The 230,686-nt window shown below is 41.4% G+C and carries 192 protein-coding genes, 2 tRNA genes and 1 pseudogene (1 of these 195 cut by a window edge); 116 read left to right on the plus strand and 79 right to left on the minus strand.

The features are described from left to right. Positions 1 to 66: 66 nt before the first annotated feature. The 3 genes from B4G94_RS20200 to fabD all read left to right on the plus strand — a co-directional run bounded on the left by B4G94_RS20200 (position 67) and on the right by fabD (position 2,749). Complete coding sequence (locus tag B4G94_RS20200) at positions 67 to 513, plus strand: GNAT family N-acetyltransferase (protein WP_108634579.1); 447 nt, start codon at positions 67 to 69, stop codon at positions 511 to 513. Between the two features lie 18 nt (positions 514 to 531). Next, positions 532 to 1,761 (plus strand): M16 family metallopeptidase, encoded by a 1,230-nt coding sequence (locus B4G94_RS20205; RefSeq protein WP_286861464.1) that lies wholly within the window; start codon positions 532 to 534, stop codon positions 1,759 to 1,761. Positions 1,762 to 1,858: 97 nt separating this feature from the next. After that, a complete protein-coding gene (fabD, locus tag B4G94_RS20210) occupies positions 1,859 to 2,749 on the plus strand; it encodes an ACP S-malonyltransferase (RefSeq protein WP_165309468.1) in 891 nt (296 codons plus the stop codon). 257 nt (positions 2,750 to 3,006) lie between these two features. Here the strand turns inward: fabD and B4G94_RS20215 are convergent, their stop codons facing one another. Then, positions 3,007 to 3,738 (minus strand): RDD family protein, encoded by a 732-nt coding sequence (locus tag B4G94_RS20215; protein WP_108634582.1) that lies wholly within the window; start codon positions 3,736 to 3,738, stop codon positions 3,007 to 3,009. Positions 3,739 to 3,767: 29 nt separating this feature from the next. On the opposite strand from B4G94_RS20215, the gene B4G94_RS20220 reads away from it, so the two are divergent. From B4G94_RS20220 to B4G94_RS20245, 6 genes are read left to right on the plus strand one after another with little or no spacing between them, the layout of a single operon-like run. Further along, positions 3,768 to 4,730 carry a stage II sporulation protein M gene (locus B4G94_RS20220; RefSeq protein ID WP_108634583.1) on the plus strand — a complete coding sequence of 321 codons (963 nt, stop codon included), beginning with the start codon at positions 3,768 to 3,770 and terminating at the stop codon, positions 4,728 to 4,730. Continuing rightward, complete coding sequence (locus B4G94_RS20225) at positions 4,721 to 5,632, plus strand: ABC transporter permease (protein ID WP_286861468.1); 912 nt, start codon at positions 4,721 to 4,723, stop codon at positions 5,630 to 5,632. Before B4G94_RS20220 ends, B4G94_RS20225 begins: the two co-directional genes overlap by 10 nt. A gap of 28 nt (positions 5,633 to 5,660) precedes the next feature. Continuing rightward, the gene (locus B4G94_RS20230; protein WP_181390566.1) at positions 5,661 to 6,485 is read left to right on the plus strand and encodes a DUF4129 domain-containing protein; all 825 of its coding nucleotides are present in this window, start codon (positions 5,661 to 5,663) and stop codon (positions 6,483 to 6,485) included. After that, complete coding sequence (locus B4G94_RS20235; protein ID WP_286861469.1) at positions 6,482 to 7,675, plus strand: DUF4350 domain-containing protein; 1,194 nt, start codon at positions 6,482 to 6,484, stop codon at positions 7,673 to 7,675. Before B4G94_RS20230 ends, B4G94_RS20235 begins: the two co-directional genes overlap by 4 nt. Next, positions 7,672 to 8,661, plus strand: coding sequence for an AAA family ATPase (locus tag B4G94_RS20240; RefSeq protein ID WP_108634587.1), 990 nt, complete (start codon positions 7,672 to 7,674; stop codon positions 8,659 to 8,661). The genes B4G94_RS20235 and B4G94_RS20240 overlap by 4 nt, the downstream gene beginning before the upstream one ends. Continuing rightward, the gene (locus B4G94_RS20245; RefSeq protein ID WP_108634588.1) at positions 8,661 to 9,989 is read left to right on the plus strand and encodes a DUF58 domain-containing protein; all 1,329 of its coding nucleotides are present in this window, start codon (positions 8,661 to 8,663) and stop codon (positions 9,987 to 9,989) included. The genes B4G94_RS20240 and B4G94_RS20245 overlap by 1 nt, the downstream gene beginning before the upstream one ends. Here B4G94_RS20245 and B4G94_RS20250 read toward each other — a convergent pair. Further along, entirely contained in the window at positions 9,982 to 10,386 is a 405-nt protein-coding gene (locus B4G94_RS20250; protein ID WP_206531839.1) for a Dabb family protein, read from the minus strand. The two genes, B4G94_RS20245 and B4G94_RS20250, sit on opposite strands and share 8 nt — an antisense overlap. A gap of 82 nt (positions 10,387 to 10,468) precedes the next feature. After that, positions 10,469 to 11,722 (minus strand): methionine adenosyltransferase, encoded by a 1,254-nt coding sequence (gene metK / locus B4G94_RS20255; protein ID WP_108634589.1) that lies wholly within the window; start codon positions 11,720 to 11,722, stop codon positions 10,469 to 10,471. Positions 11,723 to 12,029: 307 nt separating this feature from the next. Here metK and B4G94_RS20260 point away from each other — a divergent pair, with 307 nt between their 5' ends. From B4G94_RS20260 to B4G94_RS20375, 24 genes are all read left to right on the plus strand, one after another. Beyond that, on the plus strand, positions 12,030 to 12,908 hold the full coding sequence (locus B4G94_RS20260; protein WP_108634590.1) for a diacylglycerol/lipid kinase family protein: 879 nt from the start codon (positions 12,030 to 12,032) through the stop codon (positions 12,906 to 12,908). Positions 12,909 to 12,912: 4 nt separating this feature from the next. After that, positions 12,913 to 13,263 (plus strand): translation initiation factor, encoded by a 351-nt coding sequence (locus B4G94_RS20265; RefSeq protein ID WP_165309463.1) that lies wholly within the window; start codon positions 12,913 to 12,915, stop codon positions 13,261 to 13,263. 432 nt (positions 13,264 to 13,695) lie between these two features. Beyond that, positions 13,696 to 14,520, plus strand: a complete 825-nt coding sequence (locus B4G94_RS20270; protein WP_286861473.1) for a MotA/TolQ/ExbB proton channel family protein — start codon at positions 13,696 to 13,698, stop codon at positions 14,518 to 14,520. A gap of 103 nt (positions 14,521 to 14,623) precedes the next feature. Beyond that, a complete protein-coding gene (locus B4G94_RS20275) occupies positions 14,624 to 15,286 on the plus strand; it encodes an ExbD/TolR family protein (RefSeq protein ID WP_286861475.1) in 663 nt (220 codons plus the stop codon). A 24-nt stretch (positions 15,287 to 15,310) separates the two neighbouring features. Continuing rightward, complete coding sequence (locus tag B4G94_RS20280; RefSeq protein ID WP_286861477.1) at positions 15,311 to 15,868, plus strand: ExbD/TolR family protein; 558 nt, start codon at positions 15,311 to 15,313, stop codon at positions 15,866 to 15,868. A gap of 33 nt (positions 15,869 to 15,901) precedes the next feature. Next, positions 15,902 to 16,792 (plus strand): TonB family protein, encoded by an 891-nt coding sequence (locus B4G94_RS20285; protein WP_108634594.1) that lies wholly within the window; start codon positions 15,902 to 15,904, stop codon positions 16,790 to 16,792. Between the two features lie 329 nt (positions 16,793 to 17,121). After that, complete coding sequence (locus tag B4G94_RS20290) at positions 17,122 to 18,045, plus strand: PstS family phosphate ABC transporter substrate-binding protein (protein ID WP_286861479.1); 924 nt, start codon at positions 17,122 to 17,124, stop codon at positions 18,043 to 18,045. 25 nt (positions 18,046 to 18,070) lie between these two features. Further along, positions 18,071 to 19,876, plus strand: coding sequence for a tetratricopeptide repeat protein (locus B4G94_RS20295; protein WP_286861482.1), 1,806 nt, complete (start codon positions 18,071 to 18,073; stop codon positions 19,874 to 19,876). 119 nt (positions 19,877 to 19,995) lie between these two features. Further along, positions 19,996 to 20,370, plus strand: coding sequence for an NADH-quinone oxidoreductase subunit A (locus tag B4G94_RS20300; protein ID WP_108634597.1), 375 nt, complete (start codon positions 19,996 to 19,998; stop codon positions 20,368 to 20,370). 62 nt (positions 20,371 to 20,432) lie between these two features. After that, entirely contained in the window at positions 20,433 to 20,984 is a 552-nt protein-coding gene (locus tag B4G94_RS20305) for an NADH-quinone oxidoreductase subunit B (protein ID WP_104383484.1), read from the plus strand. 3 nt (positions 20,985 to 20,987) lie between these two features. Further along, the gene (locus B4G94_RS20310; RefSeq protein ID WP_108634598.1) at positions 20,988 to 21,482 is read left to right on the plus strand and encodes an NADH-quinone oxidoreductase subunit C; all 495 of its coding nucleotides are present in this window, start codon (positions 20,988 to 20,990) and stop codon (positions 21,480 to 21,482) included. 10 nt (positions 21,483 to 21,492) lie between these two features. Then, positions 21,493 to 22,728 carry an NADH-quinone oxidoreductase subunit D gene (locus B4G94_RS20315; protein WP_181390567.1) on the plus strand — a complete coding sequence of 412 codons (1,236 nt, stop codon included), beginning with the start codon at positions 21,493 to 21,495 and terminating at the stop codon, positions 22,726 to 22,728. Continuing rightward, positions 22,721 to 23,242 carry a complex I 24 kDa subunit family protein gene (nuoE, locus tag B4G94_RS20320; RefSeq protein ID WP_286861487.1) on the plus strand — a complete coding sequence of 174 codons (522 nt, stop codon included), beginning with the start codon at positions 22,721 to 22,723 and terminating at the stop codon, positions 23,240 to 23,242. The genes B4G94_RS20315 and nuoE overlap by 8 nt, the downstream gene beginning before the upstream one ends. A 1-nt stretch (position 23,243) precedes the next feature. Next, complete coding sequence (gene nuoF / locus B4G94_RS20325; RefSeq protein ID WP_286861490.1) at positions 23,244 to 24,599, plus strand: NADH-quinone oxidoreductase subunit NuoF; 1,356 nt, start codon at positions 23,244 to 23,246, stop codon at positions 24,597 to 24,599. A gap of 30 nt (positions 24,600 to 24,629) precedes the next feature. Then, positions 24,630 to 25,649: a 2Fe-2S iron-sulfur cluster-binding protein gene (locus B4G94_RS20330; RefSeq protein ID WP_104383488.1), complete on the plus strand. Its 1,020-nt coding sequence runs from the start codon at positions 24,630 to 24,632 to the stop codon at positions 25,647 to 25,649. Between the two features lie 9 nt (positions 25,650 to 25,658). Further along, entirely contained in the window at positions 25,659 to 26,702 is a 1,044-nt protein-coding gene (gene nuoH / locus B4G94_RS20335; protein ID WP_108634601.1) for an NADH-quinone oxidoreductase subunit NuoH, read from the plus strand. Between the two features lie 15 nt (positions 26,703 to 26,717). Further along, the gene (locus B4G94_RS20340) at positions 26,718 to 27,227 is read left to right on the plus strand and encodes a NuoI/complex I 23 kDa subunit family protein (protein WP_108634602.1); all 510 of its coding nucleotides are present in this window, start codon (positions 26,718 to 26,720) and stop codon (positions 27,225 to 27,227) included. Between the two features lie 11 nt (positions 27,228 to 27,238). Next, positions 27,239 to 27,736, plus strand: coding sequence for an NADH-quinone oxidoreductase subunit J (locus tag B4G94_RS20345; RefSeq protein WP_108634603.1), 498 nt, complete (start codon positions 27,239 to 27,241; stop codon positions 27,734 to 27,736). Continuing rightward, complete coding sequence (gene nuoK, locus B4G94_RS20350) at positions 27,736 to 28,065, plus strand: NADH-quinone oxidoreductase subunit NuoK (RefSeq protein ID WP_108634604.1); 330 nt, start codon at positions 27,736 to 27,738, stop codon at positions 28,063 to 28,065. Before B4G94_RS20345 ends, nuoK begins: the two co-directional genes overlap by 1 nt. Before the next feature lie 19 nt (positions 28,066 to 28,084). Then, positions 28,085 to 30,007, plus strand: coding sequence for an NADH-quinone oxidoreductase subunit L (gene nuoL / locus B4G94_RS20355; protein ID WP_286861496.1), 1,923 nt, complete (start codon positions 28,085 to 28,087; stop codon positions 30,005 to 30,007). A gap of 15 nt (positions 30,008 to 30,022) precedes the next feature. Continuing rightward, entirely contained in the window at positions 30,023 to 31,465 is a 1,443-nt protein-coding gene (locus B4G94_RS20360) for a complex I subunit 4 family protein (protein WP_108634606.1), read from the plus strand. Between the two features lie 18 nt (positions 31,466 to 31,483). Next, entirely contained in the window at positions 31,484 to 32,860 is a 1,377-nt protein-coding gene (locus tag B4G94_RS20365; RefSeq protein ID WP_286861499.1) for an NADH-quinone oxidoreductase subunit N, read from the plus strand. Positions 32,861 to 33,034: 174 nt separating this feature from the next. Further along, complete coding sequence (locus B4G94_RS20370; protein ID WP_286861501.1) at positions 33,035 to 35,527, plus strand: DUF5686 family protein; 2,493 nt, start codon at positions 33,035 to 33,037, stop codon at positions 35,525 to 35,527. A 4-nt stretch (positions 35,528 to 35,531) separates the two neighbouring features. Further along, the gene (locus B4G94_RS20375; protein WP_286861504.1) at positions 35,532 to 36,314 is read left to right on the plus strand and encodes an enoyl-CoA hydratase/isomerase family protein; all 783 of its coding nucleotides are present in this window, start codon (positions 35,532 to 35,534) and stop codon (positions 36,312 to 36,314) included. 153 nt (positions 36,315 to 36,467) lie between these two features. Here the strand turns inward: B4G94_RS20375 and B4G94_RS20380 are convergent, their stop codons facing one another. Then, complete coding sequence (locus B4G94_RS20380; RefSeq protein WP_286861507.1) at positions 36,468 to 37,361, minus strand: AraC family transcriptional regulator; 894 nt, start codon at positions 37,359 to 37,361, stop codon at positions 36,468 to 36,470. Between the two features lie 126 nt (positions 37,362 to 37,487). Between B4G94_RS20380 and B4G94_RS20385 the strand changes: the two genes are divergently transcribed. The 5 genes from B4G94_RS20385 (at position 37,488) to B4G94_RS20405 (ending at position 47,817) form a co-directional block, all read left to right on the plus strand. Beyond that, positions 37,488 to 38,876 (plus strand): sugar porter family MFS transporter, encoded by a 1,389-nt coding sequence (locus B4G94_RS20385; RefSeq protein WP_108634611.1) that lies wholly within the window; start codon positions 37,488 to 37,490, stop codon positions 38,874 to 38,876. Between the two features lie 71 nt (positions 38,877 to 38,947). After that, positions 38,948 to 42,316: a tetratricopeptide repeat protein gene (locus B4G94_RS20390; protein WP_286861512.1), complete on the plus strand. Its 3,369-nt coding sequence runs from the start codon at positions 38,948 to 38,950 to the stop codon at positions 42,314 to 42,316. 8 nt (positions 42,317 to 42,324) lie between these two features. Continuing rightward, positions 42,325 to 45,114 (plus strand): sugar-binding domain-containing protein, encoded by a 2,790-nt coding sequence (locus tag B4G94_RS20395; RefSeq protein WP_286861514.1) that lies wholly within the window; start codon positions 42,325 to 42,327, stop codon positions 45,112 to 45,114. Positions 45,115 to 45,261: 147 nt separating this feature from the next. After that, entirely contained in the window at positions 45,262 to 46,458 is a 1,197-nt protein-coding gene (locus B4G94_RS20400) for an ankyrin repeat domain-containing protein (RefSeq protein ID WP_286861516.1), read from the plus strand. Positions 46,459 to 46,473: 15 nt separating this feature from the next. After that, on the plus strand, positions 46,474 to 47,817 hold the full coding sequence (locus tag B4G94_RS20405; protein WP_286861518.1) for an ankyrin repeat domain-containing protein: 1,344 nt from the start codon (positions 46,474 to 46,476) through the stop codon (positions 47,815 to 47,817). A gap of 73 nt (positions 47,818 to 47,890) precedes the next feature. On the opposite strand, the gene B4G94_RS20410 is transcribed toward B4G94_RS20405, so the two are convergent. After that, a tRNA-Glu gene (locus tag B4G94_RS20410) sits at positions 47,891 to 47,962 on the minus strand. Between the two features lie 110 nt (positions 47,963 to 48,072). Next, entirely contained in the window at positions 48,073 to 48,714 is a 642-nt protein-coding gene (locus tag B4G94_RS20415; protein WP_108634616.1) for a 4'-phosphopantetheinyl transferase family protein, read from the minus strand. A gap of 266 nt (positions 48,715 to 48,980) precedes the next feature. On the opposite strand from B4G94_RS20415, the gene dcd reads away from it, so the two are divergent. Together dcd and B4G94_RS20425 are read left to right on the plus strand one after the other, a co-directional pair. Then, positions 48,981 to 49,517: a dCTP deaminase gene (gene dcd, locus B4G94_RS20420; protein WP_108634617.1), complete on the plus strand. Its 537-nt coding sequence runs from the start codon at positions 48,981 to 48,983 to the stop codon at positions 49,515 to 49,517. Next, positions 49,518 to 50,627, plus strand: coding sequence for an MBL fold metallo-hydrolase (locus B4G94_RS20425; protein WP_286861521.1), 1,110 nt, complete (start codon positions 49,518 to 49,520; stop codon positions 50,625 to 50,627). Between the two features lies 1 nt (position 50,628). Here B4G94_RS20425 and B4G94_RS20430 read toward each other — a convergent pair whose 3' ends face one another. Then, the gene (locus tag B4G94_RS20430) at positions 50,629 to 51,867 is read right to left on the minus strand and encodes a glycosyltransferase (protein WP_286861524.1); all 1,239 of its coding nucleotides are present in this window, start codon (positions 51,865 to 51,867) and stop codon (positions 50,629 to 50,631) included. Positions 51,868 to 51,990: 123 nt separating this feature from the next. On the opposite strand from B4G94_RS20430, the gene B4G94_RS20435 reads away from it, so the two are divergent. The 6 genes from B4G94_RS20435 to B4G94_RS20460 all read left to right on the plus strand — a co-directional run bounded on the left by B4G94_RS20435 (position 51,991) and on the right by B4G94_RS20460 (position 58,982). Then, positions 51,991 to 54,585, plus strand: a complete 2,595-nt coding sequence (locus tag B4G94_RS20435; protein ID WP_286861527.1) for a phosphatidylglycerol lysyltransferase domain-containing protein — start codon at positions 51,991 to 51,993, stop codon at positions 54,583 to 54,585. 39 nt (positions 54,586 to 54,624) lie between these two features. Next, positions 54,625 to 55,293 (plus strand): AcvB/VirJ family lysyl-phosphatidylglycerol hydrolase, encoded by a 669-nt coding sequence (locus B4G94_RS20440; protein ID WP_108634621.1) that lies wholly within the window; start codon positions 54,625 to 54,627, stop codon positions 55,291 to 55,293. 75 nt (positions 55,294 to 55,368) lie between these two features. Next, the gene (locus B4G94_RS20445; protein WP_165309380.1) at positions 55,369 to 56,409 is read left to right on the plus strand and encodes an Atu2307/SP_0267 family LLM class monooxygenase; all 1,041 of its coding nucleotides are present in this window, start codon (positions 55,369 to 55,371) and stop codon (positions 56,407 to 56,409) included. A 71-nt stretch (positions 56,410 to 56,480) separates the two neighbouring features. Continuing rightward, positions 56,481 to 57,062, plus strand: a complete 582-nt coding sequence (locus tag B4G94_RS20450; RefSeq protein WP_108634623.1) for a tRNA-(ms[2]io[6]A)-hydroxylase — start codon at positions 56,481 to 56,483, stop codon at positions 57,060 to 57,062. Between the two features lie 75 nt (positions 57,063 to 57,137). Beyond that, positions 57,138 to 58,238: a 23S rRNA (adenine(2503)-C(2))-methyltransferase RlmN gene (gene rlmN / locus B4G94_RS20455; RefSeq protein WP_376786660.1), complete on the plus strand. Its 1,101-nt coding sequence runs from the start codon at positions 57,138 to 57,140 to the stop codon at positions 58,236 to 58,238. Positions 58,239 to 58,277: 39 nt separating this feature from the next. Beyond that, entirely contained in the window at positions 58,278 to 58,982 is a 705-nt protein-coding gene (locus B4G94_RS20460) for a ComF family protein (RefSeq protein WP_286861532.1), read from the plus strand. A gap of 29 nt (positions 58,983 to 59,011) precedes the next feature. On the opposite strand, the gene B4G94_RS20465 is transcribed toward B4G94_RS20460, so the two are convergent. Next, complete coding sequence (locus tag B4G94_RS20465) at positions 59,012 to 59,395, minus strand: VanZ family protein (protein WP_286861535.1); 384 nt, start codon at positions 59,393 to 59,395, stop codon at positions 59,012 to 59,014. A gap of 155 nt (positions 59,396 to 59,550) precedes the next feature. Between B4G94_RS20465 and B4G94_RS20470 the strand changes: the two genes are divergently transcribed. The 3 genes from B4G94_RS20470 to B4G94_RS20480 all read left to right on the plus strand — a co-directional run bounded on the left by B4G94_RS20470 (position 59,551) and on the right by B4G94_RS20480 (position 64,145). Then, complete coding sequence (locus tag B4G94_RS20470; protein WP_104383543.1) at positions 59,551 to 59,922, plus strand: PadR family transcriptional regulator; 372 nt, start codon at positions 59,551 to 59,553, stop codon at positions 59,920 to 59,922. Beyond that, positions 59,915 to 61,585 (plus strand): PspC domain-containing protein, encoded by a 1,671-nt coding sequence (locus B4G94_RS20475; RefSeq protein ID WP_286861537.1) that lies wholly within the window; start codon positions 59,915 to 59,917, stop codon positions 61,583 to 61,585. Before B4G94_RS20470 ends, B4G94_RS20475 begins: the two co-directional genes overlap by 8 nt. Positions 61,586 to 61,733: 148 nt before the next feature. Beyond that, a complete protein-coding gene (locus B4G94_RS20480) occupies positions 61,734 to 64,145 on the plus strand; it encodes a TonB-dependent receptor domain-containing protein (protein WP_286861539.1) in 2,412 nt (803 codons plus the stop codon). Between the two features lie 45 nt (positions 64,146 to 64,190). On the opposite strand, the gene B4G94_RS20485 is transcribed toward B4G94_RS20480, so the two are convergent. Then, a complete protein-coding gene (locus B4G94_RS20485; protein ID WP_165309376.1) occupies positions 64,191 to 65,216 on the minus strand; it encodes a LacI family DNA-binding transcriptional regulator in 1,026 nt (341 codons plus the stop codon). A 50-nt stretch (positions 65,217 to 65,266) separates the two neighbouring features. Further along, positions 65,267 to 65,413: a hypothetical protein gene (locus B4G94_RS20490; RefSeq protein ID WP_165309375.1), complete on the minus strand. Its 147-nt coding sequence runs from the start codon at positions 65,411 to 65,413 to the stop codon at positions 65,267 to 65,269. Between the two features lie 21 nt (positions 65,414 to 65,434). Here B4G94_RS20490 and B4G94_RS20495 point away from each other — a divergent pair, with 21 nt between their 5' ends. Continuing rightward, entirely contained in the window at positions 65,435 to 66,202 is a 768-nt protein-coding gene (locus B4G94_RS20495) for a rhamnogalacturonan acetylesterase (RefSeq protein ID WP_165309374.1), read from the plus strand. A 181-nt stretch (positions 66,203 to 66,383) separates the two neighbouring features. Here the strand turns inward: B4G94_RS20495 and B4G94_RS20500 are convergent, their stop codons facing one another. The 10 genes from B4G94_RS20500 to B4G94_RS20545 form a co-directional block, all read right to left on the minus strand. Then, positions 66,384 to 68,003, minus strand: coding sequence for an NADP-dependent glyceraldehyde-3-phosphate dehydrogenase (locus tag B4G94_RS20500; RefSeq protein ID WP_108634631.1), 1,620 nt, complete (start codon positions 68,001 to 68,003; stop codon positions 66,384 to 66,386). Between the two features lie 71 nt (positions 68,004 to 68,074). Beyond that, on the minus strand, positions 68,075 to 69,517 hold the full coding sequence (locus tag B4G94_RS20505) for an MFS transporter (protein WP_414711831.1): 1,443 nt from the start codon (positions 69,515 to 69,517) through the stop codon (positions 68,075 to 68,077). 103 nt (positions 69,518 to 69,620) lie between these two features. Then, positions 69,621 to 70,265, minus strand: coding sequence for a bifunctional 4-hydroxy-2-oxoglutarate aldolase/2-dehydro-3-deoxy-phosphogluconate aldolase (locus B4G94_RS20510; protein WP_286861547.1), 645 nt, complete (start codon positions 70,263 to 70,265; stop codon positions 69,621 to 69,623). Then, the gene (locus B4G94_RS20515) at positions 70,262 to 71,287 is read right to left on the minus strand and encodes a sugar kinase (RefSeq protein WP_286861550.1); all 1,026 of its coding nucleotides are present in this window, start codon (positions 71,285 to 71,287) and stop codon (positions 70,262 to 70,264) included. Before B4G94_RS20515 ends, B4G94_RS20510 begins: the two co-directional genes overlap by 4 nt. A 5-nt stretch (positions 71,288 to 71,292) precedes the next feature. Further along, entirely contained in the window at positions 71,293 to 72,693 is a 1,401-nt protein-coding gene (gene uxaC / locus B4G94_RS20520; RefSeq protein ID WP_286861553.1) for a glucuronate isomerase, read from the minus strand. A gap of 14 nt (positions 72,694 to 72,707) precedes the next feature. Then, entirely contained in the window at positions 72,708 to 74,354 is a 1,647-nt protein-coding gene (locus B4G94_RS20525; protein ID WP_108634635.1) for a UxaA family hydrolase, read from the minus strand. 12 nt (positions 74,355 to 74,366) lie between these two features. After that, entirely contained in the window at positions 74,367 to 75,884 is a 1,518-nt protein-coding gene (locus tag B4G94_RS20530; RefSeq protein ID WP_286861556.1) for a tagaturonate reductase, read from the minus strand. A gap of 14 nt (positions 75,885 to 75,898) precedes the next feature. Continuing rightward, entirely contained in the window at positions 75,899 to 76,936 is a 1,038-nt protein-coding gene (gene pelA / locus B4G94_RS20535) for a pectate lyase (protein ID WP_286861559.1), read from the minus strand. Between the two features lie 4 nt (positions 76,937 to 76,940). Continuing rightward, complete coding sequence (locus B4G94_RS20540) at positions 76,941 to 78,857, minus strand: glycoside hydrolase family 88 protein (RefSeq protein WP_286861562.1); 1,917 nt, start codon at positions 78,855 to 78,857, stop codon at positions 76,941 to 76,943. Between the two features lie 7 nt (positions 78,858 to 78,864). Further along, positions 78,865 to 80,535 (minus strand): glycoside hydrolase family 28 protein, encoded by a 1,671-nt coding sequence (locus B4G94_RS20545; RefSeq protein WP_313533155.1) that lies wholly within the window; start codon positions 80,533 to 80,535, stop codon positions 78,865 to 78,867. Positions 80,536 to 81,106: 571 nt separating this feature from the next. On the opposite strand from B4G94_RS20545, the gene B4G94_RS20550 reads away from it, so the two are divergent. The 3 genes from B4G94_RS20550 (at position 81,107) to B4G94_RS20560 (ending at position 85,160) form a co-directional block, all read left to right on the plus strand. After that, entirely contained in the window at positions 81,107 to 82,408 is a 1,302-nt protein-coding gene (locus tag B4G94_RS20550) for a UDP-N-acetylmuramoyl-tripeptide--D-alanyl-D-alanine ligase (protein WP_286861565.1), read from the plus strand. Between the two features lie 225 nt (positions 82,409 to 82,633). Continuing rightward, on the plus strand, positions 82,634 to 83,389 hold the full coding sequence (gene truA, locus B4G94_RS20555; protein WP_165309365.1) for a tRNA pseudouridine(38-40) synthase TruA: 756 nt from the start codon (positions 82,634 to 82,636) through the stop codon (positions 83,387 to 83,389). Positions 83,390 to 83,396: 7 nt separating this feature from the next. Continuing rightward, complete coding sequence (locus B4G94_RS20560; RefSeq protein ID WP_286861569.1) at positions 83,397 to 85,160, plus strand: ABC transporter ATP-binding protein; 1,764 nt, start codon at positions 83,397 to 83,399, stop codon at positions 85,158 to 85,160. A gap of 3 nt (positions 85,161 to 85,163) precedes the next feature. Here B4G94_RS20560 and B4G94_RS20565 read toward each other — a convergent pair whose 3' ends face one another. Then, positions 85,164 to 85,682 carry a hypothetical protein gene (locus B4G94_RS20565; RefSeq protein WP_286861572.1) on the minus strand — a complete coding sequence of 173 codons (519 nt, stop codon included), beginning with the start codon at positions 85,680 to 85,682 and terminating at the stop codon, positions 85,164 to 85,166. A gap of 283 nt (positions 85,683 to 85,965) precedes the next feature. Here B4G94_RS20565 and B4G94_RS20570 point away from each other — a divergent pair, with 283 nt between their 5' ends. Together B4G94_RS20570 and B4G94_RS20575 are read left to right on the plus strand one after the other, a co-directional pair. Then, a complete protein-coding gene (locus tag B4G94_RS20570) occupies positions 85,966 to 86,448 on the plus strand; it encodes a DUF4293 domain-containing protein (protein ID WP_286861574.1) in 483 nt (160 codons plus the stop codon). A gap of 67 nt (positions 86,449 to 86,515) precedes the next feature. Next, a complete protein-coding gene (locus tag B4G94_RS20575; protein WP_286861576.1) occupies positions 86,516 to 86,983 on the plus strand; it encodes a hypothetical protein in 468 nt (155 codons plus the stop codon). Between the two features lie 81 nt (positions 86,984 to 87,064). Here B4G94_RS20575 and B4G94_RS20580 read toward each other — a convergent pair whose 3' ends face one another. Continuing rightward, positions 87,065 to 87,604, minus strand: coding sequence for a tetratricopeptide repeat protein (locus B4G94_RS20580; protein ID WP_108634647.1), 540 nt, complete (start codon positions 87,602 to 87,604; stop codon positions 87,065 to 87,067). Positions 87,605 to 87,835: 231 nt separating this feature from the next. Here B4G94_RS20580 and ung point away from each other — a divergent pair, with 231 nt between their 5' ends. Continuing rightward, positions 87,836 to 88,510, plus strand: coding sequence for a uracil-DNA glycosylase (ung, locus tag B4G94_RS20585; RefSeq protein WP_286861579.1), 675 nt, complete (start codon positions 87,836 to 87,838; stop codon positions 88,508 to 88,510). Here ung and B4G94_RS20590 read toward each other — a convergent pair. Both B4G94_RS20590 and B4G94_RS20595 read right to left on the minus strand, forming a co-directional pair. Then, complete coding sequence (locus tag B4G94_RS20590; protein ID WP_286861582.1) at positions 88,507 to 89,580, minus strand: DUF6695 family protein; 1,074 nt, start codon at positions 89,578 to 89,580, stop codon at positions 88,507 to 88,509. The genes ung and B4G94_RS20590 overlap by 4 nt on opposite strands. A gap of 11 nt (positions 89,581 to 89,591) precedes the next feature. After that, positions 89,592 to 90,062, minus strand: a complete 471-nt coding sequence (locus tag B4G94_RS20595) for an Lrp/AsnC family transcriptional regulator (protein WP_028071042.1) — start codon at positions 90,060 to 90,062, stop codon at positions 89,592 to 89,594. Between the two features lie 332 nt (positions 90,063 to 90,394). Here B4G94_RS20595 and sufB point away from each other — a divergent pair, with 332 nt between their 5' ends. From sufB to B4G94_RS20615, 4 genes are all read left to right on the plus strand, one after another. Then, positions 90,395 to 91,846, plus strand: a complete 1,452-nt coding sequence (gene sufB / locus B4G94_RS20600; protein ID WP_104383565.1) for a Fe-S cluster assembly protein SufB — start codon at positions 90,395 to 90,397, stop codon at positions 91,844 to 91,846. A gap of 63 nt (positions 91,847 to 91,909) precedes the next feature. Continuing rightward, positions 91,910 to 92,668 (plus strand): Fe-S cluster assembly ATPase SufC, encoded by a 759-nt coding sequence (gene sufC / locus B4G94_RS20605; RefSeq protein ID WP_108635099.1) that lies wholly within the window; start codon positions 91,910 to 91,912, stop codon positions 92,666 to 92,668. Between the two features lie 60 nt (positions 92,669 to 92,728). After that, a complete protein-coding gene (gene sufD / locus B4G94_RS20610; protein ID WP_286861589.1) occupies positions 92,729 to 94,036 on the plus strand; it encodes a Fe-S cluster assembly protein SufD in 1,308 nt (435 codons plus the stop codon). Between the two features lie 435 nt (positions 94,037 to 94,471). After that, positions 94,472 to 95,701, plus strand: a complete 1,230-nt coding sequence (locus tag B4G94_RS20615) for an MFS transporter (protein ID WP_286861592.1) — start codon at positions 94,472 to 94,474, stop codon at positions 95,699 to 95,701. A gap of 39 nt (positions 95,702 to 95,740) precedes the next feature. Here the strand turns inward: B4G94_RS20615 and B4G94_RS20620 are convergent. Together B4G94_RS20620 and B4G94_RS20625 are read right to left on the minus strand one after the other, a co-directional pair. Further along, positions 95,741 to 95,813: transfer RNA gene (locus tag B4G94_RS20620), tRNA-Gly, on the minus strand. 59 nt (positions 95,814 to 95,872) lie between these two features. Beyond that, positions 95,873 to 97,417, minus strand: coding sequence for an NAD(P)/FAD-dependent oxidoreductase (locus B4G94_RS20625; RefSeq protein WP_286861594.1), 1,545 nt, complete (start codon positions 97,415 to 97,417; stop codon positions 95,873 to 95,875). 167 nt (positions 97,418 to 97,584) lie between these two features. Here B4G94_RS20625 and B4G94_RS20630 point away from each other — a divergent pair, with 167 nt between their 5' ends. From B4G94_RS20630 to B4G94_RS20650, 5 genes are all read left to right on the plus strand, one after another. Further along, the gene (locus B4G94_RS20630; RefSeq protein WP_108635100.1) at positions 97,585 to 98,163 is read left to right on the plus strand and encodes a LemA family protein; all 579 of its coding nucleotides are present in this window, start codon (positions 97,585 to 97,587) and stop codon (positions 98,161 to 98,163) included. Positions 98,164 to 98,319: 156 nt separating this feature from the next. Further along, positions 98,320 to 98,748, plus strand: coding sequence for a TPM domain-containing protein (locus tag B4G94_RS20635; RefSeq protein WP_313533156.1), 429 nt, complete (start codon positions 98,320 to 98,322; stop codon positions 98,746 to 98,748). Positions 98,749 to 98,768: 20 nt separating this feature from the next. Continuing rightward, a complete protein-coding gene (locus tag B4G94_RS20640; protein WP_376786648.1) occupies positions 98,769 to 99,560 on the plus strand; it encodes a TPM domain-containing protein in 792 nt (263 codons plus the stop codon). Positions 99,561 to 99,634: 74 nt separating this feature from the next. Then, complete coding sequence (locus B4G94_RS20645; RefSeq protein WP_108634655.1) at positions 99,635 to 100,774, plus strand: TlpA disulfide reductase family protein; 1,140 nt, start codon at positions 99,635 to 99,637, stop codon at positions 100,772 to 100,774. 240 nt (positions 100,775 to 101,014) lie between these two features. Then, complete coding sequence (locus tag B4G94_RS20650) at positions 101,015 to 101,461, plus strand: hypothetical protein (protein WP_286861599.1); 447 nt, start codon at positions 101,015 to 101,017, stop codon at positions 101,459 to 101,461. A 124-nt stretch (positions 101,462 to 101,585) separates the two neighbouring features. Here the strand turns inward: B4G94_RS20650 and pfkA are convergent, their stop codons facing one another. The 4 genes from pfkA to B4G94_RS20670 form a co-directional block, all read right to left on the minus strand. After that, positions 101,586 to 102,560, minus strand: coding sequence for a 6-phosphofructokinase (gene pfkA / locus B4G94_RS20655; protein WP_108634656.1), 975 nt, complete (start codon positions 102,558 to 102,560; stop codon positions 101,586 to 101,588). A gap of 194 nt (positions 102,561 to 102,754) precedes the next feature. After that, a complete protein-coding gene (locus tag B4G94_RS20660; RefSeq protein ID WP_286861602.1) occupies positions 102,755 to 104,461 on the minus strand; it encodes a protein-disulfide reductase DsbD family protein in 1,707 nt (568 codons plus the stop codon). An 86-nt stretch (positions 104,462 to 104,547) separates the two neighbouring features. Continuing rightward, entirely contained in the window at positions 104,548 to 104,997 is a 450-nt protein-coding gene (locus B4G94_RS20665) for a protein-disulfide reductase DsbD N-terminal domain-containing protein (protein ID WP_108634657.1), read from the minus strand. A gap of 123 nt (positions 104,998 to 105,120) precedes the next feature. Beyond that, positions 105,121 to 105,891, minus strand: a complete 771-nt coding sequence (locus B4G94_RS20670) for a biotin--[acetyl-CoA-carboxylase] ligase (protein WP_286861605.1) — start codon at positions 105,889 to 105,891, stop codon at positions 105,121 to 105,123. A gap of 47 nt (positions 105,892 to 105,938) precedes the next feature. Between B4G94_RS20670 and rsfS the strand changes: the two genes are divergently transcribed. From rsfS to B4G94_RS20690, 4 genes are read left to right on the plus strand one after another with little or no spacing between them, the layout of a single operon-like run. Further along, on the plus strand, positions 105,939 to 106,313 hold the full coding sequence (gene rsfS, locus B4G94_RS20675; protein WP_077437259.1) for a ribosome silencing factor: 375 nt from the start codon (positions 105,939 to 105,941) through the stop codon (positions 106,311 to 106,313). A gap of 48 nt (positions 106,314 to 106,361) precedes the next feature. Beyond that, complete coding sequence (ftsH, locus tag B4G94_RS20680; protein WP_108634658.1) at positions 106,362 to 108,446, plus strand: ATP-dependent zinc metalloprotease FtsH; 2,085 nt, start codon at positions 106,362 to 106,364, stop codon at positions 108,444 to 108,446. A 57-nt stretch (positions 108,447 to 108,503) separates the two neighbouring features. Next, a complete protein-coding gene (locus B4G94_RS20685) occupies positions 108,504 to 109,151 on the plus strand; it encodes a LutC/YkgG family protein (RefSeq protein WP_286861609.1) in 648 nt (215 codons plus the stop codon). A gap of 2 nt (positions 109,152 to 109,153) precedes the next feature. Beyond that, entirely contained in the window at positions 109,154 to 109,777 is a 624-nt protein-coding gene (locus B4G94_RS20690) for a rhomboid family intramembrane serine protease (protein WP_286861611.1), read from the plus strand. On the opposite strand, the gene B4G94_RS20695 is transcribed toward B4G94_RS20690, so the two are convergent. After that, positions 109,774 to 111,318 (minus strand): YifB family Mg chelatase-like AAA ATPase, encoded by a 1,545-nt coding sequence (locus B4G94_RS20695; protein ID WP_286861614.1) that lies wholly within the window; start codon positions 111,316 to 111,318, stop codon positions 109,774 to 109,776. The genes B4G94_RS20690 and B4G94_RS20695 overlap by 4 nt on opposite strands. Positions 111,319 to 111,557: 239 nt before the next feature. Between B4G94_RS20695 and B4G94_RS20700 the strand changes: the two genes are divergently transcribed. From B4G94_RS20700 to B4G94_RS20710, 3 genes are all read left to right on the plus strand, one after another. Next, positions 111,558 to 111,827 carry a YtxH domain-containing protein gene (locus B4G94_RS20700; RefSeq protein WP_104383581.1) on the plus strand — a complete coding sequence of 90 codons (270 nt, stop codon included), beginning with the start codon at positions 111,558 to 111,560 and terminating at the stop codon, positions 111,825 to 111,827. Positions 111,828 to 111,954: 127 nt separating this feature from the next. After that, positions 111,955 to 112,374 (plus strand): hypothetical protein, encoded by a 420-nt coding sequence (locus B4G94_RS20705; protein WP_108634661.1) that lies wholly within the window; start codon positions 111,955 to 111,957, stop codon positions 112,372 to 112,374. Beyond that, the gene (locus B4G94_RS20710; protein ID WP_108634662.1) at positions 112,367 to 112,870 is read left to right on the plus strand and encodes a hypothetical protein; all 504 of its coding nucleotides are present in this window, start codon (positions 112,367 to 112,369) and stop codon (positions 112,868 to 112,870) included. Before B4G94_RS20705 ends, B4G94_RS20710 begins: the two co-directional genes overlap by 8 nt. Here the strand turns inward: B4G94_RS20710 and fcl are convergent. After that, positions 112,867 to 113,805, minus strand: a complete 939-nt coding sequence (fcl, locus tag B4G94_RS20715) for a GDP-L-fucose synthase (protein WP_286861619.1) — start codon at positions 113,803 to 113,805, stop codon at positions 112,867 to 112,869. The genes B4G94_RS20710 and fcl overlap by 4 nt on opposite strands. A 57-nt stretch (positions 113,806 to 113,862) precedes the next feature. Between fcl and trmB the strand changes: the two genes are divergently transcribed. The 5 genes from trmB (at position 113,863) to B4G94_RS20740 (ending at position 121,973) form a co-directional block, all read left to right on the plus strand. Then, on the plus strand, positions 113,863 to 114,519 hold the full coding sequence (gene trmB, locus B4G94_RS20720; RefSeq protein ID WP_286861622.1) for a tRNA (guanosine(46)-N7)-methyltransferase TrmB: 657 nt from the start codon (positions 113,863 to 113,865) through the stop codon (positions 114,517 to 114,519). Between the two features lie 725 nt (positions 114,520 to 115,244). After that, positions 115,245 to 118,424, plus strand: coding sequence for a SusC/RagA family TonB-linked outer membrane protein (locus tag B4G94_RS20725; RefSeq protein WP_286861625.1), 3,180 nt, complete (start codon positions 115,245 to 115,247; stop codon positions 118,422 to 118,424). An 11-nt stretch (positions 118,425 to 118,435) separates the two neighbouring features. Next, positions 118,436 to 119,905, plus strand: a complete 1,470-nt coding sequence (locus B4G94_RS20730) for a SusD/RagB family nutrient-binding outer membrane lipoprotein (protein WP_286861627.1) — start codon at positions 118,436 to 118,438, stop codon at positions 119,903 to 119,905. A 3-nt stretch (positions 119,906 to 119,908) separates the two neighbouring features. Continuing rightward, entirely contained in the window at positions 119,909 to 121,168 is a 1,260-nt protein-coding gene (locus tag B4G94_RS20735; RefSeq protein WP_286861630.1) for a DUF5689 domain-containing protein, read from the plus strand. A gap of 127 nt (positions 121,169 to 121,295) precedes the next feature. Then, entirely contained in the window at positions 121,296 to 121,973 is a 678-nt protein-coding gene (locus B4G94_RS20740) for a DUF937 domain-containing protein (protein WP_286861633.1), read from the plus strand. Positions 121,974 to 122,038: 65 nt separating this feature from the next. Here the strand turns inward: B4G94_RS20740 and B4G94_RS20745 are convergent, their stop codons facing one another. The 10 genes from B4G94_RS20745 to B4G94_RS20790 form a co-directional block, all read right to left on the minus strand. Continuing rightward, complete coding sequence (locus tag B4G94_RS20745) at positions 122,039 to 123,025, minus strand: rhodanese-related sulfurtransferase (RefSeq protein ID WP_286861636.1); 987 nt, start codon at positions 123,023 to 123,025, stop codon at positions 122,039 to 122,041. A 90-nt stretch (positions 123,026 to 123,115) separates the two neighbouring features. Then, a complete protein-coding gene (locus tag B4G94_RS20750; RefSeq protein ID WP_046673143.1) occupies positions 123,116 to 123,331 on the minus strand; it encodes a DUF3820 family protein in 216 nt (71 codons plus the stop codon). Continuing rightward, a complete protein-coding gene (locus tag B4G94_RS20755) occupies positions 123,331 to 124,086 on the minus strand; it encodes a glycosyltransferase family 2 protein (protein ID WP_286861640.1) in 756 nt (251 codons plus the stop codon). Before B4G94_RS20755 ends, B4G94_RS20750 begins: the two co-directional genes overlap by 1 nt. A 2-nt stretch (positions 124,087 to 124,088) precedes the next feature. Continuing rightward, complete coding sequence (locus tag B4G94_RS20760; protein ID WP_286861642.1) at positions 124,089 to 125,003, minus strand: glycosyltransferase; 915 nt, start codon at positions 125,001 to 125,003, stop codon at positions 124,089 to 124,091. Positions 125,004 to 125,006: 3 nt separating this feature from the next. Further along, positions 125,007 to 125,879: a glycosyltransferase family 2 protein gene (locus B4G94_RS20765; protein WP_286861645.1), complete on the minus strand. Its 873-nt coding sequence runs from the start codon at positions 125,877 to 125,879 to the stop codon at positions 125,007 to 125,009. Then, positions 125,880 to 127,340, minus strand: coding sequence for a lipopolysaccharide biosynthesis protein (locus B4G94_RS20770; protein ID WP_286861647.1), 1,461 nt, complete (start codon positions 127,338 to 127,340; stop codon positions 125,880 to 125,882). A gap of 23 nt (positions 127,341 to 127,363) precedes the next feature. Then, positions 127,364 to 128,107 (minus strand): DeoR/GlpR family DNA-binding transcription regulator, encoded by a 744-nt coding sequence (locus tag B4G94_RS20775; RefSeq protein ID WP_108634674.1) that lies wholly within the window; start codon positions 128,105 to 128,107, stop codon positions 127,364 to 127,366. A 65-nt stretch (positions 128,108 to 128,172) separates the two neighbouring features. Further along, the gene (locus B4G94_RS20780) at positions 128,173 to 129,660 is read right to left on the minus strand and encodes a hypothetical protein (protein WP_286861651.1); all 1,488 of its coding nucleotides are present in this window, start codon (positions 129,658 to 129,660) and stop codon (positions 128,173 to 128,175) included. Positions 129,661 to 129,780: 120 nt separating this feature from the next. Next, positions 129,781 to 130,506, minus strand: a complete 726-nt coding sequence (locus B4G94_RS20785; RefSeq protein ID WP_104383596.1) for a YebC/PmpR family DNA-binding transcriptional regulator — start codon at positions 130,504 to 130,506, stop codon at positions 129,781 to 129,783. Between the two features lie 2 nt (positions 130,507 to 130,508). After that, a complete protein-coding gene (locus B4G94_RS20790) occupies positions 130,509 to 131,456 on the minus strand; it encodes an NAD-dependent epimerase/dehydratase family protein (RefSeq protein ID WP_108634676.1) in 948 nt (315 codons plus the stop codon). 403 nt (positions 131,457 to 131,859) lie between these two features. Here B4G94_RS20790 and B4G94_RS20795 point away from each other — a divergent pair, with 403 nt between their 5' ends. Next, the gene (locus B4G94_RS20795; RefSeq protein ID WP_286861655.1) at positions 131,860 to 132,849 is read left to right on the plus strand and encodes an aspartate-semialdehyde dehydrogenase; all 990 of its coding nucleotides are present in this window, start codon (positions 131,860 to 131,862) and stop codon (positions 132,847 to 132,849) included. Positions 132,850 to 132,968: 119 nt separating this feature from the next. Here the strand turns inward: B4G94_RS20795 and def are convergent, their stop codons facing one another. Further along, positions 132,969 to 134,195, minus strand: coding sequence for a peptide deformylase (gene def, locus B4G94_RS20800; protein WP_286861657.1), 1,227 nt, complete (start codon positions 134,193 to 134,195; stop codon positions 132,969 to 132,971). An 88-nt stretch (positions 134,196 to 134,283) separates the two neighbouring features. Here def and ruvX point away from each other — a divergent pair, with 88 nt between their 5' ends. From ruvX to B4G94_RS28135, 3 genes and pseudogenes are all read left to right on the plus strand, one after another. Then, entirely contained in the window at positions 134,284 to 134,697 is a 414-nt protein-coding gene (ruvX, locus tag B4G94_RS20805; RefSeq protein ID WP_108634679.1) for a Holliday junction resolvase RuvX, read from the plus strand. A 140-nt stretch (positions 134,698 to 134,837) separates the two neighbouring features. Beyond that, complete coding sequence (gene ybeY, locus B4G94_RS20810) at positions 134,838 to 135,266, plus strand: rRNA maturation RNase YbeY (RefSeq protein ID WP_108634680.1); 429 nt, start codon at positions 134,838 to 134,840, stop codon at positions 135,264 to 135,266. A gap of 327 nt (positions 135,267 to 135,593) precedes the next feature. Next, a pseudogene (locus B4G94_RS28135) lies at positions 135,594 to 135,893 on the plus strand (SAM-dependent methyltransferase); the annotation flags it as partial. 488 nt (positions 135,894 to 136,381) lie between these two features. On the opposite strand, the gene B4G94_RS20820 reads toward B4G94_RS28135, so the two are convergent. After that, positions 136,382 to 136,801 carry a nucleoside-diphosphate kinase gene (locus B4G94_RS20820; RefSeq protein ID WP_077437233.1) on the minus strand — a complete coding sequence of 140 codons (420 nt, stop codon included), beginning with the start codon at positions 136,799 to 136,801 and terminating at the stop codon, positions 136,382 to 136,384. A gap of 300 nt (positions 136,802 to 137,101) precedes the next feature. Here B4G94_RS20820 and B4G94_RS20825 point away from each other — a divergent pair, with 300 nt between their 5' ends. The 5 genes from B4G94_RS20825 to galK all read left to right on the plus strand — a co-directional run bounded on the left by B4G94_RS20825 (position 137,102) and on the right by galK (position 142,759). Further along, positions 137,102 to 137,950, plus strand: a complete 849-nt coding sequence (locus B4G94_RS20825; RefSeq protein WP_286861661.1) for a 4-hydroxy-3-methylbut-2-enyl diphosphate reductase — start codon at positions 137,102 to 137,104, stop codon at positions 137,948 to 137,950. A gap of 80 nt (positions 137,951 to 138,030) precedes the next feature. Next, positions 138,031 to 139,065 (plus strand): ferrochelatase, encoded by a 1,035-nt coding sequence (gene hemH, locus B4G94_RS20830; protein WP_286861662.1) that lies wholly within the window; start codon positions 138,031 to 138,033, stop codon positions 139,063 to 139,065. A 12-nt stretch (positions 139,066 to 139,077) separates the two neighbouring features. Beyond that, complete coding sequence (locus B4G94_RS20835) at positions 139,078 to 140,352, plus strand: metallophosphoesterase (RefSeq protein WP_286862168.1); 1,275 nt, start codon at positions 139,078 to 139,080, stop codon at positions 140,350 to 140,352. A 203-nt stretch (positions 140,353 to 140,555) separates the two neighbouring features. After that, positions 140,556 to 141,605 carry a UDP-glucose--hexose-1-phosphate uridylyltransferase gene (locus B4G94_RS20840; RefSeq protein WP_286861664.1) on the plus strand — a complete coding sequence of 350 codons (1,050 nt, stop codon included), beginning with the start codon at positions 140,556 to 140,558 and terminating at the stop codon, positions 141,603 to 141,605. 2 nt (positions 141,606 to 141,607) lie between these two features. Next, positions 141,608 to 142,759 (plus strand): galactokinase, encoded by a 1,152-nt coding sequence (galK, locus tag B4G94_RS20845; RefSeq protein ID WP_286861666.1) that lies wholly within the window; start codon positions 141,608 to 141,610, stop codon positions 142,757 to 142,759. A gap of 96 nt (positions 142,760 to 142,855) precedes the next feature. On the opposite strand, the gene B4G94_RS20850 is transcribed toward galK, so the two are convergent. From B4G94_RS20850 to B4G94_RS20875, 6 genes are all read right to left on the minus strand, one after another. Next, complete coding sequence (locus tag B4G94_RS20850) at positions 142,856 to 144,046, minus strand: trans-sulfuration enzyme family protein (protein WP_286861668.1); 1,191 nt, start codon at positions 144,044 to 144,046, stop codon at positions 142,856 to 142,858. Between the two features lie 168 nt (positions 144,047 to 144,214). Next, complete coding sequence (gene mfd, locus B4G94_RS20855; RefSeq protein ID WP_286861670.1) at positions 144,215 to 147,553, minus strand: transcription-repair coupling factor; 3,339 nt, start codon at positions 147,551 to 147,553, stop codon at positions 144,215 to 144,217. A gap of 214 nt (positions 147,554 to 147,767) precedes the next feature. Beyond that, a complete protein-coding gene (locus B4G94_RS20860) occupies positions 147,768 to 147,899 on the minus strand; it encodes a hypothetical protein (protein WP_281259393.1) in 132 nt (43 codons plus the stop codon). A gap of 2 nt (positions 147,900 to 147,901) precedes the next feature. Continuing rightward, a complete protein-coding gene (locus tag B4G94_RS20865; protein WP_108634689.1) occupies positions 147,902 to 148,486 on the minus strand; it encodes a hypothetical protein in 585 nt (194 codons plus the stop codon). Between the two features lie 218 nt (positions 148,487 to 148,704). Then, positions 148,705 to 149,997 carry an HAD-IB family phosphatase gene (locus B4G94_RS20870; RefSeq protein ID WP_165309335.1) on the minus strand — a complete coding sequence of 431 codons (1,293 nt, stop codon included), beginning with the start codon at positions 149,995 to 149,997 and terminating at the stop codon, positions 148,705 to 148,707. A gap of 388 nt (positions 149,998 to 150,385) precedes the next feature. After that, a complete protein-coding gene (locus B4G94_RS20875) occupies positions 150,386 to 151,357 on the minus strand; it encodes an NAD-dependent epimerase/dehydratase family protein (protein ID WP_108634691.1) in 972 nt (323 codons plus the stop codon). Between the two features lie 107 nt (positions 151,358 to 151,464). On the opposite strand from B4G94_RS20875, the gene B4G94_RS20880 reads away from it, so the two are divergent. Continuing rightward, the gene (locus tag B4G94_RS20880) at positions 151,465 to 152,652 is read left to right on the plus strand and encodes a formimidoylglutamase (protein ID WP_108634692.1); all 1,188 of its coding nucleotides are present in this window, start codon (positions 151,465 to 151,467) and stop codon (positions 152,650 to 152,652) included. A gap of 242 nt (positions 152,653 to 152,894) precedes the next feature. Beyond that, entirely contained in the window at positions 152,895 to 154,217 is a 1,323-nt protein-coding gene (rmuC, locus tag B4G94_RS20885; RefSeq protein WP_286861675.1) for a DNA recombination protein RmuC, read from the plus strand. Positions 154,218 to 154,418: 201 nt separating this feature from the next. On the opposite strand, the gene B4G94_RS20890 is transcribed toward rmuC, so the two are convergent. Continuing rightward, positions 154,419 to 155,495, minus strand: coding sequence for a DUF4407 domain-containing protein (locus B4G94_RS20890; RefSeq protein WP_108634694.1), 1,077 nt, complete (start codon positions 155,493 to 155,495; stop codon positions 154,419 to 154,421). A 170-nt stretch (positions 155,496 to 155,665) separates the two neighbouring features. On the opposite strand from B4G94_RS20890, the gene B4G94_RS20895 reads away from it, so the two are divergent. Then, a complete protein-coding gene (locus B4G94_RS20895; RefSeq protein ID WP_286861678.1) occupies positions 155,666 to 157,777 on the plus strand; it encodes a M3 family metallopeptidase in 2,112 nt (703 codons plus the stop codon). 73 nt (positions 157,778 to 157,850) lie between these two features. Here B4G94_RS20895 and B4G94_RS20900 read toward each other — a convergent pair whose 3' ends face one another. The 5 genes from B4G94_RS20900 to B4G94_RS20920 form a co-directional block, all read right to left on the minus strand. Further along, positions 157,851 to 159,323, minus strand: a complete 1,473-nt coding sequence (locus B4G94_RS20900) for a TlpA disulfide reductase family protein (protein ID WP_286861681.1) — start codon at positions 159,321 to 159,323, stop codon at positions 157,851 to 157,853. 20 nt (positions 159,324 to 159,343) lie between these two features. Further along, on the minus strand, positions 159,344 to 160,729 hold the full coding sequence (locus tag B4G94_RS20905) for a RagB/SusD family nutrient uptake outer membrane protein (protein WP_286861684.1): 1,386 nt from the start codon (positions 160,727 to 160,729) through the stop codon (positions 159,344 to 159,346). An 11-nt stretch (positions 160,730 to 160,740) separates the two neighbouring features. Continuing rightward, complete coding sequence (locus tag B4G94_RS20910; RefSeq protein WP_286861687.1) at positions 160,741 to 164,091, minus strand: SusC/RagA family TonB-linked outer membrane protein; 3,351 nt, start codon at positions 164,089 to 164,091, stop codon at positions 160,741 to 160,743. Between the two features lie 23 nt (positions 164,092 to 164,114). Beyond that, positions 164,115 to 165,131, minus strand: coding sequence for a FecR family protein (locus tag B4G94_RS20915; RefSeq protein WP_286861690.1), 1,017 nt, complete (start codon positions 165,129 to 165,131; stop codon positions 164,115 to 164,117). A gap of 82 nt (positions 165,132 to 165,213) precedes the next feature. After that, a complete protein-coding gene (locus B4G94_RS20920; protein ID WP_286861692.1) occupies positions 165,214 to 165,804 on the minus strand; it encodes an RNA polymerase sigma factor in 591 nt (196 codons plus the stop codon). Positions 165,805 to 166,317: 513 nt separating this feature from the next. Here B4G94_RS20920 and B4G94_RS20925 point away from each other — a divergent pair. Beyond that, entirely contained in the window at positions 166,318 to 166,638 is a 321-nt protein-coding gene (locus tag B4G94_RS20925; RefSeq protein WP_104383616.1) for a hypothetical protein, read from the plus strand. A 140-nt stretch (positions 166,639 to 166,778) separates the two neighbouring features. On the opposite strand, the gene B4G94_RS20930 is transcribed toward B4G94_RS20925, so the two are convergent. Then, on the minus strand, positions 166,779 to 168,164 hold the full coding sequence (locus tag B4G94_RS20930; RefSeq protein WP_286861695.1) for a nucleotide sugar dehydrogenase: 1,386 nt from the start codon (positions 168,162 to 168,164) through the stop codon (positions 166,779 to 166,781). Between the two features lie 307 nt (positions 168,165 to 168,471). On the opposite strand from B4G94_RS20930, the gene dnaG reads away from it, so the two are divergent. The 3 genes from dnaG to B4G94_RS20945 all read left to right on the plus strand — a co-directional run bounded on the left by dnaG (position 168,472) and on the right by B4G94_RS20945 (position 172,055). Then, the gene (gene dnaG, locus B4G94_RS20935) at positions 168,472 to 170,475 is read left to right on the plus strand and encodes a DNA primase (protein WP_286861698.1); all 2,004 of its coding nucleotides are present in this window, start codon (positions 168,472 to 168,474) and stop codon (positions 170,473 to 170,475) included. 10 nt (positions 170,476 to 170,485) lie between these two features. Beyond that, the gene (locus B4G94_RS20940) at positions 170,486 to 170,842 is read left to right on the plus strand and encodes a YraN family protein (protein WP_165309329.1); all 357 of its coding nucleotides are present in this window, start codon (positions 170,486 to 170,488) and stop codon (positions 170,840 to 170,842) included. 184 nt (positions 170,843 to 171,026) lie between these two features. Continuing rightward, entirely contained in the window at positions 171,027 to 172,055 is a 1,029-nt protein-coding gene (locus B4G94_RS20945) for a glutaminyl-peptide cyclotransferase (RefSeq protein WP_108634704.1), read from the plus strand. 304 nt (positions 172,056 to 172,359) lie between these two features. On the opposite strand, the gene B4G94_RS20950 is transcribed toward B4G94_RS20945, so the two are convergent. Further along, on the minus strand, positions 172,360 to 173,388 hold the full coding sequence (locus B4G94_RS20950; RefSeq protein ID WP_108634706.1) for a Kelch repeat-containing protein: 1,029 nt from the start codon (positions 173,386 to 173,388) through the stop codon (positions 172,360 to 172,362). 6 nt (positions 173,389 to 173,394) lie between these two features. Further along, positions 173,395 to 174,759, minus strand: coding sequence for a DUF4270 family protein (locus B4G94_RS20955; protein WP_286861703.1), 1,365 nt, complete (start codon positions 174,757 to 174,759; stop codon positions 173,395 to 173,397). A 119-nt stretch (positions 174,760 to 174,878) separates the two neighbouring features. Between B4G94_RS20955 and B4G94_RS20960 the strand changes: the two genes are divergently transcribed. Continuing rightward, positions 174,879 to 176,312, plus strand: coding sequence for a sensor histidine kinase (locus B4G94_RS20960; protein WP_286861705.1), 1,434 nt, complete (start codon positions 174,879 to 174,881; stop codon positions 176,310 to 176,312). 63 nt (positions 176,313 to 176,375) lie between these two features. Then, entirely contained in the window at positions 176,376 to 177,050 is a 675-nt protein-coding gene (locus B4G94_RS20965; RefSeq protein WP_165309325.1) for a response regulator transcription factor, read from the plus strand. A 24-nt stretch (positions 177,051 to 177,074) separates the two neighbouring features. Here B4G94_RS20965 and B4G94_RS20970 read toward each other — a convergent pair whose 3' ends face one another. After that, a complete protein-coding gene (locus tag B4G94_RS20970; RefSeq protein WP_286861707.1) occupies positions 177,075 to 179,816 on the minus strand; it encodes a TonB-dependent receptor in 2,742 nt (913 codons plus the stop codon). A gap of 176 nt (positions 179,817 to 179,992) precedes the next feature. Here B4G94_RS20970 and B4G94_RS20975 point away from each other — a divergent pair, with 176 nt between their 5' ends. After that, on the plus strand, positions 179,993 to 180,535 hold the full coding sequence (locus B4G94_RS20975) for a TetR/AcrR family transcriptional regulator (RefSeq protein WP_108634711.1): 543 nt from the start codon (positions 179,993 to 179,995) through the stop codon (positions 180,533 to 180,535). A 185-nt stretch (positions 180,536 to 180,720) separates the two neighbouring features. Beyond that, positions 180,721 to 182,427, plus strand: a complete 1,707-nt coding sequence (locus B4G94_RS20980; RefSeq protein WP_286861709.1) for a glycoside hydrolase family 3 protein — start codon at positions 180,721 to 180,723, stop codon at positions 182,425 to 182,427. Between the two features lie 125 nt (positions 182,428 to 182,552). Here B4G94_RS20980 and B4G94_RS20985 read toward each other — a convergent pair whose 3' ends face one another. Continuing rightward, a complete protein-coding gene (locus tag B4G94_RS20985; RefSeq protein WP_286861711.1) occupies positions 182,553 to 184,100 on the minus strand; it encodes a glycoside hydrolase family 10 protein in 1,548 nt (515 codons plus the stop codon). Positions 184,101 to 184,315: 215 nt separating this feature from the next. Here B4G94_RS20985 and B4G94_RS20990 point away from each other — a divergent pair, with 215 nt between their 5' ends. From B4G94_RS20990 to B4G94_RS21025, 8 genes are all read left to right on the plus strand, one after another. Beyond that, positions 184,316 to 185,743: an L-serine ammonia-lyase gene (locus B4G94_RS20990; protein WP_108635106.1), complete on the plus strand. Its 1,428-nt coding sequence runs from the start codon at positions 184,316 to 184,318 to the stop codon at positions 185,741 to 185,743. A 77-nt stretch (positions 185,744 to 185,820) separates the two neighbouring features. Then, positions 185,821 to 186,609, plus strand: a complete 789-nt coding sequence (locus B4G94_RS20995) for an MBL fold metallo-hydrolase (RefSeq protein ID WP_286861713.1) — start codon at positions 185,821 to 185,823, stop codon at positions 186,607 to 186,609. Positions 186,610 to 187,125: 516 nt separating this feature from the next. Continuing rightward, a complete protein-coding gene (locus tag B4G94_RS21000) occupies positions 187,126 to 187,842 on the plus strand; it encodes a DUF4198 domain-containing protein (protein WP_165309322.1) in 717 nt (238 codons plus the stop codon). A gap of 91 nt (positions 187,843 to 187,933) precedes the next feature. Continuing rightward, positions 187,934 to 190,351, plus strand: coding sequence for a TonB-dependent siderophore receptor (locus B4G94_RS21005; protein ID WP_286861717.1), 2,418 nt, complete (start codon positions 187,934 to 187,936; stop codon positions 190,349 to 190,351). 28 nt (positions 190,352 to 190,379) lie between these two features. Beyond that, positions 190,380 to 190,712, plus strand: a complete 333-nt coding sequence (locus tag B4G94_RS21010) for a hypothetical protein (protein ID WP_286861719.1) — start codon at positions 190,380 to 190,382, stop codon at positions 190,710 to 190,712. Between the two features lie 10 nt (positions 190,713 to 190,722). Beyond that, the gene (locus B4G94_RS21015; protein ID WP_108634718.1) at positions 190,723 to 191,001 is read left to right on the plus strand and encodes a hypothetical protein; all 279 of its coding nucleotides are present in this window, start codon (positions 190,723 to 190,725) and stop codon (positions 190,999 to 191,001) included. A gap of 6 nt (positions 191,002 to 191,007) precedes the next feature. Beyond that, complete coding sequence (locus B4G94_RS21020; protein ID WP_286861721.1) at positions 191,008 to 192,654, plus strand: PepSY-associated TM helix domain-containing protein; 1,647 nt, start codon at positions 191,008 to 191,010, stop codon at positions 192,652 to 192,654. 567 nt (positions 192,655 to 193,221) lie between these two features. Then, positions 193,222 to 194,004 (plus strand): hypothetical protein, encoded by a 783-nt coding sequence (locus B4G94_RS21025; RefSeq protein WP_286861723.1) that lies wholly within the window; start codon positions 193,222 to 193,224, stop codon positions 194,002 to 194,004. Positions 194,005 to 194,008: 4 nt separating this feature from the next. Here the strand turns inward: B4G94_RS21025 and B4G94_RS21030 are convergent, their stop codons facing one another. Both B4G94_RS21030 and B4G94_RS21035 read right to left on the minus strand, forming a co-directional pair. Continuing rightward, positions 194,009 to 195,424, minus strand: coding sequence for a PLP-dependent aminotransferase family protein (locus B4G94_RS21030; RefSeq protein WP_286861725.1), 1,416 nt, complete (start codon positions 195,422 to 195,424; stop codon positions 194,009 to 194,011). A gap of 2 nt (positions 195,425 to 195,426) precedes the next feature. After that, positions 195,427 to 195,795, minus strand: coding sequence for a hypothetical protein (locus B4G94_RS21035; protein ID WP_286861726.1), 369 nt, complete (start codon positions 195,793 to 195,795; stop codon positions 195,427 to 195,429). 185 nt (positions 195,796 to 195,980) lie between these two features. Here B4G94_RS21035 and B4G94_RS21040 point away from each other — a divergent pair, with 185 nt between their 5' ends. Together B4G94_RS21040 and B4G94_RS21045 are read left to right on the plus strand one after the other, a co-directional pair. Further along, complete coding sequence (locus tag B4G94_RS21040; protein ID WP_286861728.1) at positions 195,981 to 197,561, plus strand: Na+/H+ antiporter; 1,581 nt, start codon at positions 195,981 to 195,983, stop codon at positions 197,559 to 197,561. Positions 197,562 to 197,637: 76 nt separating this feature from the next. Then, on the plus strand, positions 197,638 to 198,276 hold the full coding sequence (locus B4G94_RS21045) for an NAD-dependent epimerase/dehydratase family protein (RefSeq protein ID WP_286861730.1): 639 nt from the start codon (positions 197,638 to 197,640) through the stop codon (positions 198,274 to 198,276). A gap of 30 nt (positions 198,277 to 198,306) precedes the next feature. Here the strand turns inward: B4G94_RS21045 and B4G94_RS21050 are convergent, their stop codons facing one another. After that, positions 198,307 to 198,855 (minus strand): YcxB family protein, encoded by a 549-nt coding sequence (locus tag B4G94_RS21050; RefSeq protein WP_286861732.1) that lies wholly within the window; start codon positions 198,853 to 198,855, stop codon positions 198,307 to 198,309. 316 nt (positions 198,856 to 199,171) lie between these two features. Between B4G94_RS21050 and B4G94_RS21055 the strand changes: the two genes are divergently transcribed. After that, a complete protein-coding gene (locus B4G94_RS21055; protein WP_286861734.1) occupies positions 199,172 to 199,384 on the plus strand; it encodes a hypothetical protein in 213 nt (70 codons plus the stop codon). Between the two features lie 20 nt (positions 199,385 to 199,404). On the opposite strand, the gene B4G94_RS21060 is transcribed toward B4G94_RS21055, so the two are convergent. Beyond that, entirely contained in the window at positions 199,405 to 201,093 is a 1,689-nt protein-coding gene (locus tag B4G94_RS21060) for a HEPN domain-containing protein (protein WP_286861737.1), read from the minus strand. A 122-nt stretch (positions 201,094 to 201,215) separates the two neighbouring features. Further along, the gene (locus B4G94_RS21065; RefSeq protein WP_286861739.1) at positions 201,216 to 201,989 is read right to left on the minus strand and encodes a hypothetical protein; all 774 of its coding nucleotides are present in this window, start codon (positions 201,987 to 201,989) and stop codon (positions 201,216 to 201,218) included. Positions 201,990 to 202,096: 107 nt separating this feature from the next. Here B4G94_RS21065 and B4G94_RS21070 point away from each other — a divergent pair, with 107 nt between their 5' ends. Beyond that, on the plus strand, positions 202,097 to 202,510 hold the full coding sequence (locus B4G94_RS21070) for a hypothetical protein (protein ID WP_108634728.1): 414 nt from the start codon (positions 202,097 to 202,099) through the stop codon (positions 202,508 to 202,510). A gap of 189 nt (positions 202,511 to 202,699) precedes the next feature. After that, positions 202,700 to 203,071 (plus strand): hypothetical protein, encoded by a 372-nt coding sequence (locus B4G94_RS21075; protein ID WP_286861742.1) that lies wholly within the window; start codon positions 202,700 to 202,702, stop codon positions 203,069 to 203,071. A gap of 206 nt (positions 203,072 to 203,277) precedes the next feature. Here B4G94_RS21075 and B4G94_RS21080 read toward each other — a convergent pair whose 3' ends face one another. Beyond that, positions 203,278 to 203,562 (minus strand): Txe/YoeB family addiction module toxin, encoded by a 285-nt coding sequence (locus B4G94_RS21080; RefSeq protein ID WP_286861745.1) that lies wholly within the window; start codon positions 203,560 to 203,562, stop codon positions 203,278 to 203,280. Further along, positions 203,544 to 203,762 carry a DUF2683 family protein gene (locus B4G94_RS21085; protein ID WP_286861747.1) on the minus strand — a complete coding sequence of 73 codons (219 nt, stop codon included), beginning with the start codon at positions 203,760 to 203,762 and terminating at the stop codon, positions 203,544 to 203,546. The genes B4G94_RS21080 and B4G94_RS21085 overlap by 19 nt, the downstream gene beginning before the upstream one ends. A gap of 299 nt (positions 203,763 to 204,061) precedes the next feature. Between B4G94_RS21085 and B4G94_RS21090 the strand changes: the two genes are divergently transcribed. Beyond that, on the plus strand, positions 204,062 to 205,282 hold the full coding sequence (locus B4G94_RS21090) for a hypothetical protein (RefSeq protein WP_286861748.1): 1,221 nt from the start codon (positions 204,062 to 204,064) through the stop codon (positions 205,280 to 205,282). Between the two features lie 124 nt (positions 205,283 to 205,406). Here B4G94_RS21090 and lipB read toward each other — a convergent pair whose 3' ends face one another. The 9 genes from lipB to B4G94_RS28005 form a co-directional block, all read right to left on the minus strand. Beyond that, positions 205,407 to 206,102, minus strand: coding sequence for a lipoyl(octanoyl) transferase LipB (gene lipB / locus B4G94_RS21095; protein WP_104383646.1), 696 nt, complete (start codon positions 206,100 to 206,102; stop codon positions 205,407 to 205,409). A 58-nt stretch (positions 206,103 to 206,160) separates the two neighbouring features. Beyond that, positions 206,161 to 207,351 (minus strand): GTPase HflX, encoded by a 1,191-nt coding sequence (hflX, locus tag B4G94_RS21100; RefSeq protein ID WP_286861749.1) that lies wholly within the window; start codon positions 207,349 to 207,351, stop codon positions 206,161 to 206,163. 550 nt (positions 207,352 to 207,901) lie between these two features. Continuing rightward, positions 207,902 to 210,007 (minus strand): ATP-dependent DNA helicase RecG, encoded by a 2,106-nt coding sequence (gene recG / locus B4G94_RS21105; protein WP_286861750.1) that lies wholly within the window; start codon positions 210,005 to 210,007, stop codon positions 207,902 to 207,904. 175 nt (positions 210,008 to 210,182) lie between these two features. Next, on the minus strand, positions 210,183 to 210,593 hold the full coding sequence (locus B4G94_RS21110) for a hypothetical protein (protein ID WP_286861751.1): 411 nt from the start codon (positions 210,591 to 210,593) through the stop codon (positions 210,183 to 210,185). A gap of 207 nt (positions 210,594 to 210,800) precedes the next feature. Further along, the gene (locus B4G94_RS21115; RefSeq protein WP_286861752.1) at positions 210,801 to 212,471 is read right to left on the minus strand and encodes a RagB/SusD family nutrient uptake outer membrane protein; all 1,671 of its coding nucleotides are present in this window, start codon (positions 212,469 to 212,471) and stop codon (positions 210,801 to 210,803) included. 10 nt (positions 212,472 to 212,481) lie between these two features. After that, a complete protein-coding gene (locus B4G94_RS21120) occupies positions 212,482 to 215,541 on the minus strand; it encodes a SusC/RagA family TonB-linked outer membrane protein (RefSeq protein WP_286861753.1) in 3,060 nt (1,019 codons plus the stop codon). Positions 215,542 to 216,001: 460 nt separating this feature from the next. Beyond that, on the minus strand, positions 216,002 to 216,913 hold the full coding sequence (locus B4G94_RS21125) for an EamA family transporter (RefSeq protein WP_286861754.1): 912 nt from the start codon (positions 216,911 to 216,913) through the stop codon (positions 216,002 to 216,004). A gap of 3 nt (positions 216,914 to 216,916) precedes the next feature. After that, a complete protein-coding gene (locus B4G94_RS21130) occupies positions 216,917 to 217,303 on the minus strand; it encodes a RidA family protein (RefSeq protein WP_165309308.1) in 387 nt (128 codons plus the stop codon). 10 nt (positions 217,304 to 217,313) lie between these two features. Then, complete coding sequence (locus tag B4G94_RS28005) at positions 217,314 to 217,445, minus strand: DUF6728 family protein (protein WP_310446321.1); 132 nt, start codon at positions 217,443 to 217,445, stop codon at positions 217,314 to 217,316. Positions 217,446 to 217,667: 222 nt separating this feature from the next. Between B4G94_RS28005 and nagA the strand changes: the two genes are divergently transcribed. The 3 genes from nagA to B4G94_RS21145 all read left to right on the plus strand — a co-directional run bounded on the left by nagA (position 217,668) and on the right by B4G94_RS21145 (position 221,374). Beyond that, on the plus strand, positions 217,668 to 218,774 hold the full coding sequence (nagA, locus tag B4G94_RS21135; protein ID WP_286861755.1) for an N-acetylglucosamine-6-phosphate deacetylase: 1,107 nt from the start codon (positions 217,668 to 217,670) through the stop codon (positions 218,772 to 218,774). A gap of 208 nt (positions 218,775 to 218,982) precedes the next feature. Then, entirely contained in the window at positions 218,983 to 220,605 is a 1,623-nt protein-coding gene (locus B4G94_RS21140; RefSeq protein ID WP_165309307.1) for a glycoside hydrolase family 10 protein, read from the plus strand. A 214-nt stretch (positions 220,606 to 220,819) separates the two neighbouring features. Beyond that, on the plus strand, positions 220,820 to 221,374 hold the full coding sequence (locus B4G94_RS21145; protein WP_286861757.1) for an acyl-CoA thioesterase: 555 nt from the start codon (positions 220,820 to 220,822) through the stop codon (positions 221,372 to 221,374). Between the two features lie 31 nt (positions 221,375 to 221,405). Here the strand turns inward: B4G94_RS21145 and B4G94_RS21150 are convergent, their stop codons facing one another. Both B4G94_RS21150 and B4G94_RS21155 read right to left on the minus strand, forming a co-directional pair. Then, positions 221,406 to 222,701 carry a RagB/SusD family nutrient uptake outer membrane protein gene (locus B4G94_RS21150; RefSeq protein ID WP_286861758.1) on the minus strand — a complete coding sequence of 432 codons (1,296 nt, stop codon included), beginning with the start codon at positions 222,699 to 222,701 and terminating at the stop codon, positions 221,406 to 221,408. A 100-nt stretch (positions 222,702 to 222,801) separates the two neighbouring features. Next, on the minus strand, positions 222,802 to 225,810 hold the full coding sequence (locus tag B4G94_RS21155; protein WP_286861759.1) for a SusC/RagA family TonB-linked outer membrane protein: 3,009 nt from the start codon (positions 225,808 to 225,810) through the stop codon (positions 222,802 to 222,804). A 314-nt stretch (positions 225,811 to 226,124) separates the two neighbouring features. Here B4G94_RS21155 and B4G94_RS21160 point away from each other — a divergent pair, with 314 nt between their 5' ends. After that, positions 226,125 to 229,202, plus strand: coding sequence for a SusC/RagA family TonB-linked outer membrane protein (locus tag B4G94_RS21160; protein ID WP_286861761.1), 3,078 nt, complete (start codon positions 226,125 to 226,127; stop codon positions 229,200 to 229,202). Between the two features lie 4 nt (positions 229,203 to 229,206). Next, positions 229,207 to 230,686: the 5' portion of a SusD/RagB family nutrient-binding outer membrane lipoprotein gene (locus B4G94_RS21165; RefSeq protein ID WP_286861762.1), read on the plus strand. It continues 158 nt past the right edge of the window; the window shows 1,480 of its 1,638 coding nt (coding positions 1-1,480); it begins with the start codon at positions 229,207 to 229,209; its stop codon lies off the right edge, out of view.

Below are 230,686 nucleotides of genomic sequence, written 5' to 3' on the forward strand. Positions count from 1 at the left end.
GCTGTCTTTTTGAGACAGCCTCGTTTTGCATTTAAAAATCCCTAGCTTTGCAAAAACAAGCGCGAAATGATTAAGTTTGATGAATTAAAAGTAGGAGATATTCCAGCCATTGTAACAATGATGGAAGCATTTTATGCCATCGATGGGTACGATATCGACCGCAAGACAACGATTGACAATTTTGATCTTTTCGTTAATGACCCTCAACTTGGACAAGCTTGGTTGATTCGCAAAGGAGAAGATATTTTGGGTTATATGATCGTCGCTTATTTCTTCAGTTTTGAATTCAAAGGAAGAGTCGGGCTTCTCGATGAACTTTTTGTGGGCGAAAAAGCCAGGGGGATGGGGCTTGGAAAATTAGCCGTCGATTTTGTAACTTCCTACCTGGAATCGAAGAATTGTAAAATGATCTTGCTGGAAGTCGAGGAACATAACGAGCGGGCCATTCATCTGTATAAGAAAAATGGTTTTGCTTTTCACCCGCGCAAATTTATGCGTAAACACATCAATTAGAGAAATTTCATAAACTGAATGGAGTACGAAATCATTAGACTTTCAAATGGAATCCGTGTGGTATTCCAATATCAAAATTTGCCGGTAACCCATGTGTGCATGGTCATCAATGCGGGCTCCAGGGACGAATCGGAGGGTAAATTCGGGGTTGCGCATTTTATTGAACATCTTTTATTTAAACGAACTGAGAAACGCTCAACGCAGCAGATTATCGATCATCTGGAGTCTGTCGGTGGTGACCTGAATGCTTACACCACAAAAGAATATACCTGTGTCCATGCATCTGTACTACAGCCGTATCTCAACCGGGCACTGGATCTATTTGAAGATATTTTCTTTCATTCTACTTTTCCCGAAGTGGAAATGGATAAAGAAAAATCAGTTATCGTTGATGAAATGGCTTCTTATCTGGATAGCCCGGAAGAATCCATCGTCGATGATTTTGAGGATCTCGTGTTTAAAGACTCTGGTTTAGGGCACAATATATTAGGACTTGAAGATCAGCTTTTAGCCTTGCAGAAGAATGATATTACAGACTTTATGCGCTCAAACTACGATACGCATGAGATGGTGATCGGTATTACAGGTAATTACAGTCTAAAAGAGGTCGAGAAGTTGGTGCATAAGGTCTTTGGAGGGATAGGACAACATGCAATTTCACGTTCCAGAAATGATGTAAAACCAATTACTGCGCAGCATCTTGAAGTCCCCAAGCCCATTAATCAGGTGCATTATATGCTCGGGTCATTGGCTTACGACTACCGTGATGAGCGCAAAACGGGCCTGTTGCTTTTGAATAATATGTTGGGAGGGATGGGAATGGGGTCGATCCTCAACCTTTCTATTCGGGAAAAATACGGGATTGCCTATACCATCGAATCCAATTACACGATCTTTTCAGATACAGGATTATTTAGCATCTATCTGGGGACCGATGAGGAAAAGGTGGAAAAAGCTAAAAAGCTCGTATTTAAAGAGCTAAATAAAATGTGTGAGCAGCCACTTTCCGAAATCAAATTGAAGAAAGCAAAGCAGAAATTTATTGGCCAAATTGCCCTGACGGAAGAAAATAGAATGAGCATGATTATTTCGGCGGCGAAGAATGTGATGGATTATGACCGTGTTATCTTATTGAATGAGGTAATCGAGAAAATACAACATTTAGATCGCACAAATCTTTTGGCGATTGCACAAGACGTGTTTGATCCCCGGAAGATGCTGTCGTTGAGTTTTGTTCCGGAAGATTAATATTTGATAGAATTCTATATATTTGCGGTTACAGTAATTCTTAAATATGAAACCGAGCTTGCGAGCTCTCATCAGCCATTAAAGAAAAATATAACAGATGAAAACAGCATATGTATTTCCTGGTCAAGGAGCCCAATTTGTTGGGATGGGGCAAGACCTGTATAATTTAAATGAAGAAACAAAAGCTTTATTCGAGAAAGCAAATGATATTTTGGGATTTCGTATCACGGATATTATGTTTTCCGGTACGGATGAAGAATTGAAACAGACCAATGTAACGCAACCTGCGATTTTTTTGCATTCTGTTATTTTGGCGAAAGCATTAGGCGACTCTTTCCAGCCAGACATGGTCGCAGGACATTCCTTGGGTGAGTTTTCGGCATTGGTGGCAGCTGGTGCTTTAAGTTTCGAAGATGGATTGAAATTGGTATCCCAGCGTGCAAATGCCATGCAAAAAGCTTGTGAATTGCAACCTTCAACAATGGCTGCAATTTTAGGATTGGAAGACGCCATCGTAGAAGAGATTTGTGCTAAAGTGGATGATGTTGTTGTTGCTGCGAACTACAATTGTCCGGGACAATTGGTGATCTCAGGATCAATCGAAGGTGTCGATAAAGCCTGTGCCTTATTGACTGAGGCTGGAGCGAAGAGAGCATTAAAATTAAATGTTGGTGGTGCATTCCACTCTCCCTTGATGGAATCCGCTAAAGTGGAATTGCAAGCAGCGATTGAAGCTACGGATATTCTATCTCCGAGATGTCCAATTTATCAGAATATTGATGCGCAGCCACAAACGGAACCTGCTATTATTAAGCAAAATTTGATCGCACAGTTGACTGGGGCTGTTCGTTGGACACAGACTGTACAAAATATGCTCGCGGATGGTGCCACAGCATTTGTGGAAGTTGGTCCGGGAAATGTCTTGCAAGGTTTAGTAAAAAAAGTAGATCGTCAGGTATCAACTTCAGCAGCTTCTGTAACAGCTTAATAATTTGTCGTAACTAAAAATTTAAAGGGGCAGTTCACCAACTGGCCCTTTTTTTATATTTAAAAGCCAACAGCACTTTTTTGATAAAATGTAGATTAAAGGAACATCAATAGCTGACTTTTAACGGTGCTCGTACGGTTCTTCTTCGGTGATTGTACGGTGCTGGTTCGGTCATGAGCGTATAAGATCCGTGTTATGTCCGATTAATATTCGTCTCTTAACCAGGTATTAGCAGAACTTAATAAGGTATTGTGGGGCTATTTGTCCTTAAACATGCTATAGTGATCTTTCATGACTTGTAGAACGAAATCATTCGGGGTCATCTTTTCGGGATGTTTAACCTCCATAATTGTTTCTAAACGCTGAACCAGGGCGGTCAGTATGCCTACATCCCGTCTGTCAAATGCAGTTTGATAAACATCTTTGATCACATTGGCGTCTTTGTCGCTTAACTTGATGACCTGAGGAAACAAAATAGGATGATTTTCAAAAGTTTCCTCATAGATGGTATCGCTGAGCTTCAGACCGGGTTTCAAACTAATGACAGATGTTTCTCCGGCAATATCCCCAATACGCTGACCATGTTTGGAGAGGACAATTGAGGTAATTGCAATACCGCCCATTGTCATCCATATATCGACGATTGATAAGGTCCAGCGGGATAGGTATTGATAAAAATCAGCGCGTGAACCATCAAGCTTCACCACTTTAATTTTCATAATCTTTTTACCGATAGTTTGTCCGCCGAATGCTGTTTCAGTAATTAAGGTATAAAAAAATGCGGGTAATGTCATTCCCATTATAATACCATAGAAAAGATAGGGGTCGCTGCTTGTGATATTTAATGCATCCAACAGAAACATACAAAAGAAAAAGTAACAGACAATAATAAAGTAATCAATGGCAAATGCGATCATCCTTGAACCTAGGCTAGCAAGATTATACTGGATTTTTACATTTTGTGCTGTGTTTATCTCAAGCTTATTCATATATTTGGTTTAGCCAGTTAAAAAAATTAATGAGAGAAGCATCATTTGTAGAACGAAATAAAGAAAAATGGACGTTAATTGAAAATAATTTGTCAATTAACATACAGGTAGACCCAGATGAATTGGCATCGAACTATATTGAGCTAACAAATGATCTGGCTTATGCGCAGACATTTTATCCCAATAGTAAGGTACGAAATTATTTAAATGAACTTGCTGTAACTGCACATCAAAAAATCTATAAGGATCGAAAAGCCTCCAATAGTAAATTCAAGTCTTTTATCAACGAGGAGATTCCACAGGCAATTTGGTCAATTCGTAGGCAGCTTTTTTATTCCCTATTGATTTTTGTTCTTGCATCAGCGATTGGCTTCCTTTCGGCGATGTACGATATAGATTTTATTCGGCTTATTTTGGGAGATTTTTATGTAGATTCCACCATAGAGAGTATTAAAGCTGGCGATCCTGCGGCAGTTTATGGTAAAGGAAGTAATTTTGGATCAGCGATCTGGATTACAATCAATAATGTCCGTGTAGCTTTTATGGCTTTTGCTTTTGGGCTATTTTTGAGCATTGGTACGGGCTATATATTGTTTAGCAATGGCATTATGTTGGGCGCTTTCCACCAGATGTTTTTTCAATACGGTGTGATGGGAAAGGCTATGTCGGCGATCTGGATCCATGGCACGATTGAAATTTCTGTGATTATTGTCGCTGGAGGATGTGGGCTTGCAATCGGAAATAGCATTTTGTTTCCCAAATCTTATACCCGGATGGCTTCTTTTGTTCAGACAGCAAAGACAGCCATGAAAGTATTGGTCAGTACGGTACCATTTTTTATCGTCGCTGGTACATTAGAAGGTTTTGTAACAAGATATTATAATGTATCTGTTTGGCTCAGTCTATTCATCATACTCCTATCATTGCTGGCAATACTATTTTTTTATGTTATTAACCCCTATCGATTAGCAAAACGATTTCAATGGAAGTAGATTTTGAATTTCAGAAAGAACGAAAGATAGGCGATTTTGTCCAGAGCTTTATTGATCTTTTTAAATTGATCTATAAACATTTTGTGACGACCATATTTGGGTTGTCTGCATTACCCCTAGCAGCAATAGCATTGGTATACTATTTCCTTTCTACAAAAATTACGTTCTCTGCGCAGAGTAGTTCATTTGAAGATATTGATGGATTTACCTGGGCGGCATTATTGATCATGGCCCTCATTGCGCTGGGATTATACGTATATGGAATTTCTATCGAATACTTTATTCTGCTGAAAGAACGTAAAAACACATTGTTCACAGGAAAGGAGGTCCTACGAAATTTTAGGACAAATATAGGCAAGTATTTTATGTTCTTATTTGCGATGATCTTGGCTTTGATCGTTGTTTTTATACCTCTCGCCATCGTTGCGGTAATCTCGGCATTTATCCCGTTTATCGGAAGCTTTGCAATTGGTATATTAATGTCAATGGTAGGAATTTGGTTATTTAGTTCGTTTTTATTTTATCGTGAAGGTTATTCAGATTTGGGGAGCTGTTTTACAGATGCTTATGTTATGCTGAGCAAAAAAATGATCCAATATGGTGTAGCGGCATATATCGTCAATTTTATTTTCCAGATGGCTGTTATGATGATCTCTGTAATTCCTTTAATAATTGTTTCGCTGATATCTTACAATTTTTTGGGGATGGAAGCTGCATTCTTTGATTCATCCTGGGGTAAATTACTGATGACTTTGGGCGGGATGTTTATTACCCTATTTACATTATTTTTATATATGTCCGGTGTCTTGGCCAACGGCATAATTTACGAAACGGCCAAGGATCTCAAATTCGGGGAACGCATTTACGGGATGATTGATCAGATTGGAGGTGGAAATGAATAGGCTACTATTCTTTTTTTCCTTTGTATACATGCTTTCATTAAGCGCCTGTGACCCCAAACCACAGACTGAGGATTCGGAAACGTATACAGCAGACTCGGTGGCTGTGGATTCTGCCGCCCTCACCATAGATTCTGCTACGGTGGATTCCGTTACCATGGCTAAAGCAGCGGATAGTAAAGATGACCTTTGGGATCCGCATTTATTTGATTCTATTCCTAAATATAGCCAAGAACGTGCTTTTAAGATGGATCCCTATCCGGAAATTATCAGGCGATATGAGCGTGATGATTTTGTGTATTCTGAGAATATCAAAGATAAAATAAGTGTATTGCAACGTATCTTACAACGTATTTCGGAATGGCTTGGGGATATCATGCCGGATAATCCGTATAAATTTAACAAAGAATTTGGTTATGTATTTGCCTTCTTGGCGTTAATAGCACTGGCTTTTGTACTCTATAAGGTATTATACAATAAAAACCAGTATTTCATTAAACATGAGCAGGAAGCAGACGATTTGGATACATTGGCATATGTGGAAAGAAATTTGATGAACAGTGATCTCAGTCAGTATATTAGGGATGCTGTCGCGCAAAAAAATTATGCACTGGGAATTCGTTACCTACAATTATTGAATATTCAAAAGCTGGCACAAGCAGGTTATATCAAATGGAAGCATAGTAAAACAAATGCAGAATTTGCGAATGAGGTCCAAGATAAGAATTTGCGTGCGGGCTTCGAGGAATGTACCCGGGTATTTGACTACGTTTGGTTTGGACAATTTGAATTAAAAGAGTCCGACTTTAGTCATTATGAACAACTGTTTAACCAATATCAAAATCAAATTAAATGAAAGGGTCAGTAAAATTTGGATTGATATTGCTGGGAGCTGTTTTGCTACTGATTGGCGTCATCGATATGACGAGTAAGAAACCGATTATTTGGGATCGAACTTTCGATGCAAAAGATAAAAATCCTTTTGGAGCCTATGTGCTCCGGCAAGAATTAAAGCATATAATTGATCAGCGCAATGTCGATGTCAAGCGCCCGCTCTATGAATACCTGGATAGTACGCAGGCAACTGCAATGAATCTGCTGTTTTATACCTCGTATTTTTCCTTGGGTGAAGCCGCGGGTAATAAGTTACTTGACTATGTGTCCCAAGGGGGAAAAGCAATGATTATTGCGGAAACAATTGACTATACTCTTTTGGATTCCCTAAACATAAAAGTGAAGGATTTTTATGGCTACAAGAAAGGTGTTGATATTAAAAGTCATTTAAGAGTGAAGCTGACCAACGATAATACTAAAATTCATTATGCTAAATCGGATTTAAGTGAGGTTTTTAGTAAATTGCCAAAAAATGCGACTATTCTAGGGGGAATCACTTATCAAGATTATTTATTACCTAATTTCGTCGAAGTGAGGGTTGGTAAAGGTCGGCTTTACCTACATTTGACCCCCGATTTATTTGGCAATTATTATTTACTGAATTCAGCTTCTCAATATGCTTATGCTGCCAAAGCATTGTCATACTTAAACGATAAACCGATTGCTTGGTATGATTTCAAGGCGAATATAGATCAATATCGCACTCCATTGCGGGTTTTATTGACCAATGAGGGGTTACGGCAAGCTTGGTATGTGCTATTGGGGGGACTTATTCTTTTACTTGTGTTTAAGAGTAAAAGAGAACAGCGTGCGGTGGCGATTGTCAAACCGGAGCCGAATCTTTCCAAAGAATTTTGTGAAACAATTGCGACCTTATATTATGAAAACGGCACGCCGGGCAATATGGTTGATAAAAAAATAGATTATTTCCTGCACGACCTTCGGAGCCGTTTTCATATGGATACACTGGAGTTAAGAGAAAATGGGTTCTGTGAAGAATTGGCTGAGCGGTCAGGTGTTCCACTTACTGAAACACAACAGCTCATTGGGTTAATAATTCGAATGCAGGGAACACAAGTGCACGACTTGACCGAATTAAGACAGATCAATGAAATTATAGAAGATTTTAAACATAAAGCAAAAATGATATGAGTGACTTCGATAAATATATATCTTTTGAAAACCGAATTGATATATCGGGTTTATATGAAAAAATGACTCAGGTAAAGTCGGAGGTAAAAAAAGTTATTGTAGGACAGGATCAATTGATTGATATGTTATTGATTTCGATTTTGGCATCCGGACACTCTTTAATAGAAGGATTACCGGGCGTCGCGAAGACTTTATCTGCAAAATTAATTGCCAAGACAATCAGTAGTGACTTTAAACGGATTCAGTTCACCCCAGATTTGATGCCTTCAGACGTGACCGGGTCATCTATTCTGGATCTAAAGAGCAATGAATTTGAATTTCGCAAAGGGCCGATTTTCGCTAATATTGTTTTGATTGACGAGATCAACCGTGCTCCTGCGAAAACGCAGGCCGCGCTTTTTGAAAGTATGGCAGAGCATCAGGTTTCGGTCGATGGAAATACCTATCTCTTGCCTGTTCCATTTATAGTTTTCGCTACGCAAAATCCCATCGAGCATGAAGGAACTTATCGTTTGCCTGAGGCACAGTTGGACCGTTTCCTTTTTAAGATCAATGTGGATTATCCGGAACTTGAGCACGAATTGGAAATTTTGAAGGAGCATCATGCACAAAAAGCATCAAACAAAGAGGATCAAGTTGGCAGTGTGGTTTCGGCGGAAGAGATTTTCTCTTTTCAGCGTCTGATCAAATCAATTTTTGTACATGACGAACTGTTAAATTATATTGCTCAGGTGATCATAAAAACACGTACCAATCCGAGCTTAACTTTGGGGGCTTCGCCGAGGGCTTCTATTGCGCTGCTGGAGTCGTCCAAAGCATCTGCGGCGTTGAGCGGACGAGATTTTGTGACGCCCGAGGATATTCGAAGAGTGGCTGCTGCGGTATTAGGTCATCGGGTCATGTTGACTCCTGAGCGAGAAATGGAAGGCTTTACAACGGCTTATGTTATAGATCAAATCATTAATTCGGTGGAAATTCCAAGATAATGGGGAAAATAAAGCAGCTCTTTTTGACCAATCAGTTTTTCTATTCCTTGTTGGGAATAGCGACGTTCTTTGCAATTTCTTTTTTTATGAAGGGATTGTTTACTGTTGCATGGATTGTGTTTTGGCTGTGGCTGGCGGTATTGATTTTTGATTTCATTGTATTATTCTCAGGCAAAGGACGTGTCGAAATCACAAGGATATATCCTGAGAAATTATCCAACGGCGATGAAAATCCGATGAAATTAATGATCAATTCCTTTTACCCGTTTCCTACTTCCATCGAAATCTTGGAAGAATTTCCGATACAGTTGCAGATACGGAACAATGAATATTTTACCCGTTTGTCCGCATATCAAAGCACTGAAATTTCTTATTTGATGCGACCAACGCAAAGAGGTATATATGAGTTTGGCAGATGTATCGCACTGGTGAAGCGGTTTGGGTTCTTTAAAAGAAGGTTTTTGACCAATCAGGCGCAGCAGATCCCCTGTTATCCGTCATATATTCAATTAAGGAAGTATCAGCTTTTGGCGACGAGCAATAGACTTAATGAATTAGGAATAAAACGTATCCGTCGCATTGGCTCGGCCATGGAGTTTGATCACGTCAGGGAATATGTTCAGGGGGATGATTATCGACACATGAACTGGAAGGCTACAGCGAAGATCAAAAAATTAATGGTCAATCAATATGAAGAGGAAAAATCACAACCGATCTATTCATTTATAGATTTGGGGCGGGCTATGCGAATGCCTTTTGATGGTCTCACATTACTGGATTATGCAATCAATGCATCATTGGTTCTTTCAAATGCGACAATATTAAAGCAGGACCGTGCTGGATTGTTGACTTTTTCGAAAGAGGTGAATGTGTTTATACCTGCCGAAAAGAGAAATAACCAAATGCTCAAGATTTCGGAAGCACTATATCAAGTGACCACAAACTTTGAGGAACCTGAATATGGCAAACTCTATAGTTATGCAAAAGCGCATATCAATAAGCGCTCGCTAATCTTTCTCTATACAAATTTTGAGACATTAGACTCTTTAAGAAGGCAGATGAATTACCTTTCTATGTTAAACCGGAGTCATATCATTGTTGTCATTGTCTTCAAAAATGTTGAAGTAGAAGATTTAGCCAAAAGTGCTCCGAAAAAGACCATCGAAATCTATAACCAGATCATTGCTGAGAAATTTATCTACGAGAAACAGCTTATTGTGCAAGAGCTCATCCGCAATGGATTTCAGACAATCTATACTGCACCCGAAAATTTAACGATCAACTCAATCAATAAATATTTGGAAATAAAAGCACGCGGACTTATTTAATGATGGAAGTATCTTTGACCATGACTTTCGTCCAAAAATGCTGATATTTTTCGATCGCTTTCAGGTGGATCGGGTGTGTTTCGTATACAGTGATATCTTTAAGGTCCTTGAATGTGACAATCAATGTATAGTCAAAGCTATTATCAACGACTGCTCGCGCATTTGTCGGTGCTGGAATGCCATAATTGAGCGTTTTGATCGTATCAATTTTGCGGAGTTCTTCAAAGAAACCGACAAAATCCTTTTTATCTTTTTCACTGATATCTTCCTTCAGCCAAAAATTAACAACATGAATAATTGTGCTGGGGTGCAGGTCATTATCTGACTGCGCCGGATTTGCCCATGTGGGTGCGGTGACGAGCACCATAGGTGCAAGTAAAAAATTGCGTCTTTTCATTGATGATACGGTTTAGAACCATTAAGGTACAAAAAAAGAGATACATTTCTTGCATCCCTTTTTTTATTTTAGTAGCTAGTCCTTATAGACCGAACTCTTCTTTTACTTTTTCGATGTAGTCCAATTTTTCCCAAGTGAATAATTCGACCTCGATTTGTTTCTTTTCTCCAGTGGAACTTTCAAATTCTTTCGTTACTTTTCTTGGAGTTCGTCCCATGTGACCATATGCTGCAGTCTCGGAATAGATTGGATTTCTTAAACCAAGACGAGTCTCGATACCATAAGGAGTCATATCAAATAGATGCGCTATTTTATCAGCAATCTGACCATCTGTGAGATTTACTTTGCTTGTGCCATAGGTGTTCACATAAATACCCATTGGGTCTTTTACGCCAATTGCGTAGGAGATCTGAACAAGGATTTCGTCCGCTACACCTGCCGCAACTAGGTTTTTGGCAATATGACGGGTCGCATATGCTGCTGAGCGATCCACTTTTGACGGATCTTTTCCTGAAAAGGCACCGCCACCATGGGCACCTTTGCCTCCGTACGTATCAACAATGATCTTCCGGCCAGTAAGCCCTGTATCGCCATGTGGCCCCCCGATAACAAACTTACCTGTGGGATTGATATGGAATTTAATCTCATCATTGAATAACAGCTGAAGCTCTGGCTTCAATTGTGCTTTTACGCGAGGAATTAAGATTGTTTTGATATCCTGCGTAATCTTGTCCAACATGACCGGTTCGGTGTCGAAGTCATCATGCTGTGTAGAAATTACAATGGTGTCAATTCTTTTTGGTTTGTGGTCATCACCATATTCCAAGGTTACTTGTGACTTGGCATCCGGACGTAAATACTGTATTTCATTGTTTTCCCGACGCAGCTCTGCTAGCTCATATAAAAGGCGGTGGGAAAGATCCAAGGCTAAGGGCATGAAGTTGTCCGTTTCATTGTTGGCATAACCAAACATGATGCCTTGATCACCAGCTCCCTGCTCTTGTCTTGTTTTGCGGTCCACACCCTGATTGATATCTGCAGATTGCTCATGGATTGCAGATAACACACCACAAGAATTTGCTTCAAACATATATTCAGACTTTGTGTAGCCAATTTTTTGGATAACAGAGCGGGCTATTTTCTGCACATCTAAGTAGATGTTCGATTTAACTTCACCAGCGAGAACGACCTGTCCAGTCGTTACCAAAGTCTCAATAGCAACACGTGAATCTTCATCCCATGCTAAAAAATTGTCTATTAATGCATCTGAAATTTGGTCCGCTACTTTGTCCGGATGCCCTTCAGAAACAGATTCTGACGTAAATAAATAAGCCATGCCTTACGTAATTTTAATATTGGATTTGCGCTAGAAATGAAATAACAGCAAAGTGATAAGAGCCGTGATAGCGAAGGGTTTTTAGCACTTTTTTACTGTGGTTGCAATCTCCTTGTCGTTGCTTTGTGTAGGCAACAGCACGCAAATCAGTCCACATTCTATTTTTTGTTGCGACAAAGCTACGATACTTTGTGGGATATTTAAAATCAAATTTGTCTTTTAATTTTAAAAGACTTAAAAAGCGACGCTAAAACGGTACAAAGATTACATTATTTTAAGAAATTGGTAATTTCCGTTATCTTTGGATATGTCAGAACGTAAACAAATATTGTTTGTTATTAACCCTATTTCAGGAGGAAAACGTAAAACGTCCTTTAAAAAGCAGGTATTGGATGTGCTGGATTTGCAGAAATTTGATCCTACATTTCAGCAAACTGCAAGACCCAACCACGCTTATGAAATCGGTTTGCAGGCCGTTCAGGAAGGATACGATGCGGTGATCGCAGTGGGTGGAGATGGAACGATCAACGAGCTGGGGTCTGCTTTAGTCGGTTCAGGCATACCCTTGGGTATTATTCCGGAAGGATCTGGTAATGGTCTGGCACTCTACTTAGGTATCCCGATGAATGAAGCTGCGGCTATCCGCCGTATAAACCGTTTTGAATCTATAGAAGTTGATTGTGGTGTTATCAATGACCGACGTTTTTTTAATATAGCGGGACTCGGATTTGATGCATCGGTGAGTGAAAATTTTGCCAACGAAAATATCCGCGGTCCATTGGGCTATATGAAATCTGTTTTTAATGTGCTGAGCAAATACCAGCCAGCGCATTATAAATTAACGATAGATGGAAAAGTCTACGAACGACAGGCCTTTATGATCAGTGTCGCCAACTCACCCCAATATGGGAATAATGCTTATATCGCGCCACAAGCTTCGGTCAACGACGGCATATTGGATGTTTGTATCGTGCATAAGTTCCCTTTATATATCTTACCAAAAATGATTTTTCACCTATTTAATAAATCCGCGGATCAGTCAAGTTATGTGGAGATCATCCCAGGTAAGAATATTGAAATTGAGGTAGATGCGGTGTCACCGGTGCATGTGGATGGAGAACCCCTAGAACTTGGTGATAAGCTAAATATTTCCATTATGCCAAAGGCGATAAAAATTATTTGTTAAAATCATGAGTAAAAATAAGAAACAGTCTTACGAAGGCGTTGTATATTCAACGGATGATAGTTTTAACTACCAGCTTGCCGATCTTTTTCAGGAAGCGGAGACATTACCTGTCAACCAGCAGAACCTTAAAGTGCAGCTTGACCGCAAAATGCGGAAGGGCAAAGTTGTTACCCTGGTCACGGGTTTTATAGGACAAGCGGAAGATCTGGAGGCCTTGGGTAAATTACTGAAACAAAAATGTGGAGTGGGAGGCACGGTGAAAGACGGGGAAATTGTTATTCAGGGTGAATTTAAGCAAAAGATCTATGATTTGTTACTTAAGGAAGGGTATCGGGTGAAATTAGTTGGTGGTTAAACAACTATATCTGTGTGAATTATAGCAAATCTAATGGGTTGTTTATTAGGTGAATATGACAAAGAATAAACAGAGTTATTTATCAGAAAACATGAGTAATCACTTACTTTTTGTCGCTTAAAATCCTCGTTTTTCTTGCATATCAAAAAAAAAATGGTTTTCATTGTAAAATAATTATTGCTAATAAGCGATTTAGCTGATGGTAATAAGGATTATATACGGGAACTGCTGAGAAAAATGACACCATTGGTTGGTGTATTCAGTTTGAAAAAACAAATTTGATTTTTTTTATATATTTGAGATGAATATTTTAAATTTGACATTAAATATTAAATTTGCTTTGCAAAATTGACTTCAAAAGCGAATAAGAGTGCATATAATTTAAACAACATTATATATTTAAACAACAGTAAAAAACTAAAAATTAGAAAAATGGCAAACGCACCTAAAACTGCTGCAAAACAAGAGAGCAACAACGGAGGATCTTTCTTTGCTCAAGCTGCAATCATCATCTGTTTCATCGTGGGTTTCTGTGTATGGAAATTTGTGATGGGAAATCCGACTAACTTCGTTGACAACAACCCTGAAAATCAGCCTAATCCAGGAAACTATTTAGGAATGGTTTACCATGCTGGGGCTATCGTACCTGTTTTGCTTGGTTTATTCTTAATGGTTTGGGTTTTCTCCGTAGAACGTTTTATCGTTATCAACAAAGCTTCTGGTACTGGAAACGTTGGAAACTTTGTAAGAAAAATTCAATCTTTGATTAATGGTGGAAACATCGATTCAGCTATCGCTGAGTGTGACAAGCAAAAAGGTTCAGTTGCAAACGTAGTTAAAGCGGGTTTATTGAAATACAAAGCCGTATCAGCTGACGTTAACGTTGACACTGAAAAAGCGACTATCGCAATTCAAAAAGAAATCGAAGAAACTACAGCATTAGAAATGCCAATGTTAGAGAAAAACTTAAACGTAATCGCAACATTAGTTTCTATCGGTACATTATGTGGTCTATTAGGTACAGTAACAGGTATGATCAAAGCCTTCTCGGCGTTGGCAACCGGTGGTGCTCCAGATTCAGCTAAATTAGCAAACGGTATCTCTGAGGCCTTGATCAATACAGCAACAGGTATCGCGACTTCAACATTCGCTATCGTATTGTATAACATCTTTACTGCAAAAATCGATAAATTAACTTACTCTATCGACGAAGCTGGTTTCTCAATCGTACAAACATACGCTGCAAACCACAAATAAGAACTGTGATGAAAGTTTTTGATTTTATTTTATGGAAATCAAAAATCTAAAGCATCATAGGATAGAAGATTGAGTTTAATTAATTTAAAAAGAAGAATTTAAAATGGGTAAAGCAAAAGTAAAAAGAGCCAGTACGTCTATCGACATGACAGCGATGTGTGACGTATCGTTCTTGCTGCTTACGTTCTTCGTATTAACGGCGACAGCGCGCCAACCGGAAGCATTGACGGTGGATACCCCAGCATCAACTACGAAAGATAAATTACCTGACTCTAATGTAGGTATGATTACGATCGGTGATGGTGGAAAAGTTTTCTTCGGAACGACGGATCAACAGGTTCGCGTAAAAGCACTAGAAAGAATGTCTGCAAAATACGGCATTGGCTTTTCGCAAGAGGACTACGATCATTTCAAACTGATGGAGAACTTTGGTGTACCAATGTCTAAGTTGAAAGGATTATTGGCTCTGGAAGGCAGCAAGCGCACTGAAAAAGGTGTACAAACAGGTATTCCGATTGACAGTACAGAAAATACCTCTAACGAGTTGTACTACTGGGTGCAAAACACACGTTTAGCTGCAGAGGAAGTAAATAAAGAAAAGGAATCATCCGACAAGAACTTTGTTCACCCGGGCCCTTTGAAGATTGCTATCAAAGCTGATGCAAATGAAAAATATCCTTCTGTAAACCAGGTGATCGAAACATTGCGTAATCAAAAGCAAAATAAATTTAGTTTCATCACTGGCATGCGTGCTGAGGAAAAATAATTGACGATTTAATAAGAACAAAAAATGGCAGAATTAAATCAGGATAGTGGTAAAAAAGGCAAAGGCGGGAAAGTTCGGTCCAAGAAAAATGGTGGTAAGGTCGATCTTACAGCCATGGTGGATTTGGCCTTCCTATTGATTACCTTTTTCATGTTGACCACATCTTTAAATAAACCACAAGCGATGGACGTGGCGATGCCAGATAAAAATAAAGTTAAGGATGAGCCTCAGCCGGATTTATTGACAGCTGACAACCGTTCATTGACAGTTTTATTGGGATCTGATAACAAAGTCTCTGTGATTTACGGACAAGTAAAAAATCCGATCGAAGGACCAACGACTGTTGGTTACGGAGCTGATGGTATTCGCAAGGTATTGCTGGAGAAAAAAGCCTATGTACCACGCGTTGCTGGCGGTAAGGATTTGATCGTTATCATTAGACCGAGTGATAAAAGCACGCAACGTAACCTAGTTGATATTCTTGACGAAATGAAAATCGTTGATGTCAAACGTTACATGATTGCTAAAATCAGTCCAGAAGAAGTGGAGGTTTTAAAACGTGATAATATCTACAATGATTAATCATTTTTAGATAGCACGATAAAGTATAAAAATATGATAGGGTCAAAATTAGATATTTTTAAGAAAGAATGGCTTGAGGTCGTTTTTCAGGGACGTAACAAAGAATACGGAGCGTATGAGCTGCGTAAACTTGCCCCTAAAGCGACTAATAGAGGATTGCTTGTCGTTATCGGCGTAGTCGTTCTTGCCAGCCTTCTTCGTCTTTTCGGAGATAAAATTTTTCCGAAGAAACCTGTTGAAGCACCTCCTGCAGTAACAGAAGTTACCTTGGAAGACCTTGAAGAGATCAAACCACCAGAACCACCAGAAGAGGAGCCCCTTCCACAAGAACCGGAAGAGAAACCTCAGCAAGTGGCTATGGATGTGCCAAAAGAGGATTTGATTCGTTTTCCTGAACCAAAAGTAGCTCCCGCAAATAAAGTTGTGGAAGAAGTTGCTTCTCAGGAAGAGTTGAAAGATCCAAACAAAACTCCGGCACGCATCACTTTGAAAGGTAGTCCTACAGGTACTTCGGTAGCACGTGGTGAGTTTGGTTCAAAGAAACAAGATGGTGGAATCACTGGTGTTTCAAAAGGAGATCCAAACGGTGATCCAAATGGAGATAAAATCTTTACGGCGGTAGAGGTGAATCCAGAACCAATTGGAGGTATGAAAGCGTTTATGTCATGGATTTCTTCTAACTATGATTATCCGCAAGCGGCATTAGAAAATGGAATCAACGGTGTTGTGGAAGTTTCTTTCGTCGTGGAAAGAGATGGTAGCTTGACAGATATCAACGTAAAACGCGATTTGAAATATGGTACGGGAGATGCAGCTGTTAAGTTGTTGAAAAAAGCTAAAAAATGGAAACCAGGTATTCAAAATGGTCGTCCGGTTCGTGTAGCTTACACCCTGCCAATTCGTTTGAATACTATTCAAAATTAGAATGACAGATTTTAATTCGAATAATAATTCTAATTATAGACAGAAATCGCCTTTAAAGCGATTTCTGTCTATTTTAGGACTATTTATGTTTGGTTTTTATTTTGTTTTGGGCCTACTGATTATTTTTTGGGATAATTTTCCCATTGAGATTAATCCGACATACAAAACAGTCTTTGGCGTTGTATTGATCCTCTATTCTTTTATGCGGTTTGTACGACTTTGGCAAAACAATTTTAATTAGCGGCTGGCGCTCTTTTTAATTTCAATTAACTCTCTTCAAAAATTAAACTATTCTTTTATTTTAATTGTCTAATTATATGATGTATCGTATGAGAAAATATAGTGTAATTCTTGTAATGCTTGGACTTTGTGCAGGATTATTTCAATCTTGCAAAGACAGGACTAAGGAGAAAAAGGAGAGTGATATTCTAACGGGCAAACTGCCGGTGTTAGTCGATCAGACGTTATTGCCGATCATTAAAGAATCTGCTGATGTATTTGAGAGTTCTTATCCGAATTCTAGCCTTGACCTGATGGCCAGACCAGAAATCAAAACGGTCAATGCTTTGCTGGCGGATTCTGCTTATGTGGTCGTATTGACTAGAAAGCTCACCGCTCAGGAAGATGAATACTTTAAGAAGCGTGGTATTCAGCCTAAAATTTTCCAGATGGCATCCGATGCTGTGGTATTAATCAATAATCGGAGTAGTGCTGATACTATAATGTCTCAAAAGAACGTTAAGTCTTTGTTGGAGGGTAGCGTAAGTGGCCAACGGTTGGTTTTTGATAATGCCAATTCAAGTACTTTACGTTTTTTAAAGGATTACTATAAGTTGGAGAAAATTGATCCAAAGGCTATTTCAGCGATGAAAGACAGCGAGGATGTGATGAAGTACATCAGTGAAAATGCTAATGCTGTGGGTGTTATCGGATATAATTGGTACTTGAAAGCAGTTGAAAAAAATTCGAAATTATTGGATAAAATTCGTACATTGAGCATCGAAAATGTTAGTGCGGGGGCAGACAAGGCACATTTTTATAAGCCATCACAGTCAACCATAGCCGACGGAGTGTATCCGTTCATAAGACCGGTTTACATTATGAACTATCAGCCCAACATGGGGTTGGGCCTAGGCTTCAGCGCTTTTTTGACAGGAGATCGCGGCCAGCGGATCATATTAAAAGCGGGATTAGTTCCTGCAACAATGCCCGGACGTGAGATCATTATTAGAGATGAGAGTTATATTAAATAGATAATAAATAGTACAAAAATAGATTATGACAAACAGTAAATTATTATTTAGTCTTTTATTGGCTGGGTCTGTGGGCACAGTAAGTGCACAGAGTTTGAAAGATGCTAGAGCAGCCATCGAGGCTGAAAACTATGGTAAAGCGAAAACTATTCTTCAACAATTAGTGACTAAGCAACCTAAGAATGGAGATAATTATTTCTATTTGGGTCAAGTTTATTTGGTAAACGACAGAGCAGACTCTGCCGCTGCAATTTTCAACCAAGGTTTGACTAATGATCCAAAAGCGACAATTAACAACGTAGGTTTGGGTTATGTTGACTTACTGAAAAAGGATAAAGCTAGTGCTGAATCCAAGTTTGCTTTGGCAACTGCAAAATTAGGTAAAAAAGATTACGAGCCATTATTGGAAATCGGTCGTGCATATATCAATACGCCAGAGCCAGACTATGCGAAAGCTTTGGAATATCTGACACAAGCGAAAGCAAAAAATACCAAGGATATAGCCATTCCTTTAGCTTTAGGTGATGCATACCGTGGATTGAGAGAAGGTTCGTTAGCGTATACCAGCTATGGTGACGCAATGGATATTGATCAAAATTCGGTTAAAGCCAAAGTTGGTCAGGCAATTATCGTTCGTGGCGCACAAGCCTATGACGAGGCTGTAACTCAATTGGAAGCGATTGTTGCTGAAACACCGACTTATGCACCGACTTATCGCGAGTTGGCTGAAACGTATTACCAATGGTCGAAAATGCCTGGAACGACAGACGAAAAATATGTTGAGTTGAACAAAAAAGGTGTTGAGCAATACAAAAAATATTTGGAAGTAGCGGGTGACAATACGTTGGAGGCAAAAATTCGTTATGCCGATTTCTTGGTTTATGCACGTCAATATGACGAGTTGAAAACTGTATCGGAAGAATTGGCTAAAAATCCTTCCATAGATCCAAAAATCTATCGTTATTTGGGATATATCGCTTTTCAAAAATCGAAAGATTATCAAAAAGCATTGGAATATTTGAACCAAATGTTCTCCAAAATGGAGAAAGACCGTGTGATCCCGCTAGATTATATGTACCTAGGTATGGCTGAGATTGCTACTAACAGTCCGAAACCTGCTGCTCCGGCTGCTGGTGCGGATAGTACGGCTGTAGCGGCTGCTCCAGTTTTGACTCCGGAAAACACAGCAAATATCCAAAAAGGTATTGCAAACATTAAGAAAGCGATCGAAGGAGATAAAGAGTTGTTGGGTGAAGTTGCTGAATTGGCATTTGCGAAATACCAAGAGCAAGAATTACAAACTGCAATATCTTTATTCGGACTTGTAGGTGAGTATAAAGATTCTCCTTACTACTTCGATTCGCACTATTACGCTGGTGAGGGTAGCTACCAAATTGGTTTCAAAAAAGATACTCAAGCGAAAGATGCTGAAGGAAACTATGTTAATCAAGATTTAAGAAATCAAGCTATTGCTGATTTTGGTAATGCTCAAAAGGAGCTTACAATCATTGAAACTACCGATAATAAAGAGGCACAAGATAAATACTTAGTGAATGCGTTATATTATAAAGCATTTTCAGCTTTGGGAGCGGATGATATGGCGCAGCCAAAAGGAGATTTTGTTGCTGCATTCCAAAAATTGATTGATACAATTAATCAAAGAGGTACGCAAGAGAAAAATAAAGCGTATTTGGTAGATGGTTATACTTACATTGGTCTTTTTCATTATTTGAAGCAAGATACAGTGAAAGCAAAGCAAGCTTTCCAGAAAGTATTGGAAATTGATCCTGCAAACGAGGATGTTAAAGGATACTTAGACGCTTTGAAATAAGCTTAACTGAAATCATTCTAAATTAGGCGCAGATCGTACGATCTGCGCCTTTTTTGTTTTGATTTTAGTCATGGAATCTCTATATTTAAAGACAGTTACCAATATAAATTTTGATTGAGATGGAGCACGCCAATAGTATGCCGATAGATTACATACCTATATTAATACAGCTCATTGTAGCCGTAGGTTTTGGGGTAGGTACCATTATTATTACACATCTTATAGGGCCAAAAGTCCGGACGGAAAATAAGCTCGGGGCGTTTGAGTCCGGTGTAGAAGTCGTCGGAAATGCTCGGCAGCCTTTTTCAATTAAGTATTTTCTGGTCGCGATCCTGTTTGTCATTTTTGATGTTGAGGTTATTTTCATGTATCCATGGGCCGTCAATTTTAGAGAAATGGGCTTTCAGGGCTTGATCGAGATGTTTATTTTCATGGGATTGCTCTTATTGGGCTTTATCTATGTCATTAAGAAAAAAGCTTTGAACTGGGACTAAACAGTCCTGAAACGATTGGCTACAAGGGCCGATTGTACTTAAACCTTATAAATCGTCTTTTCATGAGTGATATAAAATTGGCAGAAGCTCCTCCGGGAGTAGAAGGCGCAGGATTCTTTGCGACAAGTTTGGATAAAGCGATCGGATTGGCACGTGCAAACTCATTGTGGCCCCTGCCTTTTGCCACATCCTGCTGTGGTATCGAATTTATGGCTACGATGGGTTCTACTTACGATTTGGCTAGATTCGGTGCAGAACGGCCAAGCTTTTCTCCGCGCCAGGCAGATATGCTGTTGGTCATGGGAACTATTGCAAAGAAGATGGCTCCTGTCCTGAGACAGGTCTATGTGCAGATGGCGGAGCCCCGTTGGGTGATTGCAGTGGGGGCCTGTGCTTCCAGTGGCGGGATCTTTGATACCTATTCTGTGTTACAGGGTATTGATGAGATTATTCCTGTGGACGTTTATGTGCCCGGTTGTCCTCCTCGGCCCGAGGCTATTTTGGATGGTGTATTGCGCTTACAGGATATCGTTAAAAATGAGTCCTTAAATAGGCGAAATACACCCGAATATAGGGCGCTATTAGAAAAATACGGTATACATACAAATAAATAAAGGATGGAGAACAGTTTTTTATTGGAGAAACTCCAAGGAAATTTTCCGGCAAAGATTGTAGAAATTCCAGATGCGCATCATTTATTGACCATTCTTGTGGATGTCGAAGATATCACCGCTGTGCTGCGCTTTCTGAAGTTGGACAATGAATTACAGTTTATTCATTTAACAGATATTACTGCGGTACATTATCCGCATCTGGAGAAAGAGTTTGCTGTTGTCTATCACATTCATAGTTTGATTCACAATATCCGTATACGAGTAAAAGTGTTTTTATATGGTCCAAATCCGGAAATACCAACAGCTACGGTTGTTTGGAAAGGGGCGAATTGGATGGAGCGTGAGACGTATGATTTTTTTGGTGTAAATTTTATAGGACATCCGGATTTGAGAAGAATCCTGAATGTTGACGATATGGATGTGTTTCCGATGCGAAAGGAATATCCTTTGGAAGATCCAAATCGAGTAGATAAGAAAGATTTGTATTTCGGCCGTTAATTTATATGATATGAGCGAGTTTATAAGCAAGATAACATCTAATCAGCCAGTTTTCGAGGATAATGATCCACAGGATGAGCTAATCACCCTGAATATTGGCCCTACGCACCCTGCTACACATGGGGTATTCCAGAATGTGGTGCAGATAGATGGAGAGCGTATCGTCAGTGGTGTTTCCACTATAGGCTATATTCATCGTGCTTTTGAAAAAATTGCTGAACATAGACCCTTTTATCAGATCACTCCACTCACGGATCGTTTAAATTATTGTTCAGCACCCATTAACAATATGGGCTGGCACATGACGGTTGAAAAACTGTTGGAAATCGAAATTCCAAAGCGCGTGCAATATATGCGGGTCATTGTGATGGAGCTTGCTCGTATAGCTGACCATATCATTTGCAATGGAATTTTGGGTGTCGATACAGGGGCTTTTTCTGGTTTCTTGTATGTGATGCAGGAACGTGAATTTATCTATGAGATCTTCGAAGAAATCTGTGGCGCGCGGCTGACGACAAATATTGGTCGTATTGGCGGATTTGAACGTGATTTCAATGCTGTTGCCTTTGAGAAAATCCGTGAATTTTTGAAACGCTATCCCCCGGTATTGAAAGAGTTTGAGGAAATGTTTGTGCGTAACCGGATTTTTATAGAACGAACTTCGGGTGTCGCTGCCGTTACTCCAGAGGAGGCATTGGATTACGGTTGGTCCGGACCTATCCTAAGGGCGACAGGTGTAGACTATGATATTCGGGTACAAAACCCCTACTGTTCGTATGAAGAGTTTGATTTTGATGTGCCTGTCGGAGCAACGGGGGATGTATATGACCGATTTATGGTCCGGAACGAGGAAATGTGGCAATCACTTCGCATCATTGAGCAAGCGTTGGAAAAAATAGAGAAAGAACCTAAAGGTGTGTTTCATGCAGAGGTGCCCGATTTTTATCTGCCACCGAAAGAACAGGTTTATACCAACATGGAAGCGCTGATATATCACTTTAAAATCGTCATGGGTGAGGTAGACACACCTAAAGCTGAAGTATATCATTCGGTAGAGGGAGCAAACGGCGAACTGGGATTTTATTTGATTCATGATGGCGGACGTTCGCCCTACCGTCTTCACTTTAGACGACCTTCTTTTGTCAATTATCAAATGTTTGCTCCAATGAGCGCAGGTATGTTGATTTCTGATGCGATTTTAAATATGAGTAGTCTTAACGTTATAGCAGGAGAATTAGATGCTTAGTGTAAAACAACATAATGAAAATGTAACGTTTTCCCCAGAACTATTGGCAAAGTTTGGCGAAGTAGTGAGCCGTTATCCGGAAGGGAAGCAAAAATCAGGTCTATTACCCATTTTGCATTTGGTCCAAGCTGAATTTGGTTGGGTTAGCGCCGATGCAATGGATCAAGTAGCTGTTTATCTCCATATTTTACCTATTGAAGTCTATGAAGTTGCAACTTTCTATACGATGTTTCTGCTGGAACCCAAAGGTAAATATGTCCTGGAGATCTGCCGTACCGGCCCTTGTTGTTTAGTTGGCGCAGAGCGGATCATGGGACATTTGGAGCAAAAGCTTGGTGTAAGAGAAGGTGAAGTAACGGCGGATGGGCTTTTCTCTTGGCGTGGTGTGGAATGCCTTGCTGCCTGCGGATTTGGTCCCGTTCTACAGATCGGGCCGGAATATACCTTTTATGAGAATTTGGATGAAGCTAAGGTGGACGAATTGATTGATAATTTAAAAGCTAAAACAGAATAATATGGCACGTAAACTTTTGTTGACACATATCGATGTTCCCGGCATCAATACCTTTGAGGTTTATCGTCAAAAAGGGGGCTATGTTGCTGTTGAAAAAGTAATAAAAACAATGTCTCCCGAAGATGTGGTTGAGGAGGTGAAAAAATCTGGACTACGTGGTAGAGGTGGCGCAGGCTTTCCGACAGGAATGAAATGGTCTTTTCTGGCTAAGCCAGAGGGAGTACCGCGTTATTTGGTCTGTAATGCGGATGAGTCCGAACCGGGTACATTTAAGGACCGTTATTTGATGACACATATTCCACACGCATTGATCGAGGGGATGATTGTGTCCAGTTTTGCCCTTGGCGCAAATACATCTTATATCTATGTGCGCGGTGAAATGATGCCGCAGATCAGAATCTTGGAACGTGCCATTGCTGAAGCAAAGGAGAAAGGATTTTTAGGTAAGAATATATTGGGCTCTGGCTATGATCTGGAGATTTATGTCCAACCGGGTGGTGGTGCATATATCTGTGGCGAGGAAACTGCATTATTGGAGTCTTTGGAAGGAAAACGGGGCAACCCTCGTATCAAACCTCCGTTCCCCGCTATAGCCGGATTATATAACTGTCCGACAGTAGTGAATAACGTAGAGTCTATTGCGGCAACCGTTCCCATTATTAACTTGGGCGGAGAAGAGTACGCAAAGATCGGTGTCGAGCGTAGTACAGGGACTAAATTGATTTCAGCCAGTGGTAATATCGTTAAACCTGGTGTCTATGAAATTGAACTGGGGCTATCGGTAGAAGAATTTATCTATTCGGATGAATACTGTGGAGGTATCGCTAATGGGAAGCGGATGAAGGCTGTTGTGGCCGGTGGTTCATCAGTCCCCATTCTGCCAGCAAACCTTATCCTGAAGACAGCTGCTGGAAATAGCCGTTTGATGACTTATGAATCCTTGTCCGACGGTGGTTTTCAAACAGGGACCATGCTTGGCTCGGGTGGTTTCATCGTATTTGACGAGGACCAATGTGTTGTTCGTAATACCTGGAACTTTGCCCGGTTCTATCACCATGAAAGCTGCGGACAATGTTCGCCCTGCCGTGAAGGAACCGGATGGATGGAAAAAGTGTTGCATAAAATTGAAAGTGGACATGGCTCTATGTCCGATATTGACTTGCTTTGGGACGTACAGCGTAAGATCGAGGGAAATACAATCTGCCCATTGGGTGACGCGGCGGCTTGGCCCGTAGCTGCAGCGATCAGACACTTTAGGGATGAATTTGAATGGCATATACTACATCCGGAGGAGTCACAAACAAGAAATTATGGATTGGCGCATTATGCGGATCCACTACAACCAATTGTATCATAATAAAAGCTGTAACGATAAATTATAACTATCATGGCAGAAGCGGAAGATGTAAAGTTTAAGGTCACAATCGACGGTATACCAGTAGAGGTCGCGCCGGGGACAACCATATTGAATGCTGCAAGGCAAATTGGTGGGGACATCGTTCCACCGGCTATGTGCTATTACTCTAAACTGGAAGGGAGTGGTGGGAAGTGTCGTACTTGTTTAGTTAAGGTCTCGAAAGGCTCTGAGAAGGATCCTCGGCCGATGCCAAAACTCGTGGCCTCCTGTCGAACGACTGTTATGGATGGCATGGAAGTACAAAATATTACTTCGCCGGAGGTAGTCGAGGCCAGAAAGGGCGTCGTTGAGATTCTTTTGATCAATCATCCGCTGGATTGTCCGATTTGCGACCAAGCCGGAGAATGTAAGTTACAAGATCTAGGATATGAACATGGCAGCGCCGATACACGCTATGAGTTTGATCGCCGAACATTTGAACAAATTGATCTGGGTGACAAAATCCAATTGCATATGAACCGCTGTATCTTATGCTATCGTTGTGTTTATGTGGCCAACCAGTTGACAGATCAACGCGTACATGGTATTTTGGGCCGTGGGGATCATTCGGAGATATCTACTTATATCGAAAATATCATTGACAATGATTTTTCGGGAAACGTGATTGATGTCTGTCCGGTTGGTGCGTTGACCGATAAAACTTTCCGATTCAAAAATCGGGTCTGGTTTACAAAACCGGTAGATGCACATCGTGATTGTCCAACTTGTTCGGGCAAAGTGACATTATGGTACAAGGGCGAAGAAGTTATTCGGGTGACGGCGCGGAAAGATGAATTTGGCGAGGTGGAAGAATTTATTTGTAATACCTGTCGTTTTGACCAGAAAAAAACAAGCGATTGGATCTTGGATGAACCGACAGAAATTGATCCACAGTCTGTTATTTCTGCCAATCATTATGAACTATTTAATCCGCCAAAAGTGGTGAAGGAAAATCCGATACTTCAGCAGCAAAATCGCGAACAGCTGGCTAGAACTGAAAAATTGAAATAAGCACAAATCATGGAGTGGTCTTTTGTTATAGAAAAATTAATATTGGTGTCTGTGATCTTCGTCATTACGTTGGTAATTGCGATGTACTCAACACTTGCCGAGCGTAAAATAGCAGGTTTTATGCAGGATCGCTATGGTCCGGATCGGGCTGGTATATTTGGTCTCCTACAGCCATTGTGCGATGGTGGAAAGTTCTTCTTTAAGGAAGAGATTATTCCTGCCGGTGCACATAAGGTGCTCTTTATTGTCGGGCCGACCATTGCAATCATTACGGCCTGTATCAGTTCGGCAGTTATCCCTTGGGGACAGGAATTACAGATTGGCGATCGTATGGTCTCACTGCAGGTGGCAGATGTCAATGTTGGTATATTGTACATGTTTGGGGTCATCGCATTGGGCGTATATGGCATCATGCTGGGCGGATGGGCGTCCAATAATAAATTTTCGTTAATGGGCGCGATTCGTGCGGCATCACAAAGTATCAGTTATGAAATTGCCATGGGACTTTCCATTATCGCATTGTTGATGGTGACGCAAAGTCTCTCGCTTAAAGAAATTGTAGCCCAACAATCGGGTTTTGTCAATTGGAATATCTGGGCACAGCCCCTCGGATTTATTATTTTTATGGTCTGCGCATTTGCAGAGTGTAACCGTGTTCCATTTGATTTACCGGAATGTGAAACGGAATTGGTCGGCGGTTATCATACAGAGTATTCTTCGATGAAATTGGGCCTTTATATGTTCTCGGAATACATCAATATGTTTGTGTCCTCGGCATTGATGGCGTCACTGTATTTCGGAGGGTATAACTTCCCTTTTATGAATGACCTTGGGCTGTCTGCAAATTGGATCACAGTTATTGGTGTCATTGTATTCTTCCTGAAAATATTTGGATTTATCTTTTTCTTTATGTGGGTACGTTGGACTTTGCCACGGTTCCGTTATGATCAATTGATGAATCTGGGCTGGAAGATGCTGATTCCACTGGCCATTGCCAATATTGTACTTACAGGGGTATTCACATTGATAAAAGATACTTATTTCTCATCATAATAAGAAAGGATTTTTATGCAACTAAGCAATCGTAAGAAAGTAATCGAACAAAAACCAATGACCTTTTCGGAAAAAATTTATTTTCCGGCAATTGTCAGGGGGTTGCGGATTACATTGAGACATTTTTTTAAGAAAATCCCCACTGTCAAATATCCTGAGGAAATAAGACCTTATTCGAAGAATTTTAGGGGACAACATTCGTTAAAGCGGGATGAGGAGGGACGCGAGCGCTGTACAGCATGCGGATTATGTGCGTTGTCATGTCCTGCGGAAGCAATTACAATGACTGCTGCTGAACGTAAAAAGGGTGAAGAACACCTCTATCGTGAAGAGAAGTATGCGTCGGTTTATGAAATTAACATGTTACGTTGTATTTTCTGTGGTCTTTGTGAAGAAGCCTGTCCAAAAGAGGCCATTTATTTGGACGGCCCACATGTGACAGCAGATTACTTACGTAAGGATTTTATCTATGGGAAGGATAAGCTGGTCGAGCCGACCTTTGATATTACCAAATTAAAGAGCTAATTCAAGAAATTATGACAGTATTTTATTTAGTAGCCTTCTTGTCTATTTTCTTTGCGCTGATGACCATCTTTACGAAGAACCCCGTGCATAGTGTATTGTATCTGGTCATTACCTTTTTCACATTTACAGTGCATTACATTTTATTGAATGCTCAGTTTTTGGCTGTGGTCAATTTTATTGTCTATATGGGGGCGATCATGGTACTCTTTTTATTTGTACTTATGTTGCTCAATTTAAATAAGGATACCGAACCGATGAAGTCCAATCTGGTCAAATTTATGGGGGTAATTGCAGGCTGCTGCTTAGTGGTCACCTTTTTTGGAGTGTATCGTGTGTTTGAGATCTCCAACCCTTTGACAGTGGTTAATCCAGAAATTGGACTGGTAAAAAATCTGGGCAAGGTATTGTTTAACGAATTTTTGCTTCCTTTTGAGCTGTCTTCTTTATTATTATTGACAGCCATGATCGGAGCGATATTATTAGCTAAGAAAGAACCTAAACAAATCTAATGGAAACAGTTGTTCAACAGTTGCAGGGCGTACCAATAAATCATTATTTGATTTTTTGCACTATTATTTTTGCTATTGGTGTGGTCGGTGTGCTTATCCGTCGTAACGTAATCATTATTATGATGTCCATCGAATTAATGCTTAACGCTGTCAACCTGCTGTTAGCAGCTTTTTCGGTGCAGCATGGTGATTCATCAGGGCAGGTGTTTGTCTTCTTCATTATGGCTCTTGCGGCTGCGGAAGTCGCAGTCGGCCTGGCTATTATTATTATGGTATATCGGAATACGAAGTCTGTGGATATCGATTCCTTAAATAAACTTCGTTGGTAGAACTTAAGAAATAAATACGATGAGTGAATTAATTTGGTTGATTCCCCTTTTGCCCTTGATCGGGTTTATAGTGAATGGATTGGGCAGAAATGCATTTTCCAAAGGTATGATCGGCGCTTTGGGCAGTGCCGTGGTGCTTATTTCTTTTATCTGCAGTTGCGTCCTTTTTTCTGAAGTATATCAATCAAGACAGGCGGGCCAGGCAGGAATTATCGAACAACATGTATTTGACTGGATCTCTGTAGGAAATCTCAAAATAAGTCTTTCCTTTTTAGTGGATCCATTAAGTGCAATTATGTTGTTGATTGTCACTGGTATTGGTTTCTTGATCCATATTTATTCCATTGGGTATATGCATCACGATAAGGGATTTGGTAAGTTTTTCGCCTACTTGAATCTATTTATCTTCTTCATGCTGTTGTTGGTGTTGGGTGCTAACTATCTGGTCATGTTTATTGGCTGGGAAGGTGTAGGCCTCTGTTCTTACCTGCTCATTGGATTTTGGTATAAAAACACTTCGTATGCAAATGCTGCGAAAAAAGCATTTGTGATGAATAGAATTGGTGATCTAGGATTCTTGTTGGCGGTATTTCTGATATTGGGAACTTTTGGTTCTCTCGAATTTTCTACGGTATTTGCGGGGGCGAAGAATTTTGCTGCAGGCGACATCGCTGTCGTGAGCATCACCATATTGCTCTTTATCGCCGCAACGGGTAAATCAGCACAAATTCCCTTGTTTACTTGGCTACCGGATGCTATGGCTGGCCCTACTCCTGTATCGGCCTTGATACACGCCGCGACCATGGTGACAGCAGGTATCTATATGATCGCACGGTCAAATGTATTATTCGTACTTTCACCGATTACCCTACAACTGATTTCCATCATTGCAATTTGTACCGCCTTGCTGGCCGCAGCTATCGCATTAACACAAAATGATATTAAGAAAGTACTGGCTTATTCGACAGTTTCACAATTGGGCTATATGTTTCTCGGCCTTGGTGTAGGCGCTTTTACAGGGGCATTCTTTCATGTATTGACCCATGCATTCTTTAAAGCTTTACTCTTTCTCGGTGCCGGATCAGTGATTCATGGGATGAGTGATGAACAAGATATGCGTAAAATGGGTGGATTGAAGAAAGCAATGCCGATCACTTATATGACCATGCTTATTGGAACGATTGCAATCGCGGGTATTCCACCGTTTTCCGGATTTTTCTCCAAAGATGAGATATTAGCTCATGCTTTTGCAGCCAATCCACTCTTATGGGGCCTCGGATTTTTGGGCGCGTTAATGACAGCTTTCTATATGTTCAGAATGCTATTTATGACGTTCTCTGGTACGTTCAGGGGCACGGACGATCAAAAACATCACCTGCATGAATCACCCAAGAGTATGACTGTCCCTTTAATGGTATTAGCAGTGCTTTCTGTTGTTGGTGGAGCGATCAATTTACCGGCAGCGCTAGGTGGAAACCACTGGCTGGAAGATTTTCTGGCACCGGTATTTGCCGAAGGAAAGGCATTGGTGCCTGCTGCACATCATTTGGAGCATAGCACCGAATATATGCTGATGGCGGTTTCTGTAGTCGGTGTACTCATTATGGTTGCCCTTGCTTACAATATTTACGTCAAACGTCAGCAGACACCTGAGGGAGATGAAGTTCCGCGTGGTTTTCTGGCAAATCTTTCCTATCATAAATTTTATGTGGATGAACTATATGATGCGGTTATTGTACGTCCGATCAACTGGCTGTCGAGTTTCTTTGGCAATGTGGTGGATCAACGTGGGATCGACGGGATCGTCAATGGCGCTGGTAAAGCGACATTTGATACTGGAAAAGTGCTCCGCCTGTTGCAAAATGGAAATGTTGGCTTTTATTTATTGATGATGGTAATTGGAGTGATTGCTATTTTCATTTATGGATTTTTGAGTCTTTAATATTTAGTATAATCGATGGATAACCTTTTTCTACTTATTTTATTGCCGTTAATAAGCGCATTGATTTTAGCGCTATTAAAGACTAATGCCGCAAAGTTAATCGCGTTGATTTTATCACTAGTGTCGCTGGCATTGACTATTCCGTTCCTGTGTCAATTTGACCCAAATGGCGGAATGCAATTTGAAAAAAATTGGGCGTGGATTTCGGCATTACATATTCATTTTCACCTCGGGATAGATGGGATTAGTTTACCGTTGATCTTGTTGACCAATGGATTGATGCCCTTTATTATTGCAACTACTTTTGCTAAAAACTATAAAGGTAATTTTTATGCCTTGATGGCATTTATGCAGGCGGGATTACTGCTTGTATTTATGGCATTGGATGCTTTTACATTTTATGTTGGTTGGGAGATCGCGTTGATTCCGATTTATTTTATCTGCGCGCTTTGGGGCGAAGGTGACCGTATCCGGGTTAATCTAAAGTTTTTCATTTATACCTTTCTGGGAAGCCTTCTGATGTTGATCGGGATTCTTTATCTCTATCAGCAAGTGCCTAACCATGATTTTGAGTGGACTTCCTTTATCGCGTTGGAGTTGGAAGATAATACACAGCGTTGGTTATTTTGGGCATTTTTTATTGCGTTTGCGATTAAGATTCCCATTTTTCCATTTCATACCTGGCAACCCAATACCTACACAAATGCTCCGGCGGCAGGCACGATGTTATTAGCTGGTATTATGCTGAAAATGGGGGTATATGGTTTGATGCGCTGGCTATTGCCGGTGGTTCCTACGGGAGTAGCATTGTATGGACAATTTGCAATGATCCTATGTGTCATCGGAATTGTGTATGCTTCTATCATTGCCATAAAACAGGATGACGCCAAGCGGTTGATCGCCTATTCCTCTATTGCACACGTTGGGCTGATCAGTGCGGGGGTTTTCTCTTGGAATACGAATGGCCTAAGTGGGGCGACGATACAAATGTTAAATCATGGTATTTCAGTTGTCGGTCTTTTTTATGTGCTGGATATTGTACAGCAGCGTACACAGACACGACGCCTGTCTGAGCTTGGCGGAATAGCAAGCAAAGCGCCAAAACTGGCCATATTTTTCATGATTATCTGTATGGGCGCTGTGGGATTGCCATTAACAAATGGTTTTATTGGTGAGTTTCTGCTGTTGAAAGGTGTATTTCAATATGGATTCTGGTTTGCAGTTTTTGCCGGATTAACGCTGATATTAGGGGCTGTGTATATGCTTCGTCTTTATCAGCAGACGATGTTGGGAGAAACAACGGACAGGACGATACAGTTTGAGGATGTAAAAGGACGAGAGATCCTTGTATTGGGTTTGATCTCTTTGTTGATTCTCTATATCGGTATATTCCCGAATTTCCTATTGAATCTTTCTGCGGGTTCTGTGGAAGTTTTAAGTACATTTTTAGGCAGATAAATAGATATATCAAATTGTATGGGAGCTATAATTACACTTTCAATATTAGCATTAGTTGTTCTTTATCTTGGTTTGTTCAAGGCAAAAACACTGCTTCTACCTGTTTCTATCCTTGGATTCTTGGTTGCCATTGGTTTCTTGTTGAACGACTGGACAATTGACAAGGGACCACTTTTTAGCGGGATGGTCCATTTTGATCATTATGCGATTGCTTTTTCGGTCTTATGTATTGCTGTTACGTTGTGTATATTTATTATCTCAAAGGGCTATTTTGATGAAGGTGGGCAAGTGGCGGAATATTATTCATTATTGATATTTTCATTGACAGGAGCTGTTCTGGTAAGCAGCTATCATAATTTTTCCATGCTCTTTTTGGGTATTGAAATCATGTCTGTCGCACTTTATATTTTGGTAGGTATCCGTAAACGGGATAAAGCGTCAAATGAGGCGGCACTGAAATACTTTTTGATGGGGGCATTTTCCACCGGATTTTTGTTATTTGGGATCGCTTTATTGTATGGAGCGACAGGTTCATTTGATTTGGAGGAGATAAAAGCATATGTTGTAAGCAACCCCAATACGATCTCACCTTTATTTTACGGTGGTATCTTATTGCTGATTGTTGGTCTCACCTTTAAAGTTGGTGCGGCACCATTTCACTTTTGGACACCGGATGTCTATGATGGAGCGCCTATCCTGATCACAAGTTATATGAGTACTGTCGTCAAAGTGGCTTCTTTTGCGGGATTATTACGGTTGTTTAGCTACAGTTTACTTCCTTTACAAGATTTTTGGACACCAGTATTCCTGATCATCGCGATTATTACCTTGTTTGTCGGAAATATTTCCGCTGTCATGCAATCTTCTTTCAAGCGTATGCTGGCGTACTCCAGTATTTCTCACGCAGGTTACATGCTGTTCGCCATTATAGCGGTCGGGGCTACTTCAGCCAATAGTATTTTCGCTTATGGGCTAGCGTATTCACTTGCGACAATTGTTGCGTTTACTGGGTTGATCCTTGTCAAGAAGACAACGGGATCAGAGCATTTTGAAGCATTTAACGGATTAGGAAAACGAAATCCAATGTTGGCATTTGCAATCACTGTAGCCATGCTTTCACTTGCAGGTATTCCATTAACCGCAGGGTTTATTGGTAAGTTTATGATGTTCTCATCAGTCATGGAGAACTACCATATTGTGTTGTTGGTATTAGCGGTTATCAATGCCGCTATCGCAGTCTATTATTATTTGAAAGTAGTGGTTGCGATGTATTTTAGAGACAGCGAAGAATCCTGTGTAAATGTGCAATGGAATTATTCATTCATTCTATTGCTTGCGGTTGGATTGACCATCCTTATCGGCGTATATCCAGACTGCCTTTTAAAGTTAATATAAAATTTCTGTTAAAATACTTGTTGTTTATTAAAGCATAGCGATATCGTTATGCTTTTTTTATATTTATTGGTATAACTCTTGAATACAAATTGTATATTGTAAAAAAGAAATCCTATCAGTTTGAAGATGGTGTTTAAAGTGTGTGTTAAATCTTTTTCAATAAGCTTTTTTAGTGTGTTAGTATTCCTGCTGTTCGGGGGGGAAGTGGTTGCGCAAGAATTTCTTCGCGGTAAGGTTGTTGATGCACAGACGGGCAAGGGAATTGCACGTGTATCGATAAACTGGGTCGGCGAGGAGGGAGGAGGTATCAGCGATACGCTTGGCTACTTTAAGATTCAGGATATAAAACAACATCGGCAATTGACATTTGGGGCAGTGGGATATGAGCGAAGGACGATAGACGTACACCGGGGCGCTGATACGTTGATGACTGTTCGGTTGACGTCGAAAGACAATACGCTGGATATGGTTGTCATCAATCGAAAAAATAGGAAACCAAAGGATCCTGCGATTGCGCTGATAGAACAGGTCATTGCCCATCGTCCGCAAAATCATTATACCCGTATTCCCGAGATCCGTTTTGATGAGTACGAGAAGACGCAATTTGGCTTTGTGAACCCAGAAGATAAAGCAAAAAAAGTTCCAAAGCCTTTTCGGTTTCTTTTTGAAAATATTGACTCGACGGTATTTCGGGGCGTAACGATAGCTCCCTTCTACATGGAAGAAAATTATGCAAACGTCTATTCATCGCATGATCCTAACCGGAGTAAAAAGATTGTCACTAGCCACAATCAGACAGAACTAAATCCCCGTTTTTTCAATAACGACAATTGGCAGACCCGTTTCCAGACCATACTTCGGAATGTCGATCTCTACGAGAATAATATACAGATCGCAAATAAGGGGATTTTGAGTCCGATCGCCACAGGCGCCACCGCCTTTTATAAATACCATATAGAGGATACCGTCCAGATAGCTGGTAAAGACTATATCGAACTTCATTTTGAGGGTAAATCCAAGATTGATTTACTTTTCTACGGTGTTCTCCTTATCTCAGACGATACGCGGTTTGCTGTTCAACAGGCCACATTGAATATTGGGAAGGCGGCAAATATCAACTGGATCAATGATGTACAGATCGATTTAGGCTACAGCGAATTTAAAAACGGTAGTATGATTCCGGTACATACCGATTTAAAGATATTGTTTGGTGCAAGTAAATCGGATGTTTTATATGGACGTAGGGAAACGAAATACCTAGGACACCGGACAGACTCGATCTCGAATGATAACTTTGCGGGTGTGCCCGTTGAAAAAAGATACCTGCTTCAATCCGCGGCAAAGGTTCCGATGATTCAAGTCAGACCTGCACCGCTGAGCAAAGCTGAATTGGAGGCCTACCAGAAAGTGGATTCCGTTCAGAATATGCGCTCCTTCAACCAGTTGGTTGCTTTGGGTTACCTATTGGCAAAGGGATATTACAATGCCGGCAAATTTGAGTTCGGACCGTTGGAGTACCTCTATAGCCGGAATAATTATGAAGGTAACCGTATCCGGCTGAGTGGCCGGACGACACGCCTGTTTTCCGAAAAGGCATTTATAGAAGGGTATGCCGCGTATGGCGATAAAGACAAGGAGATAAAATATTATCTAAGTACAGCATTTACCCTAAATGGCGAGCGTATTGTCCAGTTTCCAGCAAACTACCTGCGCTTTACTGTACAGCACGATGTCATGGAGCCCGGTCGTAATCTAGGCTTTCTAAAAGGCGACGGATTTTTCCGATCTTTTGGAAAGAATAGGCCAAATAAATGGCAATTTAACGATTTCTACCGTCTTGATCATCTGATTGAGTTTGGTAACCATGTGAGTATCGGCACAGCATTTACTCATACCCGCAGACAGCCAAGGGGTGATTTATTTTACATCAATACGCTACCCAGCCCCGATACCATCCGTAGGGTAAATACAAACGATCTACAAGTCATCCTACGCTGGGCTCCAAACGAGGATTTTACCTACCATAACCTGGATCGTGGTACAGTGGAAAATAAATACCCGATTTTTACACTTCAATATAACAGGGGACTGAAAGGCTTTTGGGGAGCAGATTATAGTTATGATGCCTTACGGTTCAGTGTGTTCAAACGGATGTTTTTATCTCCGGCCGGACAGGCAGATTTTGAGTTTTCCGGAGGAAGGATCTGGGGTAAACATTTGCCGTATACCCTATTGGAGCTCCCCGATGTCTCCAAAGATAAAGCAGGGCCGCTGGTCAACTTTGATTTGATGGCCACTTCAGAGTTTGCATCTGACCAGTTTTTAAAATTGACCTATCATCATAACTGGAACGGGTTTTTCTTTAATAGAATCCCTTTGTTCAGAAAACTGAAATGGCGTGAACTGACAGGTTTTAAAGCTTTTTATGGAAAACTGAGCGATGTCAATAATCCTTTCGTAACGCCTGAAAATATTCAATTTGAAGCCGATAAAAATGGTATTGTCCAAACAAAAGCCCTGCGCAATAAACCCTATGTTGAAGGTTTGGTCGGTGTGGATAATATCTTTAAATTGCTTAGATTAGAGTATAAAAAGAGATTGAGCTACAAAGGTGGAGAAGGGGTGCCTTCAGATACCTTTACAGCATCCATACATTTTAATTTTTAGCTTTATGACCCAATATTCGAATTTAAAATATGAGGTTAAAGATAGCATCGGCTATATCCTAATAAATCGTGAACCTCAAATGAACGCCCTGAATCAAGAGACACTTGATGAATTACAGGAAATTTTTAAGCACTTTAATGCAGATAGCCATGTCCGTGGTATTATATTGACGGGAGCAGGCCAGAAAGCATTTGTCGCTGGGGCGGATATTAAGGAGTTTACTGACTTGTCAGTTGTTCAGGCACGTTGGTTAAGTGAGCGCGGTCATATCATTTTTACAGATCTTATTGAGGGAGCGCCAAAACCCGTTATTGCGGCCATCAACGGCTACGCTTTAGGTGGTGGACTTGAGATGGCGCTGGCTTGTCATATGCGTATTGCTTCTGAAAATGCAAAAATGGGACTTCCTGAAGTTTCGTTGGGACTGATTCCGGGTTATGGTGGGACACAGCGCTTGCCCGCTTTGATCGGAAAGGGGCAAGCTATGCAGATGATTTTGACCGGCGATATGGTTGATGCGCATAAAGCCTATGAAATGGGACTGGTGAACGAAGTGGTTCCCCAGGAAAAGCTGATTTCGCGTGCCGAAGAAATACTTCGGAAAATATTTACACGTTCACGTGTCGCGGTTGCCAACGCCATAGATGCCATCAATGCGGCTGCGGACAAAAAGCGGGATGGTAACAAAGTCGAGATGGATGCGTTTGGACACCTGTTCGGAACAGAAGATTTTAAAGAGGGGGTTTCGGCTTTTCTGGAGAAAAGACCACCCAATTTTCCGCTATAGTACAAGCCGTCTTACTGCATTAGAAAGATAGAAAGCTTCTCAAATTAATGGGAAGCTCTTCTTTTGTCTAAGACTTTACTTAGGCAGTAATAACTTCGAAACAGCGATGATCCCTGCTATCTTGGAGGCAATCGATCGGGAATTTAATCCAACCTACTTTTGATATATCCTGCGATAATCTTGAGGAGACATCTTCATCTCTTTGGTAAAGGCCTTAGAAAAATGAAAGGGATCATAGAAATGCAGCTTGAAAGCGATCTCTTTAATTTTTAGCAGCGTAAATTGCAAATATGAACAGGCTCTTTGCATGCGCAATTGATTGTAGTATACCATGGGCGGATAAGAGGTCTTCTGTTTGAATAAGTTGATCAAGTGCGATTTTGAATAGTTAAAATGTGAAGCAATCTCGTCCAGACTAATGTTATTTTCCAGATTGTCCTTCATAAACAGGATGATATCCTGAATGATATTATCTACTTTAATCGGATTACTTTCTTTGTATTGCGTCGCATATTTGATGGATGCCAAAAAATATTGAAAGCAAAAACTTGTGTATTCTAAATTTTCTGGGCTATAGCCCATTTCCAGATTTTGGTATATACTTTCAAATAACTGAAGTCGGTCGTTGTGCTTGTTTGTGTGGTTATCATTCATGTGATTGATCTGTCCGATGATATTTTCAAAAAGAGATGCTTCAGTACCTTGAAAGTGGATCCAATAAATACTCCAAGGGTCGTTGGCTCTGGAACCATAAGAATGCGTTGTGTTTTTAGGAATGATGTAAAGATCATTTCTAGAGATATTATAAGTTATTTCATCCTGTTTGATCCACCCATGGCCGTTTTCGCAATAAATCAAAATATATTCTGCACAGCCTTCCTGACGGTCACGATAATGCTTTTTTGCATTCGGATAGTAGCCAATATGTGTGATGTGTAATTTTGAAGTAATTGCATTGGAAGCTTGGTAGTTGCACACGGAATAAGGGAGTACAATTGCCTTCTCACCTTTGAATCCTTCTGCCATCACATCCGTATCTCTATTCATAAATCAGGGAATTTGGTATATGCTATAAAAATAGTAATATTTTACATGTTTATCGTGTTCACTTACATGATTTACATACAGTATTCCACTAATTTTACGTCAATAAATCTAAATATGTAAATTCTTATGCAAAAGACCACGACGACGTATTTGCTGTTAATCACTTTTGTGGCCGCTATTGGAGGGTTTCTTTTTGGCTACGATTGGGTTGTCATTGGAGGGGCGAAGCCTTTCTATGAGGCATATTTTCATTTGGAGTCTGCTCCTGCACTTCAGGGTTGGGCGATGTCGTCAGCAATTGTAGGCAGCTTTATCGGTGTATTGCTTTCGGGAGGTCTGGCAGATCGTTACGGTCGAAAGCCACTGATTTATATCGCGGCGATTCTTTTTATTATCTCTGCTGTAGGAACAGGTATGGCTGCCAACCTTAGTCTCTTTATTATTTATCGTGTACTGGGTGGGATAGGGATAGGTGTGGCTTCTAATCTCGCGCCGATGTATATAGCGGAGATAGCGCCCGCAGAAAGCCGCGGAAAATTTGTCTCCATCAACCAACTGACGATTGTACTGGGGATACTTGCAGCACAGATTGTCAATTGGTTGATTGCAAAGCCCGTGTTGCCCGAAGAAGTTATAGCCACAACATGGAACGGACAGCAGGGCTGGCGGTGGATGTTTTGGGCGGGAGCGATTCCGGCGGTTATTTTTTTATTGCTGCTTTTCCTGATTCCGGAAAGTCCTAGATGGTTATTCAACAAAGGAAGACATGAAGAGGCCCGACAGATTTTTTTACGGATGGGTGGTGATTATTATGCCAGCAAAAGTATGGCTAACATGGAAGTTACCGATACGGATCATAATAGACTAAAGAAAAAGAACCTATTTCGGGGGAAGTTATTAAGGCTTTTGTTTCTAGGAAGTTTTATTGCGGTCTTTCAGCAATGGTGTGGCATCAACGTGATCTTCAATTATGCACAGGAGATTTTTACAGCTGCGGGATACACGGTGTCGGGGATGCTTTTCAATATAATTATAACAGGCGTGATCAATGTCATATTTACCTTCGTAGGCATGTATATGGTCGATAGGGTTGGACGCCGCGCATTAATGTTGTTCGGTGCTGCAGGACTTTTCGGTATTTATGCGGCTTTAGGTGCTTGCTACTATTTCAATTGCAGCGGCATCTTTGTACTTCTCCTGGTATTAGCTGGAATTGCGGTTTATGCAATGACATTAGCGCCGGTAACTTGGGTTATCATTGCTGAAATTTTCCCTACGGCGGTTAGAGCGCAAGCGATGGCTATAGCGACCTCACTGTTATGGATCGCATGTTTCGTACTTACCTATACCTTTCCGATGTTGAATCAAAGCTTGGGCGCAGCGGGCACATTTTGGCTGTATGGAATAGTCTGCCTGATTGGCTACGTATTTTTATGGGGACAATTGAAGGAGACCAAAGGTAAAAGTCTCGAGGAGATTGAACAGGAATGGTCGGATGAAGCGATAACACCCTAAATTTTGCAGATAGTTGCCCTTTTTAATTATTAAATCAACTTAAAGTATATAATCTAATAGCTATTTACAACATGACAGAATTGACACGTTACCTGATTAAATCCACAGTCAATCAGCGCGGTATAGTAAAAGTTTGGGCGGAATCTGTGGCGATACCGACCTACGCGGTTGGCGCGATGGAGAAAAATCCGATTTTTGCTGAAAAACGTGTGTACCAAGGTAGCTCCGGTGTGGTATATCCCTATCCCATTATCGAAAAAATTAGCGACGAGAAAAAGGACAAGATCTATCAGGCACTATTTTTAGAAAATGAATATATCAAGGTAATGATTCTGCCTGAACTCGGTGGAAGAATCCATATGGCCTACGATAAGGTTAGAGAACGACATTTTGTCTATTATAATGAAGTGATCAAACCAGCACTGGTCGGGCTTACAGGTCCTTGGATTTCCGGCGGGATCGAGTTTAATTGGCCTCAGCATCACCGCCCGACTACCTTTATGCCAACGGAATATTTAGTTGAGCATAATACGGATGGCAGTGTGACGGTATGGTGCAATGAAATCGAACGGATGTTTCGGATGAAGGCCATCCAGGGGTTTACACTTTATCCCGACAAAGCCTTTATTGAAATAAAAGTGCAGGTCTACAACCGCACTGCCTTACCACAGACTTTCCTCTGGTGGGCCAATCCGGCTGTTGTCGTCAATGATGATTATTATTCTGTTTTCCCTCCCGATGTAAATGCTGTGTTTGATCATGGCAAAAGAGAAGTTTCAACATTCCCGATAGCAACAGGAACTTATTATAAATACGATTATTCCGCTGGAGTTGATATCGCACAATACAAGAATATTCCTGTTCCGACCTCCTATATGGCCATCCAGTCAAAATATAATTTTGTGGGCGGTTATGAAGCCGGAGATACCAATGCGGGGATGTTACACGTTGCAGACCATCATATTTCTCCGGGAAAGAAACAATGGACATGGGGTAATGGTGATTTTGGTTTGGCTTGGGACCGGAATCTGACAGACGAAAATGGCCCTTATATCGAATTAATGGCTGGTGTGTATACTGACAATCAGCCCGATTTTGCCTGGTTGCAGCCTTATGAAGTGAAATCATGGTCGCAATATTTTATGCCCTATGCAGCTGTGGGGCATGTGAAGAATGCAACGAAAGATCTTGTCCTCAATATGGAGGTCCATCAACAGTGTGCTCACATTATCCTATACGCAACAGCGGTATTTGAAGGCCTTCATATTGTTTTGAGGGATAAGCAAGGGAGAGTTTATCTGGAAGAAGAGATCTATTGTTCCCCTCGGGATATTTATAAACAAACTGTTTCTGATTTACCGGGTAATCCCTTTGATTTGATCCTTTCGGTTTATGATAGCAATGGTAATGAAATGCTGCAGTATCAATTGGAAAAGCAAAGGGATAGTAGGGATATCCCCGAACCCGCACGGGCTGTTTCAGCACCGGAATCCGTTCACTCGACGGAGGAGTTATTCCTGGCAGGACAGCATCTTGAACAATACCGGCACGCCACCTATAATCCAATGGATTACTATCTCGAGGCACTGAAACGGGATCCGCATGACGCACGGTGTAACAATGCACTGGGAGCTCTATTATTAAGAAGTGGAAAGATCGCTGAGTCTATCCCTTACTTCCGTACCGCAATAGCAAGGCTTACCGAACGGAATCCAAATCCTTACGATGGCGAGGCCTATTATAATCTAGGCTTAGCTTTACAATTATCCGGTGAACTGGATGCAGCCTACGCCGCCTTTTATAAGGCAACCTGGAATGCCGCCTGGCAGGACGCGGGGTATTTTGGTCTCGCACAAATAGATTCAAAACGCGGACAATGGGATGCTGCGCTGGAAAAAATAGAACGTTCAATAAACCGAAACTGGAAACACCATAAAGCCCGGCAATTAAAAACCTCGATTTTGAGAAAACTGGGGCGGGTAGAGGAAGCGTTGGGTTACATTAAAGATTCGCTGGAAATAGACCCATTCAATATGGGCTGTCAATTTGAATGGTATCTGCTGACAAAGGACAAGACTGTTTTGACGCCTGTTCTAGATTTATGTAAAGTAAATATACAGAGTGTGGTAGAATATGCGCTGGATTTTGCGCAGGCTGGGCTGTATGAAGAAGCCATCCAGTTATTGGAAAAAACGATCGACGATCCGCAAACAGTATATCCAATGATATATTATGCGTTGGGCTATTTTAGTGCATGTATCGGACAAAATGATCAAGCAAAAGCCTATTATGACAAAGCTCGTATCATGGACCCGACTTATTGCTTCCCAAATCGGTTGGAAGAGATCCTTATACTTCAGGATGCAATCCTGTACAACAATGACGATGCAAAAGCCTATTACTACTTGGGGAATCTATGGTACGGGCGGAGACAACATCAAGATGCAGTGGACTGCTGGGAGCAAGCCATACAATTGGATCAACAGTATCCTACCGCTTTTCGAAATTTGGCTTTGGCCTATTATAATCGAATGGACAGGAAGGAGGAAGCCGTTGCTTTGTTGGAAAAAGCATTCGCATTGGATGAGACTGATGCCCGACTGCTGATGGAATTGCACCAGCTCTATAAGAAACAAGGGTACAACTATGGGGAAAGACTGGCTCTATTGGATCGCTATGCAGACCTTGTGGTTAGCCGAGATGATCTTTTCTTGGAACGGATTACACTTTTCAATCTCCTGGGGCGATACGAAGAGGCTAGACAACTGCTGGCTTCCCGACAGTTTAAACCTTGGGAAGGTGGAGAAGGAAAGGTGTCCCGTCAATATACAATCTGTCATCTGGAATTGGCCAAGGAGCGTTTAAAAGTCAACGACCTCAATCATGCACTTGCACTGCTTACAGCCATTGACAGCTATCCATATAATCTTGGTGAGGGTAAACTGATTACGATGGAGGAGAACGATATTGATTACTATAAGGGCATTTTATACCGTTCAATGGGAAATGAGGCGGAAGCAACAGCCTATTTCATCAAAGCTACACAAGGGGCTCAGGAACCTCAGCAGGCTCTCTTTTATAATGATCCGCAACCTGACAAGATATTTTTTCAAGGTCTGGCCTGGCGTGAACTCAAACAAGAAGACAAAGCTCAACAATGTTTCCAAGGTCTAATTGATCATGGTAAAGCCTACTTGGACAGACCTTTTAAAATCGATTATTTTGCCGTTTCATTGCCCGATATGGATATCTGGGAGGACGACCTTGACCTTAAAAATAGGATTCATTGTCTATATGTAATGGGCTTAGGGTACCTCGGAAGAGGAGATTTGCCTTTGGCTAAGGGCCATCTTGCACAGGTGCGGGAATTAGACCCCAACCATCAGGGTTGTCTATCTATCTTACGTTCTTATTTGGAGGATGTCATCCTAAATAATTAATTTCAGACATGTATCGTTATCTCATTTTATTGTTTGCTCTTTTACAGAGTTACTGCCTTTGGGCGGTCGAAGGGTATCAGCTCAATCTTGCCGGTCAGTGGAGTGTACAGCTTGACCCAGAGGATGTGGGTGTGAAGAACGGGTGGGCCAATAGGTCTTTCGCAACAGCCATCAAACTGCCGGGGACGACAGATGACGCGAGACTGGGAACGGCGAATAGCCTAGCTCCGGCGCTCACTAAACCTCAGCTTTCCCATCTGACGAGAAAACATCGGTATGTGGGCGTAGCTTGGTACACGAAAGAGCTATCTATCCCGCGGGGCTGGGCAGGTAAGGAAATGATCCTAAAATTGGAACGGATTATATGGGAATCCACAATCTGGATTGACGGCAAAGAAGTTCCCCAAAAACAACGAAGTTTGGTAAGTGCACATGAATTTTACTTAAGCTCGTTTCTAAAGGCCGGAAAAAAGCATCGTCTGACTATTCGCATTGACAACCGAAAGAAAATGGCGATCAGTGTCGATGATATGGCACATGCCTATACAGACCATACCCAGATTATGTGGAATGGTATCATCGGTTCGATGTATATTGAAGCCTTGGATAAAATTCATGTCAAACAGTTAAGTACTTTTCCGGTTTTGAGCGCAAAGCGAGTAGATCTAAGTATAGTACTTTCGAATAAAACGCAAAAAAATACTCGTAGCACGCTCAAGGTGAGGGTTAGAGGCAAAGGCGACAAGACGTTCCTTCCGACGGTGGACAAAGAGATTTTGCTTATGCCGGGAGATTCCTGTATACAACTCAGCTATGATCTGGGGCCGGAGATGCGGGCATGGAACGAATTTTCACCAAATCTCTATGAAGTAGAAGTAGTGTGTCATTCGACTGAGGGCACTAATGTAACAAGTACCTCTTTTGGAATGAGGGAGCTGTCAAAAAAGGGTACGGCAATGAACATCAATGGACAACCTCTTTTTCTTCGCGGGACATTGGAGTGCAATATTTTCCCGTTGACCGGGCATCCACCCATGGAAGAAGCTGGGTGGCTGAAGGTATTTACGACAGCCCGGCAATGGGGACTCAACCACTTAAGGTTCCACTCCTGGTGTCCCCCGGAAGCTGCTTTTACTGTGGCTGATGAACTTGGGTTCTATCTGCAGGTTGAATTGCCGATCTGGGAAAATAATGTGGGTAAAGATGATGCGGCTTTAGGTTTTCTATATGAGGAGGCTGACAGGATGATCAAACAATACGGTAATCATCCGTCGTTCTGCTTTTGGAGTATGGGGAATGAATTGAGCGGTGACTTTGATGCCCTTAACACACTTGTAAAACATATAAAAGAGAAAGATCAGAGACACCTCTATACAGCGACATCATTTACTTTTCAACAAGGACATGGAATTTCCGGCGAACCTTTTGACGATTTTCTGATCACCCAGTGGACGGCAAAGGGATGGGTGCGAGGGCAGGGCGTATTCAACAGTGAGCCGCCGGTTTTTAATAAGAACTACATTGCTTCATTGGAAGGTGTTTCTATTCCAGTTGTTACGCATGAGATCGGGCAGTATGCCGTTTACCCCAATTTGGATGAGATTAAAAAGTATACAGGTGTATTAAAGCCGTTAAACTTTATTGCTGTAGCCGAAGATCTCAAACGCAAAGGCCTATTGCATAAAGCTAAGGCCTATACAATGTCTTCAGGTAAGCTGGCCGCAATCCTGTATAAAGAAGAGCTGGAACGTGCGCTGAAAACACCGGGCATCAGCGGTTACCAATTACTGGATCTCCATGATTTCCCTGGCCAAGGTACCGCATTGGTGGGACTGTTAGATGCCTTTTGGGATAGTAAAAATATCCTTTCGGCAGCTGAATTCAGACAGTTTTGCGCCCCTGTGGTGCCCCTGCTTCAGTTTTCCAAAGCTGTATATACGAATGATGAAGTATTTGACGGGGTTGTAGACATCAGCAATTATGGTGCTGTCACATTGAGCGATCAGTTGGTCGAGTGGTCTATGAAAGATGGGGCAAAAACTGTTGCAAAAGGTCACTTTCCAACAGTCGTAGGTCAGGGGTACAATGGGAAAGTAGGCCGCTTTGAAGTACCACTTCAAGCCATACAGCAAGCCAAAAAGTTGACACTTCATATTAATCTCAAAGGCACGAGCTATGAAAATCACTGGAATATATGGGTGTATCCCAAAGAAAATCAAATTGATTTTACTGAAGTAAGCTATACAAGGGAGCTGGACGACGCTTTACGGCTGTTGCAGGCTGGCAAAAAGGTTCTTTTAAATCCTGACTGGAAAAAAATTACAGGTATTGAAGGTAAATTTGTCCCAGTATTCTGGAGTCCGGTACATTTTCCGAAGCAGGCCGGAACAATGGGGTTACTCTGTGATCCAAAACATCCAGTGTTTGGTAGTTTTCCAACAGATGGGCATACAGACTGGCAGTGGTGGGATCTGCAGATCAACTCCACAACAATGGTCATGGATCAGATCAAAGGTGGAAAAGCCCTTGTCGAAATGATAGATAATTTTGCAAACAATAGAAAACTGGCTACACTCTTTGAGGGTTCGGTGGGGAAAGGTAAACTGATGGTGGCGTCATTTGATCTGGCGACTGATTTAAACAACAGGTCCGTCGCAAGACAGATGCTGCAATCCATACTCACCTATATGAATAGTTCGAGGTTTGCGCCAAAAGTTATCGAAAATCCTGAGGTATTACAAAAGATTCTGCAATATAAAGAGCCGCAGGAAAAGGCAGCTCCGAAAGCTATTTATTAAATATTATTTGGCTAATTTTCTGCTCACTATGGCGGTCTGTTTGTTATAATGGTCGATTTTGACTGTTATTCATACTATTCTTTTGTTTCACTCGTTTTTAAGAGAACCACATTACTGTCTTTTCTTAAGTTAACAGAAATAAAAAAAATGACGAATAACGAGTTAAGAGCACTTGCTGAATGTTCACGTAGGGGCGATATAACAGGGATAGCGCAAATTTTTGCCTCGGCAACCAACAAAGCTGAATTTCAGGATTACGAGTTGAACGGCACCGTCAGCCAATTGATCAGATCACAGCACTATGACGTGTTGGACGAATTTATTGATAAGGGGTTTATTTCAACAGACCTTTATGATTATGATCGCTTTAGTTCAACCGTTATCACTGCCTTGTTAAAGCCGCAGATTTCAACGGAAGAACAGCTGGAAGCTTATTTAGCCTGGTTTAAGGGATATCTGGGGCGTATAGATGATATTAATGAAGAAGTCGCCGGCACCACCTTATTTGAATATGCAATACAGGAAAATGTCAGCATGGCATTGTTGAAGGCCATTGCGGAAGCTGGAGCTGATTTACAGCGCATGGATCAATATGGACAGACGCTGCTTTTTAAAGTTTGTAATCTCCGTATGCAATCTGCGGATCGCATTGTGGAGCTGGTGGACTGGTTGTTATCTGAGGGTGTCGATCCCAATATCAGCAATGTCGAGCAGAAGACAGCTTTGCACATGGCTGTAGATACCATAAAAATGCCCGCCGTGGTCAAGTTACTGGATGCAGGTGCAGACCCTGGACTGAAGGACTGGCATGGTGAAAGTGTTTTTCATTATGCCGCCACAAGACAGTTCAATCCAGAATTATTGGAATTGCTTCTAAATTATGGGGTGCCCGACTTCCATAGTGTTGATAAGCAGGGCGAAAATCTGCTTAATGCATTTCTTCGAAAGATGCATACGGACAGTGAATCTAATCTTAGAATTCTAACTTTGTTATTGGAGCAAGGAGGCGATCTGACAGCTGCATCACGCTGGTATCAGAAAGAAAAGACTGGAGTCGACTGGCTGGCGGAACGATCTGCGGCCACATTGCAGGAAGTTGTGGACAAAGAATATCTGGATCTAAGCTATTCGGATAATGAAGGAAATACAATTTTGCATAAAGTATGTCAGGTAGATCTAAATTACGATGAAAATAAAGCACGGGATCTATACAAGAAAGTGAAGTTTTTAGTAGCTGAAGGAATTGATCCTCAGATAGAAAATAGCAAGGACAAAAAAGCGGTTGATTATGCCATGGAGGACAATCTCAAGGTAAAGACCGTGGAGTGGTTATTAAAGCAATAAATAAAAAGAAAATTCATGTCTCAATCATTTATAGTTGCATGCGAAGGGGGAAAACGCAAGATTGCTGAAATCTTGTTGGAAAAGAACCAAGTCGATGTGTCGTATACGGATGAATTAGGTCGAACAGCATTACATTATGCAGCTCATCGCGGATATTTGGATCTGGTAAAAAAGTTGGTCGAGGCCGGTGCGGCGGTGGATTACGAAGACCATCGCGGTGAGACACCATTGTATTTTGCCCTGCTACAAAAGCAGAAGCAAACCGCGGCTTATTTATTGGACAAAAACGCCAATATTCATATCAATGACTTCTTGGGCAATAGCTTATTACATATTACCGCACGGACCGGACAGCAGGAGATGGCTGAGAAACTGATCGCTGCAGGATTGGAGGTAAATGCATTGAGCAATGATGCGGAGTCGCCTTTGTTGTTGGCTGTGCAGGCAAAATATCCCCCTGTCGTTCAATTGCTGGTGTCACAAGGAGCCAATTTGGATATCACCGATAAAGCAGGCAATACTGCACTCAACATTGCAGTAGCATTAGGGTCGGTGCCCATTGTAAATATGTTGTTGGATAATGGCGCCGCAGTCAACACGTTGAACGATCTAAGCGAAGGCCCCTTGCTATTAGCCGTGAAAATGGGTAATCGTGTGCTCGCACAGAGATTATTAGAACAAGGCAGTGATATTTTTGCTGAGTCTGCCGAAGGGATCTCTCCAGTTTGGTACGTCTGTAATAGCAATCAAAAGGAGCTACTGGCGTTGTTTTTGGAAAGAGGGCTTTCTGCGGATTACGCTCGCCCTGTAGATTCATTTGATGGAAAGGATGGAAAGTATATGGAAAAGCTGATCGAGCGCACTGGTGGACGTACATTTATTCTTGGATTTGAACCTCATTATGCCGGTGAAACACTATTACAGACTGCAACAAAAATGGGTTATCTTTCATTGGTAAAACAGCTGTTGGATAGTGGTGCGACTATAGACAAACAGGATGCCTCCGGTAATACAGCTTTGCACTATGCGGCAGCATATGGGAAAAAAGATGTATTGCGTTATTTGCTTTCAAACGGTGCGCTGACTGATATTTCTAATGTTCTTGAGCAAAAGCCAATAGATTATTCCAATATGCAGGGATTTAATGAGATAACAAGATTATTGATAGACTTCGGTGCGAAAACAAACGCTGTGGATGATGGTCCCATCAGTGCAGGTGCCAGCATAGCTCAACCAGCTTCGCCGATGGATATGGGACTGAAAAAACAAGCTTTGTTTGATTTAAAGGATCTGCTGGATGCCGGAATTATCAATCAAGAAGAATTTGACCAGGAAAAAGCGAAGATATTAAAGGCCTGATCATCATGGCTATTATTGCGTGTACATAAAAACAAAAAAACCTGCAAATTTTACATTTGCAGGTTTTTTTTTGTAGCCCGTAGGGGAATCGAACCCCTGTTTCAAGAATGAAAATCTTGCGTCCTAACCCCTAGACGAACGGGCCATTTCCTTTGTGATGCTGCAAATATAGAAGCTTTTTCAATAAGCGCAAAAAAAAAGTGCGTTTATATCGCTAATTCGCTGAAATTGAGAAAAATTATTTTTTAAGCGACCTTAGCCAACAGCATATGCAAGCATATATTCATTGAATTTTTCATAATGTACGTCAAAAGTCTGCTTGTGGTGGTTGCTGTCCAGTTCGAGTTTTAAGACACCTTGCTTTTGGTAGTCGAAGGGCTGTATAGTCATGTTATTTAAGAAAGAGACCCCCGCATTCCCCTGAAGTTTATAGATGGCCTCTTTGGCACACCAACAGGCATACAACTGCTCGTATCGTGTATCGTCCTGTGTAATAAAAGCAAATTCAACGGGTTTGAGAAATTTATGTTGGATCCGCTCAACTTTTGTTTTGATAATTTCCATGTCGATCCCAACCTCCCCCTCGGTACTTATCATTGCGGCGGCATAGTCAAAGGAGTGCGAAAGTGATATCTTCTGTGGAAAATTGGCTAAATAAGGTTTACCGTTCGCATCGGAAGGGCAATCTATATAACGCGAAGTATTCAGAAGGGTCCGCAATAAGACACGTGTAGCAAGCCAATGTAACCGTCGTTTACCTTGATTAAAAGAACCCAGTTTAGCCTTCTCGCGCTCGTCCAGCTGAAGTTTGGATAACAGATCATCATCGGATTCTTCAATCCGCCAAATGGCAAATTTGGTTTGGCCATCTATTTCACGTAAATACACTAGACTCATACCCAAATTTAAAAAACAAATTGCAAATTATCGCATGTTCAATCAGGAGCGATTAGATAAACCGTCGTGTAAAATACAGACAGCAGGGGGAAAAGCTGATTTTGGTACGCCCGTCAAAATGAACGAACTGAGCTGGTCGAAGCTTTAAAAGAGTCAATTCTCAATAAAAGCTGTACTTTAAATAAAAAATAGCGTAAAAATTTGTGTGAGAACCGTATTTTTGAATTTATATAGCATGGCCTGATGCTCTTGCTATCTTGATACACATGATTTTATCGGATAAAAGAATTCTTGAAGAGATTGAAAATGGCAGTATTGTCATTCAGCCGTTTGACCGTAAGTGTTTAGGAACAAATTCCTACGATGTACATTTGGGCAAATATTTGGCAACCTATGCAGACCGCGTACTGGATGCCAAAAAACATAATGAAATTGATCATTTTGAAATACCGGAGGAGGGTTTTGTATTGGAACCTAATACCTTGTATTTGGGGGTAACGCAGGAATATACAGAAACACATAAACATGTTCCTTTTTTGGAAGGAAAATCGAGTACTGGCCGTTTGGGAATTGACATCCATGCAACAGCTGGTAAAGGGGATGTGGGATTTTGTAATACGTGGACCTTGGAGATATCTGTCGCACAGCCCGTTAGAGTCTATGCTGGAATGCCAATCGGTCAATTGATTTATTTTGCTGTAGAAGGCGAAATCGAGACGTTTTACAATACAAAGGGGAATGCAAAGTATAATGGCAAGACCATACGTCCTGTCGAATCCATGATGTGGAAGAATAGTTTCTAAATGAAAAACGTTGGATGGATCATTTTAGGGATGCTGCTGATTATCGTGATCAGTGGATTGCTTTATTATTTTGTTCATCCAATGTTTGGCGGAAACTTTAAAGGCGCCCGATTAGAGCGGATGAAACAGTCGCCAAACTTCAGAGATGGAGTATTTCATAATCTTGAAGTGACTCCCTCCCTAAAGAATGATGTAAATATCGTCTCTTTAATGTGGGATTTTCTTTTCAATAAAAAGCCGGGACTGAAGCCATTGGTTGTGTTACCGGCGGTGAAATGTGATCTGAAAAATCTGCCGCCACAGGATCTTTTGGTCTGGTTTGGACACTCTTCTTATCTGCTGAAAATTGATGGCAAACTACTGCTCGTCGATCCCGTATTCAGTGAAAATGCTTCACCCGTACCGGGAAGTAACAAAGCCTTTAAAATCGCCGTGGATTATACAGCGGCAGACTTTCCTGAAATAGATTTCCTTTTTATTTCCCATGATCACTATGACCATCTCGATTACGAGAGCATAATCAAACTGCGGGAGAAAGTCGGTCGGGTTATCTGTGGTTTAGGGGTGGGGGCGCATTTTGAATCCTGGGGTTATAAACCAGAACAGATTGTCGAGGGCGATTGGTATGATCAGGTTACTCTTCAGCCTGATTTTCAGGTAAATTTTACCCCCGCAAGACATTTTTCAGGCCGTAGATTTACAAGAAATAATACCCTTTGGACTTCCTTTGTCCTGAAAACAACGAAATACAATTTGTTTTTAGGTGGTGACAGTGGTTATGGTAAGCATTTCAAGACAATAGGGGATCGATTCGGCCCGTTTGATCTGGCTATATTGGAGAACGGGCAGTATAATGATGCCTGGCATTATATCCATTCGTTGCCCGAAGAATGGGGGCTTGAAACCAGAGACTTACAAGCAAAAGTCACTTTGCCCGTTCATTCGTCAAAATTTGCCTTGGCAATGCATGGATGGAAAGAACCAATGGAAAAGTTTTATGAAATTGCCCAAAAAGAAAACAGTAAACTCATTACACCGAAAATAGGGGAACTGGTGCATCTGGACAAACTGGATACCGTATACGCTCCCTGGTGGCGGGAAGTCAATTAAATTATACCTTGTTCTTTTCAGCAATCCACAGTGACATATATTTTGTGCTCTGTACAGTGTGATGTAGGAGGATCTGGCTAATAAAATTGTGTTGCCGATGTTTGTCCAGCTGTACCTTCAGTAAGGATAGATTGGTCATAAAGTCCGCTTGATATTTGCGTTTCTCGTAGCGTTCGTTGATGATACGGATACCATTGGACTGCGCTGTTGCCCAGACGACTTTGTCGTTATAAAGCGCCAAGGTTTTTTGGCAGAAAGCTTCGGGTTCATCTTCAATAAAACCATTCCAGGATAGATTGCCCTTCATCGCCTCAGCGCCAATCGATGTTGTGACGGTAGGGGTACCGGTATGCATGGCGTCGATAAATTTGCCTTTCACTCCGGCCCCAAATTGAATCGGCGCAATCAATAGTCTGTAGTTGGACATGGTGTCCTTTGCAGAATCTGTTCTTCCTTTGATATGAAAATTCTCTTTGGGATTATGTAACTGAAGTACTTTCTGTGTCGGATATGCCCCATAGATATGTAACTCTACTTTAGGGAGCATTTTACGAAGAACTGGCCAAATCGTTGTCTTTAGGTATTGCACGGTATGCCAGTTGGGTTCATGGATGAAGTTGCCGATAAATAGCAGATTTCCTCGTTCTTCAAATGACTTCCATGCATTCGTCTGGTCGGCCGTAATTTCATCTTCCAGAAAAGGTAGATAGTATAGAATATCAGGCGAAATCCGAAACACTTCCGTCAGGATTTTCATTTCAGACTCCGAGATAATTAATGATAGATCACAACGCAATATGGAGGCAATCTCCCGCTTTGCCGTGTCTGTAAACAATTCCTGAAAGGAAAAATCGTCTTTATTTTTGACGCAGGTTTGCCGTGCCTGTCGTAAGAAATGGAGGTCCTCGGTGTCGAGCACCCGAAGTGCATCGGGACACTGTTGAGCCACCCTCCAGCCATATTGTTCCTCGACCATGAACCTGTCGAATACAACAATATCGGGTTGTAACCATGCAATAAATTCGTCAAAACTATCACTATTGAGCACAATAGCTTGTTCGGTAATACCTCGCGACTTTAATGGTGCACTATAGGGAGATTTGGCTGCTGCAGAAGCAAAGGTTATTTGATAAGAACGATCCAGGAATGTCTCGATCAGTTGCATCATCCGAAAACCGGCGGCTGATGATGTTGGTTCTGGCCAAACCAGCCCGATGAACAATACCCTTTTCTCTTTCATGGGTGAAAATTACTGATTAATGTCAAAAGAATTGATGAAAACTTAACAATTTGTCATTTTGAAACGATTAGCTTTATTTCGTGTTTATATATACGGTACGGTTATTAGACAATAAACGATAATATGGGCAAGACTATTGTTCAACGCATTAGACGTTTTTCACCAAAAACCTATTGGAAGGAACTAATAGCTGTTTTGGTTATTTTATTGGCTTTCGTTTTTTTTAGAAATGAAAGGAAAGAACTCGCCGCCATTATTCCGCAGTTAAAAGCGGCAGATCTAACCTGGGTGTCGGTCGGCATCTGTATAACCCTGCTCTATGTCCTATTGCAAGGTGTGATGTATGTGCAGAGTTTCAAAGCCATTGGTCTCTCGATCAATTTGAAAATTGCCATAGATCTATTCCTAAAAAGAAATCTGCTCAGTGTATTTCTTCCTGCGGGCGGCATTAGTTCCCTCGCTTATACAACTACTCAGTTGCGAAAGCGGAATCTGAATACGACACAGATTCATCAGGCTGGCGCGCTGTATGGGTATGTGGGACTGTTAACCGTCTTTATGATTGGTGTCCCCGTCATATTGTATACAATTTGGGATAATAAAAATTTTGGTGATGCCTGGATTTCACTGTTAATTTTGGGTATACTGCTCGCTATTGTATTCTGGCTCGTATGGTCTTTCCGTACACACAAAGGAATTTACCGTTGGGTAGAACTAAAATTTCCTGCTGTTGCCTCCAATATAGACGAGATATTTTCCGGGGAAGTAAAAATGAAATATCTTCTGGGTACCGTGTTGGCGTCTATGGTTGTTGAATGCTGTGGGATAGCCCATGCTTTTGTCAGCATGTATGCGCTGGACTTGGATCATTCCTTTGAAGCAGCGGCTATCGCCTATACCGTTTCAGTGGTTTTAATGATTGTGTCACCTTTTTTAAGAGGTTTAGGTGCCGTGGAATTAACGATGCTGTATATCTTCAAGGCCTATGGCTACGGTCAGGCAGAAGGCTTGGGAATAACCATTCTTTATCGCGTATTTGAGTTTTGGTTGCCACTATTGTTAGGGTTAATCGCTTTCGCCTGGCGGGGCAGACAGCTTTTGGCGCGTGTAGGGCCAGCACTGCTGATCTTCTTCTTGGGCATGGTCAATATTGTGTCGGTGCTGACACCGCCTTTGGCCGATCGCATGAAGCTAGATCGGTTTTATTTACCCCTTGAAGCGATCCATGCATCTAAGTTTATGGTTTTTGTTCTAGGAGTAGGTTTGTTGGTTACGTCGGCTTATTTGATCAAAGGTTTTCGTGTAGCCTTTTGGATCGCTGTTATTTTTAGTACACTGTCGTTATTTGGGCATGTGTTTAAAGCGTTGGACTATGAAGAGGCATCGGTGGCCTTAATGACGCTCATTTTTTTGGGCATCAGTTATAAGCAATACCCAATTAAAAGCAATATTCGCTGGGTGAGGATCGGGTTTGTAACATTCGTCGTTGCATTGGTCGGGGTCTGTTTATTCGATGTATTGAGCTTCTACTTTATCGATAAGCAACATTTTGGAGTTGAATTTACTTGGCGGCAATCCATTTATCATACCGCAAAGAGCTTTTTGTTGTTCGCCGATGACGATCTGATGCCACATACCAATTTTGGGCAGGAATTCTTACGCATTACACAGGTCCTGGGGATTTTTTGCTGGTTCCTGCTGATCTATGCGCTCGCCCGGCCACGCCTGATCGCAGATGAAGATTCTAGTAAATCCGAACGTGAACGGGCGCAACAGCTACTGGATGAATTCGGACAGTCTCCCATGGACTTTTTCAAACTCGGGAAAGACAAATATCTTTTTTTCTCTGAGATTTCCGAAGGGTTTACCGCCTATAGATTGGCAAATGAGTTTGCCATAGTATTGGATGAGCCGGTTTGTGAACAGGGGGATAAAGAAGAGCTTGTCGAGGAGTTCGATCGTTATTGTTATGCCAATGGATTAAAAGCGATTTATTATCGGGTCGATGAAAACAGCCTGGTTCATTTCTCATCGCTTCGTAAGCAGAAGATCACCATTGGGCAAGAAGCTGTTTTGGAACTGGAAACATTTACGCTCGAAGGAAAAGAGCGTAAATCATTGCGCAATGGACTGAATGCACTCCAGAAAAAGGGATTTACAACCGCAGTGCTGAAGGCTCCGCAGCGTGCAGCAGTCCTTGATGAGCTTCGAGCTATTTCGGACGAATGGCTAAGAGAATTTGATAAAAAAGAAATGGTTTTTTCTCAGGGAATGTTCAATACCGCAGAACTGATCGAACAGGATATTATTGTGCTTAAAAATGGGAACGGTAAAAACGTCGCGTTCTTGAACGTCATTCCCGATTATGCCAAAGATGAATGCACTTATGATATGATCCGAAAATCACTGGAAGCACCCGGCGGGAGCATGGATGCGTTGATTGTAGAGATGATCAGTTATGCAAAAGCGCTAAAATATAGTTACCTGAATCTGGGAATGGTTCCGATGACGGGGCTGGAAGCAACAGAGAGCCCCGCAGAAAAGATTATGAAATTTGCGTCAACGCGACTTGGGAATTTTAAACATTATCACAGCTTACGTGATTTTAAAGCGAAGTATGCGACTTTTTGGGAAAACAAATACCTTATCTTTGATCATGATTTTGATCTGATACAGCTTCCGGTTGCGCTAGTTAAAGTAATGAAACCGAATGATTAGTATCATCTTGAGCGTTATTCGGCGAGTAATACTGATCCTATGAAGAAGTTGACCGTTTTATTTATCATTGGTTGCATGGCATTTCATGCCCTCGCCCAACAACGTTTGATCGAGATGAAATATTGGAACAACAAAACGGTATTGCCCCTGGTTCTTTATTTGAGTGGAGATGGTGGTTTCAATTCTTTTTCGAATAAGATCTGTCGGTTGATTGCCGATGCTGGATATGCTGTGGCTGCGATTGATTCCAAGAGCTATTTTTGGAAGAAAAAAACACCTAAGGATATCGCTGCGGATATGTCAAATACACTCAAAAATCTGATGTTGTCTCGACAGAATCACCAGCTTTTTATTGTGGGATATTCGTTTGGAGCAGATGCGGTACCTTTTATCATAAACCGTATCGATCCCTTAATAAAGAAAAATGTACGTAGCATTGTGTTACTGGAACCATCGGTATCGACCGATCTGGAGATACATATTGCCGATATTTTGGGTAGAAGCAGCACCAAGCGGAGCCTTGATGTAGTCGCTGAGATAAACCGAATAGAAGGTGTCAAAACAAGCGTGGTGTTAGGAGATGATGAGGCCGAATTTCCGGTAAAAAAGATTACATTAAAAAACTTTAATAAGAAATATCTTTCGGGTGGACATCACTTTAGCGGCAATGCGGAGCAGGTCGTTAAAACAACATTATCTCTTTTTTGATATTTCTTATCCTAGATCAAATAAATTACGAAATGGAGCCGCTATTTTTGAATTAGTTTTAAATAGAGAAGACACATGGAATTAGGAATAGGAATGTTTGGTGACTCCAGGATAGATCCCGCTACAGGTCAGATTCAGGCGCCACAGGATAGAATGAAAGAAATTATTGAGGAAATCAAACTGATGGATCAGGTTGGACTGGATTTCTTTGGTATCGGTGAACATCATCGGGCAGATTATGCTGTTGCTGCCCCGGAGATCATATTGGCTGCTGCGGCTACGGTGACAAAGGACATCAAGTTGGGCAGTGCTGTTTCCGTATTGAGTTCGGCGGACCCCGTCAAACTATATCAGGATTTTGCGACAGTTGATCTCTTGTCTGATGGTCGGGCAGAGCTGATGGCGGGCAGAGGGTCATTTATTGAGTCATTTCCGCTCTTTGGATATGACCTAAAGGATTATTCAGATTTGTTTGAAGAGAAATTGGAATTATTACTCCGGTTGAATAAACAAAATCCGGTTACCTGGCGTGGAAATTTTAGGGCTCCTTTGATCAACCAGGAAATTTTTCCACGTCCAAAGAACGGATCTTTGCCGATTTGGGTTGCGGTAGGAGGTACCACTTCATCTGTTATTCGTGCTGGAAAATTGGGTTTGCCGGTCATGTTCGCAATTATTGGAGGGATGTATGAAAGTTTCGACCATTTGTTTGAAATGTATCGCCAGGCGTATGAAGATAATGGACACGATATGTCAAAATTTCAGGTCGGGGTGCATATGCATGCCTTTTTTGGGGATAACAGCAGGCAGATTGCAGATTACTATTATCCCATCTACTCGGCACAGATGGATCGTGTCGGAGCTAGCCGCGGATGGCCACCTTATCAGCGGACACAATATGATTTTGGCAGGTCTTCAAGGGGGCATCTTATTGTTGGGGATGCTGAATATGCCGTTGACAAAATTTTGGCAATTCATGAAAAATTTGGATTGACGCGTTTTTCGGCGCATATGGACGTTGGTGCTCCGGGACATAAAGAGATGTTGCGGTCAATTGAAATTTACGGTGAAAAAATAGCGCCTAAAATTAGAGCAGTACTCAATAAAGATAGCTAAAGAACACATTATCATTTTTTTTAAGCAGAGATATTGCCTACCTTTGCCAATAAATTATTTTGGATAGTAAGATGCTTGGACTTAAGTTGTTGACAGATCCGCGATGGGCTAATATCGCAGAGGGAAATTTGGAAGAGATTTTGACAGATCATGCGTGGTGTGAACAAAAGGCAGCTTCAAATGCAATATCCTTGATCACAAACAACTCAGAGCATGAGGATTTGGTTCATGAATTGACAGCCATAGCCATTGAAGAGATGGAGCATTTCAAAATGGTTATTGACATCATCAAAGAGCGGGGCTATACATTGGGTCGCGAGCGGAAAGATGACTATGTAGGACAGTTGATGAAATTTTCCAAAAAGGACGGTAGCCGGAATATGGCGTTTATCGATAGACTATTATTTGCTGCAATGATTGAAGCACGTAGTTGTGAGCGGTTTAGGGTCTTGTCTCAAAATATCCAAGACAAGGAGCTTGCTCAGTTTTATTACGATCTGATGGTTTCCGAAGCGAACCACTATACAACTTTCCTTAATTTTGCAAGGAAATATTCCGTAGATGTCGATGTGGAAAAACGCTGGAAAGAGTGGTTGGACTTTGAAGGTAAACTGATCCAGTCTTACGGAAATAAAGAAGCCATACATGGCTAAAGGATAGCGAATCTACCTATTTTAAAACACATACATAACAGTTGTCCCGTTCTATTTTCTTTAGAACGGGATTTTTTGTCACTTAATTATTCTTATCTTTGTACCGTGATCGAAAAAAGTAAAATAATAGATATCAGGAGTTTGTCTTTGAGTCAGATCAAAGATCAACTGACCGCGTTGGGTGAACAGGGCTTTCGTGCAAAGCAGATTTATGAATGGATATGGGAAAAATCTTGTACAGATTTTGATCAAATGAGTAATTTGAGTAAGGCCCTGCGTGAAAAGCTGAAGGAAAATTTTACAATTAATGCAGTCAAAGTTAAAGAGTCACAAATCAGCTCGGACAAAACCATTAAAAGCAGCTTTAGGCTCTATGACGGTAATATCATAGAAGGCGTATTAATTCCTGCGCCTGAGCGTATGACTGCCTGCGTGAGTTCGCAGGTGGGCTGTAGCCTGACCTGTAAATTTTGTGCAACAGGTTACATGGATCGAAAACGTAATCTTAATGCAGATGAAATTTATGACCAAGTGGTACTTATCAGTAAGCAGGCTGAAGAGAACTATGGTCAGCCTTTGACAAATATTGTCTATATGGGCATGGGCGAGCCGCTATTGAATTACGCCAATATGATGAAGTCTGTTGAACGGATCACCGCTCCGGATGGCCTTAATATGGCTGCGAAACGAATCACTGTGTCAACAGCCGGTATTGCGAAAATGATCAAGAAACTAGGAGACGATCAGGTACGGTTTAACCTCGCTCTTTCACTACATGCGGCAAATGATAAAAAGCGTAATGAGATTATGCCAATCAATGAGCAGAACTCCTTAGCTGCATTAGCTGAAGCGCTAAAATACTTTTATGCGAAGACAAAGAGTCCGATAACATTTGAATATATTGTATTCAATAATTTCAATGACGAGTTGGAAGACGCCAAGGAGCTTGCTAAATTCTGTAAGCATGTCCCCTGTAAAGTAAATTTGATTGAATACAACCCAATTGCTCTGGCCGACTTCCTGAATGCCGAAGCTGACAAGATAGACGTATTCGCGAATTACCTAAAAAGCCAAGGAATCATCACCAATGTAAGACGAAGCCGAGGAAAGGATATTGACGCAGCTTGCGGACAATTGGCCATAAAAGACAAGGATAAAGAGACTGCTGAGGCTTAGTTTGCAATATTGTTGCTATCTTTAACTGAGGAAGTTAGCATGATGCCATTTGATCTACGGAATATTCTTGGTGATTTTGTTTCCATATTCTTTCCCAAAGAATGTGCCTGTTGTGGCTGTGTGCTGAAATATCAGGAAAAATATATCTGTATTGCCTGTGATTATCATCTGCCTTATACCAATTTTCATACATATTCGGATAACGATACCGCTAGGCAGCTCTGGGGCAAAGCGCCTATAGAAGAGGCTTGCTCTTTTCTCCTCCTACAAAAGGGGAGTCGTGTAGAGCGGCTAATCTACCAGATTAAATATAATAACCAGCCATTTTTGGCTGAATACTTTGGTTATCAGTATGGCCTCAAGCTCCTTCAATCCGAACTGTACGTTGGATTATCGGCTATTGTTCCGATACCATTACATACGAGTAAGCTTCGGAAAAGAGGTTATAATCAATCGGCTTATTTCGGTCGTGGGCTGTCGCGGGCGATGCATATTCCGTTATGGGAGGACGTATTGATCCGTAAACGGGCAACAATGACACAAACAGGTAAGGACCGTTTAGCGCGTTATGAAAATGTAGAAGACATCTTTGTCTGCGAAGAACTTTCAATGCCACAAGATGCACATATTTTACTTGTTGATGATGTACTTACTACTGGGGCAACCATTGTCTCAGCCGCAGTTACCCTGCAGGAATCCCTCGGATGCAAAGTGTCCGTGGCAACCTTGGCCCGAGCCCAATAGTTTTATTCGATAGCCGAGTTTACCGCCAATCAGTGCCTCCTGTCGACATAATTCAACAGATAGGCAAATCCGGCCATGCCAATTCCTACAGAATCAGCAAATAAATCCCACCAGTCACCACTACGGTAAGTAAAAATATAGAGCTGAAGTATTTCCGTTAATCCTGCAAACAGAAAACCGAAAAAAGAGACAATAAAGATGGGTAACCAGCGTGTTGGTTTTCCGCTAAATTGTTGAATAACACCGTTGTACATCAGTGTGCAAAAAACGAAAAACATGCCCGCATGAACGAGTTTGTCCATTCCGGGGTAGCTGGGAACTGTATCAAAGTTATTTCCGGGGAGCGAACATAAAACAATGACTATGATGGCCCAAATAAAACACCATTTGTAGTCCAGTAGGATTTTAATCATGGGAATAAATATCCAAAAATTTCTTGATAGAAGTGAAATGTAAATAATTTTAAAAAATTATTTACCTAATAATCAGCTTGTTAATATATTTTGTTTGTTTTATATGGTACTATGTATTGCATGGTACCATAAAATACATATATCTTTGTATTGTTATGATAGCTGAAAATACACAAATCCAAATGAGGAAGGGGATACTTGAATATTGTATCCTATCCATAATTTCTCGAGGAGAAATTTATGCCTCCGATATTATCAGCGAACTGAAGAAAGCTCAATTGTTGGTTGTGGAAGGAACCCTATATCCGCTTTTAACACGTCTAAAAAATAATGGCTTGTTGAGTTATATATGGAAAGAATCGACTTCAGGTCCGCCTAGAAAATATTATGAAATTACCCAAGAAGGACTTGATGTCCTTTCAAGATTGGACATTACCTGGAATGAATTGGTGTTTGCTGTAAACACGTCATTGGTGGGTAGAAACAATGATTCAACTAAACCAGTTAAAGACAATAGCGATGAATAAGACAATAATTATCAACATAAATAGCATCGTCTTCCATATTGAAGAGGATGCCTATGAGGTACTGCGGTCGTACATGATTGATATACAGAAGCATTTTGGTCAGTCGGAAGACAGCCGTGAGATTTTACAGGATATTGAGAACCGTATTTCTGAGATGTTTACAGAGAAGATCCAGGCGGGAAGTAAAGAGGTGCTCAATATGGAAGATGTAAATGCAGTTATTGATCAGATGGGGAGGGTTAGTGACTTTGAGTCGGAAGATCAGGATGACTATAGCTCCTTTCGCCATGAAACGAATACCAATGGTTTTAAGGTCGGTAAGAAATTAATGCGGGATCCCGACGATCGCGTTTTCAGTGGCGTCTGTAGTGGTCTTGGCCATTTCTTTGGGATTGAAGCCAAATGGGTAAGGTTACTTTTTGCACTTTTTGTCATAATCGGTGGATCGGGGCTATTGGTTTATGTGATTCTTTGGATTGTGATGCCGCCAGCGATTACCAGAGCGGATAAAATGGAGATGCGTGGCGAAGCGCCGAATATCCAGAATTTTAAACGTTCTTTTGACGAGGAAATGAGCGGTGTGCGGGAGACTTTTTCGCGGGGCATGGATCGCACCGGGGATGGCGTGGCGAAGCTATTGCAGATAATCGTTAAAATCATTGGCGTCTTCTTTGTCATCATCGTGGGATTGACTCTTATAGGCTTGATTATAGGTTTGATTTTCTTTGCCTTGGCCATCGTGAATGTTATTCCGGATGTGATGGACGATTCAGGACCATTTTATCTGATGGATCCTAGTGACGTCCCTTTTGCATTGATTGCTGGCTTTTTATCTGTATTTATTCCTTTTGCCGGTTTGTTTTATTTACTTCTTCGGGTGCTATTTGAGAAGAAGCCAATGAGTAATTATCTGACAACGACATTGTTTGTTGTGTGGTTACTGTCCGTTGGAGCACTTATTTACTATTCAACTTCGGTAGCGAAAGAATTTAGGGAATCGAGCACGATTGTGGACGAAAAGCCGCTACAGAAACAGCCGGTATATTATCTGAAGGAAAATGATGTTCGGGTTATCCGTTTAAAAAATGGGGTGAAAACCGGTATCGGAATAAAAAGCGAGAACCTTTCGTCTTATCTGAAACGGGATATCCGTATTCGGATTGAACGTATCGACTCATTGCAGGAACCTTATGTACGTTATGAATATTCTGCAAAAGGAAATACCTACAAAATTGCTACAGACAGGGCCGCAAAGATCAATTATGCACTGAAGCAAGATACAACTGCGTTGATTTTTGACAGTGCTTTCCAATTGAGCGAAGGTGAGCGCTACCGTGATCAGGAAGTGAATGTTACCCTGTTTTTGCCTGTTGGAACAAAATTGGTGATCAATGATAATTTGGAAGGTAAATTACGCGATATTTCATTTTACGAATGCCGCGACCGTTATAATAAAGATTTAAGGGATGTCAAGGATGTGGAATTTATTGTGACTTCGCTTGGTGTTAAATGTGCATTGCCTCCAAAAAAATCAGACGAAGAGGAGGCAGAAGATGCTGACCATAATGAAGTCGTTATTGCCGATACTTCCATTGTGATCCGTCGGGATACGATCATAAACACGAAAAAAGATGGCGCGTCCGTTCAGATAAAAAATAAATAATAAGCTGTCTTCCGCCTCAACCGGGCGGAAGACAGATCATACAAGCCAATACCATGATGAAGCCATTGAGCGCTGAGGTTAACTTGCAAAACAAGATAACTAGGGCCCTTTTGAAGTTTCATTGCCTTTAAACAAGATTATCCTAATAATGAAAAAATATTTTTACTTCTTACTGTTAAGTTTTTTGATTGTCTCCTTCGCCCATGCGCAAGTGAAAGTTACGGGGAAAGTGCACTCGGCGGATCGTTTGCCGCTGCCTTTAGCAACGGCCTACCTGATGAAAGCCAATTCTGCTGTTGTCTTAAAAGCAGTGGTCACCAATGAATCCGGAGAATACCAATTTACGGATGTGGGGCCCGGAAACTATCTCGTTGAAGCAAAGATGGTGGGATATACTTCAAACCGAAGTAGCTCTTTTGCTATCAATAAGTCCGATTACTCTCCAGCCGTGATCGAATTGATTGCGGATAACAGAAAATTAGAGGAGGTCACCGTGGAAGGGAAACGTCCTATGGTCGAGAGTAAGCCCGGTAAGTTGATCCTAAACGTAGAGAATTCTCCATTGGCGGCCGGCAACAATGCCCTGGATATAGTGCAACGTGCACCCGGTGTCAGCTTGGACAACAACAATAATTTGCAATTGATGGGACAATCGGGGGTAGCCGTTACCATTGATGGACGGCAAACCTATATGTCTGGTGAGCAACTTTTGAGCTTTTTGAAAAGCACGGATGGTAATCAGATTAAATCCGTTGAAGTGATTACGACACGATCCGCTAAGGATGATGCTGAAGGAGCTGTAGGAACGATTAACATTGTCCTTAAGAAGAATCGTATGGAAGGATTTAACGGGACCTTTAACCTGACGGCAGGAAGTGGTGAAAAATTCAAGGGAAATAGTTCCCTTTCATTAAATTACAAAAAGAATAATACAACACTATTTGGTTCCTATGCTTATTCTGATGAAAAGTCTTACCGTAAGCTGTATATAGACCGGGTTATACAGAATGATGGAAAAAAGAAATATTTCAATCAAAAATCAACATTGGATGAAGATGAACGTAATCATTCCTACCGTTTCGGCGTTGAACAAAAGACATCTTCAAGAAATACATTAACACTACAATTCAATGGGTCAAATAATACCGAATATAATGACAATGATAGTAGGACGAATATAGGTACTACCGTATCCGCTTATGATACGATATTAAGCTCATCGTCCTCTTTCAAAGAATTGTTTGACCGCTACTCCGCTAATCTAAATAATGAGTTTAGGATAGATTCCAATGGTCGGAAACTGACTGTTGATTTGGACTGGAGCAAATTTAGGAGCAACAAACGTGTCACTTATCGCAATGAATATTTTGATGCCGATATGAAGTCAGTTGCCCCATTGGAAAATGAACGCAGTAGAATGCCAATCGGTATCGATATCTATGTTGCGAAGTTCGATTACGAACATCCCTTATCAAAAAAGTCCAAGCTTGAGATGGGGGGTAAATATTCGAATGTAAAGTCTGATAATGATCTGCTTTTCGAAAAGCTACAGAAAGACTTTGTGTGGATAAATGATCCGACACGTACTAACCATTTTGTCTATAAGGAGCAAATAGTGGCAGGCTACCTCGATTATAATACAAGCATTGGACAGTGGAGTTTAAAAGCTGGTGTGCGGGGCGAGTATACGATGTCGGATGGAAACTCATTAACAAAGAGCAAGCGTGTGAAACGTGATTATTTTCAACTTTTCCCCAACGCTAATTTGACCTATTCGCTAAATGAGAATCATATATTGTCTATAGGATACACCAGAAAAGTGACCCGTCCTAATTATCGCCAACTGAATCCATTTGATTATTATATTGACAAGTTGACCTTCGAGCGTGGAAATCCGTATTTAAATCCCCAATTTTCCAATGAATTCACATTGAATTATACCTTGTTGCAGCGTTATAATGTGACACTGGGTGTCAATGATGTGAAAGACGCAATTGTAGAAAGCATGGGACAAGACTCTGTCAGAGGTGAGACTTGGGTTGTGCGGGAGAATTTAGGTCGAAATCTGACCTCTTATTTAAATCTAAATATTCCCGTCACTGTATTTAAGATCTGGAGCATGAATAATAATATCACTGGAATCTACTTTGATTTTGATGGTATGATTTCAGGTATTCCGATCAGAAGGAAATCATTTCTCCTTCAAGCGAATTCCATGCATAATCTAAAACTAAGTAAGAGTCTTATGGCTAATGTTAATTTACGCTATTTTTCACCTTTTAAATACAGTGTGTATGACTTAGAGGGGAGATGGGACATGGAAGTGGGAGCGACCAAAACATTTAAAGATCAGCGTAGTTCCTTAAAATTGGCGGTGAGTGATCTATTCAATACGGGCAATCAAAACCTGGTCACTACTTTCGGTCAATTTGATTCTCAGATCAGGCAACATCAAGATCGTCGGATTATACGGCTGACTTATTCGTACAAATTTGGTAACCTTAAAAATAATTATCGTAAGAAAGATACAAGCAACGAGGAAAAAGAAAGAGCGCAATAGAGCATTACTGTTGTTATTATATGGCACCGTAAGAAAATCGTTTTCTTACGGTTTTTTTATTTCGTGATTGTTGATTAGTTCGGTGGGTAATACACGGGTTTCAAATTCTGTAATAGGATATTTGGCTTCTATCAGTTTGATCAGCAGTTCAGTAGCAATTTTCCCCATTTCGAAAGCAGGTTGTCTAATTGCTGTGACTTTGGACGAAAATAGTTCGACAACATTAGAGTTTGTAAATCCGGCAATAGCGATATTGCTAGCGGCTTCGAAATTTCTTTTTTTCACGACATGGAGGTATCCTGTGGTCAATTTGTCTCCAGAGATGAAAATGGCATCAAACCCAATTTGGATAAGCTCTTCGATCGCCTTTTCAATTTCGTCTAAATGCAGACCTCCATATTGAGAATATTTGACAAGATTCGGATCAAAATCGATATGATTTGCCATCAATGCCTTTTTGTATCCTTCTAAGCGATCTCTTGTTATGGACAGGGATTTTGAGCTTGTCAGGTGCGCGATTCTCTTGTTTCCGAGTTTTATGAGATGCTGGGTCGCATCATAGGCCCCTTGCTGATTGTTGACCACGACCTTGTAGGTGTTAAACTGTTTTGGGATTCGATCAAAAAATACAATTGGAAATCCACGTTCTTTTAATTGATGAAGATAGGAAATATCCTCGGTTTCTGAAGACAATGCAATCAGTAGGCCATCTATGCCTCTGGATGTTAGGTACTCCACATTAAGCCGTTCCCTTTCCGAAGACTCATGTGTCTGTGAAATAATGATCTGAAAATTCTTGTCATAGGCAATAGATTCGACGCCGTTGATGACTTGGGAGAAGAAATTATTGGCTATTTCACTGACAATAATACCAATGGAGTGGCTTCGACGTTCCTTTAAGCTCCTCGCAATGGGATTAGCACGATAATTTATTTTTTCGGCATATTCCAATACAATTTTTTTTGTTTCAGGACTTATTTCATAACTATCTCTTAATGCTCTGGAGATGGTAGAAGTTGATAAGTTAAGCGCTTTAGCAATGTCTTTGATTGTATAGTTTTCGAATTTCATAATCGGCAAAATAGACTATAATATTAATCAAAAAAAATTATAAAACCTAATTAACTGCCCCGTGCAAACGTTGCCGGCAACGTTTGCATAACTTTATTAATGACATTGGCATCAACAAGTGAAATATACTTTGTAAACTTGATCATATGATAACCAAATAAATTTCCATGCAGTTCGTGCAAGAGTAATTTAATCATTTTAATTAAATACCTAAAAATATGAAAAAAATCAGTACACTTATTTCGGGCTGTGTGATGGTAATTTTTCTCCTGGCTTTACAGCGGGAACAAATCCGCACAATCTATATAATTGGCGACTCTACAGCTGCGGATAAAGATAGCCGTACCTTTCCAGAAACTGGTTGGGGAATGGCTTTTGCAAAGATGTTCAATCAACAGGTGAAGGTCGATAACCGTGCATTAAATGGGCGTAGTTCCAAATCCTTTAAACATGATATCGGCAAAGATGGAAGTGCTGTAAATCATTGGAAGCCTATTTTTGAAAACCTCCGTCGAGGAGATTATGTGTTCATTCAGTTTGGACATAATGATGAAAAGGTTCATAAACCCGCTGTGGGAACTTCATTGGAAGAGTTCGAACAGAATTTGATTTTCTATATCAATCAAACAAGAGAGAAGGGCGGCACTCCGATTCTTTTGACACCGATAGCACGGCGTAAATTTGAAAATGATGTGCTCGTGAAAACCCATGGAGAATATCCTGCAATTATCCGTAAGGTCGCTCGGGATATGCAAACACCTTGTATTGACATGGAGGATAAGACAACAAAACTTGTCATGTCCTACGGAGTAGTGGACAGTAAGAAATTGTTTTTGCATGTGGACAGCGGTGATAAGAATTATCCGCAGGGAAAGAAAGATGATACGCATCTGAATACTTTTGGTGCTAATGAAGTGGCAAAGCTCGTTGCCGAGGGGATTCGCGAATTACAGTTACCTATTCAAAACAATCTGATTCTGAAGTAACTTTAGAACGTTATAAAATCAGAAAGAAGCATACACTCAAATCAATTTGACTGACAGAGGAGGGCTGTCGTAAAAGATGCAGTAGATATGAAAAAGTATTTGGAGAATTTATGAAAAAATGAATTTTCATAAAAAAGCGACATCGATAATCTCGATGTCGCTTTTTTGTATCAGTCGTATACTAGAAAATATATTTCGTGCTTAAGAAATTTGATTCATTTTCACTTACGATGTCATTTAATAGTTTTTTGTTTTCCTCAGTGAATTTTGTCGCCACTAAAGAACGTATAGAGAATGAACGCAAGGCATCCACTACGGACAACGTTCCTTCAGCACTGTCCTTTCTACCTGTGAAAGGGAAAGTATCCGGACCGCGTTGGCATTGACAATTGATGTTTACACGGCTCACTTGATTGACCAGTGGATCGATAAGTGATGAAACAACAGCTGCATTATTGCTGAAAATACTTACCTGTTGTCCATGCGAAGATCCAATTAAGTATTCGATAGGTTCTTCAAGGTCATCAAAAGGAACGACTGGGATAACCGGGCCAAACTGTTCCTCTCTATAAAGTTTCATCTGTGAATTTACAGGATAAACAATCGCCGGGTAGAAGAACGATTCTGCAACTTGACCACCGTTTTCATTCACTACTTTCGCACCGTATGCTTTTGCATCTTCAATGCATTCAGTCAAATATGCCGGCTTATTGACTTCAGGAAGTGGAGTCAAGGATACTCCTTTTTCCCAAGGCATGCCAAACTTCAATTTAGCAACTTCAGCAGAGAGACGTTTCAGGAACTCTTGTGCCAAGCTACGGTGCACATAGATAATTTTAAGCGCTGTACAACGTTGACCATTGAATGAAAGTGAACCCAATACTGTTTCAGAAACTGCTAGATTCAAATCTGCATCTTTGGTAATGATTGCTGCATTTTTTGCGTCCAAACCAAGAATTGCACGGAGTCGATTCACTTTTGGGTGCAATTTTTTCAGTTCATCAGCTACACGGCTTGAACCGATTAGCGTTAATACATTGATCTTTCCCGATTGCATTAAACTAGGGACAATTTTATTGCCACGGCCATAGATCGTATTGACAACACCTTTAGGGAAACTTGTTTTAAAAGCTTCTAATAAAGGGTAGTGTAATAACGTACCATGTTTAGGTGGTTTGAATAACATGGTATTCCCCATGATCAATGCAGGAATCAATGTCGTAAAAGTCTCATTCAACGGATAATTGAATGGTCCCATACAGAGTACGACTCCTAATGGAGATCTTCGGATTTGGGCAACGATACCCTGTTCGATTTGAAAACGTGAAGAATCGCGGTCTATATCTTTCAGTGCATCGATCGTCGCATAGATGTATTCTACCGTACGATCAAATTCTTTCACGGAGTCAGCGTAGGATTTGCCAATTTCCCACATAATAAGCTTGACGACAATGTCCTTCTTGGCGATCATCTTTTGTGTGAAATTTTCAACACAGGTAATACGATCGGCAACGCTCATTGTCGGCCATTCTCCACGGCCATTGTCGTATGCTTTTACAGCAGCGTCTAAGGCTTCCATGGACTCTTTTTCTGTACAAACAGGGAAACTACCGATGCGCTTACGTTTCAAGCCATCCTTGGTCTTCACACAAATAGGTGAAAAAACTTCGTTTACTTGACCCGTCCAAGAAATCATTTCTCCATTGGAAAGGAACTCTCTTTGATCGACCTGTTCGTCGAGCGTAAATTCTGCGGGAATGTCTTTCTCCTCGTAGAAGATACCTTCTAAGTTTAAGCTCATTGTTTTTAAAAATGGTTTAGATTGATATTTATAAAGATATTGCTAATATAATATAAATTTTGCAATATATGTTAATTTTTTATTAAAATAAGTTTAGGAACTAGTGTTTTCATTACGACCCATGCAATTAAATAGGCAATAGCGCAGAAGGAAAAGATAATGAAATAACCCGCTTCCTCGCCTTTGAAGCCCATAAAAGTCATCTGGGTTTCTTTGGCGTAATCAAATAGCCATCCTGATGTTTTGTTGATAATAAAGGCTCCTACACCTCCCGCGAGCCCCCCAATTCCGGTAACGGTTGCAATGGAGCGCTTTGGGAAAGAGTCTCCAACGGTCGAAAAGATATTGGCGGACCAGGACTGGTGTGCGGCCCCGGCAAAACCGATAAGAATGACGGGTATCCAATAGGAGATATGTCCCAGGGGCTGTGCAAAGAGTACAACCAATGGCACAAAAGCAAACAACAGCATGGCTTTCATGCGCCCTTCGTATGCGTTCATTCCTTTTTTGTCAACAAAATAGGTTGGTAGCCATCCGCCATAAATAGACAACATGGTAATTGCATAGAGCACAAAAATTGCGAGCTGCCCTTCTGTATCCGATGATTTTATGTCGTAGACGGCAGAAAGATAAGCCGGCATCCAGAATAAGAAAAACCACCAGACCCCGTCGGTCATAAATTTTCCAAAGACAAATGCCCAGGTTTGCTTATATTTTAAGCATTCAGAGATGGTCGTTCTTGGAAGTTTGGTATCGCCGGAAGGTGTGATCTGCTGTTCATCGTCATCTTGATTGATATAAGCCAGCTCGGCCGCATTGACTTTTGGGTTTTCATTTGGTTTTTTATAGAGAAACATCCAGAAACCCATCCAGACAAACCCTAATGCACCGATGATGATGAAAGACATTTCCCAGCCCCAATGTGCGGCGATTACAGGAATGGTTAAGGGAGCTGCCAAAGCGCCTATTGTCGCGCCCGAATTAAAGATACTAGTAGACAATGCGCGGTCTTTCTTTGGAAAATATTCTGCCGTAGCTTTGATTGCTGCCGGAAAATTGCCCGCTTCACCAACAGCTAATACGAACCGCGCAAATATAAATAGATTGACACTGACACTGATCACTAATCCCACATTGTTGACATGAGAAATTGCCTCTTTTGCGCCTTCGAAACCTACGAACCATTCACCAGCAACAATTCCTGACGTCGCTATACCACAGAAGGCATGCAGTATTGCACCAATGGACCAGATTCCAATTGCCCATAGAAAACCTTTTTTTGTGTCCATCCAATCCACAAAGCGACCTGCAAACAGCATACTGATGGCATAAAAGATTGAAAACAAGGCCGTAATGTTACCATAGTCCGTATTTGTCCAATGAAATTCGGGGCTAATAAAATCCTTCCAGGTCAGGGATAGCACCTGGCGATCCAGGTAATTGATTGTAGTAGCAAAAAATAGTAGGGAGCATATTACCCAACGGTAATTACCCTTTTTCTCCGTGTTAATCATAATGGGTTTAATAGTTTATTTATAGTGTAAGTGTCTGTTTTTTCACGCCAATAAGATCCCTTTGTATTTGCTTTTTAAAGCCGGTGCCAGAGGGATTTTACTGTTATCGTGCTTTCGAGACGAAGTCAAGTGCCTTTTTAGTGTTCTCAAATAAATTGCCTGTGTCTTTAGGGTCAATTAACTTACTGCCCATCCCTACGGCGCATACACCGGATTTGAACCAAGCTTTTAAGTTTTCCATTTCGATTTCTACCCCCCCCGTAGGTATAAATTTCTGACCTTTAAAAAGGTCCCGGATAGATGACATAAATGCTGGCCCCAGCATATTTGCGGGGAACAATTTTATAAGTGCTGCTTGTTGCTGTTGCGCCGTATAGATTTCTGTTGGGGTCATACAACCCGGGATCCATAATTTATGCTGCTCATGAACAAGCGAACCGACCAAAGGATTTACAATCGGAGAGACAATAAAATCGGCACCGATTTGCAGAAACTGTTGTGCTTCTTCAACCGATTTGATGGTACCTATACCCAAATAAAGGTCAGGCATGTCAAGGTTCCTTGCTGCAACTAAACTCTCAAAAACTGTTAATGCTTCGGGACCACGGTTTGTAAATTCAAAGACACGTATACCGGCCTGGTATAAGGTCCGCAGAATAGCTATACTTTCGGCCTTATCGTGATGGAAGAACAAAGGAAGTATCCCTTGTTCAATGATTTTATCTAATACAATTTCTTTCAAATTCATGCTATCATTCTATTTTTTATGTCTTCCACTGTACTTGTTGTCGCATCGCTGGCGATAAACAGTTTATCAAATGCGGCTAGTGTTGCAAACTCCAGGGTCTCCTTAGGAGAAAGGTTGGAGTATAAGCCATAAATCAGGCCCGCCATAAAGCAATCGCCACTGCCTACCTTATCCAAAATTTCATCGGCTATATATTCCGTTGATTTAATCAGGCTGTCTTTGTCAAACAATGTGGTATAATACTTGATTCCCTTGCTTTGATGGTCAAAACGAAAGGTGTTGGCTACATATTGACAAATCGGATTCACGGAAATGATCTCTTTGCTTGTACGATCTGCCTGTGCCAGTAAATCTTCTTCCTGATACCCGGAAGAAGAAGTTAGGAACTTTTCGTCTAGCTGCGTGCCGAGCATTTGATGTGCAGCCCAGATATTTCCCATGATTAAATTGCAGTATTGTGCAATTTTGGGCATAATTTCTTTCGGTGCTTTCCCATATTTCCAAAGCTTTGCACGGTAGTTAAGGTCCAATGATACAAAAATGCCTTTTTCCTGTGCTTTTATAACTGCTTCCTGGCATAGATCAGCAATATCTTGGCTAATAGCAGGACAGATAGCTGAAAAATGAAACCATTTGACATCGGCAAAAACCTCTTCCCAATCGATGCTGCCTACTTTGAGGTTAGCAAATGACGAATTCGCACGATCATAGATGACACCGGCATTTTTTAGATCTTTCCCTTTTGGGAGATAGTAAATTCCTAATCTCTCGCCGGTCCACAGCATAGCCGAAGTGTCTATATTTCTGCGTTGCAGGTAGTTGTCAATACCTTCACAGATGGCATTTTGAGGAATTGCGGATAAATAGGATGATGGTACATTCCACAATGCTAAGGCTGTGGCGACATTCAGTTCAGCCCCCCCCACGTAGAAAGGCAACTGGTGTTGTTCAATCCAATCTTGTTCGATGTCGGGACATATCCGCAACAACAATTCTCCAAAGCTTAAAACTTTACCCTGCATGTTCATTAAAATTCAAAATATTCTTTCGCGTTATTGTAGCTGATATCTGTTATGATTTTCCCTACCCATTCGATATCATTCGGTATCTCTCCCTTTTCGATGTCCTGCCCAAAGATGTCACACAATAATCTTCTGAAATATTCATGTCTCGGGAAAGACAGGAAGCTTCTGGAGTCGGTCAACATACCAACAAGACGGCTTAATAAACCCATATTCGACAGTGTATTGATTTGCTTTGTCATACCATCTTTTTGGTCTAAAAACCACCAGGCAGAGCCGAACTGGATTTTTCCCTTGATAGAACCATCGTTGAAATTCCCGATCATAGTCGCAATAAGTTCATTGTCCGCAGGATTGAGATTATACAAGATTGTCTTGGTTAGCTTATCTTGATTGTCTAATTTATTCAAAAATTTTGACAATGCACGTGCCTGGCTAAAATCTCCAATGGAGTCCCAGCCTGTATCTGGTCCGATCAACCGATGCATACGGGCATTATTGTTGCGTAATGCTCCTAAGTGGTATTGTTGAACCCAGCCTTTTTCATGATCCCATTCTGCAAAATAAATCAGCATTGCAGATTTGAATTTCAGATTTTCGGCCAAGGAGATTTCCTTTTTTGTACGAATCTTATCAAAGATCGTCACGATTTCCTGTTCGGTATAGTCTTCTGCATAGATTTGCTCCAGGCCGTGATCCGACACTTTGCATCCGTTGGCAGCAAAGAAATCATGTCTTGCTTTTAATGCCTTCAAGTAATCTCCAAGACTATTGATTTGAATATCGCTGACCTCTTCCAGTTTATCGATGTATTGATTCAACGCAATGATATCGTCCGAGTTCATGGCTTTATCAGGACGAAAGGCGGGAAGCATCTTGAACGATTCTTTCTCCTTGGCGAATTGTTGGTGAAACTCGAGACTATCGATCGGATCGTCAGTGGTACAAACCACCTCAACATTCATCATTTTCAGTAACCCGCGAACCGAATGGCTATCTTGTTGTAATAGGGCACCTGTATCGGCGTATATCTTGGCCGCCGTTTTCGGGGATAGCAAATCTGTGATGCCAAAGTAACGTTGCAATTCAAGGTGTGTCCAGTGGTGTAATGGGTTGCGCAATGTATAAGGAACAGTTTCTGCCCATTTGATAAATTTTTCTTCATCCGAAGCATCGCCCGTAATATAGCGTTCATTGATACCATTGGCGCGCATGGCCCGCCATTTATAATGATCCCCATGCAGCCACACTTGACTAATGTTGTCAAATTTGACATTATTAGCAATCTGTTCCGGAATCAAGTGATTGTGATAATCAATAATCGGCAAATGCTTCGAATAGTTGTGATACAGCCCTTCGGCTGTTTTTGTGTTTAATAAAAAGTTGTCGTCTAAAAAAGCTTTCATACAATATCCTATTTTTATAAACTCACACCTCTTTTCCAAGGTATGAAATCGTCTTGATTTAATTGGACAGCCTTAGGTGTTATTTCGCCACTCGCTGCTTTGATACAATATTCTAAAATATCCTCTCCCATGGCCTGGATAGATTTATCTCCGTCTATAATTGGACCAGTATTAATATCGATGATGTCGGCCATTTTGGTGGCTAATACATTATTTGTCGCTACTTTGATGACCGGACATATTGGATTACCTGTAGGGGTACCCAAGCCTGTTGTAAACAGAATAAGTGTTGCCCCCGCCGCTGCTTTTCCAGTTGTTGCTTCCACATCGTTTCCGGGTGTACAGACCAAGTTAAGACCGGGCTTTGTCGCTTCCTCGGTATAGTCCAGGACATCCACAACGGGTGAGGTTCCACCTTTTTTTGCGGCACCATTACTTTTTATAGCATCCGTGATAAGTCCATCACGGATATTCCCTGGAGATGGGTTCATATAAAAACCCGAACCCACAGCCTCTGCGGCGTTGCTGTAGGCAGTCATAAGGTCAATAAATTTATTGGCGGCCTTTGGATCGATAGTACGGTCTATTAGATTTTGCTCGGCCCCACATAGTTCCGGAAATTCGGCCAATAGTACTTTTCCGCCAAGAGCAACCAGGAGGTCGGCCGTGTAACCTACCGCAGGATTGGCTGAAATACCGCTGAATCCATCACTTCCACCGCATTTTACACCTAAGGTCAATTTGCTCAATGGCACGGGCTGTCTACCGAGTTTATTAATTTCTGTCAGCCCAATAAAAGTTTGCAGTATCGCCTCCTTCAGCAATTGCTCCTCACTTTTTGATTGTTGCTGTTCAAACAAGTACAAAGGTTTATCAAAATTTGGATTACGTAGCTTGATGTCGTTGACTAGATCATTCAGCTGTAAATTTTGGCAGCCTAGACTCAATACTGTAATGCCTGCGACATTCGGATGGTCGGCGTAGGCGGCAAGCAATTTACTCAAGATGGCCGCATCTTGTCGAATTCCGCCACAACCACCCTGATGGTTCAAAAATTTGATGCCATCCACGTGCTTGAATACACGGTCAGACTGTTCGGTAATCGTGTTAAGCTGGTCTAGTGAGGACAGGTCTAACGTTTCACCTTTTTCATAGGCTTTTAACAGCTGATGAGTGAAGTTCTTGTATTTTGCAGTGACTGAATAGCCAAGCTCATTATATAATGCTTCTTTGATAACATCAAGATTACGGTTCTCGCAGAATACAGTTGGGATAAATAACCAGTAATTTGCGGTTCCAACACGGCCGTCCGGGCGGAGATAACCATTAAAAGTTCTTCCTTCGAACTTTGAAACATCAGGCTTTTCCCAGTGGTAGTTTGAAGGTCTGAAATGATAAGGCTCCACAGCATGTTTGGTGTTGTCTGTATTCATGATGCTTCCCTGAGGAATATCAAATTGAGCCTTTCCGACGAGTACACCATACATGTGGATTTCGTCACCAAAGTGCATATCTTGCATAAAAAATTTATGCTTAGCTGGAATATCTTCCTGTAAAATATAATTCGTGCCCTCAAACGAGATCGCATCCCCTTTTTTGAGATCTTGTAAGGCCACCAAAACATTGTCTTTGGGATGTATCTTTAATACGTTGTTTTTCATCTGTAGCGCTATTTATACCTTTTTATTGTCAAGAACTGATGAAATTTCGAGCGCTTTTAATGCTCCTTCTTCAATGATCTGCTGTAATTTCTGATTGACTGTTTCTTCAAAATGAGGAAATTCCGTTAAATTGGTTCCCCATAAATCCGTATCCGAAAGTACGGTATGGACGAGTTTATCTGGATTGGTCCAGGCGGCATGTAATCTTGGGGCCAATTCGTCCTGAAGTACGATCGTCCGTCCATTGATCACCTGCGTATACTGATCGCCGTTCAGTTTCGATTTTAATAGATAGAGATAAGCCGCAAAGCCAAGTGCAAACAGTTGTGGCGCTTCATTGTGGGCTGTATACCACTTTTTTAGCAGCGGGATATTGCGCATGGCCATTTTTGAGCTGTAATTTAAGGCAATGGATTCCCATTTGTGCTCTAGGTGAGGATTAGCAAAGCGATCGATTACTTTCGACGAGAAATCGTTGGTGTCCGCAACGGAAATACTGTCACTTAATATTGCCGGGCCAATTTCATCTTGCATTAAAAGACGTATAAATTGGTTGAATGCTGTATTTTGCATAGCCTCCTTTACCGTATTGAAACCTGCAAGAAGAGCAAGGGCACAGCTTAATGTATGTGTTCCATTAAGGAGCCTCAGTTTGATTTCCTTGTATTTTTCAATGGAAGGAACCAGCAATACATTTGAATCCGCCAGGGCAAAGGACAGACGTTGCTGCACACGTTCAGAAATAGCTTCTATCGCCCACAAGCGAAAGGGTTCGGCCATAATCATCAATTGATCTTCGTAGCCCAATAAGGCACAGGTTTTTGTGTATTCCGCTAGAGGCAGTGCTCCGGGGACGATACGGTCTACCAGCGTGTTGCAAAAGTCGTTGGCGGTATCAAGCCAGTTCAAAAACTCTTTCGGGAGCTTATTCAGCTCAGCAAGATCCCTTATTATTGATTTCAGTTTAGTTCCATTGTCCGTGATCAATTCGGTTGGAACAATGGTTAAACCTTTATTTTTATCTGCATTGAAGTAAACAAATCTCCGGTATAAAATGGCCAAAAGTTTACCTGGAAATGAAGCTGGTGGTGCGTCGTTGATCGTATCTTCACTCATGACAATGCCAACTTCGGTGGTGTTGGAAAAGACAATTTCAAGATCGGGATTTTCGGCACTTTTTAATATCTCTGACCAATTTTGGTTGGCCGAAAGCACACGTGAAATCGAATTGTTGATTTCGTAATGTGAAATTTCCTCACCGTCTTCTATACCTTTAATAGCTAATGTATATAGGTTGTTTTGCTGTTCGAAAGCATCAGCACCGGCTGAACTTGTTGATTTTACAACGAGGACTCTGCCACAGAACAGGTTTTGTTGATTGGCTTTATGGACAAAATAATCTGGTAGGCCTCTGAGCAGTACGCCCGTGCCGAATTGAAGAATCTTTTCTGGATAAGAGAAAGATGATTCGGTTGGCTTACTGACCAGATCCGAACCAATTGTATTTATAGTATGTTGTGCGAGTAACATCTGATAACTATTTATTATTGAATTTTATGTTGTTTTTTCCATTTCGGAAAGTCCTTTTCGATCAGTTTCTCTGGCCAGTTGCCGAACCAGGCATAGCCATTTCTACGCTCTTCGGATACGTCCTCAAAATTGTATTTGACGGTATCGTCGCGATCTCCAAAGAGCGGACGGTTGTCAGCCAAATCATAGAATCGTGCCCAAATTGTTGAACTACTATCAGCCACAAGCTTACGTTCATACTCCCCGGTCACCTTATCTTGCAAGCGGTCGAAACGATAACCTTCGATATCATTTTGCTGAAACCATTGTATTGCGGATTCGATAGCTTGCTGGATCGCTGGCGTCGCAGGCTGCATCATCAGAAACCGAACGATGGCAACGGATTCACTCGTACTTAATGAAGCAGGTTCAAATTTTCTGGCTTGAGCAGGCACCAAAGTATTCTGATCGTATTGGGCAGCCCAAATACTCCTTATTCCGTCTTGCATGACCTGTGTTTTCAGGATACAGGCTATGCCTTTTTCCACTGCTGTTTGCGCTTTTGACACAAACATAGGGTTGACAGATTCAAAGCCTTGTTGTTTATTGGCAACTTTGTAAAGCACCAATAAGGCATTGATCATGGCATTATCGTTGTAGGTTATTTCAGCTCTATAGAGTGATTTATTCGGATAGTATTGTGGAAAGCCTCCATTCTCATATTGAGCCGATAAGATATATGCGATACCTTTTTCCGCAGCGGTCAGATAAGCCGGATTTTTGGTATCCTTAAAAGCTTTGATCAATACATTTATTTCCCGGGTTGTCGCATTGTTGTCGAGCGTGGCATGGTCAATAGCTGTGTTTTTAATCTTTTGCAGGATTTCTTTTGTAATTGGCAGCTTGTAGTCAACGACACTTTTGTCGACCAGCTGTTTAGGCCATGCACCATTTGGTAGTTGATAAATGAGCATCTTTTCTGCTAATGAATCTTTGGAAGTCAAGGACTGTCCAGCGCAGTGATGATGAAACACGGATACCGCGATGAAACTTAGGATGGCTATTTTTCTCATGGTTCTAGTTTTTGATCTGCTTGAACAACCAGTGCACTAAATCATTTGCCGCAGCAAAATTTTCATATTCCTGAGGCAGTTTTCTTCCATCTGTATATTCGTTATACAACCATGGATCCCCGATTGCAAATACGGTCCCTTTTCCATACTTCGCCGTGGCAATGATGTTATCACCATTCTCTTGAATCAATACTTGGGCAGGAGCTTTAACTTGTAACGTTGAAATCTCCTTGACATATATTTTGGATGTATTTGGAAATACTGTATTACCTTTCGGGATATGAACTGCCCCGGTCTGGAATTCATTTCCTTTGACACGATTGCGACTGTCTTCATTAAATGTGATGCCGAACTTCTGTGCGAGGGTATTGAATTTGGTGATTTCGCAATTGCCACTATCATTTAATAAAAGAACGAGTACACCGCCCTGTTCAACCCATTGTGCAATCTGCTGGGCATCGGTTTCATTCATGAAATGTGGATTTTCGGTTTCTTTCTCTGTATCGGGATCTACGATTATATAGATGTTGGATTTGGAGAGATTCTGTCGTGTAGGAGCTGTCTTTAATGTATTTAATTGCCCCCCGTTTTTTTCAATTATCCTACCCAACAGCGAAAATCCATTGTTATCATCGCCATCCCAAAGATAATGATAGGGTTTAAGTTGCCCCGATGCTGTCTTTTTATATTCGTTGTTGAAGTAATTGTCCAATGTGACAGTACGCCGTTTCTTACCCTTTTGTTCATTCACAAATTCAACTTCTGACGCTGCAAGGATAAAAGCACCGACTCCCTTGGGATCATTGGTAATGACGGGTTCGCTCATATAATACGCAAAGCTACCGTCGCGATATTTTTTTCCACCTAAGCCAGACACTTGGACCGTTTTGTTAAGGTTCACACGATTTTCTCCTGCTGGAGTAATGAACTCCTTCACAAGCCCTTGATAACCCCGGTCCAGACTTTTTTGAAATGAAACCGGGATATAGCCTTTGCGCAATGATTTTGCCAATGCAAAGACAAACATACTTGAAGCCGAGGATTCGAGGTAATTCTCTTTTCTGGTGCCTAAATCCACAATATCATACCAAACACCTGTTTTGGCATCTTGATACTTGACGATTGCCGATAACGTTCTGTTTAAGATCGCAATGAGTTCTTGTCTACGAGAATGCTCTTCCGGGAAATAGTCCAATACATCAACAAGCGCCATGACATACCAGCCCATGCCCCTGGCCCAAAAGTGTGGTGACAAACCTGTTTTCGGATCAGACCAGCGTTCTTTTCTTGATTCATCCCAACCATGATACAGCAGGCCTGTTTTCGCATCACGGGCGTTTTTTTCCATGTAGCTAAACTGGTTGGCGATATCGTCAAAGGCGGAAGGAATATTCATCAGGCTAGCATATTCCGCGTAGAAAGGTTGTCCCATGTATAAGCCATCCAGCCACATTTGATAAGGATAGATTTTCTTATGCCAAAAGCCTCCTTCATTAGTTCGCGGATGCTTTTGGAGCTGTGCATATAATTGGTGGCAGGCCTTAAGGTATTTTTCTTTGCCGGTCACTTTGTAAAGCGTTAATAGTGCCGTACCATTTTTGATATTGTCGATATTGAAATCTTGCGCATCATAGTTCTTAATGGAATCCGGAATGCTGAGATAAGCATCCATGCGGGTCTGCATATAATTAAAATAGGTAGCGTCTGCCGTATTGCGCCATACATCTGTGAGACCTTCAAAAATAACCCCCATGTCATATGACCATTTCGGAAATTTGTCGGTCCTGTTGAATAGGGAATCCGGATAGAGCTGTTCAAGTACAGTATTGGCCATCTGCTCAGAAAAAGGCTTTTGTTGGCCAAATCCTGAAAATGGAGCAAGTGCTATAAGGTTTAAAAGAATTAAAAATAACTTTCTCATCACGTTCCTAATTTTTGATCGTTAAGGATTTGTTCGTACTTCCCGCTATAAATTGACTGACAGTCTTGGCAGCCTTTGTGTTGGATTTTGAGAGCCGGATATCACTGCTTTTCTCACCTGCTACCTCGATATACAATTCTGGAGCATCCAATGCTTGGATATTATCTAGCTTTATCGCGGAGCTATTGTTGATGGCGATCAACGGATTGTTTTCTGTTGTCTTTAATACAATATTTTTTAAATTAATCTGAGAAGCTTCAATGATTTCTATACCCTTATTTGCTTCCAATGTTGCATGCTCAATCCAGATGTTCTGAATATGCATTTCAGGAAGACCACGTAGGAAAATTCCTTTTGATGCTCCTTTTGCTGCAATATTTTTGATATAGAAGTTCTTAAACTGCGGAGTTTCTTCTGTAACCGGAAGTGTTACTGTTTTTACGGAGGATCTTTTTTCTCCAGCCAGTGGAACGGGGTCTACTGCCGCATAATACATGTCAAATAGAATAGCCTCGCCGGGAATATCAATCATATTGATATTGTTGATGAATATGTTTTCTACTACTCCACCGCGACCTCTTGTCGTTTTGAAGCGAAGTCCAATATCAGTCCCGATAAATGAACAGTCTTCCACCCAAATATTGCGGGCGCCACCGCTCATCTCGCTTCCGATCACAAATCCACCATGTGCGTGATAAACAACATTATTGCGAATGATTACATTTTCGGTTGGCTTGCCACGGTCACGGCCAGCTTTATCCCGGCCTGACTTGATACATATGCCGTCGTCACCAACATCAAATGTACAGTCCTCAATTAGGACATTCTTGCAAGATTCGACGTCCACACCATCGCCATTTTGACCGTACCATGGATTACGAACCGAAAGTTTACGTAAGGTGAGATCTTCACATAATAAAGGGTGTACATTCCATGCAGGGGAGTTTTGGATCGTCACTCCTTCCAATAATACCTTTTTACAGTTTGTAAATACCAAAAGATTGGGCCTTAAGAAATCTTTGACATCTTTGAAGTCATCGATTGTTGTGCCCGGACGAATTACTCCTGCTTTCTTCTCTTGAGAACCTTTCAGCGAACTCGCTGAGGGATACCAGATTTCACTCTTGGGATCGACTGTACCTCCGGATGCCACTAGGTTTTTCCATTGTGAAGCCGTTAATTTACTTTTTTTGACCATTCGCCAAGCACCTCCATTGCCATCGATGATACCATGGCCGGTAATGGCAATATTATATAGGTTCTTGCCAGATATTGGATTTTGATTGCGCCAAGCCGGTTCACCTTCCCAATTAGATTCAACAAGCTTGTATTGATCAAAGTCCTTGGTGAAAAGCAAGACGGCGTCTCGTTTGAGATGTAGGTTTACATTGTTCTGCATTTCAATAGGCCCTGTCAGCCAAATTCCGGCGGGGACCAGTACCACACCGCCACCGCGTTCGCTACATGTGCGGATGGTTTGGTTGATTGACGCCGTATTAAGAAATTGACCGTCACCTTTAGCGCCATAATTGCTAATACTTAACGTGTCTTTCTTAAATTCGACTTGTTGTATAATAGGACGGGCAGGTTCTTGGGCCATACACAGCTGTGGTAGCACGAGAAGCAATCCAAGCGCAGATTTCAATGTACGGGAATAGTGCTTTTTAAACGAATTCATTTTTTACATTTTTGGTTTAAAAATGGTTATTTGTAAAAGCAATTGTACATTCTTTGTTCCTAACTTAGATGAAAAACTTATGCAATCGTTACCGGTCATTACTTAGCAATTAAATGTAAGATTGGTGTCCAATCCTTGAATTCAAGCCGGGAATTAAGGCTATCAGCTGCTCCATCTATTAAAAGATGTTCCCATTTGACACGATTTTGTGACATAGAGCCAACCTGTTTATTCCTATATTCTACTAAACATGGGGAATTTTTATTCGATACCTGTATGGTTTGGAAAGCGCAGAAACCAACTTCCCCAATACCCGGATCCTGTCTTTTTGCTGCCGGAGCAAGAAGACAGAAAGAACGTGAAAAAAGTGAAAGTATAATCGTCCGCATTTCAAACTGTTTAATTGGTCAATGAAATTACCAATATTAAAGCCTTAGTTAAAGAAAATTGGTTAAAATAAATGCGCAAACGTTATCGGGGATTGTGTTTGTAGTCCAATTATTTGAGATGTGCGTCCCTGTTGATTTGAAATCAGGCAGAATGGTTATATTTGCTCATCAAATTTCTAAACATGGACATTCAATCGTTATATCAGATTTATAAACAGTATCCAAATATTACAACAGATACACGTAAGATTGAGAAGGATAGCATATTCTTTGCACTGAAGGGCGCAAATTTTAATGGAAATACATTTGCAGAACAGGCGCTCGAGATCGGAGCGAAGTATGTTGTTATTGATGAGGAAATTTATAAAAAAGGCGAACAGTATATCTTGGTTGACGATGTATTGAAGACATTGCAGGAGCTGGCAAATTATCATCGGAGACAATTGAATATTCCCGTTATCGGTGTAACAGGAACAAATGGAAAGACAACAACAAAGGAATTATTGTATTCCGTTGTCTCACAGAAATATAAAGCTTATGCGACAAAAGGGAATCTAAATAACCATATCGGCGTTCCTTTGACACTGTTGGCTATTGATGCATCCATTGAAATCGCCATTATAGAGATGGGAGCCAACCATTTGGGAGAAATAGCGTTTTTGTGTGAAATTGCTGAACCAACACATGGATTGATCTCCAATGTCGGAAAGGCGCATCTGGAAGGATTTGGCTCTTTTGAAGGTGTTAAAAAAACAAAGGGTGAGCTGTATGATTGGTTGCAAGATCATCGGGGGACACTCTTTTTACAGGCGGATAATCCGCATTTGAGAGAAATGGCTGCAGCACGGCAAATAGCTGAAATTGTGACTTATGGGTTTTCCGAAACCAATGATGTCATTGGTAAGTTGTTGAAAGCGACTCCGTTGTTACAGATCTCGTGGAGGACGAAAGAAGATCCGCAGACTTATATCATAGATACGCAACTTACAGGTTCATACAACACAGAAAACTTTTTGGCTGCGATAGCGGTAGGTTTGCATTTCGATATCTCGCCCCGGGAGATCAATTCCGGTATTGCGGGCTATACCCCAACAAATAATCGCTCCCAGATCATGAAAACGGCCCACAACACGGTAATTTGTGATTATTATAATGCCAATGCTACCAGTATGGCCGCTGCTTTGGATAATGTTCGAATTATTGAGGCCGACAAGAAAGCGGTTATTCTGGGGGACATGTTTGAACTTGGTGCTGAATCTTTTGATGAGCATAGGAAAATCGTGGATAACGTAGGAAGTATGTTCGCTGATCGCAAGATTTTTGTCGGAAAGGCATTTCTTGAACATAAAAATGATGACGCCGAGTTTTTTGAAACGACCCTAGATGCGAAAGCCGCCCTGGAGGAAAGACCGATTATCGGAGCTACGGTATTATTAAAAGCCTCGCGGGGTATGGCTTTTGAAAATCTGATAGATATATTATAGGCTCAGCATAAGTACACTTGAAAAAGGTGGACTCAACATGGGTTCAAGGTGTCTGCATGACCAATTTGGTAACAACGTAGACCTGAGTAATTTCCTTATTCCTGTAGGTTAAAACCAAAGGCGTTATAAGTTTTGTCATGTGAGGATTAAATATTGGCAAAATAAGCAAAATAATACCTCGGGGAAATGTAGCTCATTTTGAAAAATGTACCTTTGTGTCGTATAATGGATAAAAGACGTTTTTTTTTAGAAATAGCCTACTTTGGGCAATCTTATCATGGTTGGCAGGTTCAGAACAATGCGATTTCGGTACAGGAAGTATTGAATAGGGCATTGGCGACATTGTTGCGCGAACCTATTGAGACTACTGGAGCGGGACGGACGGACACAGGTGTGCATGCGAAGCAGTTGTACGCACATTTTGATGCAGCTGCTGTGGGAATATTAACAAAGCCGGACCGTTTTATTCATTCACTTAATGCATTATTACCTTTTGACGTTGCGGTTAAAAGGCTGATTGAAGTTGCTGATGATGCTCATGCCCGATTTGATGCGACGCATAGATCTTATGAGTACCACCTTCATTTTCATAAAGATCCGTTTATTTATCCTTATTCCTGTTTCATGCGTGACCGCCCCGATGTGGACAAAATGAACGAGGCTGCCCAATTTTTATTGGGTAAGCAAGATTTTGAATGTTTTAGCAAGTCTCATACGCAGGTGTTTACAAATATTTGTGATATTCGTAGAGCAGAATGGTTATGGCATAATGAACAGGATCTGGTATTTCATATCACCGCGGATCGTTTCTTGCGCAACATGGTCCGTGCGATCGTAGGTACTTCGCTGGAGATCGGACTGAAGGACAAACCGGCTTCCTTTATGCAGGAAGTGATTAAGAGCAAAAGTCGCGGCAAGGCTGGGGTATCCGTCCCGGCGCATGGATTGTATTTAACAGAAGTAGCTTACCCTTATATATAATATTAACGTGAGTCAAGATAAAATAACAGGTAAAACCTATGATGTCAATTTGTTGCGGCGCATGAGTCGCTATATGCGGCCTTATCATGTCGCATTTTGGATATCCGTGGTTTTAACGATACTATTGGCGGCAGTTGCCCCAGCGCTACCGATGCTTATTCAGCATACGCTAGATAACTATATCCTAAATTTTGATACAGCGGGATTGTCCTATATGCTCATGGCCATGCTGGCATTGGTCGTGGTGCAGACCCTGATTCGTTATTATCATACCCTTATGACAAATACGCTGGGGCAGTCTGTTATCCGGGATATCCGCATTCAGGTGTTTAATCATATTGTACAGCTGCGTCTTAAGTATTTTGACCGCACCGCCTTGGGAAAGTTGATTACGAGGACGATATCTGACTTGGAAACACTTTCCAATATCTTCTCGGAAGGATTGATTCAGATTATTGGCGATCTTCTGCAGTTGGCGGTGATATTGGGCGTTATGTTCTATTCGGATTGGAAATTGACGTTAATCGTACTTATTCCAATGCCTTTGATGATTGCTGCAACCTATGTATTTAAAGAAGCTATGAAAGCTGCCTTTATCGATGTTAGGAAATGGGTGTCTAATTTGAATACCTTTTTACAGGAGCATATTACTGGAGTCGGTATTATCCAATATTTTGCGCGTGAAAAGCAAGAAATGGATAAATTCAAAGAAATTAATGCACAGCATCGGAACGCACATATCCGTACCAACTGGTATTTCTCTATCTTTTTTCCTGTTTTGGAAATTATCATGGCAATTTCCTTAGGCTTGCTGGTGTGGTTTGGTGCCAAACAGATTATGGGCGATGTGATTTCACCCGGTGTAGTTGTAGCCTTTATTATGTATATCAACATGATTTTTAGGCCTATTCGGGAGCTTATTGATAAGTTTAATACGCTTCAAATGGGTATGGTGAGTGCTGAACGCATTTTTGAAGTCCTAGATACCGATGAGATGACTCCTAATTCGGGTACATTAAAGCCCGACCATATTAAGGGAGAAATTACTTTTAAGCATGTTTGGTTTGCTTATAACGATGAAAGTTGGGTATTAAGAGATGTCAATTTTAGTGTACAACCTGGCGAGACATTGGCTTTGGTGGGTGCTACAGGTGCGGGTAAATCGTCCACAATCAATATTCTTAGTCGGTTTTACGAGATCAATAAAGGTGAAATCCTCCTGGACGGTGTAAATATTCGCGATTACGATCTTGATTATTTGAGAAATACCATTGCGACGGTGCTGCAGGATGTGTTTCTTTTCTCGGATACTGTCATCAATAATATTACATTGGGTGATCCCTCAATTTCGAGGGAACAAGTTATCGAAGCGGCCAAAGAAGTTGGGGCACATGACTTTATTATGCGACTTCCCGGTGGGTATGATTACGACGTGAAGGAAAGAGGAGCAACATTGTCTGCCGGGCAGGCTCAATTAATTTCTTTTATTCGGGCGCTGGTTCATGATCCTAGAATTCTGATCTTGGACGAGGCTACCTCCTCCGTAGATACCGAAACTGAGGAAATGATCCAAAGTGCGATCGACAATTTAATGCGGGGACGGACATCCATTGTCATTGCCCACCGCTTGTCCACCATTCAAAAGGCGGACAAGATCATTGTTTTGGACAAGGGGGAAATAAAAGAGATTGGAACACACCAAGAGCTTTTGTCTTTTGAGGGTTACTACAAAAAGCTGTATGATCTACAGTTTCACTCGGCGGGAATTTAATCCTTAAACGACACTCTCTTTGGAGATGGTCTCTTCGTCCTCGATATGGGTGTTAGCTTTGATTTCTGAGCCTCGGCCTACCAGTACATTGGCACCGATGGAAACATTTGGTCCAATGTTTACGAAATCTTCAATAATGGTATTGCTTTCAATGACTGCCGATCCTGAGATGATACAATGGTTGCCAATCTGTACATCGGGGGCTATTGTTGCTCCGGGAAGAATAATACATCCTTCACCAATTTCAGCTCTTTTGGAGACATAGGCTTTCGGGTGAATTAAGGACTGAAAATTCCAGTCCGGATTTTCGGATACTATCCTTTCGCGTAGCCCCGGATTTTTAACGGCAACAAAGAAATTTTCTGCAGCATCTTTCACCTGATGGTGGAGTTGGACCTCATAATCGAATACATCCTCGATCAGCAGTGATTTGTCAATAAGCCCTCCGATTTCGATGTCCAAATCTTCGGCTACATCTACAGCAGTCTTTGCATGCGCTGTTGCACCATATATATATAGCATGATCTTGTTTTTTTGTGCAAAGATAATGCTTTCTGAAAAGAACTCCATGAGGTAACCTGTATCAACATGCTAAAAAGAAATCGGGGACCAAGTCCGAATATTGAGCTGAAAGAAGATCGTTTTAACGGTTCCCAAGAAAACTTAGCATGAATACAAATGTGCTGTGGCCGGGAGGGGAGTTTTTTTATCTTCCAAAATTTGCAACAAAATAGCCCTTTCGATTGTTCTGATTTCTAAATAGAAAGAAAGCTTATTATATTTGTTGACATACAAAAATTAAAATATGATTCAACGTATCCAAACTGTTTATTTATTAGTGGCAGGATTAATTATATTCGGCTTATTTTTATTCCCTTATGTAAATTACAGTGATTTAGTCGGTTTGGGGAAAAATGTGAAGGTAACAGGTGTTTATGGCGTTACTGCTGGGCAGCCGGTCCATGAAGGTGGTTTTGGTTATATCCTTCAGACTATTGTGGCAGCGCTATTGGGATTGCTTCCGATTTTCACCATATTTAAATTTAGACAACGTAAGGTTCAGCTTTTATTGATATGGGTGGAGATTGTCGCAATTATATTTTTTGCCATCTGGCTTTATTCATCCGCGAGCACACATCTTGCTACCGTCGGTCAGTTTTTGGGAGCCGGTAATATCGGGGTTGGTTTCTTTTTATTGCCAATATCAATTATTTTTTGTGCGCTGGCATTGGGCGGAGTACGCAGGGATGAGAAACTGATTCGCTCGGCCGACCGGTTGCGTGCATAATTTGATTTCAATAGATTTTTAATAGATAGGAGCCACGGTTAGCGTGGCTTTTTAAATAGTATAATATATGACTAAAATTTTCCATTGCGCTGTCATCCTGCTTTTTCTCTGTTTTACTGCTGGCTCAGTGCAAGCTCAATCTGCGGATTCATTATTGGTGGTTGATGATATCCAATTTGATTTAAAAGAGTTTCATGTGGATAAGGCAAAAAATGAGTTGATTATTAATTTATTTGCAATATCCTACAGTACAGATCCCCGGGAGTATAAAATGAATACTTTCTCCACACAGATTCTGGATCAAAAGAAGCAGCCGCATTTTTTCTCTTCAATTCAGATGGGAAATGTCCGGATCAACTTTGAAGATAAACAGAACTATTTGCATTATCTGCTTGAGGAGGATAAACCTGTGGATATCCAGGTAATTGTGAAAGACTGGAAGAAGACCGATAAACCCGTTAGTATCAAACTTGTTTTTGAAAGTAGCGAGGAGGAAGGTAAATTTTTGGAAGTCCCCATCTTGCTGAATAAATAGTTGATCGGACTTACATAAATAGAAAAAGCGCTGGAATCTTTTAAGATTCCAGCGCTTTTTTAGCTTTTTGAAATTTATTTCTTATCGATTGTAGCGGATCTGTTGTTTGTCTAACATGCCCATCTGATCTTTCATCATTTTTATTTGATCAGCTAACAGTTTATTTTTATCTGCTTTTTTAGCTTCTTGAAGTAATTTTTCCGCTTCACGTTTATTACGTTTTGCCATTGCTACACCCGCTAAACTTAATTTTGCCAACGCGATATTATGATCCATATGAAGTCCGAGTGCCAGCGCTTTTTTGAAATACTTTTCAGATTGCATTGGAGCGCGTTGAGATTCGATCAATCCGATTAACATGTTGTAGTAACCATGTTGTTGCGGAATTAATTGTTTTTCATAATTCGTGATTTTCTTTAACCATTTTTCGGCAGCAGCCATATCTTGTTTGCGCATATACCATTGCGCGATAAGCATGTATTCATGAAAAAATACAGTGACAAAACCAAGAATTGTGATCAAGATGCCTAGTATTCCCCATCCCCAATTTCCGGTCCAAAATAAAGCAACTGTCCCAATCAGCAATGCACTGCAAATGATGATTCTAACGAGATTTGACATAAATCTTTGTTTAAAAATATTTGTGTTCAATTTAATTCTGCAAATATCCGTTAATTTCGTCGTTTAAGCAACTTGTTCAAGTGGTTATTTTGTAAAATTATACATTTCATGCTCATACCGATCGTCAAAATGATCTTATGGCAGATAACTGTGCCGCTATCGTAAGTGCTTTATGAACAGCGACCGGGGAATAAATTTGCCATTACATACAACTTTTTCTAAGTTTGGTTTATGGAAAAGCTATATCATGATTCTTGGGCAGCAGTATTGAAACCTTTGTTCAGTCAGCCTTATATGAAACAATTGTCTGCCTTTGTACAGGCGGAACGTCAACGGACTAAGGTGTTTCCGCCTGCTGATCTGGTGATGAATGCTTTTAAACTGACACCGCTCCAACATGTTAAAGTTGTTATTCTCGGGCAGGACCCGTATCACAATGATGGTCAGGCACATGGTTTGTCTTTTTCTGTGCCAGAGGGGATTGTATTGCCGCCTTCTTTAAAGAATATTTTTAAGGAATTACAGGACGATATTGATGGATTTGTAGAACCTCGATCAGGGGATCTGACGTCTTGGGCCAAGCAGGGCGTATTGTTGCTTAATGCAACGCTGACTGTGCAGGCGCATTTGGCCGGTTCGCACCAGAAAAGAGGCTGGGAAGTTTTTACAGACAGTATTATACATGCTATTTCCGAACGATGTGAGCATGTGGTCTTTCTGCTTTGGGGTAGCTACGCACAAAAGAAAAGTGTATTGATCGACGCGCGTAAGCATCTTATTTTGACAGCTGTGCACCCATCGCCGCTTTCTGTTTACAGGGGGTTTTTTGGAAGCAGACACTTTTCAAAGGCAAATCAATATTTGGTGGAGCATGGTAAGACTCCTATTGATTGGCGTTTGGTCTAAGCGTATTTGTCATGGGCAGTAACACCGGTTTCTCCAATTGCCAAAACATGGATATGTTCGATTCGAATGGTATTCTTATTTTGTCGTAGATGACTGAATAGAAAATGGCTGTCGTAGGTGATCTGATAGGAGCTTTCAAAATCTATGGGCTGGCTCGTTTCCCCTAGAACACTGTATTCATGCTCTCCTTGTTGCGTGAATCTATGTATAATCACCCGATTCGCACTAATGGGGTCTATTTGGAACCAGGCCCCCTCGCCGACACCGCCTAGGTACTGTGCGCTGGCTGGGAGGTGGCAGGGCTTATCTTTCTGCAGCATTCCACCAATTGTAGTATCTTCGGGTAACGTTCCAGCGCAACGAGCAGAGATATTACTCCTTAGTTTTTTAAGGAGAAATAACAATGATGTGAATCGTCCCATTTTTATACGTTGCAGGCCGCCTGATGTGGTATATTTATAGATTGACCCGTCGGAGCAAGAGTTGACTATATTGCTCATTGGGCTTGCCTTTATGGTTTCCGGAAAATTGATCGGATGCCAAAAATGAAACTTTTTGGAGGCGTGGATAAGGAGTCTTACAATAAATCGGGAGCAATTATTGTTATTGTACGCTACGGCGCCATAGGGGTATGATCCCCGGTGTACCCATTGATCAGCAAAAGCTTTTGCACGATAAAAATCTATTTTTTGGACAATGGAAAAATAAAGATCGCCGACGCCCTGCATGGCATCTTTCATCTCTTCAAAATACCGGACAATTTCCGGCAGGTTTAGGATGTGGTTTCGCTCAATTTGTGCTTTAAGTTTAATCGTTAGTTTTGGATCAGAATCTTCTGAACGTGCTCTTCCGTATCCTCTTGGGGCAATATATCGGCCAAAATCGTAGAAACAAAGTCTGCCTGTATCGCGTTCGATCAGGACAATGCCTGTGTGGCCGACTTTAAAGTTTAGGTTTTTAACAAGGCCTATTTTCTTGAAAAACATCATCCATGCTTCGTCACCGCGGATCGTAGCATCAGGCCAAGCAAGGATCATTGCGAGATCCTGATATTGGGATGATGTTTTCATAGGCTTTTCTTTTAGTATTCCAATGGAATGATCGGTTCCTTTTTGCTTGTGGACATAATCATCATAGTTTGGAATGTCTTTACAAAAGGAATTTTGGCAATCTTTTCCATGATAACACCTTCATAGGCTTTTATGTCTTTTACGTAGACCTTGAGAATAAAATCGCAATTACCGGTGACATGGTGGCACTCTGTTACCTCCGGGATCATTTTTACGGCAGCGACAAATTCTGGAATTGCATTGTGTGTGTGGAAATCCAGCGAGATCTGTATAAAGGATTTTATGCCTAGTCCTAATTTTTCTTCGTCAACAAAAGCATGATAACTCTTGATAAAGCCCGAATTCTCAAGTTTTCTTACACGTTCTAAAGTCGGTGCAGGAGAGAGCCCGATACTGGATGCTAATTGCAAATTGGTAATACGGCCATTCTCTTGTAATAGTTTAAGAATTTTTAAATCTGTTTTGTCTGGTGCAAACGGCATATCTTAAGTCTTAATAATCAATAGTATTTGTAAATATACAAAATTATATTTGGAAATTTAAAAATAAACAAAATTATTGATGATAAATAGATTTTATTTATATGATTAGGGTTTTGTTATAATTTTTATTGATTTAAAATCATTTGACTGTCATAATCGTTTGAAATGTGCGCATTTCAATGAAATGAAATGATAAATGTCATTTTTTTATTAAAAATACCTGTTTGAGAATACATAAAATGTATTTTATTGGCTTTGAAATTGTAACTTTGCAGTTCGATAGGTGCGGAGGTTAGACCCCTCCCGAATTAGTTAAACCGTGAGAGCGAAATATGAGTACTAAAGACGACGATTTATTAAAAGAGCTGGAGCTCGAAGAATATAAATACGGGTTCACGACAGATATCGAAATGGAAATCGCAGCCAAAGGCCTTACAGAGGAGACGGTTCGTTTTATTTCGGCAAAAAAGAATGAGCCTGAATGGTTATTGGAGTGGAGATTGAAAGCTTTTCGTCATTTCTTGACGTTAAAGATGCCTACTTGGCAAAATTTCAGAGCTCCAGAGATTGATTTTCAAGATCTATCTTATTATGCTGCCCCAAAGGCAAAACCGCAATTGAATTCTATGGACGAAGTTGATCCTGAATTGATTGCTACATTTGAAAAGTTGGGTATTCCTTTGGATGAGCAAAAGATTTTGGCCGGTGTGGTAGCTGTTGATGCGGTCTTTGATTCGGTATCGGTAAAGACAACGTTCCGTGAGAAGCTAAAGGAACAAGGGGTAATCTTTTGTTCATTTGGCGAAGCCGTACAAGAACATCCTGATCTCGTAAAGAAATATTTGGGAACAGTGGTTCCTCAAACAGATAATATTTATGCTGCGTTAAACTCTGCCGTGTTTTCGGATGGATCATTTGTTTATGTTCCAAAGGGCGTGAAATGTCCGATGGAGTTGTCAACTTATTTCCGTATTAACGCACAAAATACAGGTCAGTTCGAACGTACCTTAATCGTTGCGGATGAAGGGGCCTACGTGTCGTATCTGGAAGGCTGTACTGCGCCGATGCGTGATGAGAATCAATTACACGCTGCTGTAGTGGAACTGATTGCTGAACGCGATGCAGAAATTAAATACTCTACTGTGCAGAACTGGTATCCCGGTGACAAAGACGGTAAAGGTGGTATTTTTAACTTTGTAACGAAACGCGGGATCTGTAGAGGTGATAATAGCAAGATTTCATGGACACAGGTAGAGACTGGATCTGCAATTACCTGGAAGTATCCAGGGGTAATCCTAAAAGGAGATAATTCAATCGGTGAATTTTATTCGGTTGCAATGACCCGTAACTACCAAGTTGCTGATACTGGGACAAAAATGATCCACTTAGGTAAAAACACGAAGTCTAAAATTGTTTCAAAAGGAATTTCTGCTGGAAAAAGCCATAATAGCTACAGAGGTTTGGTGAAAATCGGACCTAATGCAGATAATTCTCGAAACTTTACCCAATGTGATTCCTTATTGATCGGTGATAGATGTGGTGCACATACTTTCCCATATATCGAAAACCGGAATAAGACAGCAAAATTGGAGCACGAAGCAACTACGTCAAAAATTGGTGAAGATCAAGTCTTTTATCTGAACCAACGTGGTATTGATTCCGAAAAAGCGGTTGGGTTAATTGTTAATGGTTACGCTAAAGAGGTGTTAAATCAGTTGCCAATGGAATTTGCTGTGGAAGCACAAAAATTATTGGCGATTTCTTTAGAAGGTTCAGTAGGATAGATAATAAATAATTGAGCAAGCTAGCTAATGCTGGCGTATCGTTCAATACTCAATAAGAATAAAATGTTAAGCATTAAAAATTTACATGCGTCTGTAGAAGACAAACAAATATTAAAGGGATTAAACCTGGAAGTTAAAGCAGGGGAAATCCACGCTATTATGGGACCTAATGGAGCTGGAAAGAGTACCTTAGGTAATGTTTTGGCCGGACGTGAATCATACGAAGTGAATGAAGGTTCTGCTTTTTTGGATGGCGTGGATTTATTGGATCTTTCTCCGGAGGATCGTGCTCGTGAGGGACTGTTCCTGGCGTTTCAATATCCTGTTGAAATCCCGGGTGTATCGAATATCAATTTTCTGAAAACAGCAGTGAATGATATTCGTGAATATAAAGGTTTGCCTCCAATGGAAGCCAAAGAATTCTTACAGATGGTAAAGGATAAGCAAAAGCTGGTTGAGTTTTCGGCCAATTTAGCGAATCGTTCTTTGAACGAAGGGTTCTCCGGTGGTGAGAAAAAACGTAACGAGATTTTTCAGCTGGCGATGTTGAATCCTAAATTATCAATTTTGGATGAAACAGATTCAGGTTTGGATATCGATGCACTTCGTATTGTTGCAAATGGTGTGAATCAGTTGCGTTCCAAAGACAATGCCTTTATTGTCATCACACACTACCAGCGTCTGTTGGATTACATCGTTCCAGATTTTGTTCACGTCTTGTACAATGGCCGTATCGTGAAATCGGGGCCTAAAGAATTGGCTTTGGAGCTCGAAGAAAAGGGATACGATTGGTTAAAAGAATATGATACACAAAACGCCTAATCTTTTACACCGATAAAATAGGAGTGGAAGAGAATTTTGGCGATTTGATTAAAAAATAACATGAGTACATTAGTTTCAGAATCATTACTTCAACAAGTGTTGGGAGCTTTTAAAGAGCAACGTGTTTCAGACGGATCTGCTTTCTTTACGGAAGCGCGTCAACAAGCATTCGAGCGTTTCGAAGCAGCAGGCTTTCCCACAGTTAAGAATGAAGAATGGAAATATACAAACATCCACAGTATTGTCAATAAGCCTTATGCGCTTGATGTAGATGTGGATATCGAGGGCTTGGATTTTAGCGCGGGAGAGATTCCGAATTTGGATGCGTACCGTATTATTCTGGTTAATGGGCAGTATGTATTGGCGGTGAGTGAGCTGGAAAAGGTAAAAGGACTTGTTGTTATTCCAATGGATGACGCTGTTGAGGAACCTGCATTTCAGTCCCATTTTGCGAAATACGCTGACAAGTCCGATAATATTATGGTGGCACTCAACACAGCGGCCTTTACGAATGGTGTATTTATCCATTTGAAAAAAGGCGTTGTACTTGATAAACCTATTCAGATTATCCACGTAGCAACCGGAAAAGAAGACTTTTTTGCGCAGACACGGAATTTGGTCGTTGTCGAACCTAATGCTGAACTTGAACTGATCGAGAGTTTTATTATGGCAGATGGTAGCGCAAGCAATGTGCATAATAAAGTTTCGGAAATCATAGTAAAAGAGAATGCTAAAGTTCAACATTACTATCTTCAGGTGGCCGAGTCTGCGAGCCGTTACTTTAATCATACAGAAGTATACCAGGAAAAATATAGTCTTTACAATAACTACAACTGTAATTTCCCCGGTGCGTCCTTTATTCGCAATAATATTAATGTGCGCTTAGATGCTGAAAATGTAGAAAGTCATCTGTATGGTATTAACCTGACAGCGGGGGATCAATTGGTGGACAATCACACTGTTGTGGACCATCTTAAGCCACATTGTGAATCCTACGAATGGTATAAAAATATTACACAGGATAAATCTACGGCTGTTTTCAACGGAAAGATCTTCGTTCGTGAAGATGCACAGAAAACCAACGCTTTCCAACAGAACAATAATATGTTAATGTCGGATAATTCAGCGGTTTATACAAAACCACAACTGGAGATTTTTGCGGATGATGTGAAATGTTCACACGGATGTACGATCGGTCAGTTTGATAATGAAGCTTTGTTTTATTTGAGAGCGCGTGGAATAGGTGAAGAATCAGCACGTATCCTACTTGTACATGCTTTTGCCTTTGATGTAACGACCCGCTTTTCAAACGAAGTTGTTCGGAAATATGTCGAGGAGCTGGTGGAACAAAGCCTAAAAACGAACTAAATAAAATCACACAAACTATACACTGAATAAGGCGTTTACCAATCGGTATACGCCTTATTTTTTTGATCAACATTTCTCTTTAAAAGATCCGGTGGAAACGGTTTTAAAATAGGCAGAAGCCTTGGAGTTGTGTTTTTGCTTCTTTTCTCTTACTTTTGTACCGTTATGAACATGTCTTTGTATACAGCTTACGCTTATAAACCTTGGGTTTTATAGCTCATTTACGTTTTTAAATTCTCCATTGGACACACCTGTTCGCTTAATGAATGGATTGGTTCTCTCTGAGTTATCCACTTGCAGCTTTGACAAGTCTGATATTCGGTGCGCGCGATCCGGTATTTTCATTTGCTGATTGGGTAGGTGCTAAAAGCGTTTTACTTTAATGTGCCGATCATTCTTGATCATGCACCTGTTGTATTTTTTATTTAAAATTTTATGGAAAAAAATAACTGGTTTCGTACCTATAGTTATATATGGATTGGGCAATTTATTTCTTTACTGTCCAGTTCAGCGGTCAACTTTTCGATCATGATCTGGTTGAGTTTGACACACAGATCTGCTGAGATATTGGCTTTTGCCGCTATTGCCGGTTTGTTACCACAGGCGATTATCGGACCATTTGCCGGTGTTTATATCGATCGTTGGGATAGAAAGAAAGTCATGATTTTCGCTGATGGTTTTATCGCTCTCTGTACCCTAGGAATGACATTTGTGCTAAAAAGTGATGGCACCAACATGTTTCTAATTTATTTATTGATGGCCTGTCGTTCGATCGGCTCTGCATTTCATTCGCCGGCCATGCAAGCAATTGCACCGTTGCTTGTGCCTGAAGATAAATTATTGCGTGTATCGGGGATTAATCAGATGCTACAGTCAGTAAGTAGTATTGCAGGCCCTGCATTGGGGACATTGGCAATTAGTTATTTCCCGATTTCACAGGTGCTGTACCTGGATGTCATTGGTGCCGCGGTGGCCATCACATCTTTATTTTTTGTAACTATTCCACATCTTTCCCGATCTGATATGAAGCCTTCGATTGCTGCCGTTTTGGAAGATCTTAAGCAAGGAATGAGAGCGATCTATCATAATAAGGGCTTAAAAATGTTATTTATTTATGCCATGGTGGCGACTTTTTGTATTATGCCCGTTGCGATCATGTTCCCTTTATTGACCATTGGTCATTATAGTGGTGGTAAGTGGGAAATGAGCATTATTGAGATTATTTGGGGGATAGGTATGCTTATTGGAGGGAGCTTTTTGGGACTTGCAAAAGTGTCGGTGTCCAAGGTGGCATTGGTTAATAGCATGCATATTGTTTTAGGAATCACGTTTGCCCTGTCGGGTTGGTTTCCCTCTACTTGGTTTATTCCTTTTGTCATTATGACCGGTCTGGGCGGGGTTTCAATGTCTATTTTCTCGGCCTCATTTATGACAATTATTCAAGAGCAGGTGCCGGCGGAAATGTTGGGTCGTGTGTTCTCGCTTTATTTTAGTATCGCCATTTTACCAAGTATGATAGGACTTCTCTTTACAGGTTTTATCGCAGATGTGATCGGAGTGGCGACGGCATTTATCATTGCGGGTCTTATTGTTGTATTGGTGGGCTTGTTGTCTTTTTTCAACAGCTCGATTATGAGTTTGGGGGAGGCGCGTAAATTAAGCTAATAAATAAAAAAAGCTTCCAAATTTTGGAAGCTTTTTTAGAGCGAAAGACGAGATTCGAACTCGCGACCCCAACCTTGGCAAGGTTGTGCTCTACCAACTGAGCTACTTTCGCGTTGATGCTACAAAAGTAAGGCATTTCTTCTTATTCTGCAAGAGAAAAAATAAAAAATCTTAACTTAAATCAATAGCGTCGACACAATTAATCCCGTCTATCGCGGCTGAAATAATGCCGCCGGCATAGCCGGCTCCCTCCCCACAAGGGTAAAGTCCTTTGACCTGAGGGTGTTGCAGGTTTTCTTTATTTCGCGGGATACGTATAGGCGAAGATGTCCTCGATTCTACACCGACCAGAATAGCTTCATTCGTATAGTAGCCTTTCATCTTTTTACCAAATATTGGGAGGGCACCCCGAAGCGCTTCATGTACAAAAGTTGGTAAAACCTCTCGTAAGTCTGCCGAAGAAGTTCCGGGTTTATACGAATTTTCCGGTAGATCCATAGATACTCGTCCTTCAACAAAGTCAACCATCCGCTGTGCAGGAGCAACAAGGTTTCCTCCGCCAACTTCGAAGGCCCTGCGTTCGATCTGCTTTTGAAAATCAAGCAGAGCAAAGGGATCATTCAGGGTATTAGGTACATCATCGAGGTTGATCTGGATGACGGTACCTGAATTGGCATGTGGATTATTCCGTTTGGATGGAGACCAGCCGTTGACGACGATTTCGTTATGGTCAGTTGCACAGGGGGCAATAACGCCACCCGGACACATACAAAATGAAAAGACACCGCGATCATTAACTTGCTCGACCAGACTATAATAGGCTGGTGGTAAATGCTCACTTCTGGCCTGACAATGGTATTGCGCCTGATCAATAATAGCCTGTGGATGTTCGATGCGGACGCCCAACGCAAAGGCTTTTGCTTCAATCAACCAATTATTGCGATGAAATAGTTCGAAAATATCACGCGCGGAGTGGCCCGTGGCTACAATCACATGATCGGCTTTGATTTCTTCTCCACTGGCTAATTTTACCCCACGGACCTGACCAAAGGATTCCAATATATCATCTACACGTTGATCGAAAAGAAACTCACCTCCAAATTCGATCACACTCTCCCGCATCGCTTCAATAATATGCGGGAGCTTGTTGGTGCCGATGTGGGGGCGGGCATTCACTAAAATGTCCGTTGTCGCTCCATGGGACACAAAAAGCTTAAGGACTTTGTCAACGTCACCTCTTTTATTGGAGCGGGTATAAAGTTTCCCATCTGAATAGGTCCCCGCGCCACCTTCTCCGAAACAGTAGTTGGATTCGGGGTTCACAGTGCCCTCGCGGTTTAGCTTCGCAAGATCGCGTCTTCGGTCCTGTACTTTTTTGCCTCTCTCAATGACAATTGGTTTGAGACCACGCTCAATACAGCGGATCGCGGCGAATAAACCTGCAGGGCCTGCGCCAACGATAATAACCGGCTTTCCTGTCCGGACAGATTTAAAATGATTTTCATATAGCTCAGGCAAAGGGAATTCGTCGATGTAATAAATGACCCGTGCCCTATAAACCACCTGTCTGCTGCGGGCGTCAATAGAACGTTTACGAATTTTAAATCCTTTGACCTGTTGTGGTTTTAGGCGCAATGCTTTTACACCTTCTTGTAGAATATATTGCTCATCTTCGATTTTTTCGGGAAGGATAGCAATTTCAATTTCTTTTTGCATAAGATAAAAGGGCTGGGTTTTTATCCCAAAACCGCCATAAAGTTACGGAATATTGGTTGTTTGCCGATTTGGAAATAAAAATATTCTTATCTTAGTATGAGCTTGGTATATGCTTTGATAGTGTATCCATATAATTTGAATAGTATTTAATTCTTTTAACAATGAAAATGAAAAGATTTTTAGTAGCCCTATGCGGTTTATTTGCATTAGTATCATTAAACTCATGTGGTTACAATACGATGGTTTCTCAAGATGAGAATGTCAAAGGGAAATGGGCACAGGTTGAAAATGCTTACCAACGTCGTGCAGATTTGGTGCCGAATTTAGTGAACACTGTAAAAGGTGCCGCGAAACATGAAGAAAGCACATTAACTGCCGTGGTTGAAGCGCGCGCTAAGGCAACGTCGGTTACCATCAATGCGGATGATTTATCGGAGGAGAATATTGCTAAATTCCAGAAAGTACAAGATCAGTTCAGTGGTTCTTTGAGTCGTCTGCTAGCTTCGGTAGAGGCTTACCCGGACTTAAAGGCAAATCAAAACTTTTTGGAATTGCAAGCGCAATTGGAAGGTACGGAAAACCGTATTTCGACGGAACGTAGATCTTATAATGAAGCCGTACAGCAATTCAATACAACTGTACGCAGCTTTCCGAATAATTTAATGGCGGGCATGTTCGGCTTTAAAGCCAAAGGTACATTTACTGCTGCCCCTGGTTCAGATAAGGCCCCTACCGTATCATTTTAATAACATCTTTGTTAGAAATGGACGAAATGATGGATGATGCGGCTTGCGTATGGCCCTTCATCCATTTTTTTTATACAAAATGCTTTATGTTAGATGTTTGCATTCCGTTTGGGCCGAAGGTCGAACTCTTAATGTGAACATAAATGAAAATATATTATGGCTTTAAACGCAGAAGAGCAAGAAAGAGTCGTTCACGCCATTAATCTGGCTGAAAACGAGACGTCAGGAGAAATTCGTGTTGTGATAGAAAATCACTGCCCAGATGAAGTTCATGACCGTGCAACATACTATTTTTCCAAATTAGGCATGCATAAAACTGTGCTGAAGAATGGGGTTCTTATTTATATTGCATTGGAAGATCATAAATTTTCCATCATTGGTGATAAAGGGATCGATCAACGCGTAGAAATCGACTTTTGGAATTGCACCAAAGATCTAATGGTCGAGGAATTCCGTATGGATAGAATTGTGGAGGGACTGGTGAAAGGGATTGAACATGCAGGCAAACAGTTAGCGAAATTCTTTCCCCGTGAACATGACGATATTAATGAATTGCCAAATGACATTGTTTTTGGTGATCGCTAGTCAATAAAAAAATAAAACTTATGTCGAAATTATTTTCCCGGGTTCGGATTCCGGTCATGCTGATGTTGCTTTGGGCGCTGACGTTCATGACAGCAATAGGTCAGGATTTTCCGGAGGCACCGAATAGACTTGTTAATGATTATACTAATACGCTGACTTCGAGTCAAAAGCAGCAATTGGAGCAAAAGCTGCTAGCATTTGAAGATTCTACATCTACACAGATCGCTGTGGTTATGATGAACTCCACCGGAGGATATGATATTTCAGATTACGCTGTCCGTCTGGCGAAGAAGTGGGGTGTCGGTAATAAAAAATACAATAACGGTATTCTATTGCTGGCAGCATTGGGCGACCGGGCTGTTACGATTCAGACCGGCTATGGAATTGAAGGAGCGGTACCAGATGCGATTGCTTATCGTATTATAGAGAATGATATCAAACCGGCATTCCGCCAGAAAGATTATTACAGTGGAGTTGACAAAGCGACGAATTCCCTGATTTCCTATGCCAAGGGCGAATATAAAGCTGATCCCAAACAGCCTAGCGGCGGTGGATCGGGATCCATCATATTTGTCATTATTGTCGTGATATTTCTTGTCGTGATGTTTTCAAACCGCGGTGGCGGAGGAAAAGGCGGCGGCCGTGTGATGAATGGCCGTGGCTCTTCAGATATTTTCTGGTGGACTTTGCTTAACGGTCTTGGTGGAGGCAACCGAGGTGGTGGCGGTGGATTTGGAGGTGGATCCGGCGGTGGGTTTGGTGGATTTGGTGGCGGTGATTTCGGTGGTGGCGGTGCTTCGGGACGATGGTAACAACTTTGCTAAATAATGTTAAATAGCATGTCAATGCAACGGAAATCTTTTACATTTATGGGAAGTATATAATTATGAAGAAGGGAATATTGATGGGTTTAAGCTTTTTACCAGCCTTATTGATGGCACAAGAAAGCTATACAGTGACAGGAAAAGTGAATGCAGCTTCTGATAAGGCTAAAGTATTTATGCAGTACGCCAATAATGGTACCCGTCAGCTAGATTCAGCTGCTGTGGTCAAAGGTGAGTTTAAATTTAACGGCCAGGTAGCATCGCCAACTAAAGGTGTGATGATTTATTCTGCAGAGGGGCTTTCCTTTGGCGAACTCCGGGGTGCACAAAAGCAACCTGAAACGGCTCAGTTGTATTTGTCCAAAGGTGTGATCAAAGTAGATGCATCCAAAGGATTTAAAGATGCTGTGATAACAGGTACAGCGATCAATGATGACTTTACGCAATACAAAGCTTTTGTAAAGCCTTATGCAGATGGATTTGAAGCATTAAACCAACAATATTATGCTGCTTCGGATGCGCAGAAACAAGACCCAAAATTTATTGAGGGGCTGCAAAAGCAAGCTGGAGAGATTTCGGAAAAGATGGAGAAAGCTGATGCTGAATTTATCAATAAGAATCCAAAAAGCTGGTATACATTGGATTTGCTTTCCGAAAACGTAAGCGGCGAAAATGTAAACGAGTATGTAACTTCTTTCGAGAAACTGTCTCCGGAATTAAAAAATTCTGAAAAAGGTAAAGAATTGTCCGAGCGCATCCAAAAACTGAAAGCTGTTGCCATAGGTTCGGTAGCTCCTGATTTTACATTACCGGATACTACAGGTAATAATGTCTCTTTATCTTCACTTCGAGGAAAATATGTATTGTTGGATTTTTGGGCGAGCTGGTGTGGACCTTGTCGTCACGAAAACCCGAATGTTGTTGCCGCATTTAATAAATTTAAAGATAAAGGCTTTACTGTGTTTGGTGTTTCCTTGGACAACCCAGGTAAAAAAGATGCTTGGATGAAAGCAATTCATGATGATAATTTGCAACAATGGCCACATGTCTCCGACTTACAGGGCTGGAAATCTGCTCCCGTGAAATTGTACGAAGTACGTGGAATTCCACAGAACTTCTTAATTGACCCGTCGGGTAAAATCGTCGCTTCAAATCTAAGAGGAGAAGCTTTGGAAGCTAAATTGGCAGAGCTATTAAAATAAACTGTTCTTTCAGTCCGGTACTGAAATACGAAAACACCTACTTAAAATCTTATCTTTGTTGATGGATTTTAAATAGGTGTTTTTTGTTAGAAGCCAGCTATTGATCTTTTAGCTATCTTTGTCCGGAGAATGAACTCACCTTTAAAAAATATTCGTTCCGACCAATCTTGGTGCGGCGAATCATTTACTCAGGAGTTCGTGGAGATTGAACAGAGTGAAGTGTACACAGATTAGCATAAAATGAAAGAAAAACTGATATTGGTCATGGTCTTGGCCATTTTTGCTGTCGCCTGTAATTCGAAGAAAGAAAATGGCGTGCCAGTGGTAAACCTTGAGGCGCTCAGTGCAATCCCTTTGGATCATTCCATTGACGCGCTGGCGAAGGGGACGGAATTTATAGATGTGACATTACCGCCAAATGCGCGGATAGATGAGCTGTCACAAAAAGAACTAGGCCTGTTGAAGGCTGCTGCCTATCGCTTCTTTCACCATGTGTCTTTAGCTGACAATCAATATCAAGTTGATATCAAAGATCCCAAGTCTTTATATATCTCCGATCAGGTTGTCAAAGCCTATGAGCAGGCAATCCAAAATACCAATCATTTTGCGGATTCAATGGCTAAGGCCGGACAGGCGATTCAATTACCTGCCGTAAATGAAGAATATCTCAATAAGCTACTGAAATAGCAATTTCAAACGAATGTAAAAGCTAGTCAGATAGTGGTATTGTCTAATTTGGGATATAAAAGAAACGCGCATGATATTTATTTCATGCGCGTTTCTTTTATATATCCGATGGAAAACACTGTCCTTACAAGGAAAGTATTTCAATGATACGAAGTAGATCTTCGTTAAGTTTAACGTTATGTTTAATCGCGCTCTTGAAAGGTGTGAATCTAACTTCGCTGCAGATCAACCCGGCCATTTCGCCCCTACGTCCTGCAACGAGTGCTTCTACTGCAGCAACGCCAAGTCTACTGGCCAATACACGGTCCATACAGGTCGGGCTTCCACCACGTTGGATGTGGCCTAAAATAGAAAGCCTTACATCGTAATGCGGGAAATTTTCCTTTATTTTTTCCGAAACGACCATTCCACCTTCTTTGTCTCCTTCGGCAACGATGATAATGCGTGAAGATTTATTCTTCCGGCTTTTATCCAGCCTTTTCATGATTGTATCGTAATCTACCTCAAATTCGGGAACCAACACAGCTTCCGCACCGGTACTTATACCAGAACGGATGGCGATCAAGCCCGAGTCACGTCCCATAACTTCGATCACAAAAACACGGTCATGGGATTCTGCGGTGTCACGGATCTTATCTACAGCCTGAATAACGGTGTTTATTGCTGTATCATAGCCGATGGTAAAGTCTGTTCCGGCCAAATCATTGTCGATTGTGCCTGGGAGACCGATAATTGGAAAGTCAAACTCGTCAATGAATTTTGATGCGCCAGTAAATGTTCCGTCACCTCCGATGACAACCATTGCGTCAATTCCATGGCTGCGTAAATTATCATAAGCTTGTTTGCGTCCTTCTATTGTCTTGAAGGCTTCGCTGCGGGCAGTTTTTAAGATAGTACCGCCACGCTGTATGATATTGGCCACAGATTTGGCATCCATGGGAAAAATTTCACCATTGACCAAACCATCATAACCCCTGCGTACACCAAATACCTCAAGATTGTTATAGATACCCGCCCTTACTACAGCGCGAATACCAGCATTCATTCCTGGAGCATCTCCTCCAGATGTCAAAACAGCAATTTTTTTTATGTTACTCATACGTACTCAAACTTAGCTATTTTTGTGTTTATATACAATTATATTTCCGTTATTAAAAGTTATGAATCACTTCAAAACAATTAAATAATAGCCATCTGATCTGCATTTAATCTAAATGAAGATTAAACTTCATGTAAACTTTATAATAGGGCCAACAATTATAACAAGCTTTAAGCAGCCCAAGGTTAGGCCGCTTATTTTTTTGCTTTAAAAGCATCAATACCACTTTGCAAAAAAGCTTTGTATTGTTCAATATTATAGTTTGCGCCAGTTTGTGGCACTAATACTGTTCCAGAAGCGTCGACAATGACATATAATGGTTGCGAGTTGCTATTGAAAGTAGATGCTTGAAAATCACTATTTTTATTGCCAATCGTTTTGATCTTCTTGCCGCTATACTTAGAAACAAATTGTTCGTTTGCCGGTAATTCTGTTTTATCATCCACAAATAGTTCCGCCATAACAAATTCTTCTTTTAATAGTTTGGCAACACCTGGATCTGTCCATACATTTGCTTCCATTTTTCGACAATTCACACAGTTCCAACCTGTGAAATCTATCAATACAGGTTTATTTAGTTCTTTCGCAGCTTCCAGAGCTTGATCATAATCGTAGTACGGGTCAAACCCTTTAGGTGTACCGCGTTCATGGAAGATTTCGGCATATTTCTTTACTTTGCCATCGCTGTGCGCTGGCGCACTTGCTACTCCAGCCGAAAGGTCAAAGTCCTGTGTTGCAGAAGGCGGTAAGAAAGCCGAGATGGATTTCAATGGTGCACCCCATAGACCCGGAACCATATAAACAACAAAAGAGAATACAATGATTGCCAATAGCGTTCTCGGTACAGATAGAAATTTCAGATCACTATCATGCGAAAACTTGATCTTGCCGATAAGGTATAAGCCCATCAGACCGAATATGGCGATCCATAAGGAAAGGAATACTTCACGATCAAGCCAATTCCAGTGGTAAGCCAGATCTACGTTGGACAAAAACTTTAGCGCCAAAGCGAGTTCCAAAAATCCGAGAACGACCTTCACCGAATTGAGCCATCCGCCAGATTTTGGCAATGATTTTAGCATGGAAGGGAACATAGCAAACAGACCGAAAGGAATCGCCAAAGCAATGGAAAAACCCAGCATACCGACCGCTGGGCCTAAACGTTCGCCTTTTGATGCTGCTTCAACGAGCAAAGTGCCGATGATCGGACCTGTACAGGAAAAGGATACCAGTGAAAGGCTGAAAGCCATAAAGAAGAGTCCGATCAGGCCTCCTTTATCGGATTTGGCATCCATCTTATTGACAAAAGAACTTGGTAGCGTGATTTCGAAAGCCCCAAAAAAAGAAGCCGCAAAGACAACGAGTAATAGAAAAAATAGGAAATTAAATATGCCATTCGTTGATAATGCATTCAGCGCGTCCGAACCAAAAGCAATTGTGATAATCATGCCCAAAGCCACGTATATCACAATAATAAAGAGGCCATAGAGGAGCGCTTTGCTAATGCCGCTTGCACGGGTGCCCGACTGTTTGGTGAAGTAGCTGACGGTCAGTGGAAGCATCGGGAAGATACATGGCATCAAAAGAGCGGCAAAACCACCGATTAATCCAGCAATAAAAATGCTCCAAAGTGATTTTTTCCCTGTATCTGAATTCGATGAAGAGACATGTGTTGTTGCCTTATCCAATTTGCTGCTATCCTGACTGAGGGTCGTGTCTGGAGCGTCTGAAAAAGCCAGATCGTCTGGTACGGCCTCTACCACTGGAGTGGTGTCAGGTGAAGATTCAAATTGAAGCCCTTCAGTACTCGTTAGACTGTCTTGTTGAAATGCAAAAGCTGTCGTTGTAAATGGAAGACTGAAAAAAGCAATTAAAAGTAGAATAAATGTGTTTTTTAACATGCGTATCTGTTTCTGATGTCAGCTTCAAAAATAAAAAAAGGCGATGAGAATCGCCTTATTATTTTATCCGTGTATGATCATTTTTACTATTTGATTGTCACAGCAAAAGCATATTCATCCGGGGGAAGACATTGTGATGCATCACAAGCCTGCCATTCTACGGTGCCTTTTACTGTTGCAGTGCCCTTATTTAACTTCACTTTTTGTTGAAAGATTACTTCATTTGTGAAATAACCAACATCCATTTTAAATACCTCTTCGTGTTTTACCTTTGGTTTTGGTTCAGCGGTTTTACCTACCAATGCATAGTCAGCAGCTTTAGCAAAATTGAATGAAGTTGGGATAGGTCCGCCATCTTTAATATTCTGCGAATAGATGTGCCATCCGTTTTGGATTGTTCCTTTGACATAAACAACAGCTTCATTGTTGTTCAGTTTTTTGCTGGCTACAGTCCATTTTACAGGTTTGTGAATTTGAGCGAAGGCTCCGGTAACTGCGAAAATTACCACAGTTATTAACAATACTAATTTTTTCATTTTCCTAAATAATTATTGCAGTTCGTTATACACCTTTGATAACTAAAGTTGATAAAGGTTTAATTTATCCGCTTCACAAATTTAGCATATTCTAACATGGTTTATCTGGATTTTGTGTAAAGATTAGGATATAAGATGGCTTATCTCCTTGATGTTGAATTTATGCAGTTTGTTGTCAATAAGCACTTGCAGTTGGCCATCGATCCCCACGGCTTTGATGATCCCGGTTTTTTTTTTCCCCGCGACCAAAAATGGTTTTTCCTCGCCTTTCCAGAAAAGTAGCTCGTTATAATGATCCAATTGGAAACGCCACGATTGGGCATAAAGGGTATTATATTCCTTTTGGAGACTTGCGAAAAGTTCGACAGCCAGGTCTTTAATGACATAATCGTCTCTGCCCGTAAGGGTGGATAATGAAGTAATTGTTGTCGCTGTGTCAAAATTGACCTGATTGATGTTTATGCCTATTCCGATAATAGAAACATCAATTTTATTTCCCTTTAACTTATTTTCAATAAGGATCCCTGCTATTTTTTTGCTACCGACATAAATGTCATTGGGCCATTTTACGGTTACAGGCAGCTCCGTTTTGCTTTTAAGCCACTTTACGACGGCGATAGCCACAGAGGCGGAGAGTGCAAACTGTTGTTCTATGGATAAAAAATGAGGTTTTAAAAGAATGGATGTGGTCAGATTTTTTCCGGGTTCGCTGACCCAGGTACTCCCGCGTTGTCCTTTTCCTTGAAACTGATCTTCTGCTAAAATGGCAGTACCCTCTGCGAGTGGCTTGAAATTTGACAATAATTCTCTTAAATAATCGTTTGTAGAGGCAACTTTGTCAAGATATATTATATTTTGACCGATGATAAGTCCCGAAATATTGTTATTTTGCAAGCTGAAAGTATTAAATAAATATTAAGTCAAAACTATCATATTTTTTAATGAGTAAAAATAAAAGTTCAGAATTGTCGCAACGTCTATCAGAAATTATCGTTCACGGTATGCAGGAAAAGAAAGCAAACGAGATTGTTCGCTTGGATTTAAGAGATCTTCACAGTTCTGTTTCTGATTATTTTGTGATATGTCATGCCGACTCGAACATTCAGGTTAACGCTATTGCCAAGAGTGTAGAGGAGGAAGTTTATAAAGCTTTTGGTCAAGAACCCCAATATAAAGAAGGACAATCAAATGGAGAATGGTTGATTTTGGATTTTGTGGATGTGGTTGTACATATCTTTAAGACCGAGAAGAGAGCACATTACGGAATTGAGGATTTGTGGGGAGATGCACAGATTCAGCATTTCCAAAGCGCCTAATAACCGCCTCAATACAATAGTTTATACAGAAAATATAATTACGATATAATGAAAAAAATCCCAAGTAGTAAGGTAAGCCCAAAACCGCCGAAATTCAATTTTGTGTGGCTTATGATTGCCATGTTTTTAGGTTTTTTTGCCTTGCAATATGTTTTTGGAGAAAACCCGGCTAAGGAAATTAGCTATAGTGATTTTGAAACACGCATGTTAAAAACCGGAGCCGTTGAGCGTCTGGAAGCATATAAGAAAAATGATCTTGTCGAGGTAGAAGTCTATCTAAAAAAAGGCTGGAAAGACAACCCGAGTTTTAAAGATGTAACTAAGAGTAATGATCCTATTCCCAGTCTTGCTGGTCAAGAGGAAACAGGACCTCAATATGTCTTTAAGGATGCCTCAGCAGAGGTGTTGGAGAAGAAATTAGCAGCATCGCAAGCTGAATTGGCTCCTGGAACACCTAAAGTGCAATTGAAATATGCTGACCGTTCCAATCCTTGGGCGAGCTGGTTTGTGACATTTATGTTGCCATTGTTGGTATTGGCAGCGATCTGGATTTTCTTGATGCGCCGGATGGGCGGTGGTGCTGGTGGCGGCGGTGGTGCGATCTTTAATATCGGCAAATCCAAAGCGCAATTATTTGATAAAGAATCGCAGATCAACATTACCTTTAATGATGTCGCTGGTTTAGAAGAAGCAAAACAAGAGGTTATGGAAATCGTGGATTTCTTGAAAAATCCACGTAAGTACACGAACCTAGGGGGTAAAATTCCGAAAGGAGCATTACTTGTAGGCCCTCCGGGAACAGGTAAAACGTTATTGGCAAAAGCTGTTGCAGGTGAAGCACAGGTGCCTTTCTTTTCCCTATCAGGTTCAGACTTCGTAGAGATGTTTGTGGGTGTGGGTGCTTCACGTGTCCGTGACCTGTTCAAACAAGCCAAAGAGAAAGCCCCTTGTATTATCTTCATTGATGAGATTGATGCAATCGGTCGTGCCCGTGGTAAAAATTCTATGATGGGTGGCAATGACGAACGTGAAAATACATTGAACCAGTTATTGGTGGAAATGGATGGTTTCGGTACGGATTCAGGTGTTATTATTTTAGCAGCGACAAACCGTATCGATGTATTGGACACAGCATTATTGCGTCCAGGACGTTTCGACCGTCAGATTTCTATTGACAAACCAGATTTGATAGGTCGTGAGCATATTTTTAAAGTGCATTTAAAACCATTGAAGTTGTCAGCGGAAGTGGATGCCAAAAAATTATCAGCACAGACACCAGGTTTTGCGGGAGCCGAGATCGCCAATGTGTGTAATGAAGCTGCATTGATTGCTGCACGTAAAAACAAATCTGAAATAGATATGCAGGATTTTCAGGATGCGGTGGATCGTGTGATCGGTGGTCTTGAGAAAAAGAATAAAATCATTTCCCCCGAAGAAAAGCGTATTGTTGCTTATCACGAGGCGGGGCACGCCATTGCGGGTTGGTTTTTAGAACATGCCGATCCTTTGGTAAAAGTGTCTATTGTTCCGCGTGGAGTAGCGGCGTTGGGATATGCACAATATCTTCCACGTGAACAGTTCTTATATACAACCGAACAACTGGTTGATAGTTTGTGTATGACTATGGGCGGACGTGTGGCAGAAGATATTACTTTCGGGAGAATTTCCACAGGAGCTCAGAATGATTTGGAGCGTATCACGCAACTTTCTTATGCAATGATTGCCATTTATGGTATGAATGATAAGGTAGGAAATGTGTCTTTCCGTGATAGCTCAGAGGCTTCTTTTCAAAAACCATACTCTGACAAAACGGCAGAGCTGATTGATGCTGAAGTCCGTAATCTGATTACAGACGTCTACGCGCGGACAAAACAACTTTTGTTGGACAAACGCGAGGGGTTGATTAAGATCGCGGAGAAACTATTGGAAAAAGAGATTCTTTTCCAATCTGATCTTGAAGAGATATTAGGTAAGCGTCCTTTCGATACCAAGACAACTTATGATGAGTTTGTCAACGGGGCTGACGGCGGCGGTGTACCACAGACCGATTTACCATTGGATGTTCACCCTGAGGAGGCATCTTCAAAAGATGATCAGCGATTGGACAATAATCCGTCAGGTAGTTTAAACTAATTTAGATTTTACAGCGCTAGAAAAACTCTAGCGCTGTATTTATATTGCTATTGAGCCATGAATGTGAAGAACGCGACAGCGAAGGAGGTAATGTTAAAACGCATACGTCAGGCACTACTTCAAAAGAACGATAATCCACATCCTAATTTCAAAGAAACACCCCTTTACAAAGAAGAGGATGAGTTGGTTGATCTTGTTTTTGTTCGCGAACTGACAGCCGCTGGCGGCAAGTTTCTTTATTGTGATGGTGAGATCGGCCTCATTGAGAATCTGATTACATTGACAGAGATCAATAATATAAAAAATATCTATGCCTGGGAACAGGGGATCCAAAATCTGTTGAGCCCTTATGGTTTCCCATTTTTCAAAACAGAGAAAGACTTCGAGTCCGCCAATGCGAGCATTACCTCATGTGAAGCATTGATAGCACGTAATGGCAGTATTATGGTGAGCAATGCAAATGCTTCCGGACGTCGTCTGAGCATCTATCCGCCGATTCATATCGTAGTAGCAAAGGCCTCTCAATTGGTATGGGATGTGAAAGATGCCTTGGCTTATATGCAGAAACGTTATGGGCAGGAGATTCCGACGATGATTTCAACCATTACAGGGCCTTCACGAACAGCTGATATTGAGAAAAGATTAGTTTTGGGTGCTCATGGCCCAAAAGAACTCTATGTTTTACTTTTAGAAGACCGTTTCTAACCATGTTGACTTACTATTTACAACAAACTCCCGTAGCGAGTGTCATTTTCTTTTTTACGCTTGCAACGAGTATATATACCTTTTCTCATGAGCAGCTTTATGGTAAATTAATGCTCCATCCGTATAGTATCGCGCGCAAAAAACGCTTGTACACTATCCTGACAAGTGGTTTTATCCATAAAGACTGGGGGCACCTGCTGTTCAATATGATCACTTTTTATTATTTCGCATTCGGGTTGGAGCAGATGCTGGCACAGGCAAGCGTCTATGGACATCTTCTCTTCGCTGTTATCTATTTAGGCAGTCTGCTGCTGAGTGACATTCCAACCATTATTCAGCAGAAAAATAATTATGGTTATTATAGTTTGGGGGCTTCGGGAGCGATCTGTGCTGTTTTATTCAGTTACATCCTCTTTAATCCAAAGATGACTATCGGTGTGATGATGATTATTCCAATGCCCGCCTATTTATTTGCTTTCCTGTTTTTGGGGTATTGCATCTGGGCCTCCAAAAAGGCTCAGGACGGGATTAATCATGATGCGCATTTCTATGGCGCATTATCCGGATTGATTCTAACGATCATCTGTTTTCCCTGGGTCATCAAACATTGCTTAGCGCAGTTTTAAAATTTCCCGCCCCAGGTTTCTTTGTCTAAATTCCTATACTGAATAGCTTCCGCAAGATGATGATTTTCTATTGAAGAGCTATTTTCCATGTCTGCAATAGTACGGGCTACTTTTAATATTCGATCGTAAGCCCGTGCAGAAAGATTCAAGCGGTCAATGGCTGTTTTAAGTAATTGCTTTTGTGATTCACCGATCTGACAGATCGCTCGGGTAAGTTTTGTGCTCATATGCGCATTACAATGAATATCGTGATAGGATTCAAATCGTTGTTTCTGGATCTCTCTTGTCTGAATGACACGATTACGAACCATCAGACTGTTTTCAATAGGACGGGAGGCACTCAATTCTTCAAATTGCACAGGTGTGACTTCTACATGCAGATCGATGCGATCCAACAAAGGACCTGATATTTTACTTAAATACCGCTGAACGGTATTGCTGCCGCAGATACATTCCTTTTCGGGATGGTTAAAGTACCCACAGGGACAAGGGTTCATTGCCGCTATTAACATGAAGCTGGCCGGATAATCGATGGATAATTTTGCCCGGGATATGTTGATGTTTCGGGATTCCAGTGGCTGTCTCATGACTTCAAGGACACTTCGTTTAAATTCGGGAAGCTCATCCAGAAATAGTACGCCGTGATGCGACAAGGAGATCTCTCCAGGTTGTGGATTAGAGCCACCACCGACCATGGCGACATCAGAGATGGTATGATGCGGTGCTCGAAATGGCCGAATCGTCAGTAGAGCATCTTTAGCTTTGAGATTCCCCGAAACAGAATGAATTTTGGTTGTTTCCAGCGATTCGGCTATATTAAGCGGTGGTAGAATCGTCGGTAACCTTTTTGCGAGCATGGTCTTTCCCGCTCCCGGTGGACCTATTAAAATGACATTATGTCCTCCGGCGGCGGCTATTTCTAAAGCTCTTTTAATATTTTCCTGTCCACGAACATCCGAAAAGTCAACATCATATCTATTTGTTTCGGTGTGAAAGAAGGATTGGATGTCGACTTTGGTTGGAACAATATTTTTCGAATTATTGAGAAACTGGACCACATCGCTGAGGTTTTCGACAGCGATCACATCAATTCCAGTAACGATGGCGGCTTCCAGCGCATTTTGCTGAGGAAGTATGATTCCTTTAAATCCATCATTTAATGCTTGCAAGGCGATGGATAAGACACCTCTGACGGGTTTTATACTGCCATCTAGAGACAATTCGCCTAAGATCAGGTAATGTTCCAACAGATTGTTTATTAACTGTCCGGAGGAGGCTAGTATACCGACCGCGATAGATAAATCATAGCCGGAACCTTCTTTCCTGATGTCAGCTGGTGCCAAGTTGACCACAATTTTTTGCCGTGGCATGTGAAGTTGACAGGAAGTAATGGCACTTTCAATGCGTCTGAGACTTTCTTTGACAGCATTGTCAGGAAGTCCGACGATATAATAATGTAGTCCTGTAGAAACTACGACCTCAACGGTAATGGTACACGCCTCTATTCCATAGACGGCACTACAATAGGTTTTGTTCAACATGAATTTTGTAATCGGTTGATTTAAAGATACTAAATATTAAATTATAAATAATAATGCTTTGACGAATTATTGTAAATCGATAGGGAATTGTTGGAAAATGACTATATTGTAATTGGATAGATTCTAGTAAATAATGGATAAAATGCGGTATTTGGCAAACGATTTGCTTTATAAATTGTATTATTATCGAAGACTAGATTCATCGTATAATAGAATTAGAACTTTAAAACGAAAAAGAAATGAATGACACAAGTAAAGTAGCTTTGGCGTTGTTGGCAGGTCTTGCTGCGGGTGCAGCTTTGGGAGTTTTATTTGCTCCGGATAAGGGATCAGATACAAGAGATAAGATCAATGATTCATTAAGCGATTTGAGTGATGCTATTCGTGAGAGAGCTGAAGAACAATTCGATCAGTTGAATGAATTTAAGGAAAAAATTGTCTCCACCTTAAAAGGTAAATTAAATCAGGCCGAGGAGATTGTAGACGATGATATCATCGAGCATGCATAGAGTGCAAGTTGTCCTTTGGGATGATTTGGTGAAATACATAGCATTATAGGCTATTTCAAAAGACTGAATTTAGATAATCAAAAAGTTATATTGGACTTTTGAGATAGCCTACATAAATTTAAGATGAATGGAAGAAGAAAAATTTTCACTTAGTGGTACTTTCCAGAAAACCAAGGAGTACGTAGATTCCCAGTTTAAGCTTGTTAAATTGAAGACAATCGAGCGTTCATCGCGCCTGATTGCTAGTTTAGTAGTAGATGCGACCAAATTAATCTTTACTTTGTTTGTTATCTTTTTTTTATGTTTAGCATTGGGGTTTTGGCTAGGTGAACTATTAGGAAGCTATTCATTGGGATTCTTGGCAACAGCGGGTATTTTTATGGTGATTATCGTGATCATACGAATTTTTGAACCCGCCTTGGAGTCGAAGTTTATGGATCTTTCTATCCGCCGCTTTTTGGCCAAATGGAATGATGAAATCGAGGAAGAAGAGGAAGACTTGAAAAAAAAGGAAAAATTTGATAGAGAAGGGGCTACAAATGAATAATAAGCAGACGAAAATACGCAATTTACAAGAGCTTAAGGAAGAAATTGCTCGTTTGAAAGAACTTAAAAACGAACAGGAAGCTTACTTGAAAGCACAATTTACCTTGTTTAACAATAAGATTGAAGCTCCGGTCCGATTTTTCAATTCATTAAAAAATAATATTCCCGGAGTAAACATCGTTCAACAATTATTTGCGAAAAGCAATAATCCCGATTCGGATTGGCTGACAAAAACCCTGCGTATAGGTGTTCCTTTTATTATGAACAGACTTTTTCTGAAAAACACAGGCGTACTAAAAAAGGCGCTGATGCTGTTGTTGTCTGAGCGGGCTGTCGGTCAGATCAATCAGGATAAAATCAGTGGTTTAATCAGTAAGCTCACTAACTTTATCCGTCCCAAAAAGAAGAAAAAGAAAGGCTCACAAATTGAAGGAGAAGTTCCGCTGAAAGATGAAGTCAACGAATATGGTATTCCTTCCTATAGCGAGACCTATTAAGAATCCGTTTCTTCTTTTTTCAGGAAGTCAGCATAAGCTAATTTAATTCCCTCGCGAAGATTGATTTTATGTTTCCAGCCTAATGCATGTAATTTAGATACATCCATTAATTTGCGTGGTGTTCCGTCAGGTTTACTGCTATCAAATGAGATACTGCCTTTATATCCGATAACTTCTTTAATTAACTCGGCAAGATCTTTTATGCTGAGATCTTCGCCAATACCGATATTAACAAACTGTTTTTCGTTATAATTATTCATTAGGAAGACACAGGCATCAGCCAGATCATCTGAAAAAAGAAATTCCCTTAGGGGAGTTCCGGTACCCCAGATAACAACTTCATCCAGGTTGTTTACCTTAGCTTCATGAAATCTACGGATCAGGGCCGGTAGGACATGCGAGTTTTGCGGATGATAATTATCGTTGATACCATATAGGTTGGTTGGCATCACTGATATAAAGTTGCAGCCATATTGGTCACGAAAGGCTTCGGCCATTTTAATACCAGCTATTTTGGCGATGGCGTAAGGCTCATTGGTGGGCTCAAGCGTGCCTGTCAATAACAGATCCTCTTTTAAAGGCTGTGGGGCCATTTTGGGGTAAATGCAACTCGAACCTAAAAACATCAATTTTGTAACTTCATTATCATAGGAGGACTTAATGACGTTATTCTGTATTGCCATATTTTCGTAGATGAAGTCCGCGCGATAGGTGTTATTCGCCATGATTCCACCGACTTTAGCCGCTGCCAAGAAGACATAATCAGGTTTCTCTTCGTTGAAAAAATCAGCAACCGCTTGTTGATTGCGCAGATCAAGTTCTTGAGACGTACGGGTCACGATGTTGTTGTACCCCAGTTCTGTTAATTTGCGATATATTGCTGATCCGACCATTCCTCGATGGCCTGCTACGTAAATTTTAGCGTTTTTTTCCACGATAAGATATTGATTCCTGCAAATATAAGGTTATTTTTGCGGGATATTAATTAAAAAATGGGAAAGGATAAACTACGTAAATTTGCCGAAGTAGCGACTTTTGAGAATGTCATCCAGCTCGATGCCGGCAAAGAATATAAAGGAAAATGGGCGGAGAAGCAATTTGGAAATACAAATCCGGTTGTTTTGGAACTTGCCTGTGGTAAAGGGGAATATACGGTGAACTTGGCGCGCATGTTTCCGGATAAGAACTTTATCGGTATTGATTTTAAGGGCAATCGTATTTGGCGTGGCGCAAAAACTGCATTGGAAGATGGTATCAAGAATGTCGCATTTTTACGGATTCAGATTGAGACACTTCTTGAACACTTTGCCGAAAATGAAATTGATGAAATTTGGATTACCTTTCCGGATCCACAGCCGCAGGACAGTCGCGAAAAGAAACGCTTGACAGGTCCTAAATTTTTAGACCGTTATAAGATTGTCATGAAGCCAGAAGGAATGATGAATCTGAAGACAGATAATGATGGCTTCTATGCGTATACCCTGGAGCAAATAGAGCTACAAAACTTGAAGAAATATAAAGAGACAACAGATTTGTATCGCTCGGACTTAGTCGATAATGTTTTATCAATCAAGACGTACTATGAGAAAAAGTACCTGGCGGACGATAAGAATATAAACTATGTAAAATGGAGCTTTGAGAAGCGTTAACGTCAAAGTTTTAATTATAATAGAAAGCCCAAACGAAAGTTTGGGCTTTGTTGTTTTTTAGCCGGAGTAAAATGTATCAGTAATTTAGCTCCTAGAATTTAAACCTCATTGATATTTGTACACCTTATTTGTATAGAATAATATTATCTCACCCTGCTGCTACATTGAAATATAATTGTAGTGTTGGTACAGTATTGATGTAGTATCAATATAGTATTGTAAGCATGTAATTTAGCCAACCTTAGTGGATTTAAAATGTGTGGCTGGGAGTTTGCTTTGAGTGCCAATCGCAGTTTTTTTTCTTTTGTTGTGTTTCCTTGCTATGCAATCCGCTGAGGGCTAGTTTTTTATTGGATTGTTTTCTTTTAAATAATTTCGATTTATTTCGTTTTTTGGGAAATATTAATTATTTTCGATTGTATAATAAACAATAACCAGAACTAACAATTTTATTTGAACCTGATAATTGCAATTTGGAGCTAATTAGACCCTTTTGATATATAAAACAATATTCAAAAAGATTGTTGTATTTTCAAAAGAAAATCTAATTCGAAACAATTCTTAACACAAAGAAAACATTAAATTAAAACTAACTTTTTGTTAAGAATATATTTTTGTGCCAAATTGAAAAATTACAATCCACATTCATATCTATGTTTAGTATTAACCCTATCCAAATTAATCTGAGGCACTCCTCCTCAAAATTGCTCTTCATAGCGTTGGCGATGGCAGGCAATATGGATCTTACCGCAACAGCAGCTTCAATAAAGCATGGCGAAGCTGTACATTCGTTTAATCAAACCAAGATTAAGGTAAAAGGAAAAGTCGTAGATAATCAGACAAAGGAACCTTTGGCATCGGTATCTATCCTGGTGGGGGGAGTACCTAAAGGGACGACCGATCGAACGGGTCATTTTGAAATCGAGGTTGAAGCGGGTGCTTCGATCCGTTTTCAATTAATTGGCTATGAGTCACACACGAAGAGCTTTGCAACAGCACAGCCGGATGCTCAGATTGCGTTAAATGTTACCTCTGAGGCACTGAATGAAGTCGTTGTCACAGCATTAGGTATCCAACGAGAAGAAAAAGCGCTGGGTTATTCCATTAGTACGGTAAAAGGGGAGGAATTGACAAATGCGATTTCTAACAACTGGACAGATGCGTTGACGGGTAAGGTCGCTGGCTTGAATCTGGTTAAATCTGGTGCAGGACCATTGGGGTCTAATAAAGTTATCCTACGTGGCGAAACGTCCCTGACAGGTCAAAATGATGCCTTGATTGTCGTGGATGGAATAATTATGGGGGGAGGAGTCACAATGACGGGAACAGGCAATTCTAATTATTTGGATGCTGATTCACCTGTAGATTTTGGATCATCTTTGGCCGATATTAATCCTGAGGATATCGAATCGGTTTCGGTTTTGAAGGGGCCGGGCGCCGCAGCACTATATGGGTATCGTGGTGCCCATGGCGCGGTCATTATTACAACAAAAAAAGGAAAGGGGATACAAAATAGAATCGGGGTTACCGTCAATTCGAATACAGCTATCGGAACCATTAATCGATGGCCCGATTATCAATATGAATATGGGCAGGGTGTCGTTGGACAAGACTTGTATTATTCTTACGGACAATCGGAAGATGGTGCAAGTACCTTGAGTACTTCTTCTGCCTGGGGGCCAAAATTTGATGGCCAATACTTTTACCAATACGATCCTGCTAATTATAGACTAACCCCTGCGGAACGTACGCTGTGGCGCCCGTATGAAAATAACCGAAAAGACCTGTTCCAAACGGAACTGACTTCAACAAATTCCATTAGTGTTTCAGGGTCTACGGAGAAAACAACAGCCCGTTTTTCCTATACCAATGTAAGGAATAAGTGGATTATCCCCAATATGGGCTATAATCGCCACACCATTGCAATGCAGTTTAGTAATAAAATTACAGATAAATTGAGTTTATCCACGAAGATTAACTTTAATAATAGAGGATCGGATAACCTACCCAATAGTGGCTATAATAACCAAAGCTATATGTATTTTGTCCGTGGTATCACCCCTAACATAGATGCCGCATGGTTAGATCAAAATTGGATTCCAGGCAAAGAGGGAATTGAACAAATGACACCATTCTCGGGCTTGTTAGATAATCCAAGAACAATATCCTACGATATGGTGAATGCGCAAAATAAAAATAATCTGATCGGAAATGTGCAATTGGATTATAAATTTACCAATGAGCTGAGCTTGATGCTCCGGACAGGAATTGATATGGGGTATGATAAACGTAAGCAGTCAAGACCCTTTGATACAAATAAATATGCTTTCGGTTACTATCGCGAACAGTCTATCTATGCCGAAGAGCGGAATTCAGACTTCCTTATGCAGTACAATAACCAGCGGTTGCAAGATCACCGTTTTGGTATTTCCGCAGGTGGGGCTTTAATAAATAGGAAGTATATTAAGGATGATGCAAAGGCAAATAGTTTACTTTATCCAAATCAGTATAATTTTGCTAATGCACGTGAAAGAGTACTTTATGATCCTTATCGGGAAGAATATGCCATACATAGTGTGTATGGTTTGGCCAATTATAGTTACAAGGAAAAGTACTTTATTGATTTTACAGGTCGGGTAGACTGGGCGAGTACGCTAGCCTCACCAAAGAGAAATGAGGTTGCCTGGTTCTTTTATCCATCTGTTAACACGAGTTTTATCTTAAGCCAGATTTTTGAACTGCCAAAATCAATCAACTATTGGAAATTACGGGCTTCCATAGCTGGGGTCGGTGGCGGTGGTACAGAGCCCTATGGAAATTCCTATGCGTATCAAAGCGCGATTGGGTTTAATGGCGGGCTTACTAACCCGACAACGGTGCCTGATGAGAACTTACAACCAGAGCGTACAACTTCCTATGAATTGGGAACAGATTTTCGAATGTTTAAAGACCGGATTAAGCTAGATCTTACCGTATATAGTACTACCACTGATAAACAGCTGATTAAGCCTCCTGTGGATCCGTCAAGTGGATATCGGCTCCGATATACCAATGCAGGAGAAGTTCGAAGTAAGGGGATTGAGATCGCTTTATCGGGGGATATATTGAAAAGCCAAGATAAGCTGAACTGGAATATGTATGGAAACTTTACCCATTACGATTCTAAGGTGTTGTCTATTCCTGCTGCTTTCGAAGGGCAGCTTGTGCTGTCGACCTTGTTTGGTAGTCGAGGTTCAGTTGTCGCAATTCCTGATCGTCGATTTGGAGATATTTGGGGTTTAGGTTATGAAAGAAACTCCGAGGGAAAGATCGTTTACGAGGGTGGCGTTCCTCTATTGACTCAAGATAATATCTATATCGGCAATCCCAATCCAACGACGAAATTCGGTTGGGGGAATGAATTTAAATATAAAGGTTTCCGATTTAATTTTTTATTTGACGGACAGTTTGGTGGTGTAGGTTATTCATTGACACATGCGGTGTTAATGGAGGAAGGAAAGTTGAAGAAAACGCTACCCGGACGGTATAATGGAATTATCGGTGACGGTGTTGTGCGGAATCCGGATGGCAGCTATAGCAAAAATACAGTGGTTGCAGAAGCCGGTGATTACTATGCCAGACATTTCAACCGTGATAATATTGAGTCCAATACATTCTCAACAGACTTTATTAAACTCAGAGAAGTGCGTTTGGACTACGCATTGCCCAAATCTTTTTTAAGCCGTTACAAAATTGAAAAAGCATCTATTGGTGTATATGGGCGGGATCTGTTCGTTTTTACTAAATGGCCGGCTTTTGATCCAGAGTTCGCTTCTTTGACTTCCAGTGGTATTGAAAAAGGAGCTGAAATAGCTCAGTTTCCTTCGACGCGGACAATGGGCGTAAATCTATCGTTTTCATTTTAACTATTGACATTATGAAGAAACATATTCGTATAGCAAGTCTACTGATGCTTGGAAGTTTGGCATTCCAAAGCTGTACCAAGGATTTTGTAGAAAAGAATACCAATCCCAATGCCGTTGCGGCAGCGGCCCCCCAGAGCCTATTAGCTCCCGCATTGGTCAGTCTGCTGAGCACTAATCTATCGCGCAATTTACGGATTAACAATGAATTGATGCAGGTTACGGTTACCGTAAACGATAATTTGGAAATACAGCGCTATGAGATTAGGCCATCTGAATCAGAGTCAAGCTGGTCCGGCTGGTATGTGCAATTGACCAATATCCGAGATATGTACCAAAAAGCACTTGCCGGTCAACAGAAAGGTTATCAAACATATCAGGGAATCTCCCTGATACTGGATGCCTGGGTGAGTTCACTTATCACCGACATGTATGGTGATGTGCCTTATTTTGATAGTAACAAAGGTTTTTCCGAGAATAATCTCACGCCAAAATTTGATAAACAGGAGGATATCTATAAGGATATTTTCCGAAAACTGGAGGAAGCCAACGGCTTATTGAAAGAGAAGGTGGCGGTTGAGTCGGCCAACACGGCAATGGATCCAATTTATAATTCCGATCCGGAAAAATGGCGCAAATTTGGAAATTCCTTGTATTTGCGGTTACTTTTGCGGGTTGCACATAAAACGGAAACGAATGCTATTGTAAAGATCAAGGAGATATTAGAAACCAATGCAGCTGAATATCCAATTATGCAAAGTAACGCCGAAACAGCGGCATTGTATTATACCAATGTGCAGCCGTATATGAATCCCAATTTCACAATGCGGGATCTCGATTTTAACCGTTCAAAAGGCTATGCTGAATTTTTGATTAATAATCTTATGGACCTTGGTGATCCACGTCTTAAGATATGGGCTACGGAGGCTACCTTAGGCGTATATGGCGGTATGCAGTCAGGCTACAGAAGAGGTAATGTCCCTGAGATTCAATCAACACTGCAACTCGCCTTAAAATCTGAGGCTCGTATGGGGAATATCATGAATTATGCCGAATTGCAATTTATTATCGCCGAATGTGGCATCAGAGGTTATGCTAATGTCGATGCTTCAGCCGCAAATTTAAAGGGTGTAAATGCAGCTATGGAATTTTGGGGAACAATAGCACCGGAAACTTATCTAACAAATCCAAAAGTAGCTTTTTTCAGCACTGATCCCGAAACTGAAAAACTAAAAAAAGTACATCTACAAAAGTATTTTGCCATGATGTTTACTGATTTTCAACAATGGTATGAATACCGTCGAACGCAACTATTGGATCTGTACAAAGGTCCTGGCTTATTAAATAATGGAAAAATGCCGATTAGGTTAAATTATCCAATTATTGTTCAGTCTCTTAACAGAGAAAATTACCAAGAAGCTGTCAGTCGTATGGGCGGGGATGGAATCAACGAAAAAATGTGGTGGCAACCTTCAATCAACTAGTTCATGAAAAAGTTAAAGTTAGTAATATGGACTGCGTTGGCGATGTCAACGCTCCTGACAGGCTGTAAAGAAGATATCAATGAGTCTATCGGAGAATTAAATCCTGAAATATCATTGTATACATTACGTAGCCTCTATAAGAACACGGATTTGCAGCTTAACGAATCCAGTGCATTGGGTGCAAAGTATGTTAAAGCACTTGTGGTCTCACGTGCGGAGAATAAGAACTTGCCCGAAAATACCATTGCCGTTCAGAATATCTGGCGAAACCAACGAAGAGGAATATTGGTTGAAGTCACTGATGCTTCAAGCTTTAAATTTGGTGATTCTGTTCAGATCAATATTGATGGTGCAAAATTGGTCAAAAAATCTGGTCTAATGGTTTTATCTGCAGTGAATAATCAACAGGTCAATGTCTTTGCTTCGAATAGGAATGTTGCCCCGCTAGCCGTATCGGTCGCGAATCTTAAAGCGAAATTCGACGAATTTGAATCAACTTACATTGATGTTACGGCTGATGTCGATCCGGAACCTGCAACCGGGACAGCCTTAAAAGGCGATAAGATCTTGATGGATGGAGATAAAAATGAGATTACCTTGCATACCGAGGACGATGCAACATTTGCGGGACAGTCCATTGCCCCAAGTGCCTCTTTCCGAGGAATAGCATTCAGAGAAGGGGATAAGCTGCAAATCCGAATGCAGGACTACTCCGACATGGCTTATGCAAGTGGTAAACTATATGCTGGATGGCCGGAGACTTTTGATGCTGTAGACGCGAGTGTGAAAGGAAGTTACGATATGGGTGAAAAGAATGACGTGTCTTTCCCAACTGGGCAATGGAAGTTATATCAGGCAATATTGGGTACTACTGCTGGTCGTGACCGTATTGTCTCGGGTAAAAATGCAATACGCATGCAACAGAATTTAAGTGTGGATGGTCATGTGCAGATGAATTTTGATGTACCAAATGGCGCTTCAAAAGTGACGCTTTGGTATGGCTCATATTATACAGATCGTTCATGCACGTTTAAGCTGGAATATTCTACGGATCAGGGTGCAACATGGAAACAAACAGGTGAATCCATCGCTGACGCACATCCAACTTCGCAGAGTATGAATTCAAAGCAAGCTGTATTCTTAATGAATGTCCAAGGAGCTGTTCGCTTCAGAGTTACTAAACTCGGTCTCGGAACGAGTAATAATGTCATTAATAATGGAAGACTAGGTCTGGATGATATTGCGATCTATAAGAGCTATTAGATCGAATCGTTGATCCTATAAAAGCCCTGTGGAGTCTTCACTACACAGGGCTTTCTGTTGTTGGCATATATTTTCTAAACTCTTCATAAAAAATCGTTATCTTCATCGTAACTATAAACGAAGACTTATGAACTTAACAGACTTAGTTACAGGCGGAGTTGGCTCGAAAGCAATAGAAGCCATTTCTAAAATGACAGGCGTCAGTGAATCCAAAGCAAAATGGATTGTTGCAGCGGCCGTTCCTTTAATGATCGCAGCATTGAATTACAATGCGAAAAACAAAGGTCAATCGGAAAACATCAACAAAGCGATCGATCAACATAGCGGTGGCGGTATCTTCGATAAAATAGGTGATTTATTTGGTCAGGGCGGATCTGACGACGGGAACAAGATTGTCAACCATATGTTTGGGCAAAATACAGAAGTGGTGACGCAGAATATTGCCGATAAAGCGGGTATCAGTTCTGCTCAGGTAACCGGTGTTTTAGCGACACTCGCGCCTATAGTCATGGGATATCTAGGTCAACAAAAACAAGCATCTAGCGGTGGAGGCATTGGTGATCTGATTGGTTCTGTTTTGGGCGGCGGAGGGCAAAGTGCCGGCGGTGGTATGCTAGGGGGGATCCTTGGTTCATTTTTAGGTGGTGGACAAGAAGAGCCCGCACAGGAAACACCACAAGCTTCTGCAGGGGGGAGTATGACTGACGTGTTGGGTGGTTTGGCTGGTAGTTTCTTTGACAAAAGTAACGATGGTCAATCCAAGGGAAATATCCTCGATTCAATCGCTGGAATGTTTGCGAAGTAAGGTAATTTTAAAATATAAAAAAGTCGGAAACTGAACAGTTCCCGACTTTTTTATGCTTTATAGAATTAATTTTCGACCTTCACTTTAGGTGGGAAATTCTTATGTTTTCTCTTGCTGATTTTGTCTACATTGACAGGTTGTGGTATCTTTACATAGTATCCTGTTCCATCGTATTCCCGTTTATTCGGACTTTCCTTACAGGCATCCGAACAACAGCCGTCCATTTCCCAGCCACATTCATCACATTGGGTAAAATGCTCATTACATACCGGATTGGCACAGTTGATCATCTTGGTCGTCTGTTTACCACAATTGAAGCAGGTCGATACCACAGATGGATTGACCGAATTGACATCGACTGTGACACGATTGTCAAAGACATAACATTGGCCTTCGAAATCTTCACCACCAGCTTCTTTGCCATATTTAATGATCCCGCCGTGTAATTGGTAGACATCTTCAAATCCTTCTTTTAATAATAAGGCAGAAGCTTTTTCACATTTGATACCGCCCGTACAATACGTCAATATTTTTTTTCCTCTATATTGTTCCAGTTCTTTGATCTTTTCTGGAAACTCGCGGAAATTATCAATGTCCAAGGTCACTGCATTTTTAAAGCGCCCTACACTATGTTCGTAGTTTGAACGTACATCCAATACTACGACATCTTCCTGATCTTTCATCGCCAAGAAATCTTTTGGCTCCAGATGCACGCCTGTTTGGCGGTTTGGATCGATTTCTTTAGGGTCTCTTAAACCGGAATGCACGATTTCTGCTTTGTAACGGCAATGCATCTTGATAAAAGAGGGCTCTTCAACACGATCGATTTTAAATTCTGTTTTGTTAAAACGACCATCCGCATAAATTGCATCCATATACTGCTGACATGCTTCAGTAGTGCCCGAAACAGTACCATTCAAGCCTTCGTCAGCGACGATGATACGTCCTACTAAGTCAAGTGATTTACAAAATTCAAGGTGATCAGCCGCAAATTGTTCTGCGTTTTCGATAGGGCTGTAACAATAGTACAGCAATGTTTGATATTGTGTCATGATATTCATTGATACCGCTGCAAACGGCGTTTAATGCAAAAATTCACTGCAAAGCTACGAAAAATAATAAATGGATGAAAATGACCTTCGTCACCTTTTCTTCAAAGGCTCCAGGAGGTATTCTAGCCCATTTAGCTTGATCTCGTACAGTGTGGCCAGTTGTTGGCCTAATTTGCCCTTGGGAAATCCTTTTTGATTGTACCAGACCAAATAGGGTTCCGGGAGATTACACAACGTGTAGCCTTGATATTTGCCAAAAGGCATTTTAACTGTTACAAGTTCAGTGAGAATTTCAGGATTTAGCATTAGTCTTGGGGGTTACCGTAATTAAGGCGGTGCCAGATCGCTTTTAAAGCGATGATTCCGTGATTGAATAAGTTGGGAATGGCACCGTAATAGTGTTTGAAGATGGCGAAGCGTTCTTTTAGCGACTCCTTATGTTTCTGTTTTGACATCCCGCCGACGAGATAACGCGCTACATATTGATGCGCATTAACAGATTTATTTGCCTTCTTAGCACAGCGGATGACCCAATCTATATCCGCGCATAGTTTGTAATTGAGATCATAGGGTTCTGCAATACTTCGCTTGATATAGATCGCCTGATGACAGATATTCATGCCATAGCGAAAGCTCTTCCAGTCAAAATTTGCGGGTACTTTATGTCTTCGTTCACCAATAATATTTCTATCCTCGTCTATTAGAATGGTTTCACCGTAGAGGATATCGGCATCATTACTGAGTTTCGCCAAGTTTTCGATGCTATTGAGATCGTATATTTCATCGCCCGAATTCAGAAAAAGAACATAGTCACCTGTCGCCAGAGCCAAGCCTTTGTTCATTGCATCATAAATGCCCTTGTCTTTTTCGGATAGTAAAACCGCAATTTTGTCCTGATATTTATGGATAACTGCCAATGTACCATCGGATGATTCCCCGTCAATGACGATGTATTCAATATTGTCGTAAGTCTGGTTAACAACCGATGTAATGGTGTGCTCAATATCCCGCACATTATTGTAAACGACAGTGATAATTGAAAATTTTGGATGAGCAGCCATGTCTATTTATTGAATTCGTTAATTTTTTTCTTGAGGAACCGGATGCCCCGCCTGAGTAAAGAACCTTTCCGATGTGCATAGAAATATTTTATAGCATCATAGGCCTGCTTATTCTCCGCTATTTCTGTTGGAAAAAAAACTACAGGATGATCAGCCAATGTAACCTGATAGGTTGATTCTGCAGCCGTATGGGTGCCTGAACCATCATTGCCGATATTCTGTGTCATCGAATTCCTCGGATACAAAACTAGTCCATTTTTTTTGAATACCGAAGCGTACCAACGGATTGCCCAGGAATTGATCTTTCCACTGCGAAGTTCCTGTACTTGCTTCCAAAAGTTCTCTTTTCCTTCAATACTGAATTGGTGAATATGTTCCTCCGAAAAATCAGAAACAAGCTCATCTATGTCTGGGTTAAAATGTTGCCACGCACGATCCCATGTTGCCCAGCCCCAGCTATTGGCTACCCGAAAGAAAAATGTTTCAGGAAGCTGATTCAGATTTTGTACCGGGTAACCATAGCCACTGATCTGCATGACCTGTTGATCTTCCCGATAACGGTCTAGCGCCTTGTTAAAATAATCAAGCGCAAATGAAGATGTTTCAAGATCGTCTTCTAAAACGATAATCTGCCCATGTTCCCGCACGACTTTGGTGACACCATCGATGACATTGGCGGCCAAGCTCCAGTTTTTGTCCCTTTCGACAATTTTAATCTGTTTAAAATGCCAGGGTTTTTTAATAATCCTACGGACCTCATCCACAGCCTCAACCGCGCGCTCATCTTTGGCCGCATCCGAATAGATATAGAGGATCGTCTGATCCGCATACTGGTTTTTCTCAAGTGCTGTGAGTGTCTTCAGCGTATGTGCCGGACGATTATACACAAAGAGTAAAACTGGAGCAAGACTGTTCATCTATCAAAAAATTTTGTTAAATGCTTTTTTATTAGCCTGACGGGTATCACGGACTGCTCCGGTCTTACCCAATAGTCTAAGAGCAATATTGAAATAATTTCTTGTTTCAAAAATACGACCTTTACCTAAAGAAGACAGCATTTTCTTTACGCTCGCTAATATAGCCATCGAAAAAGCTTTTGTGAACGTATAATTGATATTGCAATATTCTGTCAGATGATAGACGAATTCGCTCTTTAGAAAAGCTTTGCGATCTACTTGGCGCTGCTGTCTGTCGTGATAAGCCTTGGCATCTTCGGCCAACACAAAGTTCAATCCATAATAATGGATGCGGTTGGCATAATCTTTATCTTCTCCATAATGGAAGAAAATTGGAGAAAACCCCCCTACTTTTTTGATGACAGCTTTTGGTATCAACCAAAAAGCAGCGTTGACGAATGAACAGGTTCGATGGGAGTTTTCAAGCCGTGTATGCTTCGTATAGACTGAGAATCCATGGTCGAGTTTTTCCTCCGTACCATCATAGTGGATGGGGGAAATAATTCCGATGTTTGTGGTGTTTACCTTGATCAGGTTGGCGATGCAGTTCCGATCTATCCAGGCGTCCTGATTGACCAAAAAGGCGTAATCATAATCTTCTTCCAGGGCGATGGCCAACCCCATGTTGTTGGCCTTTCCAAAACCGAGGTTTTCGGAGCTTTCTATCAGTCTGACTGTAGGATAAGTTTCTTTGATGATATGAGTAGTATGATCCCTTGAGTTATTATCTATAACAAGGATATCCGTTTGATGGCTTGATGCTAACAAGCTGGGTAAGCACTTGTGAATCCAGGGTTCAAAATTATAAGAAACGATTATGGTGAGAATCCTGGCCATCTATTTTTTTCGGATAACTGTGATGAAATAGCTGAATAATTCAAGCAAAATACTCGGCTTAAAGATTCTATTGACGATGATATATGCACATACGGCGACAGCAATAGTACTTGCAAACCGAAGGTACAGGTTGGCAATAGATGCAGTGACGTAATGTGCTGCCAAACAGCTGATAGCGGCTAGTACAGCATACGAAAAAACATCCTGAATCAGATAGCCTAATGAATAGGTCGTATAGGGTTTGGCCGAAGCGTACCAGACAAATATCCATAGCGCGTTTAATCCGGAGGTCAATGCGATGAGCGTTTCGATACCCAGTGATTTTCCAAAAACTAAAATTGCAATTTGAAGTAAACCAAAAGCAACGATATTGCGCATATAGACCTGGGATTTCCCTTTGCTGATAATCAGGCTAGAGAAGACATTGCTTACTGAGTCAAAAGCCGCACCGATACAGAAAATCTGAAGAAATATCGCGCTCTGTAGCCATTTTTCCGTGATCGTTATTACAATAAAATCTTGTGCAACCGTGGTTAAGCCAAAGAGCATTGGGAAAGCCAGGAAAGCTGTAAAGGAGATGAGTTTGCGAAATACCCTTACCTGTCGATCTTTTTCATGTTCGATTTCCCGCAGGATCGGCTGTGTGACATTATTGACCATATTGGTCAAAATAGACTGAGCCATTTGACTCCATTTATTAGGATTTATCGTATAGCCGAGCTCTTTTTCGGTATAATGCGTTCCAAGAACAGCGGCATAGACATTTTTATTGATATAGATGAATATATTGGTAACCAATATTTTGCTGCTAAAGCCGAAAATATCGCGTATCGGTTGGAAATCAAAGGTAAAGTTAGGCCTGAATTTGGAGAAATACCAAAAGCCCAACATATTGAAACCACTATAGGAGACAATCTGAACGGCAAAAGCCCAATAAGCATAGTCCTGATAGGCTAAGTAGACTCCAATACTGTTGGATGCGATAAGGGCCAGCGTCCCTGTAATTACTCTCTCTTTGATTTTTAAATTCCGGAAGAGATATGCATTGTGGGCTACCCCAAAACTGCCTAGCCAAAAAGAAAGAAAGGTGAAGCGGCTCAGATCAACCAGTATCGGTTGATCGTAATGTAAAGCAATCAGGGGAGCCGCAAAGAATAATGCAATATAAATTAATGTGCCTATTCCAACACTTGTCCAGAATACGGCATTATAATCTTTATGCTGCACTTCTTTCTTGTTGACGATACCATATATAAATCCACTTTCTTGGAAAGCGGACGCCAGTACAGAAAAAATTGTAATCAAACCGATTAAACCATAATCCTCCGGTTCCAGTTTACGGTTTAGCAGGATGCCGAAACCGAATCCCAAAAACTGCTGGATAATACTGGCCATGCCGCCCCACAGCAGTCCTTTTGTTGTTTTTGATTTTAAAGAGTCATTTTCCGTTTGCGATGACATGCTAAATTAAATGAGCGGCAATATTAAAGTATTGCAATTGTATTCGCAAATTCTTTTAAGGAAACATCGGTCGGATTGATATCGGTAATCAAATAAGAAATATCACGTAAGGGGACTACTTTCATTTTTTGAACGGAATTAAGTTTCTCCGCAATACTGAGTATAGCAACCTTTTTGGAGCATTTGATCATTGCGCGTTTGATCTGCACCACCTCCCAGTCCGAGTCAGTAACACCGTCTTCTACAGAAAGTGAATTGGTTCCTAATAGACAAAGGTCTACCTTTAAATCTGCTAATTCATTGGCTACCTGTGCGCCAGACACAATATTTGTATTACGTGAAAGCTTTCCGCCGACCAAGATCACCTCGAGATTAGGTTTCTCCGCGAGCTCCAATGCGACTAGTGGACTGATGGTAAAAAACGTACATTGAAGATGATCCGGAATTGTCCGCGCCAGCTCGATCAGGGTCGTTCCCCCGCCAACAAGTACTGTCATGCCATTGGAGATCAGAGTGCTTGCCTTTTTTGCAATCTCTTTCTTCGCTTCTTTTGCGTAGACATTTCCATCCTGAAAAGGAAATTGAAAGGACTTGGAGAGTGCTCCACCATAGACTTTTAAAACTTTGCCGTTTTCTGCGAGCTCGTTCAGGTCACGTCGGATGGTATCTTCGGATACATTGAGTTGAACACTTAAATCTGAAGATAAAACTTTGTTATGTAGATTGATCTGATGTATAATAAATGCTTGTCTTTCTTCCTTTAACATTGGTCTTTGGTTTTAATCGGAATTTCTAAACTAATTGAAAAAAATCAGTTTAAATGTAGTGAAAATTATTCTTCCTTTTTATCAATTTTTGTTAATCCCGCTTTGAAGCGAGGTTTAAACCCTGTCGGCTTGTTTGCCGCTGCCTGCTCCTGCGTAGTATCGTTGTTCTGTTGCAGTTCATCGGTCGGTTTGTCCATGCTGCTTTCCGTAGGTGTCGGCGTTGCCTGTAGAGTAGGGGCAGCGGTCTGCTGTAAGTTCAGGTCTTCTGTTGGTGGAACCACTTCCGGTGTCGAGTCGGTATTTGCTGTTTTGGTTATCCCTGCTTTAAATCTTGGCTTAAAGCCGGTGGGCTTCGAAATTTCGCTTGCCAAACTGTTCGGGGCCTCTGTGGTTGAGGATGTATCCGCTGTCGCAGCGCTATTTGCAGATACTGGAGTTGTCGTCGCGTCCTCTACTGAAGGGGTTGCGGATTGAACAGATTCAGCCGCCTGTATGTTATCAGTACTTCCTGTTTTCGTTATCCCTGCTTTAAAGCGAGGTGTAAACCCTTTTGGTTTCGCTATTGTTGGCTCCTGCTCGCTAATTTCCTGTTGTTGCTTGTCAACGGTGTTCGCTACTGGCGTCGTCTTTTTTTGCGTGGAATCCGCACTTTCTGTTTTCGTCACACCGGGCTTAAACCTCGGCTTGAAACCTGCGGGTTTGTTTGCTGCGGTTGTTATGTGGTCATCAGTATTGTCTGTTTGTCCTTCAATAGCTGTTGTCACCGTATTACTCGCAGCAGCATCCGACGGTATTGGTTGGCCAGATTCAGCTGTCGGTTGCGTGTCCGTGCCTTCAGCTGAAGTAACCGCAGCAGCATCCGCACTTTCTGTTTTCGTTACGCCCGCTTTGAAGCGTGGTTTGAACCCCGTTGGCTTGGCGGTTTCAGCTGCTTCAGGAGCCTTCGTCTCTGAAGCTGTTACTGGATTTTCTCCCAAAGGTGCTGACTGTTCAGAGGCAGCGGCTTTTGTCACGCCTGGCTTAAACCGTGGTTTGAATCCCGTAGGCTTCGGCGTTTCTGGAACCGATTCCCCTGACGAATCTGTAGGGGTAGGTGTTTCAGTTGTATTCGCTGTATTTTTAGTGATGCCCGGTTTAAAGCGGGGCTTAAACCCAGCTGGCTTCGGTGTTTCTGCTACTGTACTATCAGTCGCTTCTGAACGTGTTGTGGATGGATCTGTTTTCGGTTCCTCTTTCTGATCAGCAGGCTCAGCTGGGGTAGCTGCTTTAAACCGGGGTTTGAAACCTGCAGGTTTTGCGGCAATGGTGTCCTTTGCAGCCGGCGCAGTCTCCACATGATCTGTCTGGACAGGTTTTTTGATAAGCACGGCTTCTTCTTCTGCCAGATGGAAGCTCTTCCGAAGTTTGTTGAACCAAAACTTCTTACTATGATCAAAGCTTTTCTCTCCCATAGCAGAATAGTGTGCTTTGAACTCTTCAAATAAGGGTTCATCTGCAGCTTTTAAAGCTTTTAAATCAATTTTCTTTTTCGTGAAAAATTCTTCAAAAGTCATCCTGTTATGAGTTTGATATAGTCTATTACAAATGTAGTAATTTTTCTGACGGCGCTGAGAGGCCTTTTATAAAAAAAGAGCGACAAGCGCTCTTTTTAAATATTTTTTGAGATAAATGGCTTAAGCCATATTATGGTATACCGCCTGTACATCATCATCCTCTTCGATTTTATCAATCATCTTCAATACATCAGCAGCTTGTTCTTCTGTAATGTCAGAATGCGATAACGCGATACGTTCTAATTTTGCCGAGGTTACTTCGATACCTTTCTCTTCCAGCAATTTTTGCATATTACCGAAATCCTCAAAAGAAGTCTGCACTACGGCAACATCATTACCTTCTTCATCAGCTTCAACGTATAATTCTTCCAAACCACCATCGATAAGCTCTAATTCCAATTCTTCAAGATCTAATTCTTCTGTAGCCGCAAAACGGAAAATGGATTTGCGATTGAAAATAAAATCCAAGGATCCCGTTTTTCCCAATGAACCACCAGCTTTTGTAAAATAGCTGCGGATATTTCCGACAGTACGGTTGGTATTGTCAGTTGCTGTTTCGATCAAAACCGGAACACCATGTGGGCCATAACCCTCATATACATATTCTTCATAACCTTTTGAATCTTTCTCCGAAGCACGTTTTATAGCCGCTTCGATACGATCTTTAGGCATGTTTACAGCCTTAGCATTATGTATTGCCGTGCGAAGTCTCGAGTTGGTTTCAGGGTGCGGGCCGCTTTCTTTAACCGCCATAGCGATCTCTTTACCTAAACGTGTAAATTGTACGGCCATTTTAGCCCAGCGTTTGAATTTCCGCTCTTTTCTGAATTCGAAAGCTCTTCCCATTGTTATATTTTGTTTTTAAGATTCTCAATCATATCGACTGTCATCTTCTGGATGTCAAATGCTGGCTTCCAGTTCCAGTCTTTGCTTGCGTATGAATCATCCAGACTTGCAGGCCATGAATCGGCAATCTGCTGTCTTGGGTCATTCGCTACGTAAGAGATTGCAAAATTAGGAAGAATTTTTTTAATTTCTTGTGCGAGTTCTTTCGGAGTAAACGTAATACCGCCAAGGTTATAGCTGTGGCGGATACTCAAGCTCTCCCGCGGGGCGTCCATCAGTTCAAGTGTACCGCGGATGGCATCTTCCATGTATAACATGGGTAATGCTGTATTTTCAGATAGAAAACATTCGTAAGTGCCTGTTTTCAGTGCCTCATAGAAGATATCAACAGCATAATCTGTTGTTCCGCCTCCCGGTTCGGTCTTCCAGGAAATAATCCCCGGATATCTTACGCTACGGATATCCAATCCGCGGTGCTCCTGATACCATTCGATAAGACGTTCGCCCGCAAGCTTACTGATGCCATAGATTGTATTGGGATCCATGACGCAATATTGCGCTGTGTTCTCCTTTGGTGAATGGGGACCAAAGACAGCGATCGAACTTGGCCAGAATATTCTTGAAACTTTATACGTAACTGCAAGGTCAAGCACGTTGAGCAACCCATTCATGTTAAGCTCCCAGGCTTTTTCAGGATATTTTTCGCCTGTTGCAGAAAGCATCGCTGCCAATAAATATACTTGAGTAGGTTTATATTTTTGAAATAATGACTCAAGACCATTTTTGTCAAGTACATTTGCAATTTCAAAATTTTCGTCGGGGCTTTTTGTTTGTGGTTCTCTGATGTCTGTGGTGACAATATTTTCTGCACCAAATTTTTTACGCAGAGCGATTGCCAATTCAGTACCGATTTGGCCGTTTGCACCAATGATAATAATGCTTTCTTTCATGATGCAAATATAAAGGCTTTTCAGTATCTAGCAACTGTCTGGTGTCAAGGATAGTCCGCTAAAAATGTTAATTTATAGACTCTTGGCGCAGTTTTTATGAGATTTTAAACCGTTTCAATCGTTTGTTCTTTTTTTTTGAACGAGCAGCGAAAATTTTTATTTTTTTTGAATTGTCGCTACTTCAATTTTTTGTGACATATAGCGTCAACATAACGTAGCCGTTTATGTTGTTGAGAATAACAAAATGGAACTGTTGTGACTTTTTTAGCAGAACGAGGGATATTTTATTATTTTAATAGCGTAATTACGGAATATTTTTTAAATTTGAAGAATTCATTCTTCAAGAATCAACTAAAAACAAATCAAATAACAAATTTTATATACAATTTAAACACAGACAAAAATGAAAGTGGCAGTAGTCGGCGCAACAGGCCTTGTAGGTACTGAGATGCTAACCGTGTTGGCGGCGCGAAATTTCCCAGTAACAGAATTGATTCCGGTAGCTTCAGAGCGCAGCAAGGGTAAGGAAATTGAATTCAAGGGAAAGAAGTATAAGGTGGTTACACCATCTGAGGCTATTGCTTTGAAACCTGATGTTGCATTGTTCTCCGCGGGAGGCGATACGTCCAAAGAATTTGCACCAAAATTTGCAGAAGCCGGAATTACAGTCATTGACAATTCTTCCGCTTGGCGTATGGATCCGACGAAGAAATTGGTCGTTCCGGAAGTAAATGGCGATGTATTATCGGCTGATGATAAAATCATTGCAAACCCGAATTGTTCAACTATCCAGATGGTAGTGGCCTTAAAACCATTACATGATAAATATAAAATTAAACGTGTCGTAGTTTCGACTTATCAGTCCGTAACAGGTACTGGAGTAAAAGCCGTTAATCAGTTGATGGACGAGCGCGCCGGTAAAGAAGGCGAGAAAGCTTATCCTTATCAGATTGATTTGAATGTCATTCCGCATATCGACGTGTTTCAGGAGAACGGTTACACAAAAGAAGAGATGAAAATGATTTTGGAAACCAACAAAATCATGCGCGACGATTCGATCAAAGTAACGGCAACAACTGTACGTATCCCAGTGATGGGTGGGCACTCCGAGTCATTGAACATCGAATTTGAAAATGACTTTGATTTAAATGATGTGCGTGCTGCGTTAGCTGCTCAAAGCGGTTGTATTGTTGTCGACGATCCAGCTTCTCTTCAATATCCGATGCCAAAAGACGCACACGGTCGAGATGAAGTTTTTGTGGGACGTATACGTCGTGATGATTCTCAACCGAATACGTTAAATATGTGGGTAGTAGCAGACAACCTGCGTAAAGGTGCAGCGACGAATGCTGTTCAAGTTGCTGAACTATTGGCAGAAAAAGGATTGATCTAACTCAAGTAGATTCCATCATATTGAGCCCCCATGAAGCAGTTCATGGGGGCTTTTTAATAACGCATGATGGTTGATTGATATCCAGTCATGCACGTTGAGGATGTCCAGTAAATCTGAAACTACGGTGTCAAGGTTTTTGGTAAAATAGAAAAATCAATTTTATCATTTAGCGGGAAATAGTTTTCTTTTTGTTGTTCCTCCAGACGATCAGGAAATAATATTCCGAAGAGATGATCCGTTTCATGCTGGAAGATTACTGCGGTAAAGCCCTCAATATTCTCTTCAATCACTTTTCCTTCCTTGTTGATGTACTGTAGACGGATTGCATAGCTCCGCAACACATCTTCTTTGCGGTTGGGGATGGAGAGACAGCCCTCGGCACCCTTCCGTTTTAGCTTCGAGCGCCATAGGATTTTGGGGTTTACATAAAACTCGAAAGGTTGTTCCGGCTTGTCAAACCGCTGCACCCAGATGAGATTTTTGTTGATGCCAATTTGGGGAGCAGCTATTCCCACGCCTGGGTGATTTGGATCCCGAACGGTCGCAAACATTCGCTTTGAAAGCGTTTCTACCAGCGGGTCGTTGTATTTAACATCATTGCTTGTTGCTTTCAATACCTTTAAATCTTTTTCATCGGTAGTTTGCAATACACGAAGAAGCGTGTTTTCATTCCCTGACAAAATAATCTTCTTATCAGCTTCTGTAAATTCCTGTCCACCATTTAGGTTAACGGGACGTTCATTCTTCGCTTTATGAAAGGCTTTTTCTCCTGCCATAATTTTTGTTTCTAAATTGTTTTCTACTGGGGGAACCGGACAGCGATAACCGTTGCTGTAGGCACAATAAGGATTGTAAGCCTTATTAAAATCTATTTCAATGATACTGCCCTTGATGTCATCCGTGGATAAGTCGATATATCGTCCACCACTATAGCTCTCCTGGCCATTTGTCTGATCTAAAAATGGTAAAAATAAATGTTTTTTGTAGACAGGATTTTGAAATAAGGCGACACTCTGGTAAATATTCAATGTTCTTTCAGCTCCATTCAATTGAAATGTCACTGTCGCATAACGTTTGTACTCGTTGCTGGTGCCGTCATAGGTCGGCATACGAAATACAGGTTCATCAAATAGGACCTCTATATTGGCTTTGATTTTATAGTTTGCGCTTACAGGGAAGTAATCCAAAGAAGCCACTTGTTCTGCCTTCAACGGACCAAATTGTTCTTTGGCCAATTCCAAAGCTTTTTCCTTGCGCTGCGCCAAAATTTGTTGCTCATAATTGCTCTGGGCATGGCCATATAGGCAAAATGCAACAAAAAGGCTGGCAATAACTGTTTTTCTCATGTGCGTTTTTAATAGTCTATCAAAGGTATAGCTTTTTTAATCTCAATACTCATATCTAAATTGTACTTTTGTAAAAAAAGATGGTTCCATGAGGTTAATGGCATTTGATTACGGTACAAAACGAATTGGGGTTGCAGTAACCGATCCGATGCAAATTATTGCTACGGCACTGACAACAGTACATCCGCAGGATATTTGGACTTTTCTAACGGATTACCTCCAAACGGAACAGATCGAAACATTTGTTGTCGGCAAGCCCAGACAAATGGATGGATCGGACTCCGAATCAGCTTCGCACGTTGTCGGGTTTATGCGTAAATTGAAAAAGATATATCCGGCGATCCCGGTTGTCGAAATTGATGAACGCTTCACCTCAAAAATGGCTTCCGCAGCCATTGCTCAAAGTGGCAAGAAGAAAAAGGACCGTCAACAGAAAGGCCTGATCGACACGGTGTCAGCGACGATTATTTTACAAAGCTACATGGATAGCCGCAGTTTTTAAATGAGAATTCATGGCATGATCTCTTTCCCGATACATGACAGCTTTGCGGGTGGGGAAATATCGATTTGAAGATCATAAGATCCATCTAACTGATGGGATGAAAACTGGGCTCCGTGTGCTCACTTAATACTTAATTACAGATGAAAAGCATATTATTTTTTACAGAGGACATAGATTATAAACTAAAAGAAAAAGGTAAGATTCGCCAATGGATCGCTGATGCGATTAAAGGCGAAGGGTTTAAGCGTGTCGGCGAATTGAGCTTTATCCTTTGCTCGGATGCATACCTGTTGGAGATCAATAAAGAATACCTGAATCACGATACCTATACGGATATTGTGACTTTTGATTCATCAGAAGACGAGGATACCATTGCTGGTGATATTTTTATCAGTGTGGAACGTATTCAGGAGAATGCACAAAAATTTAACGTTGCCGAGCGCGATGAATTACATCGTGTCATTATTCACGGTGTTATGCATCTTTGTGGATATCCGGACAAAAAGCCTGCGGATAAAACCAAGATGACGGCGAAAGAAGATGAATATCTAGGAAAACGAAATTTCTAGTTTTTTATCGTAACTTTTTCTTCTTAGCACCTCGGAGCCGCATTCAGGTATGTAATTCTTCCTGGTGGTGCTTATCCTTTTTACTCGTTTATTTTCTTCATGCGGGAGATCTGTCATTTGCTGTCACAGATCTCCCTGGATAAACCGCGCTGAAAATATGGCTGATACGAGGTTATCCAGTTTGTTTTTCCATCAAAAAAAACTTGACTTTTCGATTATATTTAGCTAGTTTCGACACAAATTTTCTACACCTTTTATTAAGTGTCTAATATGAACGAGTTAGAGGAATATTTCCGGAATAATAATGATAAGCTGATCAACAAATGGATGCATTATTTCGATGTATACGATCGTCATTTCCGCCGATTCAAAGGTAAGGAGATTGTCGTGCTGGAAATAGGAGTCTTTCAGGGCGGGAGCCTTCAGATGTGGAAGAAATATTTTGGCGACAAAGCAAAAATCTACGGGGTAGATATCAACCCCAACTGCAAAGCACTGGAAGAGGAGAACGTCGAGATATTTATCGGATCTCAGTCAGACCGTAAATTCCTGCGCAAAGTGAAAGAGTCAATCCCTCCAATAGATATTCTGATAGATGATGGTGGGCATACCATGCTGCAACAGATTATTACATTTGAAGAACTATTTGGGCATGTAAAAGAGGATGGTGTCTATCTATGTGAAGATCTGCATACCTCTTACCAAGTTTTTTATGGTGGTGGACATAAGCGAAATGGCACATTTATCGAATATAGTAAGAACTTTATTGATTACATCAATGCCTATCATTCAGAACAACGGGGGCTAAAGGTCAATGAGTTTACACGTTCGGTCAACTCTTTACATTATTACGATAGCATTTTGGTTGTTGAGAAACGTAAAATGCAGCCGCCTACTCATATGAGAACGGGTAACGCTACAGTACAAGATTTTGACGCTCCACCAACGGGTTTAAGTGGTTTAAAATGGAAGATTAAGAAACCGGCACTAACAGCGATCAATAAATTCCTCCGCTTTTTTAGGATTGGTGGATTTATGTGGAGATAGGAAAACGATGATCCATAAAAAAAGCGTTGTACAACAGTACAACGCTTTTTTTATAGCATTGTCAATGACTAAAATCTTTCAAATTGAGAGAAAAAGAAGTTACCTTCGATAGCCGCATTCTCATCAGAATCAGATCCGTGGATAGCGTTGGCATCGATAGATTTAGCATATTTATTGCGGATTGTACCTTCAGCTGCATCAGCAGGATTCGTAGCACCGATTAATGTACGGAAATCTTCAACTGCGTTGTCTTTTTCTAAGATTGCAGCAACGATAGGACCTGAAGTCATAAATTCTACCAATTCACCGTAGAAAGGACGTTCTTTGTGCACAGCGTAAAATGCACCAGCAGTTTCTTTTGATAACTGAATGTATTTCATTGCAATGATTTTGAAACCACCAGCAATAATATCGTTTAAGATTGCACCGATGTGACCGTTCGCTACTGCGTCAGGTTTAATCATCGTAAAAGTTCTGTTAGTTGCCATTATTTTATTTTTTTGCAAACTTAGATAAATTGCTTTTTATATGCAATATAATTAGGCTTATATAAAAACAATTTATTCGTCATAGTGTGTTAATTTAACGTGCTCAGTCTCGTGAAACAAGTTGCCGTTTAGTAGTGCTGAAACCAAAAGTTTGGCTTTCACTCAGTCACTGGCAATCTTTTTATCGTACAAAATGTAATAAGATCATAGGTAATTGACAATAAACGGAAATAAAAAATCAGCTGTTAACAAATCCATTCCATAAATATATTCAATATGAATATGTAACTTTGTAATGTTATGGCATTAAATCTAACAGTAGACATCGATAAGGATTCCGGCTTTTGCTTTGGAGTGGTATACGCTATAGATATGGCAGAGGAGATTTTGGAAGAGGATGGTTACCTCTATTGTCTTGGTGATATCGTACACAATGACGAAGAAGTAGCCCGGTTGAAAGCCAAAGGATTGCGTATTATTGATCATGCTGCGTTGCCTACACTACAAAACGAGAAGGTGCTGATCCGTGCACATGGCGAAGCTCCGGAGACCTATCGTACAGCTTTAGAAAACAATATTACGCTAATTGATGCCTCTTGTCCAGTCGTACTCAAATTGCAGAATAGGATCAAAACCTCTTTTGACCAGGAGGAAAAGATCTTGATCTTTGGAAAACATGGGCATGCGGAGGTCATCGGTCTACAGGGACAGACAAATAACGAAGCACTCGTATTTCAGGATATAGCTGAGTTGGATGATGCTGATTTGCCAGCTTCATTTACGCTCTATAGTCAGACAACAAAAAGTGTGGATAAATTCTACGCCATCAAAGATGAGTTGATCAAGAGAGGGTATGAGGTCAAGGCCAATGATACCATCTGTAGACAAGTGTCTAACAGATATGAGGATCTTGGTGCCTTTGCTCGACAATATGATAAAATTGTTTTTGTGTCCGGTAAAAAGTCTTCCAATGGAAAGGTTTTGTTTGAGGTATGCCAAAAAGCCAATCCTGAAAGTTACTTTATCTCCGACCCTGCCGAACTGGATGCGTCAGTTTTTAGGACCGGTGACCGTATTGGTATATGCGGAGCAACCTCAACACCAATGTGGCTGATGAAAGATGTAAAAGCGACCCTGGAAGCACTCTAACCTAGTTTACCCGTCATAGATATTTCATATTATCGCGAGTGAATCTGCAGTACATGCTTTTTTGTTTATTTTTGTAGGCTATGATCAATAAAGCCAAAAAAGGTATTCTTTTAGTACAATTAGGTACACCCGATAGTCCAACTACTCCAGATGTAAAAAAATATTTGACCGAATTCTTAATGGATCCACGTGTCATAGATATTCCTTATTTCCAACGGACTTTATTGGTGAAAGGAATAATTGCTCGTACCCGTGCACCAAAATCAGCAAAGATTTACGAAACAATCTGGGATAAGAAAACCGGATCACCCTTAATGCATTATAGTATATTGCAACGGGACCTATTGCAGGAGTCTTTGGGCGACGAGTACCATGTAGAACTGGCCATGCGATACCAAAATCCGTCCATAGAAGCTGCACTGAGCAAGATGGAAGGTATGCTGCTCGAGTCTATCCGTGTCATTCCGTTATTCCCTCAGTATGCTTCTGCAACTTCTGGCTCGGTCATCGACCGTGTGATGGAGCTGATCCGCAAATGGAACTATCTGCCTGAAATTAGTTTTGTGAGCAATTTCTGTACGGATGAATTGATGGCTGAGACCTTTGCAGACCATGCCCGAAAATACGATCTTGAACATTTTGACCATTTTGTTTTTAGCTACCATGGCCTTCCCGTCAGACAGCTCGGCAAAGTGGATCCTACAGGCCAGCTAAAATGTCCTGAGTCAGGTTGTGATTCCTGTAAAACAAATGTCAATGCCTATTGTTATGTTTCTCAGTGTTATGCAACTACCCGGACCATTGTTGAAAAATTGGGCTTGCAGAAAGAGCAATATTCACTGTGCTTCCAGTCCCGATTGGGCAAAGAACCATGGATTCAACCCTATACTTCTGATTTGTTGCATGACCTTGCCAGTAAAGGGTATAAAAAATTATTGGTCTTCAGTCCGGCATTTGTGGCCGACTGTATAGAGACGATCGATGAAATTGGCGTGGAATATGCTAATGAATTCAAGAATTTAGGGGGAGAGGAAGTCTGTTTGGTTGAAAGTCTCAATGACGATCCCAAATGGATCAAATCTCTAAAGCAATTGGCGCTCAATGCCAAAAATTAAAACGAATTAATGATGTTGTTAGTAAATGCATGTGTTTTACTCATTCTAGATTTTTATATCTTTTTCGCCCTTCGCGCTACGAAGATTAAATTTCCCAAAACAAAAATATTCGCCGTGTTATGGTGGTCGTATACCGCCCTCCTGCTATTAGGTGTTTTTATATCAGCCAAATATAGCATTCCGCTGATTGTAAGGTCTGTTATTTTGGTTGGATTCTTTTTGACAGCAACTTCAAAATTATTCTTCTTTTTGATCCTCTTGATCGATGACATCCGTCGCGGCGGTGTGTGGGTCAAACGCTTGTTCAGTAAGAAAGAGTCTGTTGAGGATCTTGTTGAAGATGCTGGCGATCCTTTACCTGAAAATCCGGTGAAAGGAATCAGCCGATCGGATTTTTTGACCAAAGCCGGTATATTAATAGGCGCCTCGCCGCTTATTCCGCTGAGCTGGGGAATTGTTTCCGGTGCATATGATTACCGCGTCAGACGGGTACCGTTATACTTACCTCATCTGCCTAAAGCGTTTCACGGCATGACCATCGCACAGATATCGGATGTACACTCGGGATCTTTCTATAACAAGACTGCTGTGACCGGCGGGATAGATATGTTGCTTAAGGAAAAACCCGATGTTACATTTTTCACAGGTGATATCGTAAATGCTCAGGCATCTGAAATGCGCGAATACCAAGATATTTTTGCAAGAGTGAAGTCGGACCTGGGGGTATTTTCCACCTTGGGTAACCATGATTATGGAGATTACTACTACGGAAAAGAAGATTCCCCTGCAAAACGAAAAAATCTAAAAGATGTGATCGATGTGCATAAAGTCATGGGCTGGGACCTGTTGATGGATGAGCATCGTAAGATCAAGGTGGATGGCGAAGAGCTCTGCATTGTTGGGGTTCAGAACTGGGGAACTGGTCGTTTCCCAAAACATGGGGATATCAAAAAAGCATTGATCGGAACCGAGGAACAGGCTGTTAAACTGCTCTTGTCCCATGATCCTTCGCACTGGCGTGCACAAGTATTAGATACCGATGTGGATGTGATGTTTGCGGGGCATACACATGGCATGCAGTTTGGTGTTCGTTCTGAAATGCTGCAATGGAGCCCGGTACAATATATCTATAAGGAATGGGCCGGATTGTACCGTGCGCAGGAAAACAAGCGCTTATACGTCAATGTTGGATATGGATTCTTGGGTTATCCCGGCCGTGTCGGTATTCTGCCCGAAATTACAGTCTTTGAATTGATTAAAGGTCAGGATCCGAAGTTTAAGGCTTAGAAGATTTGGTATGGCGGCTTTGGTCCTTCCAGCCCTCGGCTTAATTAACCCTGCTATGACTGAATCGAACAAGGGTATGGGGGACTTCGATCCATTTTTACAGCGCTTTAAAGGACTCATCTTTCGATAATTTTACTTTTTAATTTTAACTTTTTACTTAAAAAAGCTAATATTGTGTATTCTGTACACCAGTTATACATGACATGCAATCAACTTTAAACTTTGGGGACTCTCCCCACACACGCGTTAATATTCTTACCGGGGAAAAAGTACTTGTGTCTCCACATCGCAGTAAGCGACCTTGGCAGGGCCAAGTTGAAGATTTACCCGGTGATAATCGACCTGCTTATGATCCCCAATGCTATTTGTGCCCAACCAATAAACGGGCAGATGGGGATATCAATCCCGATTATAAAGAAAGCTTCGTTTTCGTCAACGACTTCTCGGCCTTATTGAAAGATACCAGCCAACAGGAATTTAATGAGGACGAATTATTTATTGCGGAGACTGAAAAAGGAATCTGTAAAGTTATTGCATTCACCCCACGTCACGATCTGACGTTGCCTGAAATGGAACAGTCCGCTATTAAAGCTGTTGTTGATCTCTGGCAGAAAGAATTTGTGGAACTTTCTAAGGTAGAATGGATCCGTTATATTCAGATTTTTGAAAATAAAGGCGCTATCATGGGCTGTAGCAACCCACATCCGCATGGACAGATCTGGTCTCAAAATCATTTGCCGGTAGAAATTCAAAAAGAATGTGTCCAGCAAAAGAAATATTTCGACAAATACCAGCATACCCTGCTATCCGATTATATCAACGCAGAATTAAGAAAAAAAGAACGCATTATCGATGAGAACGATTCTTTTGTCTCTTTGGTGCCTTTTTGGGCCGCTTGGCCTTATGAAGCCATGATTGTCAGCAAGAGAGCTGTGCAGAATATTGCCGGATTTGACGAAAAGGAAAAGGAAGATCTTGCCGCGATACTTAAATTATTGACTACACGTTACGATAACCTTTTCAAAACATCTTTTCCTTATTCTGCTGGTATGCACCAAGCGCCCGTCAATGATGGAGATCATCCAGAATGGCATTGGCATATGCATTTCTATCCACCATTGTTGCGTTCGGCAACAGTCAAAAAATTTATGGTCGGATACGAAATGCTTGCAAATCCTCAACGGGATATTACACCTGAAGTCGCCGCTGAACAACTGCGGAATTGTGCTACTATACATTATAAATCTAAGTAAGAATGATCGCAAAAGAAACTATAGTAAATAAATTTAAAAGCTTATATCAGGAAGATCCTATTGTGGTTTCCTCTCCGGGCCGGATCAATATTATCGGTGAACATACGGATTACAATGATGGATTTGTCCTGCCTGCAGCTATTGACAAGGCAATCTATGTTGCTGTGAGCAAGCGTGCGGACGATAATATCGTATTGTATGCCGAAGACTACGGAGAAAGCCATGAAGTCAAATTAACGGATATCGCGATTTCAGAAAAACATTGGCCAAATTATATCCTTGGTGTAGTGGACCAATACCAGAAAAGAGGCGCTGTATTGGGCGGATTTAATCTTTATATTGATGGTGATGTGCCATTGGGTGCCGGATTATCCTCTTCGGCAGCGGTGGAATGTGCGGTTACCTTAGCGCTTAGTGAATTGTTTCAATTAAATGTCAAGCAGATTGATATTCCGCAGATCGCACAAAAGGCTGAGCATACCTATGCCGGCGTGATGTGCGGTATCATGGATCAGTTTGCTTCTGCCTTTGGTAAAGAAAAAAATGTCATTAAGCTGGATTGTCGCTCCCTAGGATTTGAATATGTGCCGCTTGATCTCAAAGGTTATGAAGTCGTTCTTTTGAATACCAACGTGAAACACTCTTTGGCTTCTACAGCGTACAATAAACGCCGTGAGCAATGTGAACAGGCATCGGCATGGGTACGGGAGAAATATCCGGATGTTAAAAATCTGCGAGACGTTACGGTGGACATGCTGGATGAACTGGTAAAAGATAAAGATGCAGATATCTACGCCAAGGCAAGTTTTGTTGTCCGTGAGAACGAAAGGGTAGAGAACTCTTGCGAAGCATTACGTTCAGGAGATATTGCTCAGCTAGGACAGCATATCTTCCAGAGCCATGAGGGCTTGAGTAAAGTATATGAGGTCAGTTGTCCCGAACTGGATTATCTGGTTGATTATGTCAGGCAATTCCCCGAAGTGATCGGCGCCCGGATGATGGGGGGTGGTTTTGGTGGCTGTACGATCAATATTGTTAAAGAGGGTGCGCTTGCATCAATTTTACCAAGATTGGAGAAAGAATATCAACAAAAATTTGATAAGGAACTTTCAGTCATTCAAGTAAAGATTGCGAATGGTACGCGTGTACTCTAGATAAGAATCGCATAAAACAAAAGAGAGCGTGGGTAGTCTGATAACTATTCACGCTCTTTTGTTTTATCCACTAACAGAAAGTAGGTCGCTAAATTTTTAACCAAGTTTCCTTAAGGCTTGATCTAGATCGTCAATCAAATCTGCTATATTTTCAATACCAACAGAGATCCGCAACATACCCATTGTGATTCCCGAGATTTCTTTTTGCGCTTTGGTATGGTGCCCGCCCCACATGCTTGCCGGATGTACGATCAGTGATTCGACACCACCCAGACTGGCGGCATTGATAAAGATGTTCAGGTTGTTAATTAAAGATTGTGCATTTTTAAAGGCCTGCTCTTCGTCCTGTCCATCAACTTCAATACAGATCATTCCGGAGAAGCCTTTCATTTGACGGGCTGCCAGTTCGTGCTGGGGATGGCTGGAAAGCCCTGGATAACTTACGCTCTTGATCTTCGGATGCTGATCCAAAAACTCAGCCAGTTGCAGGGCATTCGTATTGATCTGCTTGACACGCAAGCTCAATGTTTTCAGCCCGCGGAGCAACAACCAGGAATCCATCGGTGCCAGCGATGCACCCAGCGCCACGGATCGTTTCCAGACTTTTGTGATATAATCTTTACTTCCACAGACAATTCCGGCCGTTAGATCGCTATGGCCGCCCAGATATTTTGTGGCACTATGCACAATGACATCAATTCCAAAATCCCGCGGTGTCTGATTGATCGGTGAAGCGAAGGTATTGTCAACCATACTCAAAATACCTCGTTGCCGGGCCCGCTCGCCGACCGCTTTAAGATCCGTAATATTTAAATTGGGATTGGAAGGAGTTTCGATATAGATCAGTTTGGTATTCGCCTGAATAGCCCGGGCAAAGGCTGCGGTATCCGTTTGATCAACCGCGGTGACTGTAATGCCATAGTCGGCCAGAAATTCCTTAAAGAAAATGGCCGTACCGGAGTAGTGGGCAAGCTGTACAACGATATGATCGCCAGATTTGACAATAGCCAATATAGCGGCACTGATGGCGGCCATACCTGTCGCAAAGACAAGTGCATCTTCTGTTTTCTCCAGTTTGGCGACTACCGCCGCAACCTGGCTATTGGTTGGATTGCCATGACGGTGGTAAAAGTAAGGGTGTTTGGCTTCTGTCGCCGCTTTGATGTATTCTGCAGGATCACTGTCCGCAATATAGGTTGAGGTCTGGAAGATCGGAGCCGTTACTGCGGCAGTTGAATTGAAGTGTTGTCCTTCATGGACGAGAATCGTTTCGGTATTGGATGCCATGCTAATTTTTATTGATCACTGTTCATTTTTTGTGGGTACCAATAAAAACCTTTCATATCCTTTCACTGCATCCGGTGCAGATCACTATAGGAAGGTTTTCTTGTAAACCAAATATAAATAAAATCTACGCAATAAGTAGATTTTATTTATAAGGACAGTGTGGCATACTTAAGATAACATTTGTTTGAGCAGGTTCAGCGCATAACTAATTGTGTTTACATTGCTTAATGCAAGACGGAGTTGCCCTTTAACCTCTTTGAGATTGCTGATCTCAGGATGGGACTGTACAAAAGACAGCACCCGGCCGAATTGATCCGATTCAAAATAGCTTGATTTTGGATTATTCACAAAATAACCTTTGAGGGTATGCTTTTTATAAGATATCTTTTCGAACCCAATTGTTTTTCCAAACCATTGCAGGCGTAAAGTATTGAATAGTTCGAATACTTCGTGCGGGATAGGGCCAAAGCGGTCTTCGAGTTCTTTTTCAAATGCTGCCAGCTGCTGTTCATTGTCAAGTTTGGAAAGTTCCGTATACAGATTATAGCGTTCGGTGATATTTGTGACGTACTCATCGGGGATTAATACTTCAAGATCTGTGTCTATTTGTGTGAAATTGACATATTTGCGCTCGTGCTCATCCGCAAATACCTCCGAGAATTCATCATCTTTGAGCTCCTGAATAGCCTCGTCCAAGATTTTGTGGTACATCTCAAACCCGATTTCAGCGATAAAGCCCGATTGCTCACCACCCAATAAATTTCCTGAACCCCGGATATCCAGATCCCGCATAGCAACATTAAAACCCGAACCTAATTCCGAAAATTCCTCGATGGCCGAAAGGCGTTTATAGGCCTCAGGGGTCAATGTCGATAGCGGTGGACTCAATAGGTAACAGAATGCTTTTTTATTCGAACGCCCTACACGACCCCGCATCTGATGCAGGTCGCTGAGGCCAAACATATGGGCGTGATTGATGATAATCGTATTAGCATTCGGTATATCAAGACCAGCTTCGATAATTGTCGTTGCAATCAGCACGTCAAAGTCGTGGTTGATGAATTTGAGCATCACATCTTCCAATTCATCTCCTTCCAGTTGACCATGAGCAACACCAACACGTGCTCCGGGAACGAGCTTGCGAATTAAATTGCCTAGCTGGGGAAGATCTGCGACACGGTTATGGATAAAGAAAACCTGTCCGCCCCGGTCCAGCTCGTAGCTGACTGCTTCGCCGATCAATGCCTCATTAAAGACATGCAACTCGGTCTGTACCGGTTGACGATTAGGAGGCGGTGTCGAGATAATGCTTAGATCGCGCGCTCCCATCAAAGAGAAATGTAAGGTCCTTGGGATCGGAGTCGCTGTTAAGGTCAGCGAATCCACATTGGCGCGCATTGCCTTTAGTTTCTCTTTGGCGGCGACACCAAATTTCTGCTCTTCATCAATAATCATCAGACCAAGGTCTTTGAATTTGACATCCTTGCTCACCAGGCGATGCGTACCGATGATAATATCTATTTTTCCTTCCGCAAGCCGAGCCAAGGTATCTTTGATCTGTTTGGTCGTTTTAAAACGGTTGATGTAGTCAATGTTGCATGGAAGTCCTTTTAGGCGTTCAGTAAATGTACGATGATGTTGTAATGCCAAGATCGTTGTCGGAACCAAAACGGCCACCTGTTTGCTATCTGCTACGGCTTTGAATGCCGCACGGATGGCGACTTCTGTCTTTCCAAAGCCGACGTCACCACAGATCAACCGGTCCATTGGATGTGGCGATTCCATATCTTTTTTTACATCTGCTGTAGCCTTTTCCTGATCTGGGGTATCTTCATAGATAAACGAGGCCTCTAGTTCATTCTGCAAATAGCTATCCGGCGAGAAGGCATTACCATGTTGAGCCTTCCGTTTTGCATAGAGCATAATCAGGTCACGGGCAATATCCTTGACCTTCTTCTTGGTCGTTTTCTTTAATTTATCCCAGGCATCCGTACCAAGTTTATTCATCTTCGGCACCGTACCCTCCTTGCCAGAATATTTTGAAATCCGGTTCAACGAGTTGATATTGACATAAAGCAGGTCATTGTCGGCATAGATCAGCCGGATCATCTCCTGAGATTTACCGTTGACATCGACCTTTTCCAGACCGCCATATCGGCCCACACCATGATCAATATGGGTGATAAAATCCCCGGGTTTGAGATCACGTAAATCTTTCAGTGTAATTGCCTGCGAACGTTCGTAAGCTTTTTTCCGTTTGTATTTGTAGTACCTGTCAAATATCTGATGATCCGTATAACAGGCTAGTTTCAGGCTATCATCCCTGAAGCCTTCGCGCAATGCTTTGTGTATAGGGATAAAAGTGGCCGCTTTGTCAAGATCCTCCAGTATCGTATAGATCCGTTCAACCTGTTTCGTTGAATCCGAAAAGATCAAATTCTGGATTCGATGGCTTTCATTTTCCTTAAAATTATGGATCAGCAGATTAAAGTCCTTATTAAAAGAAGGCTGTGGATGAATGTCAAACTTGAGCGCGACCTCCCCTTTATAAAAAAACTGTTTTCCAAATTCTATGATCGGGAAATCAAAAAATAAGGCGTTGAGGTTTTTCTCGTCGGTAAATTCGTGCTCGGGATTATGCCATTCAGGATTATCTCTTTTCTGTTTGTCGGTCAAGCTGGTCCAGAGTTGTTTTGCTTTTTTTAATCCATCTCTGACAACATCTAGGGTGAACTGGGCGTCTTTGATCCAGATGGAAGCCCCCTGATCGATATATTCCAGTAAAGAAATATGCTGCGAGGTCAGAAATTTGGCCTGAACATTCGGAACGATGGTAACCTTATGGATTTTATTGACAGAAAGCTGAGATTCAATGTCAAATGTCCGAATGCTTTCGATATCATCACCAAAGAATTCGATGCGGTAGGGAAGGTCGTTCGAGAAAGAAAAAATATCTACGATACCACCTCGTATGGCAAATTGCCCCGGTTCATAGACAAAATCTACACGTTCGAAATCGTACTCGATCAAAAATTCATTGATGAAATCAATACTTAAAGCCGTATTTTCTGTAATCTCTAGGGTATTTTTCTCCAGATCGGTACGATTGATTACCTTCTCGGCAATCGCTTCGGGGTAGGTAACCACCATCTTTGGCAATTCCGATGTATGATTGAGCGAACTTAATGTTTCTGCACGCTGTAATACATTTGCCGAATCCGTCTGTGTGAAATCAAAAGCTTTTCGGTAAGAAGAAGGAAAAAAAAGTACCTGCTTGTCCAGAAGGCTTTCCAGATCACTTAAAAAGTAGGAGGCATCTTCGTGTGTCGGTAAAATAAAGACCATCGGACGCTCCTGCAATTTGTAGGAGGAAACGGCAATAAATGCATCCGAAGAACCGATGAGACCTTTCAGCTGAATCTTTGGATTTTTGGACTGCATAGCCGTTGTAAGCGATTGGACTGATTCGCTTTGACTGTATTTTTCTAGTATTTCTTGAATTCCCACGAGCAAAAATTTCGAATAATTGCGAATTTAATTAAATCCTCTTAAGTATGTGGTATGTTGTGCTAAATTTTTTGGTAAAAACTTGTCCGGAAGTGAACTTTTGATGCAGAGGCAAAAAGGCAGTATGTCCTGAATTGCGAGCGAAAACGTTGTCAGGAAAAGACGGGTTATGCCGCATGTCCCTAAAGATTAGCTGTTGAGGCTACTCAATGAGCTATTTTACTAAGTGAAATGTATAGGCAAAGACCAATAAGATCAAAAGGATCGCCAGATAGATTAATTTATACTGCTCGTAGGCAGTGATACGATAGGATCCGATTTTAACACGGTTTTTGCTGTTTCTCATGATTAATTTAGGTCGAGCTCAATTCGCTGTTCGCTAATATAGCTTTTTAATGTTGTATTGCCAAAAGCGTGTAGGGCGTTTTGAAAATCTTCCCGATAATCGAACTGAAAATCCTCATGGAGTTTATCGTATTTACCGACAGCATGTTTAATACGGCCCGTGATATATTTATGCAATTTATGGGCTGCCGATTGATAGGATGAATCGAATAGTCGCTCATAATCGCCTATGACCCGTTGTAGAATATAAAAACGAAATTCAGCTTCACTGGTTTTGTCTTTGGTGACTTTCTCGTGTTCGTTCACCAGACCGCTGGCCTGTTTGACAAGCTTACTCAATGCAATAAAATTGCTGTGATGTGGTGTATTGGCAATCTGATTTGTCCCGATGTCAAACAATTGAGCGAGTTGCTTCCGCAATTTATCAATACGTTCCTCCAAGTCATATTCATTTTCCAGCAATTGAAAGTGCAATTGTTTCATCAGCATTTTGTCTTTGCTGATCAGGCGGACAAGTAATTTGTCTTTTTCCTTTTGCGGTAATTCAAGGACTGCTTTCTTTAATTCTGCATCTTGGTGTAGCGACATGATTTAAAGTTATGATGTTATAATATAATCTTACCCTCCACAGAGGCATATTCTCTTTTTATAGTTTCCTCATCTACGCGTAAATAGCTGCTCTGTATATAGAGCAAAAATGAAAGACACCTGCTTGTTCAGCTAACAGTCCGTCATCCTTGCTCCTTTATTCATCATCTTATTAAATTGGAGTCATTGCATGGCGTAGATATCCCGGTCCAATTGATCTAATACAATATTCTAAACTTGATCGTATTTTCAATCTGTTTCAATTGCTTCAATAGATCTTTATCATACTCACCTTGTATATCGGTAACAGCGTAACCGATATCACTTTTGGTCATCAGGAACTGTGCAACGATATTGATATCATTCTGCGCATATACATTATTGATTTGGGCCATAATACCCGGAACGTTTTTATGGATATGGAGCAATCTCGTCACCTGTTTTACTTTTGGTAAGATCAAATTCGGGAAATTGCGGCTTAAATACGTATCGCCGTTGTTGATGAATTCGGCCATGCGACGTGGGATAAATTCCGAATTTTTCTTCTTGCTTTTTTTATCATCAAAGACGACAATTCCTTTGGCATTACAGATATCCTTATTGATATGCCCCTTGATATCGCCCAGATATCCGATCGTTTTTAGCTTATCTGCCTGTTGCAGCTGTTCATCGGTAATGTCGATATTGTTGCCCAACAAAAGCATCCCAACATCCTTCACATATTTTTCTTCGAAGGTTTCTTTTGTACGGACCGAGAAACCATCTCTTTTTAAAATATGGGCTGCAATCTCAGGAACATCGCCGACAATGAGGCACAGAATCCGATTTTTAGGATATGAGATCGCTCGTGGTAAATCATTCACATACAAGAATTCATCAAAGCTGGGTGTAATGAAGTCTGCTTTTTCAGTGACACTTTTGCGCTGGATATTCTCTGTAAAGGCAAAGAATTTTTCAATCAATCCGGACTCTTTTAGCTGGAAATCCGAATAACCATCGCCGATGCCAAAAAGCCGTCCCTCGATATTGAGTTGTTTAAGTAGTTGTACTTTTCCACCTTCATTGGACAAAGGATTTTCTTCGTCAAACCCGATAATATTATCTTCCGCATCAAATCTGAACGTATTTGCATAGATATTCTCGGTTTTGATATGATAGGGCGTCACAACGGGGGTGATAAATTCCTTAAAACCTCCGGAAACGATCCAAGCCGTATCTGAATGTTTTCTGAAAAATTCCCGGTTGCGGGAGAAGGATGTTGATACCTTTTTCTTGAGGTGAGATACCAGTTTGTCCAAGTGGCTTCTGTTGGCATTCAACAATTTTACCCGGCCGGCGAGTGCTTCGCGGAAGGAAAGTTTGCCTTCCATGGCAAGATTGGTATAGCGTTCGATTTCTTGATAGATCGCTTCGCGCTCAGGATGATCTTCAAGTGAGATCCGGGCGAGCTCATCGAGCGCTTCTACTTGTGTAAATGTACTATCAAAATCAATGATGTAATAATTTTTCATCGTAATAATTTGTTTTTTAATGGTGATGAAGCTATCATGAGCAGTACGTATCACTATTGAATGTGACTTGGTTAACCTCATGATGGTTTCATCGCAATAACTTGTTTTTTAATGGTGATGAAGCTATCATGAGCGGTACGTATCATTTTTGAATTGTGACTTGGTTAACCTCATGATGGTTTCATCGTAATAACTTGTTTTTAATGACGATGAAGCTATCATGGCCAACTAATCATTCCTTAATAAGCAATAGAGGTTTGTGATTGTTTCACAGGAATACTGTTTAGCAAATGAATCAATCATAAACATGCAGGCTTTATTTTTTTATCTGATAGTTTGATACGCTCATGACGGGTTCAGGGTTTGGTTGTTTACTATTTATGTTATTTTACTGTTTGTTGTACAAATTTGCAATTTCTTTTAATGTTTGTTCCAATGGACGATAGTTGTGGTTCAGGAGTGACTGGACCTTTGCATTGGAGTATTGTAATTTAGCGCTTGATGCCGCGGCCGTTTCTTTGGTCAGCGATGAGCCCGATTTCTTGAAGACAGATAACACACCAGAGACAGTGGACGCGATCTGAAGAAGTGTTTCGGAAACTTCAATCGTAGGCTCGGGCTTGTTCATTAGGACACTGGCTACACTGAGCAAATCTTTATTGAGGATGTTGACGTGATTGATGATATAACGTTCAGCAGTAATATCGCTTTTTTCCATTAATTGGATCATGATTGTTGCGACATCCTCGACGTCAACTATCCCAACACTCCCCTTTGGATAAAACTTCAATCCTTTATTGATCATTGAGAACAGTGCTCCCGATCCCTTATCTTTGGCCGCTGCGCCCAATATGACAGATGGATTCACAATAACAGCATCCAGGCCCTCGGTAATACCGCGCCAAACCTCCATTTCTGCCTGATATTTAGAAAGCGAATAATTAGAGGTCGTCGGACTGTGCTCCCAATGGTCTTTCTCCGAGACTGGCAGGTTGTCCTTATTTGTGCCCAAAGCCGCGATTGAACTGACATGAAGCAGGCGAATGCCCTTTTCTAAACATAGATTGACAATATGTGCAGTTCCTTCTACATTGACCTTAAAAAGTGATTTGACATCTTTCTTCTGATAGGAAACCAGCGCCGCGCAATGATATACTTTTGTCACTCCCTCCAGCGCATCTTCGAGCTCAAAATAATTGTTGATATCTGCATCAATCCATTGAATCAATGATGAGGACAGTAGGGCTGCCGGAATAGTCGATTGAGCTCTTTTGATGGCAATGACGTCAATTCCGCGGTCTATCAATTGTTTGATTAGCGTAGACCCTAAAAAACCTGTTCCTCCAGTTATTAATATCACTTGATAAAGATACTGTTAAAAATAATGTTTTCAAAAGTTAGTTAATAAATGGATATTTGTGTGAGTTGCATCCCAAAAAATGAGGTGTCTTAAACAAACTATAGCTTATGTCGTCATTGTCCGTATTTTTCAGTCCGATCTCAATTACAAGTATTTCTCCTGAGCATGGTTTCCTGAGCTCCCAGTTAGGGAATGTGATCCAGGCTTATGAGACCGATTTTCCTACCTGGGAGGAAAGTGATAAGCCCCAGTTGGCAATTGTCGGTGTGCAGGAAGATCGGGCATCCATCAATAACAATGGGACCGACAAAGCCCCTGATGCGGTACGCAAACATCTTTATACGCTGTATCAAGGCGATTATAAGATGAATATAGTAGATCTGGGCAATATAAAGGCGGGAAATACCATCCAAGATACCTATGTCGCACTGAAATCTGTGGTAGAAGAATTGGTGAAAGCCAATATCCTTCCGATTATTATTGGTGGCGGACAGGATTTGACTTATGCACAATACTTGGGATACCAGAACTTGGAACGAAAGATTGAGCTTGCTATTGTGGATTCACGTTTTGATCTCAATCAGGAAGAAGCCGAAAATGTCAGTCTCAATTCGAGGTCTTATGTCAATCACATTATTCTACATCAGCCTGATTATTTGTTTAACCTGAATTCCATTGCTTACCAGACCTACCTTGTCAGTAAAGAATCCATCAATATGTACGACAAATTGTTTTTCAATGCAACCCGAGTGGGCATGATCGCAGGTAGGATGGATCAGTCCGAACCCCTTATTCGGGCGGCTGATATGATCAGTTTTGACATCGGGGCCATCCGTGCCTCGGAGGCACCCGGCAATGCCAATGCAATTCCAAATGGGCTGTACGGCGACGAAGCATGTCAGCTGGCACGCTATGCCGGTATGTCCGACAAATGTACTTCTATCGGTTTCTATGAACTGAACCCCACATTTGATCCGATGGAACAGACGGCCATGTTGGTGTCGCAGATGGTCTGGTGTTTTATTGATGGCTATTATAACCGTAAACAAGATACACCGTTGTACCCGAAATCATCCTATATTATCTATCGTACAACACTCGAAAATGAAGAACATGAATTGGTTTTTGTGAAAAGCAAAAAATCTGATCGCTGGTGGATACAGGTACCATACTTTGGATCAAAATCGGTCAATGAAAGGTATTATCTGGTGCCATGCCGCTACGAAGATTATCAGCTAGCTATTTCTGGCGAAATGCCTGATCTGTGGTGGAAGACTCATCAAAAACTGCAATAGGCAACAATAAATGGCGGATCACTCCTCATGAAATAACTATCCATGAGATGTTCACATTCAGTGACACAGGAGTGACTGCAGCGTTCCCGAATTTTGAGAACATATATGCATCGGTCAAAAGGGGTACGATCGTACGAAACGATCCATCTATACTTCCGCAGGACTTAACGTAAATCAAAAATTTCAATAGCAGTTATACGGTGACAAAAGCCAAAAGCTGTTATTCTCGTAAAATTTAAATCATGGAAATATTTTTCTTTGCAGGCATTGTCTTGTTGCTGGTCATTTTGATCATATTGGTATTAAAAAAAAATACCGCGCCAGGTTTGGATATCGGTCCGAATAAGGAGATGGAAACATTGAAAATAGAACTGGCGCGTTCACAGCAACGGGAGCAAAGTCTCCTCGAAGAACGTTTAATGCTGAGGAACGAATTGGATAAAGAGCGCGAGAGTGTATTGGTCGCTGAGCGCTCGCTGGAAAGTACACGTTCCTTCTATGAGGCCCAATTGGATAAATTCCAGGAACAAAAAAATGAAATCGCTGAAATAAAAAGACAGTTTAACAATGAATTTCAAGTGATCGCCAATAAAATATTGGAAGAGAAAACTCAGAAATTTACCGAAACAAATCACCGTTCACTCGGTCTGATCTTGGATCCCTTAAAGGAAAAAATCAAGCTGTTTGAGGAGAAGGTAGATAAAAATTATAACCAGGAAGCGGCTGAACGCAATTCCTTGAAGGGCGTTGTATTGCAATTGGTCGAACAGAGTCTCAAGATTAAAGACGAAGCCAATAGTTTAACCAAAGCGTTAAAAGGAGATACGAAAAAACAAGGCAATTGGGGGGAAGTGATTTTGGAAAGAGTGCTGGAACGTTCGGGACTGATGAAAGACCGTGAATTTAGGCTACAGGTTTCCTTGATGGATGCCGAAGGGCGCAGAATGCAGCCCGATGCAATTATTGATCTCCCAGAAGATAAACATCTTATCGTGGATTCTAAAGTTTCCCTGGTTGCTTATGAACGTTGGGTCAATGCCGAGACCGATGAAGACCGCGCGATTTTTGCTAAGCAACATGTACAGTCTGTCGAAAATCACGTGAAAGAACTTTCCGCCAAAAACTACCATGAGCTATATGGGATAGAATCGCCGGAATTTGTTCTGTTGTTTATGCCGATTGAATCCGCATTGAGCATGTCTGTCGCAGAAAAACCGGATCTATTCAGTGATGCCTGGGACCGCAAGGTCGTGATCGTCAGCCCATCCACCCTGCTAGCGACATTGCGTACGATCGCCAGTATCTGGAAACAAGAACGTCAGACACGCAATGTGATTGAAATCGCCAAAGAAGCTGGCAGTTTGTACGATAAATTTGTGAGCTTCCTGACGGATATGGAGCAGGTTCAAAATCAGCTGGAACGCGCATTGAAAAGCCATGAAGATGCGACCAAAAAGCTGTCTACGGGGGCGGGAAATGTTATCGGAAAAGTAGAGAAGCTGAAACGCTTGGGCGCAAAGGCGAATAAGCAGATCGATGCTAAATTTCTGGACGAAGATGAATAATTAAGTCTTCCTTCCCGACAGGTTCTGTAGGCATAACAACAAAGATTGAAGAGCTGGTCATAAGCCGAAAGCTTGAAAACAGTAAAGTCTCAGTACTTATATCTCCATAGTAATAGATAATGCAAGCTCACTTATAAGCCGTAGGCTTGTACCCGGCAAAGTCTCAATACTCACGACTAACTACTCAATACTAATACCTCCCTACAGTTCTTTCATGCGTTTGTTGATTGAAACATCCACATAAGTATCCTTTAGACGATCAACAGCCTCCTTCTCCACAACGAGATTGGTATCCGATTCGTAATCGTGTAGAGTTCTTAGATTTTGGATTTCATTGTCATAAGGATCGCGTCCGGCCAATAGTTTGACAATGACAGGAAGACATTCCAGAAACACAAAGAGCAGGGCGATAAAGAATACCGCATTCGCATTGGATTCATTGACCTTTCCATTGGCATCATAGCGCAGATTACCCAGCGCCGAATTGCGATCGGCGAAACCTGCAACGTTCACGGCGCTGTCCAGCGAGGCATTTGACAAAACCTTTTGATCCAGTATCCCTTCAAATTTTTGTTTTTGACGGATAGCATTTTGTTGTGCTGCTATTTTATTACGTAGCGTGTCTAGATAAGCTTCTTTCTTTTTAAGATCTTCTTCCTTCATTTTAGCATAGGGGCCATAACCCATCACACCCGATGTCTCCGTGGTTTTATTCCCATAGATTTCATAATTTAATTTGGTGCGGTCGGTCTTGATACTAGATTCAAGTGAATCACGCTCTACACTTGTTGCCTTTAATTGATTGACCTCATTGCTGTATTTTTTGTTGAATGTATTATTGAGGGTGTCGATCTTTGCGCGTTGGTCAGCAAGATAACGTACACGTAAATTCTCGCGGATCTCTTTGTCGAAAATTTTTAGCTCCAATGGACGTGAAATGACCAAACCAATTAGAATAGCCAACAAAATACGGGGCAAGGCCTGTAAGAGCTGCATCCAGCCACTTTTGGATTTATTGATGCTCAATACGATGTATCGATCCATATTGAATATCGCCAAGCCCCAAATGATGCCAAATACAATGGCCAGAAACCAGTCCAACGTTCCTCCGCTGAATACAAAATACATCGCATATCCACCAGAAAGACTGGCAAATAATCCAGTAAAAAAGATAGTAGCACCTATGGCTGTGTACTTACTATGCTCCTCGGGATACTTTTCAAGAGTTTCTTGATGTACACCTGCACATCCCCAAAAGAAACGGTTAATAGCGCTCATTAAAATATTTTTATCCAAATTGACAGAATATTTTTAACAAGATTTGCGAATAAGTTTTTGTTTTACAATAGGATGACGGTTTTTTGCTCACTTAGGATGCAAAGAGGTGGGGCTCCCGTATTTGCCTAATTTTATTATCTTTGAAAAAAAATCAGGAATAATCAGACGATATGAAGAAAAGACAACTTTTGCCATTTTTAATGATAGTGGCAACTGCATTTGTTGGTTGTGAGGAAAAAAAAATGATGACAGATAATCCTCTTTTATTAGCCTATGAGACGCCCTTTAATGTTCCACCATTTGACAAGATCAAAACCGAACATTTCAGACCTGCCTTTGAAGAGGCAATAAAAGTACATAATCTGGAGATTGACACCATTGTCAATAACTCCGATAAGCCTACTTTCCAAAATACGATAGTAGCCCTTGAAAATGCAGGAAGCTTGCTAAGCAACGTATCTACTGTATTTCATAACCTAAACAGCGCGAATACCAATGATAGCATTCAGGCAATTGCAAAAGATTTGGCGCCGATATTGTCCAGCCATTCCGATGAAATTTCGATGAACTCCAAGCTATTTAATAAAGTTAAAACAGTTTGGAACAGCCGTAATACACTTGGTTTGGATTCGCAGGACAACAAGCTTTTGGAAGAGACCTATAAAAGCTTTGTACGTTCCGGTGCAAATCTGAAGGATGCTGATAAAGAAAAAATGAAAAAGATCAATGCCGAACTTTCGACATTGACAACACAGTTTGGCCAGAACCTATTGGCTGAAACCAATGCCTACCAGCTTGTGGTGGATTCAGCCAGTCAATTGGAGGGTTTGCCGGAATCATTGAAAACAGCTGCTGCTGAGGAAGCTGTTAACAAGGGTAAAAAGGACAAATGGGTATTTACCTTACAAAATCCTTCGATCATGCCTTTCCTGCAGTATGCCAAAAACCGTGAACTGAGAAAGCAAATCTGGGAAGCATATCAAATGCGCGGAAACCACGATAACACGAGTGATAATAAAGAAATCATTCAGAAAATTGTTAATCTTCGTCTTCAAAAGGCAAAACTATTAGGCTATACCTCACATGCAGCCTATGTGCTTGAGGAATCCATGGCAAAGACACCTGAAAATGTATATGCCTTATTGAATAAGTTATGGACACCGGCCTTGGCGAAAGCGAAAGGCGAAGAGGCAGATATCGCAAAAGAGATTAAAGCTGAGGGTGGTACTTTTGCTGTTGCACCCTACGATTGGCGGTATTATACAGAGATTATCCGCAAAAAACGCTTTGCATTGGATGAAGATGAAATAAAACCCTACTTGAGCCTGCCAGCAGTACGTGAAGGTGCTTTTGCTGTGGCAAACAAATTATACGGTCTGACATTCGTTGCCTTAAATAACGTACCCACTTACCATAAGGAAGTAGAAGTGTACGAAGTGAAAGACAAAGATGGTTCACATCTGGGACTTTTGTATGCGGATTTCTTTCCGCGTGAATCGAAACGTGGTGGCGCATGGATGACATCTTACCGTGATCAGTCCACAAAAGATGGTAAACGTGTTGCACCGGTAATTTCGATCGTATGTAATTTCACAAAACCTGTCGGAAAAGATCCAGCATTACTGACTTTTGATGAGGCGACTACGCTATTCCACGAATTTGGGCATGCCTTACATGGTCTGCTTTCCAATGTTCGGTACAGATCAATGGCGGGTACCTCGGTGCCACGCGACTTTGTGGAATTACCTTCACAGATCATGGAGAATTGGGCCGCAGATCCAGAAGTATTAAAAACCTATGCAAAACATTTTAAGACCAAAGAGGCCATGCCGGACTCCTTGATTCAGAAAATGGAAAAAGCAGGAACCTTTGATCAAGGCTTCGCGACCGTAGAATATCTTTCGGCTGCATTGCTCGATATGGATTATCATGCCACAACCAAAGAAATTTCGAAAGATGTCAAAGGATTTGAAAAATCGGCAATGAAGAAAATTGGTATTATAGACGCAATTATTCCACGTTATAGAAGCACTTATTTTCAGCATATCTTTGCTGGAGGTTATTCAGCAGGTTACTATGCGTATATCTGGTCGGAAGTATTAGACTCGGACGCTTTTGCGGCCTTTAAGGAAAAATCGCTGTACGATAAAGCGACAGCAGATTCATTCCGTAAGAATATCCTTGAAAAAGGAGGAACGGATGATCCCGCAAAAATGTACCGCATCTTTAGAGGAGCAGATCCGGATCCGAAATATTTATTGAAAAAAAGAGGATTGAATTAATCTAGCATACACAAAAAAGAGGCTGTCACCTATGTTTGTATTGAGCAAACGTCGGAGACAGCCTTTTGTATTTTTACCCTTTATAAGGTTTTTTGGCAGCTTCGATGAGCTCCTTCATTTCTAATTTGATATAGTCCACGTTTGGCGTAGATCCGGTCAAAAAGTAACGAATATTTCCTTCTTTGTCTATGATAAATTTGGCTGGAATACCTTTGACGCCAAATTTCGCTGCCATGACCTCACCAGTTTGCGGATCTTTTTGATCGTCGTAAAGCACTTCAAAAGGATAATTATTTTTTGTGATAAAGGATACCACATTCTCTTTATAATTCTTATCGCGTTCCCAAGTATTTATAAATAAGAATTGTACATCTTTATCATTTGCATAAGATTCTTGAGCCGCTTTCATACCGGGAAATGAGCGCACACAAGGCTGACACCAAGTTGCCCAGAAGTCTAAGACGACAACTTTTCCTTTTAAACTGGCCAAAGATACTTTTTCCCCCTTTAGATTGAGTAGTTCAAAATTGGGTGCTGGTTTAAAGGTTGCCATCTCCTTGATATGATTACGAATATTTTGCGTTAACTCTGTTTTCAGTGAAGCATTAAAGTTCTCGTATCCCTGTATAGATCCGTTCAATTCCGTATATAGTTTTTTAAGATCATTTTCAACAGCAAACTGTCCTTTAGCATATAATTTGGTTAAAATGTTGTATGCTTCCAGCTTTCTGCCTGTACCCATTAATGATTTGTAATACACCATGGCAAGACCGTCCGCTTGCTCTGGCGCAGCTTTGAGCGCATTCTCAATGTAATTTAGTGCTTCAGCGTATTTTTTCTGAGCAACAAGAATATTTACATAAGCTGACATGGAGCTTGCGTACCCCATCGCTGCAAAGCGAGCTTTATTGTCTTTTTGATCCTCGGGAAGTGTTAAATAGTAATAGCTATCATCCATAGCGGTCTTTAATAGTGGAGCCGCTGTAGTCGTGTCGCCTGCGCTCAATAGAATTTGACCGACAGGGATATATCCATTTCCACGCCAGAATCGTTCTTTCATTTCCCCTAGGTAATGAACTGCTTTTTGTGCATTTCCGTCGTTGGCAAAACTCTGTGCCAGATTAGCTAATACATAATCGTATGTCAACGGTTCTTCGCTAAAGTTTTTAACTGGCCATTTTTTTAGGAGTTCATTATATGCTTTTTCTTTCTGTACTGGCGTACTTGCATTGTAATATACATCTGTGATAAAGGCATCACGTGTCAGTGATCCTTTTGGATATTTTTTCTTCGCTAATGTCTCTGCCGAAACCTGCAAATCTTCTTTACCTAAAGAGCGCAAAACGTTAATTGTGGTCCGATAGTCCTCTTCCGATTTATATGTTTTTAATTCGCCCATCAATGCATTGGCGAGTGAATCCTTTTGTACCAACGTACCTTTTTCAATAATAGGCAGGTATTGTTGGTATTTGTTTTTTGCAGGCTGCTGCGCAAAGGCTGCCGTAAGCGAAAATGCGAATGCAGCCGTTAAGATGTGAGTTTTCATTTTTATAATTTTTAAATTCATTAATCTTCGTATCCCGGATTCTGTGTCAAGTTCCTGTTGATCAAAATCTGCGCTTGGGGAATCGGGAATAAGACATCTGTGGATTGCCAGTTTGATTTGATCGGTGAAAGGACAGCCGTAGCGCGGTCGGTCCGCTTGAGATCAAGCCAACGATGGCCAAATTCACCAAAAAATTCATGGAGACGTTCGGTCTCTATTGCAGACAATAATTGCGTTTGGTTTAACGCTGTACTAAGCCCAGCAAGTCCAGCACGCGCACGCACGGCGTCCACATCGGTCCGGGCTTCGGCAATCTTCCCTAGTTTGGTTCTTGCTTCAGCCCGAATAAGATACTGTTCGGCTAGGCGAAGCATAATGTGATATTCGGATCCTTGTCCCGAGGAAACTTTATATTTGGTGATGGCATAATAAACTTTGTTGGACACAGTCTTTGAACTTGTCCAATTTGACTTTCTTAAGTCAATTGTAGGGGAGGTCTCAAAGCTGTTGTATACAGCGTCAGGCAGGGTATAACCCGGTGTAGCAGTAGCTGCCGTAATATAATTGGAACCAAATGTGGTTACGCCACTCTGATTTCCCAGTTGAAGAATAACCTCATTGCTTGAGTTGACAAAGTTTTTATCTGGTGCGGGCATACCATAATCAGCGGACTGCAATACTTTGGTTGCGTAAGACTCTGCATTTTGATAGTCTTTTTGATACAGGTAGACTCTAGCCAATAGTGCGCTGGCGGCAGCTTTGTTAGCACGGCCTCTTGGATTTGCGGTTGCATCGTAGGTTGTTGCCATTTTGCTCTCGGCATCTTTGAGGTCAGCAATGATCTGATCATATACTTGCTGTACAGGAGTTCGCGAAAGAGTTGCGTCTTCAAAGGCGTGCAGATCGTCACGCAATAGCAAGGGCACATCGCCGTAAAGATTGGCGAGATAGAAATATGCATAAGCCCTGAAAAATTTAGCTTCGCCCAAAAGTTGATCTTTGACAGCTGGGGTAAGGGTGGTTGACGCTTCGAGACCTGAAATAGCATTATTCGCGTTTTTGATAAGTTGGTAGCTATTTGACCATAAATTAGCAACATTGCCATTTGTGTTCAGCAGATTATTGCTGGCGAATTCGGAGGTATTTGCATCAGCCGCATTGTATTGAAGGTCATCGGCGGCGATTCCCGTATAAAAGGTTGAAGTCCCGGCGAGATTGATGCTTAATGTTGTGGCGTATAATCCACGTATGACACTATTCGCAGAAGCATCTGTAGCAAATGCTTCGCCAGCTAGAACTTGTGTTGGTGGAGCTCCCAACTCTACAAATTTTTCGCAGGAACTGACAAGAAGAGTTCCACTTGTAATGGCTAATAGTAATATATTTTTATTGATGTTTAATTTCATGATCTCTAATTTTAAAATTGACAGTTAAATCCAAATACAATCGTGCGCAATGGTGGCAATACTTGGGCGATCGTTCCGGTACCTAAACCAGATGGGCCACCTTGCACGGTCGTTTCGGTATCCAGAACATATTTGTTTTTGGCCCAGGTAAAGAGATTTTGTCCTTGCATAAAAACATTACAATTGGACATTTTTAATTTTGAAGTCCAGCTTTTCGGTAAGTTGTACGATAGATTGACAGATCTTAATTTGATATAAGAAGCATCACCATAAACTGCGTCGGAGTTGGTATATTGATTGTAAGAATTGCTTAGCTCAGCTCCATCATTCGACACGCCTGGTATTGTTGGAATAATAGCACCTGGGATGGTTGTGTTGGTGTTCTTTGGTGTCCATCGGTCCAACCAGTAATCGTTTTGGTTGACCAAAGCGCCAGGTCTTGTATTGAGGATTTTGGTCACACCAAAGCGGTGGTTAAATTGAAAGAATACGCCCAGTTCAAAGCCTTTGTAGGAAAAGGTATTGTTAAATCCGCCATAGAAAGGCGTACCTAAATCTGCTACATAACGGTCGTCAGCTGTAATAGCACCATCACCATTGCGATCTTCATATAACGCTCTTCCTGTTGCAGCGTCCACACCTTGATAGTGATACAAACGGACCATATTGAGTGGCTCACCCACTAGAAAACTACTTGCGTAGAATGTATTTTCAATTCCAGGAAATTCTACGAGTTTGTTTTTATAAAATGTAAAGTTTGTCGATGTTTTCCATGTGAAATTTTCATTTGTCACATTGGTGGAATTCAACTCCAATTCCAAACCTGTATTTTGGATCAACGCCGGTAGGTTTTCCATATAACTATTGTAGCCTGTCTGGGTACTCAAAACTAAATCAGTGATTTGATCAGAAGAACGATTTCTGAAAAAGTTCCCTGTAAATAGGATTCGATCCTTCAAGAAACCCAGATCGAGTGCAAACTCCAATTTTTTGGTCGTTTCCCATTTGATATATTCATTGGGAAGCCTCCCGATATTCATGGAAGGATTGTTTAGATAAGCCATTGACGTAGAGTAGAGTGGGAGATAGATATAATTGGGAATCTGATCGTTTCCTGTTGTTCCGTAGCTCGCTCTCAATTTACCAAAACTTAAAAAAGATAGATTATCCTGTACAAAATCTTCTTTTCCAAAGACCCATCCAAGTCCTACCGCACCGAAATTACCGAAGCGATTTTTTGGGCCAAAGCGAGATGATCCGTCTCTTCTGAACGTTCCATTAAACAAATACTTCGCTTTCCAATCGTAATTCACTTTTCCGAATACAGCATTGTATTTGTAGTATACGAGGTTGTTGCTGGCGGTGAATGATCCTGCGGCGCTGAGTGAACCCAAAAGGGCATCGTTTGAATAATTGGAACCATTGGTTGTCTGCGAGCGCGACGAATTCTGCTGAAAACTTGTCCCGATTAATGCCGTCAATTTACCCTCGCCGATATTTTTTACATAATCCAATGTGGGTTCAATAATCCAATTTTCGGCCTTTGTATTGGAGAAACTGGAAAAACCAAGCGGGTTGGAGACGGTATTGTTTAAGGAAGTAATTGGCCGTTGGTTATTTTGATTCAATTGGGTGATAGTATAACCAAAATTTGCTTTTGCTGTCAGTCCTGGTACTATTTTGTAACTTAAGTTAACATTTGAGATCAGGTTATTGGTATTGCCAAAGTATTTCTGTTCAAGCATGGCCATGGGATTGTCTATAAATGCCGAGGATGGTAACCAATAGTATTTTCCATTGTCCCCATAAATTGGATAATTTGGCGCCAAATTGTAGAGTGATGTTACATCCGATGAAGGCATATCCGAATTGTCATTGGCATAGCTAACTGATAGGGCGGCATTGAATTTTTTGTCGGAAGAGGTGTGATCGAGATTTAAGCGGGATGTAAACCGACTATTTTTGCTGTCCCCATAAAATACGGTGCTTTCACGTCTATATCCCGAATTGAAGAAAAAGCGGGTGGACTCGTTTCCGCCAGACATATTCGCCTGCACGTCGGTTATATGGCCTTTGTTTCCAATCAGCATTTTCTGCCAGTCTGTCGATTTGTTCTGATCCCATAGCATAAGATCCGGTGCATTATCGGCAGTGGGCGTAACTCCAGCATTGGCAAAAGCTTCTTTTCTTAAGGTCAGATATTCATCCAGATTTAACATGGGGATAAAGCGGTTGACCTCAGTAAATCCCGTATTGAAGTTGACACCGATACGGGTACGGCCAGCTTGACCTTTCTTGGTTGTGATTAATACAACACCATTAGCTCCGCGACTACCGTAGATCGCTGTGGCATCGGCATCCTTCAAGACATCGATACGCTCGATATCGGCTGGGTTAATCATGCTGAACGGACTTAACCCTCCAGAAGAAGCTGAGATACCAAATGAATTGAGGTTATCGGTAGCTGGTTGTCCACCATTAAAATTGGTGAAGGGAACCCCGTCAACAACATATAAGGGGATTGATCCTGAAGTTGTTCCACTTAATGATGCCTGGTTTCTGATCTGAATCTGAACAGCACTTCCGGGTACACCGTTGTTTTGAGCGATTAATACGCCGGACATTCTCCCGGATAGGGCCGCAAGAGGATTACTTACAGGTTGGGAAGTAATGTCTTTTGCAGTGATCGAAGCAACCGAACCTGTATTCAGTCTTCGTGTTGTTGTACCATAGCCGATAACGACCACTTCTTCCAAACTACCTTCTTCGGGTTTAAGCTTGATCGGGGTAGGACTAGCTATAAGTTGTTTCGCTGGTATATCCATCTTTTGATACCCTATAAAAGAAAAGGTTATAATGACATCGTCATTTGGAATACGGAGCCCCCACTGCCCATTGACATCAGTTGCGGTACTGGTTTGCATATTGCGGTATTCTGCTTTTTGCCAGTCTTTTATCATGACCGACACGCCAGCTAGGGGCGCTCCATTTTCGTTGACTACTTGACCCGCGATGTGTTGCTGATTTTGTTGTTTTTCCTTTACAGCGATGATATTGTTGTCCAATATTTCCCATGTTAAGTTGCTCCCTGCCAGCGATTGGGAAAGAATATCTTTGATACTGATTTTCTTTCCTACAATATTGACCGTCGCATTAGGTAGGCTCGCTTTGCTAAAGAACATTTTGTATTTGCTTTTGTCATTGATTGTTTGAAAGACATCTTCAAGCTTTCCGCCTTGGATAGAGACATCAATTTTTTCGGTTTGAGAATAGGCAAAGCTCTGTACATGCATGGTGCTTAGACAAACGAGCAGTAAAGCCAATCTCGATTCTTTTCTAAATTTGGGTTTTGTTTTGTTCATGGAGTTATGTAGGTTGATTGTTTTTAAAATAGCTGTAGTTGATTTTTCCCCGTTGTTTTTATTTGAAAGTAATTGACAGTTTGTAATGCTTTTAAGATATTTTCCAGTTGTTCGTTCTCGAATGTCGCTGAGTAGCGTTGGCTAGCGATTGCTTTATTTGTAATTTTGATCTCTACTCCATACATGCGCTCTAATTTCAGCGCGATATCAAGCAATCTTTCATCTTGAATTGTAATTCGATTTAATAACCATTCGGTTTCTAAAGCAGAACCATCCTTTTCAGATACAGAGAATGGTTGGATAGCTATAGCCGTAGGAGTTGCTACAGTTTTAAAATCTGTATCGGCGAATTCCTTAACAGATCCATCTAACTTTGTGATCACAAATTTTTCTTTGGGTTTTAGTATAAATTTCTGATCGTTGCTCCCTGTTTTCCAAATAGATACTTTACCACGCACCAAAGCTGTTTCGGCATTGTTTTCTTCAGCATAATCACGTACATTGAATGCAGTACCCAATACACTGATTTCCATTCTTGGTGTGTGAATTAGGAAAGGTTTGGAAGGATTTTTTGCGACATCAAAAAATGCTTCTCCTATTAAGGTAACTTCACGTGTATTCGAGTCCTTGAAAGAAGTAGGATAGATTATCTTGCTCGAGGCATTTAGTGTAATCTTTGTGCCATCCTCAAGCACAATTTGACGTTGTTGTCCATTTGTTAGCCTGATTTCTTGATTATTGGGCGCTTTTATTTTGTATAAATATAGACTCGCAAAAGCGATGCACAAGAGGGCAGCAGCCGCGGCAATTTGAGCGAAACTGAATGTACGTTTCTTTTTAGGCGCTAGTTTGTTCATAATGCCACTATGAATACGTGTTTTCAGGGCCTCCTGTACCTCATCAGGAAGTGTTTTGAGTAAATTTGGCCGGGATGAGAATGAATCGAAAAAACGTTCTACAAGCTCTGCTTCTTCCGAACTGGCTTCGCCGTTTAAGTATTTGTCAATGAGCTTTTCAAGCTCTTGGTTAGGGTATTGCATAGGATTAGTACAAGTTCACTTAAATAGTGCCCCTGAGTGAGGAAAATGTACTAGTCTAAATAGATTTTTATTTGTAAGTAGCTTATTTACAGGTGTAAAAAATCATAAGTAATGTCAAAAAGTGCTGGAGAACAAGTTTCTTTAGTTTTTGAATCGATGCACCGAGATGATTTTGGACGGTGTTTTGGGAAGTTTTCGTCAGGTCGCTGATTTCTTTTGTTGTGAGTCCATCCAGATATCTCATTTTAAAAATTTCTTGCCTTTTTTTCGGAAGATTAGATACCCATTGTTCGATAAGCGATTTTAGATCCTTTTCCCCATAGGTATTGCCATCCACAGCTTCCTGACTTTGGTAGAGTTGCTTATTTTCCGCTATCAATACATTTCTGCGTTTGCTTTTTTTATACGTTTCGAAGACCTTGTATTTCATGCAGGTAAAAAGATAGGCCTCCACATTAAGGATTTCTCTTTTTGAACAGTGTTCCCAAAGGTCGATAAATACATCTTGAACAATCTCCTCACAGGAAGCTAGATCTTCGAGCCTTTTGTAGGATTCATCTAGCAGTACAGACCAATACCTATTATATAAAATATTGAAAGCCTCTAAATCGCCTTCTCGAAGCCTTGCTAATAGGCTTATGTTATTATGAGACGCATATTTATCGTTTTTCATGATGTGGTAGTGTGAAGCTGAGTTCCTTAGATTGGTAGTTTAAAGGAATGTAACTTTTTTCAATTATACAGATTTTATTAAATAAGGTCAAGGCCTGTTTATAATTTTTACTTAATATTAATTGATTGATATACATTTTTTTATCAATCTCAAGTGGAGATGGACAACGGTTAGTAATAAATGCCAGCGAGGGCATCTCCATAAGTAAACATTGGATATGTTTATTTGGGTTTATTCATAATAAATTGGTTTCTAGTCTGTAATTATTCAAAATTAGGGTTAATTACATGAAAATGGAATTCACTTTTAATTTTTTGAATAAATTGTCAAATAACCATTTATTTATGTCAGCATACTGCGTTTTGTTTGGTTTTTTGATAAATCACAATAAAATTTCCGGTTTTTTAATATTAAACACAATCAATGGCTTTTTTTTAAAAAATACTTGTTATTCTAAAAACAATGCTTACATTTGGATATTATTTATAATGAGTCTAAATAAATATGTATAGTATGTGTGATACCAAGATCCTAAGTCAACGCGGAGATACCCACATTAGTGTTTGCCATAAGTGCAGAACATATTATATCTGGCAGCAAAGTTTTGTACTGACATTTACGCAGAATAAGTTTTTTGATTTTCTGAACATTATTAAGAGTAATGGTGATGAGCTGTTCTTCAGTACATTCCCGGATGGGGAGTTTCGCTTGATTATGAAGACACCCTATCCTGATATCGTTTTCTCCTTTGATGAAGAACAATGGCAAAACTTTAGGGATGCTTTGCAGGAATCGTATTACATGAATGAAGTTTATGGCATGTTAAACAATTAAGATAAAAAGTCCTGTTGCTTCGCTTGTGTTTCATCTCTCTTTCCTTATGCGTTGCTAACAGGCACAAACAAAACCCTCAGTGATATCCGTATGAAAATATAGATAGCTGAGGGTTCTTCTTTATCGTGGAATATGTTATGTTATTCCCCAATCGCGTAGTATTTAAAATCGAGGTCTTCAAGTTGCTTCCGGTTCAGTAGTTTCCGCCCGTCAAATACAAAAGCCGGTTTCTTCATTTCATCCTTGATCTTTTTCCAGTCATAGGTTTTGAATTCATCCCATTCGGTTAATACTGCTATGGCATGTGCATTGTCACATGCTTCATAAGACGTATTGACTACTTTGACCAGCGCCCTGTTTTCTTCCGATGAACGGGTGTTCAGATAGTCCAGGTCAGCGTAAATACGTTCTGCGGATACCTTAGGGTCGTATACCGTAATTTCGGCCTGCTCATTTAATAGATAGTCGGCCACATAGATTGCTGCTGATTCACGGGTATCATTGGTATCTTTTTTAAATGCCCAGCCCAAAAAAGCAATCTTTTTTCCCGATACAGTATTGTACAGCGTCTGGATGATATTGTCGGCAAAGCGGTGTTTTTGGTAATCATTCATTAAGATGACCTGATCCCAGTATTCGGCAACTTCAGTAAGCCCATAGCTGCGTGCGATATAAACAAGATTGAGAATATCTTTCTGGAAACAAGATCCCCCAAAACCAACCGATGCTTTTAGGAATTTGGAACCGATACGTGTATCCATGCCAATGGCTCTGGCCACTTCATCTACATTGGCGCCTGTTTTTTCACAAAGCGCCGAGATCGAGTTGATCGAAGAGACCCGTTGCGCCAGAAAAGCATTGGCCGTCAATTTAGAGAGCTCAGAAGACCATAAATTCGTGGTCAAGATTCTGCTGTGATCTACCCAATGAGCATAGATATCCACTAAAGCCGCAATTGCTTCTTCGTGCTCACCGCCAATAAGCACGCGATCCGGATTGATCAAATCTTGTATTGCCGTTCCTTCGGCCAAGAATTCAGGATTGGATAGAATATGGAAATTGACACCATTGCCCGTGTTATCAAGAATACTTTTTAATGCAGCAGCCGTGCGTACAGGTAGAGTAGATTTTTCAACGACAATTTTGTCGTCTTTGGCGACTGCTGCGATCTGACGCGCACATAGCTCGATATATTTTAAATCCGCAGCCATTCCCTTTCCTTTTCCGTAATTCTTGGTCGGGGTATTGACCGAAATAAAAATCATATCAGCCTCATCAATAGCCTTGTTGATATCGGTTGAGAAAAACAGATTGCGACCTCTTGCTTCGGCAACGATTTCTTGCAGCCCGGGTTCATAAACGGGAAGGTTGTCCAGGTTTTCATCATTCCAGGCAGCGATACGCTCGGCATTCATATCGACAATGGTAATCTCAATGTGAGGACATTGCCTGGCAACTACCGACATCGTTGGTCCACCCACATAACCCGCTCCTATACAGCATATTTTCTTGATAGTTTTACTCATTTTGATTATCTTAATCAGCTATAAATTGAACAACAAATGTAAAGAATTCGAAATTGTTTTTTGTCGATAAAAGTCAATATTTCACTGCAAAACTTTAAAAAGCAAATTTATCGGAGATACGGCCTGCTAATGGAACCTTCGTCCCGCCCGTCCGCAAGATCGTCGGGGCGGGACGAAGGTAGACAGCACGAAAAAGCCCCTTTTTCCGAGTTTGAATACACAGGAATCGGGGCGGCATAAATAATTGGATTGAGACTGAAATCTATCAGATTTATACTAATTTTACATTAAAAATAGGAGCAGGGTTTTGATAAAGCAAGAGGTTATTGATAAAGTACTGGAAACGGCACGGATAGAGGAAGTGGTGGGTGACTTCGTTGATTTAAAGAAACGTGGGACTTCCTTGATCGGAAACTGTCCATTTCACCACGAAAAGACACCTTCGTTTCACGTTTCTGTCTCAAAAGGTATTTACAAATGTTTCGGTTGCGGTGTCGGGGGCGATTCACTCAAGTTTGTCATGGAACTGGAGAAGTTTTCCTATCCCGAGGCGATCCGGTATCTGGCGGATAAATATTCCATTGAGATCGAAGAAGTTGAGCGTTCTCCCGCACAGTTAGCAGCACAGGATAAGCGCGAAAGTCTCTATGTCTTAAGCGCCTGGGCAGGTAAATTTTTTGTAGAACAGCTCTGGAAAAGTGAAATGGGGCAGGTCATCGGACTCAACTATTTCAAAGAACGGGGGTACCGAGAGGATATCATCAAGAAATTCGAACTCGGCTATTCGCCGGAAGAATGGACCGCACTGGTTGATAAAGCACAGGAAGCAGGGTTCCATCCGGATTATCTCGCAGCGAGTGGACTTGCCATTGAGCGTGATGATAAATCACTCTACGATCGCTTTAGGGGGCGTGTCATGTTCCCTATTCATAACTTGACCGGACGTATTATCGGGTTTGGTGGGCGTACGCTAAAGACCGATAAAAAGGTCGCCAAATATGTGAACTCTCCCGAAAGTGAGATCTATCATAAATCAGATGTGCTCTATGGCTTGAATTTTGCCAAAAAGGCAATCATGGAGGAGGACAACTGCTACCTTGTGGAAGGTTATGCGGATGTCCTGTCTGTACATCAGGCAGGTGTGGAAAATGTGGTTTCTTCTTCGGGAACTTCCCTGACGACGGGACAGATCAAATTGATCTCCAGGTTTACGAAAAATGTGACCATACTTTATGATGGCGACGAAGCCGGTATAAAGGCCTCCCTGCGTGGTACCGATATGTTATTGGAAGAAGGCCTGAATGTGAAGGTGTTACTCTTCCCGGACGGAAATGACCCAGATTCCTATGTGCAAAAGTTTGGAGCTACAGCCTTTAAAGACTATGTGAAATCCCACCAGCAGGATTTTATCTTCTATAAGACAAGTATTTTGCTTCGTGACGCCAATAACGATCCGATAAAGAGGGCCGAAGTTATACGTGATGTGGTGGAGAGCATTGCTTTGATTCCGGATGAGATTAAAGTCTCGGTTTTTATTCGGGAATGTAGCAGTTTGTTGGATATTGAGGAACGTATTTTGCTCGCTGAGCTGAATAAAATAAGGCTAAATAAGGCAAAGAAGGCTGACAAAGATGCCAACCGTAAAGCACAGAGTAGCCCGGCAAGTACAGGAATGCCCCCCTTCGGAATGGAGGGGCCGCCTCCTGATTTCTTTATGACGGACGATGAACGTGGGGGAGTGCCGGCCATGGAGGCCATGGCGGAGCCTACGCAGCTAACAGCTGAGATCCTGCAGGAACGTGAAATCGTCCGCATCCTGATCAACTACGGTGACTATCTGGCGACCTGGGAAGGGGATGGCGACATTCCGGTTGCAGGCGTCTTATTAGGGAACATAGCCGACATCGAATTTAAAGATAAGGCCGCTGCATTTATTCTAAAAGCTTATCGGGATGCGGCTGAAAACTATGAAATCCCAGATGCAAAATTATTTTATTCCAATCCTGATGCCGCTGTTTCCGAACTGGCAATCAATTGCGTCGCAACAAAATATTCGCTCAGCGAAAACTGGAATGACGATAAACGTAAAATCTATGTAAGCCAGGAGTATGAACATCTTAAAAAATTGGTTGTTGAAGCCATCTACAGGATAAAAAAGCAAAAAATCGGAGCCCAAATGCACCATATTCGCGAAGAAATGAAGCAAGAACAGGATATCGCTAATTTGGAAGTACTTATCTTTAAGTACCAAAAGCTCAAAGAAGCGGAGCGCCTTTTGGGCGGATTTTTGGGCAACACCATCGTAAAGTAACCCCGATGATATGGCAAAACATCATGAGATAGGAATAAAGGGCGAACAATTGGCCATGGAATATCTGATCAAGATGGGCTATAAAATAGTGTTAAGAAATTGGCGATTTAAGAATTTAGAGGTAGATTTGATCGTCATGGATGGGGATACACTGGTATTCGTGGAGGTGAAAACAAGGTCTGGGACAGATTTTGGTGAACCTTATGAATTTGTGGATACCCGTAAACAACGGCGACTGATTCGTGCTGCTCAGGCCTATATCTTGAAATATGCGTATGTAGGTGAAGTGAGGTTTGATGTTGTGGCTTTGACAAATGGTACGCATTCGGAGCTTACTTATATAAAAGATGCTTTTTGGGATAGTTGATCATAGTATTTAGGTATTGGATCAATGCAAGAGACCCTCGCCTCATAAGCTCTCGATTTACCGCGTTTTTGGTTTCGAATCGGACTTTTTAAATCATAAAGATGAGACGATCATGATTTTTTTTAAACATATTGTTTTATGAAGATATGATCTTTTCATCGGTGCTAAAAAATAAATTATATAGATGAAAAAAATCACGTATTTTATTGCGATTGCAGTAGTTGCTTTTGCTTCCTGTAAGTCGAAAAAAGCTGCGTTGGAATTTGCATCTCCGGGTGCGAACCAAGCGGTATTGAAGGGTAGTCAAGTGCAATTAAAATTGAAATTTGATGCTATTTCCATGGACTCTGTCGCTTATTTTGTAGACGACAAACATGTGGGATCTTCAACTGATACGGTAGCCATTACCGTTGAGACCAAAGACATGGCCTACGGCACGCGGAATATTTCCGCAACAGTCTACAGTGGTGGCAAGTCCGATTCCGTTTCGAGTACCTTCTACGTGGTTCCGGCGAATGCTAAGAACTACGGATTCCAGGTTGTCAACAAATATCCGCATGATACCACGGCATTTACCCAAGGGCTTCAATTTGCCGATGGGGTATTATATGAATCAAATGGACGGTATGGGGAGTCAAACCTTAGAAAGGTAGATCTGACAACAGGAAAAGTACTGAAGGAAATCAAATTCGATGAAAAAACCTTTGCTGAGGGAATGACATTGGTGGGTAATAAGTTGTTTATGTTGACCTGGCAGCAGGGAGAAGGATACGTGTTTGATAAAAACTCATTTACAAAAGAAAGCTCGTTCAAATACGAAAATAGTAAAGAAGGTTGGGGAATTACTTATGATGGAAAACACCTGATCAAATCGGACGGATCAAACAAATTATTCTTTTTAGACGCAGTTACGGGTAAAGAATTGAATGCTATTGGTGTTTATGACGAGAATGGACCGGTGGATGAACTGAATGAGTTGGAATATATTGACGGAAAAGTTTATGCAAACGTATACCAGAAAGATGTTATTGTAATCATCAATCCGGAGACAGGTGCAGTAGAGGAGCGTATTAACCTCGTCGGTATCTATGAGCATACTGCGGCCTATGATAATGAGCTCAACGGCATAGCTTATGACCATGCCAATAAACGCTTGTTTGTAACAGGTAAGCTGTGGAATACCTTATACGAAATTAAAGCCATTGAAAAATAGCCTATCAGGGCATAATATATGTAAATAAAAGCCATGTCCCCGGATGTGGCTTTTTATTTTGCCGCTACCCCCCTATGATACCCGACGTTGTCGAAGGAGCTTTATTTGAAGCTGCAGCGATGATCCGCTGCGCAGCGCATTCGACTGAAGGTAACCTTGCGGTAGTCATGAAGATTTCTATTGGATTCCTAACGTACGTGACTAGAAGTGAAATTGATTCTGATATCAGTTTGAGCCTTCGAAATACAGCATAAAAAAAGGGATGAAACTCTTAAGTTTCATCCCTTTTTCTTAGATTTTATGATTAATAAATCGGAGTAAACACCCAAGTGTCGTCAAAACGAGTTGACCCGTTCAGACCAGTAGTTACATAGCCGTTGCCACCTACTGCGAAACCAATAGCATCCTGACGTGCAGAACCTGCAAAGTTTCCATTGTCATTTGTCCAATAATCGCCGCCGACATTGTATTTCCATACACTGTTGATCACTGCGTTTTTGTATCCACCTACAACAAATGGAGTGCCATTGATGGCAAATGCTGCAGCGCTAGAACGCGTTAAATCATAAGTGTATGTGTCGTCAGCTCTGTTTAAGTCATTCAATTTAGTCCATTTGCTGCCATCAAATTTGTAGAAATCTTTTGGATAAGAACCATTTGAAATACCACCACCAACATAAGCTACATTACTTACAACAAAAGAGAAAGCAGATTTTCTTTTTGCAGAAAAAGGTGCATCATTGATCGCTTGCCATGTGTTTGCTGTAGGGTCGTATTTATAGAATTCATTTGTGTTGGTTGTTCCACCGTTCACGACAGTTTCACCTGTGCCCACATAAGCTGCTCCGTTCAATGTAAAAGCAACAGCATTGGATAAAGGGATCGGTAGGGGAGCAATAGGAGACCATGCACCTTTTCCATTATCAGCCGTAGGGTCAAATTTGTAGAAATCTTTTAAGTTGTTGGTCCCGTCATTTCCACCACCAATATAACCGATATTACCGATTGAAAAACCAATAGCACCGTTTCTCGCTACACCAGTAAAAGGAGCTTTCTCTGCCCACGTGTTGGATGCAGCATCGTATGCATAAGTATCTTGAACACGGAAAGGTTTACCTCCAGCATTACTTGCCAAACCTGTTGAAACATATGCTATATTGTTTATCAAAAAGCTTGCAGCAGATGAAGTTTGTGGCCCTTTAAATGCAGCTTTTTCAAACCATTCGTCTGATTTATCAGAATCGTTATCGTCGTCACTTTTTTTACAAGAAGAGAAAGTTGTAACTGTAAATACAAAAGCTAATAAAACGAGTAGCCAATTTTTCTTGTTCATAAATTATTAAAATTTAGTATAAAGGATGTTTAATTTAATTTTTGGATCATTCTCATTATCTCTTGCCAAAATTAATCTGTTTCCTGTAGAAAACAACCCCGATGTCGGTAAAGATAGATATAATGAAGTGTTTTTATATGCTGTAGTTTTAATTTTTGTCAAATATTCAATTAAATTGAAGGTATATTTCCCATTCGAACCGAAATCATCACCTCGTTGTAAAGGTGCTTGTTGAGTTTCAGTCCCATAGGGTGTGGTTACCAGATTGATGGGATTCCCATTATTACTGGCCACCATTAAGATGAGGCTACTAGGCTGTGCGAAATTTGTCGCTGCAGCATTTTCCACTTCGATGACCAGTTCAGCCTTATTTATTGACACCGAAGGATTATTTACTAGTTCTAATAACGTAGGAAATTCCAACTTTGCTACAACACCCGTAGATCCCTCTAAAAATGTATAGCCATCCGTCTGCTGACTTGAAAGTTGTGGATTTGCCAGTGTCAACGGCGCAAATTTGGTCTGTGAACGGTCTGTCTCAATCTGATTATATTGGAAGGCTTTATTGTCAATTGAAAAGTACTGTTTCCCACTGGACTTTGTCCCTTCATTGTTTAAAAAAGAATAGTGGACTTGTAAATAGACCGTGTCTTTAAAGCCAATAAGTGTGCTATTGTTATTATCAGGCACAAGTGCCAAACCTTTGAAATATTCTTGAAAGCTTGTGTTATTCTGAATTCTGTTGTCGTTGTTTTTGATCATTGTAAACAGTTCATTGCCGATCGTATTGTTAAATCTAAAATGTAAAGAGTCAATAGATTTAACACGGGGTTTGAATGAAAGTTCCGCCAAAGCAGCGTTGTCAAAAGCAAATTTTTGTTTACTAAATATCGCTGCTGAAGTGACAAATACAGGACGTTCGTCAGCAGGTTTTGTCAGGTCTATCTGTGTTTGAGTAATGTCTTCAGTCACGCGATGGACCGAAATTTTTTGAATTTGGGTCGTATCACCGTAATAGTATTTGTTTAGAGGAACAACTAAGCTTACCGAATCCAACACTGCGTCATCAGGTATACTTGCACTGTTCACGGTGCCAATCCCCAGACGTAGATAAGATGTTGACTTTACACTTCCAGAGATCGCGTTGCTATTTTTCCCTACCAGCATCGTTCCTGTTGCAGATGTCGGAATATTATCCAATTGATAGGTAGAAACTTTGGCTGAAACCGTATCAATCGGTACTACGCCAATCGTTTCATCTCTCGAATTATCCAAAGAAAGTGAAATGTCTTTATTACAACCGACAGCAACTGCCAGCGCAAAAAGTGGAAGTAAAAATTGTATACTACGTCTCTTAAAGTTTTTGATCATATTAATTTTTGAATAGTGCAAAAGTAATCAATGCTTACTGTTAATCAGTGTTATATTTTGTTAAATATGGTTAATTACCACAGCGATTGCAAATCTAGTAATTTAAATTTGTTTTCATTATGGGTAGTAGATTTAAATTACTGATCAGCTTGATCGTTTTAATAGGTACGGGTATTACCATTGTACTGGGGATCTGGCTTTATGGAAGTTATACTAACCGCCGTGATCTTTTTCTGTCCACTGCCGAACGTTCACTCTTCAACGCTGTACAGGAAGTGTATCAGGCGGAAAATGGAAATCAGCGGCTTGACGGCCCTGACAACGAACGAAATCGCCTGCTCAACGATGTGAAAAGTGAATTGCTACCCTTCATATCCGAAGCACAACTTGATCAGGCGCTACAAAAAATACGCAGCCGTCAGCCAAGAAAAGAACATACTTTTCGTAATGATCCGGATCGGAAGGTAAAGATGTATGCCAAAGATCGGGATAACCAGAATGCTATTATTCCCCCCTTTTTGTTCCGTGATTTTGAGATGAACAAATCCAATCTGGACCTGATAGACAACAAATTCAGGGAATCGCTAAGCAATAAGGGCATTTCAGTACCCTACGAATTGAGCATCGTCACTATCCCGCGCGAACAAGTAAAGGATGTACGTCGTGAATACCGGGAAAAAAACTTGGCCTGGACGAGACCGATGATGGTCAATCCCCTAAAGAGTGAATTCCTCGTGATCAAATTTCAGGAAGATTGGAAATACCTGCTCTATAGCCTAAGCTGGCAACTGTTGATTTCTTTGCTGCTGATCGGGCTTTTGTTGGGTACCTTTTTTTACCTGATGAAAACCATCCTTAACCAGAATAAAATGGCCGAGCTGCGAAAAAACTTTGTGGACAATATGACTCATGAACTGAAAACCCCGGTATCGACGGTGATGGCAGCAGTTGAAGCGATACAGCTATATGGTGTGCGTGAGGATAAGGAGAAGATGGACCGCTACCTAGATATTTCAAAAAGGGAACTTGAGCATCTTTCCGGTATGATTGAAAAAGTACTGCAGATGGACATCGATGCATCAAGAGGGATTGTCTTGCAACGGTCTGAGTTTGATCTTGTCGCGATGGTAGAAAGTGTTATTGAAGTGGCACAGCTTAATAAAACCAAAGCGGTCGAAGTAGAACTGTTTACCGATCCGAAGTCAATCGTGATCCGGGGGGATGAGTCTCATCTGAAAAATGTCATCAATAATTTATTGGAAAATGCCATTAAATATGCCGGACAACAGGTAAAAGTCAAGGTGGACATCAAAGGTACTAAGGAACATGTACAGCTCCGTATTACGGATAATGGTAAGGGCATAGCGCCCGAATACCATCAGCAGATTTTCGATATGTTTTTCAGGGTGCCTGCAGGTAATTTACATGACGTGAAAGGCTTTGGTTTGGGACTTGCTTACGTCAAACAGGTTGTGAAGCGTCACGAAGGTAAGATCAGTGTTGAAAGTGAATTGGGTAAGGGAAGCACTTTTACGATCCGATTACCATATTAGCGTAAACTATGCTATCTTCGATAGGACGATAGCGTAGCAAAAAAATTATTGAACGATAGCATTATGATTGATATTTTATACGTAGAAGATGAGCCGAGCCTGGCCATGATTGTGGCGGACAGTTTGGAAGCGAATGGTTTCCGTGTCGTACATTGTAGTAACGGCGATGAGGCTTTAGCTTCTTTTAATAATGCTAGACCAGATATTATGGTGGTCGATGTAATGATGCCTGTCATGGATGGCTTTACCTTGGCCACAAGAATCCGGGAGATGGACACTTTGCTTCCCATTATCTTCTTGACAGCCAAGGTACAGACCGAAGATGTGGTACGGGGATTTCGTCTCGGGGGCGATGACTATGTCAAAAAACCTTTTAAAATTGAGGAGTTGATCGTCCGAATAGAATCGTTGTTAAAGAATAGTCCGAAGATGCTGTTTGGACAAAAACTAATGATCGGGGATTATACGCTGGACAGCCTGAAGCACCAGCTGATCTATCAGGGAGAAGCGCTAAAACTATCTTTTCGTGAAAGTGAACTCCTCCGTAAACTGTACGAACAAAAAGATAAGGTGATTCCCAGAGAAGAGATTATGCGGGCTTATTGGAGCCATGATAAGTACTTCACGGGGCGTAGCCTGGACGTGTTTATTAGCCGTATCCGAAAATATTTAAGCCAGGATCCAAGAATCAAAATTACCAATGTCCGTGGTGTCGGATATATGCTGACAGTAGATTAAAAATAGTGTTCCACGTGGAGATTTTTAATCCTTTCGCTGCCGGTTTGCCTTTCCGCCCATACCCCTTATATGATACGTAAAGCTTAAGATTGCATAACGGGTAATGGCATTGGACTCTGATACGCGTACCCAAAGGTCATTGACCTGTTGATTGATGTTTTTATTATCGTTGAAAATATCGAAAACAGTCAGATTGATCTCGGCATTTCTCCTTTTGAATAATTTCTTGCCAACAGAAACATTCCACAGCAAACTTGTCGTGCTCGGTGCGTTGAGGATGCTGCCGTTGTATAGGTAATTGAAAGTCGAATTTAAGGTCCAGCTTTCCAACAATGTCAATGCAATGGAATTGCCGACGGTGTGTTTATAAACGGAATAGTTGGATTTTTCCGTTGCAGAGTTTTTTGAATAGGATAAATTTCCGTTGTAATCCAGTCCAATGACGACATCTTTGCTGAAAGCCGTATTCACCCCGACACGTTGATTTATACCGTATGTTTTTGCATTTACCTTCTGCAGATTTAACAATGTATAATTCTGATTGAAATATACATTGTTATTGAGGTTGATATTCAGTTTTAATGGTTCAATACGATAGCCGAAACTATTATGCCACCTCAGGTTGTATACCCCGTCAAAGTTTTCAGGTCTGATATACTGGCCTCCCGGTCCGAGTATGACATCCTCAGCGATGGCAAATGCGGAATCTGTCGTAAAGATGGTCGTTGAAATCTTATTCTGAATAAAATCTGCCGTAAAATCTGATGTAAAGCTTCTACCCGAAGCTTTGTTGACAGACCTAAACTGCATGACCAGGTTATGGTCATATTCCTGCTTCAGGTTAGGGTTGCCCGAACTGATACGCAATGGATTTTGGTTATCAATAAAATCTTGCAGCTGTTCAATAGCCGGTGTATTGGTTTTGGCATTATAGCGTACCTCTATACGGGTTTCTTTGTTGAAATTATACTGGAAATTTAAGTTGGGCAACAGGCTGTTAAAATGGCTCTTTGTTTTCAATATGTTCGGAAATAGTTTGTCGTTTACTTGATTTGCTGTCTGATAGTCCAGCCCAATTTGAAAACGTATGCTATCTTTTTTATTGAATAAATAAGAAAGCCCGGCGCTGTGGTATACAAAGTCATTACGGAATTCATTTGACAGGCGATTTTTTAATTCCCCTAACTGTTCGGTTTCCGCAAGGAATTCGTAGGTTTTTCGGTCAGAATACCGTGCTGTATTACGGAAAGTATAGTTTCCCTGCACACGGGCGTATTTGCTTAACATTTCGGTATAGGCAATTTTTGTGCGAAAGCCGTTGTTGTCACCATTTGAATAATTTCGGTTGTCTACGGTATCAATACGTTGAGGCAGGCCATCCCGATAATAAGAGTTGAGGGCATAATTGGCCGCATGGCTTTTGTTTGTGCTGAAAGATCCATTGAAATTGACGCTGACTGTTCGGCCGGGTTTGTTCAGCCTACGCATATAAGTCAGGTCACCGCCCCAGTTAAAGTTCTCACCGAAGCTTTTATTGTTGCGATTTGATCTATTGAGCGTGTCCAGCAAATTTAACAGTGTATTGCCGATGGAACCACCAAGCCTATCGTTGCTCTGGTAGGAGAAATTAGGCTGTATATCCAACTTTTGGATAGAATCTATTTTCCAGTTTGCGCGCAGGGAAAGGGCATGATTGTTTGTGTAGGTACTGCCGAACTGCTGCTGATTGTTAATTTGATTGGCCCTGTTGCCTGCGGTATATTCTGTTTTGCTTTGGCTGACCGTATTATTGTCCGTATAGTTGTAGGTGTAATTGGCATTGAAATCCATCCGGTCATCCAAAAAGCGGTCGAGATAATTAAATCCGGCATTGAACCGTGTTGTAACTCCCTGCCCGGTACGGCCGCGCGTATTGCCACGGGGCGCAAAACCATTGGGTTGGTTGACGTTGTTGGTGTTGATGTCTATGGAGTATTGACGCTTTGGATTCATTTTGGTCACTTGGGTATTCACCGCGTATTTGTTGTCCGGACCGGCTCCGCCGCTGATCTTGCCAAAGTAGGATTTCCTTTTGTCCGGCTTGGTCACAATATTGATCACTTTCATCCGTTTGCCGTCGTCAAATCCGCTGAATTTCGCCTGCTCGGTCTTGTCATCAATGAGCTGAACTTTGGCAATGACGTCGGCCGGTAAGTTTTTTAGCGCAACTTTTGGATCAGTGCTGAAGAATTCACGGCCATCAATAATAATCTTACTTACGGCTTCTCCCTGCGCCTTGACATTACCGTCTTCATCAATTTCTACACCCGGTATCTGTTTTACCAGCTCGTCGGCATCCGCAAAATCAGGAGTAACATATTTTTTGGCATCAAACTCCAGGGTATCGCCCCGCACCTGTATGCTCGTCGGCGAGATGCTGATTTCGTCCAGTACAATTTCCGAACCATTGAGCTTAAATTTAATGTCCACGGTTTTGCCCGTTAATTTAATTTTTCGGATGTCTGCCGTATAGCCCATTGGCTGTACCGACACAAGATAATCCCCATCGGGAAGAGCCGTGCTGATAAACTTGCCCAAAATATCGGTAGGTGTCTGTAGTTTGCTGGAATCCTTTAGTGCGATGATGGTAACGCTGGCACCTGAAATAGGTTTGGAATTGTTGTTGTCCGTGAGTTTACCGGATATATACTGCTGGGCAAGCACATTCGTCTTTAATAGCAGTAAGCTAAGCGAAAGGATAACAATGGTCCAGGTCTTGATTTTCATTGGTTGAGGATGTCTGCGTCTTTTAATGCGCTGTTATTGGTCGTAAATTTTTATTTGTCAAATTTATGCGACTATTTGATACGAATTACTATCATTTTAGTTACAATAATCCGAACTGAACGGAAAGATTAGATATATTTGCAGTAGAATTAAAAATCAACTGAACGACATAGGATATGAAAGAGAGTGTTTTGAGTAGAAAAGAGCGTATTATGAAAGAAGCGTTGTTGCTTTTTTCAGAACAAGGCTATACCAATACCTCTACCAAAATAATAGCGCAGAACGCTGGGGTTTCTGAGGCTTTGATATTCAAACATTTTGGTAATAAAGACGCGCTGTTGGTTTATTTGATTAAATCAGGTTACCGTAAAGTCCTCACGCATCACCGTGGGATGATGACTTACCGTGAACCAAAAGAGTTTCTTCGGACGATGATCAATCTACCCAACAAATTGGTTACCGCCGAACCCCTGTTCTGGAAGTTACAGGAGCGCCTGTCGCACCATCCCTTTTCCAAACAGCAGCACGAACAGTTCATGAAACCCGTGCAACCTATTATTCATCGTGCATTTCAAGATCTGAACTATGAAAATCCAGACCTTGAAACTCAATTTCTATTGTTGATTATCGACAAGCTGTGGAAAAAGGAAGCAATCGGTGAATTGGAAAATGTGATGGAACTGACGCTTTTTCTGGAGAAAAAGTATAATTTGATTTAGTATCCAGTATTGAGTAATTGAAACCCAGCATCACATCTCACTTGGTTAGCACATTATTATTCCATTGTTGCCTGTAAAATGCGTCTTTATGCGTTTTTATATATAATTGTTGCAAAAACAATTTCATATTATCCAAAATAATAGCGTTATTAGTGATCTATTTAAGACATTATACAAACTAATTTATGTTCAAAAAATTCAGTCTGGGCCTATTGGCATTGGCCGGTGCGCTCTCCATTGCGAAAGCACAGGACAAGAAAGATTTTGTAAAATACATCAATTCCCAGCACGATTGGGTGGATGCCGTATTTAATACACTGACGCCAAAGGAGAAAGTAGCGCAGTTGTTCCTCGTGCGGGCACATACCAATCTTGGTCAGAAATATATTGATTCCGTGGCACAGGTTGTTCAGGATGAGCAACTGGGGGGGCTTGTTGTTTTTCAGGGCGGTCCCGTGCGCCACGTGGACATGTTCAATCGTTACCAATCCCTTTCTAAAGTGCCCTTGTTGGTCACATTTGATGGCGAATGGGGGCTGGGTATGCGGATGCCGGATTCTACCTTATCTTTCCCTTACCAGATGACGCTTGGTGCCGTGCAGGACAATCAATTGATCTACCGCATGGGGCGTGAGGTTGCACAGGACTTTCATCGCATCGGTATGCATTTTAATTTTGCTCCGGATGTGGACATCAATAACAACCCTAAAAATCCGGTCATCGGGATTCGCTCTTTCGGCGATAATAAATATAATGTCACCCAAAAAGCAAAAGCGTATATGGACGGTATGGTGGATGGTGGTATATTGGCCTCCATCAAACACTTCCCGGGACATGGTGATACCGATGTAGATTCACACTACGACCTCCCTCAGCTCCCTTTTGATAAAAAGAGACTGGATACACTTGAAATGTATCCCTTCAAAGAGCTTATTAAAGCAGGTGCTCCGGCCGTTATGGTTGCGCATATGAATATCCCGATCCTGGATGATACACCAAATATGCCATCTTCCATCTCTAAAAAAGTCGTCACCGACCTATTGCGGAACGAACTAGGCTTTAAAGGCTTGACCGTCACTGATGCCATGGATATGAAAGGTGTCAAAAAGTTCTTTCCGAACGGTGAGGCTGATGTACAGGCCATCATTGCCGGACATGACCTTCTTGAGGTTTCCGAAAATAGTAAACGGGCCATTGATCTTATTCTTAAGGCGATCGAAGAAGGCCGTATCTCGCAGGCGGATATTGATGCACGCGTGAAAAGGGTGTTGGCAGCCAAACTATGGTTGGGATTGGACAAATATCAGGCTACCCCGCAGCAGAATCTGTATGCCGATTTACACCGCGCATCTGCAGTACAGTTGATCGACGAACTGTCCAGGGCTGCCATTACGGCGCTCAACTCGACAGAGAAATTGAAATCCTTTAAAAAAGAACTACCTACAGCAATTATCAATATCGGTATTTCTACCAATCAAACCTTCCAAGATCAACTTGCAGCTGCGCTGACCAACGAAACGCAATATTTTGTGCCGGACAGCTTGAGTAAAGATGACAAGAAACGTCTTATAAAAGAGATCAAGAAAAACAAACAATTCATTATTGCAGTACACGATACGCGACTACGTCCCCGCCCAACCATGCAGCTGAATGACAATGTGCAGGACCTGATGAAGAAGTTTTCGAAAAAATCCATTTTGACGCTATTTACAAACGTTTATACCTTGGATGGTGTCGAAGCATCGAAGAAAGCGAAGACAATTTTATTGGCTTACCAAAATGATGCTTTTATGCAGAAGGCTGCTGCCGAAACACTGTTGGGACAGAATACCCCAAAAGGAAAGCTGCCCGTTACCATCAACAAAAAATTCAAATACGGACAGGGCAAATAGCATTGCTTTAAAATCATACTAAAATAAAAGAACCCTCCTGAATCGCTGAGCCAACAACAGCTGCGCAATTCGGGAGGGTTCCTTTTTACTCCTCTTCTGTTCAGTACCTATCACTCTACCTGTCCCTAAGTATCTTCGTTTGCCTCCCTGCTATCCGAAGGACGGCTTTCATTTTTCATCCGGTCTATCGCTGTGACAACATACTTATACTGTTGATGTTGTTTGATGTCGTCATCTGTGTACTGCAGTTTATCGGCATCATAGGTGATAAAAATGATTTTTCCGGGATCCTTGATATTGATGCGTTCATCTACCGCAAAGCGATAAACAACATAACCATAGGCAGATTCACCATCACTTGCCGCATCCGGTTTCTGCCAAAAAAGCGTATTCATTTTCCCGTTACCGGATGGTTTTACCAGTAAGCCGAAAGGAGCATTGGGTGGAATGCTATCCAACCAGGGCATTGTTGGGGGAAGAGCAGGTGTACGGTAGAGGTCATTACGCATAGAGTCTTGCAGTCCGACCAGATTGTCGGTGAGGGATTTGGAACTGAAATATATACTTCCCTCGACATCATGTTCTTCGCGCAGGTGACGTACCTGTCGGGGAATCTGGCTTTTGTCAGTCCACCCGATCTTATTTTCAGTTACCCTGTAAGCACCGTGCCCGACATAAAAATGTCGCCCATAGGTATGCCGTTGCCACCAGGATACCAATATTTCATAAGCCGCGGCACGATTTTTAAAAGGAAAGTAGATCTGCGGATTGATGTAGTCGATCCAGCCTTCCTGCATCCATTTTACTCCATCTGCATACAGCTCCCGGTAAGCACTTAGTCCGCGAGTTTCCGAACCCATGCTATTGTTGTCCTTATTGTCCCATACGCCACATGGACTGATGCCATATTTGACATAAGGCTTTATTCTTTTGATCGCGATACCAAGGTCGCGCACAAGCATGTTCACATTATTGCGTCGCCAGTCTTCAATATTTTTAATCCCATTATTGTATTGGGCAAAGGTCAGCTGATCCGGTACGGATGTATTGCGACTGTCCGGATAAGGATAAAAATAGTCGTCAAAATGGATGCCGTCAACATCATAATTTTTAACAACGTCCATGATGACATCAATAATATATTTGCGGACATCCGGTAGTCCCGGGTTGAAAAGCTTTTTCCCGGCATATGTAAAGAACCATTCGGGACGACGTTTGGTAATATGGTCATCAGCGAAATGTGCAGGATTCAATGTTGTTGAAGCACGGTAAGGATTGAACCAGGCATGTAATTCCATTCCTCTTTTGTGTGCTTCCTCAATTGCAAATTGTAAAGGGTCATAGAACGGGGTGGGCGGCTGCCCTTGTTTTCCGGTTAAATATCGGCTCCAGGGCTCCCTGCTTTTTGCATAGAAGGCGTCTGCCGCGGGCCGTACCTGGAGGATGATGGCATTTAAGCCAGCGCTTCGGTGCTGGTCCAGCAGGTCGATAAATTCCTGCTTTTGCAATGCTACATTGTTACTCGCTTTGACAGAAGGCCAGTCTATGTTACCGATGGTAGCTACCCATACACCGCGAAACTCCCGTTTAGGTAGCTGTTGGGAATATGTTCTGATCGAAAATAAACAGATAAAAAAGGCAAAAAAAGAATATAAATATGTTTTTCCCGTCATGCTATAAATTGTAGCCAACAAAGATAGGGAAGCATTTCTTACTTTTTCGCTAAAAAATGTAAGATGTTTGTTGGATACTTGTTAAAAGAATGTCAGCTTGGTTTTCAAAATGATAATAATGCAAATACAGGTAACATTGTACGGTTATTTGTGCTAATTTAGATGCGGTTTTCACAAAAGCTATGAAAAATGAGCTAACCGCAACAATTGAGATTATGAGCAAAGAACAAATATCCGTTTTTGATATGTTTAAGATTGGTATCGGACCATCCAGTTCGCATACCTTGGGGCCTTGGCGTGCCGCCCAACAATTTACCCATGTCCTGCAGGCAAAAGGTGTATTGAATGAGGTGGAGCAGGTCAAGATTTTGCTTTATGGATCTTTGGCCAAAACCGGTGCTGGCCACGGTACGGATATTGCTGTTCTGCTAGGCTTGAGTGGAGACGACCCCGTTACCTTCGATGTTGACCGTGTGACACCAAAGGTGGCCCATATCAAAAGCGTAGGCCAGCTGGAAGTTGCCGGTAAACGTACCGTTCCGTTCTCCTATCAGGAGGATCTTCTTTTCCTGTACACCGAGAGTTTGCCCTTCCATCCAAATGCCGTTACATTTCAGGCCTTTCTGTCAAGTGGTAAGGCCATTACCGAGACCTATTATTCCATAGGGGGCGGTTTTGTCGTGCAGGAAAATGATACCGAGAGTGTTCTGTCCGAAGTAGATCTTCCCTTTCCGGTAGATACCGCGCAGGAACTGCTGCACTGGACGATGAAAACAGGGCTTAAAATATCGGAACTTGTTTTGGAAAATGAATGCGCTTGGCGTGAGGAAAATGAAACAGTCGCTGGTGTACTGAATATTTATAAGACGATCTATGAATGTATCTACCGGGGCTGTCACACTGGAGGGACGCTACCGGGAGGCTTGAACGTAGAGCGCCGGGCGGCGAAACTAAATAAAAAATTGATGCAGGGCCGGAGCTATCAGGATTATGAATCATGGGTGATGGCGATTCGTGAAGGCGGACAGAATTTTCAATATATCCTGGATTGGGTGAGTTGTTTTGCCCTTGCCGTCAATGAAGAAAATGCCTCTTTCGGCCGTGTGGTTACAGCTCCTACCAATGGTGCTTCAGGTGTTATACCGGCTGTTTTGCAGTATTTTATTACCTTCCATGATGGCATGCGGGAAAATAAAATCGTTCAGTTTATTCTAACGGCTTCGGAGATCGGATCCATCTTTAAAAAGAATGCGACAATTTCGGCGGCCATGGGTGGCTGTCAAGCAGAGATTGGCGTATCCTCAGCCATGGCTGCCGGTGCTTTAACCGAGGTATTGGGTGGATCACAACGTCAGGTACTGATGGCGGCAGAAATTGCGATGGAGCACCACCTCGGATTGACCTGTGATCCGATCGGCGGGCTGGTACAGATCCCCTGTATCGAGCGGAATACCATGGGAGCGATAAAAGCTATTACTGCGGCTCAGCTGGCGCTGCAATCTAATCCTGATAAGGCCAAAGTAAGCTTGGATACTGTTGTTAAAACCATGTGGGAAACAGCTTTGGATATGAATGCCAAATACAAAGAAACAGCAGACGGGGGGCTGGCGGTAAATATTCCATTGAGTTTGCCAGAATGTTAAGGTCTTACTGCGTGTTTTTGTTTTTCGTATCTTTGACGCAGTTGAACAAAAATACGCTCATAAATTAGTATACGCGAATGAAATACTGTGCGATAGCCTCCGGTAGTAATGGAAACTGTTATTATATAGCCAAGGATGATTCGGCCATCTTGATCGATGCCGGTATCAACAGCAAGCATATTCACCTCCGGATGTATAATCTGGGTATTATTCCTACCCAGGTCAAAGCAATTTTCATCACACACGAGCATTCAGATCATATTCGCGGATTATCTGTTTTCGCCAAAAAGTACAATTTACCCGTATATATCACCAGAGGGAGCTATGACGGATCCCGCCTGCATTTACCTTCCCACCTGGTTCATATCATCGCGCCAAATGAGGAAGTTGAAATCGGTGGACTTAAGATTTATGGAATTCCCAAATACCATGATGCAAAAGAACCCTGTAGTTTCCTTGTTTCGGATGGTGTTCATAATATTGGTGTATTGACGGATATTGGAAGACCCTGCGAAAACGTACAGCAAGTGATTCAGCATTCAGATATCCTCCTGTTGGAATCCAATTATGATGAGGATATGCTACGTACCGGGCGATATTCCTATTTTCTGAAAAATAGGATCAGCAGCGGATGGGGGCACCTCTCCAATCGCGTTGCCGTCGAACTGTTTAAGCAATATAGGACAGATCGCCTCAAACATTTAATTTTAACACACCTCTCCGGTGAAAATAATACGGTCGACCTTGTTCATGCAACATTCGAGCCCCATTGTGAGCATATCAAGCTTCATGTGGCTACGCGCTATCAGGAAACAGAATTATTTGATATTGCCCATATCAACAGTGCAGAGGCCGCCCTTTCTTAACCTCCCTAATGCCGGGCATTAGACAAAACCCCCGCTACTCTTCTCACAATACCGATTTGTATAAATGGACTTGCCATCTGTCTGTATGGCTGAATGACAAGCGCAGGACAGGATGTATTGCTTTTTTGTGGTTTTAGTGGGCCAGGTCGGCGATACCTCGGAGGGAAAATCCAATACGATCTGCGAAAAATGTAAAATATCCTTGATATCCAAAGAATTCCTTTTATATTTGCTCTGTTTTTAATCAGTCTAAATAGTTTTAGAGCTATGATCAGGTTGATTACGGGGCAAATACCATGTAATAGACGGCAATCTATTACATGGCAAAAATCTACAGGCAGCGGCAACTGTCTGTAGGTGGCCGGAGCAGTTAACTGCTTCAGTTGCTTCCGATAAAGGACAAGGAAGGACTTGAAAGATAGCGAATTTTAATGATTTTATTCGTTTGACGCTCGTTTTTGACGAGTAGAAACCTTCCTGATAAGTTGCAGAACTATACGCATCAATCAACATATTATGAAAATTTTAGTTTCGCTTTTTACATTTCTTGCAGTATTGTTTTACTGTAACAGCAGCTATGCGCACGCACTTTGGATAGAATCAGCGCCCTATGGTGCAGTTAACCAATCGCATGAGATCAAGGTCTATTATGGTGAATATGTAACCAATGAAAGAGATCCCATTGAAAAATGGTATTCGGACGTGAAGGATTTTACCCTGTTGTTGCATGCGCCCGGAAAGGCGCCTGTGCAGGTACAACTGACCAATAAAGGAGATCATTTTAGCGGTTCATTCCAACCGGCTGAACAGGGAACCTACTTTTTATCTGTCGTAAAAGCCCCCAAAGACTTGGGTGGGCAGACGAAATATGAGTTTTCATCATTAGTACCCGTCATTGTTGGCAAATCAGGCAAATTGGACTATAGCGCGATAAAAAATCCGCTTCAGGTTGAGCTACAGAATTCAGCCAATGCCAAAAAAGGTGCCAGTCTGCAGGCGAAGATTACCAGTGAAGGAAAAGTCGTTCCCAATGCCAAAGTATCTGTTTTTTCATCCACAGGTTGGGGAAAAGAATTTGTAGCCGATAGCAATGGTGTGGTTACATTCGATGCACTATGGTCAGGAGCCTATGTGCTTGAAGCAAGTACTTTTGTTGAAAAAGCAGGTGAGCACGGCGGGAAGCCTTACGCTTCGTCCTGGCAGGGAAGCACAACATTTTTTGAAGTAAAATAAATCGTTGATACCTACAACTCGGATGGATTCATGCTAAATCCCAAATTTAAATGAATCCATCCTTTATTACATATCTACTATTGAAACACTAATGAACAAAACTTTATCTTTTTTGGCGGTCCCGATGATCAGTTCAATTTTTTCGATGGCTCAGGCCCAGAGCAAATTGAAGATTGAAGGGATCCTTGTAAATGAAAAATCCGAACCTATTTCTGGCGCAACAATCAAATTATCAAATACAGGTGTGACCACGAGCACCGACAGTGACGGACACTTTGTATTTTATAAACTTGCTCCGAATACCTATTCGATTGAAATCAAAGCATTTGGTTACAGCAAGCATAATTTTAAAGCAATTTTAACAGATCAGAACAATCATCTGGGCGAGATCAAGCTCAGTGACCAATCGGAGTCCATAGATGAAGTGGCCGTTTACGGGAAGTACTATCAAAACTATAAATTTGACAGCATATCTGGATCATTGCGTCTCAAAACGCCGATTTTGGAACTGCCACAAAATATTCAGGTCATCTCTTCGGATCTGATGGCGGATCAACAGGTTTTTGACATTGTTGACGGAATTACACGTAATATCAGTGGGGCAACACGTCAGGGGCACTGGGATAATCAGTATGCCAATATCCGTATGCGCGGATCCAAGATCCCAGCCTTCCGTAATGGTATGAACATCGAAGCATCCTGGGGTCCTACAGCGGAGGATGCATCCATGATCGAGCGTATCGAGTTTGTCAAAGGGCCGGCTGGCTTTATGCTGGCCAGTGGCGAACCGGGAGGTTTCTACAATGTGGTAACGAAAAAGCCAACAGGCCATACCAAAGGTTCGGTGACACTCAATACCGGAAGTTTTGATTTGTACCGTGGAGCCGTGGATTTGGATGGAAAGATCACCAAAAATAATAAGTTGCTTTATCGCCTGAACGTTGCGGGCCAGAAAAAGAAGTTCTTTACCAAATACAATAATAGCAATCGTCTTGTCGTCGCGCCAGTATTAACTTATAATATCGATTCACTGACTTCAATAACGGCAGAATATACCTTTCAGGGATCTTCATACCTAAGTAACGGAAACTATACGTTCTCGCCCAAGGGATTTGCTGATCCGGATATTGCCAACGACTTTTTCTATGGTGATCCGGGAATGGCACCCGGCAAGCTGAGGGATCATAGTGCCTATCTCTATTTTGATCGAAAACTTAACCAAAAGTGGAAATTCCATGCCCAGGCTGCATATTTTAATTTCGATATGAAAGCAACCAGTACCTGGTTGAACTATATGACAGCCAATGGGGATATGCCGCGATACTATAGTACAGCTGATGAGCATGGTGAAAATAAATTTGGACAGCTCTCCCTTAATGGTGAAGAGCGGACAGGAAGTATTAGACACCGGATTTTAGCCGGTGTGGATTATGGTAATAAAAAATTCTGGGGAGATTTTAGCTCCATATTAGATTCGATCCCTGCGGATCCACTTAATGTTTACAATCCGGTGTATGGTATTCCTGAATCCGTTTTTCCAAAAGTAGACCGTAGCCTGAGCGTTAAGGAACGCGCCAAAGGCCAAAATTATATTACCACTTCATCCTATACGTCCTTTTATGTGCATGATGAGATGGCATTCCTTGAGGATCGTCTAAAATTATCGTTGGGGTTGCGCTTTACTACATCCAGTGTGGTTTCAAAAACAGGTGCAGATCCGGTAAAGGACAAGGTCTGGAGCCCAAGGGTGGGGGTAAACTATTTGATTACTCCTTCAACAAGTGCCTATGCATTGTTTGATCAGTCCTTTGTACCTGTAGCGGGAACCGACTGGGAAGGAAATGTTTTCAAGCCTATACGGGGTAACAGCTTGGAGGCTGGTGTGAAAAAGGAATGGGGCGGCGGAAAGTGGATTTCCACACTGAGTGCTTACGAAATCAAACGAAAAAATGCGACAGTTCCCGATCCGGATCCTTCACATGTTGTGGGTGGTACTACATTTCAAATACAATTGGGTGAGACAAAAACAAGAGGAATAGAGTTTGATATTACCGGCGAAATTGTGAAAGGATTAAATGTCAATGCAAACTATGCATTGACGGATTCGAAAATCTCCAAGGATACAAGAGCAGAGAGCGTAGGAAATATAACCCCCAATACAGCAAAACATACCGCGAATGCCTGGGTGACCTATCGTTTGCAGCAAGGGCCACTGAAAGGTGTTGGCTTCATCGGTAGTGTTCAGGGCATGTTTGACCGTGCTATTGGCACCACGAAAGAATCTAATTTTAAGAACTACTTACGTACGGATGGCGGTATTAGCTACCAACGTAGCCGTTATAATATTTCGCTTATGGTTAATAATTTACTGGACAATCGGAAGTTAATGACTGCGGGGTCTATTACCAGAACGAGTGAAGCAATGAAGAAGGTGGGTAAAGTAGATTATTACTCCTACATCGTTGAGGCAAGACGCAATTTCCGTTTAGGTATAACATACAAATTTTAATTAAGCGATTCTATAAATCATTTATCCGATGTATAGCACACTTTTAGTAATCGTACTTATTGGAGCTTACCTCTTTTACAACAGCAGTAAAAAAGTGAAGTTTCAGCATAGACCGGAGTGGCTGAAAAAGCTTTGCGCACAGACTCAGTCTGTGCGTATCTTGAGTATCGGGTTGCTCCTTTTACCATTTATGGTAATCCTTTATGTACAGGGATTTGGCGCTGGATTCTTTGCTTTTTTTGCCTATGTCATGTGCATGATGAGCCTATTGGTCTTATTGAATCCGTATCGTTATTTAACAGCCTACCATGTCCTCGGACTGTATGCTGCCAGTCTTTGTGTCGAATTTTTGATATCATAATTGATTCTTTATGCCAGCAAATAAAAAATACCTGAGTTCGCCCTTTCAACGGTTTCTGAAAATAACGGCCGGATTTATCGGCGGGTATATTGTTATGCTTTCTTTCCATGTATTGCTGACAGCTATTTTTGAGAAAAAGGATGTTGTTATGACTGCCGGAATCACGGGTTATCTCCTTTGGGCAGTATTGATGCTCCTTGCCTTTCTTTCCAAAAGCGGATGGAAAATATGGGGAATTTATCTACTCTTGGCTTCGGTTTTTTCGTTGCCTTATTTGTTAAAGATGTAATCAGTCATGAACAACAGAAATTATAACATCTATTTTAATACCCATACCATCAGTGGTATTATCATCTGTGCACTGCTGTATGTAATATTTTTTGCAGGTTCATTTGCATTTTTTAGAAATGAGATCGCAGCCTGGCAAAATAATGTCTCGTACAAGACATATCAGGAAAACCATCAAAGCTTTGACAAGCTTCTGGATTCGCTAAAAGGGGAAACCAACCTCCATGGACGTGATATCAACTTCTATATGCATCGGGAGGGGACTTCTGCCTATATTGGTTACACGGCGTCAAACGATACAGTCCTAAACAAGGAAAATTTGTCGAAGATAACACCTGAACAGAAAGCGGAAAAGAAGAAAGGCCGGAGACGTAGAGGGGGCGATGACGATTCGAAGAATTTCATGTACAATTTTGCTAATAAAACAGCAGGTGACTATACGCAGAATTATGATATGGGCGAGTTTTTATTCCGCCTGCACTTTTTGGCGCAGCTCAATCAAGTGCCTATCAGTGTGGGTATTGCGCCTTTTGGATATCTCGTTGCCGGTATTACAGCTTTTATCTTCTTGTTTGCATTGATAACAGGTTTGTTGTTGCACTGGGATAAGCTGGTTTCGAACTTTTTTGTTTTTAGACCATTTAGTAAGTGGAAGACCGTGTGGACGGATATGCACACTGCCCTAGGAGTGATTGGGTTTCCTTTCCAGTTTATTTTTGCCGTTACAGGAACATTTCTAATTGTCAACGCTGTTTTGGTTCTCCCTTTCAGCAAATTACTTTACAATGGAGAACAGCAAAAAATGTATCAGGATATCGGCGTAACTGCTCATGATAATTATCCGTATAGCTATAAACCCTCTCCGGCGGATGTGAAAATTGCGCCTTTCTTAGATCTAGCAAAGAAAAAATGGCCAGAAAGCGAGTTTAAACGTATTGTCGTAAAAAACTATGCGGATTCGAATATGCATGTTATCATGGAACTCGAACCACATTTTAACCGCAGCTTTGCAGGATCCGGTATATTGACGGTGAAGGTTACAGATAATAAAATTGTTGAAGAGAAATCACCGTTAACGGATACAAGCTATGGAGACTATGTCAGAAGTATAATCTATCGCCTGCATTATGGTGATTATGGTGGATACCCACTCAAAATGATTTACTTTATCCTGGGCGTAATGGGATGCCTGGTTATTATTTCGGGAATTCTGATCTGGCTCGTGGCACGGAATAAAAACAATGTTATACCAAGAAAACGTAAATTCAACTTTTGGGCGGCTAACATCTTTACGGCGATTTGTCTGACGATGCTCCCGGTTACGGCAATTACATTTATTGCGATCAAGATCAGTCCCAAAGTAGACCAGGATTTTATCTATCGGGTCTATTTTTATGCTTGGTTAGTTCTTTCGCTATATTATATCGTTCGTCGAAGTATAAGAAGAACAAATCGCGAAACACTTTTGGTTGGCAGTATTCTCGCATTTATTGTTCCACTCGCCAATGGTTTGGTAACACATAATTGGCTTTGGAAAACATTTGTTGATGGTCAACGTGATTTATTTATTGTCGATTTTCTATGGTTGATGATCGGTATCATCGGGCTGTTAGCTTTTTATAAGACAAAAAAATTCTTTCAGAAAATTCAGTAATTAGAATCCGTTATGCTCATCCGATGGGTAGGCGGAATGCACATTTCGTAAGATAAAATATATGCCTAAAGGCTGCTTTGTTCAAGCAGCCTTTAGGCATATATAGGGTACGGTTGAAGCACTTGTAAAGTACTTTTCGCTTTGTACAATCTGCGAGGAAATGCAGTACTGGACAGGTAAGGCGCTTGCGCTGGTTTGCTGTCTCTTGTTCGATAGCTATTCGGACCTTGTTCGGTGATCCTTCGGGATTCCATTGCTATTGCTTCGGGACAGCGTTGGGATTGGTCTGACTGTTCTTCGACTCTTGTTTGCCTTGTTGCCGATGAATTATCGAAGCAGCCCCGACCAAATGTCGAAGCAATCCCGAAGCAGTCCCGAAGTTGGTGCGAAGCAGGTGCGGAACGTACCCGAGTGTTGTTGGCATTTGAACGGACTTGAGGGGACTTTAAGGCAGTTGAAGGGGCTTTATTGCGCTAAGTTATATTGGTCTTATGTGTTGTTAAAGGAGCTGTTGTTTAATTCATACGATTATTGTAGTTTTAAAGTATACCAATTTAACTTAGTAGTATGAAGAAATCTTCCGGCACGGGTAAAAAAGAACGCAAGCGAGGGGATGCTTATGATCTGAGTGAAAACAGCAAGTTAACGGGGCGCGATTTTACGTACAACAGTAATCTGGCAAGTCGTTTGTATCAGATTTTAAAACCTATGCTACGAGCCGCCTGTGAACGTACGACCTACCTCAGGTTACAGAATGCACTTTATGCGGCTGTACGCAACGACCGTGAGCACGAACTCGGAAGCTTACGGCTTGGATATGGATCAGTACTCCCCTTGAAGGGTTTCCGGTACTCCAAACGGGTCAGCTGGAGCAACTTCTTTATGAATCACCCAGTTGCACATTTTGATGAAGCTCAGCAACGAATTCGGGTTCAGCTCCCTTTGGCAGGTCTCCGTAAATTTGATTTAATTCATGAAAGGCTAGCTAAAATAGACATAAAAATATATTGTGTGGTGATTCAACTAGATGATCGCCATACTATATTTTACCATGTTAGCAAAACCTTGGAGCTAAGAAAAGAAGATCACAAAGTGGACCGTGGCATTACTTTCACATTGGAGGACTGTAAAGATGCCGTTATTTTATGTCTGGGCACAGTAAGGTGCTGGCTGACGAGCCCTGATGGGTGTGACGAATTTATGTCCAATAATAGTACCCTGATGACCGGTGAAGTTTTCGATGCATTCCTGATCCGTGAGGGTAAGGAAACCATATTTCCTGACGAAAAATCCGATAAATTGCCGCCGCCTATTTTACCGGGCGATGATGATGAGGTAGACTGGGATTAATAGCTTAGATAACGGCTTTAAAGAAACGTCCCAATCGTATCAGGTCATGTGCTGTTTTATCATTCCAGTCAACAGCATAGTTCAGCCGGATACAGTTTTTAAACTGATCATGCTGGGTAAACATTCGGCCGGGGGCAAAGCTCAATTTCTGTTTCAGCGCATAATCATAGAGTACCGTTGAATCAATTTTTGGATCCATTTCCAGCCAGAGAACAAAGCCACCTTCGGGTTGCGACATCTTTGTATTATCAGGAAAATGGGTCTCGATACTGTTTCTGAAGTTGATATAATTGCTATACAGCTTCTTTCTAAAGGTATTGAGGTGATGGTCATACCTTCCGATCTGCAGAAATTTGGCCACCGCTTCCTGATAGATCGCGGGCTGCGAGATGGTCTGGACCAGTCGTTGTTTGAGAATCCTGTCTTTGTACTGTCCGGGTTCGACCCATCCGATCCGGAAACTTGGCGCCAATACCTTGGTAACAGATCCACACCACATGACCAAGCCTTCCTCATCAAAGTATTTACAGGGCTTAGGTCTGGAGGTTCCAAAATAAATATTCCCATAAAGGTCATCTTCGATCAAGGGGATATGATGGAAAGCCAGGAGTTTGACAAGCTCTTTTTTATGTTCATCCGGCATCAGCGCCCCCAGGGGGTTGCTGAAATTGGAAACAAAACAGCATACATCGATTTTATGGATCACTTTTTTCAGGGCGTCCAGTTCAATGCCCGTAATGGGGTGAGTTGGGATCTCAATGGTTTTTAACCCTAGTACCTGAAAAGCTTGTATAAAGCCAAAATAGAGGGGGCTTTCCACAGCAATGGTATCTCCGGGTTTGGTGACTGCGCGTAGGCAGCTATAAATCGCATTCATGGCACCCGAAGTGATAATCAGGTCTTCGTCGCTTATTTTTCCCTCCAGTACGAGCGACCATTTGGCAATCTCTTTGCGCAAAGTCGGACTACCCTGCACTTGACCGTACTGATCGCCATAATCGTGTAGTTCATGCACCGTTTCCAGGATACATTTATTGAGTTTCTGAATGGGAAGCAAGGAGGGGCTTGGCAATCCAAGAGAGAATCGTGTAATTTCCTTATCCTCCAGGGAGTGGAATACCTTGTCGATCAATGCGGCAGGATCCTGCTTATTCTCATCAATTTTAAACGTTGAGATAGAAGGGATGGACATCCGGCGCTGTCCGGCCAGGCTGACAAAAAAGCCAGATTTAGGTCGGGATTCGATCAGAGACCGGCTCTCGAGCTCCATATACGCACTCTTTGCCGTATTTAAGCTCACATTATAAAGTTTCTGCGCACTACGAACGGAGGGGAGACGGTCGCCGTAGGCCAGAGAGCCGTTTTTGATCTGGTTCTCTACGATGTTCGCAATTTTCTTATATAATTGTTGCTGCTCCATGCTTATGCTAATTTACTGTTTACGTTTGGATTTACCCAATAGTGGAAATGACGGATTCCCCTTTTTAACGATTCTTCACTACCAAACATGGTCAATAGCTGTTGTTCAAAATAAGTCTGCGCTCTGTGCTTAAATACGTTTGACAGCTCTTCTGGAACGTCGGTACCGTAGCAAATTTCAACAGTAAGATTATTGTCTTCGGAGACGGTAGCCAAGGAAAAGGCAGCTATTGACTCATTTTGAGCTAGCAGTAGAAAAGGCATGTGCAACAGGCTTTTGTTTTTCACAGTATGCTGTACCTTTTTTAGTAAGGATAGATCAGAGAGGTCGACCTCTCTGATGGAATACGGTTGAAGTGTTGTAGTCGACATGGCAATAAATCTTTTTGCTAATTTAGGAAGGGTACAGGCTGTATTTAAGGTACAGAATCATATAGAAATTAGGGTACAGATGAAAAAGTAAAAAATATGACCGGGAGTAGGCGGTTTTTAATTTCCATTTAAGATCTTTACAAGAGTTAATAATATGTCTCAAGACCAGTAAATTATGACAACCTATGCATAACTTGTTTCCGCTATTTATTGCCATGATCACGGCCATCGTATTGCTAGAGATGCTGGCTACGAAACTTCGGGTAGCCTATCCCATTCTATTGGTTTTGGCGGGTCTGATCGTTAGCTTTATTCCAACCTTGCCCGTTGTCAGGATCGATCCAGATGTTATTTTTCTGATTTTCCTCCCGCCTTTGTTGTGTGAGGCTGCTTGGTCGATTTCGTACAAGGAGATGAAAAAATGGTGGCGTATTATTGGAAGTTTTGCCTTTTTGGTGGTTTTCTTTACGGCACTTTCCGTTGCGGTGGTTGCCAATCATTATATTCCGGGTTTCACGCTCGCGATGGGTTTTCTGCTGGGCGGAATTGTTTCTCCCCCGGATGCTGTCAGTACCGGGGCCATTATGAAGTTTGTGAAAGTTCCAAAATCTACTTCTGCGATCCTTGAGGGAGAGAGTCTGCTGAATGATGCTTCTTCCTTAATTATTGTCCGTTTTGCCCTGATTGCTGTGGGGATGGGGCAGTTTGTATGGCAGGAGGCAGCAGTGTCGTTTATCTGGATGTTGGTCGGTGGAGTAGGTATCGGTGTTCTGTTGGGCTGGTTTTTTATTCAGGCGCATAAACGTTTACCCACAGATGCGCCATCGGATATAGCGCTTACCTTGATCGAGCCCTACTTTATGTATTGGATTGCCGAGCAGTTTCACAGTTCGGGGGTATTGGCGGTCGTTGCGGGAAGTCTCCTGATGTCCAATCAGCGACTTAAATTTCTGAACAGTACCAGTCGGGTGCGGGGACTGAGTGTATGGGAGAGCTTTGTGTTTATTTTGAATGGCATTGTATTTTTTATTATCGGTCTGGATCTTCCCGAAATTGTGGCCGGTTTGCGTGCGAACGGGACCTCACTGCGGGAGGCGATCGGTTATGGTCTGTTGGTGACAGCAGTCCTTATCCTTGCCCGCGTGATCAGCGCCTATGCTGCGATGATCGCGACACTTATCTTCCGTCCAAGTGTGGCACCTAGGGCGCGGTCTCCGAGACAGCGTTTCTTTATGCCACTTTTATTGGGCTGGACAGGGATGCGGGGAGTAGTTTCCCTGGCGGCGGCGCTTTCCATTCCTTTGGTCATGAATGGTACCGTGATTCCACAGCGGCATCTGATTCTATTTATCACCTTTGTCGTCATTCTTTCTACCCTTTTGGTTCAGGGACTCACATTACCCTATTTGATCAAGCGAACGAAGCTTTTTGATGCCGTGCTTGCTGAGACACCCGAAGAGGTTGCCAAACAGCAGATGAAGCAAGGTTTAAAACAACATGTTTATCAGTTCCTCAGAGATAAATATGAGAAAGAAGAACATAATCGGGAGGCAATGGAAAGGATTTTGAAACATTGGGAGGAAAAGGTCAATGCTGCGGATGATTCGTGGATGAGCGAACGTACGAAAGTGATTTTCATTGAGCTTTTGGATGTACAGCGCGAATACCTTGAAAAATTGAATAGTGAATCGACGATCGATGAGGATATTGTCCGTGCGCAGCTCTATCAGATTGACCTGGAGGAAGAGCGCTTGCGCATGATATAATGCCATGGTATCCCATTGATCGGGATAAATAATAATAGTTGTAGCCCTCGGGGCTTGGTACATAAGCTGAATTGCGATGAAAGTTATAATAACAGGGACCACAGGGATGGTCGGAGAAGGTGTTTTAATGGAATGTCTTCAAAATGATAAGGTAGAGGCGGTATTGAGTATATCACGTCGTACTGCTGACATACAACATCCAAAGTTAAAAGAACTTTTGGTTAAAGATTTCATGGATCTGTCCGAAGTTGAGACGGATATCAAGGGATATGATGCCTGTTTTTATTGCGCAGGTGTCAGTTCAGTTGGCATGAAAGAAGATAAGTACCGCTATATTACCTATGATACGACATTGGCTTTTGCAAAATCGCTGTTGAAGATCAATCCCGAAATCAGCTTTATCTATGTGTCCGGAGCGAGTACAGATAGTACAGAACAGGGACGGATGATGTGGGCAAGGGTGAAGGGCAAGACGGAAAATGATCTTGCGAAATTGCCGTTTAAGAAGGAATACAATTTCCGGCCGGGCGGTATGACGACCATCGCGGGACAGAAGCATGCCAATCCATTTTCATTTGTTGCCAAGATTATAAAGTTCTTTGCCCCTTCAGTGGTGTTGTCCCTACATGAATTGGGGCGGGCAATGATTCATGCCGTGGAGCGGGACAATGTAAAAAATATATTGGAAATCAAGGATATCAGAGCTTTGGCTTAGTTTACGGATGGATATAAGGTCTTTCGACCGTTATTTCCATTTCCAGTCCAGCTCCTCCTGATAGGCGATATGAAGGCGTTGGCTGAGCTCTGTCAGGAAAGCTTTAAATTCGGCGGTATCTTTGATCTGCTGTTTTGGGAAAAACAGTTGATCGGCCATTTTTAGTTTGATAAAAAATGCGAAGTCCGTTTCGGTCATATATTCAAACTGATCGTATTGATATTTGGACTCCATTTGTGTGCTTTTGATCTGAAGATAATTATCTTCAAAAGTGATGGTATGAGGGATGCCGATACGGTTTTGAAATTCTGGGCTTTTGACATATTTGCTAAAATAGCGTTTATAGTATATTCCGAGATATTTGGGAAAGAACAAAAAGGCGACCACGCTGACTACGATGATCAAGATTGCCAATAGGGGCTCATAATAGAAAAACGGGATGGCGAGTATCAGCATGAGCAGCATAAACATGAATCGTGATTTTTTGCGTGCTTTAATTATTTGGGGTGATTTGGACATGCTAAACAGCAATGCATTCAGTTGATCTTGCTCGGAAAGGGTTAGTTGAAGTTCTTTCATAACGTAAATGTATTAAATTGGTGAGATAATCGGAATATTTCCGACTATCTGCAAATTATTTGACATATCTTTTTAACAGATTACTGTTTTTTCAAAGTAATCTTCCATCTCTTCGTTGCATCTTTCGATAAACAACTTTGTAAGTTCCTGTAATCTTATAATAGCGGATGGGTCTCCTTTATAATCGGCAGAGACTCATTAAAAAAACGGCATCCCTATAGAATGAGGTTTGTATACGTAAAAGTCGTATTGTGCTCGCAAATAGATTTTGGAAATTTAATCGTATATTTGAGTTAAGTGTTTAATTTTTATACGAATGACTACTATTACTGCTGAAATATCGAATAAGAAGGATGTCAAGGTGCTAAGGGAGATTCTTGATCGTTTTGGTATTAAATATCAAATTAATGAGGAGTCTGGGACAAATACTTTTTCTGCTGAACAAATTGCATCTTTTGAAGAATCCCAAAAGGAATTTTTAGATGGAAAATCTTCTGCAAGAGATTGGAAAGATATAAAAAAAATCTAGACGGCCTCTACGCTTAAACTTTATTCTATTTTCTCGACCAGAATAGCGCTCGAGATTTTCTCAAAGTAATCTTCCATCTCTTTGTTACATCTTTCGATAAACAGCTTTGTAAGTTCCTGTAATCTGATAATAGCGGATGGATCCCCTTTATAGTTAGCGTTATATCTAAATTCCTGTTGGGCTTTGACAATTTCTTTAAAGAGTTTAATATGATCAGTATTGTTCAGACAAAAGGTCGCATGCGCTTCGGGAACAATTAATCGGCAGAGGTTCATTAAAAACGGAAGACCTACAGATTGAGGTTTGTATTGAAGAATTGTATTGATAACGCCGAGACAGGTTTGTTCTAAAACTTGTGATAGTGAATGATATCCTGCCTCAACGCTAAAAGTCCAATTATCCTCAAAAGCATAGTAGATGCAACGGGCATTATTATAGCGATTGTGCCATTGCTTGCGTGCATACTCTAAGTCAAGTTGAGGAACTGCGATGCTGTCTAGTGCTAAGTTTTCAACTATTGCATTTTGATACCAGATATCACCGACTTTTACGAGGGAAAGAAAGAAAGGATGCCCCTTGGAGAGTTTTTTGATGAAGTGTGTTGTTTCTTCCGTCACTAAGGTCAGCGAAACATTTTTCGGCAGCAGATCCATTGTCTTTTGTTGTAGGTTGGCAAGGTCCGTCTTTAGGTTGTCAAACGCAATAAAGAGGTAGTAAACATGCGTTATCTGGTCTTCTTTATTGTTTTGGAGTAAACTATTATATTGATGTCGATCAGAATGATAACCGAAGCATGCAACTAAGGAAGGGCTGCAGTGTTGCTCTAGAATATTTAAGATTAAGTCGCGATAATTGCTGTTGTATTGATTTTTATTGTAAATAGCAACGTTATTTTTGAATTTTTCAATTTCCCCGTGTTCGATCTGTTTTGGAGTAAGTTGTTCCCTGATTTCTTCGAATAAAAGATTGGAATAATCGTAGATCCAGTTTAACGCGTTTATAGCAATTTGATAAGCTGTTTCTAATAAGCTTTCGTCGATCGTATAATCTTGATTGTAGCGATAACCAATATAAGCGTCGTCAATCTTTTCGAGTGCTTTTTTTTCATCTTCGCTGTCAATTAGTTTGGCCAATTTAGAATCAAAAGTTTTGAGATATCCTATTGTGCCTCTAAGCGAATGTGATTTCCTGTCATCGTTTAAGAGAAGCTTTTCTGCGGTTCTTAGAGATAGTTCGATGGCCTGATGGAGCATAAAGGCTGCGTGTGCATGGTTCTTACTATCCAGATAGAAAAAGTGGCCATCTATAAACGATCTGATTTTACTTTTCTCTTGGTCGATATATGATCTGGTTTTTTCGATAATCTCAGCTGGAGTATATTGAGGTAATAGGAGTGGAATTTCCTGCGCCGGATTTTGATAAATGCGATTTTCTGATTGATAAATAAGATAGGTACGGACCAATCCTTGGTCGAGTTTTTTTTGTACCTCATGGGTGAAATGTATTTTGACGTATAGGTCTGGGTGATTCTTGATGATTTTGTTAATCGCACCAAGAGGATCTATGCATCGAATTGCTGTATTTGACAGTCGGTTAATCTGCAGCATTTGATATTTCTTACCATCGCAGGTATAAGTCCATTGGTAGATTTCATCGACAGCAATAGCACGAAGGATGGCTTCGATGATTGGAGTAAGTTCGGTGCTCATAATTGATCGGTTTGGTATTGTAGTTATTTGTCTGTTATTTCTCCATTTAGATTTATAGCTCTTAAAGCAATTGGGAGATCGGAGAGTGTCTCTTGAAATGGAATAATATACTCTTATTTTTTCTATGTCGTTTCTAGCTCGCTATTTTCGTTTTTAGGAATTTCTGGCGTCTCCAAGCTTTGGTTTTCATCTATTTCACTGCTATTTTCCTGTGCTTCTTTTTCGGCATATTTTTTATCAATACTGTCCTCTATTAACTGCCGGAATTTATTTTTCTTTTCAGTGGACTGATGCGGCTCTTTATTTACAGCTTTTACATAGGAAGGGACGGTGAGAGAGAGCCCTTCATTCTCATAGATATAGCTTAGAGCGAATGCGAGTCGAATAAGCATTTCTCGTATCACAATGATTTGATCTCCAAAATATTCGTAGTTGCCTGAATCTGGCACGGTAAGATAGTGCATGATATCATCCATCGTTTCATACCATTTTTGTAGCGATTGATAGGAGAAAAACTTGCTGATCGTGTCCGCAGGAGCTAATTTTCCGTTGACAGTATGCTCCATGCGAAATAGGTAGTTGTGGTAATCTTCTTTTGTGGAAAAGAAATTTAAAGGTGCATCCTGTATCGGAAGTTGGCATTGGTGAAAAATTACATAAGCTGCTTCAATTTGTTTGATCATCTGTTTACAGTGGTATCCGTTTTCAGCGAAATTGCGATCTGCCATTTCGGGAACAGTTGCAGCGTTGACAAAAAGCTGAATATGATTCATCCAGTAAATAATATTCGTTTCATAGCGGTAGAAATCCCTAATGTAGATCATCGGATTTTTTACCACATCCTTGCTTAAATAGCGAAAATGTTTCGCTTTTAGTTTCTTTTGCGTATTTTTCATGCTAGGAATGTTTTTTGGTTAAATACTGTGTTTATAATTATCAATGACAAAGCTAATTTAAACACTAATTTTCGATAAAACAAATTATATATTGATAATTATTGATTATGAGTTCTTTTTTAACGAGAATTAAGGTTATTGCTGATAGAGAGGGATTAAGTGTAACAGCGTTTGAATCGGCTATTGGAGCCAGTAGAGGCGTATTTACACGTGCCTTGGCGAATAATACAGATGTTCAGGCTAAATGGCTGATTAGTATCGTCGAAAAATATCCCGAATATTCGTCGGAGTGGTTATTGAAGGGGGAAGGGGAAATGCTTAAGCCTGTTTTAGCTAAGGAGGACGAAGAGACGTATTTAACACCTGATTTGGAAAGAATCACAAATGGGGAGATTAATGCATTAAAGCAATTAATTTCGTCACAAAATATCACTATTAAATCTCAAGAAAAGACAATTATATCTTTGGAGCGATTATTATTGTCGTTGGAGCGTGAGATTGAATCGCTGCGGAACAAATAGTTTCTAACTGGACATTTGTTTTTTTCGAAGTTGGAAGGTTGATTCTTATTTCCATGGGAATAAGTTATTCAATTGCTTGGAATCAATAGAAACCACCAAGCCGTCTTTTGCGGAGATAAACTCTAATACTATCAAGAAATTTGGTTTGCGGTTTGATTTAAAATGTTAGTGTCTTAAAGTAGAATAATTGTGAACGTGAAAGAACGTGTATTGCTGATCGCTGAAAGAAAGGGCATCAGTAAAACTGAATTTTTTAAAGATGTGGGGCTTTCCTATGCCAATTTTAAGGGAAGTCAGAAAAATACAGCGCTGAGTTCGGATGCAATGATTGCAATATTGACCCGCCATCCGGATATTAGTCCTGCCTGGCTATTGATGGGAGAAGGTAAAATGATGCGTAGCGCGGGAACCGTTAGTCCCGAACCGCAGATTGCTGCTGTCGGTTCCGAAAGTTCGTCAGTTTCCAAACAATTGGTCGCCGCGCTTGAACAGACGATCAAAGCGCAGGAAAAGACAATTTCCGCTTTAGAGGGGCAGGTGGTACTGCTGAATCGGAAGTAAAACTCGTCGCCCTGTAGGTAAACCTCGTTTGATTTTTCAGCTGTTAGCTTTAAAAGCTTTTCTCAAGGAAGTTCGCTAAACTATCTTTCAGTAGTACCGTCGCTGGATGCTTGAAATTGGAGCAAGAAGTATGTTGTCTTAATGTCTTAATGATTTGGCTGAAAGAGTTCTGTTACTAGTGCCTTATGCAGGGAATTGGCATTTTATTACTTGTCGTCGTAATGGCCAATAAAACTTATTACTAATACCAAAACTTTATGATCAATGATTTCATAGACGACCCTATCTTTTTGATTTAGTCTTCTACTCCAAACGTCAGAATTACCTTGGTTTCGTAATGGCTTCGGGAGGCCAATTCCTTCTTTAGGGTGATTTTCTAGTTCTTCGAGGAGTTTTACGATCTTATTCATATCGATTTTACTTCCTCTTTTTTTGATCTGGGCAAGATCTTTTTGTGCCTTCACAGAAAGTTCTATTTGATACTGTCCCATACATTTTTGGAAGTTACCGTGATTGTCTTTCCTTCTGTTAGATCCTTTCTTCCCTCTTCAATCAACTGTGTTAGTTCCGATGGGAGTTCTTTTTCTTCAACGGAGACATTCTTTACCCCAAGAGCTTTTAAAACAGCAATTATTTTTTTTCTTTCCGAAGAACTAGAAGCGTGCTCAAATGAAAATACTGTTGTTGTCATAATGTTTTACTTGTTTAAAATAGTGATTGTGAAACTTATGCCTTGATGCAAAGATACGAAAACTATTTTTCATAAGTAAAGCCACTTAGTTATTGAAATTGGAACAGGTCTGCTCTTCGTTTGCGAAATAGCTGATTATAGCGATTTCATTGGCCTCCTTTTTGCCTATTTTTGTTAAGTATCAGAGATGCTATTGTTATGCTAAAAATGTTGAGTTGTACTGCTCGTAGCGATGGTTTTCAATAGGTTTAGCGGACTTTTATAGATGTCTACATTGCTATTTAAAGAAATAAAGCTATATGTTTAGAAAAGTATTACTCCTGTGCTGTATCCTATACAGTTGTTTTGTGAACCGAAGCATGGCGCAGCCAGCGGGTGAACGGCCTGTTTATACATCCAAGTGGGGCTATCTCTACCGTGAAGCGGAAAATAAAAAGGACCGTCTGGGGGTATTTGCCACCGAGGCGGCTGTTTACCTAATCGATTCGACTCAAACCCAATATAAAGTACAGGTCAATAACGGTGATATCGGCTTTATCGACCGGCAGCCGCTGAAGAAATTCATGGACGGAAAAAAATCAGCAGATGAACCTGCGCAGTATTTTTATCGGGGTAGCGAGGGTTATCAATGCCCGCATTATTATGTACGTGTCGCTGAACTGCGTGTCCGTAAAGCACCGACCACAACAAGCCTTGCTGTTCGTCGCGCATCGCTCAATGAGCTGTTATGCATTGATTATGTTCCTTTATATACCGACGGTTGGGTGTATATCGGCGATCATTTTCATGAAAATCCTGAATATGTGCAATTGAAGTTCTTAGGCTCTGAACTGACCTACGATAAAGTGCTGAAAGATTATTTGGCGGTAAAGGGCAAGGATCAGGAAGAAGAACTGGTGCAGGTGGGAAGATTGCGCGAGCTGGCCTGGAGGAGGGAGGAAAACCTGAAACAAGCCCTGTCCTATTGGAAGGAATCTTATGCCGCTTATGGGATCGAAAATTCGAAAGTCGATATTGATTTTGAATTGTTATTGGCAAGTAAATTGGATAAGAAGCCAGATTTTGAAGCGTATGAAAGGAAAATGAAGACGCTGAACTTGCATTTTGTCTGGAAAGGGATATCCCTCGTCGACGGGGAAATCAAGGATGCGCAGATGAACCAGTTGAAGATGCAACGTGTAGCGGATATACCGGATATGCCTGAATGTGGCTGGGAACCGCGTTATTTTTATAAAACCCCGAACATGATCGTGGCTTTTGAGGAGAACTACAAAAAGAAGATCGTCGGTACAGTCTATAAACTATATTTTACGGACGGTGAGATCTTAGCACTAGGGGATCAACGTATGGATGCCAACTACGATGAAAGGGATTTTATCAATCATTTTGGTGATATGATTTCTACGAATATGGTCGAAGAACCTCATGTGTACCGTTTTCAAAATGGCGATGCAGGCCAACTGATCATCACGTTTAAAGATGGTAAACTGTTTCGTTATGACTGCATGTATTATTGTTAACCGACCAGAACAAAATACTCAATAAAGCGATGTGCCTTAGAAGGATTTCCTATTCTTAAGCGTATTGTAAATAGAAAAGGACCTGTGTTGAGCAGGTCCTTGTTCGTTTCTATTATTTCTATTGCTAGATTACTTCCATTTCAAAAAGTCTGGCAATGTGTCCGCGCAGTTTTTCCTTCACTTCTTCCATATCAACTTCTTGGCCAAGTTCACGTTTCAGTGAAGTGACGTCCTTGTCGTCGATACCACAGGGAATGATATTGCTAAAATAGTCAAGATCTGTATTGACGTTAAAGGCAAAGCCATGCATGGTGACCCAGCGTGAGGCACGCACGCCCATCGCACAGATCTTGCGGGCTGTGGGCTTATCCGGTTCAATCCAGACTCCGGTAAACCCGGGGTATCTGCCAGCCGGAACGCCATAATCGGCACAGGTCAGGATGATCGCTTCTTCCAATGTCCTTAAATAAAGGTGGATATCGGTAAAGAAATTGTCGAGATCCAGAATCGGATATCCTACAATCTGACCCGGCCCATGGTAGGTGATATCACCGCCCCGGTTGATCTTATAGAACTTCGCTTCTTTTTCTTCCAGGCCTTTCTCATCCAGGAGCAGGTATTCTTCGTGCCCGCTTTTTCCTAAGGTATAGACATGGGGGTGAGCTGTGAAGATCAGGTAGTTTGGTGTGTCTGTCGTTGTCGCATTGACCCGATTTTCGTGTTTGACGTCTAATACGCCCTTGAAGATGGATTCCTGTCTGTCCCAGGCTTCCTGATAGTCTACAAGTCCCCAGTCCTGGAACTGCACCACTTTATTCATTGCTTATTTTTTTAAGACGACGGATCGTCAGTAACGATCCGTCGTCATGTTAGTCAAATTAATACAACAGGTTGTTGTACGGATAACGTTCATTGTGCATCTTCACGATGATATCATAAAGTGTTTGTTTGAACTCTTCGATATTTGTTTTGTTTGTTGCAGACAGGAAGATCGCCGGATCGGAGTTTTTCGCCATCCATGAATTGCGGAAATCGTCCAATGTAACTTTTACCTCCTCACCATCGTGTCCTTCTTCAACGGCTGGTTTGTACAGGTCAATCTTGTTGAATACCGTAATAACGGGCTTATCTAAAGCTTTCAGATCTTTCAATGTTTCATTTACTGCCTGAATATGGTCCTCAAAGTTGGGGTGTGAGATATCCACTACATGGATCAGCACATCTGCTTCTCTGACTTCGTCCAGTGTAGATTTGAAACACTCCACCAAGTGATGCGGTAATTTGCGGATAAAACCGACCGTATCAGACAGCAGGAACGGTAGGTTGTCGATAACGACTTTACGTACTGTCGTGTCCAATGTTGCGAAGAGTTTGTTTTCGATCAACACATCGGATTTAGAGATCATGTTCATGATCGTTGATTTGCCGACATTCGTATAGCCCACCAGAGCTACGCGGATCATTTCGCCACGGTTTTTGCGCTGGGTTTCATTTTGCTTGTCGATCGCCTTCAATCTTTCCTTGAACAGGGAAATTTTATCGAGGATAATCCGTCTATCCGTTTCGATCTGCGACTCACCGGGACCACGCATACCGATACCCCCACGTTGGCGCTCCAAGTGAGTCCACAAGCGGGTCAATCGTGGTAATAGGTATTGTAATTGCGCCAATTCTACCTGGGTTTTTGCCTGTGCAGTTTTTGCATGTCGAGCGAAGATATCCAGGATCAGATTGGAACGGTCCAAGATTTTGCGTTTGAGCTCTTTTTCGATATTACGCAATTGGGATGGGGATAACTCATCGTCAAAGACAACAATGTCGATCTCTTCCGCTTCAACATAAGCTTTGATCTCTTCAAGTTTTCCGCTACCGACAAATGTTGCTCTATCGGGAAAAGCTAATTTCTGTGTAAACATTCCTTTGGTCTCACCACCGGCAGTCTGCACGAGAAATTCGAGTTCCTCCAGATATTCCTTCGCTTTTGCTTCCGTTACGCCCTGAGTGATCACACTCACCAAGACGGCTGTTTCGGGTTTTATTGCTGTATCGTGTATTTTAATTCTGGCCATTTTGTACTATTAAGTATATTGTAGCGTATGGAGCGCGTCCGGCTATTCATTCATAGCGACCGTCTGTCTCTTATCATACTTCCACTTTTAATTGTTGTTTTGAAAAGGTGAATTTAAGAAAATCCAATAAGTTTTTTGTGATTTTTGCTTACCAGGGCAACTCAAATAAGTAAGCGGTCAGTCGCCATCTTTTGCCTAGTAAAAGAAGGGGATATTTTCTATATCATGTTCATAATGATACAAAAATAAATAATTTTGATTTTATATACAAATGAATTGAGCGCTGTTCGCCTATAAGTTATTTATGACGGTTTGTTTACTTTATTGATCATCGGGTCTCAGGGGAATGGAACTCTAAAAGGTTGTATGTTACTTGGACGATGGTAGAGAATACCTTTGGTAGGTTCCTTGGATCTATTGAGGGCTGGACCACGTCAAATAGCTTATTGGATATTGATCTGAGTGGTTAATGGCATTGTCAGATGGATTGTGCTGAAGAATTATCGTTCTAATTTTGAATTTGAGCGGGTCAATGCTGCCTCGATGGTGATCAGGATATTTTGTCCCAGGCAATACCATCTGATTTCCGTGCCAAAAAGCTTCGGAGCAGGTAGTTTTTTTCGCTTTGAAGCATGGGGTCTTCTTTGAATATGGCTATCACGGTATTTCTGCAATCGGTCAATAAGGCCTGATCCGTGGCTAGGTTGGCCATCTTGAGGTCAAGTACGCCCGATTGCTGTGTACCAGAGATATCACCCGGGCCCCGTAGCTGCAGGTCAACTTCGGCGATTTCAAAGCCATCGTTGGTACGTACCATGGTATCAAGCCGGAGACGGCCTTCTTTGCTGAGCTTATTGCCCGACATCAGGATACAAAAGGATTGTTCGGCCCCACGCCCCACACGTCCCCGTAATTGATGGAGTTGGGAGAGACCAAATCGTTCGGAGTTTTCGATGACCATGACCGATGCATTGGGTACATTGACGCCAACTTCAATCACCGTTGTTGCCACCATGATCTGTGTTTCATGCTTCACAAAGCGCTGCATCTCAAAATCCTTATCTTTAACGGGCATCTTGCCGTGGACAATGCTGATCTTATATTGCGGAAGGGGAAATTCGCGCTGTAAATTCTCCAGCCCCGCTTCTAAATAAATCAAGTCCAGTTTTTCACTTTCTTTGATCAGTGGATAGACGAGATACACCTGTCTGCCTTTGGCGATTTCCTCACGCATAAAGCCAAACATGCGTAGGCGGGAGCTTTCAAAGAAGTGCACCGTCTTAATAGGCTTACGTCCTGCCGGGAGTTCGTCGATTACCGAAATATCAAGGTCGCCATACATGGTCATGGCCAGTGTCCGTGGAATGGGGGTGGCTGTCATGACGAGCATATGCGGTGGAATAACATTTTTGCGCCAGAGTTTGGCCCGTTGCTCCACACCAAAACGGTGCTGTTCGTCAATAACGACGAAGCCAAGGTTTTTGAATTGTACTTTGTCTTCAATCAGTGCATGGGTACCGATCAGGATGTCGAGCGAGCCATCTTCGAGCGCTTGATGGATCAGGCGACGTTCTTTGGTGCCTGTTGATCCCGTGAGCAGCTTGATGCTGACGAGATCATCACCGACAAGCTGTTTGAGTCCGTGGTAATGCTGTGTGGCCAAGATCTCTGTCGGTGCCATCATACAGGCCTGAAAGCCGTTGTCCACTGCGAGCAGCATGCTCATCAGGGCAACGACTGTTTTGCCGGAGCCCACATCGCCCTGCACCAGACGGTTCATCTGCGCGCCGGTATTGGTATCGATACGGATTTCTTTGATAACACGTTTCTGCGCCCCCGTCAACGGGAATGGAAGCCGCTCATTGAAAAAAGTGTTGAACCTTTCGCCCACTTTATTGAAGCGCTGTCCCCTGAATTTCTGCGTGTTCAGTTGTTTGTTGTTGAGCAGTTTGAGCTGGATGAAAAACAGTTCTTCAAATTTGATCCTTTTGATCGCCTGGTTCAATTCCTTTTGGTTGCTCGGGAAGTGAATGGAGGCTAAAGCCTGTTGGCGGGAAATTAACTGATGTTTTGCTAGTATTTCCTGGGGAATGCTTTCTTCGATGCTCCGAAATACGGTCTCCAAGGCCGTCTGTTGCAAGCGTTGGATGCCCTTGGTGTCCAGATTGAATTTTTTGAGTTTCTCGGTGGAGGAATAGACGGGTTGTAAGCTCATATTGCCCGCCTGCTTGACCTGTGGATTGTACAGGTCCATTTCGGGATGGGTAATGGACAGCTGTCCATTAAATTCGCTGGGCTTGCCATAGATAATATAGGCCGAACCTACTTTCAATGACTTTTGGAGCCAAGGAATGGACTGGAACCAGACGAGTTCCATGGAGCCGGTTTCATCCTTGAATGAGCCGACAAGGCGCTTGGTCCTTTTTTCGCCCACGAGCTGTAAGGAAACCAGCCGCCCCAAGACCTGTGCTGCCATCATATCGGGGTGCAGCTTCCGTATCTTGTGGAATTCTGTACGGTCGATATAGCGGAAGGGGTATTGGGTCAACAGATCACCAATGGTAAATACCTGTAACTCTTTTTTGAGCACATCTGCCTTTTGGGGACCTACACCTTTGAGGTATTCTATTGGGGTAATTAAACTTAATTCAGCCATTCTTCTCGAATGGCTAAAATACGAAAAATTTAATTTTTTAGGATTTATATACTTCTACAAATGGCTTGCCATCCCTGCATTGAACTGATTTTTTCCGCTTTGTGCCGCGGGTCTGGTATGTTGTTTTTTACGCTCAATGCATTTAGATTCATAAAGTTTTCTGTTTTGAATCAGTTTATTCGTACTTAATCGTGGCTTTTCCTTCCTTACAGATGACATCAAGCGGTTTTCGATAGGGAATGCAATTGATCCTTGGAGCCATCATAGGCTGGTATATTTCCATCAGCTTATTATAATCATTGATCATGTTCTGTAAGGTCGTTTTATCAACGGAACGGTGGTAGGGGATATGATTGGTGCCACATACGGTCTGGATGTCTATTATTTTCCAATCGTCTGGATCAGTACATTCTTTTGGATTGGCCAGCGCAATAATCTTATTGTATTTTTCATTTGAGAGTACCTCCAGTTCTTTTTCAGTTTTTTCTTTATAGGGATTTTCCAGATGAGATTCGGATTTACAGACCACAAATAGCATGCTGCATGCGAGCAAAGAGGTGAAACCTAAGATTGACAAATTTTTCATAATTGCGTGTTTGGTTTAGTCAGATAACGGACAATTTTAAGCGATTGCTACATCATTATTTTGAAATTTCTCTATGGTGAGATTTTAAGTAATATGGCTGATTTGATGAAAGAATAGTGATTTCTTTCAATATAACAAGTTAAAAACCACAAAAAAAGCGGCTTAACGTTGTCGTTAAGCCGCCTTAATATAGCGAAAAAATCAGTTTTAGAAATTTCCTTTTGCGACGTCCCACCAAAGTCTGGTGCCGCCATTGTCAGGACCACCTAACAGAGAAATTGCGGTTTGCACTTCGGCTGCGTTTGTATTATATTCATTCTGAGGGAACGGTAAACGACGTATCTGTATTTTGGTGTCAATCAGTCCACCGCTGTTGTTGACAACAACTGGGAATAGACGTGGATATCCTGTGCGGCGGAATTCACTCCAGGCCTCTTGTCCTTCAGGGAATATTGCCAACCATTTTTGTGTGATAATACGTTCTAATTTTTCTTCGTTAGATGCACTTTCATTCCATTTGATCGTCAAGGAACTCGGTGAATCAGCATTGTTTTCTGCATTGAAAGGATCCTCGTAAGCTGCTGCTTTACTTGTGTTGTCATTGAGGTAAGTGCTTAGACCCGATGTTACACCCCATTGAGTGAAAGATGTCTCTACACCTTTTTCATACAGGGATTGCGCTGTTCCACCCGCGTTGTTCCAACCTCTCAATGCTGCTTCCGCACGAAGGAAGTAAACCTCAGCTGCAGTCATTAATATCGGTGCCGTTGTCGCTACGAAAGTCGGTGTTGTACCTTCGGTATTCAAAGCCGATAGCTTTTGGTATTTATCCTTTTCGATACCTTCAGCACCTGTACGAATTCCGATGTATTTACCAGCGAAAGCTGTTGTTGTCGCATCTTTAGCCACGGGAGCCATATATTTGGAAATACGCGGGTCCTTTAACCCAACCATATACGACGAAAGTGTTGCATTGATACGCGTATCAGCCCAGTTTTTGGAAATAAACCAAAGCGGGTTGCTATAGGTTCCGTCTGCTGGAACTGTGATCTTGAAGTTGTCGCTATTACTCTCCATTACACCTCCGTTTGCAGGATCCAACGCTTTTTCAGCTTGTGTTTTTGCTAATGCTGCATCAACTTTTACCAAGCGCATTGCCAAACGTAGACGCAATGAATTGGCAATTTTTAACCAATTTTTAAAACGGACCTGATTATCGGAATTAGGAAATACAAGATCGATCTGGTCGATTTTAGCCGCCATTGGACTATCCGCTTTGTACGATTTCAAGGCCGTTACAGCCTCATCGAGCTCTTTGAAGAAAGCTGCATATACATCGGATTGATTGTCGTATGGTACAGTGTTGGAGGTACCTACTTTACTATAAGGAATAGGGCCATAGATATCTGTAACACGGCTGGCAGCTGCTACTTTGATGACCAATGTCGAACCCCATAATGCTGGATATGTTTCTGCAAGTCCATTGCCTTTTAACTTTTCAATGGATTTGATAACGTTAAGATAAAGCACTTTAAATGGTTCACCATTCCAGCCGTTCACCATGGCATAATTCAGGTTGTTCTGACCGCTATTAAACGGCGTGGGAGACATGAAATAGCCCGAAAAAACGTCTGCATTCAGATTTTGTTGTACTTGATAAGAATTAGGGTCTCCCGCACCGGAGAAATTGTAAATAGACATTTGTGCATTTTTTAAAAAGAGCACAAGATCTTGTCCGTCCCCCTTTAAATCTTCATCCGTAAGCCCAATATTGTTTTTGTTGTAATCCTCAAAATTCTTTGTACAGCTGGTCATCGTTCCTCCAAGAAGTAACATGGCCAGGGAGAATTTGTATATATATTTGCTATTAAATTTCATTGTTGATCGTTTAGAAAGTTGCATTTAGTGTAAGTCCGTAATTGCGGGTGGCAGGCATCATAAAGATATCTACACCACTCAGCGAATTGCCTGTTGACATCGTTACTTCAGGGTCAAATGGAGCCTTTTTAGAAATGTAGAATAGGTTTCTTCCTACAGCATTGACGCGCAATTTTTTGAAGAAACTGTCTTTAATATTGAAGTCATAGCCGAAAGTCAATTCACGCAGTCTCACGACCGTTCCATCGTAAATGTATTGGCTACTGACAGGACCTATACCTCCTGTTGATGTGTACCATTTCTCTGCATCGACGACAGCAACAGGAGTTCCATTCGGTGTAACACCGTTTACGGCAACGCCACCATTTGCACGAGCAGCTCCACTTGCTTCTGATACGCCATAACCATCCATGACAGACTGAGTAATAGACATAACATCGTAATTAAATTTGCCGTCAATCAAGAAACTTAAATTGAAGTTTTTATAATTGAAACTGTTATTCCAGCCCATTTGCCAAATTGGATTCGAATTTCCTAGCTTTGTATAAGCGTTGGTTTTTTGAGGAATACCATCTTCTGAAATAATAATCCTTCCTTCAGCATCCCGTACAAAATCCTGTCCATAGATATCGCCAAAAGAACCGCCTACCTCAAGTTTGGAAGCAAAGTTGTTTTGATTTTCACCAGTTAAACTAAACTCAGGAACAGCATCAGCTAGTTTTTTTATCTTGTTTTTATTGTAGGTGAAGTTGATACTTGTTGTCCATTTGAAATCATCATTTCTAATTGCATCTAATGATACCAATGCTTCAACTCCTTGGTTTTGGATGTCACCGGCATTAATCGCATATTGTTGATTTAACGAAGCTTGGCTCGCAGCGACTTTGAAGAACTGGTTCGTTGTGTTTGTTTTGTAGTACGTAACATCTACATTCAAACGATTGTTCCACATGCGCCATTCCGTTCCAATTTCAAAAGATTTCGTTTTTTCGGGCTTTAATGTTTTCAAGAACGCAATGTCATTTACTGTCAATACAGCGTATGGATTCACCGTGTTTGTTAATAAACTCGTGTAAGGAGGCAAATCATTGCCCACTACTGCATACGAACCACGAATCTTGGCCATATTGACAAACTCAGGTAAGTTTAATTTGTCATTCAATACAATACCCAAGCCTGCAGATGGGTAGAAGAAAGACTTTGTACCTGTGAAAGCTAATGTACTGGACCAGTCATTCCTCGCCGTCAGATCCAAATAAATCCAGTTGTCGTAGGCCAAGTTTGCTGATGCAAATACCGATTGTAATTGTCTACGATTAGCCGATAATGTAGATGTGACAGGCGTTGTTGTATTTTGGATAAAGAATTGATTTGGGATTTTTAACCCGTCAATACCTGTATTAAAATCTACACCTTCGGTTTTCCAGTCGGTGATGCTTGTTCCGACCAATCCTGTGATCTGAAACTTATCGCTGACATTAAAATTCATGTTGGCAACAACATCACCGTATTGTTGTGTAATGGTGGTATTTGTATAATTGTAATTACCATTTAATTTTCCTAGGGGATTTGGTGTGCTCGCATAGACTTTACGGTCCCAAACCTCTGAGGTGCGATCGACGCTTCCCCTAGCCTGAATACTGATCCATGGCGCTACTTTATATTTTGCACTACCATTTAAAAGCAAACGGTTGCGGGTAGAGCTTGTTGGATTCCTGTTGACGATCCACCATGGATTTTGTTGTGTTGTGGGACTATCACTTAGGCTGAACCAGTTTTGTTCATTAAGGTTGCGGCTTGTATTGAACGTTTCGTAATTTTTGTAATCTGCGATATTTAGGCTACGAGGTAATAGATAGGTTCCAACCAATGGATTGTAATAAAAACCTGAAGAAGGTGCATTATCCAATTTTTGGGTAATGTAGTTGGCGCTACCTTCAACGGTCAACTTATCATCGAAGAATGTAGCACTTTCTTTAAGATTGAAGTTGTGACGCATCAGGTCATTTTCTGGAAGTATACCTTTAGCAAGGGTATTTGCATAAGAGAAGTACGTTTGATTTTTTTCGTTACCTCCGGATAATGTCAATGAATTGGTGAAGTTGCTACCTGTGCGGAAAAATTCACCTACATTGTCGTAGTTGGCACCATTGGTTTTGTCTCCCCAGCTAAATACACTGGTATTACTGTTCTTACCACCTGAACCTTGACCGTATTGGCTTTGGAATTTAGGCGTGGATACCGCTTGTTCTATCTGCGCACTTGACGAGAAGTTGATCGTTGTGCGGCCTTGCTTGCCTGATTTTGTTGTTACCAAGATAACACCGTTGGCAGCTTGGCTACCGTATAGTGCCGCTGCAGATGCTCCTTTTAATACAGAGATGTTTTCGATATCTTCTGGGTTGATCAATGAAATAGGGTCGCCACCATCACGCTGTCCACCGAAGACATTGTCTGGCTGGCTCGCTAAAGTCTGGTTGTTGATCGGGACACCGTCGACAACATATAATACCTGGTTGTCGCCGGAAGCCGATTTATTACCACGTAAAATGACTTTCGCGGAACCACCTGGTCCTGATGAGCTGGAAGCGATATTGACCCCTGCTACCTTACCGTTCAGGTTGTTGGCTAAATTGGTACTTTTTACCTTGTTCAGTTCATCCCCGTTGACCTGTTGGGTAGAGTAAGTCAATGATTTCTGTGCACGGCTGATACCAAGAGCGGTGACAACAACACTTTCTAACTGTTGCGTCTGCTCATCCATGCTTACTGTAATTGTGGTTTCGCCCGGTCCGAGTGTAACGGTTTTATTTTCGTAACCGATGGTGCTGATATTCAGAACACGATTTTTATCGTCTACATTGATCTGGAATGCACCTTTGCTGTCTGTAGAACTAGCTGTTGATGTGCCTAGTACTTTGATCGTAGCACCCACAAGTGGAGCTTTTGATTTCGCGTCAACAACCGTCCCTTTCACTTGGCTGCTTTGCGCATGAAGTAAAGATGCCGAAAAGAGCATTGTCGGAACAATACTCAACATCCTTAGTGTAGTGTATAATTTGTTATTCATATAGTATATGTGTTATATTCAGTTTTATATACATATTTTTCATAACAGTAGATTTTTTACCACGGTAATGGGCTAATTCCATTTAGCATGTCGGTTAGGAAAATGTATTGAATATGAATGGAAAGCAAAATCAGTGATTATTGTCTGCTATTCAATACTGAAGTGATGGAGCAAAAGGGGGTGTGATTCCCCTTAAATTGAGCACTAATTTACTACTGTTGATGAAAAATCAAAAATTTTGGTAAACAAAGTTGATACAAATGCGAAGAGGTGTTTTGTAAGTTATTGTGTGTGAGGTTAATGTGTTTTGTCATTTTTTGTTCCTTGCTGGAAATGTATCTTCCTTTCAAAGGAAAAGTGAATAATCTGGCTTATTACCTTTGCAGTTAATGGTGATAAGCCAGATTATTTATAAAGATTTAATTCCACCAGGTGTAGTTGACCTTTGGTTACAATGACTTTAATTTTTCCTGGTCTGGCGGAAATTGATACTATTGAAAAGGACGATTGCCATCAATATAATTCCATAAGCCAGATATTTGATGAAGGGAACAGGCTCCTGAAAATAGGTCGCTGCCAAGGTGAAAGCGATGATTGGATTGATGTATAGCAATACACCTGTGGTGGTAGAGGAAATACCAATCAAGGCGTACATACTCAGAAATAGTGGAATAATGGTAAATATAACTGCAATCAGTATGATTGTACCCCAAAAGACAGGATCTGTGGGGATCTCATGATGATTGTAGACCAGTCTGGGAATTACAAATAACGCGCAGATGCTCAATTGGATAGCCAACTGATTGAGTTTGTTGAAACCAGTAGACACGCGCTGTACAATAAGATAGAAGGCATAACAGGTGGCGATGGTCGCTGCCCATAGCACATCATGCAGCGATCCTTTGGCTAATAGACATACACTGCCAAAGGCAATGAGGAGAGCCACCTTCTGAATTGGACGCAGTTCTTCTTTTAAGATGAAATAGGCTGCCGCCGCTGTAATCAGCGGGCAAGTTAGATAGGCCAGAGCTGCGGACTGGATACTGATGTGGTTGACGGCATAAATATAGGTGAACCAGTTGCCGAAGATCAGCAGGGAAGCAAGGACAGTAAGGCTGGTCTGCCGAATTCTTCTTTTTTTTGAAAGCTCCCTGAACTTCTGAATATCCAAGCGTAACGTCTTCCGTTGGAAAAGCAGGAGATAGAGCCAAAGTGCGGCCAAGGCCGTTACGATCCTAAAATATAGAATGTCCTCGGCAGGATATTCCCGTATCCACCGAACGGGAATGGACATGAATCCCCAAATGAAGGGAGCCAAAAAAGCCGCGAAAAGATATTTTCCGCGGCTTACAGTTTCGTTGTTATTTTCCACGGATTAATCTTTCCAGGCAATTACCGAAATCTCGACATTGACATTCTTCGGTAATGTCTTCACTGCCACGCACTCACGTGCAGGTTGGGCTTCCTTGAAATATTCTGCATAAACGTCATTAACAAGGCTAAAGTTGCCCATGTCGCTTAAAAAGATGGAGGCCTTGACGACATCCTGAAATGTATAACCAGCATGTGTTAAAATGGCTTCGACATTTTTCAATACCTGATGCGCTTCATCTTTTACGCCCGATGAGATCAGCTCCATTGTTTCAGGAACAAGTGGAATCTGTCCGGAAACATAAAGGGTATTACCTGCCTTAATCGCTTGATTGTAGGGGCCTATTGCTGCAGGAGCTTTGTCTGTATTGAAGATCTCTTTTTTTGACATGGTTGCTAGTTTAGGATGAAAAAAATATTTTATAGATCAACCCCAATAAAAAGACAATAATGGCCGTTGCATTAATGATATGCATGGCTTTAATGCTGCCATTTGTGGGGCGATCGGCATTGCGCTTTCTGAAAAAGTACATGGAACTAAGTTACGACAGTAAATTAAAAAGTTAAAATTAAAAAAGTAAAAATTTTGGGATAGCGCAAAGACAAATCCTAACTTTAACTGGAGAAGGGTAAAGGCAAATTTTTACCAGGAAGAATTGCAGGGCGTGAAGGTCTGTATGGCGTATGAATATATGCTATGGTGCCAGCGCTAGGATCTAAACGCTAAAAGCGGATAACATGTAACAATTATTTTAATGAAAAAAATGGCATTGACTGGCGGTAAGATCTATACCGGCACAGAAATTATAGAGCACAGAGCATTGCTCCTGGATGAAGGAAAAATTGTAGGCATCGTCAATGAGCAGGATCTCCCAGAAGGATATCAACTGCTTGATGTCAAAGGAACCAATATTTGCGCGGGCTTGGTCGACCTGCAATTGTATGGTGATGGTTCGGATTTGTATTCTGCCGAACTTACCTTGGACTCTTTGGAACGGATCTCCAACGGGCTGATTGATAAAGGGACGACTTCCTATATGATGACTTTGGCAACAAATACAATTGCGGTATTCAAAGAGGCTATTCGCGTTGCGGAGGATTATCATCATGATGCCTTTTTAGGTCTGCATTTGGAAGGGCCCTTTCTGAATGCAAAAAAAAGGGGAGCTCATCCCGAAGAACTGATTATAACGCCAACAAAGGAAAGGATCGAAGAGCTGCTACAGGGAAATAATGTTGTCAGGATGATGACGATTGCACCTGAATGTTTTTCGGACGAAGTGCTGACGTATTTGCAAGGTTATCAGCTGCTGCTCAGCGCTGGGCATAGCAATGCTACTTTCGAGGAAGGAACACATGGTTACGATTCGGGAATTCCGACAAGCACACATCTGTTCAACGCCATGTCACCATTGCACCATCGCGAGGTGGGTTTGGTCGGTGCTATTTTTAACCATCACAAAGCCTGTGCGAGTATTATTGTCGATGGACATCATGTCAGCTTTGAAGCTGTAAAAATCGCCAAACGGCAAATGGGCGAGCGTTTATTTATGATTACGGATGCCGTGGCGGCATGCAGTAAGGGGATTTATCAGCACGTATTGAACGATGGCTATTACGCCTTGCCGGACGGAACAATTTCGGGTGCGGCAATTTCCCTGTTTGAAGGAATCAGAAACTGTGTGGAACAGGTTGGAATTCCCCTGGATGAGGCGATCCGGATGGCTACGACTTATCCGGCTAAGCTATTGCAGCGAAGGGATATCGGGAATTTAAATGCTGGTAGCATGGCCAATGTCATCGTATTTACGGATGACCTCAGGCTGGAACATGTTATCTTTAAAGGAGAACTACGTTATTGATCTCCGGATTGCAAGAGTTTTCAGCTAGCATGAGTTTATAAATTGAATTAGATTGCTTCATAACTGATAATGAAGTATATGCTGTTTCTTTTCATCCGATAGAAATATCTTTTTAAAGCGGATGGGTGACTGCTAAATTTCTTTTCTATTGAAATTTAGCTTAGTTTTGGGGGTTAGTTTGAAAAAAAACATAATATTCTATAGCTTGATGAAACGTTCCTTATTATTTTTAACTACGGCACTCTTTCTTTTGTCTTCTTGTTCTTCCAAGAAAAATAAAAAGCAAGAACCTGTAAACACAAATACCAATGTTGAAATTGTAAAAAAAGATCCCCCTTCAGTTCCGAAGCGAGAGCGGATGAAAAATACGATAGAGACAAAAGAACAGCCTGCGGTTGAAAAAAAGAAGGATATCGTTGTTGATCTTCCACTTGTGCCCCGTGAGTTTCGTGCGGCCTGGGTTGCTTCTGTAGCCAACATCAACTGGCCGAGCAAAAATAATCTCAGTACTGCCGAACAGCAGCAAGAAGCGATTGGTATCCTCGACTTTTTGAAGACTAATAATTTCAATGCAGTTATCTTTCAGGTGCGTCCTTCTGCAGATGCTTTTTATAAGAGCGATCTCGAGCCATGGTCGTATTTTTTGACGGGAACGGAGGGGCAAGCACCGTCACCCTATTATGATCCACTTGAATTTTGGGTTGAACAGGCGCACAAAAGGGGAATTGAACTTCATGTTTGGTTGAACCCCTACCGTGCACACCATACTGCAGGAGGAGCGGTGACTTCGGCTTCGATGGCGCGTAAAATGCCAGAGTCTGTGGTAAAGCTAAAACAGGGTTATTACTGGTTTGATCCATCCAAACAATCGACGCAAGAACATGCGGCACGTGTTGTGATGGATATCGTTAAGCGTTATGATATTGACGGGGTGCATTTCGACGATTATTTTTATCCCTATGCCGAATATAATGGTGGACAAGATTTTCCGGATTCGGACAGCTATAATGAGTTTAAACGCAACGGTGGAACCTTGTCACGTGGTGATTTTAGAAGAAACAGTGTAAACACGTTTATTGAGCGGATCTACAAGGATATAAAAAGGGAAAAAAACTTCGTGAAATTCGGTATTAGCCCTTTTGGGATCTGGAAGCCGGGATATCCTGCCGGAATTCAGGGATCGAGTCAATACGATATGTTATATGCAGATGCTAAATTGTGGTTGAATAAAGGCTGGATAGATTATTTCGCGCCACAGCTTTATTGGCCTATCCAACCGGCAAAGCAGAGCTATACGGCTTTATTAAAATGGTGGGAAAGTGAGAATACAATGGGGCGGCATCTTTGGCCGGGTATTAATACAGTCGGAAGACGTGGCCCTGAATATGTGCAGGAGATTGTGAATCAGGTTGCCGCAGCACGTAATATTTTGCCGGATAACCGCAATGGCGTCATCCATTGGAGTTTGGCCGGACTGATCAAAAATCCAGCAATGACGCAGGCGCTGGTGGAAGGGCCTTATCAATCTAAAGCTTTGGTTCCGCCAAGTCCATGGCTCAATGCAAACCCTTTGTTGAAGCCGACGTTGCTACTGACGCCACAAGGAAATAATATGTTCTTAAAATGGCAACATCAGCAAATTGACCAAGTTGCGAAATGGGTATTATACCTGAATTATGGCGGCGAATGGAAATATGAGATCTTGGAACCTGGAGTAACGACGAAAGATGTACCAACGGCATTGAATAATAAAAAATTGCAGTATGTTGCGGTAAAGGCTATTGATCGGTTGAGCAATGAAAGCCCTTATATCGCTGAAAAAATTAAATAAAGAGTTTTTGTACTATTTGGAAAAGGGGTATCTGAGATTTCGGATATCCCTTTTGCTTTTTTTATATCTTATCGGATCATCTTATTGGTCTGACATGTGCTTCTATACCGAATGACAGAACGTATTTGTCTTTTTTAGATCACAAATGTTGGTATTTGTTGAAACACAGTGATTTTGTTTTGATTTTTGGCCTGTCCAAAGTAAATTTAGGGATATGGAAGAGATTTATAAAACCGTTAGTGAGTCGGTGATTCGAATTTCACAGTTGATGTTGCCGTCCAACGCTAATTTCGGCGGAAAGATTCATGGCGGATATATTTTGTCGTTGATGGATCAAATAGCCTTTGCGGTAGCGTCTAAGTTTTCGGCACATTATTGCGTCACAGCCTCTGTTGGCAAGGTTGATTTTTTGAAACCGATAGAGGTAGGAGAGCTGGTCACGTTAATTGCATCCGTTAATTACGTTGGCAATTCATCGATGGAAGTGGGAATCCGTGTGGAGGCCATGAATATTCAAACGGGTGAAACGAAGCATTGTAACTCCTCTTATTTTACCATGGTCGCTAAAGATGAAACGGGTAAACCTGCCCGTGTGCCCCGCTTGATCCTGGAGACGGAAAAGGATGTGTTTCGATTTTATCGCTGTGTAGTCAAGATGGAAGTGGACAAAGAGCGTGATCGTGCGATTCATGACCTCGAAACGGATTCAGCCGAGCAACAAGCTTATATTAAAAAACATTATGATGTGAAGATCCTATTAAAAACGTAATGGGCCATCTTATTGTGATAGCCCATTATGTTTAGATTGCCGGATCTGCAGGTGTATTCGGATTGCCGATTCTCTCCTGATCCGGATAAGGATAGAAATTTCGGTTTCGTTCTGTTGTATTTTGTGGTGGGGCAGGACGGTCAAATCGTCTGCTATCCTCCAGTCGTAAACCTGACATAAATAATTCCGCGCAGCGTTGTTTATAGACTTCGAGCAGCAGGTCGTTTTTGTTGACGGCTCCAGTGTATGCGGGTAATCCGGCATTGACGTTGAACAGGTCGCCGGCCGTTTGTGTACGTACTTCGTTGATCAGATCGCGTGCCTCTGTCAATGAACCGTTGTTCCGTAATAAGGCTTCGGCTTTGATCAGTTTCATTTCGTCAGGTAAGTAAACGGGAACTTCTCCGTTTTGTGTTTCGGAAAAACCTTTAAGCTGGAGTGTTGTGCCATTAAGTTTAGTGTAGAAGTCAAGACGTTTATCGCCAGTTTCAAATAGACCTGTCGGGAGGCCTAAGTTTTCCCTAACGACGTAATATTTCAAAATACTGGTTTGATTCCAAAGCGGGTTAACACTTATTGCTGTGTAGGTGAATGTACTTTTCTTCGTTAAATCAACAAGGTTAGCTTCGTTGTAGGCCTGTTGGTAATTTCCGGCCATGAGATTGAAGCGGGCATTGAAAGCGTGTAGGCAATTCAGCAAGTTAATGGTTGAGCCGGTTACCGTCGATGTAAATTCCGATGATATGGGCGTTTGTTGCACCAGGGCAATTGCTGTGTTCAAGGATTTGATTGCTTCCGCAAGAACAGCTTGTCTATCAACGAAGGTCACTTTGCCATCCTTTTGAGTCTGTGTATTAGCTTTCTCAAAACTTGTTGCCAGTGCGCCAAGTGCTATTGCTCTGTATAAGTGGGCATTTGCCAATATGCCAGATAGTGTTCCGCCAGTTAAGGTGCTGATGGATGAAGCATTGTTCAGTACACTTTCACTCATACCAAGTAGTTTTTGCATACTGGACCACAATGTCAGAATATTTCCGTTTGCTGTGGGTAATTCGGTGCCACCGGCTTCAAGTTCTAACGTATTGGTAAATGTGGCAACGCCTTTGAGCTCACGTGCTGTGACCGCGGGGTAAAAATAAGTTGCGGCTATCCCATTTGTCGAATAGTACATCTGTAAACCCGCGCTAATGGCAATGATCCCTTCCCGAGTTGTTGGGACAGCACTTCCACTTGGTTGATTTATATTGGGGACATCCATTTTACAGCTATTAAGACTCATGGCCAGTGCTGCAAATAGTAATAATTTATAGTTGAAAATCTTTTTCATTGAAATATTTTTTAAGGATGATAAGACAGCAGCGAATGAATTTTATGTATTCAACGATCTGTGGGTGTCTAAACATCATGGTTATCCTATAGTTGTTACGTTAAAATGTTAGGTTAACGCCTGCAATGACCTGCCTTGGGAGTGGGACTTCGACAAAATCGAATCCACGGACGGCATTGCTCTGGCCTGCAGCATTAACTTCAGGATCCCAGCCGCTATAATTGTCGAAAGAGAATAAATTGCGGCCAGCTAGAGAAAAACGGATATTTTTAATCTTTGAGTTTGGACGTGCCCAATTGTAAGATGCTGACACTTCTCTTACTTTGACGAAGGATCCTTTTTCAATCCAGTTTTCCATAATGGAGAATAATGCTGCTGAAGTACCTTTAGGAACCTCACCTCTCAATTCTGGTTCATAGCCTGCAAGGCCACCATATAGGTCACGGTCACCGACACGTCTGGTAAAATTAAATACGTCCTGACCTACTACCGCATCAAGCTGGGCCCGGAAGGTCCATCTTGATCCAATATTGATTTCGTTGATCAAGGATCCAGTCCAGTCCGGATTAGGGTCGCCAATGACTTTTTTAAGTGTGGCGCCTGTAGGGACACCATTGTTGTCTTTTCCAACTTTGGCTGTTGTCGGAAGGCCAGCCGCATTGTGATAAATGGATCCATCCTCATTTCGAGCAAAGTAAGTCGCGTAGAAGGCTCCTAAGGGGGATCCGTTGACCGCAGCCACTTGTCCGAATCCGGCAGTGTACATTAATATTCCTCCTGGGACATTATTGACGACGTTTTTGTTATGGGAGTAAACAGCTGTAATATTCCATTTGAAGTTCTCTTTTAATACAGGAACCCCACGCAATAGAAATTCCATCCCCCGGTTGGTCATTGTTCCAATGTTTGCGTATTGGGACATATAACCTGTGGAAGGTGTCAAGTTGATGTTCATAAGGAGGTCTTTGACATTTTTTCGATAATAGGAAAACTCTAGCCCTAAACGATCATGGAACATGCTGAGGTCTGTCCCTACTTCGAACTCTTCCTGACGTTCGGGTTTTACTCCTTCATTGCCCATGAGGTCCGTGGGAATGATTCCATTAATGCCGCCAGTGTTCAGCGGCGAATAGTTGGTGTATCTACTGAAGGGGCTCAATGCGGTAAGGTTTCCCGATTGACCATAAGAGGCCCGGATCTTAAAACTTGAGAGAACATTGTTGATGGCCGAATTCTGCCAGAATTGTTCATTGGATAAGACATAGCTTCCGCTTACCTTTGGATATAATTGGCTACGATTCTCGCTTCCAAAAACAGAGGACATATCATAGCGAATAGCACCTGTTAAATATAGTTTCTCTTTGATCCCGAATGTCTGTTGGAAGAAGGCCCCGAAAATATTCATATCAGAGCGGAGTTCCGTTGGTACAACGACGCCATTATTGACTGTTTCACCGCCATATCCCATTTGTGTGGCCTTCATGTTGGTCGACATGTTTTTTTCAGTTTGAAAAGTTAGACCCGCACCGGAAGTCGACTCCAGCCATTCACCGATCTTTGTCTGGTAAGAGGCATTAAAATCGTTGTTTAGCATGAAGGTGCTGATGTCTGCACGCTGTGCGTAGCCCTGCTCGTAGGATGGGGTTGTGTTCCCTGGTGGGATGTAGGCTGTCCCGAGAGAATTGGCGTTGTCAAATCCCAAGATGTAATTCAATGTTAAGCCCTCTAGCGGTTTGGCCTGTAAGGATAGATTTCCAATAAAGCGGCTTGTACGTTGAGCGAATTTAAAATTATTGATCGCTTCCAATGGATTTGTCCGTTTAACAACATTGACAGGTGTTGTGGAAGGGTATTTCCCGTTTGGGTCTCGTTCGGGATTAATAAAATTATTGCTGAAGATAAACCCAGTCAATGCACCATAGGCTTCATTCATGCCGCCATTGGGCATTTCATTGGAATGACTATATACGTAATTCATTCCGGCACCGAGTTTTAGCCAGGAATTTAGGTCTTGGTCTAAACGTGCGCGGAGTCCGCCACGGGTAAAATCCGTATTCTTAATAATTCCCTGATTATTGAGGTAATTGCCACTGATATAGTATTTTGTACCTGCCGTACCCCCGGACATAGAAATGTTATTATCGGTGCCGATACCGGTCTGAAAAATTTTGTCCTGGTAGTCGTATCTTGTGACATCAGTTTGCGTCAGATCGGTAGCGGTTGTATTGACAAATGTTTTGTTATAGGTGTTGTACGGAAGTTTTTTTCGTAAAGAAGAGGTTTTCAGGCTTGAGCTAAAGGTAAAAGTAGGTTTTCCTTCTTTTCCCTTTTTTGTTGTAATCAGCACGACACCATTGCTGGCCCGGGAACCATAGATGGCCGCCGCTGCGGCACCTTTGATAATCTCAAAGTTTTCAATGTCAGCGGGATTGATGTCGACCAATCTGTTCTGACTATAGCCACCTAGGTCCAATAGCTCCGCAGAAGAGTTGTTGACAATAACACCATCCACGATATAGAGTGGACTGCCACTCCCAACGATGGAACTAGGGCCACGCAACTGTACGCTGATACCGCCGGCAGGGTTCCCGGAGTTTTGAGAGATTAGTGCGCCGGCGACTTTTCCGGTTAAGGCCTGGTCAATGGAGGTTGCATTACTATTGGCAATATCTTTTGCGTTGACGGTCGATACTGCGTTTCCCAAGACTTTACGGCTTGTTCCAACTGTGTTGCCGATGACAATTACCTCATTCATCCGCACTAAGTCTTCCTGCAGACTCGGAGCGAGGATAAGGGTTGTCTGGTTGCCCAGTTCGATACTGGTGGTGGTCGGCGCATAGCCAACATTGGACAACAGGAGATCATACTTTCCGGGATTGACAGACGTGGTCAAGGTAAACTCGCCGTTTGCATTGGTGCTGACGGTCTGGTTTGTCCCTTTGAGTTTGATGGTTGTTCCAGGGACGGATTGTCCGGTGCGGGAATCGGTGACTTTGCCTTTTATCGTGTAATTCTTTTGCTGTGCGAATGCCATGGAGCTTGCTCCAAGCATCATTAATAGCGCATAATAACGATAAGGCACTTTGCTGGTTAGTAAGTGTTTTATCATAAAAGTGGGGTTTTAGTTCAATAGGTCGCCTATTGTGGTTTTATTTGATATAAATATAGAGTTTTAAATGATCTCTCGGTATGGTTTTGTATTTTTTTTGCTACAATTTGCGGTTTTATGTGTTTTTGGTGCTTCTTTATCGGTTTTTTGGTTGTCGATGTATGCGATAGTTCGTTTATTTTTATTTCTTTTCCAAATACTTATGCATAAACTTGCATAACTACGTCACTTTTTATAGTATTGTAATATAATTGGTAAAAACCTCGGGCTGGAATCTCCCGTTATGATCAGTTATGAACAACTAACTAAATACCATGAATAAAAAATTACTCTTAATCTGCTCAGGAGTGATGCTATCTACCAGTTTATGGGCACAGACCAAAACAGTTACTGGTAAAGTGACGAATGCCTCAGATGGTGGATCGATGGCAAATGTTACGGTAAGCATCAAAGGTAAACCTGTCAGTACACAAACTAATCCAGATGGAAGTTTCACAATTAAAGCCGAGCCCGGAGATATTCTAATTTTTAGGGCCGTTGGTTCTAAAGAAAAACAGCAGCTTGTGGGTGCAGATGGTACTGTCAACATTGCTCTTTCGGGGAGCGAAGAAGCCTTGGAAGAGGTGGTTGTAACGGCGATGGGGATTAAAAAAGAGAAGAAAGCGCTAGGTTATGCTGTTCAGGATATCAAGTCTGATGAATTGATGAAGAATAAGAATCCTAATGTAATCAATTCGTTGAATGGAAAGATCGCTGGTGTTAACGTGACCAATTCTGGTGGTGCTCCAGGTGCTTCAGCTAATATCGTAATTCGTGGGGGGACGTCACTTGAGCGTGATAATCAACCTCTTTTTGTGATTGATGGCATTCCAATGGATAATTCTACTGGCCAAGGAGATAATTCGGCCTTTGATGGTAATCAAAGTATTTCCACAACTAATGGGAATAGAGCATTAGATATCAATCCCGAGGATATTGAATCGATGTCCGTTTTGAAGGGGCCAGCGGCGGCGGCGTTGTATGGCTTGCGCGCAGCGGCGGGAGCTATTGTGATTACAACTAAAAAGGGGCAAGAAGGAACAACAACAGTTGGTATCAATTCAAGATTTGGATTAAATTGGGTGAACAAGTTGCCTGAGCAACAATCAAAATTTAAAAAGGGGTCTTATTATAATGGGTCTTTTATAGATGAAACGATCGAATCTTGGGGTGATCCTTTTGCTGGTGAAAATGTATATAACAATATGAAGGATTTTTATCAAACAGCACATATGTTTGATAACTCCTTCAATGTCTCAGGAGGAAATGCTAAAGGGAATTTTTATTTATCTGGCTCAAATCTATATCAATCAGGAGTCGTGCCGACGACCGATTTTAAAAGATCTACTATTCGGTTTAATGGAGAGCAGAAGCTAGGGATTTTTACTTTCGGAGCAAATGCTTCATATTCAAATAGTAATACCAGAAAAACATTGACCGGTTCTGGTCTTTGGGGGGCAGGTGGTGCAGGTTATATGGAGGGTGTTTTAATATGGCCTAGAAATTACGATATGCATGACTATCTGAATACGGATGGAACAAACAAGTATCTTCTACCTAATTTGGAGCCAGAAAATAACACGGATAATCCATATTGGACTATTAACAAAAACCCGCAATCTGATAAAACCGACCGGTTGTTGGGAAGTGTTTATACCAATGTTAAGGTAACAGATTGGTTTGATATTACCTACAGGCTTGGTATAGATAATTATACCAGTCAATTTAACTCCATGTTATATCCTGGTTCGAGTGTTAAAATTGCTTGGCAAAATGGTATGATGTCTAATACCGATAAGAAATACCAATATCTAAATAGCAATTTGATGTTGAATTTTAAAAAACAGATCAATGATTGGGATTTTAATTTATTGTTAGGGCAGACCGCTGAAGATTGGAAGACAAAATCTACTTCATTGCGTGCTGAAAACTTTGTTTTGAAGGGGTTTGAAAGTTTGAACAATGCAGATCATGCGGATCAGTATTTTAACCAAAATTTCATGAACAGACGGTTAATGGGAATTTATGGTGATCTTAGAGTTGGTTACAAAGGTATAGCTTATATTAGTGTAACGGGACGTAATGACTGGGCATCAACATTACCAAAAAATAATCGTTCATTTTTCTACCCTTCAGTTTCAGGAAGCTTAATTTTTACTGAATTATTTGAGAAAAACGATATCTTAAGTTATGGTAAAATTCGGTCTTCATGGGCGTCGGTAGGTAAAGATACCAATCCTTATGTGACCAATACGTATCTATTTGGGCCTGAACTTACCATTGGCGGTGGATTCAGAAATAATTGGACCAGAGGTAATGATCAACTGATTCCAGAAAAAACAAACTCATTTGAGGTCGGTACCGATTTGAAGTTTTTGAAAAACCGTATAGGCTTGGAGTTTACTTATTATAATACCTTGTCCAAAAATCAGATCCTTCAGCCGCGTGTTTCCAACGCAACTGGCTATATCCTTAGTTACTATAACATAGGTGAATTGGAGAATAAGGGTTTTGAATTGTCGTTGTCTGGTTCTCCCGTAAAAAATGAGAATTTTGAATGGTCTACGATGTTAAATCTGTCTCATAATAATGGAAGGGTGAAAGATCTATTACAGGGGTTGGATATTTTATACGTAACCGATGTGCAGGTAGGCACTGGTAAAGCAGCTTCGTATAATAACGGAGATTTTATGGCAATAAGTGGTTCCAAGTGGCAAACAGATGAGCATGGAAACTTGTTGCTCGATTACAATACTGGGATGCCTTTGACCTCTACTTCGACAACAACTTATATCGGGAATAGGGAGCCAGACTTTATTGGGGGTTTTAATAATAGTTTTAAATATAAAAATTGGGATCTGAATTTTCTTTTTGATTTTAGAAAAGGTGGTGATGTTTACAATGCTAGCGAGTATTTAATGACTGTGAATGGTATGAGTAAAGTGACTGAAAATAGGGGAGAAACTATTCATTTTTCTGGTATGTCATTAAATCCGAATACAAAACAATATGAGCATATAGAAAGGGATGTCGTTGCATCTGAAGTGTACTATAAAGATGTATACTCAAAGCATACTCCAAATTTTGTGCAAAATGTAAATTGGTTCCGTTTACGCTCTGCCTCGTTGACTTATTCACTTCCAAAGGATATTCTCACGAAATCTAAATACATTAGAGGCGCTTCTTTTACGTTGACTGGGACTAATTTATGGCTGTTGACAAATTATAAAGGGGTTGATCCTGAAACGAGTGCTGCAGGGGCGGGAGTTACTGGTTCGGGGTCGGTTGGAATCGACTATGCAGGTGTTCCTTCCACAGCGGGATTTACATTTGGTGTTAATCTAAAATTCTAAAGAGATGAAAAAAATTGTATATATAATTTCTGTAGGTGCATTGATATTATCATCATGTAACAAATGGCTGGATATTAATGATAATCCAAATACGGCTAACTCAACAGTGCCAGCTGCAGATCAGCGGTTGCCCTCTATTTTAGCTCAATTTGCAGATGCTTATGAAAGCGGGGGGACAAGAGCGGCACATATTACACAGCAACTAGCCAACGTATATAGTGGTTCGGCTAGAAATTATAATTTGTCGCGTTGGTTTTCTGATGCGTCTGCTGCGAATTGGCCCTGGCAAGCTTGGTATGTTAATACAGCTGTTAACTTAGAACCAATGGCGCTTGCAGCGGAGAAAGTCGGGGCTTACCATTATATTGGTGTAGGAAAAATTATGAAAGCTTGGGGTTTTGGATATATTGCAGACTTTTATGGTCTGGCGCCCTATAAAGATTTTGACAAAGCGGATAATATTACACCTAGTTTTGATGATGCGGAGTATATTTATAGTCAAATTATACCGTTGCTGGATGAGGCCGTCAGTGATTTAAATAAAACACAAGGACCAGCTGCTCCGCCTCTGTCAAAAGGAGATACTTATAATGCTGGGGATGTAAATAAATGGATTAAGTTAGCCTATGGTTTAAAGGCTAGATTTTTGTCGCACTTAAATAAAAAATCTACTTATAATCCTGATGCTATTTTGGAGGCTTTAGAAAAAGCAGCAAAAACTGCCGCTGAATCCACGGTTTATCAATATGTGGATGACCCAAATGTATCATCAGATAATACTGATAAAGCAGCCTTGCAATATGTGAATACTTCTGCATCAACACGGGTTACGCAGCTTTATATTGATTATATCACCAATAATTATACAGGAGCGCCAAGTGGAAATAATAATATGTTGGATCCTCGTTATTCTTTGCTGATCCCTCAATCTCAGGAAAAAGATGGTAGTTTTAGATTTACTAAAGGAGTAGATATGAGTTCGAATATAGTGTTATCCGGGCCAGCTTCATATACTTATACAGAAAAGACCAATTCCTTCACAAATAAAGATTCTATTTATATCGCCCTGAGGGAGAGTAAGGCGGCTAACGGACGTGTTTTGTCAACTGGAACTTGGTACAATCACAAAGGATCAAAGGGATTATTTGTGACTGGTGCAGAAATGAAATTTATTGAGGCGGAAATTCGGTTGAGAAAGGGGCAGAAGGACTTGGCCTTATTGGCTTATAAAGAGGGTGTAAAGATTCATATGGAATTAATGGGTATTGGAGTATCGGAAATTACTAAATTTTTAAATAGTTCTTCTGTCGTGCAGGATGCTAATAAGTTAACGATGAGTCATGTGATGATTCAGAAGTATATTGCATTATCTTATTCTCCTGAACAATGGGTGGATCTGCGCAGGATGGATTATTGTACTGATGGAAATGGAAATTACAATGAACAATTGGGTGTCTACAAAGGGTTTAAACGAGTGCCCCATG

The sequence above is a fragment of the Sphingobacterium sp. UBA7625 genome, assembly GCF_002484085.1.
Classification (GTDB): Bacteria; Bacteroidota; Bacteroidia; order Sphingobacteriales; family Sphingobacteriaceae; genus Sphingobacterium; species Sphingobacterium athyrii.

Coding starts and splice junctions, on each gene's coding strand:
- B4G94_RS20200 (WP_108634579.1), top strand. CDS start 67: ATGATTAAGTTTGATGAATTAAAAGTAGGAGATATTCCAGCCATTGTA.
- B4G94_RS20205 (WP_286861464.1), top strand. CDS start 532: ATGGAGTACGAAATCATTAGACTTTCAAATGGAATCCGTGTGGTATTC.
- fabD (WP_165309468.1), top strand. CDS start 1,859: ATGAAAACAGCATATGTATTTCCTGGTCAAGGAGCCCAATTTGTTGGG.
- B4G94_RS20215 (WP_108634582.1), bottom strand. CDS start 3,738: ATGAATAAGCTTGAGATAAACACAGCACAAAATGTAAAAATCCAGTAT.
- B4G94_RS20220 (WP_108634583.1), top strand. CDS start 3,768: ATGAGAGAAGCATCATTTGTAGAACGAAATAAAGAAAAATGGACGTTA.
- B4G94_RS20225 (WP_286861468.1), top strand. CDS start 4,721: ATGGAAGTAGATTTTGAATTTCAGAAAGAACGAAAGATAGGCGATTTT.
- B4G94_RS20230 (WP_181390566.1), top strand. CDS start 5,661: ATGCTTTCATTAAGCGCCTGTGACCCCAAACCACAGACTGAGGATTCG.
- B4G94_RS20235 (WP_286861469.1), top strand. CDS start 6,482: ATGAAAGGGTCAGTAAAATTTGGATTGATATTGCTGGGAGCTGTTTTG.
- B4G94_RS20240 (WP_108634587.1), top strand. CDS start 7,672: ATGAGTGACTTCGATAAATATATATCTTTTGAAAACCGAATTGATATA.
- B4G94_RS20245 (WP_108634588.1), top strand. CDS start 8,661: ATGGGGAAAATAAAGCAGCTCTTTTTGACCAATCAGTTTTTCTATTCC.
- B4G94_RS20250 (WP_206531839.1), bottom strand. CDS start 10,386: ATGAAAAGACGCAATTTTTTACTTGCACCTATGGTGCTCGTCACCGCA.
- metK (WP_108634589.1), bottom strand. CDS start 11,722: ATGGCTTATTTATTTACGTCAGAATCTGTTTCTGAAGGGCATCCGGAC.
- B4G94_RS20260 (WP_108634590.1), top strand. CDS start 12,030: ATGTCAGAACGTAAACAAATATTGTTTGTTATTAACCCTATTTCAGGA.
- B4G94_RS20265 (WP_165309463.1), top strand. CDS start 12,913: ATGAGTAAAAATAAGAAACAGTCTTACGAAGGCGTTGTATATTCAACG.
- B4G94_RS20270 (WP_286861473.1), top strand. CDS start 13,696: ATGGCAAACGCACCTAAAACTGCTGCAAAACAAGAGAGCAACAACGGA.
- B4G94_RS20275 (WP_286861475.1), top strand. CDS start 14,624: ATGGGTAAAGCAAAAGTAAAAAGAGCCAGTACGTCTATCGACATGACA.
- B4G94_RS20280 (WP_286861477.1), top strand. CDS start 15,311: ATGGCAGAATTAAATCAGGATAGTGGTAAAAAAGGCAAAGGCGGGAAA.
- B4G94_RS20285 (WP_108634594.1), top strand. CDS start 15,902: ATGATAGGGTCAAAATTAGATATTTTTAAGAAAGAATGGCTTGAGGTC.
- B4G94_RS20290 (WP_286861479.1), top strand. CDS start 17,122: ATGAGAAAATATAGTGTAATTCTTGTAATGCTTGGACTTTGTGCAGGA.
- B4G94_RS20295 (WP_286861482.1), top strand. CDS start 18,071: ATGACAAACAGTAAATTATTATTTAGTCTTTTATTGGCTGGGTCTGTG.
- B4G94_RS20300 (WP_108634597.1), top strand. CDS start 19,996: ATGGAGCACGCCAATAGTATGCCGATAGATTACATACCTATATTAATA.
- B4G94_RS20305 (WP_104383484.1), top strand. CDS start 20,433: ATGAGTGATATAAAATTGGCAGAAGCTCCTCCGGGAGTAGAAGGCGCA.
- B4G94_RS20310 (WP_108634598.1), top strand. CDS start 20,988: ATGGAGAACAGTTTTTTATTGGAGAAACTCCAAGGAAATTTTCCGGCA.
- B4G94_RS20315 (WP_181390567.1), top strand. CDS start 21,493: ATGAGCGAGTTTATAAGCAAGATAACATCTAATCAGCCAGTTTTCGAG.
- nuoE (WP_286861487.1), top strand. CDS start 22,721: ATGCTTAGTGTAAAACAACATAATGAAAATGTAACGTTTTCCCCAGAA.
- nuoF (WP_286861490.1), top strand. CDS start 23,244: ATGGCACGTAAACTTTTGTTGACACATATCGATGTTCCCGGCATCAAT.
- B4G94_RS20330 (WP_104383488.1), top strand. CDS start 24,630: ATGGCAGAAGCGGAAGATGTAAAGTTTAAGGTCACAATCGACGGTATA.
- nuoH (WP_108634601.1), top strand. CDS start 25,659: ATGGAGTGGTCTTTTGTTATAGAAAAATTAATATTGGTGTCTGTGATC.
- B4G94_RS20340 (WP_108634602.1), top strand. CDS start 26,718: ATGCAACTAAGCAATCGTAAGAAAGTAATCGAACAAAAACCAATGACC.
- B4G94_RS20345 (WP_108634603.1), top strand. CDS start 27,239: ATGACAGTATTTTATTTAGTAGCCTTCTTGTCTATTTTCTTTGCGCTG.
- nuoK (WP_108634604.1), top strand. CDS start 27,736: ATGGAAACAGTTGTTCAACAGTTGCAGGGCGTACCAATAAATCATTAT.
- nuoL (WP_286861496.1), top strand. CDS start 28,085: ATGAGTGAATTAATTTGGTTGATTCCCCTTTTGCCCTTGATCGGGTTT.
- B4G94_RS20360 (WP_108634606.1), top strand. CDS start 30,023: ATGGATAACCTTTTTCTACTTATTTTATTGCCGTTAATAAGCGCATTG.
- B4G94_RS20365 (WP_286861499.1), top strand. CDS start 31,484: ATGGGAGCTATAATTACACTTTCAATATTAGCATTAGTTGTTCTTTAT.
- B4G94_RS20375 (WP_286861504.1), top strand. CDS start 35,532: ATGACCCAATATTCGAATTTAAAATATGAGGTTAAAGATAGCATCGGC.
- B4G94_RS20380 (WP_286861507.1), bottom strand. CDS start 37,361: ATGAATAGAGATACGGATGTGATGGCAGAAGGATTCAAAGGTGAGAAG.
- B4G94_RS20385 (WP_108634611.1), top strand. CDS start 37,488: ATGCAAAAGACCACGACGACGTATTTGCTGTTAATCACTTTTGTGGCC.
- B4G94_RS20390 (WP_286861512.1), top strand. CDS start 38,948: ATGACAGAATTGACACGTTACCTGATTAAATCCACAGTCAATCAGCGC.
- B4G94_RS20395 (WP_286861514.1), top strand. CDS start 42,325: ATGTATCGTTATCTCATTTTATTGTTTGCTCTTTTACAGAGTTACTGC.
- B4G94_RS20400 (WP_286861516.1), top strand. CDS start 45,262: ATGACGAATAACGAGTTAAGAGCACTTGCTGAATGTTCACGTAGGGGC.
- B4G94_RS20405 (WP_286861518.1), top strand. CDS start 46,474: ATGTCTCAATCATTTATAGTTGCATGCGAAGGGGGAAAACGCAAGATT.
- B4G94_RS20415 (WP_108634616.1), bottom strand. CDS start 48,714: ATGAGTCTAGTGTATTTACGTGAAATAGATGGCCAAACCAAATTTGCC.
- dcd (WP_108634617.1), top strand. CDS start 48,981: ATGATTTTATCGGATAAAAGAATTCTTGAAGAGATTGAAAATGGCAGT.
- B4G94_RS20425 (WP_286861521.1), top strand. CDS start 49,518: ATGAAAAACGTTGGATGGATCATTTTAGGGATGCTGCTGATTATCGTG.
- B4G94_RS20430 (WP_286861524.1), bottom strand. CDS start 51,867: ATGAAAGAGAAAAGGGTATTGTTCATCGGGCTGGTTTGGCCAGAACCA.
- B4G94_RS20435 (WP_286861527.1), top strand. CDS start 51,991: ATGGGCAAGACTATTGTTCAACGCATTAGACGTTTTTCACCAAAAACC.
- B4G94_RS20440 (WP_108634621.1), top strand. CDS start 54,625: ATGAAGAAGTTGACCGTTTTATTTATCATTGGTTGCATGGCATTTCAT.
- B4G94_RS20445 (WP_165309380.1), top strand. CDS start 55,369: ATGGAATTAGGAATAGGAATGTTTGGTGACTCCAGGATAGATCCCGCT.
- B4G94_RS20450 (WP_108634623.1), top strand. CDS start 56,481: ATGCTTGGACTTAAGTTGTTGACAGATCCGCGATGGGCTAATATCGCA.
- B4G94_RS20460 (WP_286861532.1), top strand. CDS start 58,278: ATGATGCCATTTGATCTACGGAATATTCTTGGTGATTTTGTTTCCATA.
- B4G94_RS20465 (WP_286861535.1), bottom strand. CDS start 59,395: ATGATTAAAATCCTACTGGACTACAAATGGTGTTTTATTTGGGCCATC.
- B4G94_RS20470 (WP_104383543.1), top strand. CDS start 59,551: ATGATAGCTGAAAATACACAAATCCAAATGAGGAAGGGGATACTTGAA.
- B4G94_RS20475 (WP_286861537.1), top strand. CDS start 59,915: ATGAATAAGACAATAATTATCAACATAAATAGCATCGTCTTCCATATT.
- B4G94_RS20480 (WP_286861539.1), top strand. CDS start 61,734: ATGAAAAAATATTTTTACTTCTTACTGTTAAGTTTTTTGATTGTCTCC.
- B4G94_RS20485 (WP_165309376.1), bottom strand. CDS start 65,216: ATGAAATTCGAAAACTATACAATCAAAGACATTGCTAAAGCGCTTAAC.
- B4G94_RS20490 (WP_165309375.1), bottom strand. CDS start 65,413: ATGATTAAATTACTCTTGCACGAACTGCATGGAAATTTATTTGGTTAT.
- B4G94_RS20495 (WP_165309374.1), top strand. CDS start 65,435: ATGAAAAAAATCAGTACACTTATTTCGGGCTGTGTGATGGTAATTTTT.
- B4G94_RS20500 (WP_108634631.1), bottom strand. CDS start 68,003: ATGAGCTTAAACTTAGAAGGTATCTTCTACGAGGAGAAAGACATTCCC.
- B4G94_RS20505 (WP_414711831.1), bottom strand. CDS start 69,517: ATGATTAACACGGAGAAAAAGGGTAATTACCGTTGGGTAATATGCTCC.
- B4G94_RS20510 (WP_286861547.1), bottom strand. CDS start 70,265: ATGAATTTGAAAGAAATTGTATTAGATAAAATCATTGAACAAGGGATA.
- B4G94_RS20515 (WP_286861550.1), bottom strand. CDS start 71,287: ATGCAGGGTAAAGTTTTAAGCTTTGGAGAATTGTTGTTGCGGATATGT.
- uxaC (WP_286861553.1), bottom strand. CDS start 72,693: ATGAAAGCTTTTTTAGACGACAACTTTTTATTAAACACAAAAACAGCC.
- B4G94_RS20525 (WP_108634635.1), bottom strand. CDS start 74,354: ATGAAAAACAACGTATTAAAGATACATCCCAAAGACAATGTTTTGGTG.
- B4G94_RS20530 (WP_286861556.1), bottom strand. CDS start 75,884: ATGTTACTCGCACAACATACTATAAATACAATTGGTTCGGATCTGGTC.
- pelA (WP_286861559.1), bottom strand. CDS start 76,936: ATGAGAAAAATAGCCATCCTAAGTTTCATCGCGGTATCCGTGTTTCAT.
- B4G94_RS20540 (WP_286861562.1), bottom strand. CDS start 78,857: ATGAGAAAGTTATTTTTAATTCTTTTAAACCTTATAGCACTTGCTCCA.
- B4G94_RS20545 (WP_313533155.1), bottom strand. CDS start 80,535: ATGAATTCGTTTAAAAAGCACTATTCCCGTACATTGAAATCTGCGCTT.
- B4G94_RS20550 (WP_286861565.1), top strand. CDS start 81,107: ATGGACATTCAATCGTTATATCAGATTTATAAACAGTATCCAAATATT.
- truA (WP_165309365.1), top strand. CDS start 82,634: ATGGATAAAAGACGTTTTTTTTTAGAAATAGCCTACTTTGGGCAATCT.
- B4G94_RS20565 (WP_286861572.1), bottom strand. CDS start 85,682: ATGCTATATATATATGGTGCAACAGCGCATGCAAAGACTGCTGTAGAT.
- B4G94_RS20570 (WP_286861574.1), top strand. CDS start 85,966: ATGATTCAACGTATCCAAACTGTTTATTTATTAGTGGCAGGATTAATT.
- B4G94_RS20575 (WP_286861576.1), top strand. CDS start 86,516: ATGACTAAAATTTTCCATTGCGCTGTCATCCTGCTTTTTCTCTGTTTT.
- B4G94_RS20580 (WP_108634647.1), bottom strand. CDS start 87,604: ATGTCAAATCTCGTTAGAATCATCATTTGCAGTGCATTGCTGATTGGG.
- ung (WP_286861579.1), top strand. CDS start 87,836: ATGGAAAAGCTATATCATGATTCTTGGGCAGCAGTATTGAAACCTTTG.
- B4G94_RS20590 (WP_286861582.1), bottom strand. CDS start 89,580: ATGAAAACATCATCCCAATATCAGGATCTCGCAATGATCCTTGCTTGG.
- B4G94_RS20595 (WP_028071042.1), bottom strand. CDS start 90,062: ATGCCGTTTGCACCAGACAAAACAGATTTAAAAATTCTTAAACTATTA.
- sufB (WP_104383565.1), top strand. CDS start 90,395: ATGAGTACTAAAGACGACGATTTATTAAAAGAGCTGGAGCTCGAAGAA.
- sufC (WP_108635099.1), top strand. CDS start 91,910: ATGTTAAGCATTAAAAATTTACATGCGTCTGTAGAAGACAAACAAATA.
- sufD (WP_286861589.1), top strand. CDS start 92,729: ATGAGTACATTAGTTTCAGAATCATTACTTCAACAAGTGTTGGGAGCT.
- B4G94_RS20615 (WP_286861592.1), top strand. CDS start 94,472: ATGGAAAAAAATAACTGGTTTCGTACCTATAGTTATATATGGATTGGG.
- B4G94_RS20625 (WP_286861594.1), bottom strand. CDS start 97,417: ATGCAAAAAGAAATTGAAATTGCTATCCTTCCCGAAAAAATCGAAGAT.
- B4G94_RS20630 (WP_108635100.1), top strand. CDS start 97,585: ATGAAAAGATTTTTAGTAGCCCTATGCGGTTTATTTGCATTAGTATCA.
- B4G94_RS20635 (WP_313533156.1), top strand. CDS start 98,320: ATGGCTTTAAACGCAGAAGAGCAAGAAAGAGTCGTTCACGCCATTAAT.
- B4G94_RS20640 (WP_376786648.1), top strand. CDS start 98,769: ATGTCGAAATTATTTTCCCGGGTTCGGATTCCGGTCATGCTGATGTTG.
- B4G94_RS20645 (WP_108634655.1), top strand. CDS start 99,635: ATGAAGAAGGGAATATTGATGGGTTTAAGCTTTTTACCAGCCTTATTG.
- B4G94_RS20650 (WP_286861599.1), top strand. CDS start 101,015: ATGAAAGAAAAACTGATATTGGTCATGGTCTTGGCCATTTTTGCTGTC.
- pfkA (WP_108634656.1), bottom strand. CDS start 102,560: ATGAGTAACATAAAAAAAATTGCTGTTTTGACATCTGGAGGAGATGCT.
- B4G94_RS20660 (WP_286861602.1), bottom strand. CDS start 104,461: ATGTTAAAAAACACATTTATTCTACTTTTAATTGCTTTTTTCAGTCTT.
- B4G94_RS20665 (WP_108634657.1), bottom strand. CDS start 104,997: ATGAAAAAATTAGTATTGTTAATAACTGTGGTAATTTTCGCAGTTACC.
- rsfS (WP_077437259.1), top strand. CDS start 105,939: ATGAGTAAAAATAAAAGTTCAGAATTGTCGCAACGTCTATCAGAAATT.
- ftsH (WP_108634658.1), top strand. CDS start 106,362: ATGAAAAAAATCCCAAGTAGTAAGGTAAGCCCAAAACCGCCGAAATTC.
- B4G94_RS20685 (WP_286861609.1), top strand. CDS start 108,504: ATGAATGTGAAGAACGCGACAGCGAAGGAGGTAATGTTAAAACGCATA.
- B4G94_RS20690 (WP_286861611.1), top strand. CDS start 109,154: ATGTTGACTTACTATTTACAACAAACTCCCGTAGCGAGTGTCATTTTC.
- B4G94_RS20695 (WP_286861614.1), bottom strand. CDS start 111,318: ATGTTGAACAAAACCTATTGTAGTGCCGTCTATGGAATAGAGGCGTGT.
- B4G94_RS20700 (WP_104383581.1), top strand. CDS start 111,558: ATGAATGACACAAGTAAAGTAGCTTTGGCGTTGTTGGCAGGTCTTGCT.
- B4G94_RS20705 (WP_108634661.1), top strand. CDS start 111,955: ATGGAAGAAGAAAAATTTTCACTTAGTGGTACTTTCCAGAAAACCAAG.
- B4G94_RS20710 (WP_108634662.1), top strand. CDS start 112,367: ATGAATAATAAGCAGACGAAAATACGCAATTTACAAGAGCTTAAGGAA.
- trmB (WP_286861622.1), top strand. CDS start 113,863: ATGGGAAAGGATAAACTACGTAAATTTGCCGAAGTAGCGACTTTTGAG.
- B4G94_RS20725 (WP_286861625.1), top strand. CDS start 115,245: ATGGCAGGCAATATGGATCTTACCGCAACAGCAGCTTCAATAAAGCAT.
- B4G94_RS20730 (WP_286861627.1), top strand. CDS start 118,436: ATGAAGAAACATATTCGTATAGCAAGTCTACTGATGCTTGGAAGTTTG.
- B4G94_RS20735 (WP_286861630.1), top strand. CDS start 119,909: ATGAAAAAGTTAAAGTTAGTAATATGGACTGCGTTGGCGATGTCAACG.
- B4G94_RS20740 (WP_286861633.1), top strand. CDS start 121,296: ATGAACTTAACAGACTTAGTTACAGGCGGAGTTGGCTCGAAAGCAATA.
- B4G94_RS20745 (WP_286861636.1), bottom strand. CDS start 123,025: ATGACACAATATCAAACATTGCTGTACTATTGTTACAGCCCTATCGAA.
- B4G94_RS20750 (WP_046673143.1), bottom strand. CDS start 123,331: ATGCTAAATCCTGAAATTCTCACTGAACTTGTAACAGTTAAAATGCCT.
- B4G94_RS20755 (WP_286861640.1), bottom strand. CDS start 124,086: ATGGCTGCTCATCCAAAATTTTCAATTATCACTGTCGTTTACAATAAT.
- B4G94_RS20760 (WP_286861642.1), bottom strand. CDS start 125,003: ATGAACAGTCTTGCTCCAGTTTTACTCTTTGTGTATAATCGTCCGGCA.
- B4G94_RS20765 (WP_286861645.1), bottom strand. CDS start 125,879: ATGGCCAGGATTCTCACCATAATCGTTTCTTATAATTTTGAACCCTGG.
- B4G94_RS20770 (WP_286861647.1), bottom strand. CDS start 127,340: ATGTCATCGCAAACGGAAAATGACTCTTTAAAATCAAAAACAACAAAA.
- B4G94_RS20775 (WP_108634674.1), bottom strand. CDS start 128,107: ATGTTAAAGGAAGAAAGACAAGCATTTATTATACATCAGATCAATCTA.
- B4G94_RS20780 (WP_286861651.1), bottom strand. CDS start 129,660: ATGACTTTTGAAGAATTTTTCACGAAAAAGAAAATTGATTTAAAAGCT.
- B4G94_RS20785 (WP_104383596.1), bottom strand. CDS start 130,506: ATGGGAAGAGCTTTCGAATTCAGAAAAGAGCGGAAATTCAAACGCTGG.
- B4G94_RS20790 (WP_108634676.1), bottom strand. CDS start 131,456: ATGAAAGAAAGCATTATTATCATTGGTGCAAACGGCCAAATCGGTACT.
- B4G94_RS20795 (WP_286861655.1), top strand. CDS start 131,860: ATGAAAGTGGCAGTAGTCGGCGCAACAGGCCTTGTAGGTACTGAGATG.
- def (WP_286861657.1), bottom strand. CDS start 134,195: ATGAGAAAAACAGTTATTGCCAGCCTTTTTGTTGCATTTTGCCTATAT.
- ruvX (WP_108634679.1), top strand. CDS start 134,284: ATGAGGTTAATGGCATTTGATTACGGTACAAAACGAATTGGGGTTGCA.
- ybeY (WP_108634680.1), top strand. CDS start 134,838: ATGAAAAGCATATTATTTTTTACAGAGGACATAGATTATAAACTAAAA.
- B4G94_RS20820 (WP_077437233.1), bottom strand. CDS start 136,801: ATGGCAACTAACAGAACTTTTACGATGATTAAACCTGACGCAGTAGCG.
- B4G94_RS20825 (WP_286861661.1), top strand. CDS start 137,102: ATGGCATTAAATCTAACAGTAGACATCGATAAGGATTCCGGCTTTTGC.
- hemH (WP_286861662.1), top strand. CDS start 138,031: ATGATCAATAAAGCCAAAAAAGGTATTCTTTTAGTACAATTAGGTACA.
- B4G94_RS20835 (WP_286862168.1), top strand. CDS start 139,078: ATGTTGTTAGTAAATGCATGTGTTTTACTCATTCTAGATTTTTATATC.
- B4G94_RS20840 (WP_286861664.1), top strand. CDS start 140,556: ATGCAATCAACTTTAAACTTTGGGGACTCTCCCCACACACGCGTTAAT.
- galK (WP_286861666.1), top strand. CDS start 141,608: ATGATCGCAAAAGAAACTATAGTAAATAAATTTAAAAGCTTATATCAG.
- B4G94_RS20850 (WP_286861668.1), bottom strand. CDS start 144,046: ATGGCATCCAATACCGAAACGATTCTCGTCCATGAAGGACAACACTTC.
- B4G94_RS20860 (WP_281259393.1), bottom strand. CDS start 147,899: ATGAGAAACAGCAAAAACCGTGTTAAAATCGGATCCTATCGTATCACT.
- B4G94_RS20865 (WP_108634689.1), bottom strand. CDS start 148,486: ATGTCGCTACACCAAGATGCAGAATTAAAGAAAGCAGTCCTTGAATTA.
- B4G94_RS20870 (WP_165309335.1), bottom strand. CDS start 149,997: ATGAAAAATTATTACATCATTGATTTTGATAGTACATTTACACAAGTA.
- B4G94_RS20880 (WP_108634692.1), top strand. CDS start 151,465: ATGTCGTCATTGTCCGTATTTTTCAGTCCGATCTCAATTACAAGTATT.
- rmuC (WP_286861675.1), top strand. CDS start 152,895: ATGGAAATATTTTTCTTTGCAGGCATTGTCTTGTTGCTGGTCATTTTG.
- B4G94_RS20890 (WP_108634694.1), bottom strand. CDS start 155,495: ATGAGCGCTATTAACCGTTTCTTTTGGGGATGTGCAGGTGTACATCAA.
- B4G94_RS20895 (WP_286861678.1), top strand. CDS start 155,666: ATGAAGAAAAGACAACTTTTGCCATTTTTAATGATAGTGGCAACTGCA.
- B4G94_RS20900 (WP_286861681.1), bottom strand. CDS start 159,323: ATGAAAACTCACATCTTAACGGCTGCATTCGCATTTTCGCTTACGGCA.
- B4G94_RS20905 (WP_286861684.1), bottom strand. CDS start 160,729: ATGAAATTAAACATCAATAAAAATATATTACTATTAGCCATTACAAGT.
- B4G94_RS20910 (WP_286861687.1), bottom strand. CDS start 164,091: ATGAACAAAACAAAACCCAAATTTAGAAAAGAATCGAGATTGGCTTTA.
- B4G94_RS20915 (WP_286861690.1), bottom strand. CDS start 165,131: ATGCAATACCCTAACCAAGAGCTTGAAAAGCTCATTGACAAATACTTA.
- B4G94_RS20920 (WP_286861692.1), bottom strand. CDS start 165,804: ATGAAAAACGATAAATATGCGTCTCATAATAACATAAGCCTATTAGCA.
- B4G94_RS20925 (WP_104383616.1), top strand. CDS start 166,318: ATGTGTGATACCAAGATCCTAAGTCAACGCGGAGATACCCACATTAGT.
- B4G94_RS20930 (WP_286861695.1), bottom strand. CDS start 168,164: ATGAGTAAAACTATCAAGAAAATATGCTGTATAGGAGCGGGTTATGTG.
- B4G94_RS20940 (WP_165309329.1), top strand. CDS start 170,486: ATGGCAAAACATCATGAGATAGGAATAAAGGGCGAACAATTGGCCATG.
- B4G94_RS20945 (WP_108634704.1), top strand. CDS start 171,027: ATGAAAAAAATCACGTATTTTATTGCGATTGCAGTAGTTGCTTTTGCT.
- B4G94_RS20950 (WP_108634706.1), bottom strand. CDS start 173,388: ATGAACAAGAAAAATTGGCTACTCGTTTTATTAGCTTTTGTATTTACA.
- B4G94_RS20955 (WP_286861703.1), bottom strand. CDS start 174,759: ATGATCAAAAACTTTAAGAGACGTAGTATACAATTTTTACTTCCACTT.
- B4G94_RS20960 (WP_286861705.1), top strand. CDS start 174,879: ATGGGTAGTAGATTTAAATTACTGATCAGCTTGATCGTTTTAATAGGT.
- B4G94_RS20965 (WP_165309325.1), top strand. CDS start 176,376: ATGATTGATATTTTATACGTAGAAGATGAGCCGAGCCTGGCCATGATT.
- B4G94_RS20970 (WP_286861707.1), bottom strand. CDS start 179,816: ATGAAAATCAAGACCTGGACCATTGTTATCCTTTCGCTTAGCTTACTG.
- B4G94_RS20975 (WP_108634711.1), top strand. CDS start 179,993: ATGAAAGAGAGTGTTTTGAGTAGAAAAGAGCGTATTATGAAAGAAGCG.
- B4G94_RS20980 (WP_286861709.1), top strand. CDS start 180,721: ATGTTCAAAAAATTCAGTCTGGGCCTATTGGCATTGGCCGGTGCGCTC.
- B4G94_RS20985 (WP_286861711.1), bottom strand. CDS start 184,100: ATGACGGGAAAAACATATTTATATTCTTTTTTTGCCTTTTTTATCTGT.
- B4G94_RS20990 (WP_108635106.1), top strand. CDS start 184,316: ATGAGCAAAGAACAAATATCCGTTTTTGATATGTTTAAGATTGGTATC.
- B4G94_RS20995 (WP_286861713.1), top strand. CDS start 185,821: ATGAAATACTGTGCGATAGCCTCCGGTAGTAATGGAAACTGTTATTAT.
- B4G94_RS21000 (WP_165309322.1), top strand. CDS start 187,126: ATGAAAATTTTAGTTTCGCTTTTTACATTTCTTGCAGTATTGTTTTAC.
- B4G94_RS21005 (WP_286861717.1), top strand. CDS start 187,934: ATGAACAAAACTTTATCTTTTTTGGCGGTCCCGATGATCAGTTCAATT.
- B4G94_RS21010 (WP_286861719.1), top strand. CDS start 190,380: ATGTATAGCACACTTTTAGTAATCGTACTTATTGGAGCTTACCTCTTT.
- B4G94_RS21015 (WP_108634718.1), top strand. CDS start 190,723: ATGCCAGCAAATAAAAAATACCTGAGTTCGCCCTTTCAACGGTTTCTG.
- B4G94_RS21020 (WP_286861721.1), top strand. CDS start 191,008: ATGAACAACAGAAATTATAACATCTATTTTAATACCCATACCATCAGT.
- B4G94_RS21025 (WP_286861723.1), top strand. CDS start 193,222: ATGAAGAAATCTTCCGGCACGGGTAAAAAAGAACGCAAGCGAGGGGAT.
- B4G94_RS21030 (WP_286861725.1), bottom strand. CDS start 195,424: ATGGAGCAGCAACAATTATATAAGAAAATTGCGAACATCGTAGAGAAC.
- B4G94_RS21035 (WP_286861726.1), bottom strand. CDS start 195,795: ATGTCGACTACAACACTTCAACCGTATTCCATCAGAGAGGTCGACCTC.
- B4G94_RS21040 (WP_286861728.1), top strand. CDS start 195,981: ATGCATAACTTGTTTCCGCTATTTATTGCCATGATCACGGCCATCGTA.
- B4G94_RS21045 (WP_286861730.1), top strand. CDS start 197,638: ATGAAAGTTATAATAACAGGGACCACAGGGATGGTCGGAGAAGGTGTT.
- B4G94_RS21050 (WP_286861732.1), bottom strand. CDS start 198,855: ATGAAAGAACTTCAACTAACCCTTTCCGAGCAAGATCAACTGAATGCA.
- B4G94_RS21055 (WP_286861734.1), top strand. CDS start 199,172: ATGACTACTATTACTGCTGAAATATCGAATAAGAAGGATGTCAAGGTG.
- B4G94_RS21060 (WP_286861737.1), bottom strand. CDS start 201,093: ATGAGCACCGAACTTACTCCAATCATCGAAGCCATCCTTCGTGCTATT.
- B4G94_RS21065 (WP_286861739.1), bottom strand. CDS start 201,989: ATGAAAAATACGCAAAAGAAACTAAAAGCGAAACATTTTCGCTATTTA.
- B4G94_RS21070 (WP_108634728.1), top strand. CDS start 202,097: ATGAGTTCTTTTTTAACGAGAATTAAGGTTATTGCTGATAGAGAGGGA.
- B4G94_RS21080 (WP_286861745.1), bottom strand. CDS start 203,562: ATGGGACAGTATCAAATAGAACTTTCTGTGAAGGCACAAAAAGATCTT.
- B4G94_RS21085 (WP_286861747.1), bottom strand. CDS start 203,762: ATGACAACAACAGTATTTTCATTTGAGCACGCTTCTAGTTCTTCGGAA.
- B4G94_RS21090 (WP_286861748.1), top strand. CDS start 204,062: ATGTTTAGAAAAGTATTACTCCTGTGCTGTATCCTATACAGTTGTTTT.
- lipB (WP_104383646.1), bottom strand. CDS start 206,102: ATGAATAAAGTGGTGCAGTTCCAGGACTGGGGACTTGTAGACTATCAG.
- hflX (WP_286861749.1), bottom strand. CDS start 207,351: ATGGCCAGAATTAAAATACACGATACAGCAATAAAACCCGAAACAGCC.
- recG (WP_286861750.1), bottom strand. CDS start 210,007: ATGGCTGAATTAAGTTTAATTACCCCAATAGAATACCTCAAAGGTGTA.
- B4G94_RS21110 (WP_286861751.1), bottom strand. CDS start 210,593: ATGAAAAATTTGTCAATCTTAGGTTTCACCTCTTTGCTCGCATGCAGC.
- B4G94_RS21115 (WP_286861752.1), bottom strand. CDS start 212,471: ATGAAATTTAATAGCAAATATATATACAAATTCTCCCTGGCCATGTTA.
- B4G94_RS21120 (WP_286861753.1), bottom strand. CDS start 215,541: ATGAATAACAAATTATACACTACACTAAGGATGTTGAGTATTGTTCCG.
- B4G94_RS21130 (WP_165309308.1), bottom strand. CDS start 217,303: ATGTCAAAAAAAGAGATCTTCAATACAGACAAAGCTCCTGCAGCAATA.
- B4G94_RS28005 (WP_310446321.1), bottom strand. CDS start 217,445: ATGTACTTTTTCAGAAAGCGCAATGCCGATCGCCCCACAAATGGCAGC.
- nagA (WP_286861755.1), top strand. CDS start 217,668: ATGAAAAAAATGGCATTGACTGGCGGTAAGATCTATACCGGCACAGAA.
- B4G94_RS21140 (WP_165309307.1), top strand. CDS start 218,983: ATGAAACGTTCCTTATTATTTTTAACTACGGCACTCTTTCTTTTGTCT.
- B4G94_RS21145 (WP_286861757.1), top strand. CDS start 220,820: ATGGAAGAGATTTATAAAACCGTTAGTGAGTCGGTGATTCGAATTTCA.
- B4G94_RS21150 (WP_286861758.1), bottom strand. CDS start 222,701: ATGAAAAAGATTTTCAACTATAAATTATTACTATTTGCAGCACTGGCC.
- B4G94_RS21155 (WP_286861759.1), bottom strand. CDS start 225,810: ATGATAAAACACTTACTAACCAGCAAAGTGCCTTATCGTTATTATGCG.
- B4G94_RS21160 (WP_286861761.1), top strand. CDS start 226,125: ATGAATAAAAAATTACTCTTAATCTGCTCAGGAGTGATGCTATCTACC.